Here is a 230686-nt window from a genome sequence, read left to right as displayed (position 1 = left end):
CATGGTGCCGAGCGTTGCTGCCACGGCCGCGATCGGCGTCGCCCTGTCCCAGGGTGCGCTCGCGGCCTCGTTCAACGTGTCCGGTCAGCAGTTCAAGGTCTCGGTCGACCGGCTCGACGGCACCGGGTTCGCGCAGTACGGCGCGCTGGACACCCAGCACGGGGGCAAGAAGATCCCCGTCGCGGTGTCGGCGTTCAAGAGCGCGAAGCTCAAGGGCCTGTGCCAGTCCGTCGTGATCCCGGTTCCGGTCTTCGGCGATGTGTCGCTGAAGCTGACGGCCGGCAACGGCAGCAAGCGGGTTGAGGCCAAGAACCTCTTCATCGATCTCGATCAGCTCAACGCGGACGCCACGTTCCGTGGCATCGACATCGGTGTCGCGGCGGGTGACGCCCACAAGGGTCCCGGCATCAACAAGGGCGACGTGGCCGACCCCGGTTCGTTCGGCCAGCAGTCCGATTCCGCCACGCTGACCGGTGTGAAGCAGACCGCCTGGGCGACCAGCGCGGGCACGTTCAAGCTCTCCGGCCTTTCGATGAAGGTCAGCAAGGGCAAGAACGAGTGCTTCTGATCAGCTGAGCCAAGGGTGGGGGGCCGCGGTGCTGCCCCTCACCCGGGCATCGACCCGCAGCGTGTATGCGCCACGCTAGTACCGCTGTAGAACAACCGCGATCACACCGATCGCCGGCCCCAGGGAGCTGTTTTCAATGAGTGCCGAGTCGCCGGGGGCGAGTGACCGTATCAGCCGCTGGCGGGGGTCCTTCAGGGCATGGCGCTGGCAGCGCCCGTTCTGGGCGGGGCTGTTGAGCCTGCTGGCGGGCGTACCGATCATGTACTTCCCGTACAACGACCTCAACGCGGGTGGATTCACCATCAACATGTCCACCACCGCCGGATCGGCCTCGCTGATCATCGGGGTGCTGTTGGTGGTCCTGGGCCTGACCATGTGGTTCCAGCCCATGGTGCGGGTGTTCGCCGGAGTCGCCACGATCCTGCTCGGTCTGGTGTCGATCCCCGTCTCGAACTTCGGCGGCTTCCTGATGGGATTCCTGCTCGCGCTGTTCGGCGGCGGCATGAGCATCGCCTGGGCACCCGGGGAGACTCCCTCCGCGCAGCCGGCCGAGGGGCCGGGAAACGCGACAGAGGACGACGGGAACGGTGGAGACGTGCCGGAGCCGGCCGGGGCCGGGTCCGCGCCGGACCAGGAAGCCAGGAATGGGAGGCACCGTGCGGGGTGAAGACCGACCCGAGCAGCCGGAGGGAGTGAGCCCACGCCGGGTCAGAACCGGCCCGCGGCACGCGGCACCGAAGAAGTCGGTCCTCACCCGTCTTCAGGTGCCCGCCGGCAAGGCCATAGCGCTGGCCGCCATGCCGACGGCGGTGCTGATGGGCATGGGGCTCACTCCGCAGCTCGCCTCGGCCAACCCCCGGCCCGAGGACCGCTACAAGCCCGGACCGTGTGTGTCCCAGCCGGACGAGGCGGACAAGGACGCCAAGGGCGGCAAGGACGCCTCGGACTCCCAGAGCCAGGACAAGGACTCCAAGGGCAAGGACGCCGAGGACCCCAAGGGTTCGTCCGACAAGGGCTCTAGGGACGGCTCCAAGGGCTCCGAGGAGTCCTCGGGCGGCCGGACCGGGTCCGGGGACGACAAGGCCGCTCCCACGCCGTCTCCGTCCCCCTCCTCCTCCACTCCGTCGTCCGGCTCCGCGGACGAGCGGGAGTCGAAGGAGCCCTCGGCCTCGCCGAGCCCCTCCAAGTCCAAGAACCCCCTGGACCCGCTGGGACTGGGGGACGCGCTCCACGACATCTTCACGCCCGACGACAAGGGCGGGGAGGAGTCGGCCGGGCCGAGCGCCTCGCCGAGCCCGTCCTCCAGCGCCGAGCCCAGCTCGTCGCCGTCCCCGTCGAAGTCCTCCGACAAGCCCACCGATCCGGTCAAGGACACGGTGGACAAGGTGGACAAGGGCGTCAAGGACACCGTGGACGAGGTGGGCAAGACCGTCGACGACGCCAAGGACAAGGCGGACAAGGCGCTTCCCAAGCCCTCCGCGTCCGCCTCGAAGGGCGCGGACGGCAAGGAGCCGTTCCCCTGCCCGAAGTTCGACGCCGACGCCTATGAGAACGCCGAGACCGACCCGACCTCGAGCCTGCTGCCCGAGGACCCCTGGACCCTCAAGAGCACGCTGCTGAGCCTGCACGGCCTGGACTACAAGGGCATCGTGGAGGTCAAGACGCAGGGGGGCCAGATCAAGAAGGTCCTGAAGTTCACCGCCTCGGGCGTGGACATCAAGGATCTCCACCAGCTCGTGGTGGGCCCGGCCGGGACCACCACGCATGTGCAGGCGCGCGAGGGGTCCACCTCGACCATTCGCAACGGCACGGTGACCATGTACACCGAGGAGCTGAAGGGGAACCTCCTGGGGCTCATCCCGATCACCTTCAGCCCCAAGAGCCCGCCGCCGGTGAACATCCCCGAGGTGTTCTTCACCGATGTCACGGTCACGCAGGCCGGTCAGTTCGGTGGCGATCTGACCGTTCCGGGTATGCATCTGTTCAAGACCGGGGAGTGATCCCCGCGACACCACCGACCCGTTCGGGAGCCGCACACCCCTCCGTGAGGAGGGAAACGCCCGTGGGCACCGCCTCCACTCGGAAGGCGGTGCCCACGGTCGCGTTACGGGGCGTTCGGCGACTACTCGCCCGCGCCGCCCAGGTGGTGCACCCGGACCATGTTGGTGGTGCCGGGGACGCCGGGGGGCGAACCGGCGGTCATGATCATGGTGTCACCCTCGGAGTAGCGGCCCAGCTTCAGCAGCTCGGCGTCCACCAGGTCGACCATCGCGTCGGTGTGCTCGACGTACGGCACCACGAAGGACTCCACGCCCCAGCTCAGCGTGAGCTGGTTGCGGGTGGACGCGTCGGTGGTGAAGGCCACGATCGGCTGCTGGGCCCGGTAGCGGGACAGCCGACGGGCGGTGTCGCCGGACTGGGTGAACGCCACCAGCGACTTGGCACCCAGGAAGTCGGCGATCTCGCACGCCGCGCGGGCCACCGAACCGCCCTGGGTGCGCGGCTTCTTGCCCGGCACCAGCGGCTGGAGACCGCGCGAGAGCAGCTCCTGCTCGGCGGCCTGGACGATCCGGGACATCACCTTGACCGTCTCGATCGGGTACGAGCCGACCGAGGACTCGGCGGAGAGCATCACCGCGTCGGCGCCGTCCAGGATCGCGTTGGCGACGTCGGACGCCTCGGCGCGGGTCGGCCGGGAGTTGGTGATCATCGACTCCATCATCTGGGTCGCGACGATCACCGGCTTGGCGTTGCGGCGGCAGAGCTCGATCAGCCGCTTCTGCACCATCGGGACCTTCTCCAGCGGATACTCCACGGCGAGGTCACCACGGGCCACCATCACCCCGTCGAAGGCCGCGACGACCTCGGTCATGTTGGCGACCGCCTGCGGCTTCTCCACCTTGGCGATCACCGGCACCCGGCGGCCCACCTCGTCCATGACCCGGTGGACGTCCCGGACGTCGGCCGCGTCCCGGACGAAGGACAGGGCGACCATGTCGCAGCCCATCCGCAGGGCGAACTTCAGGTCCTCGATGTCCTTCTCGGACAGCGCGGGCACATTGACCGCCGCACCCGGCAGGTTGATCCCCTTGTGGTCGGAGATCACCCCGCCCTCGATGACGATGGTCCGCACCCGCTGGCCCTCGACGGCGGTGACCCGCAGCTCGACATTGCCGTCGTTGATCAGGACCTGGTCGCCCTTGGAGACATCGCCCGGCAGACCCTTGTAGGTGGTGCCGCAGATGGTCCGGTCACCGTCCACGTCCTCGGTGGTGATGATGAACTCATCCCCGCGGACCAGCTCCACCGGTCCGTCCTTGAAGGTCTCCAGACGGATCTTGGGGCCCTGGAGGTCGGCGAGGACGCCGACCGCGTGCCCGGTCTCCTCGGATGCCTTGCGGACGCGGTGGTACCGCTCCTCGTGCTCCGGGTGGCTTCCGTGGCTCATGTTGAACCGGGCCACGTTCATCCCGGCCTCGATCAGGGACTTCAGCTGGTCGTAGGAGTCGACGGCGGGGCCCAGAGTGCAGACGATTTTGGAACGGCGCATGAGGCAGATCCTATCGGGTTTGTTTCGGAGCGGAATATTTCAGTCAAGGGCACAGCGGAGTGGAACCGGAACTAGGCGCTGACCAGGTCAAACGTCTGGCTGGCGATCTCCAGCTCCTCATCGGTGGGCACCACGGCCACCGCGACCCGGCTGGCCTCCGTGGAGATCAGCCGCGCCGTGGCGGAGCGCAGCGCGTTGCGGACGCCGTCCACCTCGATGCCGAACGCGGTGAGGCCGCGCATCGCGGCCTCCCGTACCGCCGCGGAGTTCTCCCCCACACCGGCGGTGAACGCGATGGCGTCCACCCGCCCGAGCACCGCGGTGTACGCGCCCACATACTTCCGCAGTCGGTGGATGTAGATGTCGAAGGCCAGCTGGGCGGCCTGGTCGCCCTCGCCCATCCGGTGGCCGATCTCGCGCATGTCGTTGTCCCCGCACAGCCCGGCCAGCCCGCTGCGCTTGTTGAGCAGCGTGTCGATCTCATCGGTCGACATACCGCCCACCCGGGACAGATGGAAGATCGCCGCCGGGTCGATGTCCCCGGAACGGGTACCCATCACCAGGCCCTCCAACGGGGTCAGCCCCATCGAGGTCTCCACGCACACACCGCCGCGCACCGCCGAGGCGCTGGCCCCGTTGCCCAGGTGCAGCACGATCGTGTTGACCTCCGCGGGCTCCTTGCCCAGCAGCTTCGCGGTGGCCCGGGAGACATACGCGTGCGAGGTGCCGTGGAAGCCGTAGCGCCGCACCCCCCAGCGGTCGGCGGTCTCCACGTCGATCGCGTAGCGCGCCGCCGCCTCCGGGATGGTCGAGTGGAACGCCGTGTCGAAGACCGCGACCTGCGGCAGGTCCGGGCGCAGCGAGCGGGCCACCTTGATCCCGGTGACATTGGCCGGGTTGTGCAGCGGGGCCAGCGGGATCAGCTTCTCGATCTCCTCGACCACCTCGTCGGTGATCAGGACCGGCTCGGTGAACCGGGTGCCGCCGTGCACCACCCGGTGGCCGACCGCCGCCAGCTCGGGCGAGTCGAGGCCCAGCCCCTTGGCGGCCAGCTCGTCGGCCACCTGCTTGAGGGCCGCCGCGTGGTCGGTGACGGGGCCCTCACCGATGCGCTCCACGATGCCGGAGGCCGGACGGGAGCCGTCGGCCATGTCCAGCAGCTGGTACTTCACGGACGAGGAGCCGGAGTTGAGGACGAGGACTCGGGAGCCGTTCACGCGGACTGCGCCTTCTGTGTCGGGGACGTCGTGGATGCCGGAGACGTGGGGGACTGGGCCTGGATGGCGGTGATCGAGACGGTGTTGACGATGTCCTGCACGAGTGCCCCTCGGGACAGGTCGTTCACCGGCTTGCGCAGGCCCTGGAGCACCGGGCCGACCGCGACGGCGCCCGCCGAGCGCTGCACGGCCTTGTAGGTGTTGTTGCCGGTGTTCAGGTCCGGGAAGATCAGCACGGTGGCCTTGCCCGCCACCTCGGAGTCCGGCAGCTTGGTCGCCGCCACCGCGGCGTCCACCGCCGCGTCGTACTGGATCGGGCCCTCGACCAGCAGATCGGGGCGGCGCTCGCGGACCAGCTCGGTCGCCTTGCGGACCTTGTCCACGTCCGCGCCGGAGCCCGAGGTGCCGGTGGAGTACGACAGCATCGCGATCCTCGGCTCCACCCCGAACTGGGCGGCCGTCGTCGCCGACTGGATGGCGATGTCCGCGAGCTGCTCGGCGTCCGGGTCGGGGTTGACCGCGCAGTCGCCGTACACCAGCACCCGGTCGGCCAGGCACATGAAGAACACCGAGGAGACGATCTGGGCGCCCGGCGCGGTCTTGATGATCTCGAAGGCGGGCCGGATGGTGGCGGCGGTGGAGTGCGCCGCGCCCGAGACCATGCCGTCGGCCAGCCCCTCCTGGACCATCAGGGTGCCGAAGTACGAGACGTCGGCCACCACGTCGTACGCCAGCTCGTAGGAGACGCCCTTGTGGGCGCGCAGCTTCGCGTAGCCCTCCGCGAAGCGCTCCCGCAGCGGGGAGGTCTGCGGATCGATGATCTGCGCCTCGGCGAGCTGGATGCCGAGTTCGGCGGCGCGCTTGCGGATCGGATCCTCCTCACCCAGCAGTGTGAGATCGCACACATCGCGGCGGAGCAGTACGTCGGCGGCGCGCAGCACCCGCTCCTCCGCGCCCTCGGGCAGCACCACCCGGCGGCGGTGGGACCGGGACCGCTCGATCAGCTCGCGCTCGAACATCATCGGGGTGACCCGGCCGGAGCGGCCCACCGAGATGCGCTCGGTCAGCGCCGCGGTGTCCACATGCCGCTCGAAGAGGCCCAGCGCGGTCTCCGCCTTGCGCGGCGCGCCCGCGGTGAGCTTGCCCTCGATGGCGAACAGCTCGGCCGCCGTCGGGAAGGACCCGCCCGCCACCGACACCACCGGGGTCCCCGGGGCCAGCCGCGAGGCCAGCGCCAGGATGTCGGGACCCGGTCGCTCGTCCAGGGTGAGCAGCACCCCGGCGATCGGCGGGGCGCCCGCGCTGTGCGCGGCGAGCGCGCCGACGATCAGGTCGGCGCGGTCCCCGGGCGTCACCACCAGGCAGCCCTCGGTCAGCGCGGGCAGGAAGGTCGGCAGCATCGCGCCGCCGAAGACGAAGTCCCGCACGTCCCGGGAGAGCCCGGTGTGATCGCCGAGCAGCACCTCGGCGCCCAGGGTGCGGACGATGTGGGAGACGGTGGGCGCCGACAGCGACCCGTCCTCGGGCAGCACATAGCTGGGGACCGGCAGCTTGGCGGCCAGCCGCTCGGCGATGGCCGCCCGGTCCGCGGGCGCCACCCGGTTGACGACCACCGCGACCACGTCGCAGCCCCGCCCCTCATAGGCGCGGTAGGCGTTGTGGGCCTCGGCGCCGGCCGACTCGGCGGTCTGCTGCTGCCCGCCGACCACCGTGATCACCGAGGCGCCGAACTCATTGGCCAGCCGTGCGTTCAGCCCCAGCTCGTCGGGGAGGCTGGTGGCCGCGTAGTCGCTGCCCAGCACCAGGACGTAGTCATACGCGTCGGCCACCTCGTGGAAGCGGCCGATCAGCTGCGAGACCAGCTCGTCGGTGCCCCGCTCGGCCTGGAGCGTGGCCGCGTCCTCGTAACGCATGCCGAAGACGGACTCCGGAGACTGGCTGAGCCGGTAGCGCGCCTTCAGCAGGTCGAAGAGGCGGTCGGGGTCGTCGTGCACCAGAGGGCGGAAGACGCCGACCCGGTCGACATGGCGGGTCAGGAGCTCCATGACTCCCAGCTCCACCACCTGGCGTCCGTCGCCACGCTCGACTCCGGTCACGTACACGCTGCGTGTCACGCGTGCTCTCCGTTCCTCTGGCGTTCGTCGGTGTTTTCCTTATGTGCGCCCATCGGACACAGATTGGCCACATTGACCGGCCCAGTCCTCTTGACAATACCTGCGACCGTGATTAAGGCGCTTGTCGCTCGGGGGATACAGCACCACCCCGCCCATGAAACAATCGGACTGGCTCACATCTACCCGTAGGGAGCAGGAGACACAGCACGATGCGCATCGGAGTTCTCACCGCAGGCGGCGACTGCCCCGGCCTCAACGCTGTGATCCGGTCGGTGGTGCACCGCGCGGTCGCCGGCCACGGAGACGAGGTGATCGGGTTCGAGGACGGCTTCAAGGGGCTCCTCGACGGCCGTCACCGCAAGCTGGACCTCGACGCCGTCAGCGGCATTCTCGCCCGCGGTGGCACCATCCTGGGCTCCTCCCGGCTGGAGCGGGCCCGGCTGCGCGAGGCGTGCGAGACCTCGAAGGACCACGCCCGCGACTACGGGATAGACGTGCTGATCCCGATCGGCGGCGAGGGCACCCTCACCGCGGCGCGGATGCTCTCCGACGCCGGGCTGCCCATCGTCGGCGTCCCCAAGACGATCGACAACGACATCTCCTCCACCGACCGCACCTTCGGCTTCGACACCGCCGTCGGCGTGGCCACCGAGGCCATGGACCGGCTGAAGACCACCGCCGAATCCCATCAGCGGGTGATGGTCGTCGAGGTCATGGGGCGCCACGCGGGCTGGATCGCGCTGGAGTCCGGGATGGCCGGCGGGGCCCACGGGATCTGCCTGCCGGAGCGGCCCTTCGAGGTCGACGGGCTGGTGAAGATGGTCGAGGAGCGGTTCGCCCGCGGCAAGAAGTTCGCCGTCATCTGCGTCGCCGAGGGCGCGCACCCGGCCGAGGGCTCCATGGAGTACCAGAAGGGCGAGATCGACCAGTACGGCCATGAGCGGTTCACCGGGATCGGCAACCGCCTCGCGGCCGAGCTGGAGCGGCGCCTGGGCAAGGAGGCCCGCCCGGTCATCCTGGGGCATGTGCAGCGCGGCGGCACGCCCACCGCGTACGACCGCGTGCTGGCCACCCGCTTCGGCTGGCACGCCGTCGAGGCGGCACACCGGGGCGACTTCGGCATGATGACCGCGCTGCGCGGCACGGACATCACGATGGTGCCGATCGCCAACGCGGTCACCGAGCTCAAGACCGTGCCGGTGGACCGGATGGACGAGGCCGAGTCGGTCTTCTGATCCGGTACGCCCCCGCTCTCCCCGCCGCCCAGGTCCCGGCCCTCTGATACTGTCCCCGCCTGATCAAGGGGGAACTGGTCAGGGGATGTAAGGAGTTACGGGCGGGATGCGTGGTTTATGGGGCCGTGTGTGGCAGCGCCGCACGCCCCTTGTCGTACTGATGGCGGTCGTGGGGATCGCGGGGGCCGTCCTCGTGACCCGGGACAGCGGCGGCGGCCATCTCGCCGCCAACCGGGCCCAGTTGAGGAAGGCGTGCGACGGCACCCTGCCGTACGGGGACCTCGAACGGCTGGTGCGCGACGAGCGGCCGGGCGAGCTCAGACAGCACGGCACGATGCTCGCCCCCGGCCAGGAGAGCCGCTCGTTGCTGGACTGCTCCCTGTCGTGGGGCGACGGATACGGGGTCACGGTCCACGCCGAGGCGCTGGTCTCCGATGTGCCCGAGGCCGTCGAGACCCGGGACCTCCTGGAACCGGCCGGTGGCCGTGGCACCTTCGTGGCGCCGGGCACCACCGGCCAGTACGGGAAGCGGGGCGCCTGGCTGGTGGCCGACTGCCTGGGCGGGCTCGGCGGCCGGGTCCGGCCCACGACCGATCTCTATGTGGCGGCCCGGGTGACGGACGGGACCGACGGGACTGACGGGACGGACGGGACCGACTCGGCGGACGAGCCCGACAAGGCCGACGAGGCGACGGCGGCGAACGGCAAGCCGGACCGCGCCACCGCGCTCCTCGGCTTCCGTACCGCCGTGCACGTGGCCAACGCCCTCACCAAGGCCCAGCACTGCGGCTCCGGCCCGCTCACGACGCCCACCGCCGTGGTGGACACGGACGAGACCCATGGCGCGCCCGGCCAGGGCCTGCGTAAATGCGAGTGGATCGACGGCTCCTCGCTCCCCGGTGTCGCCCCCGGGTCCTGGACCACCCTCGGCGATCTCCAGGACTCCACCGGCCTGAGCGCCTGCGCCGGGGAGTGGGACGCGGAGAAGAACGCCGGTGAGCGCCCGCGCCCGAAGCAGTGGCAGGTCACCGAGGTCGAGGCGGCCAGTTGGTCGGGGATCCTCGGCCGCTCGGCGTACGACTCCTACGAACGCGAGGGCCATGTGCCCGGGTGGGGAGCGGAGGACGACAAGCGCCCCTCCGAGGCCGGTTCCGAGACGGACTCCGAGGCGGACCCGGGCGCTGACACCCGGCAGGAGGACCGTGTCTCCTCCTACGCCGGACGGCCCCAACTCGCCCTGTGGGCACGGTCGGTGTGCGGCGGCCGCACCACCTACCACCGGGTGTCCGTCCTCCCCGAGATCCGGCTCGAGGACGGCGAGACGGCCGTCATCGGCGGCAAGGACCGCGCCAGGCTGTCCACCGCCGCGCGTACGGTCCTGGACCGCTATCTCGACGCCGACGACGGCTGGCCCGCGTCCGCGAAGTGCCGCGACACCAAGGTGCTCGGGGAGGTGGAGCAGTGGCACTGACCCGACCCACACTCACCCCGCTCACCCGGCTCACCCGGCGTCAGGTCCGTGCCCTGGTGGCCGTCGCGGTGGCGCTGGCCGCCCTCACCGGAGCGTTCGTCTGGTTCGTGGGCAGCGCGGACCGGGCGCTGGCGGGGGCCTGCGACGGGGTGCTCCCGGTGGGCGAGGTCCGCTCGGTGCTCGGCGACGACACCGAACTGGACGTGACCAACCGCACCGAGGGCTCCTTCGGAGAGAAGGCCGCCAAGAAGGAGAAGAACGGCGCCGGGCGGGCCAACTCCCTCTCCGTCCGCTGCCGGATCACCGCCGAGGACACCGGCCATATCGCCGTCTCCATCGCGGGCTCGCCCCGCCCCCGCGCCGAGTACGGATACGACGACCTCTACACCGCGGTACCCGCCCGCCGCACGCTCCCCGTTCCCCTCGGCCACGGCTGGTCCGGCCTGTTCGCCACCGACACCGCACGGCTGGACGATTCCGAGGACGGCACGGCCACCACCGCCATAACTCTCGACTGCGCCCGGCGCGGCGACAGTCTGCTGATCACCGTCGAGACCGCGCTGCGCGGGGCCGCCACCCTCGACGACCCCGCCGTGCGCCCCGACTTCGTCCGCACCGCCACCGCCACCGCCGAGGCGGCCAACGACCACTGGGGCTGCGGCGCGCGCCTGGGCAAGCCGGTCCGCACCGTCGGCCTGCCGGTGAACGAGGACGAGTACGAACCGCTGCTCGGCGCCAAGGGCACCTGCGCGGCCGTCCCCACCGCCTCGCGCTCCGCCGTCTCCACCGCCCGCGAGACCGCCCGCGACCGCGCACCGCGCGAAGCTTGCGTCCTCGGCACCCGGGACGGCTCACCGCTCTACCGGCTGGAGGCGTACTACGGCCCCTACGCGGAGGACGCCCGCTCCCAGTACACCCGGGACTACGACTACGAGAACGTGACCCCCGCCGAGAAGCCCGCCGGGCGGCTCGGCCGGAGCGCCTACTGGGCCGGTGCCGCCTGCCCGCGCGGCGCCGAGTCCGCCCTCTACCTCATCCGCGCCGACGCCGCCGACGGCGAGACCCGCCGACGGCCCGACCTCGCCTACGAACGCGCCGCCCTGGCGGCTTTCGCCGCCGCCTCGGCCAGACACCACGGCTGCGCCGCGCCGAGCCTGCCCGGCGGCTGAGGCCGGTCAGGCAGGCGGGAGGGGCGGCGGGACGTCGTGGAGGTTCTGCAGCTCCTCCTGGGCTTTCTGCCGTTGCCTCGTGTCGCAGAGCTCATCGGCGGCTATGGCTTCCAGGAGCGTCCGGGCCCGCTCGTGATGGGCCCGGCCGATTCCACCGATCCGGGCGGACGCGCGGACGCGGTACTGCGCGGGACACGATTCATCGCAGGCGATGGTCAGTAGCCCGTCCAGCACCGATTCCAGTGCCTTGGGGTCGATCCTGGCGAGGTGGTCCGCCACCTCCAGCCGTGCCTCCGCGTCGTTGGCCTCGGTGAAACGGACCTCCAAGTGGCGAATGACCTCCGCGCGCGCCGACGAACCGCCCACCTCGGCCAGCGCTTGCGCGAACCATGGGTAGTCCGACCCCACACCGGTGGCGGCGGCCAGCCGTGAGCGCAGCAGCCGGTCCGCTGCCTCGCGTTGTCCCGGGTCGATTTCGATCGCGGTGGTCAGTGTCCACTGCACATAGATCGGTTCTGTCTCCTGGGCAGCGTGTCGCAGCAGGTTCTCGACGACACGGGACTGCGCGTGCGGCGCCAGCCGGACGAGGGATTTGGCGGCATCGCAGCGCTCGAGAGGACGAAGGAACGGGGAGTCGAACAGCCGGGTGAAAGCAGCCTCCGCCTCCTGGGCGCGGTCCGGGGCGAGCAGCGCCAACGTCTCAGACAGTTCCCACGCTTCCCGGAGGGTAGTGTCCGGGGACGTGACCCGGCGGGACAGCATCTCCACGGCCTGCATGCGGTGGCCGTCGCTGAGCTTCCCGAGGTGGCCCGCGGCCGCCGCCCGGTCGCGAGAGCTCACGCCCGGAGCATTCAGGGCGTTTTCCAGGAGAGGAATGAGTAGTTCGGTGTTCTGTGGGTCCATGTCGCTCAGGCTCGAGGCCGCGTTGAGCCGGTCGTCCCAGTCGTGGGCGGGATCCGTCGCGATGGCGGTCAGCAGGGCCAGACAGCGATCCCTGGTCCGGGGCGCGAGCTCGGCGGACTTCACGACCGCGAGGATCTTGTACCCCACACCGCAGTGCGGGGACTCGGCCAGCCGGTACAGCTCGTCGGCCACCTCGGTCCGGTGGGCGGCGTCGAGGTCGGCGAGCCGCTCCGCCGCGTCCATACGGTCGCCCACGTCGAGACGGGAATTGCGCACCAGGTCCCAGAGCGCGGCCACGGCCGGTTCGACCCGGTCCAGCGCGATCTCCGCCAGCGTCTGGGCCGCCTTGGCCCGGTAGCGGGCGTCGGTCCGGCGCGACGTCACCAGGTCCTCGAGATGCTCGATGGACCGGGGCCTGCGGTCGGGGTCCAGCATGGCGATGATGCGCAGCAGATTAATCCGTTCGGAGACGCCGGTGGCCGAGTCCTCGGCCGACGTTTCGAGGGCGGCGAGCGCCGCGGGGCACGACGCGGGCGAGAGCTTGGCCAGGGATTCCCCCAGAGACACACGCTCATATGCCGTGACACCGGGGGCCCACATGAGCTCGTTCAGGCATTCCTGCGCCTGCGCCGGACGGTCCCCTCCCAAACTTCCCAGGGCTTCCGCCGCCGCACGGCGTTCGGAGAGGGCGATCCGGTCGTCACGGATCGTCGTCAGCAACGCCTCGGCGGCCCGGTCGCGCGAGGGGTGCCGGGTCCTGGCGACCGCGGTGGCCGCGCGCACCCGGTCCATGTCCGGGAGGTGCGGGTCGTCGATGACCGTCCACAGGTACTCCACCGCCGTCTCCGCCATGGGCCCGCTCCGCTCGGTGAGCAGTTGGGCGGCGATGACGCGTCCGGTGATGGCGGCCGTGTCGTCCCCCATGACCTGGGCGAGCGTCGCGGAGACCTCGGGGTCGCCCAGGAGCGCGGTCGTGGTGAGCAGGTCGTCCTGTTCGTCCGCCGGCCGGACCAGCATCCGCCGGAGCATCGCGCAGAACGTCGTGAGCACCGGCCCGCCGGCCCGCGCCCCGCGCAGCAGCAACTCACCGACCAGCGCCTGATGGTGGTCGGTCCGCTGCTGGAGCCACGGGAGGAGGGCGCTGTCCGGGTGGTTGTGGGTGTGCCGGACCAGGACGAGCCGGGCGACCTCCTCCTGGCCCGTTCCGTTGAAGACATGGCGGAGCCAGGTCCGCCAGACCTCCGCCTCCGGGTCGAACGTGCCCGGCAGCTCCGCCTCGTGGACCTCCGCCGCCAGGTGCTCGGCGAACGACAGGTGCCAGAAGCGGATGTTGTCCCCGTCCCGGGTGACCAGACCTGTGTACTCCGCGAGCGCGAACAGGGTCTTGTGCCATCGGGGAGTGAGCGGAATGGCCACGTCCAGCTCCTCGGCGAGCTGTCGTATCCAGGTCTCGGCGTGACTCAGCAGGTCCGTCTCGCCCTGGGAGGCCGCCACGGCGAGCCGCTTGCCCAGCTCGGATCGGTGCTGCCGGATCCCGTCCACCAGCCGTTCGCTGTTCCGCAGCTCCTCCAGCCGGGTCAGCAGGTCTTCCTTCACCCGCTTGCCGCGCCCCTCCGCCAGATGCGTCAGGAACTCCTCGTACAGGTCGAAGCGCTGCTTGGGCAGCGGCTTGTCCGGGGACTTCTCGAAGACGATCGCGGCGATGGTGGCGAGCAGCGGCACCTTGGCCACGTCCAGCAGGTGCCCCTCGCGCAGCTGGGCCAGGAACCGCTTCGCCTGCCCGGGGACCGGGGCGTCGTGGAACCACCCCGCCGCGAAGCGCTCCAGGCCGTCCGCGGTGAACGGCTCCAGCGTGTAGTGCGCCATGCCCGCGCGGATCAGCTTGTGGCGGTCGGCCGGGGTCGGCGGGCGACTGGTCAGGATCAGCCGGAACGGCAGATCGCGCGGCGGGCCCAGGATGCCGTCCACCCAGTCCACCAGCCGGTCCCGGGCCCCGATGTCGGAGACCTCGTCGAGCGCGTCGATGAGGATCACCCACCGCCCGTCCGGGGCGGGCCGGTCCGGGAGCCGGTCGAGACCGGCGGGGAGCATGCCCTTCTCGACCGAGGCGGCGATCGCCTCCTGCCAGGGCCGGTGGCTGAGCGCGTGCGGGGCGAGGCGCTTGGCCGTGACGCGGATCGGCACCGCGTCCTTGGGCAGCTCCCCGGGCAGCTGGCTGATGAGCGACGACTTGCCCATGCCGGGGCCGCCGGTGATCAGCAGATGCTCCGGCGACTCCAGGACGGACTTCAGGGACTGGGACACCCGGCGGTCCTGCTTGCCCTCCAGGGCCGGGGCACCGGCCTCGGCCCGCCGCTCCTCGCGCTCCCGCGACCGGGACCATTCACCGGGCCGGGACGGCTCCGCCATGCCGTCGCCGTGGTGCTCGGCGTCCAGGCCCTGGGCGGTCATCTGCTGGCGTACGTAGACCTCGGTGAAGCGGGGGCGGCGGAACCCCTCCAGGAGGTCCTCGTACGGGAAGCTGGCCGCCTCGTTCTTCTGGGCCTCGATCAGCCGGTCCAGGTCGTACCGGCTCAGCCGCCCGGCGGGCGCGGCGCCCTCGACGGCGGCGGGGGAGGCCGGGGGCAGCTCGGGGACGTAAGCGCGGTTGCGCACCAGGGCCACCCGGTCGCCCTGGTCGGTGGCCAGCTTGTGCGGCTTGGCCAGGCCCTTGTGGGCGGCGGCCCGCCGGACCCCCTGGTAGAGGTCGTCGACGGTGAGCAGCTCCGGCCCGCCCGCCACGCCCCCTTCGATCAGTGCCAGCAGCTCACCGGTGAAGTCGGTCAGCTCCGCGCCCGGCCGGGCGTACGACCGGGAGCCGGCCCCGGAGGAGGTGAGGACGTACGCGCCCTCGATCTCGGCCTCGTCGTGGAGGTCCGACGGGCCCATGGCGACGGCGGCCTGACCGCTGTAGCAACAGTCGAGGACGACCACCTTGCGCCGGGCCAGCCGCGGCCGCTGGACCTTCCTCCGTACCTCCTTGTAGCGCAGGGCCCAGTGCAGCCGGGCATCGCCGTCGGCGGCCGGGAGTGCCAGACAGAGCCGGTCCGAGGCGTCCGTGGCCTGTGTGTCGAGCAGTCCATGACCGGCGTAGTAGACGAAGAGGGTGTCCTTCGCCTCGTCGGCCGCCTGCCCGATTTCTTCGATCACCTGTTGCGCCAGGTGCGGTTGGAGGATCTTCCGGCAGTGCTCCTTGGGGAGCCCCCACAGCTCGGGGTCGGTCAGCGCGTCGTACAGCCGGTTGATGTTGTTCTCGATGGTGGGCAGGTCGTCGAGGTGCTCGAAGGCGTGGACGCCGATCAGCACCGCCCGTGAGGTGGCCGGGTCCGGCAGCCGCACGGCCTCAGCCCTCCGCACCGGAGTCGCCCTCCGCACCGGGGTCGGGGGTGTGCAGGGCCTCCAGCAGCCGGCGCACCGCCTCCGGGTCGTCCGTCCGCACGGTGACCGTCACCCCGTTCGCCTGGGCGTTCAGCGGGGGCGCGGACGGGTGGTTCTGCCGCCATGCGGCCAGGGCCAGCGCGAGGTTGGCCAGCGCGGTGGCGTGGGTGAGCACGACGTTCACCACGTCCCAGGCGCCGCCCATGGCGCCTTCCTCCGGTGCCGCCTCCCGCAGCTCGACCTCGGTCGTCCGCTCCAGCGCGTCGTCCCCGTAGAGCCACCGGTACAGCGACAGCAGCGCCTCGCCGTCGTCGCCCTGGTCCTCGGTCCGGTCCTCTGTGTCGATGCGGAACTCCACCTGCGCCCCCTCGCCCGTCCAACTCCCCTGCCACCACAGGTCGTAGCAGCGGATTTTCTCACGGATCCGTCATCCCTTGACGGCGCCGCCCAGGGCGAAGCCGCCGCCCAGGCGGCGGGAGATCAGCACGTAGAGCAGGAGCACGGGCGTGGAGTAGAGGATCGAGAACGCGGCGAGCTGGCCGTAGACGACCTGGCCGTAGTTGCCGAAGAAGGTGAAGATCGAGACGGACGCGGGGAGTTGTTCGGGGGAGAGCAGGAGCATGAAGGGGACGAAGAAGTTGCCCCACATCATGATGAAGCTGTAGATCATCACGACCGTGATGCCCGGGCCCATCAGCGGCAGGATCACCCGGGTCAGGCTCTGCAGCCAGGACGCACCGTCGGTCCATGCCGCCTCCTCCAGGATCACCGGCACGCCGTCCATGAAGTTCTTCATCAGCCAGATGGCGAACGGGAGTTGGGAGGCGGCGAGGAAGAGGGCCGTGCCGGACATGGTGTCGATGAGGTCCACCTGGACGAAGAGTCCGTAGACCGGAACCATGATCGCGGTGATCGGCAGACAGGTGGTGAAGAGCACCGTCAGCAGGTACGGGCGCACGACGCGGGAGCGGAAGCGGGAGAGGGGGTAGGCGGCGAGGGCCGCGCAGGCGACGGTCAGGATGGTGGCGCCGCCGCACAGGAGCAGGCTGTTGAGCATCGGCGTGAAGGTGATCTCGTCCGTCCACACCGCGGAGAAGTTGTCCAGCGTGGGCGAGCCGGGCGCCGAGACCCGCAGGGTGGCATCGTTGTCGACGGAGGCCAGGACCAGCCAGGCGAGCGGCAGCAGGAACGCGGCGGCGATGAGCAGCAGCGCGGCGTCGGCGGCCAGCCGGCGGCGCAGCCGAGGGGACCAGCGGGGGCGGTTACGGCTCTTGGCGGAGCGGGGCCAGGGGCGGGCGGGGCGGGCGGAGAGCGCGGACAACCTCGGACCTCCTCGCGCGCTTGCGAGCGCAGTCGATCAGCGTCCGTCCATGTAACCGGTTGCCACGCGCGTTGGGGAAGACGCGTGCGCGGGTCGCTCCTTGCGCCGTTCCCCTACGGCGTCTGCGGGGCGATCGTCACCGGCTGGTCGTTCCGCAACTGGTCGAAGAGGCGCCGCGCCTGTGTCACGTTCCACTGCACGGCGCTGCCCTTGGAGGTGCGGAGGTTGGTGTTGGACACCGGGACGTTGAGCTGCTTGCCGTTGCCCGAGGTGACGCCCTTCATCGCCTCGAAGAGGGACATCAGGGTGGGCAGGCCCATGTCCTTGTCCACGATGAGGGTGTCGAGCCCCGCGCGCACGGTCGGGAAGGCGGCGAACGGGTTGGCCAGGACGCCGGGCGTGGCGGCCTTGTCGGCGAGCGCGGCCAGGAACTTCTGCTGGTTCTGGGTGCGGCCCAGATCCCCCTTGGCCTCCTGCTTGCGCTGGCGGACGAAGGCGAGCGCCTTCGCGCCGTCGAGGGTGTGGCAGCCCTTCGTCAGGTCCAGCCCGGACTTGGGGTCCTTGATGTCCCGGTCCACACACATCCGTACCCCGCCGACCGCGTCCACGACGTCCACGAACCCGGAGAAGCCGATCTCCGCGTAGTGGTCGATGCGCAGCCCCGTGTTGCGCTCGATGGTCGAGACGAGCAGATCGGGGCCGCCCATCGAATAGGCCGCGTTCAGCTTGTTCTGGGACGGGTTGTAGCGCCTGCCGGTCTCGGGGCGGACGAAACCGGGGATGTTCACCCAGGAGTCGCGCGGAAGGCTCATCATCGTGGTGCCGTTGGCGCCGGTGTGCAGCACCATCATCGAGTCGGTGCGGCGGCCCTCGGCCGAGCCGGTGCGCAGGTTCTTCCTGGCCTCCTCCGAGAGGCCCTCCCGGCTGTCGGAGCCCACGATGAGGTAGTTGGTGCCCTTGCCGGGCGGCGGGCGGTCCGGTGCCCTGCCGAGGTCGACCTCGCGGTTGAGCTGGGTGTCGGCCCAGACGTAGGCGCTGCCGGAGGCGAGAAGCAGTGCGGAGACCGCCACGATGGCCAGCCGGACGATCCGGCGGCGCCGGCTGAGCGGCTCCTTGGGGGCGCGGCGCCGGACGGTGGGGGTGGGCACGGGTGGGGGTACGGGCTCGGGGGCGCGGCTCTCGTCGCCCGTCCGGTAGGGGGCCGGTTTGGTGGGCACGCCGTGGGGCGCGTGGACGCCATGGGGCGCGGGGACACCCGGTGGCGCGGACGGCCCCTGCGCGAAGAGGCCCTGCGGCCCCTGCGCGGGCACGCCCTGGGGCCCCTGCGCGGGGATCCCCTGGCCCTCCTGCACGGGGATGCTCTGCGTGTCCGCCGTGGAGATCTCCCAGGCCCGCGCCGACGGCCGGTCCCCGGCGGCCCACCCGTCCAACCGATCGCTCATGGGCGGCAGTCTGCCGAGCGGCCGGAGGCGCCCGCCGTCCATTCATAGAGGTATGACAACTTCGGCGCCGCGTTGAACGCGGACCCGGTCGCCGTACGTCACCTCGCCGTACGTCACCTCGATGTCAGGCTCCGGTGCGCGGGTGCCCCGCCGAGCGCCTGGGCGGCCGTCCCGGAGCGCTGGATGCGGTGCCACCGCAGCCGCGTCCCGAGCAGGAGGGCGACCACGGACTGGATGACCACCAGATACATCAACTGCCGGTAGACGAAGAGCTGGAAGGGCAGGGACCACAGCGCCCGCATCCGCTCACCGTCCAGCCGCAGCGCGTATCCGGCGCAGACCATCTGGATGCCGAGATAGCCGAACCACACCCCGGCCGCCTGCGCCGGGTCGAGGAAGAGCGCGCCGTACAGGGCGAAGAGGTCGATCACCGGCGCCAGCAGCGGCAGCAGCACCTGGAAGAGCGTGAGATAGCTGAGCCCCCGGCGGCCGAACCGCCCCACCGAGCCCAGCGAGACCACCGCGCGGCGGTGCTTCCACATGGCCTGGAGCGTGCCGTACCCCCAGCGGTACCGCTGCCGCCACAGCTGGCGCAGCGAGGTGGGCACCTCGGTCCAGGCGACGGCGGTCTCCTCGTACACCACGCGCCAGCCCGCCCGCCACAGCGCCATGGTGAGGTCGGTGTCCTCGGCGAGGGTGTCCTCGCTGACCCCGCCGACGCCCATCACCGCGTCGCGCCGGAAGGCCCCGATGGCGCCGGGCACGGTCGGCATGCACTCCAGCACCTCGAACATCCGGCGGTCGAGGTTGAATCCGAAGACGTACTCCAGGTGCTGCCACCTGCCCAGCAGGCTGCGCCGGTTGCCCACCTTGGTGTTGCCGCTGACCGCGCCGATGGCCGGGTGGGCGAGCGGCTGGATGAGCTGGTGGATGGCGTCCGGTTCGAAGACGGTGTCGGCGTCGACCATCACCACGATGTCGTGCTTGGTGTGCGCCAGCCCGGTGTTGAGGGCGGCTGCCTTGCCCGCGTTGGGCTGGCGGACCACCAGCACCCGGCGGTCGTTGACGCTCGCGGCGATATCGGCCGTACGGTCCGTCGAGCCGTCGTCGATCACGATCACTTGCAGCCGCTGATGGGTGGAGGCGAGCAGCGAGCGGATGGTGGCCTCGATGCCCGCCTCTTCGTTGTACGCGGGGATCAGCACCGTCACCGGCTCGTTGACCTGCTTCCCGGGCCGGAAGCGGGTGAGCCGCCGGACATGGGTGCGGGCGAACACCACCAGCATCAGCAGCCGCAGCACCCCCAGCGCCCCCGCGATCCCCAGCACCCACGTCATGGTGGACACGAAGCCCCGGCCGATGGCCGCGACCCAGATCAGCGCCTTGCCCTCCCAGCGCTCCAGGCCGGAGACCGGGACGTCGACCGGGGGCACGCCGAGCCCGCCGGTCACGGTGGTGAACTTCTTGGCGCGCGGGTCCTTGAGCAGCTTCTCCGTCTCCTGGTACGCGGTGTCCGTCTGGCTGAACTGCCGGACCAGCCCCTGCGAGGGCTTCTTGCCCGACCGGTCGGCGGCCACCAGCGCATAGCCCTCGGCGGCCACGCGCCGCGCCGCCTGCCACTCGTCGCCGCACAGCGTGTCCACATCGGTGGTCAGCGGCAGCCGCAGCAGCCTCGGCTGGACTCCCACGGACCCCGCCAGCGCCGACTCGGTGAGGGACAGCTCCATCCGGGAGCGGCTGGAGGAGGCCGTGCCCATGTCGGCGCCGGTGTAGGTGTTCGACCCGATCTCGTGGCCCTCGGCGCGGATCCGGCGTACGAGGTCGGGGTACTGGGCCGCCTTGGCGCCGGAGACGAAGAACGTGGCCCGCGCGTCGTACCGGCGCAACAGGTCCAGCAGGCGCGGGGTCTGGACGGGGTCGGGCCCGCCGTCGTAGGTCAGCGCCACCGTCCCGGCGGGCATGCCCACGGTCCGCACCTGGCCCCCGTTGATCTGCACCACCGGCCCGCCGTCGGCCAGCGCCCGGGGCACCGGGCTGGTGCACGGCCGCCGCGCCTTCGCCGCGTCGACCTCGTGGTTGGTCCAGCCCTGGAACATCAGCAGGCCGAACATGACCGGAAGGACGAGCAGAAGGAGCAGCCAGTGCGCGCGCGGATCACGGGCCGCCTTGTGCCGACCTCCCCGGGACGGGTGGTGTGGTTCCTGGCGTTTTTTCGACCGGTTGCCCTCAAACATGGTTGGTCGCACCGTAGTTGTCGGGTGCGGAAGGGGTCCGGTGAAGCAGCGTGAATGGATAAGAATTCCCGGGACGCTCCCCGCCGGGTGGCCGGATCGCGTAGTGGGCACGCGGAAGGCCCGCCTCCGCGGGGCGGCTCTGCTTGACTGACGCGATGACCTCTTCCGATGCGTCGGTCTTCGAGACCACCAGGCCCGCGTCCGCCGACTACCTCACCCGGTTCGCCGCGAGCGACGCCGGACGCGACTACAAGGCGCGGATGCTGGACGCCCTCGACCTCCGGGCCGGGCTGGCCGTCCTCGACGCGGGCTGCGGACCCGGCGCCGATCTCCCGGCCCTCGCGGCGGCGGTGGCCCCCGGCGGTACGGTCATCGGGATCGACCGCGACCAGGAGATGCTGGACGGGGCGGCGGCGCGCGGCGCCGCGCATCCGTGCGTCGAGCTGCGGCGGGCCGATGTCCACGCCCTGCCGCTGGACGATGCCGCGGTGGACCGCGCGCGCACCGACCGGGTGCTGCAGCATGTGGACGACCCGGCGCGGGCCCTCACCGAGTTCCACCGGGTCCTGCGTCCTGGCGGACGGCTGGTGATGGCCGAGCCCGACTGGGACACCCTCGCCGTCGACCACCCCGACCCGGCGCTCTCCCGCGCCTACACCCGCCACATCACCGAGCGGGTGATCCGCAACGCCACCATCGGCCGCGAGCTCGCCCGGCTCGCCACCGGTGCCGGGTTCCGGGTGCCGGAGGTCATCCCGGCCACTCAGGTATTCCGCGATGTCCGCGCGGCGGACCGGACCTTCGGATTCGAGCGCACCACCCGCCGTGCCGTCGAGGCGGGCTACCTCACCGAGGACCAGGCCGCCGAGTGGCTGCACCACCTCGCCCACGGCCCGTTCTTCGCCTCGGCGACGCTGTACGTGGTGGTGGCGGAGGCGTAGCCGGGCGGCCTCAGACGGGCCGGAACCAGGTGCCCAGGGCCTCGTGCAGACCGTCGTTCGTGGTGCCCTGCCAGGCGATGTAGCAGTCGGGGCGGAGCAGCAGGGCGGTGTCGAGGCCGGGGACGGTCGCGGTGTCGACGTGGGGTGACCAGGGGCCCGGGTCGAGGGTGCCGGTGGGGTCCAGGAGCAGGGGGCGGGCGGTGCGGGTCAGGTCGCGGAGGCCCGGGAGGTCCGGCGCCCAGTGGCCGACGAGGGGGCCGGTGGCCGGTCCCATGGCGTAGGTGATGTCCGCGCCGGAGAGCAGCCCCGCGAGGTGCCGCCGGGTCGTGGGCTGGTCCAGCAGTTCGCCGAACAGTTCGCGCAGCGCCGTCACATCGCCGCCCGGCCGGGTCAGCAGCGACTGCGCCTGGGTATGCATGGCGACCCGCCGCGCCGCCGGGTGCCGCTCCGACTCGTACGTGTCGAGCAGCCCCTCCGCCGCGTGGCCGCGCACCTCAGCGGCCAGCTTCCAGCCGAGGTTCACCGCGTCCTGCAGTCCCAGGTTGAGCCCCGGGCCGCCGATCGCCGAGTGCACGTGTGCGGCGTCGCCGAGCAGCAGGACGCGGTCCGCGCGGTACCGCTCGGCGATCCGGGTGTTGCCGCCGAACAGCCGCCGCATCAGATGCGGCCCCGGACCGGTCGGCGGGGCGACGGTGATGTCCGCGCCGAGCACCCGGCGGGCGCTGGCCCGCAGCTCGTCCAGCGATGCCTCGCCCTCGGCCGGCTGCCCCCATTCCACGGTGCTCAACGCCGGGTCGCGGCCCGGGAACGGCGCCCAGGTGATCAGCCCGTGCTCGGTCCGCAGATGCTGGAACGGTGGTATGACGCCGAAACCGGGCACGGTCAGGCCGCCGTCGGCACCGATGGCGTCCGGGTCCACGCTCACCTGCGCGGTGCGCGACACCGAGTCGTCCGTCGTCACACCGGGGAACGCGATCCCGGCGAGCTTGCGGACCGCGCTGCGCCCGCCGTCGGCGCCGACCACGAACTCCGCCTCGATCGGCTCCCGTTCGCGCAGCTCGACCGTCACCGACTTCTCGCCCTGCGTCAGGCCGATGACCTCATGCCCGCGCCGGATGTCGACGCCCAGCTCCGCCGCGCGCTCGGCGAGCATGGACTCGATCCGGCGCTGCGGCACCGGAAGGGTGTACAGCGGGTTGTCCGGCAGATCGCTCAGGTCGAGCGGGAATGCACCGAACGTGAAGCGGGGCGCCGGCTCAGGCGTGGTGTGCGGCGCGGCCAGCCGCTCGTACAGCCCGCGCCGGTCGAGCAGGCGCACGACCTGGCCCACCAGGCCGTTCGCGCGCTGGTTGTCGTCCGGTTCCGTCAGACGTTCCAGGACGACCGGGCGCACACCGGCCAGGGCGAGTTCGCAGGCGAGCATCAGGCCGTTGGGCCCCGCGCCTGCGATGACGACCTCGATCATGGATTCCCTTTCGGGTCAGGGGATAGGGGGCCTTACGGGGTGGACAGCCCCGCCGCGATCCGGGCGAGGGCGTCCGTGAGCAGGTCGCGCACCGGCACGGCCGGGTCGGTGCGGAGACTGTGCGCGATGGCGGTGTTGACCGCGCCCATGACCGCCGAAGCGACGAGGTGCGGGTACAGGTCCCGCTGCAGGTCGCTGCCGGTGCGTTCGGCGACGGCCGCCGCGATCTCGGCCTCGGCGACGGCCCCGGCCCGCGACATCTCACCCTGAAGAGCCGGTTCCGCGACCATCACCCGCACGCCCGCCGTCCACTGCGCCGCGTCGGCGACGGGCGGATGGGCGACCGCCTCCGCGTCCGGCGCGAACTGCCGCAGCACGGAGTCGGTGATCGCGTCCCACAGCGGCTCGCCCGGCCGTTCGCGCAACGCCTCCGCGACGCGCAGACAGCGGTCGAGGTGGCGGAAGACGATCGCCTCCGCCTTGCTCGAGAAGTAGTTGTTGAACGTACGCGGCGAGACCCCGGCGGCCTCGGCGATGTCCTCCACCTTGACCTTGTCGAACCCACGCTCCACGGTCAGCCGCACCGCGGCCCAGCTGAGCGCGGCGTGCGTCTGGGCCTTCTTCCGCTCTCGCAGTCCCATGCGGCGAGCGTAGCAAAACTTGCGCGACCCGCAAATATGCGGGGCGCGCAAATTTCAGGGTGACGTGGTCAGGTCCAGCTCGGCCCAGGTCCCCTTGCCGACGGTGCGTTCGCGGACGCCCCAACGGTCCGCGAGGGCGCGGACGATGAGCAGGCCGCGACCGTGCTTGTCGCGGGGCGACGGGCGGCGGGGCCGGGGGAGCCGTTCGCCCCGGGGGTCGGATACGGCGATCCGCAGGCGGGTTTTGATGAGCGTGACCTGTACGCGGAAGAGCCGCCCGGGTACGTGCCCGTGCCGAACGGCGTTGGTGGCCAGCTCGGACACGATGAGCGCCGTGTCGTCGGCGAGTGCGGGGTATCCCCAGTCGGCGATGAGTCGTGCGGCATGCTGGCGGGCCCTGGTCACGCTTATCGGTGTCGGGACGTAGTCGACGCGGCCCTCGTGGACGACGGGGTCGCTGGGGTCCGGGTTCCGGGGGTCTTGGGGCGCGAATGCCATCGCGTACCTCCAGTGGGCAGGGCAGGGCGGAGTGCGTCCGCCAACTGACGTCCCTGTGCGAGCGGTTCATTACGGACCGTAGCGCCGTGATGGTGATCGGTTCAACTCCACTGAGGAAAATTCAACCGATCTCGCTTGCGAGGCGCCTCGCTACGCTCCAGACTGGCGTCACATCACGGAGGTGAGGTGCACGGTGACAGAGGGTCAGTCCACCCAAGGGAACAGCACATCAAGCGTCTTGGGGAGGAGACTGGGCGCCGAGCTGATGAGCCTCCGGGCCAGGGCGGGCCTGACGCAGACGCACGCGGCGAAGGCGCTCAGCGCTTCGACGGGCAAGGTCGCGAAGATGGAGGGCGGGTGGGTCCCCATCCGGGACCCGGACATCCGCGCCCTGTGCGCGCTGTACGGGGCCAACGACCCCGCGACCGTCGGCGGGCTGCTGGAGCTGGCGCGCATCGACCGCGAACGCCGCAAGGCGAAGGGCTGGTGGAACGAGGCCGCGTTCACCGGCACCATGAAGGAGTACGTGCCGCTGGAGAATGCCGCCACCGCGATCAAGGCGTGGCAGGTTTCCTTCATTCCGGGCCTGCTCCAGACCGTTGGCTACGCTCGATCGGTGCGTCGAGCGACCGTGCCGGACGAGCTTCCGGACCGCGTGGAGGAGTTCGCCGCCTCCAGGGCCGCGCGGCAACGCAGGCTTTCAGGCGAGTCGCCACTCTCCCTCTGGGCCGTCATTCCGGAGGCGGCGCTGCGTATTCCCGGGGCCGAGCCCGCAATGGCGCGTGAGCAGTTGTCGAGTCTCCTCGACTGGGGAGAGCGGCCGAATGTCACCATCCAGGTACTCCCGTTCAGCGCCGGACTTGTCGCGAGTCTCACAGGCTCTTTCAACATCCTCTCGTTCGCGGAGCCCGGGGCCATGGACGTGGTCTACATGGAGCTACCGCTCTCCGAAACGTGGGTGGAGGGTGGCGATGGAGTCGCGCGGCACGCAAAACTGTTCGAGGAGACCGCGAGGATGGCTCTCCCCGAAGCCGAGTCCCGTACCTTCATCGGGACGCTGATCAAGAAACTGTGAGCTCATGACGACCTTCGACTTCCGCAAGTCGACCTACAGCAACGGAACGCAGGAGTGCGTCGAGGTGGCCATGAACGTGCCCGACGTCGTGGCCATACGTGACTCCAAGGACCCGGAGGGTCGAATACTCCGGTTCACCCCCGCCGCGTGGGCGGCCTTCCAGGCCGCCCACGTCGGCGGGCCTCAAGCGTGAGCGAGCCCGTGGTGTCTGCTTCCGTAGACACCACGGGCCATGGAGATATGTTCAGGTCACCACCAGATGGTGCAGGCGACATCCGGATAGTTGCTGGCCTTGCCGCAGGCCCGCATGAGGTTGCCCTTGTTGTTGAACGCGTCGGTGTGGTTGCTGCCGCCGGTGTTGATCTTGGTAACGCTGAGCTGGTTCCAGGTTCGGCCGCCGTCGTAGCTGCGGTCCACCCACACCAGGTCACCCGGGGAGCCGAAGATCCTGCCCCATGCGCATGTCCCGTTGTACCGCAGCTCGATGCCGCGGGAGTGGGTCGAGGCGGACGCGACCGTCCTGGCGTTGTTGGTGTTGCAGCCTTCGGCGGCCTGAGCCGGAGTCGCCGTCACCGCGGTGAGCATGGCTCCGGTGAGCCCCGCTGCGGCGATGGTCCCGAGGAGGGCGTTGCGCGTACCCATGACTGGTGTCCTTCCGGTTGTGTGAGTCGCTCATTCAGCGACATACCGGGTGTACCGCAAGCCCGCCGGGACCGGTCCCGCCCGATGTGGGTGGGTATGGCCTGAAGTCGCCGCTGTGACGTACCTCATGTGAACGCGACCGCCCCCGCGGACAGTTGAGGGTGTGAGCACTGACAGGGACATGAGCCGGGCGTCGGGCACCGGACCGTCGACGATCGCCACGGCGGCGGTGTGCGCCCTGCTGATCGCGGCCGTGCTGACGGGGGCCGCACTCACGGCACCCGGGTCCGGCCTCGGCGTACGGACGGAGGGCCCCGCCACCGCCGGGGGCGCCGCCGCCGGGGGCCCGGCCGGGTTCAGACCGTCACCGCCCCGTCTTGCCGAAGCGGGCGATCGCTTCCAGGGCCGCGACCCGCATCGTGGGACTGCCCGTGTGCCCCGAGTCGTCGATCACCTTCAGTTCCGCGTCCGGCCAGGCTTTGGACAGCTCCCACGCGCTCTGCAACGGACTGCCCAGGTCGAGTCGCCCGTGGATCAGCACCGCGGGGATGCCGGACAGCCGGTGTGCGTCGCGGAGGAGTTGTCCGTCCTCGAGCCACGCGTCATGGGAGAAGTAGTGGGCGCAGATCCGGACGAAGGCCATCAGCGCGTCGTCCGGCTTGTCGCTGTAGTAGCCCGGATGACCCAGTGCCTCGTGGGCGATGACGGCGTCCTCCCAGGCGCACCAGGCCCGCGCCGCCTCGACCCTGACCGACTCGTCCGGACTGTTCACCAGCCGGTCGTAGGCCGCGACGAGATCGCCGCCCCGTTCCGCCTCCGGCACCCCGTCGCGGAACGTCTCCCAGGCGCCGGGCAGCAGGCGTCCGACACCGTGGTAGAGCCAGTGGGTCTCCTCCGGCCGGGTCATGGTGACGCCCGCGATGACGATCTCGGAGACGCGCTCGGGGTAGCGCTCGGCATAGGCCAGGATCAGCGTTGAGCCCCAGGAGCCGCCGTAGAGGAGCCAGCGGTCGATGCCCAGGTGCTCGCGCAGTCGCTCCATATCGGCGATGAGGTGGTCGGTGGTGTTGTGATCGAGGCTGACGGACGGGTCGGAGGCGTGCGGCAGGCTTTCACCGCAGCCACGCTGGTCGAACAGGACGATCCGGAAGACCTCGGGATCGAACATCGCGCGCACGCCGCGGTGCCCACCGCTGCCGGGGCCGCCGTGCACGCACAAGGCCGCCTTCCCCTGGGGATTCCCGCTGGTCTCCCAGTAGATCCGGTTTCCGTCGCCGACCTCGAGGAGGCCGTGCGCGTACGGTTCGACGGGCGGGAACGGCTCGGCCACGGCGGTCTCCTCCTGAAGGCGCGAAAGGGCAACCTCGCGAGGCTAGGCGATGGCTGACGTGGCGTCACCTGATTTGTCCCCGGCTCGTGCGGCGGTCGCATGGGGCGCGACTCCGCCGCGTCAGACCTCCTCGCGCATCAGCCGCAGGTACACCACCGAGAACAGCGCCCCCACCACCAGCAACAGCAGCGCCACCGCCGTGCCGTAGCCGATCAGGGACTTGTTGAACGCCTGGTCGTACATGAAGACGGGGAGCGTCTGGCTGCGGTTTCCCGGGCCGCCTCGGGTCATCGCCCAGATGAGGCCGAACACCGAGAGCGTCTGCAACGTGTTCAGCATCAGATTGGTGCCGATGGAGCGGCGGATCATCGGCAGGGTGATGTGCCAGAAGCGGCCGAGGCCGCCGGCGCCGTCGACCTCCGCCGCCTCGGTGATCTCCTTGGGGATCTCCGACAGCGCGGCGGAGTAGACGAGCATCGAGAAGGCCGTGCCGCGCCACACGTTGGCGAAGGAGACGGCGAGGATGGGCAGGGTGTAGAGCCAGTTCTGGGACGGCAGGCCCAGCCAGTCCAGCAGGGCGTTGAGCGTGCCCTCGCGGCGGAAGAACGCGTACAGCAGGAAGCCCGCCACGATCTCGGGGACGACCCAGGCCGCGATGACGATCGAGCCCGTCAGCGTGCGCACCGGCCGGGAGGCGCGCTGCATCAGGGCGGCCAGGGCCAGGCCGAGGGTGTTCTGGCCGACGAAGGAGGAGAGGAGGGTGAAGACGAGGGTGAGGACGACGGCGTTGCGGAAGTCGTCGTCCCCGAAGGCGCGCTGGAAGTTGTCCAGGCCCACGAAGTCCGTGGAGGACGCGCCCGTGAGCTGCATATTGGTGAAGGCGATATAGACGCAGTAGGCGATCGGGCCACCGAGGAAGAGCAGCAGCATGACGGTGGCGGGGGCGAGCGGAAGCCAGCGCAGGGGGCGGCCGCGACGGGGACCCGGCCGGGCCGGGGTCTCCGCCGGGGCCGCCGCCACCTTGGTCGCGGTTGCCATCGGGGGGCGGCCCTCAGCCCTGGCCGCCCGCCGCCACCGTGGCGCCGTCGGCGATGGACTTGAGCTGGTCGTCGTACGATTTCGCGGCCTTCTCCGGTGAGGCGTCGCCCGTGGTCGCCGCCTCCATCGCCTCGCCGATCGCCGTGGACACCTGCGGATAGACGGGGGTGGTGGGGCGGTAGTGGGTGTACTTCACCAGGCCCGTGAAGAAGGTGATCCCGGGCATGGAGGAGGTGTACTTCGGGTCCTGCGCGACGTCCTTACGGACCGCGATCTGCGCGTCGACGATGTCCCAGGTGACCGCGTTGTCCTTGGTCTGGAGCTGCTCGATGAACTTCCAGGCCAGATCGGGGTTCTTGGACTTCGCGGTGATCGCCCACGTCCAGCCGCCGGACATGCTGACCTTGCCGGGCGCCTGGCCGTTCTGCGTGGGCATCGGGGCCTGGCCGAGGGTCTTGGACCACTCGGGCCAGGGCTTGCCGCCGGTCTTCAGCCAGTTCTGGCCGAGCCAGGAGCCGTCGAGGGCGATGGCCAGCTTGCCCTGGGGCAGCCATTCGCTGTAGACGGTGGTGCCGACGTTGGGGTCGAGGGCGTCGGAGATGTCCGGGCCCAGCTTCTCGGAGTAGACGGTCTTGAGGAAGCCGAGGGCGTCGCTGAACCCCTTGCCGCCGGTGACCCACTTCTTGGCGCCGGGGTCGTACAGCGGGTTCCCGCCCGCCTCGCCCGTGCCGTACAGCAGCATCTCGAAGCCCTGCATCACGGAGGTCTCGCCCGGGGCCTTGCCGGTGTAGACGTTGAGCGGGGTGACGCCGGGGACCTTCTTCTTGATCGTGCGCGCCGCCTCGAGGATCTCGTTCCAGTTCTTGGGGGACCAGTCGGCGGGCAGCCCGGCCTTGGCGAAGATCTCCTTGTTGAACCACAGGCCCCGGGTGTCGGTGCCGTCCGGGACGCCGTACGTCTTGCCGTCCTCGGCCTTGGCCGCGGCCTTCGCGGTGTCGACGAACTGGTCCCAGGTCTTCCACTTGGCCAGATAGTCGTCGAGGGGGCGCAGATAGCCGGCCTTGATGTCGGAGTTGATCCGGAAGGTGTCCTCGTAGACCAGGTCCGGGGCGGTCTTCGGGGACCGCATCATCTGCTGGACCTTGGTGGCGTAGTCGTTGTCCTGCGCCTGGATCGGGATCAGCTTGACCTTCTTGCCGGGGTTGGCCTTCTCGAACTGCTTCTTGACCTCGGCGAGATGGTTGTCCTTGAAGCGGATCTTGTTGTCGGTGGAGCGGTTGTAGGCGACCTTGACGGTGTCCGGGTCGCTGCCCGAACCGCCACCGCAGGCTGTGAGTCCTGCGGTGGCGGCGAGGGTGGCGGCGAGGATCAGTGGGGCGGTGGGGCGCACGGGCACGACCTCCTTGCTGGCCTCTGTGGGCTGCGGGCCGACCGTAAGGTCGGCTTCAACGGAAGGTCAATCCCCGTGACCTGGATGGTCACTTGATCGAACGCCGCCAGGTACGCGGACGAGTCCGGCCCGGGGTCAGCCGTTGTAGCCCGCGAGCGCCTTGGTGAAGTCGTACGTCCCCTGGTCGATCCCGCTGCACGCGTCCCCGTCCGTGCCGGAGCCGCACTTGCGGTCGCGGTTGAGCGACCAGAAGCTGACGCGCGCCAGGTGGTGGCTCTTGGCGTAGGAGACCATGTCCTTGAAGTTGTTCAGGGATATGGTCTCGCCCGCGACGTCGGTCTTGCCGTTCATCGAGGAGAAGCCGACCTTGCGGTAGGCGGCGTCGGAGGAGAGGCCGTACGCGCTCGCCACGGTGTTCTTCAGGCCGTCCACCGCGGACTTGGTGGCCGCCGCCATGTCGATCGATCCCTGGCCGAAGTCGAACGGCATGACCGCCCAGCCGTCCACGTCGAGCCCGGCGGTGGCACCGCGCTTGACCAGGTCTTTTCCGTTGGAGTCGGGGCCGGTCGTGGTGGTGCCGAAGGTGACGTACACCTTGATGCCGCTGTTCTTCTGCTTGACCGTCTTGAGCGCGTCGATCACGCGCTGGCGGACCGTCGCGTTCTCGAACTCGGTCGACTCGATGTCGATGTCGATCGACTTGAGCTTGTACGCGTCGATGACCTTCTGGTACGCCCCGGCGAGCGCGGAGGCGGAGGAGCACTTCTCGCCCAGCTTGTTACCGCTCCAGCCGCCGAAGGAGACGGTGACATCGCCGCCCGCCGAGCGGATGGAGTTGATCGTCGACTGGTCGTTGCCGCCGGTGAGCGCGCGGGAGCCGTCCCACTTGGGGGTGCAGCCGCCGTCGGACAGCATGAAGGCCATCGTGAACTGCTTGGTGCCGGTGGCCGACATGACGTCCGTGGCCTTGGGCGGCGAGCCCCAACCCAGGTAGAGGTAGGGGCCGTTGAGCCCGCTGGGGGCGGCGGCGGTGTGCGCCGCCCGGGGCGCCGCCTGGGCGGTGGCCGCCGTGGTGGCGCCCGCGGCGAGCAGGCCGATGGCGGCGGCGAGGGCGAGTCTGCGGTGCGTCGGCTTGGAAAGAGGCATGGCTGATGGAGCCTCCTGGTGGGGGGTGGGAGGAAGTCGAGCGAGGCTGAACCTAGCGAGGCGGCATGGCCGCGACAAGATGTCGGATAGGAAACTTTCCTATTGGGCGCGTGGGCGACTGGGAGGATGCGCCTCCCAGCAGGGAGCGAGTCGGTCGTAGTCCCGGTTCTGGCCGAAGGCGGACAATGGTCGCGGGGAAGACGCGGGGAATCGGCCGGCGCTCGACGGACCGCCCGTGTCCGCACCCCGCGCACGGCCCGGAGGCATCCGATGAACCACAAGCGCCCTGGAACGGGCCCGCTCACCGTGACGGTGTTCGTCTTCCCGGGGGTGCGGCTGCTCGATGTGACCGGTCCCATCGAGGTCTTCGCTTCGGCGAACGAGTTCGGCGGGCACTATCGGGTGCGGATCGCGTCCGAGGACGGGGCGGAGGTGATCACCTCCGCCGGGACCCGCCTCAGCGCCGACCTGCGGGTCGATGATCTACGTGAGCCGTCCGACGTTCTGGTGATCCCGGGCGGTCCGGAATGGGAAGCGCTGATCAAGGACGACGCGCTCTTGGACGTCGTCCGGCGACTGCATGAGAAGGCCCGCTGCACGGCATCGGTGTGCACCGGAGCGTTTCTGCTGGCAGCGGCCGGACTGCTGGACGGGCGTCGCGCCGCGACGCACTGGCGGCAGTCACAGCAGCTCGCCCTGCGTTTTCCCGCCGTGCGGGTCAAACCGGACGCCATCTTCGTGCGGGACGGGCGCATGATGACCTCGGCAGGGGTCAGCGCCGGTATCGACCTCTCCCTGGCGCTCGTCGAAGACCACTACGGTGCGGAGGTCGCTCGAGCGGTGGCCAAGGACATGGTCGTCTTCATGCAGCGACCGGGGAGCCAGTCCCAGTTCAGCGTCCGCTCCCAGGTCCCGCACTCCCGTCGGGACACCCTCCGCCGGGTGCTGGACGAGGTCGCCGAGAACCCCGGGGCCAACCACACACTGTCGGCCATGGCACGCAAGGCAGGCGTCAGCGTCCGTCATGTGACCCGGCTCTTCGACGAAGAGGTGGGAACCACCCCGGCCCGGTATGTGGAGCAGGTCCGGTTGGAGGCCGCCCAGGTGCTGCTGGAGACCGGCGACGACGCCATGGCGGTGGTGGCGCGGCGTACCGGGTTCGGCTCGCCGGAGTCGATGCGCAGAGCGTTCGTGCGGCACCTGGGTGTGACGCCGGGTGCCTACCGGACCAGCTTCCGCACGACCGGCGTGGGCACCAAGGATGCGGCGTCCGAAGCCGTCACGCCGTAGCCGAGGTGCGACGGGCCCCTTCTGCGGCGTGGCGGACTGCCCGGTCAGCGGAAGGCGGATGCCACGAGATCCCGCTGCTCACCGGCGTGCCGCCGGGCGGAGCCCACGGCCGGGGCCGGTGCCGGCGGTCGGCTGACGCATCCGACGGGACGTTTCGCCGACCGCCGCACCTGCGGCCCCACGAAGGTCCAGGCGCCTTGGTTCTCCGGCTCCTCCTGCACCCACCGCACCTCGGCGTCGGCGGGGAAACGGGCGAGTTCCGCGCCGAGCTCCCGCTCCGGGAACGGGTAGAGACGCTCCACGCGGACGATCGCGGTGTCCGACGGATTCGCGCTTCGCCGGTAGGCGTCCAGGTCGTAGAAGACCTTGCCCGAGCACACCAGCACCCGCCCGGTCCGGGTGGCATCGGCCGTCTCGTCCGGCAGGACCGCACGGAACGCGCCCGTGGTGAGCTCGGCCGGCGTGGAGGTGGCCGCCTTCGACCGCAGCATCGACTTCGGAGTGAACACGACCAGTGGCCTTCGGTGCCCGCGCTCGCCGAGCGCTTGCTGCCGGAGCAGATGGAAGTAGTTGCCGGGCAGGGAGGGCATGGCGACGCTCATGTTCCCCCGCGCACACAACTGGAGGAATCGCTCGACCCTGGCGGAGGAGTGGTCCGGTCCCTGCCCCTCCAAGCCGTGCGGCAGCAGCAGCGTCACCCCGGAGCGCTGCCCCCATTTCTGCTCGGATGACGCGATGTACTCGTCGACGACGGTCTGGGCACCGTTGGCGAAGTCGCCGAACTGCGCCTCCCACAGCACCAGGGCGGCGGGCCGTGCCAGGGAGTAGCCGTATTCGAAGGCCAGTGCCGCCAGTTCGGACAGCATCGAGTCGTAGGGTGCGAAATCCGCGGCCCGCCCGCCGAGGGAGCTCAGCGGTGTGTACTCCAGGCCGGTGCGCCGGTCGGTGAGCACGGCGTGCCGTTGCCCGAACGTGCCGCGGCGGGAATCCTGCCCGGCCAGCCGTACCGGAACCCCGTCCAGCAACAGGGAGCCGAGGGCGAGGGTTTCCGCGGTGGCCCAGTCGATCGTTCCCGCGTCCAGCATCGTGGCACGTCGGCGTAGCTGCGGCAGAACGCGGGGGTGCACGACGAAGTCTCGCGGCGGACTGGTCTGGGACGCGATGACGCGCCGGGCGGTCGCCTCAGTGATCGCGGTGGGTACGTGAGGGGCGGGCGCGTCCTCGGCGGCCCCGGCGATCTCGGCGTCCCCGGCGTCCTCGGCGTCCCCGGGAGTGATGCGTTCCGGGGAGCGGCCGGGCACCGACAGCGCCTGGGTCTCGACGAAGGCACGCTCAAGGCGTTCCCGGTAGTCCCGCAGGGCGCCCTCCACCTGCCGTTCGCTGATGTCCCCCCGGCGGACCAGCGCCTCGGCGTACAGCGTGCGCACCGAAGGTCTGGCGACGATGCGGTCGTACATCGCCGGCTGCGTGATGGAGGGATCGTCGACCTCGCTGTGGCCGTGGCGCCGGTAGCAGATCAGATCGATGACGACGTCCTTGTGGAACGCCTGCCGGTAGTCGAAGGCCAACCGTGCGATGCGGACGACGGCCTCGGGGTCGTCTCCGTTGACGTGGAAGATCGGGGCTTCGATGGTCCGTGCCACATCGGTGGCGTAGCCGCTCGTACGGCCGTGGGCGGGTGAGGTCGTGAAGCCGAGCTGGTTGTTGATGACGATGTGGACCGTCCCCCCGGTGCGGTAGCCGGGAAGCTGGGACATGTTCAGAGTCTCGCCGACCACGCCCTGACCGGCGAACGCGGCATCCCCGTGGACGACGACGGGCAGGACGGCGAAGGGGCCGCCACCGCCCGCGGCCACCTCCTGCTTGGCGCGGACCACCCCCTGGGCCACCGGCCCCACGATCTCCAGGTGCGAGGGGTTCGCCACCACGGAGACGGCGATGGTGCCGCCGTTCAGGGCGCGATAGGTACCCTCCGCACCGAGGTGGTACTTCACATCCCCGGATCCCTGGGCCGACCGGATGTCCACCGCGTCCTCGAACTCATGGAAGATCTCCGCGTAGGACTTGCCGACGATGTTGGCCAGAACATTGAGCCGGCCGCGGTGTGCCATACCGATGACGGCTTCCCTCACCCCGTCCTTGATGGAGCGGTGCAGCAAGGCGTCCAGCAGCACGATCGCGGACTCGCCGCCTTCGAGCGAATACCGTTTCTGGCCCACGTATTTGGTGTGCAGGAATGTCTCGAGGGCCTCCGCCGCGCCCAGCCGGTAGAGGATCTGCAATTGTTCGGCGCGGTCCGCCCCGGGGTGCGGCGATTCGATCCGCTGCTGGACCCAGCGACGTTCTTCGGAGCTTTGGATGTGCATGTACTGGGTGCCGACGGTCCGGCAGTAGGACTCCCGCAGGACCCGCAGAACATCGTGAAGGGACATGGTGACCCGCCCGGTGAAGCCGTCGACGGCGAACGTCCGCTCCAGGTCCTCCTCGCCGAGCCCGAATGCCGTGATGTCGAGCTCCGGGTGCGAGCCCCTCCGCTCCGCCGCGAGCGGGTCGGTATCGGCCATCAGATGTCCGCGCACCCGATACGCGTGGATGAGCGCCGCGACGCGGACCGCCTTGACCGCCGACTCGTCCGCGTCGTCACTCACCGCGCTCGTGTCGTCGCGCCCGGGCCGGTCCGTCGCGGTGGCGGGAGCGGCGAAGAAGTCCCTCCACGCCTGGTCGACCGAGCCCGGGTCGTGCAAATACCGGTCGTACTGCTCGTCCACAAGCCATTCGTTGAGGCCGAATTCCAGCCCATACGACTGCGTCATGCTGTCCACGCTAAAACAGTGGGAAAGGCGGCAAGGCATGTGAAGATGCCATAACAGCGGCATATGAGGACATGCCGGGGGCGGGTCCGTCCGGGACAGAGGGTCGTTCACTTGAGCACGGACGGACCGTCGAGGCGCCCCTCCGGCTCATGGGTCCGCCGGTGCGCGTGCCCGCCGACGGGCCGGCGCCCTATGCGCCGGGCGGCGTGGCGCAGGGAGTGGCCGGTCACCACCACCCACGCGATGACGAGCAGCCCATAGAACACCACGGCGATCCAGACGAACATCTTCGAACCGGTCCGCGCCGCGAGGGCGCTGGTGGCGGTCACACAGGCGCCGACCGGGAAGATGAAGGACCACCAGGTGGGCGCGAACGGCAGCCCGGCCCGGATCGTCCGTACCGTGAGTCCCGTGGCCAGCACCGCCCACAGCATGGCGAAGCCCCACACCAGGATCCCGCCCAGCAGCGCGAACACCTCGGTGCCCCGCGCGTAGGGCGCGGGGAGCGCGCTCGGCGCCACCGCGGCCAGCGCGCCGAGCGCCGTCACCGCCTGGCCCAACGCCCCGACTCCGATCCACACCGTGGGCACCACCGTTCCGGTGGGGGCCTCATGGTGCACCAGACGGCCGTAGATCATGGCCAGCACCAGCAGCGCCGCGACCAGGCCGAGCCCGAGCATGGCGTAGCAGCCCAGCAGCAGGGCGAGCCGCGGCTGCCCCGCCGGTGCGTGAGGGACGAGCAGCGCGCCCGTCGCGGCCGAGACCATCGGCGGCACCACCGGCATCAGCCAGCCCCCGAACGCCGCGTCCGGCGTGAAGCGGTGCCGGGTGACCATCAGATAGGGCACCGCGCAGGCCGTGGCGAGACCGAGCGCGGTACCGAGCGACCACAGCGCCCAGTCCACGTCCAGCGCCGCCTCGGGCCCGATCAGCGGGCGGCCGAGCAGCAGCGCCCCGGAGCCCACCGTGAGCAGCGCCATCGGGGGCGCGCCGAAGAACTGGGCTGTCACCGGATCACCGGCGTGCGACCGCAGCGCCCGCTGCCGGAGGTACCCGACGGCCAGCAGGACCAGCAGGAGCGCGGCGCCCAGCCAGACCACCGTGGCGGCGGTCCGCAGCATGGGAAGGCTCCGCGGCAGGGTGGCCGCCGCATTGGCGACGATGCCGGTGCCCATCACGGCCGCGAACCAACTGGGGCTGAGGAGCACACGCTTCGTGCTGTCTGCCGTTGGCGCCAAAGGGACGACGCACGGGGAACAATTCATTCCGCAAACGTATGGGCGGATCGGGGCGGCGCTGTCGAGCATGTCCTGATGTCAGCGCGGCATGGCAGACATCGAGCGACCGCCGCAGCGGGTGCCTGCGGCTCGGCCGCGTGGCAGGGGCTTCGCCCCCAGGCCCCTGGGGTCTGGGGGCGAAGCCCCAGTTGTGGGAAGGGGTGGGGAGGGGAGCGGCCCGCCGCAGGCGTCACTCTCCGCCGGACACCCGTCGCGGCGCCGCGGAGATCCGTCAGAAGGGCCCTAGTGCTCGCTGAGCCAGCGGTACAGCAGCTCGGGCCGGCCGATCTGCCCGTAGTGCGGGGCGCGGGCGGCCCGCCCGGCCTCCACCAGGTGCTCCAGATAGCGGCGGGCGGTGATCCGGGAGATCCCCACGGTCTCGGCGGTGGCCGCGGCCGAGATGCCCTCCTCCTCCGCGCCGCGCAGCGCCTCCGTGACCGCGTGCAGGGTGGCCTGGGTCAGCCCCTTCGGCATCGCGGCGGGCTGCGGCGCCCGCAGCGCGGCCAGCGCCCGGTCCACCTCGTCCTGCCCGCTGGCCTCGCCCGCGGTCGCCCGGAACTCGGCGTACCGGAGGAGGCGGTCCCGGAGGGTGGAGAAGGTGAACGGTTTCAGCACGTACTGCACGACCCCGAGCGAGACCCCGTCGCGGACCACCGCGAGGTCCCGGGCCGAGGTGACCGCGATCACATCCGCAGCGTTCCCGGCGGCGCGCAGCGCGCGTACGAGCTGGAGGCCGTGCCCGTCGGGGAGGTAGAGGTCCAGCAGCAGGAGGTCGGCGGGCGTCCGCTCCAGCAACCGCTGGGCGTCCCCGCCACTCCGCGCGGCCCCGACGACGGCGAAGCCGGGGACGCGCTCGACGTACATCCGGTGCGCGTCCGCCGCGACGGGGTCGTCTTCGACGACGAGAACCCGGATCGGCGCCGGATCCCCCGGTCTCGCCTGCGGCGGGCTCATGAACGGATTCCTCTCGAAACGCGGTGCACGCGGAAGCTCAGGGCTCCAATTTACGGAGGGTAACCGCAAGTGGCCAGATCCCTACGGTGACGATTCCCCTACGCCCCGTCTCCCGGGGCCTCCGCCCCCGGACCCCCGCTCCAGAACGGCCGGATATGACCGCTGGCGGCCGGGCGGGACGGGGGCCTGCCCGGCACCGCCCCGGCTGGTCGCTGGGCGGTCGGTGGGCGGCCGGTGGGCGCGGCCCCAGCCGATGCGGGGCTCACGGCGTGATGGCCGGGGTCGTCAGGGGGAGGCGGGCGGTGAATTCGGCGCCGCCGTCCGGGGAGGTCGTGACCTCGACCGTGCCCGCGTTGCGGCGGGCGGCCTGCTGGACCAGGGCCAGACCGAGGCCGCGGCCGGAGGACTTCGTGCTCCAGCCGCGGCGGAAGACCTCCTCGGCCGCCGCCGGGTCGAGCCCGGCGCCGGTGTCCGACACGCGCAGGGTCAGCTCGCCGGCGTCCGCGCGGGCGGTGACCGTGACGCGGGCGCTGCGCGGGGCCGACTCGTTACCGACGCCCTCGGCGGCCGCGTCCGTGGCGTTGTCGATGAGGTTGCCGAGGATGGTCACCAGGTCGCGGGCGGGCAGGCCGGGCGGGAGGACGCCGTCGTCGATGCGGCTGTCGGGGGCCAGGACGAGCTCGACGCCCCGCTCACTGGCCTGGGCCGCCTTGCCCAGCAGCAGCGCGGCCAGCACCGGCTCGGCGACCGCCGCCACCACCTGGTCGGTCAGCGCCTGGGCCAGCTCCAGCTCGGCGGTGGCGAAGTCGACCGCCTCGTCCTCCCGGCCCAGTTCGATCAGCGAGACGACGGCATGCAGCCGATTCGCGGCCTCATGGGCCTGGGAGCGCAGCGCCTCCGCGAAGCCGCGCAGCGAGTCCAGCTCGCCCGAGAGTGCCTGGAGCTCGGTGTGGTCACGCAGGGTGACGACCGTGCCGCGCTGCTCACCGCTGCTCACCGGTGAGGTGTTGACGACCACGACCCGCTCCGCGGTCAGGTGCAGCTCGTCCACGCGCGGCTCGGCGGCCAGCAGGGCGCCGGTCAGCGCCGGCGGCAGGCCCAGGTCGGAGACGTAGCGGCCGACGGAGTCCTCGGGCAGGCCGAGCAGCTCCCGCCCGCCGTCGTTGATCAGCGCGATCCGCCGCTGGCCGTCGAGCATCAGCAGCCCCTCGCGCACGGCGTGCAGCGCGGCCTGGTGGTAGTCGTGCATCCGGCTCAGCTCGGCCGCGTTCATCCCGTGCGTATGGCGGCGCAGCCGGGCGTTGATGACATACGCGCACAGGCCGCCGAGTGCGAGCGCCGCGGCCGCCACACCCAGCAGCGCGAGCAACTGGCGGCGCACCTGGGCGCTGATGGTGTCCACCGTGATGCCCGCGCTGACCAGCGCGGTGATCCGGCCGCCGGCGCGGGCGTCGCGCACGGGGGCCACGACCCGCACGGAGGAGCCGAGCGTGCCGGTGTAGGTCTCGGCGAAGATCCGCCCGCGCAGCGCGGGCTTGATGTGGCCGAGATAGGTGGCGCCGATCTGGCGCGGATCGGGGTGCGCCCAGCGCACACCGTGGGTATCCATGATCGTGACGAAGGTGACGCCGGTGTCCCGGCGCACCTTCTCCGCGTACGGCTGGAGCCGGGCGGTGGGGTCCTTCGACCGCGCGGCCTCGGCGACCGACGGCGAATCGGCGACGGCCACCGCGGCGGCGGTCGCCCGCTGCCGCGCGGCCACCACCGCCTGGTCGCGGTCGGTGACGTAGGCGAAGAAGGCGCATCCGGCCACCAGGGCGGCGACCAGCACGACCTGCATCGCGAACAGCTGGCCCGCCAGGCTCCGGGGGTGGGGGATGCGCATGGCCATCAGTCTGCACACGCATCTTTGTATGAACGAAATGAACGGAAGGGTGACCCCCGTCACAGGCTGGGGCATAGTCGCCGGGACCGTTCAAGGCGGTGTGCGAGCCGCACACAGTACAGCGCCGGGACAGTTGGACGGCAGAACAGAAGGAGGCAGCACCGTGGCTGCGGACACCACGCCGCCCGCATCCGGGCGTACGGGACCGGACGGGACGAAGCCGAAGAAAGAAAGGATTCACTACCTCTACCTCGCCGTCATCGGCGCGGTGGCGCTCGGCATCCTCGTGGGCTTCGTGGCCCCCGATACGGCGGTGGAGCTCAAGCCCATCGGCGAAGGCTTCGTCAACCTCATCAAGATGCTGATCTCGCCGATCATCTTCTGCACGATCGTGCTCGGGGTCGGCTCGGTGCGCAAGGCGGCGAAGGTCGGCGCGGTCGGCGGTCTGGCGCTCGGCTACTTCATGGTGATGTCGACCGTGGCCCTCGCCATCGGCCTGGTCGTCGGCAACTTCCTCGAGCCCGGCAGCGGCCTGCACATGAGCCATGAGGCGGCCCAGGCCGGGCAGAGCCAGGCCGAGGGCGCCTCCGAGTCGACGGCGGACTTCCTGCTCGGGATCATCCCGAAGACGCTGGTCTCCGCCTTCACCGAGGGCGAGGTGCTGCAGACCCTGTTCGTGGCCCTCCTCGCGGGCTTCGCCCTGCAGGCGATGGGCAAGGCGGGCGAGCCGGTGCTGCGCGGCATAGGCCACATACAGCAGCTCGTCTTCAAGCTGCTGTCGATGGTCATGTGGGCCGCCCCGATCGGCGCCTTCGGCGCGATCGCCGCCGTCGTCGGCGAGACCGGTCTGGACGCGCTCAAGGCGCTCGCGGTCATCATGGTCGGCTTCTACGTGACCTGTGCGCTGTTCGTGTTCCTCGTCCTCGGGACGATCCTGCGGCTGGTCGCCGGCATCAACATCTTCCTGCTGCTGAAGTACCTGGCGCGGGAGTTCCTGCTGATCCTGTCGACGTCCTCCTCCGAGTCGGCGCTGCCGCTGCTGATCGCGAAGATGGAGCACGCCGGCGTCAGCAAGCCGGTCGCCGGTATCACCGTCCCCACGGGCTACTCCTTCAACCTGGACGGCACCGCCATCTACCTGACGATGGCCTCGCTGTTCATCGCGCAGGCCATGGGCGACCCGCTCTCCATAGGCCAGCAGATATCCCTCCTCGTCTTCATGATCGTCGCGTCGAAGGGCGCCGCCGGTGTGACCGGCGCGGGCATGGCGACGCTGGCGGGCGGTCTCCAGTCGCACCGGCCCGAACTGGTCGACGGCGTCGGCCTCATCGTCGGCATCGACCGCTTCATGAGCGAGGCCCGCGCCCTCACCAACTTCGCGGGCAACGCGGTCGCGACCGTCCTGGTCGGCACCTGGACCAAGGAGATCGACAAGGAGCGGATGAACGAAGTCCTCGCCGGACGGCTGCCGTTCGACGCGGAGGGCTTCGCCCGCAGCGGTGGCGGCCACGGCCCGGCCGCGGACGACTCCGAGGCGGCCGAGGGCACGTCCCTCCCCGAGCGGCGTGACGGTGACACGGCGAAGGAGCACGTGCCCGCCTGACACCCCGCGCACAACACGGCCCTGCCCTCCTGAATCGGGGCAGGGCCGTGGGTGTTTCAGGGACCCGGGGCGCATGGCGTGGCGGACACGGCGAAAGGCGCCCCGCGTCTTCCCCCCGTTGGAAGACGCGAGACGCCGGCATCGGCCCGGCCGCCCATGGGCTTCTGGCGGTCCCGGCTGGTCCTTTTCCCGCTACCAGGGGGCTTCGCCCCTGGACCCCGGGGTTAAGGGGCGGAGCCCCAGTTGAGGGAAGGGGCGGGGAGGGGGCAGCATCGATATGCGGCTCCGCCGCGTGGCCCGCCGCAGGCGTACGCGTACCGCCGGACACCTCCTACCGCTCGCCGTCCGGCGCGCGGCGCAGTTGTTCCGGGAGGGCCGTCCACTCGGGGCCCTCGCGCAGGGGTTTGACCCAGGCGATGTTCCCGCCGGTGTCCACGTAGGCGACCCGGCCCATGGCCTCGCGTTCGAGGTCGTAGACGAGCTCGCCGATCCGTGGTGTGCTCCGTGTTCCTCCTGCGGTGGTCATGAGCCGCCTCCCCGGCACCTCACTGCCATACCGTCCCCCGTTCATCGTCGGAAGAGGGCCCGGGGACCGGAGAGTTCCGGTCCGGCCGCCGCCAGCGGTGACCGGGGTGAGCTTCTGGTGCCCGTGGGACCCTCGAACACTCGTAGGGTGCTACGAGCCGCTGATATCCCGCTGATGCCTCGCTGACCCGAACCCGTGGGTAGGCTTCCAAGTGGTCACAGTGAAATCTCTGGTACCAACGGGGGCAGTGTGTGGACGGGACCGAGTTTCGCCTGTTGGGACCGGTCGGGATATGGCAGGGCGAGCGTCTGCTGGGGCCGACCGCCGCGCAACAGCGGTCCGTTCTGGCGATGCTGCTGATGGCCTCCGGCCGCGTGGTGTCCGTCGACAGGCTGGTGTTGGCAGTATGGGGCGAGGACCCGCCGGGGTCCGCGCGAAACGCCGTACAGGTGCAGATTTCCAAGCTGCGGCGGATCCTGTCCGCCCTGCCCGGGGCCGAGTTGACGACATCGGCCAAGGGCTATTCCCTGACCGCCGCGCGTGAGCAGGTCGATCTCCACCGGTTCCGCGATCTGGTGCGGGCCGCGCGGGAGGCTTCCAAGGACGCCGGGGCCACCGGGGAGCCCGAGGCCGCCGTGGCCGCCGAGGCCCGGGCCGGGGAGCTGCTGCGCGCCGCGCTCCTGCTGTGGCGCGGGCCCGCGCTGGCGGATGTCGCGGGCGGCTGGCTGCCCGAGACCCTGGGCGCCGGTCTGGAGGAGGAGCGGCGTGCGGCGGTCGAGGAGTGCGCCGCGATCGATCTGCGCTCCGGACGCCACCACGAGGCCGCCGCGGAGCTGTCCGCCCTGGTGGCCGAACACCCTTTGCGGGAACGCTCGGTGGCGCTGCTGATGGAGGCGCTGCGGTGCTGTGGCAGGCGGGCCGACGCCCTCGCGCTGTTCCGCTCCACCCGCCGGAGGTACGTGGAGGAGCTGGGCATCGAGCCCGGCGACGAGCTGCAACGGCTCCACCGGCAGGCGCTCGAGGACAGCCGGGACGGTCGGGACGGTCAAGACGGCAGGGACGGCAGGGACGGCCGGTCCGGGGATCCCTCCGGGCCGTCAGGCGCGTACGGGAGCGCTCCCGCGGCGCCGCCACCACCCGACGCGGCACCCGCGCCCGCGCCCGCCCTCGCCCTCGCCCCGGAGGGCATCCCGCCCGCCGACGAGGCCCCCGGGCCCGCCACCGAACCCGCCGCCGAGCCCTCGGGCATGCCCGCCACCGCCCCCGAGCCGATCACCGTCGTCACCGCCGTGCCGCAGCAACTCCCCTCCGACGTGGCCCACTTCACCGGCCGCGAGCGCGAACTGGCCGGGCTGGACGCCCTGCTGCCCGCGGGCCCGGGCGAGGGCGGGGGCGGGGGCGGGGGACGGGCGCCCACGGCCGCGAGGATCACCGTGATCGCGGGCAGCGGCGGCCTCGGCAAGACGACCCTCGCGGTGCACTGGGCCCACCGCGTCCGCGACCGGTTCCCCGACGGCCAGCTCTATGTGAATCTGCGCGGCTTCGGCCCCACCGACTCGGCCATGACCGTCGCCGAGGCCGTACGGGGCTTCCTGGACGCCTTCCAGGTGCCCGCCCACCGGATCCCCGCGACCCTCGAGGCGCAGACCGCGCTGTACCGGAGCCTGCTGGCCGACCGCCGGATGCTGATCCTGCTCGACAACGCCCGGGACGCCGAGCAGGTGCGGCCCCTGCTGCCCGGTTCCCCCGGCTGCCTGGTGGTGCTGACCAGCCGTAACGAGCTCACCAGCCTGGTCGTCGCCGAGCAGGCCCAGCCGCTGCCGCTGGATCTGCTCGACCGCGACGAGGCGCGCGACCTGCTGATCAGCCGGGTGGGCGCCGAGCGGGTGGCGGCCGAACCCGAGGCCGTGGAGGAGGTCATCACGGTGTGCGCCGGGCTGCCGCTCGCGCTCGCCATCGTGGCCGCCCGCGCCGCCACCCACCCCCGCTTCGGCCTGGAGGCGCTCGCCGGGGAACTGCGCGACGCCCGCGGCAGCCTCGACGCGTTCGAGGGCGGGGACGCCACCACCGACGTCCGGGCCGTCTTCTCCTGGTCGTACCACACCCTGGGCGCCGACGCCGCCCGGCTGTTCCGGCTGCTGGGCGTCCACCCGGGCCCCGACATCGCGGCCCCCGCGGCCGCCAGCCTGGTGGGGATCCCGGTGCCGCAGGCCCGCCGGCTGCTGATCCAGCTCACCCGGGCGCATCTGATCACCGAGCGCGCCCCCGGTCAGTACGGCTTCCACGATCTGCTGCGCGCCTACGCCATGGAGCTCACCCAGGCGTACGACGCGCGGGAGGAGCGCCGCACCGCGCTGCACCGGATGCTCGACCACTATCTGCACACCGCCGTGGCCGCCGGGGCGGCCTTCACCCCGCACCGGGAGCCGATCACGGTCGAGCCGGTCCGGCCCGGCGTCAGCGTCGGCGAGTTCGCGGGGCACGCCCAGGCGCTGCTCTGGTTCATCGTCACCTACCCGGCGCTGATGGCGGCCCTGCAGGAGGCCGCGGAGGCCGGATTCGAGACCCACGCCTGGCAACTGGCCTGGTCGCTGACGGAGTTCCTGGACCAGCGCGGCCACTGGCACGACCAGCGCACCGTGCACCGGATCGCCCTGGGCTCGGCCCACCGCATCCGCGACCTCACCGGTCAGGCCCACTCCTGCTATGCCCTGGGCCTCGCCGATCTGCGGATGGGGCGCTACGACCGGGCCCGCGGCCATCTGGTGCGCGCCCTGAACCTGCACCGCGAGACCGGCAACGCCGTCGGCCAGGCCCTGGCCCATGGCGCGCTCAACCTCGCCAGCGAGCGGGAGGGGCGCCATGACGAGGGGCTGCACCACGCGCTGCGCGCCCTGAAGCTGTACCGGGCGGCGGGCCACCGCAGCGGCGAGGCGTACGCCCTGAACAACGTCGGCTGGGCGTACGCCATGCTGGGCGACTTCCAGCAGACCCTCGTCCACTGTGAGAAGGCGCTGACCATGCTGCGGCAGGCGGGCGACAGGCGCGGGGAGTCCGCGGCCTGGGACAGCCTCGGCTACGCCCACAGCCACGTCGGCGACCACGAGCAGGCCATCAGCTGCTACCGGCACGCGGTGGACCTGCGGCGCGGCCGGGGCGAGCGGGTCCGGGAGGCCGAGTCCCTGCACCGGCTCGGCAGCGCCCAGCTCGCCGCGGGGGACCGGGCCGGGGCCCGCCGCAGTTGGCAGCGGGCCCTGACCCGGTTCGACTCCCTCGGCCACCCCGACGCCCACCGGGTCCGGGACGGCCTCACCGGTCTTGGCGGGCCCGCCGATGACCGCTGATCGCGCCGTGGGCCGGTTGGCGCCACACTGAACGGACATCAGGGGGAGGGGCGGGATGGGACGCAAGGAGAAACCTCTGGATCCGAGCGCGGGGCCGGTCCAGGGCTTCGCGTACGAACTGCGCAAACTGCGTCAGGAAGCCGGTGGGCCGGCCTATCGGGCGATGGCACAGCGCGTGCGCTACTCCGCCGTGACGCTGTCGCAGGCCGCGGCGGGCGACCAGTTGCCGTCGCTGCCGGTGGTCCTCGCGTACGTGGAAGCCTGCGGCGCGGACGCGGCGGAGTGGGAGGAGCGCTGGCGCGCGGTGCGGCGGGAGGTCTCGGGGCTGCCGCGGGAGGACGACGACGCGAAACCGCCCTACCAGGGGCTCGCCCGCTTCGACGTCGGCGATCACGAGCGTTTCTTCGGACGGGAGCGGCTTGTCTCAGAGGTGCTGGCGTTGGTACGGGGCCATGGCTTCGCCGCCGTCTTCGGTCCGTCCGGCAGCGGTAAGTCCTCACTGCTGCGCGCGGGGCTGATCCCGGCACTCCGGGCGCGGGAAGACCCCGGTGTGGGACAGGAGCTCCGCCCGGCGGTGATCCGCGTGCTGACTCCGGGCGACCGGCCGCTCCGTACCCATGCGGAGGCGCTCGTCCCGAAGGCGGGCGACGGGGAGACCTGGCTCGTGGTCGACCAGTTCGAGGAGCTGTTCACGCTCTGTCACGACCCCGCCGAGCGCGCGGGCTTCGTGGCCCGCTTACTCGCCGCGCGCGACCCCGGCAGCCGGCTGCGGGTGGTGATCGGCGTACGAGCGGACTTCTTCGACCGCTGTGCCGAGCACCGTGAGCTGACGTACGCCCTGCGCGACGCCACACTAATCGTCGGCCCCATGAGCCGGGCGGAGCTGCGCGCGGCCATCGTCAAACCGGCGGCGGCGGACGGTTTGATCGTCGAGCGGGCGCTTACCGCGCGGATCGTCGAAGAGGTCGTCGACGAACCGGGCGGCCTGCCGCTCATGTCCCATGCCCTGCTCGAAACCTGGCACAGACGCCGCCGACGGGCCCTCACGCTGGAGATGTACGAGGCGGTGGGCGGACTTCACGGCGCCATCGCGAAGACCGCCGAGCGGGTGTACGAGGAGTTGAGCGCGTCGCAGGCGGAGACGGCCCGGCGTATCCTGCTGCGCCTGATCACCCCCGGCGAGGGCGCGCAGGACACTCGGCGCCCCGTTGACCGGGAGGAATGGGAACCGGAGTCGGCCGATACGACGATCGTGCTGGACCGCCTGGCGCGCGCCCGGCTCATCACCCTCGACCGGAACACGGTCGATCTGGCCCACGAGGCCCTGATCACCGCCTGGCCGCGGCTGCGCGGCTGGATCGAGGAGGACCGGGAGCGGCTGCGGATCCACCGGAAGCTGACCGAGGCGGCACGGGCGTGGGAGGAGATGGGGCGGGATCCGGGAGCGCTGTACCGGGGGGTGCGGTTGACCGCGGCGGCGGAGGCATTCGGCGATCCGGAGCGCTCCGCCGAACTCGCCCGTGTGGAACGGGAGTTCCTGGCGGCCAGCCGTACCTTCGGCGCGCGTGAGCGGCGGCGCCTGCGGACCTTCGTGGGCGCGCTCTCCCTGCTGGTGGTGCTGACACTGGTGGCCGGTGTGGTCGCGTGGCAGCAGAACCGGGCGAATGAGCGGCGCGGCGCCGAGGCCGCCGCCCGGCGGATCGCCGCGGTCGCGGAGAACATGCGGTCCTCCGATCCGGTCAGGGCGATGCGGCTCAGCGTCGCCGCGTGGCGGCTCAGCCATACGGCCGAGACGCGGTCATCGCTGCTCGGGGCCATGGTCCAGAAGGAGGAGCGGTCCTTCCGGATTCCTGTTCCGGGTGCCACCCCGGGGGGCGTGTCGCTCAGCGCCGACGGACGTTTCCTGGTCGTGGTGGGGAGTGACCGGGTACGACGGTGGGACGTCCGCACCCAGAAGCTGGCCGGGGTCCCCTTCACGGTGGGAGAGGACGAGATGGTCCTGAACACCAGCCCCGACGGGAAACGGCTGCTGGCGACGCGGGGACAGAGGCTCCAGTTGTGGAACCTGGCGTCGGGGAAGAGGGACGGTGGACCGTTCGGCTCCGCGGACGACTACCCCGACTTCGGCCCCAGCGGGCGGACCTTGCTGACGGTACGGGGCTCGTCGGCCATCCTGCGCGATCTGCGGTACCGGCACGTGATGGCGCGGAGCGACGGCGGGACGTCGGGCGGGGCGGCGGTGGTCAGTGGGGACGACCGGTACCTCGCGCTGTGCCCGAAGAAGGGGCCGGTCACGTTATGGGACGTCGCCGAGGGGCGTACGAGGAAAGGCGACTGGGAGCACGGCACGACGGAAAGCTCCTGCGACGACTACGCCTCCCGCATCAGCCTGGACCGCGACCGGCTCGTGGTCCGCGACAGCCACGGGATCCGGATCTGGGACGTGACCACGGGAAAGGAGATTCACCGCATCCGCGTCGCCAAGGCCGAGAACGTCACCTTGAGCGCCGACGGGCGGTTCCTCGCGGCGGCGACCCCCGGCGAGATCCTGCTGTGGCGCCTCGCGAGCGCGGGCGCTCCGGTGTTCCGCTACTCGCTGGTGAACGAGCCCGCCGACGCGCTGCGAATCGATACGGCACGCGGGGAGATCCGCTACCTCGGAGGGGAGGACAGCTCCAATCCCGTGGTGCGGACCATCTCCATACAGGACGCCGTCCAGCCGGGATGGCGGCACGAGCCGGTGGCCGACGCGGCGTTCAGCCCGGACGGCCGGGTGCTCGGGACGGCGACCAGAACCGGGGAGAAGGTGCGCTTCCGCCTGGTCCGGGGCACCGACGGCGGCCGCGTCGCCGGTTTGCCGTCCGTGCCCTGCGGCCGGGGCGGCGGCGCGGACGGGTGCGCCGTCCTCACCCGTTTCAGCCCCGACGGGAGGGCCTTCGCCTTCGGTGCCGTCCCACGGAACTCCTCGGACGACTCCTCCGTGGGCACCGAGCGTGTGACGCTCTGGGGCCTCCGCGGTCCGCACCGGAAGCGGTCCGTCGCGCTGACCGGTAAGGCGGACGACTCCGGTCTCCCGCCTCTCCTCAGCGACACCGGGGCAAGCGATTCCGGCACCGACACGGTGGTGCCGGGGCCGGGGGGTGCGTACCTGCTGGCCTATCGGCGGAACGAGGGCCGGCTGGAGCGGTGGGAAGCGCGCGGGCCGGGTGGCCGGGGCAGGGTGATCAGCGAAGGTGGCCAGGGCACGGCGATCGCCCGAGAGGGAGACGTGTCCTCCTCCCGCATCGACCGTTGGGAGGCGGGCATGGCGCTCCGCCCCGACGGCCGGATGCTCGCCACGGCCGACGGGCAGGTCTTCACCTTGCCGTCCGGGCGCGCGACCAGCCTTTCGCTCGGCCAGGATTTCGTCAGCACGCTCGAGTTCAGCGGGGACGGACGTTTCCTCGCCGCGGGGGGAATGAGCGGGCGGGTGAGCCTGTGGGACGGGGACGTCGAACACCGCCTCGGAGACCTCGCCGGTACGTATACCGGCGCCTCCCGGGAGGCGCCCGAAGCCGTGACGGCGCTGGCGTTCTCCCCCGACGGTGGCACGCTCGCGGTCGCGGGCGACGGCGGGACCGTCCAACTGTGGGACGTGGCCTCACAGCAGCCACTGGGGGCGGCCTTTCCGACCCCCGGTGACGGAGTGCTCGCCCTCGCCTTCGGCGACGACGGCAAGACCCTGCTCGTGGCGGGCCGGCACGTCCCCCTTCAGCGGTACGCCGTCGACCCCGCCCGGATCGTGACCGCCGTCTGCCGACGGGCCGGGGGCGGCCTCTCCCGGGCCGACTGGAAGACGTACCTCCCGGAGATCTCCTACCGCGACATCTGCTGAGCGCACCGTGCCGTTCGCTCGTCCATACCGCCTCCGCGCGCCCGGTGATCCGGAGCGCGCGTCCGCGAACCCCTCAGCGACGGCTCAGACCGGGCGCAGCCAGATCGTGGCCAGCGGCGGAAGCACCGGCAACAGGCTCGCCGGGCGGCCATGGGCGGCCGTGGGCTCGGCCTTCAGCGGCTCGGCGTTGACCACACCGCTGCCGCCGTAAGCCCGGTCATCGGTGTTCAGCACCTCGCGCCACACCGGCACCGCCTCCGGCGCCCCGACGCGGTACTCATGGCGGACCACCGGGGAGAAGTTGCTGATGGCCAGCAGCGGGGAGCCCTCGGCGTCGTAGCGGAGGAAGGCGAAGACGTTGTCCTCGCGGGCATCGCCCTCGATCCAGGAGAAGCCCTCGGGATCGGTGTCCCGCTGCCACAGCGCGGGGGTGGCCGCGTACACCTGGTTGAGGTCGCGGACCAGATCGCGGACGCCGCGGTGGTCGGGCTCGGCGGAGTACGACGGGTCCAGCAGCCACCAGTCGGGACCGTGCGCCTCCGACCACTCGGCGCCCTGCGCGAACTCCTGGCCCATGAACAACAGTTGCTTGCCCGGGTGGGCCCACATGAAGCCCAGGTACGCGCGGTGGGTGGCGCGCTGCTGCCACCAGTCGCCGGGCATCTTCGACACCAGGGCCCGCTTGCCGTGCACCACCTCGTCGTGCGAGATCGGCAGCACGTAGTTCTCGCTGTACGCGTACACCATCGAGAACGTCATCTCGTGGTGGTGGTAGGCGCGGTGCACCGGCTCGTGCGCGAGATAGGCCAGCGAGTCGTGCATCCACCCCATGTTCCACTTCAGCCCGAAGCCGAGGCCGCCGAAGCCGCTGGGGCCCACATGGTGGGTGGCCCGGGTGACCCCGTCCCACGCGGTCGACTCCTCGGCGATCGTGACCACGCCCGGGCAGCGGCGGTAGACGGTCGCGTTCATCTCCTGGAGGAAGGCGACCGCGTCCAGGTTCTCCCGGCCGCCGTGCGCGTTGGGCGTCCACTGGCCGGGCTCGCGGGAGTAGTCGAGGTAGAGCATCGAGGCGACGGCGTCCACGCGCAGACCGTCGATGTGGAACTCCTCGCACCAGTACACCGCGTTCGCCACCAGGAAGTTGCGCACCTCCGCGCGCCCGTAGTCGAACTCCAGCGTGCCCCAGTCGGGGTGCGCGGCCCGCAGCGGATCGGCGGGCTCGTACAGCGGACGGCCGTCGAACTCCGCCAGCGCCCAGGCGTCCTTGGGGAAGTGCGCGGGCACCCAGTCCACGATGACCCCGATGCCCGCCCGGTGCAGCGCGTCCACCAGGTACTTGAAGTCGTCGGGGGTGCCGAGGCGGGCCGTGGGCGCGTAGAAGCCGGTCACCTGGTAGCCCCAGGAGCCGCCGAAGGGGTGCTCGGCCACCGGCATCAGCTCGACGTGGGTGAAGCCCAGGTCCTTGACGTACGCCGGGAGCTGCTCGGCGAGCTGCCGGTAGGTCAGCCCCGGCCGCCAGGACGGCAGATGCACCTCGTAGACGGAGAACGGCAGCTCGTGGACGCGCCCGCCCTTCCGCCGCGCCATCCACGCGTCATCGCCCCAGTCGTGGTGCGAGGCGTGGACGACGGAGGCGGTGGCGGGCGGGCACTCGGTGCGCCGCGCCATCGGGTCGGCGCGCAGGGAGTGGCCGCCGTCGGGCCGGGTGATCTCGAACTTGTAGAGCGCGCCCTCGCCGACGCCCGGCAGGAACAGCTCCCACACGCCGCTGCCGCCGAGTGAGCGCATCGGCAGCGCGGTGCCGTCCCAGTAGGTGAAGTCGCCGGTCAGCCGCACCCCGAGGGCATGGGGCGCCCATACGGTGAAGCGGGTGCCGGCCACGCCCTGGTGGGTCATCGGCCGCGCGCCGAGCGCCCGCCACAGCTCCTCGTGGCGGCCCTCGCCGATGAGGTGCAGATCGAGTTCGCCGAGGGCGGGTAGGAAGCGGTACGGGTCGTGCAGCTCGAGCTCGGCGTCCTCGTACGCCACCAGCAGCCGGTAGTCCGGGATCTCCCGCAGCGGCAGCACCCCGGAGAACAGCCCGTCGCCCTCGGCCCGCAGCCGCGCGCGCAGCCCGGCGGCGGCGACGGTCACCGACCGTGCGTACGGGCGCAGGGCCCGGAACAGCACCCCACCGCGCACCGGGTGGGCCCCGAGCAGCGCGTGCGGATCGTGATGCGCCCCGGCCAGCAGCCGCCGCCGGTCCTCGTCCCCCAGCGCGGGCGCGGCCCGCACCCCCCGCTCGTCCTCCACCACGTCGTCGGGGCCGGCGCCACCCCCGGCCACGGGCCGCCCGCTGTCTCCGGCCACGGGCCGCCCGGCGACCCGCGACGGCCCGGCCGCGCCGCCGTCTTCCTCGTGCCGCTCCTGGCCCGCGCGGGGCGCCCGGGGCACGGGTGGTGAGCCGTAGGACACCCGGGTCTCGCGGCCGGGGCGGGGGCTGTCGGCAGGAGCCTCCTGCCCCGGGCTGTCGCCATGGGTGGGCGCCTCCACCCCCGGGCCGCCACCGCCAACGGCCGCCTCGGGCCGCTCGGCCGGGTCCGCCGCCGTCGCGGCCGCGTCGGGGACGGATTCCCGGTCGGGTGCGGGCTTGATGCCCGCCGACTCGGCGGAGGCGGGGTCCTGGCGGGAGACCGGGGCCCGCTCCGGGGCGCCCTGGGGGGCTGGCCCCTGGTCCGGGCGCGGACGCTCGGCCGTTGGGGCCGCTTCCCCGGGCCCGGGGGACGTGGTCGGCGCCGGGCCGTCCGCGCCTCCGCCCGGCCCGGCGGCCTCGGCCGACTCCCGCTGGTGGCGTGCCGGGGGCTCGGAGCCCGGGCGGGCGGCGGTGGGCTCGGGCCGCCGAGGGGTGCGGCCGGAGAGGAACGTTGCCGGGACCGCCGGGCCGGTTGGGGCGCCGGTGGCGGCGGGCACGTGGCCCGGTCCCTCGTCGGACGGGTACTGGCCGGACGGCGGTCGTGCGGTCACGGGGTGGTCCTCCCGGGAGTGTCGGGGGTCGGACGGGACGGTCGGAAGCGGGAGTCGGGGAAGCGGGGAACGGGCGGGGCGGTGGGGCCGCGGTCCGGGGGAGCCGGGTCGCCGCGCTCCGGGGCCCGGTCCGGGCCGGACCGGCGCCGGGTCCCGGGCCCCGGCCCGGGATCAGGCGCGGGTGGCGGCCAGGCGGTGGATCGCGGTCATCGGGACGGACAGCCAGTCGGGGCGGTGCCGCGCCTCGTAGAGCACCTCGTAGACGGCCTTGTCGGTCTCGTGGGCGCGCAGCAGCTCCGGTTCGTCGCGCGGGTCGGTGCCGGACGCCGCCGCGTAGCCCGCGCAGTACGCGGCGCGGGTGCGGCCCGCCCACTCCTGCGGACGCTCATGGCGTCCCACGGCCGCCGCGTAGTCGAAGGACCGCAGCATGCCCGCGATGTCGCGCACCGGTGGCTGCGGGCGGCGCCGCTCGGCCAGCGGACGGGACGGCTCGCCCTCGAAGTCGATGAGCGACCACCGCCCGCCTCCACCGCCGTCCCCGCCGTCTCCCGTGAGCAGCGCCTGCCCCAGGTGCAGATCGCCGTGGATGCGCTGGGCCGCCCAGGTGCGGCCCGCGCGCCCCAGCGTGGCCAGGTCCTCGTACGCGCCGTGCAGCGCGGTGCGGTACGGCTGGAGGGCGGGCACCGCGGCGGCGGCCGAGTCGAGCCGTTCGCTCATGGCGGCCGCGAGGTGCTCGATCTGCGGGCGCCGCAGCACGGAGGTGGGCAGCGCGCGGGCCATCGCCAGATGGACCTCGGCGGTCGCGTGCCCCAGGGCCCGGGCGGCGTCGGTGAAGTCGCCATCGGCGGCCAGGGCGTCCAGCGCGAGCTGCCAGCCGTCCCGGGAACCGGCCAGGTAGGGCTGGAGCACCCCCAGGGTGAACGGCTCCGGCCGTGGCCCGGCGCCCTCTGCCGGGGGCTCGGCCTCGAACCAGGCGGCGGGCGCGGGCACCCGGGCGCAGCCGGTGCGGGCGAGCGCGAGGGGGAGTTCCAGGTCGGGGTTGGTGCCGGGGCTGACCCTCCGGAAGAGCTTGAGAATAAACGTATCGCCGTACACCACCGAGGAGTTGGACTGCTCGGCGGTCATCACCCGGGGCGCGAGCGCGGAGGGGATCGCGCTGGACGGCTCCCGTACGAAGCGCAGCGGGCCGAGCCGTCCGGGCGTCCGCAGCCGCTCCAGCAGCAGGGTGGTGAGCCGGGGGTCGGCCAGCGCCTCGTACACCGTCTGCCCGTCCAGCGGCCCGCCGCTGGGCCGGCCGATGAGCGCCGGGGCGAGCGGCGGCGGCAGGGCGGGGCGTGCCCCGAGCAGGAGCTGGTAGCAGTCGCTGGCCGCCGCCCCGCGCCGGTGGCCGCAGCCGAAGCCGTGCCGGTGGCCGGGCGGCTCGGGCTGCTGGGCGCGGATCAGCAGATGGAGCAGCCCGGGCGTGCCGCCGCTCGCCCGCCACGGCAGCAGCTCGGTCGCGGAGACCAGCGCGAAGCCGGTGACGGGACGGCCCTTGCCCGCGAACCAGCGCTGCCGGGGCAGCCACTCGGCGAGCAGCGGCGCGAGCGAGGTGAGCAGCCCGGGCGGGCCCGCGGCCGCGGCGGTGCGGGCGGCGGACGGCGGGGGCTGGTCCCGCGGTACGGCGGTCGGCGGGTGGTGTGCCCCCCGGGAGAGCGGAGCTTCCGGCATGGCGTCGCGTCCTTTCCCCGGGCACACGACAGATCAGGGCAAAGTGTCCCGGATTGCGGCATTGACTGTGCGACGGTGCGGGACGTGTCGGGCGAGGATCGTCCGTACGGCGAGCCCGGTGAACGCGATCGGGCCCGCCGGTGACGATGTGAGTACAGAGTGCCCATGACGGGGGGTCGAAAACGCCCGTACGCGCCCGAGATGGACGCGTGGCGCCTGCGGCGGGCTTAGTCCCCTCCCCGCCCCTTCCCGAAACTGGGGCTCCGCCCCAGGCCCCGGGGGACCGGGGTTGCGCCCGGGCCCCGGGGGGACCGGGGCTGTGCCCGACCACGTGACGGACACCCCGTAGCCGACTTCAGTCGGCCCAGCGCCCCGTTTCGCCGCGCCGCAGCCGGAACCAGTAGAAGCCGTGCCCGGCCAGCGTGAGCAGATACGGCAGTTCGCCGATGGCCGGGAAGCGGACCCCGCCGATCAGCTCGACCGGATGGCGGCCGGCGAAGGACTGCAGGTCCAGCTCGGTGGGCTGGGCGAAGCGCGAGAAGTTGTTCACGCACAGCACCAGGTCGTCCTCGCCGTCCCGGGTCGTCGGGGCCTCGCGCAGGAAGGCGAGGACGGCCGGGTTGGAGGACGGCAGCTCGGTGAAGGAGCCGAGCCCGAAGGCGGGGTTCTGCTTACGGATCTCGATCATCCGGCGGGTCCAGTGCAGCAGCGAGGACGGGCTGCTCATGGCCGCCTCGACATTGGTGACCTGATAGCCGTAGACCGGGTCCATGATGGTCGGCAGGAACAGCCGCCCCGGATCGCAGGAGGAGAAGCCCGCGTTCCGGTCGGGGGTCCACTGCATGGGGGTGCGCACGGCGTCGCGGTCGCCGAGCCAGATGTTGTCGCCCATGCCGATCTCGTCGCCGTAGTAGAGGATCGGCGAGCCGGGCAGGGACAGCAGCAGCGCGGTGAACAGCTCGATCTGGTTGCGGTCGTTGTCCAGCAGGGGCGCCAGTCGTCTGCGGATGCCGATGTTGGCCCGCATTCTCGGATCCTTGGCGTACTCCGCGTACATGTAGTCGCGCTCTTCGTCGGTGACCATCTCCAGCGTCAGCTCGTCGTGGTTGCGCAGGAAAATGCCCCACTGACAGCCGGAGGGGATGGCGGGGGTCTTGGCGAGGATCTCCGAGACCGGGTAGCGGGACTCGCGCCGCACCGCCATGAAGATGCGCGGCATCACCGGGAAGTGGAAGGCCATATGGCATTCGTCGCCGCCCGCCGAGAAGTCGCCGAAGTAGTCGACGACGTCCTCCGGCCACTGATTGGCCTCGGCCAGCAGCACGGTGTCCGGATAGTGGGCGTCGATCTCGGCCCGGACGCGCTTGAGCATCTCATGCGTCCGGGGCAGGTTCTCGCAGTCGGTGCCCTCCTCGGCATACAGATAGGGGACGGCGTCGAGCCGGAATCCGTCGATGCCCAGGTCCAGCCAGAAGCGCAGGGCGGCCAGTACCTCCTCCTGGACGGCGGGGTTCTCGAAGTTGAGGTCCGGCTGGTGCGAGAAGAAGCGGTGCCAGTAGTACTGCTTGCGTACCGGATCAAAGGTCCAGTTGGAGGTCTCGGTGTCGACGAAGATGATCCGCGCGTCCTGGTACTGCTTGTCGTCGTCGGCCCAGACGTAGTAGTCGCCGTACGGTCCGTCCGGGTCGCTGCGGGACTCCTGGAACCACGGATGCTGATCACTCGTGTGGTTCATGACAAAGTCAATGATCACGCGCATCCCGCGCTGATGAGCGGCGTCGACGAACTCCACGAAGTCCGCGAGGTCCCCGAACTCCGGCAGCACGGCGGTGTAGTCCGAGACGTCATAGCCGCCGTCGCGCAGCGGTGAGGCGAAGAACGGCGGCAGCCACAGGCAGTCCACGCCCAGCCACTGCAGATAGTCCAGCTTGGCCGTCAGGCCCTTGAGGTCGCCGACGCCGTCGCCGTTGCTGTCCTGGAAGGAGCGGACCAGGACCTCGTAGAAGACCGCGCGCTTGAACCAGTCGGGATCGCGGTCGCCCGCGGGCGTGTCCTCGAAGGTGTCCGGTACGGGCTCGTTGACGATCATGTTGTGGGTGACCCTCCGATCGGTGAGGACGGTCGCAGGGAGAGCACATGCGCCGGAGCCATATCCCGCCCCGGATCCAGGCGCACATAGTTGTCCCTGCCCCAGTGATAGGTCTCGCCGGTGAGCTCGTCGCGCACCGGGACGGACTCATGCCACTCGAGGCCGAGTTCCGGCATGTTCAACGAGACCGTCGCCTCCTGGGTGTGGTGAGGGTCGAGGTTGACGACCGTGACCACACACGAGTCGCCCGCGCGCTTGGAGTAGACGATGACGGAATCGTTGTCGGCGTGGTGGAATCTGAGGTTGCGCAGCCGCCGCAGGGCGGGATGGTGGCGGCGCACCCGGTTCAGCCGGGCGAGCAGCGGGGTGATCGTTCTTCCCTCGCGCTCGGCCGCCGCCCAGTCGCGCGGCCGCAGCTGGTACTTCTCCGAGTCCAGGTACTCCTCGCTGCCCTGCCGCACCGGGGTGTTCTCGCACAGTTCGTAGCCCGCGTAGACGCCCCAGGCGGGGGAGAGGGTGGCGGCGAGCACGGCCCGCACCGCGAAGGCGGGGCGGCCGCCCTCCTGGAGATAGGCGTGCAGGATGTCGGGGGTGTTGACGAAGAAGTTGGGCCGCATCCAGGCGGCCGCGTCCCCGGACAGCTCGGTGAGGTAGTCGGTGAGCTCCTGCTTGGTGTTCCGCCAGGTGAAGTAGGTGTACGACTGGTGGAAGCCGACCGCGCCGAGGGCGTTCAGCATCGCCGGGCGGGTGAACGCCTCGGCGAGGAAGAGGACATCGGGGTCGCTGCGGTGGATGTCACCGAGCACCTTCTCCCAGAAGACCACCGGCTTGGTGTGCGGATTGTCCACCCGGAAGATCCGCACTCCGTGTGCCATCCAGAGGCGCAGCACCCGCTCGGTCTCCCGGACCAGGCCGCGGAAGTCCCGGTCGAAGGCTACGGGAAAGATGTCCTGGTACTTCTTGGGCGGGTTCTCGGCGTACGCGATGGTGCCGTCGGCGCGCTGGTGGAACCACTCGGGGTGCTGGGAGACCCAGGGGTGGTCCGGGGAGCACTGGAGCGCGAAGTCCAGCGCCACCTCCATGCGCAGCTCCCGGGCGCGCGCCACGAAGTGGTCGAAGTCCTCGAAGGTGCCGAGGTCGGGGTGGATCGCGTCGTGGCCGCCGTCGGCCGAGCCGATGGCCCAGGGCGAGCCCACGTCGAAGGGGCCTGCGGAGAGCGTGTTGTTGGGGCCCTTGCGGAAGGCGGTGCCGATGGGGTGGATCGGCGGCAGATAGACCACGTCGAAGCCCGCGGCGGCGATCGCGGGCAGCCGCTCGGCGGCGGTGCGCAGGGTGCCGCTGACCGGCCGTCGGCCCTCGGTCACCTTGGCGCCCTCCGAGCGCGGGAAGAACTCGTACCAGGAGCCGAACAGCGCACGCTCCCGGTCCACCTGGAGCGGCATGGGGCGCGAGGAGGTGACCAACTCCCGCAGCGGATGGCGGTCGAGGGCCGCGGTCACATCGGGCGCGAGGGCGGCGGCGAGCCGGTCGGCCACCGGGCGGCGCTCGTCGCGCAGCCCGTCGACGGCCGCCAGGACCGCCTCCCGGCCGTCGTTCTTGGGCACTCCGGCCGCGGCGCGCTCATGCAGCAGGGCCCCCTCCTCCAGGACCAGATCGGTGTCGATCCCGGCCGGGATCTTGATGCGGGCGTGGTGGCGCCAGGTGGCGATCGGATCGCTCCACGCCTCGACCGTGTACGTCCAGCGGCCGGGCGCGCCGGGGGTGACCTCGGCGCCCCAGCGGTCGGTTCCGGGGGCGAGTTCACGCATCGGGGTCCAGGGGCCGGAGCGGCCGGACGGATCCCGGAGGACCACATTGGCGTTGACCGCGTCATGGCCCTCCCGGAACACGGTGGCACTGACCTCGAAGGTCTCGTCCACCACCGCCTTGGCGGGGCGGCGGCCGCAGTCGATCAGCGGGCGGATATCCAGAATGGGAATGCGACCGATCATAGGATCACCTGACGGCAGTGCGGATGGAGACGCGGGGGCGGCTTTTGTCCTTTGTATCGGTTTTGCCGCCGGGCGTTGGGTTGCGGGCATGACAGCTCCTGTCCGCGTTCACTCTGGTGGGCGGATGGGGTCGGCCATGGGGGGCGCGCGTGGAAAGCCTTCCCCCGCGGAACGGGGAGACAATCCGGGTTCCCGTTAACTACCGGTTCGTAACGCGGGGTACATGAATCGACCCCGCCCGTAGGCGGGGCCGTCCACTCGATGCGTTCTGCGGTTACGTCAGTTGGCCACTCGCAGCAGACGGTTCGGCGAACCCGGGCCCGCGCCGCGCACCCGGCCCTTGCTCGCCCCGGCCGTCAGAGCCGCCCCGGCCTGGGCCGGAGTCGCGAAGCGGTGACCGGCGAGGTACAGCGCGGCGGCGCCCGCGACATGCGGTGCCGCCATCGAAGTGCCCGACATCGTCCTGGCCGCCGTGTCGCTCACGTTGGACGCCGAGACGATGCGATCCCCGGGCGCGAACAGGTCAACTCCCGGGCCCCAGTTGGAGAATCCCGAGCGCCGGTCGGCGCGGTCGGTCGCGGCCACCGTGAGCGCCCCCGCCACCCGGCCCGGTGAGAACGAGGCGGCGGGCCCGTCCTGGTTGCCCGCCGCCACCGTGAAGACCAGACCGGCGGCGATCCCGGCCCGCACCGCCGCGTCCCATTCGGGCAGCGGGGTGGCGGCCGCCGAGCCCAGGCTCAGATTGACCACCGCGGGCCGCCTGGCGTGTCGCAGCACCCAGTCCATTCCGGCCAGCACCTGCGCGATGGTGCCCTCGCCCCGGTCGTCCAGCACCCGGACGGCCACGATCGCGGCCTCCTTCGCCACGCCGTAGCGGGTGCCCGCCGCCGTGGCGGCCACATGGGTGCCATGGCCGTTGCCGTCCTCGGCCACCGGATCGTCGTCCACGAAGTCCCAGCCGGAGCGGGCCCGGCCGCCGAAGTCCTCATGGGAGGCGCGCACCCCGGAGTCGATCACATAGATCGTGGTGCCGCGCCCGCCGCCGCGGGGCGCGGTGTACACCCCGTCCAGCCGCCGGTCCGGCCGGTCGATCCGGTCCAGACCCCACGGCGGCCGCTCCGGGCCGCGGGGCGGGGCCGGTAACCGCGCCCGGGACCAGCGCAGGGACACCCGCTCGTCCCGGGTCACCGAGGCGATGCGCGGATCGGCCGCCAGCCGCCCGGCCTGTGCCGCGTTCGCCCGTACCGCATAGCCGTTGAGCGCGGTGCGGTAGACCCGGCGCACCCGCGCCCCGTACCGCTCGATCAGCGCCCGGCCCGCTCCGGACGCCGCCGCGGGCGCTCCCGGGCCGCGCTTCAGGGCGACGATATAGCCTTGGGTCCCCGCCCCGCCCGTGGCCTGGACCCCCTGCGCGGGAACGGTCTGAGCGGGCGACAAGACCACCAGGACCACCGCGACGACGGCGGCCGGCGCCGCCACCCTCCGCCGGGGGCCCGCAGACGCACAAGCCATGGAACGATCCCCTCCCCAACTCGACGGCGCAAGCGTTGCCTGGGACGAAAGATCCCGACAAGGGCGCATCAGGGGGCGTAAAACGCGACGGACTCCCGCGCCAGCAGCCGCAGCGCCGCCTCCGAGGGCGACCCCGGCTCGGCCCCGTACATCAGCAGGGCCTGGCCCCCCGAGTCCGGCAGCCGGGTCATCTCGAAGTCCAGCTCCAGCGGCCCCACCAGCGGGTGGTGGAAGGACTTGGTGCCGAAGGCGCACCGGCGCACCGGGTGGCGCGACCACAGGGCCGCGAACTCCTCGCTCTTCATGGTCAGTTCGCCGATCAGCTCCGCGAGCCGCCGGTCGTCGGGGTGCGCCCCGGCCACCACCCGCAGCGAGGAGACCGCGCGCCGCGCCTCGCCCTTCCAGTCCGGATACAGCTCACGGGTGTGCGGATCGAGGAACAGCATCCGCTGGGTGTTGGGCCGGTCGTCGGGGCGCTCGGGCGCGTCGGCGGACAGATGCCCGGCGATCAGGGCGTGCCCCAGCGGATTCCACGCCAGGACGTCGAAGCGCGGACCGAGGACCAGGGCCGGTACGCCGTCCATCGCGGCGAGCAGCCGCCGGGTCGCCGGGCGCGCGGACTCGGCGCGTTGCGCGGGGCGGCGCCCGGCGCGCGGCGGACGGGCCAGGTTGCCCAGGTGCGCCCGCTCGTCCGGGCTCAGCCGCAGCGCGCGGGCGAGCGCGTCCAGCACCCCGTCCGAGGCGCCGGTGGACTGGCCCTGCTCCAGCCGGGTGTAGTACGCCACGCTCACCCCGGCCAACTGCGCCAGCTCCTCGCGGCGCAGCCCCGGGACCCGGCGCCGGGTCCCGTACGCGACCAGGCCGACGTCCTCGGGGCGCAGCCCGGCGCGGCGGGTGCGCAGAAAACTCCCCAGCTCGGCAGGTGTGTCCATACCCACCAGTGTCCGGCACGGGCACGCGCCGTGCCTGTCCCTGTGAGGGTCAGGCACGGCGCGGCCATGGGGGGGGGATCACTTGTGGGCGATCACCGGTAGGTGATGTCGGAGCTGCTGTACTTGCAGTAGGTGCCGTCGGGGCCGCTGCCGTTCTCGGTGGGCTCCTTGCCCGTGTTGTTCCCGATGTACTTCTGGCACGGGACGATCTTCTTGCTGCTGTCCCCGATGATCGTGATACCGCGCAGGGTCAGCGAGTCGCCGTAGTTGGTGTTGATCCCGCCAATGGCCTTGCCCGGCGCGGTGACCTCGGTGTTGCTCACGTTGATGGTGCGCTTGTACTGCGACGAGCAGTTGCCGCAGGAGCGGACCAGCTTGCCGAAGTCCTGGACGGCGAAGCCCGAGATATTGAGCGTGCCGCCGCCGTTGAACTGGAACACCTTGTCGGACGCCTTACGGGCGCCGCCACCGATCACGTTGTACGTCTTGCCGGTGCCCCGGAAGGTGGCGGCGTCCTCGCCGACGTCCTCCCACCAGACGTTCTGCAGGGTGCAGCTGCCGGCACAGTGCACGCCGTCGGCCGCCGGGGCGCCGAGGATGACGTTCTTCAGGGTGGCCCCGTCCTTCAGGTCGAACAGCGGGTCCTGGCCCTCGTTCTGGCCACCGGAGCCCAGGTCGCCCGAGCCGTAGTAGCGCTTCATCCCGCCGTCCATGGTGCCGCTGACCGGGATGCTCTTGGTGACCGCCTGCGGGCTGCCGCTGGGGGTGGGCCAGGTGGCGGCTGAGGCCGCGGGCAGGGTCAGCCCGGTGGTGATCGCGCCCGCGGTGAGGGCGACGGCGCCGAGGGCCCCGGCTATCGCCCGGTACCTGGTGCGTTGTTCAGCCATGTCGGATCTCCTTTGGTGGGGGGTTTCACGGGGTGGTGATGGCCGGCCGCGGCGGGGTCGCCATCTTGTCGCCGATGAAGAAGCTGGGGTGCGGGGGCTGGTTGTAGGCGGTGTTCTGCCAGGCCAGCGCCTCGCGGTACTGCCGGTCGTGGAGCAGCGTGGTGATCTTCCGGTCGGTCTCGTACGGCGTGGAGTAGATCCGCAGCGCCTTGTTGTCGCTGGTCGGCCAGACCACCTCCTCGCGCCAGTCGCCGAGGATGTCGCCGGACAGCGACGGGGTGGCCTTGGTGCCGTTGTTGGAGTGCACCCCGGAGCCGGTGAGCAGCCGGGTGTCGCCGGAGGTGCCGTACTTGTCGATGTGGGTGCCGTCCAGCAGCTCGCGCACCGGATCGCCGTCCCACCAGGCCAGGAAGTTGATCGAGGAGGGCTTGCGGCCCTTGGCGCCGCCGCCCTCGTCGCGGATCTGGTCGTCCCGCGCGGACCACATCTCGGCGCCGTCGTTGCCCGCCCAGATGTCACCGGCCACGCCGCGCCCGTTGTCGCCGCCGGACGCGGTGGACCACAGCACCTGGCCGGTGCGGGCGTCGGCGAAGTACGAGCCGGGTTTCGAGGAGTCCTCGTCCACCTTGAAGTACTCCAGACCCGCCCGGGAGGGGTCGAGGTCGCCGAGGTGGGCGGCGTCGCCGTGGCCGTTCTTCGTGGTCCACAGCCCGGAGCCGTTGTCGTCCACGGCCATCGAGCCGTAGACGATCTCGTCCCTGCCGTCGCCGTCCACGTCCCCGGTGGCCAGCGCGTGGTTGCCCTGGCCGTCGTAGCCCTTGCCGGTGTTGGTGGAGCTGTTGGTGTCGAACGTCCACTGGCGGGTGAGCTGGCCGCCGCTGAACCTCCAGGCGGAGATCACGGTGCGGGTGTAGTAGCCGCGCGCCTCGATCAGCGAGGGGGTGGAGCCGTTGAGGTACGCCGTCCCGGCCAGGAAGCGGTCCACGCGGTTGCCGTAGGAGTCGCCCCAGGAGGAGACGGTGCCGCGCGGCGGGACGTAGTCCACCGTGCTCATCGCGGCGCCCGTACGGCCGTTGAACATCGTCAGATATTCGGGTCCGCTGAGCACATAGCCGCTGGAGTTGCGGTAGTCGGCGGAGGCGCTGCCGATCGTCTTACCGGTGCCGTCCACCGTGCCGTCCGCGGTCTTCATCGCGATCTCGGCCTGGCCGTCGCCGTCGTAGTCGTACACCTGGAACTGGGTGTAGTGCGCGCCGGAGCGGATGTTGCGGCCCAGGTCGATCCGCCACAGCCGCTGCCCCTGGAGGGTGTAGCCGTCGACGATGGTGTTGCCGGTGACGCCCGACTGGGAGTTGTCCTTGGCGTCGGTCGGCTGCCACTTCAGGACGAAGTCCAGGTCGCCGTCGCCGTCGAGGTCGCCCACGGAGGCGTCATTGGCCTCGTAGGTGTAGCCCGAGCCGCCCGCCGGGGGTGAGATCGGCACATCGTAGTACCCCGGGCGGAACTGGATCGCGCTCGGCGAGGCGGGCTGCTCCGCCCCGTCCCGAATAGCCCGTACGGTGTAGTCCGCGCTGTTCGGGGCGTCCTTGTGGAGGTAGTTGGTGGTGGTGATGGGGGAGGAGTTGACCTTGACGCCGCCCCGGTAGAGGTTGAACGTCACACCGTCCGGGTCGGTGGCCAGCCAGCGCCAGCTGACCAGGTTGTCATTGCCGGTGTGCACGCTCACCAGCCCCCGGTCCAGCTTCTCGAGCTGGGCCGCGGCGGCCGCCTTCGGCGCGGGCCCATGGTCCTCGGCGGCCTCCGAGACGCTCACCAGCGAGGTGACGGTCAGCGCGCCCGCCGCGCAGGCGGCGGCCAGCATCCGGCCGCGGGGCAGCGTCCTCCGCACCGGGGATCTGGGCGGATGAGCGGGGGGCGGAGTGTGCGAACTGTCCCGAGAGCGCACGTGGTCCTCCAAGGCATGGGGGGAAGATGTGACCCCTAGTCGTCCCCTTGGCCGGAAAGGTTGCCGCCTTCGGGCCGACTTCTCGGGAGCGGGGCGAAACAGCCGAAACGGGGACTCGTCGGCCGCTACCGTCGAAGAGTGAAGGCCATTCGTCGATTCAGCGTGCGCCCCGTCCTTCCGGAGCCCCTGCGACCGCTCAACCGGCTGGCGCGCAATCTGCGCTGGTCCTGGCACCCCGAGACCCGCGAGCTCTTCGAGTCCGTGGACCCCGAGGGATGGCGGGAGTCGGGCGGCGACCCGGTGCGGCTGCTGGGCGCCGTGCCCCTCTCCCGGCTCGCGGACCTCGCCGAGGACCGCTCCTTCCTGCGCCGTCTCACGGCGGCCGCGGATGATCTGCACGACTATCTGACCGGGCCCCGGTGGTATCAGGGGCGGGCCGCCGCCGAGGACAGAGCCGGGCCGATCCCCGTCGAGTCCGTACCTCCTGCGTCCGTAGCCACATCCGCCCCCTCCGGACCACCGGCTCCCTCCGGGCCATCCGCCCCCTCCGGACTGCCCACCGCCATCGCCTATTTCTCGCCGGAGTTCGGGATCACCGCCGCCCTGCCCCAGTACTCAGGCGGCCTTGGCATCCTCGCCGGTGACCACCTCAAGGCCGCCAGCGACCTCGGCGTCCCCCTGATGGGCGTCGGCCTGCTCTACCGCCACGGCTACTTCCGGCAGTCGCTCTCCCGCGACGGCTGGCAGCAGGAGCACTATCCGGTCCTGGACCCCGACGAGCTCCCGCTCACCCAGTTGTGCGAGGCGGACGGCCGGCCCGTCCGGATCCCGCTCACCCTGCCCGGCGGCCGTCCGCTCCACGCCCGCGTCTGGCAGGCCCAGGTGGGCAGGGTGCCGCTGCTGCTGCTCGACTCCGACGTGGAGGAGAACGGCCACGGTGAGCGCGAGGTCACCGACCGGCTCTACGGCGGCGGCAGCGAGCACCGGCTGCTCCAGGAGATGCTGCTGGGCATCGGCGGCGTCCGCGCCCTGCGCGCGTACTGCCGGCTCACCGGCCACCCCGAACCCGAGGTGTTCCACACCAACGAGGGCCACGCCGGATTCCAGGGCCTGGAGCGCATCCGCGAACTGATCGCGGGCGGCGCCGACTTCGACGCCGCCCATGAGGCGGTGCGGGCCGGGACCGTCTTCACCACCCACACCCCCGTCCCCGCCGGGATCGACCGCTTCGACCGCGAGCTGGTGGCCCGCCACTTCGGCGACGACGCCGAACTGCCCGGGATCGAGGTCGAGCGGATCCTCGCGCTCGGCATGGAGACGTACCCCGGCGGGGAGCCCAACCTCTTCAACATGGCCGTCATGGGCCTGCGGCTGGCCCAGCGCGCCAATGGGGTGTCCACCCTGCACGGCCGCGTCAGCCGGGAGATGTTCGCCGGGCTCTGGCCCGGCTTCGACCCCGAGGAGGTGCCCATCACCTCCGTCACCAACGGGGTGCACGCACCCACCTGGACGGCCCCCGAGGTCACCCGGCTCGGCGCCCGCCAGTTCGGCCACCTCGGCGACTCCGAGCTGTGGGAGCTGCGCCGCACCCTGCGCAAGCGGCTGGTCGCCGAGGTCCGGCAGCGGCTGTACGCCTCCTGGCGGCAGCGCGGCGCGGGCACCGCCGAGCTCGGCTGGATCGACGGAGTGCTCGACCCCGACGTCCTCACCATCGGCTTCGCCCGTCGCGTCCCCTCCTACAAGCGGCTCACCCTGATGCTGCGCGACCAGGACCGGCTGATGGAACTGCTGCTCCACCCCGAGCGGCCGATCCAGATCGTCGTCGCGGGCAAGGCCCACCCGGCCGACGACGGCGGCAAGCGCCTCGTCCAGGAACTCGTCCGCTTCGCCGACGACCCCCGGGTGCGCCACCGCCTGGTCTTCCTGCCCGACTACGGCATGGGCATGGCCCAGAAGCTCTACCCCGGCTGCGACGTCTGGCTCAACAACCCGCTGCGCCCCCTGGAGGCATGCGGCACCAGCGGCATGAAGGCGGCCCTGAACGGCTGTCTCAACCTCTCCGTCCTCGACGGCTGGTGGGACGAGTGGTACGAGCCGGACTTCGGCTGGGCCATCCCCACCGCCGACGGCGACGCCATCGACGAGACCCGCCGCGACGACCTGGAGGCCGCCGCTCTCTACGACCTGCTGGAGCAGCGGGTCGCCCCGCGCTTCTACGACCGCGGGCTGGACGGCCTCCCCGGCCGCTGGATCGCCATGGTCCGCCGCACCCTCACCACCCTCGGCCCCAAGGTGCTCGCGGACCGCATGGTCCGCGAATACGTCGAGCGCCTCTACGCCCCCGCCGCCCGCTCCCACCGAGCCCTGAACCTCGAGGCGGCCGCCGAACTGGCCGCCTGGAAGACCCGAATCCGCGCCGCCTGGCCGGACGTCGCCGTCGACCACGTCGAGGCCCACCTCACCCCACCCGCCCCGGGCGGCGCCGCCGAACTCGGCTCGACGCTCTCCCTCCGTGCCCGGGTGCGCCTGGGCGCCCTGGACCCGGCGGACGTCGAAGTCCAGGCCGTGGCGGGCCGGGTGGACGACACCGACCGCATCACCGACGCCACCCACGTCCCCCTCAAACCCACCGCGGGCCCCGACCTCGAAGGCAGCCGCCGCTACGAAGCCCCCCTGGCCCTCAACCGCACCGGCCCCTTCGGCTACACCATCCGCGTCCTCCCCACCCACCCCCTCCTGACCCACCCCGCCGAACCGGGCCTCATCGCCATCCCCTCGGAGACCACATCGGAGGCGGCGGGAGTCCTGATGCGGTGAGCCTCCGGCTGCTGGAGGGGTGACGGACCGTCCGGCACGGGGGAATTGGATGAGCGACCCGGGGCCGCGATCACCCTCCTTACGGCCGCGCCTGCTTCGGCAAGGTGAGGATTTCGGCTCCGTCGTCGGTGATGGCGATCGTGTGCTCGCTGTGTGCCGTCCGGCAGCCTGTCGCACTGCGGAGGGTCCACCCGTCGGCGTCGGTGACGAGTTCAGCGGTGTCCGCCATGACCCACGGCTCCAGTGCCAGCAGCAGCCCAGGGCGCAACTTGTAGCCACGGCCGGGCCGTCCGGTGTTCGCGACGTGCGGGTCCTGGTGCATCGTTGATCCGATGCCATGGCCTCCGAACTCGGTGTTGATCGGGTACCCCGCCTCGCTGAGGACCGTGCCGATGGCATGGGAGAGGTCGCCGATGCGAACCCCGGGCCCGGCGGCGGCGATCCCCGCGGCCAGCGCGCGTTCGGTCGCGCTGATCAACGCGACGCTCTCCGGCGGCTTCGCGTCGCCCACGATGAAGCTGATGGCGGCGTCCGCGGCGACTCCGCCCTGGGAGACGGCGAGGTCGAGTGTCAGCAGATCGCCGTCGGCGAGCGTGTAGTCGTATGGCCGTCCGTGGAGCACGGCGTCATTGACGGCCGTGCAGATGTAGTGACCGAAGGGGCCGCGTCCGAAGGACGGTTCGTAGTCGACGTAGCAGGACAGCGCTCCCGCCTCGACGATCATGGTCTGGGCCCACCGGTCGATGTCCAGAAGGTTCGTGCCGATCGTGCTGCGGCTCTTCAGCGTCTGCAGGATGTCGGCGACCAGGGCGCCGGTGTCCTTTGCTCGGGCCAGCCTGGTGCGGTTCAGGATCTCGATCACGCGGCGCCTTCCTCATGTAACCAATAACTATACCGGCCATACTATACCGGTACTAGAATCGGGCCATGGTCAGGTTGCCGCTCACTCCCGCCGAGGTCGAACGCGGACAGCGCCTCGGCGCCCTCCTGCGTCGGGCCAGGGGAAAACGTTCGATGCTCGATATCGCGCTCGACGCGGGTGTCTCACCGGAGACCCTCCGGAAGATCGAGTCGGGCCGCGTAGCCACCCCCGCCTTTCCGACTATCGCGGCGATCGCCGATGTCCTCGGCCTCTCCCTCGACGCGGTGTGGACCGAGATCAACCAACCCGAAGGTGGTGTCGGACCCACCTCCGGTCACACCGCGCGTGAGCCGTTGGCCTCGTAAGGAACTGAGCGCGGTACGCCCGTAGCCGGTGACGCGGACCTGCGGGAAGGAACCCGGCCTCCGGGAACCCATGCGCCCGGCGCGACGTCTTGGCTGCCGTCACCACAGAGTCGCACGGAGGTCGGATCAGGTCATGGCGCACGAGGGAACCCAGTCGACCGACCGGGTGGCCGATGGCATCGACGACAACCCCACCGAGCAGCGGGGCGGCGGCATCGGCGGGGTGCTCCGGTCGTCGCTGGGCGTCGTCAGACGCTACCGCGGCGCGCTGTACGGCTTCACCCTCCGCGTGTCCGCCCTGACAGCCGTGCTCGGCTGCGCGATCGTGGCCGGCGGGTTCGCGGCGGCGTGGGACACCTTCGAGGGCGTCCGGGACTACGCGGACCGCAACATCGCCAACGAGGACTCCTATGTGGCCTACGCCGACGGTGGCCTGCTCCCGTTGGTGCGGGTCGGCGTCGTGGTGTCGCTGCTGTTGCTCGTGCTGGGACTCCTCGTCGTCTCCGTCCTGCACACCGCGTACGCCATCGGCGACTCTCACGCCACCCGCGACGGCGGACCGCTGACCACCCGCGAACTGTGGCGGCGCACCCGCCGGCGCTTCCCCGCCGCCCTCGTGGTCAACGCGCTGACCGGACTGGCCGTGGGCGCCGTGGAGCTGGCGGGCCTGGTGCTGTTCAGCCTCGTCGACGGCGGCGAGGTGCCCGGTGTCGAGCCCACGCCGCTGGGCGAAACCGCGTCCTGGCAGTACACGCTGGTGGGGTGGGTGATGCCGATCGCCATCTGGTGTCTCGGCCCGCTGCTGTACTTCCGCCTGTCGGCGGCCACCGCCGAGGCGGTGCTGGAGCGCCGTTCCCCCTTCGTGGCGCTGTACCGATCCTGGGTGCTGACCCGCCGCGCACGACGGCGCACCCTCGGCCTGGGCACGCTGGTCACCGCGGCCGCCGTGCTCGTCTTCTGGCCGGCCCGGTACGCGGCCGCTCCCCTCGCCCACTTCGCCGGACTCGGCATGCTGTGGCTCAGCGACGACAATGTGTGGATCACCGGCGTGCTGGTGATGATCTTCCCCACAGCCGTGGCCCTTCTCCTGCTGCCCCCGGTGGTCATGCCGCTGGTGTGCGCGGTGGTCGCCCGTCTCCACGGAGACCTGCGCGCCCGTGAGGAGGCGGGGAGGGGCGCCGGGGCGGTGGGTCCTTCGGCGACCAGCCGCCCAACCGGCGGGGTCGGTTGACCACAGGGCGCGTTTCCTGGTGGGAGAACCGGCGTGGGCCCGGTCCGGCGCAGCACCAAAGGGTGCTGGCCTGACGTCCTGGCCGCCCAACGACACGAACACGCCCGCATCCGCAGCGAGAAGCGCGTCCTCCGGCGACGCCCGCCCCAGCGCACGGGCGGCCTGGACGACGACCGGAACGGAGCCGTCATGGCGGTCGAGATCGTCTACGAAACTCATGCGATCACGGAGGGCAACGAGAACGGCATCGCCACCGGTTGGCTGCCGGGCAAGCTATCCACTGCTGGGCGGCACGTCGCCGCGCAGCTCGGCGACCGCCGCCGCCACGACGACCTCGATGCCGTCTTCGTATCCGACCTCCATCGGGCGATGGAGACCGCCCAGATCGCGTTCGCTGGGACCACCATCCCCATCCACCAGGACCCTCGGCTGCGGGAATGCAATTATGGCGAGCTCAACGGCTGCCCCGTGACCGACCTTGTCCCCGAACGCTCCCGGCACATCGACGTCCCGTTCCCGGGTGGCCAGAGCTATCGCCAGGTCATCGCGGCCACCCGGGACTTCCTCCATGACCTCGCCGGCGACTGGAGCGGACACCGCATCCTGATCACCGCCCACTCCGCCAACAGATGGGCCCTCGACTGCCTACTGACCGGCGCCTCGATCGAAGACCTGGTGGACGCGCCGTTCAGATGGCAGGACGGCCGGCACTACACCCTTCCCACAGACGGGTTGGCCCTCAGAGGCAATGAACCCGACGAACGCTAGGCGGCCAGGTCGGGGCCGAGCGTGGCGGCGGTGGCCGGGGCGAGCCACACGAGCTGGGCGGTGACTCCGTCCCGGGAGAACCACGCCTCCACCCGCTCGGGCGAGGTCAGGATCAACCGCTGCCCCGGGCCGACCACTTCGGTACGCCCCTCCTCGTAGGCCATGCCCCACGCCGCGATCTCCACATCGGCCTCTCCGGTGTCTTCGTACGGGTGGATCCGGGCCACGGCGAAGAGGCGGGGCGCGGTGGCGAGGACGAGCGCGCGGAGTTCTTTGCCGAGGTCGAACGGCTGGGGGGCAGGTTGCTCGGGGGATACGGTGGCCATGCGTGTCTCCTTGTTGGAAGGCGGAGTTGGGAGGGATGGGGGCCAGGCGTGCGGCAGCTGTGGAACTGCCGTCAGAAGGTGGCCCGGATCACAGCGTAGAGCGAAAGGTTGAATTACTTCTACGGTGCATCTAGAAGTCTCTAACCTTGACTTCGTTCCAGTGACCCTTGCACCACCTGTGCGATCGTGGAGGACCGCATGCCGCCAAGGACAACTCCGACCGCACGTCAGCTACGCCTCGGAGTTGAGCTGCGCAAGCTCCGCGAGCGCGCGGGGCTCAACACCCGGGAGGCCGCTGAGCTGATCGGGGCCAACCAGGCCCGCATCAGCAACATCGAGACTGGACGCTTCGGCCTCAGCGAGCGCAGCATCCGCACCTTGGCCGGGAACTACGCATGCGGTGACGAGGCTCTGATCGCCGCGCTCATCGCCATGACCGGCAAACGGAAGCGCGGCTGGTGGGAGGAGTACCGGGAGCTGCTGTCTCCCGGACAGCTCGACCTGGCCGAGTTGGAACACCACGCGGCGGCACTGTTGCTGGCCACTGTGCTCCACATCCCCGGCTTGCTCCAGACCGTCGATCACGCCCGTGCGGTCTTCGCCGAAGGGGTGCCCGCGCTCCCACCGCCCGATGTGGAAGACCGCGTCTCGTACCGCATCAAGCGACAACGCATCCTCTATGGCGAAAGTCCCACCCCTTGCAAGGCGGTGATCCACGAGGCCGCCCTCCGTATGCCCTTCGGCGGGCCACAAACGTCCCGAGCGCAGCTCAAGCACTTGATTGACATGAGCGAACGGGATCACATCACTATCCGGGTGGTTCCGTTCCGTAACGGCACGTTTGCCGGGTCCGGGCAGTCGATCAACTACTTCTCCGGCCCCGTACCCCAACTCGACACGATCCTGTTGGAACAGGCGCACGGCTCCCTCCTGCTCGACGCGGAAGCCCAGTTGCAGAAGTATCGGTTGGTGATCGGCAAGATGGAGGCCATCGCTCTGGAGCCGGACGAGTCCCGCGACTTCATCCATGGCCTCATCCAGGAACTGTGACAAGGAGCAGCAATGGACCCGGTGTCATGGCGGCAGTCCTCCTACTGCCAGGAATCAGCCTCGTGCGTCAACGTCGCCGCAGGTGAGCGCGACTCGATAATGCTCCGCGAGAGCGAGCACCCCGAGGTCGTACTTTCGACCACTCGGGCGCGTCTGAGAATCTTCATACGCGCCGCCAAGTCCGGTCATTTCGACCACGTCGCCGGGCACTGACGACGCTGTGCGGCGGGCGCGCCGCGATGCGTCATCGGATGGCGTACCCCTTAGCGACGACTCGGAGAGGTTCACGATCGATGGCTACAGCGGTACGTCAGGCATTGATCAACGCACGGCGTTCAGCGGTTCACCTGGAAATGCGTGACATCTACACGCCCAGCGACCCTGACTTCGCCGACTGGCGCGCCGGGGTGCGCTTCGACCCCGCAGAGCGGTGGCGGAGCTGGTTCGATCTCGTGGTGTCGACCATCTCGCGGGGTGTTCGGATGCGGCGTGCCCGGATCATTTCCGAGCCCGTCAGCGAATACATCAGATTCGAGTACGACGTGACCGGGCGCCACAATGTCGCCGCAGGGGAGGAGGTGCGGTGGCTGCCCAGAAGGCGGGCGGCTGACTTGGCCCTTCCGGGAGCGAACTTCTGGCTGATCGACGAACAGGTTGTGATCTTCAACCACTTCGATGGCGATGGGAATTGGAACCCGACCACGGACATGGAGGTTCGGTACGAGCCCGACACGGCTAGGCTGGCCGCTTCCGCGTTCGAATCCGTTTGGGAGCGTGCCTTGCCCCACTCGCAGTACTGGCCACTGTGAACCGTCTTGTGGTGGCAGCGCGGTACCGATTTCCCGTTCCGGAAACGTGGAACTCTTGCGCAATGGCTTCGATGCCCGCGAGTATCAACGCGGAAGTTCAGGACAGGGAGGGGACTGATGAAGGTATCGATGCTCGTCAGCACGTGCGACATCAAGGATTGCCCGACCATCTACGCCACAGACCGGGATACCCTGCTGGTGCAGGGTGAGGTGCCCACTGACCATGGGCTGGAGATTCCTGCGAACGAAGGCATCGTGGAGATTCCGATGCAACTCCTCTTCGATCTCATCAGGAAGGCGCTTCGTGACAAGCTCGTCTAAGAACCTCGGCGAGCTGTTCGCCAGCTTCGAACGGGAGGCGTTCCGACTCGAGACGCTGGACGACTACAGTGGTTCGGGTAACACGGAAGCGTACCGCAGGTTCCTCGCAGGAGAGCCGCGTCCGGAGAGCTACAACGACGAATGGGTGGCCGAACTCCGATCCCATACGAGCAAAGGTAAGCGCATCTACCGGGTGCACATCCTTTCGCGTCCCCTCACGCCGTACCTGCGGTTTGAACTCGGCTGGGGGTATCGAACGAATCAGGTCGGCGGTGAAGAGTTTTTCATTCTCGACACCACGGACAAAGCCAACCGCCTCGATGGTGTAGGGGACTTCTGGCTGTTCGACAGTAGAACGCCCGTCGCCATGTATTACGACGACGCAGGAGCGGTCACCGGGCGGGAAACCTTGCCCGAGGCCCGTTCCTCTGAATTCGTCGCGTACCGCGACGCGGCACTGGCCCAGGCGGAGCCCTTCTCTGAATGGTGGGCGAAACACGGGGAGTGAACAGAGGGGAGCTCGGAGCAGCGCTGCGGGCGCTTCGGTTGGCATCCGGAAAGGAAGCCAAGACCGTCGCCCGCAGTGCTGTCATGTCTACCAGCAAGCTGAGTAAGATTGAGACGGGGAAAGTCGCACCGTCTGTTGTGGATGTAGAGGGGATTTTGGTAGCTCTTGGCATCTCTGACGAGGTCAAGAGTGAATATCTTGACGCCGTGCGAGCGGCGGCCACCGAAACCACGGCGTGGCGACTGGTGCGTCGGCTGGGAGTACACAAGGCGCAGCAGCAGACGAGAGCGCTCGAATCCCGAATGAAACTGTTACAGCTCTTCCAGCCTGCCCTGGTTCCCGGTCTGTTGCAAACGCCCGAGTATATCCGCGCTGTCCTTTCTCGCCATGATCTCAGTGAAGACACCCTGACACGCACCATAACCGCTCGCCTTGAGCGTCAGCAAGTTCTGTACGACGACACGAAGAGCCTGAATTTTGTCATCACGGAGAACGTGCTTCGCTGGCGCATCGTGTCGTCCTCCAGGATGGCAGAGCAGATGGACAGGCTTATCTCGCTTTCGCGACTGCCTCATATAAATCTCCGCGTGGTCCCCTTCTCGGTCGAGCAGTGTGACATAGCAAACCATGCATTCGTCATCCGAGACGCGAGAGTCGTGACCGTCGAAACGGTCCATGCTGAACTCGTGGTCACGGATCCGAGAGATGTTGCCCAGTACGTCAATAAGTTCGACGGCTTTTCCTCGGTCGCCCTTCTTGGTGACGGCATGAGAGGAATGATCGAGGGCGTAAGAGACGACTTCTTGCGCGAACAGGAAACTGGCTAGAGGTATTTCCGAGGTGCCTCATAGGTTGAACTGAGCCCACGGCCAGGAGTGCGACGACCTATGAAGATCACTGAAGACCACATCGACGCCATGCGTTCCGAGCGTCACCGCTCGGCCGGAGAAGACGCGAGAGCGGTCGCTGAACTGCTCCGACAGGCACTGGGTCGTCTCGGCTTCACGCCGGACGTAGCCATGCCCCACGGCGAAAAGGGCGACGCCCTGTTTTGGCCGGTCCTGCGGGGTGAGGTGACGGTCTCGGGTCATCCCATGGTCGCCCTCGGCCGTATTCCGCTCGACAGTGCGAACCGGCTCGCGGAAATCCTCATGCGCGCCGCGCTGGAGGAGCGCACCAAGAAGGCCACCACTCAGTGAGCCGTTGATAAGACCCCCGTCCCGGCTGGACCGGAGCCCTGGCAGGTCGAGCCCAGCGCGGAACGGGTGCATGTGCACGACGGCGCGAGGAGAGTCCCCGCGTCGACAGCACTGAAGGGAATCATCTCGATGCGCTTACGCGGATTCAAGGCCGCCGTCCGACAGGACCCGGAGGACGACGGGCCGACCGAGGGCGGTCAGCAGGGTGGATGTGGTGACGGTGACGGCTGCGGCCGGCAGTAAGTACGTGATCTAGATGGGCGGCTCCCACCGCGCGTGGGGGCCGCCCTCACCGAGAGAGCGAGCGCATGCACTATCACGGCTACACCTGGCTCGGGTCCGCACACGAGTTACTCAAGGACGGACCCCGGCGCCCCCTGCACCCGGAGTTCAGATCCAGCAAGGTCGTTCCCCTGGAATGTGCCCACTGGCTGCTTAAACCGGCCTCCTTCGTCCAGGGGACCTGGAGCGATGCGGATCAGGCGGCCGAATGGTTCGGTCGGGAAACGCGGTCCCACGCCGCATCGTTCGCGTCCGAGCACGACCGTGACAGTGTCCGGCTCGTCGTCGCGGTCGGCCGCGCGGCCGAAAGGGTGGCGTGTGGTGAGGATGTGGTCGGCGGCTGGTATCTCACGGGACAGAGATTCCTGTCCGTGTGCCTGATCGCGTGCAGTCCGCACCGCATGCGGCCGGAGATCCCTTGCCCCGTAACTGCCGACGAGATCAGCCAGGTGCCAGATACTCCCACCGCTTGACGTCCGCGCGGTTGTGGAAACCGAACGCCTTGGCGGCGCCAGCCTCTTTCGCCCTGTCTTTGACCACGGCGGAGGTCATGACGAGCAGCAGGTCCAAGCCGGGCTGGCGTTGGCGCTCTCGACCAACCCCGGAGGCGAGGACGAGCAACCGTCCAGCGTGACAGCGGCGACCGGCACGGCCGCACCGACAGCGCTCGTTTGCCAGGAGGCGCGGCTCCACCGTGGCTGATGGCGATACGTGATCTCCTCGCACATGTCATCCCGTTCCCGCTGTGGGCCAGGTGGGACCGGGAGGTCCCGGCCATCAGCCGGGATGGTCGCGCAGGTGACTCGGGACCCCTCCCGAGAGCCGTGCGGTGGTCGCCGCTCACATAGTGGAACGCATCCGTTGTTGAAACTCCGCCGTTGGCGTCGCGTAGTGCCACGCCGCGTCACGCACTTGGCAAGCCCGAACAACCGTCTCGGCGTCCTCGGCCACGTGCACGCCCAGGGTGGCACCGTCCTCGCCGAAGACGAACTTCACGACGATCCGTGAGTCGAAGAGCCAGAAATCGTAGTCCGGCAGACCGATGCGCTGAGCGTCATGCCTGTACACGTTCCGGATGTCCTCCCCTGCCTCGACGTTCCCGAGACCGGAGGCGAGCAGGAAGCGCTGTCCCTCGGTGGGTGGGTCATCGACGAGTCGCACCCGTTCGAAGCGCTTTCCGGCCTCCGTCTGCACCCGGATTCCGGCATGCCAGGGTTGTTCGGGTTCATAGCGCCCGATGTTTTCGCCTGCCTTCCAGCGCTGCCATTTGGCCCCACTGCGATCGGACGCGTAACCGCTCTGTGTCTCCAGTCGCCAAGCAGTGTGTTCGAAATGCTCGAATAGGTGTGCAATGTTGTCAAACGGCACCAGATCCGTCATCCCGCTCCTTTGCTGCGAAGGGGGTCAATAGCTCTCGGGGCAAGTATGTGTCGACGCGCTCGGCGTATGGGTGGCATTCGATACAAAGACCTTGAGTCGGAGGTGACGGTCTCCGTCCCGGCGTCCTCGGTGCGTCGAGCAAGGAGGTGCCGGGCGGGGGTCCGAGTTGTCCGGTTCGGTGCTGTCCGTTGCCCAACGTGGCTTATAGGCTCGCGGGTTGGCTGTCCGCCCGTTTCAGGAGGTGCCGTGCGCGACCAGAAGATGTACTGCTACACCTGCGGAACTGATGAGCTGCACCGTCGGCTCACTGCCAACGAGAAGACCTGGCTCAAGAACCGCACGGGGCGGAAGACGGTCGAGGAGTTCTTCATGTGCAAGGCGCCCGGCTGCCGCAATCTGCGGACGGGTTTCCAGAAGCGTCCCTTCGATCCGGTCATCCGCCTGCCGGACGACCTCTGACACGTGTGAGGCGGCGGCGCCGTGCGGCAGACGCTTGCCGCACGGCGCCGTCGTGGTGGCCGCGCCCCGCGTCCGTGGTGGTTGAACGCGGGACGAACATTGGATGAGAGGTGGGCCACATCGGCCAGTTGTGCGTTCTCGGAGCGTACATTCGCCCCCCTGAAGCCATTGCATGCACGGGGGGCAATCATGAAGTGGCTGGAGCAGTTGACGGCGCCCGAGAATCTGCTGGCGTTGCTCGGCGTCGTGGTGACGGTCGGGGGGCTGTCGTATGAGCGGCTGATTCCCGGGCGGAAGCGTATCGGCTATCGCGTGCAGATGGATACGTTGATAGACGACAGCACCCAGGACGGACCGATTCATCAGCGATTGCGGATGCTGGAGAACACTCCGGATCTGGCCGGGGCCTCCTTGGTGTTGTTGCGGATCGAGAATGACGGGTTTCGGAGCATCGATGCCGACGACTACATCACGGCGCCGGCGACGAATCACCGTGGGCTCACCGCGACCTTTCCCAATCGCACCGTGCGGGATGTGGCGGTCACCGAGCCCAGCCATCCGGATCTGTTGCGGCATCTGCCGCAGCGCGGGACTCCGGAGAATCCCGGGCTGGTCTGTGCGGGCAATGAGATCTCGCTGCCCCGGGTGCCGCTGAACAAGGGGGATCACTTCAAGCTGCTGGTGCTGCTGACGGGTGCCGGGACCGACAAGCCGCCGCATGTGGGCGGGCGGATCAAAGAGGGCCGGATCCGGAACAATGAGAAGTTCCGGCGGCCCAGCAACCGGATGCTCGGGCTCATCGGCAGTCTGCTGGCCATGCTGATGTTCCAGTCGTTCGGTATGCGGCTGTGGCAGGACGATCCGCTGCCGCGCGGCTGTGCCGGGGGGAATCTGACGATCGTCGGCTCGACCGCCTTCAAGCCGGTGGCGCAGGACGCGGGCGAGGCGTATCAAAGCGACTGCCGTGATGCTCATGTCACCGTAGAAGCGCAGGGCAGCGGGCGGGGGACGAGTGCGCTGATCGATGCCGGGGAGGCGGCGAAGGGCGGATTCCCAGCGTATCTCGCCTTTTCCGACGGCCCGGACGGAGATGGGAACCCCAAGCTCAAACAGCATCTGGTGGCGCTGTCCGTCTTCAGCGTGGTGGTGAACAAGGACGTCCGGATATCCGACCTCTCGCTCGACGATCTCCGCAGGCTCTACTCGGGCCGGATCACCAACTGGAACCAGCTGCCCGGCGGAGCCGATCTGCCGGTGCGGCTGGTGAGCCGGGACGCGAAGTCAGGGACCCGCGGGGTGTTCGAGAACCGGGTGCTGGGCGGTAATGAGATCTCGCGGACATCCGACAACTGCCGGGCCCCGAAATTCGCCAAGGACCGCGTCATCCGCTGTGAACTCGACAGCACCGGCGAGGTGTTGAAGACAGTGGCGAACACCCCCGGCGCGATCGGCTACGCCGAATTGCATTCCGCCGAGGAGAGCGCCCAGAAGGGGGATCTCCATCTGGTGGCCCTCGATCACCGCAAGCCTTCCATCGGCGCGGTGCGGGAGCGGACCTACCCCTTCTGGGAGCCGGAGTACGCGTACACCTACACCGCGCCGCCCGCGAACTCCCTGACCTCGAAGTTCCTCGACTATCTGGCCGGGGACACCGGGCGGAACCTCATCGAGACCCACGGCCATCTGCCCTGCGCCGCCGCGGAGAACCAGCGGGCCTGTCAGTTGGCGGCCGGCGGACGGTAGGGGAAGCGGTAGGGAAGGGCGACCGGTCGGCCGGGTGGGTACCTGAGCCCGGCCGACCGGCGAGGCTCACTTGACGTTGACGCCGCCCCAGGCGTTGTCGACCGCCTTGTACTCGGCGCTGCTCGCGCCGTACAGCGCCTTCGCGGCCTTGAGGGTCGCGGTGCGGGCCTTGGCGTAGTTGGTGGTCGAGGTCATGTACGTGGTCAGGGCCTTGTACCAGATCTTCTCGGCCTTGGCGCGGCCGATGCCCTTGACCGTGCGGCCGTCCTTGGTCGGGCTGTTGTAGGTCACCCCGCCGATGACCTTACGGCCGCTGCCCTCGGCCAGCAGGTAGAAGAAGTGGTTGGCGATACCGGAGGTGAAGTGCGGGTCGTCGTCGCCCACACCGCTCTTCCAGTAGTCGTAGGACAGGCCGTCCTTGCTGGGCTTGTCCATGTAGCGCAGCGGAGTGCCGTCGCCGTTGATGTCGATCTTCTCGCCGATGAGGTAGTCACCGGGGTCCTTGGCGTTCTTGGCGTACCACTCCACGGCCGTGCCGAAGATGTCGGAGGTGGCCTCGTTGAGCCCGCCGGACTCGCCGCTGTACTCGAGGTTGGCGGTGGCCGAGGTGAGCCCGTGGCTCATCTCGTGGCCCGCGACGTCGAGCGAGGTGAGGGGCTTCTTGTTGCCCGCGCCGTCGCCGTAGGTCATGCAGAAGCAGGCGTCGTCCCAGAAGGCGTTCTCGTACGCGTCGCCGAAGTGGACGCGGGAGTACGCGGCCTTGCCGTTGCCCTTGATGCCGTTCCGGCCGAGGACCTTCTTGTAGTAGTCCCAGGTCATCGCGGCGCCGTAGTGGGCGTCCACGGCGGCGGTCTGCGCGATGGTGGGCTTGCCGTTGCCCCAGACGTTGTTGGCGTCGTAGAAGGCCGACCCCTTCTTGGTGTCGTCCCACGAGTGCTTGAGGTTGTACGTCTTGTGGCCGCCGCGCGCGGTGTCCTTGAGCAGCCACTGGCTGCCGCTCTTGACCGAGCCGACGGTGACCTTGCCGTTGTGCTGGCCGGTGCCGGTGCCGTTCTCGACGGCCTGGAACTCGTAGAGCTTCCTGCCGGAGTCGGCGTCGGTGATGACGTGCAGCTTGCTGGGCGTACCGTCCTTCTGCACCCCGTTGACGACCGTCTCGTACGCGAGCACGGGCTTGCCGCCGGCGGCCCAGATCACCTTGCGCGCGTCCTCGGCGCCCGCCTGCTTGTCGCCCGCGGCCCGCGCGGCGCTCAGCGCGGACCGCTCGGCGCCGGAGGGGGCGATGGCGGCGCTGGTGTCGGCGACCTTGATGTCGGCGTCGGTCGCCTTGTCGACACCCTGGGAGGCGCCGCCGGCGGACTCATGGACGATCAGATCGCCGCCGAGGACGGGCAGTCCGGCGTAGATGCGCTCGTAGCGGGTGTGGGTGGTGCCGTCGGCGTCCTTGACGACGTCCCTGACGACCAGCTTCTCCTTGGCCCCGAGCCCCAGCGACTTCGCGGTGGAGACAGCGGTGGAGCCCGCCTCCCGCAGCAGCTCGGCGCGGACCGAGGGGGAGAGCGAGACGGCGGAGGCACCCGAGGGGGTGGCCGAGGAGGTGGCCGCGTTCGCGGATCCGGCGGTGGCGCCGGCGGCGAGCAGGGAGGCGGCCAGGGTCGCCGCTCCGGCGGCGAGGGCGGTACGCGAGCGTCTGAGACGGGATATGCCGGATATGCCTGACGTCGAACGTGAATCCACGCGTATCTCCAGTTGTGATGGTGAGTTGGGCGAAGCTTCCGCCCAACGCGACAAAGATGTCGCTTTGCCGTGGATAAAACATACCGGTGCCCGGGGCCTAAGGCCCCGGGCACCGGCAGTGTGTCGTGCGGTAACCGCGCTGGTTTTACTTGACGTTGACCCCGGCCCAGGCGGCGTCCACGCCCTTGGACTCGGCGCTGTCGGCGCCGTAGAGGTCCGTGGCGGCCTTCAGCGTGGCCTCACGGGCGGCGTGGTAGTCGGTGTTGGAGGTCATGTACGTGGTCAGGGCCTTGTACCAGATCTTCTCGGCCTTGTCCCGCCCGATGCCCTCGACCTTGGAGCCGTCGGAGGTGGGGCTGTCGTACTTCACACCGTTGATCTCCTTCGCGCCGCTGCCCTCGGACAGCAGGTAGAAGAAGTGGTTGGCGACACCGGAGGAGTAGTGCACATCCAGGTCGCCGACGCCGTCGGACCAGGCGTCCGCGGACTGGCCGTCCTTGCTCGGCTTGTCCATGTAGCGCAGCGGGGTCCCGTCGCCGTTGATGTCGATCGCCTCGCCGATGAGGTAGTCACCGACGTCGGTGGTGTTCTTGACGTTGAACTCCACCGAGGTGCCGAAGATGTCGGAGGTGGCCTCGTTGAGGCCGCCCGACTCGCCGCTGTACTCCAGGCCCGCGGTCTTGGAGGTGACGCCGTGGCTCATCTCGTGGCCCGCCACGTCGAGCGCGGTCAGCGGGGCCTTGTTGCCCTGGCCGTCGCCGTAGGTCATGCAGAAGCAGCTGTCGTCCCAGAAGGCGTTGACGTAGGAGTCGCCGTAGTGCACGCGGGAGTAGGCGCCCTTGCCGTCGCCCGCGATGCCGTCGCGGCCGTGCACGTTCTTGTAGTAGTCCCAGGTGGCGGCGGCGCCGTAGTGGGCGTCGACGGCGGCGGTCTGGGGGTCGTCCGGCTTTCCGGTGCCCCAGTTGTCGTCGTCGTCGGTGAACGCCTTGCCCTCGCCGTCCTCCTTGTTCTCCAGGTTGGTGGTCTTGTGGCCGCCGCGGTCGGCGTCGGTCAGGGTGTAACCGCTGCCTTCCTTGCTGGTGCCGAGCTCGACCGAGCCGCTGTACTGGCTCTCGCCCTTGCCGGTCTCGATGCCCTGGTACTCGTAGAGCTTCTTGCCGGTGGCGGCGTCGGTGATGACGTGGAGCTGGTTCGGGGTGCCGTCCTTCTGCACCCCGCCGACGACGGTCTCGTAGGCGAGCACGGGCTTGCCGGTGGCGGCCCAGATCACCTTGCGCGGGGCCTGGTCGGCCGCCGCCTGCTTGGTGTCGTCGGCCTTGGCCAGCGTGACGGCCGACTTCGCCGCGGCGCTCGGGGCGATCCCGGCCGTGGTGGAGGCGACCTTGACGGTGGCCTTGGTGGCCTTGGTGACGCTTCGGACGTCACCGCCCTTGGCGCGGTGGACGATCAGGTCGCCACCGAGGACGGGCAGTCCGTCGTAGGTGCGGTCGTAGCGGGTGTGGGTGGTGCCGTCGGCGTCCTTGATGACGTCCTTGACGACCAGCTTCTCCTTGGCGCCGAGGCCGAGCGACGAGGCGGTGTCCGCCTTGGTCGCGTTGGCCTCGCGGAGCAGCTCGGCACGGGCCGAGGCGGTGAGCGCCGCGGGCTGGGCGCCGGACGCGGTGTCGGCCGGGGCGGCACCCGCGGTGCCGGCGGTCAGTCCGGAGGCGAGCAGGGCCGCCGCGGCGACGGCGGTACCGGCCGCGATGGCCGAACGCCGCTTGCTGGCAGGGGATATGGGCATGCTGAAGGTCTTGCGCACGCGATCTCCTCGTTGCTGTGGGGGGTCAGCGCCGGGCTGCGGGGAAGTGCGGCCCGGTGCTGAACAAGAGGTACTGATGCGTAATGCGTTGGGCAGACTGTCACACAAGTCCGGTACATGTCACGGGTTTCACGACAGGTCGAAGGGAAAATGTTCGTTGAATGCTGATCAACCTTCGGATTCCGGACAGGCGGGCGTAAGAGTCCTGAAGGAAAAGAGGCGCCGCCAGGGGGAGTCGGGTCGACCCCTGGCGGCGCCTGTCCGGCGGGAGCGTCAACGCTCCGTCAGAAGGTCAGCTTCCAGCTGTTGATGTAGCCGGTGTCCTGGGCGTACATGTCCTGGACCCGCAGCTTCCAGGTGCCGACCGCGGTCTCGGAGGAGGCGTCCACGGTGTACGTGGTCCGCACGTCGTCCGCCGAGTCGAAGAGGCTGCTGTCCTTGAGCCGGTAGGCCGTACCGTCCGGGGCGATCAGGTCGATCACCAGGTCGCCGCGGTAGGTGTGCACGATGTCCACCCCCACCTGGAGGTTGCTGGGGGCGTTGCCGGCCCGGCTCACCGAGATCGGCGAGGTGATCGGCTCGCCCGCGTCCGGGATGGCGATGTCCGCGGTGTTCTCGAAGACATTGCCGCCGCTGGTGTTCACCGTCCAGGTGAAGGACGCCGTACCGGTCTTGCCTGCCGAGTCGGTCACCGTGACGGTCACCGCGCTCGACCCGACCGTGGTCGGGGTGCCGGAGACCAGACCGGTGGAGGAGTCGATGGCCAGGCCCGCGGGGAGCCCGGTGGCCGCGTAGCTTAGCGCGCCCGGGTTGGAGCTGGTCGCGGTGATCTGGAGGCTGGTGGCCTGGTCGACGATGCTGGTCTGGTCGCCGGGCGGGGTGACGGTGACGCCGTCGGCGATCCGGGTGCCGACGTTGACCCCGGCCCAGGCGTTCGCCACCGCGTTGTACTGCGCGCTGGCCTGGCCGAACAGCTCGGCCGCCGCCCACAGCGTGGCGTCGCGGGCGCCCGCGTAGTTGGTGTTGGAGGTCATCCGCTGGCTCAGCGCCTTGAACCAGATCTTCTCCGCGTTGTCCCGCCCGATGCCGGTGACCGGGAGGTTGTCGTACGTCGGGCTGTTGTAGCTCACGCCGTTGATGACCTTGGCGCCGCTGCCCTCGGAGAGCAGGTAGAAGAAGTGGTTGGCGATGCCGGACGAGTAGTGGACGTCCACATTGCCGACACCGGAGTACCAGCTGTCCTTGGAGGCCCCGTCCTTGCTGGGCTTGTCCATGTAGCGCAGCGGGGTGCCGTTGCCGTTGATGTCGATCTTCTCGCCGACCAGGTAGTCGCCGGGGTCGCTCGCGTTGTTCGCGTAGAACTCGACGGCGGCGGCGAAGATGTCGGAGGTGCCCTCGTTGAGCCCGCCGGACTCACCGCTGTAGGTGAGGTTGGCGGTGGCCGCGGTGACGCCGTGGCTCATCTCGTGCGCGGCGACGTCGATGGAGGTCAGCGGCTTGGCGTTGCCCGAGCCGTCGCCGTAGGTCATGCAGAAGCAGGCGTCCTGCCAGAAGGCGTTGACGTAACCGCTGCTGTAGTGGACCCGGGAGTACGCGCCGACGCCGTCGCCCCGGATGCCGGTGCGGCCGTGCACGTTCTTGTAGTAGTCCCAGGTCTCGGCGGCGCCGTAGTGCGCGTCCACCCCGGCGGTCGCGGCGTCGGAGGTGGTGCCGTTGCCCCAGACGTCGTCGGCGTCGGTGAAGAGCGTGCCGGTGCCCGAGGTGGAGCGGTTGAGGTTGTACGTCTTGTGGTTGCCGCGCCCTGAGTCGGTGAGGTTGTACGAGCCCGCGCTGCCCGAGGTGCCGAGGGCCACCTGGCCGCTGTACTGGCTGTTCCCGGTGCCCTTCTTGACGCCCTGGAACTCGAACAGCTTCTTGCCGGTGGCCGCGTCGGTGATGACGTGCAGCTCGTTCGGGGTGCCGTCCTCCTGGAGGCCGCCGACGACCGTCTCGTAGGCGAGGGTCGGGGTGCCCTTCGCGGCCCAGATCACCTTGCGGGGCGCCCGGTCGGCCGCGGTCTTCCGCGAGCCCTGCGCGTTCGCCGCCTTCACGGCGGCCTTCTCGGCGGTGGCGGGTGCGACGGCGGCGCTGGTGGTCGGGACGGTCAGCCGGGCCTTGGTGGCCTTGGCGACGGTCAGCGGCGCGCCGCTCTTCGCCCGGTCGACGACCAAGTCGCCGCCGAGGACGGGGAGTCCGGCGTAGGTGCGCTCGTAGCGGGTGTGCGTCGTGCCGTCGGCGTCCTTGATGACGTCCTTGACGACCAGCTTCTCCTTGGCCCCGAGCCCCAGGTCCTCGGCGGCCTCGCCCTTGGCGGCATCCGCCTCGCGGATCAGCTCGGCGCGCTGGGCGGGGGACAGCTTGACGGGGAGGGCGCCGCGGTCGGGGGCGCCGGAGATCGTGCGGGCGGCGGGGCGGTTGGCGGCGTTCGCGGCGGAGTCGTCCGGGCGGGCGGCGGCGGTGCCGCTCTGGAAGCCGACGCCGATCATCGCCGCCGCGACGACCAGCGCACCGGTCGCGATGGCCCGGTTGCCCGGGGTGCGACCGGATCTGCGGCTACTGGGTCTGAGGTGCCGTTGGGGGAGGGATCTCACGCTGACTCCTTCTGCGCTGGCCGCGCGGTGGCACGGCCGGGACGACCGGGCGGCTGGGTCGCCGTCCGGGCAGGGCAGGGCAGAGCGGGGTGCTACCCCGGCGTTACCGAGTGCGCCCGGCCGCGGACGAACGACTGGGCGCGGCCGCGGTGCGACCGGGGGTGTGAGGGGCTTTGGCGTCAGGCGCGGCTACGGGGTGGGGGAAGCGCTGCGCCTCGGCCGAGGGAAGAGTGCCATCAATGGACTCGACCTGTCAGGATCGCGACAAAAACTTGTCCGGAAAGCGTCCGTTGACAGGTGTGCCGTGTTCATATGGCGGTGATTTACGGTCAATTTCGGTAAGGGGCGCTGTCGGTGGCGTTTCCCGGCATCGCCCGCCATGTCCCGCCCACCCCGGCCATGTCCCGCCCCCCGGCCATGTCCCACCCCCCGAACCCGGTGGACCCGATCCCCGCCGTCAGCGCGCGGCGGAGTCGAAGCGCGGCTCCTCGCGCAGCAGGGCGCTCAGATCGGCGCCGGGGCGCAGCTCCGCCGGGCCCTCACCCCGGCGGAAGAGGATCGCTCCGGCGTCGATGCCGCCCAGGGTCAGCCGGTCCGCGTCCCGGCGCAGCCAGGTGCCCTCGCGCAGGCCCAGCACGGGGACGTCGTTCTCCTCGAGGAACTGCTCGAGCCGCTGGGCCCGGGTCTCGCCCATGTGGGCGGTGTCCGGTTTGGCGTCGAGGTAGTGCGGGTTGATCTGGAACGGCAGCAGGCCCAGCGCCTCGAAGGTGGGCGGCTGGACGATGGGCATGTCGTTGGTGGTGCGCAGGGTCGGGCAGGCCATGTTGGTGCCCGCGCTGGAGCCCATGTAGAGCGCGCCCGCCGCCACCCGCTCCCGGATCGCCCGGACCAGATCGCGCTCGTGCAACGCCTTGAGCAGCCGGAAGCTGTTGCCGCCGCCGACGAACACGGCCTGCGCCCCGCGCACAAGACCGGCCGGGTCGTCCGCGGTGTGCGCACCGGTGACCTCCACGCCCAGCGGCTCCAGGGCCGAGGCCACCTGGGCGGTGTAGCCGTCGTGGTCGGCCAGCGCGTACGGCACGAAGACGAGCCGGCGCGCGCCGTCCAGCGCCGAGGCGATCTCCTCCCGCGCGTGTTCCAGATAGCCACGGCCGGGCGCGGCGGAGTTCGACAGCAGCAGCAACTGCATGAGGGGGCCTTTCCGAGAGGGGGTCACAAGGGGAGGCGCGGAACGCCGGGCGGCTCAGTGCCGACGCGGCGCCGTTCAGCGCCGCTCGCGCTGCGGCGCGCGCCGCGGCCGGGCGGGCGTCAGCGCCCTGCCCAGATCGGCGGCGCCCTGCAGCAGCGGCGCCACCAGGTGCTCCCGGCGCGGGCGCAGCACGTCGGGGGTGGCGGCCAGGGTCAGGGTGCCCACCGGACGTCTGCCCACCAGAACCGGCGCCGCGAGCGCCGCGGTGTCCGGATCGTACTCGCCCTCGGAGTAGGCGTAGCCCTCGCGCCGCACCTCGGAGAAGCGCTCCTCGAGCCGCACCGGATCGGTCAGGGTGTGCTCGCTGAAGCGCGCCATCGGGCGGCCGTACAGCAGCACGGCCCGGTCACCGGCCGGGAGCATACCGAAGTAGGCGCGGGAGGTGGCCCCGGCGTGCGCCGGGTACAGCTCGCCCGCCAGCACGTAGTAGCGCAGCGGGCCGGTGGCCCCGTCCACCGCCGCGACGCAGCGCATGTGCACCCCGTCCGGCACCGCGAACAGCGCGTTCACCCCGACCGCCCCGGCCAGCGCCTCCAGGGTGGGCCGGGCCAGGCTGGCCATGCCGCCGCCCCGCTCCCACACCCAGGACAGATGCCACACCGCCGGGCCCAGCCGGTAGCGGCGTGAGCGCTTGTCGGAGACCAGGAAGCCCCGGTAGGCGAGCGCGGCCAGCAGCCGCTGGGCCACCGACTTGTCCAGCCCGAACTCCTCGGCGATCTCGGTGACGCCCCACTCCGGGCGGTCCCGGTCGAAGGACAGCAGCACATTCAGCACGCGGTCCGCGGTCTGGAGTGGTGGGGTGCCGGTTACGGGTGTCTGTTCGGCCATGACGAAAGAGTAAACGTTCTCGGATATAGAGAAAACATTGCGCACTGCGCGACACCGGGCGGACCCTGGCCAGGCCGGTGCCCGGTGGCAGTGCCCGCCCCGCGCACCGCTTCCCCGCTCGTGTCCGGTCGGGCCATCGGCGTCACCGACCGCATCACCCCGCCGTGAGAGGCCAGCCGTGCTCAAACACGTCCTTGACATCATCGAACTCCTCGACCGTCCGCAGACCAGCGGCGCCCTTCTCGCCGACCATCTGCGCGCGGTCCAGGCCGCGGCCGGAGCCGACCCCCAGACGGCGCCCGCGATCGAGGTACGCACCGTCGAGGGCGACAAGGGCAGCACGGATTTCGTCTCCGTCACCGTCCCCGGCCGTCGCGGCAAGCTGGCCGGCGGCGCCGCCCCGACCCTGGGCATCCTCGGCCGGCTCGGCGGAGTCGGCGCCCGCCCGGAGCGGATCGGGCTGGTCTCGGACGCCGACGGGGCGGTCGCCGCGCTGTCCGCCGCGGCCAAGCTGCTGGACATGCACGCCCGCGGCGACGTCCTGGACGGCGACGTCACGCTCTCCACCCACGTCTCCGGCTGGGCCCCCACCCAGCCGCACGACCCGGTGCCCTTCATGGACTCCCCGGTGGACACCCTGGTGTGCAACCGCGAGGAGATCTCGCCCGCGATGGACGCGGTCGTCTCCATCGACACCACCAAGGGCAACCGGCTGCTCAACCACCGCGGCGTCGCCCTGTCGCCCACGGTCTGCCAGGGCTGGATCCTGCGGGTCAGCGAGGATCTGGTGTCCGTCCTGGAGAGCGTGACCGGCGAGTCGGCGCACATCCTGCCGATCACCACCCAGGACATCACCCCGTACGGCAACGGGGTGCACCACCTGAACTCCATCCTCCAGCCCGCCGTGGCCACCACCGCCCCCGTCGTCGGCCTCGCGATCACGGCGGGCACGGCGGTGGCCGGATGCGCCACCGGCGCCAGCCACGAGACCGACATCGCCGTCGCGGCCCGGTTCGCCGTCGAGACCGCCAAGGAGTTCGGACGCGGTGTCGCCCGCTTCCTGGACGCCGAGGAGTTCGCGCGCCTGGTCGAGCTGTACGGACCCATGACCCACCTCCAGGCCCTCACCCCGGCGGGGTGACCGACCCGTCCCCACCCGGACCCCGCAGGAGTCCCCATGAACCCGAACCCCCAGGCCACCGCCGCGGCCGCGGACGCCCCACCGCGGTCGCACCCCAGAGCCTTCGAACCGATCACCCTCGTCCTGACCATCGTGCTGTCGGTCCTCGGCGCCCTGATCGGCATCGTGCTGATCACCACGCTCGGGGTGTCGCCCAACACGGCGGTGATCGGCGCCCTGGTGGCGATGCTCATCGGCCGCATCCCGGTGGGCGTGCTGACCCGGATGCGCTCCCAGCACCGGCAGAACCTGGTGCAGTCGGCGATCTCCGGCTCCACCTTCGCCGCGGCCAACTCCCTGCTCACCCCGATCGCGGTGCCGTTCGCCCTCGGGCGTAACGACCTGGTGTGGCCCATGCTCGGCGGGGCCGTCATCGGCCTGGCGGTCGACAGCTGGGTGCTGTACCGGGTGTTCGACTCCAAGCTGCTGCCCGCCACCGGCTCCTGGCCGGCCGGTATCGCGGCGGCCGAGACCATCAAGGCCGGGGACACCGGCGGGCGCAAGGCCGCGATCCTGGGCGTGGGCGCCCTGGTCGGCTTCGTCGGCGCGCTGTTCAAGCTGCCGACCAGCGCCGCGGGTGTGGGCTTCCTGGGCAACATCTGGGCGCTCGCCATGTTCGGCATCGGGCTGACCGTGGGGCAGTACGCCCCCGACTTCGGCTTCGACCTGGGCGCACACCATGTGCCGCACGGGCTGATGATCGGCGCCGGGCTGGTCGCCCTGACCCAGGCGCTGCTGCTGATGCGGACGCGGAAGGGCGGGCCGGACCGGGCCGAGGGGACCGGCCCGGCCCAGGACGCCGACGGTGGTCGTACGGTCCAGGCCCCCCAGCTGCGGCGGGGACTGCTGGAGGGCATGGGCCTCTTCCTCTGCGGCGCGGTCGTGGTCGCGACCGCGGGCGGCGTGGTCGGTGGGCTCTCCCTGCCCGCCCTGGTGGGCTGGGTGCTGCTGGCCGGTGTCGCCGCCATCGTCCACCAGCTCATCGTGGGGCTGGCGGCGATGCACTCCGGCTGGTTCCCGGCCTTCGCCGTCACCCTGATCTTCCTGATCATCGGCCTGGTGCTGCACATCCCGACCGTGCCGCTCGCCCTGCTGGTCGGCTACACGGCCTCCACCGGCCCCGCCTTCGCCGACCTCGGCTACGACTTCAAGGCGGGCTGGCTGCTGCGGCGGGACGCCGCACCCTGGCGGCCCTTCGAGATCGAGGGGCGGCGCCAGCAGTACCTCGCCCAGCTCGTCGGCTTCGGGGTCGCGCTGGTGGTCGTCGCCGTCGCCTGGAAGACCTTCTTCTCCGACGGCAAGGTGCCGCCGGTCGCCGAGGTCTACGTCACCACCATCAAGACCGGCCTCGAGCCCGGCACCATGACCACCATGCTGCTGTGGGCGATCCCCGGCGCGCTGGTCCAGCTCATCGGCGGGCCCTCCCGGCAGATGGGCGTCCTGCTGGCCACCGGCCTTCTGGTGGCCACGCCCCAAGCCGGATGGATGGTCCTCGGCGCCCTGGTGATCCGCCAGCTCTACACCGTGTGGCGGCGGCGCGGGATCGCCGATCCGCGGGCGCGCAAGGAGTCCGACGAGCAGGCCGAGAACGACCTGTCGCTGGTCGGCGCGGGGCTCGTGGCCGGAAGCTCCCTCAATGACGTCGGCCAGCTCACCAAGGCGCTGTGACGAAGGCCCGGTGAACGGTCCTTTGAACAGTTCTGTGAGGTAAGGACATGCACGCTGTGGACACCACGGACACCGTGGACCGCGACCACCCCGCGGGCGGCCCGGCCCTGGGCCTCGTCACCATCGGCCAGGCCCCGCGCGCCGACCTCCGCCCGGACGCCGAACCGCTGCTGCCCGGGGTGCGCCTGGTCGAGCACGGCGCGCTCGACGCCGACCGGTTCGACGGTGACGCCGAGGCCGCGACCCGCCAACTGCTGGCCCCCGAGCACGGCGAGGCACCGCTGGTCTCCCGGCTGCGCGACGGCCGTTCGGTGCTGCTCGGGCACGGGGCGATCGTCCCGCGCATCGCGGACGCGGTCGCCCGCGCGGAGCGGGACGGCGCCGCCGCGACGCTGCTGCTGTGCACCGGCCGCTTCCCGGCGGTACGGGCCCGACGGCCCCTGCTGTTCGCCGAACCGCTGGTGCAGCAGGCCGTCGCCGCGGCCGTGGGCACCGACCCCGTGGGCATCGTCTGCCCGCATCCGGACCAGGCGGAGGACGTCTCCCGGCGCTGGGCGGAGCTGCTGCCCGGCCGGGTCGAGGCCGCGGCCGCCGATCCGTACGGCCCCGCCGAGCGCGTCCTGGACGACGTGGCCGCCGCCGCGCGCGGCCTCGCCGAGCGCGGCAGCTCCTGGCTCGTCCTGGACTGCATCGGCTACACCGAGCGGATGCGCACCGCCGCCCTGCGGGCCGCGGGCCGCCCCGTCCTGCTGGCGCGCGCCATCGCCGTCCGGATGGCGGCGGAGGTGGTGGCGGCCTCGGCGTGAGGGATGCGCGGCGCCTGCCGCGTTCCCCCAATCGCACCCTCGGCGTCAGGGATGCGCGGCGCCTGCCGCGTACTCCTCTCGCGCCCTCGGCGTGACCGGTGCGCGGCGCCTCCGCGCACCCTCCGCCCGGCCCCTTCGTTCGACCCGATGTGCCTCGCCCACCGGAGGTCCACCATGTCCGTGCCCCCGTCCGAAGCCCCGGTCCGGCCCATCGGGGTGATCCGCGTCCTCACCGGCGAGGACCCCGCCGCCGTCGCTACCCACGGCACGGCCATCGAGGAGCGCTACGGTCTGCCGACCGTCTCGCGGTGCATCCCCGAGCAGCCTTACGGCATCCATGACGACGACTCCGAGACCCGCGCCGAACCCAAGATCGTGGCGCTCGCCCAGGAGTTGGCCGATGCGGGGGCGCAGGCGCTGATCATCAGCTGCGCCGCCGATCCGGCGCTCCAGGAGACGCGTCGGGCCGTCCGCGTCCCCGTCATCGGCGCGGGGTCGGCGGCCGCCGCCGTGGCCCTGGGCCTCGGCCGCCGGGTCGGGGTGCTGGGCATCCGGGACGAGGCACCGCCCGCCGTACGCGCCCTGCTCGGCGACCGCTTCACCGCTTCCGCCCGCCCCCACGGCGTCCACCGCACCACCGACCTGCTCGCCCCGGAGGGGCCCGCGGCGGTGCTGGAGGCCGCGGCCGGGCTCGTCGCGTCGGGCGCGGACACGCTGCTCCTCGCCTGTACGGGCCTGAACACCATCGGCATCCGGCCCTTGCTGGAGCGGCGGCTGGGCGTCCCGGTCGTGGACCCGGTGCTCGCCGCCGGGCTGCTGGCCTCGTACGCGTACGGGGCCTGAGCAGCCGTCCACGGATTGCCGGGAGCCGTCAACGGATTGCCGGTCCGCACCCGGCCCCGCCTCACACCAAGCTGTCCCGCCACGCCTGGTGCAGCGCCGCGAACCGGCCCTCGCCCGCGATCAGCCGGTCCGGCGGGCCGTCCTCGACGATCCGGCCGTCGGCCATGACCAGCACCCGGTCGGCCGTCTCGACGGTCGACAGCCGGTGGGCGATGACGACCGCCGTACGGCCGCGCAGCACCGTGTCCATGGCGCGCTGCACCGCCCGCTCGCCCGGGATGTCGAGGGAGGAGGTGGCCTCGTCGAGGATGAGGACGGACGGATCGGCGAGCAGCGCGCGGGCGAACGCCACCAGTTGGCGCTGACCGGCGGAGATCCGGCCGCCGCGCTTGCGCACATCCGTGTCGTAGCCGTCGGGCAGGGCGGCGATGAAGTCGTGTGCGCCGATCGCCTTGGCCGCCTGCTCGATCTCGGCGCGGGTGGCGTCGGGGCGGCCGATGGTGATGTTGTCGGCGATCGTGCCGGAGAACAGGAACGCCTCCTGCGTCACCATGACCACTCCGCGCCGCAGTTCGGGCATGGCCAGATCGCGCAGATCCACCCCGTCGAGCAGCACCCGGCCGTCGCTGGGGTCGTAGAAGCGGGCCAGCAGCTTGGCCAGGGTGGACTTGCCCGCGCCGGTGGCCCCCACCACCGCGACCGTCTGCCCGGCGGGCAGCGTGAGGTCGAAGCGGGGCAGCACCTCGCCGCCGGTGCGATAGGCGAAGCGCACCCCGTCGAAGACCACCTCCCGGCCGGGGGCCTTCGTCGGGCGCGGCGGCAGCGGCTTGGGGTCGGCGGGCTCGGGGACGGAGGGGCGCTGGGCCAGCAGGCCCGCGATCTTCTCCAGCGAGGCGGCCGCCGACTGGTAGGAGTTGAGGAACATCCCCAGCCGGTCGATCGGGTCGTACAGCCTGCGCAGATACAGCGCGGCCGCGGCGAGCACCCCGAGCGCGAGCGAACCGGAGGCCACCCGGTAGGCGCCCCAGAGCACGATGGCGGCCACCGCCGCGTTGGCCACCAGCCGGGAGCTCACCACATAGCGGGCCATCTCCAGGATCGCGTCCCCGTTGGCGCGCTCATGGCGGTGGTTCTGCTCGCCGAAGCGCGCGTCATTGGCGCGCTCGCGGCGGAACGCCTGCACGGGACGGATGCCGTTCATGGTCTCGGTGAACGTCACGATCACCGCCGCGATGGCCGTCGACCGCTTGCGGTACACCCGCATGGAGCGGCGCCGGAAGGAGCGGATCAGCAGATACAGCGGCCAGAACGAGAGCACGGCCGCCCCGCCGAGCCCCCAGTCGAGATACAGCAGCGTGAGGGAGATGTAGACCACCGACAGCGCGACTCCGAGCAGCTCCTCCAGGCCCTCGATGAGCAGCTCGCGCAGCGATTCGACGTCCGTCGTGGCGCGGGAGATCAGCCGGCCGGAGGTGTAGCGCTCGTGGAAGTCCACGCTCAGCGCCTGGGCATGACGGAAGATCCGGCCGCGCAGATCCAGCAGCACGTCCTGGCTGATCCGGGCGGAGGCGCGGATGAACGCGTACTGCAGTGCCCCGGAGGCGAGCGCACAGCCCAGATAGCCCGCGCCGACGGCGATCAGCGGGCCGTGGCCGCCGTCGCGGAGGGCGGGCACGGCGCGGTCGATGGCGTACGCCACGAGCAGCGGACCCGCCTGGACGGCGGCCTGCTGGAGCAGCAGCAGGACGGTCGCCAGCCACACCCGCCGCCGGCGCGGGGAGAGCAGCGAACGCAGCAGGGCCAGCGACGCGCCCTTGGGCACGGGCAGGACATCGCGGTCGAACGGGTCGTCGGACGACGCCGCCCGGCCCCCGTCCCCGTCCTTGTCGTCCCAGCCGTCCGTGCTCTCCCGCTCCTCCTCGACCGTGGTCATGGGCTTCTCTCCCCCTCCTCGGCTTCCTGCCCGGACATCAGCGAGCGGTACTCCGCGCTCTCCCGCAGCAGCCGCTGATGGGTGCCGACGGCGGTGATCCGGCCCCCCGACAGCAGCGCGACCCGGTCGGCGAGCAGCACGGTGGACGGCCGGTGGGCGACGACCAGCGCGGTCGTGGCCGCCAGCACCTGCCGCAGCGCCGCCTCCACCAGCGCCTCGGTGTGCACGTCGAGGGCGGACAGCGGATCGTCGAGCACCAGGAACCGTGGGCTGCCCACGACGGCCCGCGCCAGCGCGAGCCGCTGCCGCTGACCGCCGGACAGGCTGAGCCCCTGCTCGCCGACCTCGGTGTCGGTGCCCTCCGGCAGGGCGTGCACGAAGTCGGCCTGCGCCACCTTCAGGGCCCGCAGCAGCTCCTCCCGGCCCGCGTCGGCGGCGCCCATGAGGACGTTCTCCCCGACGGTGGCGGAGAACAGCGTGGGCTCCTCGAACGCGACGGCCACCAGGGAGCGCAGCTCCTCCCGGGTCAGAGCGGTGATGTCCCGGCCGTCGAGGGTGATCCGCCCGCGCGTGATCTCCTGCAGCCGGGGGACGAGAGCGGTAAGGGTGGTCTTCCCGGAGCCGGTCGCCCCGACCAGCGCCATGGTCTCGCCGGGCCGGATGTGGAGATCGACCCCGCGCAGCACGGGCGGCTCTTCCGGTGGCGCGTCCGCGTAGGCGAATTCCACCCCCTCGAACCGGAGCCCGCCCTCGCCCTCTTGCTCCTGGCCGCCCTCGCCGCGCTCCCGCGCGGGCGCGGCCCGAAGCCGGTCGGCGGCCGTGGCCGGTTCCGCGTCCATGACGTCGAAATAGCGGTCGGTGGCCGTGGCCGCGTCCTGGCTCATCGCGAGGAGGAAGCCCAGGGACTCCACCGGCCAGCGCAGCGTCAGGGCGGTGGAGAGGAAGGCGACCAGCGTGCCCGCCGACAGGTCCCCGTCGGCCACCCGCACCGTGCCGAGCACCAGCGCCGCGCCGATCGCCAGCTCCGGCAGGGTCATGATCAGCGCCCAGAGCGTGGCCAGCAGCCGCGCCTTGTGCAGCTCGGTGGAGCGGACCTGCTCGGACAGGGCGCGGAAGGCGCGGGCCTGGCTGCGGTGGCGGCCGAAGCCCTTGACGATCCGGACGCCCAGCACGCCCTCCTCCACGACCGTCGTCAGGTCGCCGGTCTGGTCCTGCACGGTGCGGGCCACCGTCGAGTACCGCGTCTCGAACAGCGAGCACAGGATCACCAGCGGCACCGCCGGGATCACCAGGACCAGGCCCAGCGTCCACTCCTGGGACAGCAGAATGGCGAACCCGGCCAGGATGGTGACCCCGTTGACCACCAGGAAGGTGAGCGGGAAGGCCAGGAACATCCGCAGCAGCATCAGATCGGTCGTGGCCCGCGACAGGAGCTGGCCCGAGGCCCAGCGGTCGTGGAAGGAGACCGGCAGCCGCTGCAGATGGCGGTAGAGATCGGCGCGCATCGCGGCCTCGACGGACGCCAGCGGCCGCCCCACCAGCCAGCGCCGCAGCCCGAACAGCCCCGCCTCGGCCGTACCGAGGGCGAGCAGCAGCGCACCGCCCAGCCAGACCCCGCCCGGGTCCCGGTGGGCCACCGGCCCGTCCACCATCCACTTGAGCACCAGCGGGATGACCAGCCCCAGACAGGAGGCGACGACCGCCACCCCGGCCGCGCCGAACAGCCGCACCCGCACCGGGCGCACATATGGCCACAGCCGCAGCAGCGAACGCGTGGCGGAGCGGTGCCGCGGGGCGGCACCGCCTTCCTGGGCGCGGGGTTCACTCGTCACAGCCATCAGTGGGGAGACTACGGTCCGCCACTGACAGTGCTCACTCGGTTTTTTGGCGTAGGTCCACGGAGGTGAGGGCGCGCAGCAGCAGGACCGAGCGTTCCGGAAGCTCGATGGGCGCGCCCGCCGCGAGGAGTGTGCCCGGGGGCGCGTCCTGCTCCTCGCGGGCGGTGTCCAGCAGGAGCTCGTACCCCCGGGCCCAGGGCCGCCCGGGCAGGGTGAAGGTGACCGGCCGCGGGCCCGCGTGCAGCAGCGCCAGGAAGCTGTCGTCGGTGACCGGGGCGCCGCGCGGATCGCGCTGGGGCAGCTCGCGGCCCGACAGATAGGCCCCGAGGGCGGTCGTGGGCGCGTACCAGTCGGATTCGGTCATCTCGGTGCCGTGCGGGGTGAACCACGCCAGGTCGCGCAGCCCCTCCGGGGGCCGGGCCAGACCGGAGAAGAAGGCCGGGCGGCGCAGCACCGGATGGGCCCGGCGCAGCCGTATCAGCCGGGCGGTGAGCTCGGTGAGGGCGCGCCAGCCGGGGTCCTCCAGCAGCGACCAGTCCAGCCAGCCGGTCTCGTTGTCCTGGCAGTACGCGTTGTTGTTGCCGCCCTGGGTGCGGCCCAGCTCATCGCCCGCTACCAGCATCGGCACCCCGGTGGACAGCAGCAGGGTGGCCAGCAGATTGCGCAACTGGCGGCGGCGCAGCGCGCGGATGCCGGGATCGCCGGTCTCGCCCTCGGCGCCGCAGTTCCAGGCGCGGTTGTCGGGGGAGCCGTCGCGATTGCCCTCCCCGTTGGCCTCGTTGTGCTTGCGCTCGTACGAGACGAGATCGCGCAGGGTGAAGCCGTCGTGCGCGGTGATGAAGTTGACCGAGGCGTACGGGCGGCGGCCGCCGCGTTCGTACAGATCGCTGGAGCCGGAGAGCCGGTAGCCCAGATCGCGGGCGTCGGGCAGCGCCCCGCGCCAGAAGTCCCTTACCGCGTCGCGGTAGCGGTCGTTCCACTCCGCCCACAGCGGAGGGAAGGCGCCCACCTGATAGCCGCCGGAGCCCACGTCCCACGGCTCCGCGATCAGCTTGACCCGGCGCAGCACCGGATCCTGCGCGACCACGGCCAGGAAGGGGGAGAGCATGTCCACGCCGTGCGCGGCGCGGGCGAGCGCGCTGGCCAGGTCGAAGCGGAAGCCGTCCACGCCCATCTCGGTGACCCAGTAGCGCAGCGAGTCGGTGACCAGCCGCAGCACCTGGGGCTGGAGGACGTTCAGGGTGTTGCCGCAGCCGGTGAAGTCGGCGTAGCGGCGCGGGTCCTGCTGCAGCCGGTAGTAGCCGCGGTTGTCCACACCGCGCAGTGAGAGGGTGGGGCCCAGCTCATTGGCCTCGGCTGTGTGGTTGTAGACGACGTCGAGGATCACCTCGATCCCGGCGGCGTGCAGGGCCCGGACCATCCGCCGGAACTCCCCGACCTGCTGGCCCCGGGTGCCGCCGGCCGCGTATCCGGCGTGCGGCGCGAAGTAGCCGATGGAGTTGTAGCCCCAGTAGTCGCGCAATCCCCGGCGCAGCAGATGGTCCTCATGGGCGAACTGATGCACCGGCAGCAGCTCCACCGCCGTCACCCCGAGCCGGGTCAGATGCTCGATCGCCGCCGGATGCGCCAGTCCCGCGTAGGTGCCGCGCAGCTCGGGAGGCACCCCGGGGTGGCGCATGGTGAAGCCCCGCACATGGAGCTCGTAGATCACCGACTCGGCCCAGGGCGTCTTGGGCCGCCGGTCCTCGGTCCACTCGTCGGGCGCGCCGTCCGCCGTGTGGTCGCCGACGACCACGCCCTTGGGGACGTACGGGGCGGAGTCGCGGTCGTCCCGTACGGTGTCCGCCACATGCTGCTGCGGCCAGTCCCGCACATGCCCGTAGACCTCCGCGGGCAGCGCGAAGTCCCCGTCCACGGCGCGGGCGTAGGGATCCAGCAGCAGCTTCGCCGGATTCCAGCGGGCGCCGGTCCAGGGGTCCCAGCGGCCGTGCACGCGGTAGCCGTAGCGGCGGCCGGGCAGCACTCCGGGGACGAAGCCGTGCCAGACCTCATGGGTGAGCTCGGTGAGCGGACAGCGGAGCTCATGGCCGTCGTCGTCGAACAGACACAGTTCGACGGCCTCGGCACCGCCCGCCCACAGCGCGAAGTTGGTCCCCCACGCCCCGTCCGGCCCCCGGCAGGGGCGGGCGCCGAGCGGCTCCGGGCTGCCCGGCAGGACGGCGGGGCCCGTCGCGGGGGCGGTGGACCGGTCGCGGCGCGACGCGACGGCCGGGGGACGGTGGCCGACGGGGTGCCCCACCGCCGTCGCCGAGGGGTGCGCGGGGGTGCCGTCCCGCGTCTCCCGCTGGGCTGCACGCGTCTCCTGCTCGGCTGCGCTGGACACATCGGCCTCCGCGGCTCGCGGCCAACCGCCTCCGCCCCGTGGGAGGGAGGCGGGCAGCACCTCATGGCGGGCGGCGGGCCCGCGGTGTCCCGTACCGCACGGCCCGGCCCGCGCCCTCCCACCTGTTCTGCCCGCAATCCCGCCGACTCGCACGTTTTCCGGTACGGCCACCGGCCGATCACCTCAGGACCCCTCCGGCCCGGGACTGAAACGTGACCCTCGTGGGGAGTCCACTGTCGGCGGCGTGTGATTACCTATCGCCAGGCGCGCCTGCGCGTGATCAGGGGTTGCCGCGGGGCGCGGCCCTGGGGAGGGGAGAGCTGTTGTGACGGTGCGGCGGATACCGGGGGCGGTGCGGGGCGGCCGTAAGGGGCTTCTCGCGCTGCTGCTCGGGGTGTTGCTGATGGCGGTGGCCGCGTGCGGCGGCGGCTCCGACGGCGGTGAGAAGGGCAAGGACGGCAAGGGCGACCGGCCCAGGACCTCCCGGGCCGTGGTGACCATCGCGCCGAAGGACGGCGCCAAGGGTGTGGACACCAGCGGCGCGCTGAAGGTCACCTCGGCGAAGGGCACCCTGTCCTCGGTCAAGGTCAAGGACGCGAAGGGCACCGCGGTCGAGGGGAAGATCGCCGAGAACGGGACGAGCTGGCGGCCCGACGCCCATCTCCGCTCGGACACCACCTACACCGTGGACGCGGTCGCCAAGGACGCGCACGGCCTGACCACGACCAAGCACGCCACGTTCACCACCCTCCGGCCCAAGAACACCTTCCTGGGTATCTACACCCCGGAGGACGGCTCCACGGTCGGCGTCGGCATGCCGGTCTCGCTCCACTTCACCCGCGGCATCACCCACCCGGCGGACGTGGAGAAGGGGATAAAGGTCAGCGCCTCGCCGTCGGTGCCGATCGAGGGCCACTGGTTCGGCAACGACCGGCTGGACTTCCGGCCCGAGGAGTACTGGAAGCCCGGCACCAAGGTGACGCTCCGCATGGACCTCGACGGGATCGAGGGCAGGCCGGGGGTGTACGGCGAGCAGCGGAAGTCCGTGACGTTCACCATCGGCCGCAGCCAGATCTCCGTCGTCGACGCCAAGTCCAAGAAGATGACGGTCAAGCGGGACGGCAAGACCATCAAGACCATCCCCATCACCTCCGGCGCGCCCGGCCACGAGACCTACAACGGCAAGATGGTGATCAGCGAGAAGCATCCGGTGACCCGGATGGACGGCGCCACGGTCGGCTTCGACGGGGAGTACGACATCAAGGACGTGCCGCATGCGATGCGCCTGTCGACCTCCGGCACCTTCATCCACGGCAACTACTGGGCGGGGCGGGCCACGTTCGGTTCGTCCAATGTCAGCCACGGCTGTGTGGGCCTGTTCGACCAGCGCGGGGGAGGGGACTCTTCCACCCCGGCGTCCTGGTTCTTCCGGAAGTCGATCATCGGCGATGTGGTCATCGTGAAGAACTCCGACGACGCGACCATCCAGCCGGACAACGGGCTCAACGGCTGGAACATGTCCTGGGAGAAGTGGAAGGCATGACCTCGGCCGGTGTCCGGGCGCCCCGTCGGGGGCGTCCCGGCGCCGTCCCGGCATCCGCCGGCGTCCCTCCCCGGCACCCGCCCCCGGCCCTCCGCTCCCGTGTTAGCGGGCGCTAACCTGCGCTCATGACTGTGAACCTCGAGGTTGCCGACGGCGTTGCCACCTTCCGCCTTGACCGCCCCCCGATGAACGCGCTCGACATCGCCACCCAGGACCGGCTGCGGGAGCTCGCGGCCGAGGTGACCCGCCGCGACGACGTGCGCGCCGTGGTCATCTGGGGCGGTGAGAAGGTGTTCGCGGCCGGCGCGGACATCAAGGAGATGCGGGAGATGGACCACGCCGCGATGGTGACCCGCTCCGGTGACCTGCAGGAGTCCTTCACCGCCGTGGCCCGGATCCCCAAGCCCGTGGTCGCCGCCGTCACCGGCTACGCCCTCGGCGGCGGCTGCGAGCTGGCGCTGTGCGCCGACTTCCGGATCGCCGCGGAGAACGCCAAGCTCGGCCAGCCCGAGATCCTGCTCGGCCTGATCCCGGGCGCGGGCGGCACCCAGCGGCTGGCCCGGCTGGTCGGCCCGGCCAAGGCCAAGGACCTCATCTTCACGGGCCGTCAGGTCAAGGCCGACGAGGCGCTCGCCATCGGCCTGGTGGACCGGGTCGTACCGGCCGAGGAGGTCTATGAGCAGGCCCACGCCTGGGCGGCGAAGCTGGCCAAGGGTCCGGCGATCGCGCTGCGCGCGGCCAAGGAGTCCGTGGACCGGGGGCTGGAGACGGACCTCGACAGCGGTCTCGCCATCGAACGGAACTGGTTCGCCGGGCTGTTCGCCACGGAGGACCGGGAGATCGGGATGCGCAGCTTTGTCGAGGACGGGCCGGGCAAGGCCACGTTCCGCTGACACCCGACCGGTTCCGATCGCCTCGGCCGCGGCTTGTGAGGCCACTCCGGCCGAGGTGGCGGAGCCGCGTATGCCCCGTGCGAGCGAATTTTCTTCGCCAACGGTCGGCCCTCGCCCGACCCGGTCCGGTACGCTGGGTGATCACGCGTACGCGCGGTGACATCGCTGGTCAGATGGGGTGGCGCGGTTTCCCCAACTGCCCTTGGCATATGTCGGATCGGATTTATGGAGCCTGGGGCTCCGGCGTTCGGAATCCCATGGTTCCGCCCCGGATGGCCTTTTGGGCGGCCATGATGGGGGGCATGGCGGGCTTGGAGGGAATGGAGCAGCCGCAGCAGCGCACTGGTACGGCTGCGGTGCGGGGGGTGCCGTCCGTCGAGGACGACCTGGCCCTCAGAGCGCTTGACCTCTTCGGGAACCCCGCGGCCGAGGAGGTGCGGCTGCCCTCCCGCCCCGAGTCCGCGGGGACCGCCCGCCGGATGGCCGAATTCGTGGTGGCGCGGGACTGGGGGCTGGGCCTTCAGCTCGCCGAGCACACGGTGCTGCTGGTCTCCGAGCTCGTCGGCAACGCCGTACGGCACACCGGCGCCCGCACCTTCGGGCTGCGGATGCTGCGGCGGCGCGGCTGGATCCGGGTCGAGGTCCGCGACCCCTCCCGGGGGCTGCCGTGTCTGATGCCGGTGGGGGAACTCGACACCAGCGGACGCGGGCTGATGCTGGTCGACCAGCTCTCCCAGCGGTGGGGGGTCGATCTGCTGCCGTGCGGCAAGACGACCTGGTTCGAAATGCGCGTGGCCGAAAACTGACCGGACGTACGCCGGTACGGGCCTCGTGCGGAGCGTGAAAGAGCATGAAAGAGCGTGAAAGGGGCCTCCGTGTCGTCGCGCGCCGACGGCACGGAGGCCCCTTCCGTCCCCGGCCATGGCGCGAAAGGGGTGTTCGCCATGGCATTCGGGGGAAGCGACCTCGCTCGGGTCAATGGGGGTCGCGGCCCCGACTATCGCAGAGACGGTGGATCGGTTCCAAGCCAATCCACGGTGAGGTGTAACACTTGCCTTGTTAATGGCGGGTAGAGCGGCAAATTTCCTTCGTTGTCGACCTGCTTCTTTCGAAACTCCAGTGGTCCAGACCGTGACACGAAATCTTTCTTTGCCCGGCGGTTCTTGGCATGGCCCTGCCGAGGACTCACCATGGAACCGCGCTACGCGCGTCACACCCCACGCCTCACACCCCCACGCGTCACCCCCTTTGTCCCCGCTACGACATTCGGGAGACCCCCCATGGAAGCGCACGGCCGCACCCCCACCCGGCGCACCCTGCTCCGCTCGGGCGCCTATCTCGCCACCGCCACCACCGGACTCGCCGCCACCGCCGCGACGGCCACCACCGCCCACGCCGACGGCAGACGCCGCCGCGCGGCCGCCTATCCCCCCACCCACTGGATCCCCGCCTCCACCTCCAACTACCGCGTCTCCAGCCGCCCGACCTCGTATCCGATCGACTTCGTCGTCATCCATGTGACGCAGGAGACCTTCCCGGACGCGATGAAGATCTTCCAGGACCCGGCCAAGCAGGTGTCCACGCACTACATGGTCGCCTCGGCCGACGGTTACATCGGGCAGTTCGTCCGGGAGAAGGACGTCGCCTGGCACGCGGGCAACAAGGACTACAACAACCGCAGCATCGGCATCGAGCACGAGGGCTGGGTGGACGACCCCAAGTGGTTCACGGACGAGATGTACGCCTCGTCCGCCGCCCTGACCGCGGCCGTCTGCGACCGCTACGGCATCCCCAAGAACCGCGACCACATCATCGGCCATGTGGAGGTCCCCGGTACCGACCACACCGACCCCGGCCCGCTGTGGGACTGGGACCGCTATATGAGGCTGGTCAACGGAGGGAGCCGGGTACACCGCGGAGTCTGAGGCCGCGCACCGCGGCGTGCGCGGCGTACGCCACGTACGCGACGTACGCCGCGAACCGAATGCCGAGCGCGCCGTGACACGGCCGGGGCGAACCGGCCACCCCCGACCGCTAATCTGTGCGGGTCAGGAAACGCACGGAAGGGGCGGAACAGGTGGCGGACATCGAGGCGGCGCGCAAGGCGTTCGAGCGGTATGACCTCAACGGTGACGGCCAGATCACCGCGGCCGAGTACAAGAGCGTGATGGCGCAGCTGGGGGACCCGTATGTCACGGAGCCCGTCGCCCAGGCCGTCATCAACGCCCACGACTCCAACGGTGACGGGCTGCTCACCTTCGACGAGTTCTGGGCGGCCCAGAACAAGAGCGGCGAGAAGACCGCCTGAGACGGGCCGGAAGCGGACCCGCTGAGCAGGCCGAAGACCGGCTGAGCAGGCCGAAGACCGGCGACACGGGCCGTACGGACGGCGGTGCGGCCGGCGCGTCAGCGCCAGCCGCGCCGCTGTGCGCCGGCCCGCCGTCTGCGGTCGTTGCACAGCAGACACCGGCCGTAGCCGGGCGGCAGCGGGTCGTCCGGATCCCCGTACAGCGGATCGACGGCCCCGCGCGGATGCTCCGGGCAGCCCGTGGAACCGTGCTCGGCGGTCAGCGATCCCGCCGCGGCGAGCGCCCGGCGCAGGGCATCGGTGAGCAGCTCGGTCTCCGGCCCGGAGGGTGCGGCGTCCAGCGAGAAGGCGATGTCCGACGCGGTGGTGAGCGCGCTGCGGAGTTCGCGCAGGTCTGCGTAACTCATACCGGGCAGCGTAGGCGCCCCCACCGACAACGCCCCGAGGGGCCCGGGGCCGGGGCCCGGTCAGGCCCCGTTCTCCACGTCCTCCACGTTCTCCGCCGTGTGGACGTCCGCCACGTCCTCCGTCTCCTCATCCGCGGTGAGCGCCGCCCGGCTGGGGTCGGCCCATGCCTGGAGCGCGGACTTGCTGGAGAAGTTCGCCACGTCCTTGTCCAGCGGGCGATCGGTGTACTGGTGGATCCGCCACTTCGCCTTGATGCGCGGCTTGCCCGCCGTCACGTAGTCCGCTATCCACAGGCCGTCCCCGGCGTACGACGTGGTGTCGTGGTTGAGCCAGAAGTTCCGGTTGCAGTAGAGCATCACCCGGTGCGTGGGCCGGAGCTTCTTGACCTCGCGGATGAACCGGTCCTTCTCGGCGTTGCTGGCGCGGGTGCCGGAACCGGTGGTCTCCCAGTCCACGGCGAGCAGATCGTGCTTCTGGGACGCGCACTTCTCGACGAAGTAGCGCGCCTGTGCCGCGATGTTGCCCGGCCACAGGAAGTGGTAGAAACCGACGACGCATCCCGCCTTGCGCGCCCGGGACGCCTGTGCGGCCTGTTTCGGGTTGATGTACGACCGGCCTTCGGTGGCCTTGATGAAGACGAAGGCCAGTCCGTCCGCGTCGAACGTGGACTGGTGCGAACTCACGTCGATGCCGTGCAGCATGGCGCCTACCTCGGGTCAAGAACGGGTGAATACACGGGTGTTATTCCCCCTCTCGTAGGCAGGACCCTACTGGGACGGGATCTCGATCCGCAGCCGTTCGGTGCCACACAAGGAGAGACGGGCAGGAGGAGAAGCGGACCCGAGGGTTTGGCCATCCCCCGGGCCCTGTGATGCCGCCCAACTGCGCACGCCCGCCCGGATGGGTACGGGTCAGTCTGATGTCGTCGTGTTCTTCCGTTGAACTACCGCTCCACGAAGCGGGGCGGGCCGGATTCGAACCGGCATCCGACGACCAAGCCCGTGCCCGGTCGGTGAGGCGATCGGCGGCGAATGCTGAGGCTGGAGCGAGAATCTGAGATTGAACGCGTGCCACGGGCGCACGGTCCGCTCGAAGACCGGGGGCTGAACCCGGCTACCTCCTGGGACGGACCGTCCCCTCTCGTGACCAAGTGCTCGAAGGAGGTGGTCAAAACCTCCCAACGCAACCGCGTGCATCACGACGAGCTTCAGTATCAGCTTGCGCTCCTCGCGCACCCCGCACCGCCGCTTGACCCGGCGGCCGGGGAGTCCATGACGCTACCCGAACAGGTAGCCGAAGACCACCTCACCCACGCGCTGATCGGTGACGTCGACGCCGTTGGCCTCCTCGCGGGCGTACTTGACCGCCTGCTGGAGCTTCTCCACCCGGTCGAGCACCTCATTGACGCGCCGCGCCGGGAGGGCGCCGGAGAACTTCACGGTCGTCCAGTAGCCGACCGGGATGTCCTCGTAGTACACCTCGACCTGCGCCGGGTGCTTCTCCGTGGCCTCCGCCTTCACGTGGTTCCTGGGCACCTTCTTGGTGCGGACGGTCCGCACGGCCTCGGTCTTCCAGCAGTCCGTCGACGGGTCGAGCGACCACGACTCGGCGGCGTCCAGGGTCGGCAGCCTGCGGATGAAGGTGGCGAGATCCGTCAGCTGCTTCTCCAGGAACAGCAGATACGAGACCGGCACATCACGCAGCAGCGTGCGCCCGTCGACCTCGATGTCCGCGCGGGCCTCGCAGTTGGTCCAGTCCTTCGTGGCGGTCACATCGAACAGCCGGGTCAGCGTCGTCGCGGTCTCCCGGAGGACGTCCTCCGCCTTCACCTGCACCCGCGTCGACTCGGGCGGCAACTGCTCGCCCTCCTCGTCCTTCGGCTGGTACGTCCGGGAAATCCCCGCCAGCAGCACCGGCTTGTCCAGCCGGCGCTGGGACGCCGTCAGGTCCGCTTGCGTCTTGGACTTGACGCCCTTCTCCACTGCGATGATCTGATTGAGTTTCGCCACGTGAGGGACGCTAGCAGGGCGGAACGCCCGCCCTCGAACGATATTCGAGGCGGCCTTAAGGGGCGCTGAGGCGGCCTTAAAGGGCGCCTCCGTCCTCGCGGCGGGCGGATGGTCCGTGCGTACCAGGCCGACGAGGCCACCGCAGGCCCGGCCGCGAGACCGGTCACGGCGATGAGGAAGACGACGATCAGCCAGGTCAGAAGGGTGAAGACGGGGCCGAGCGGGCCGAAGTCGGCGAGGCTGCGGGCCATGGCCACGGGCATGAGCAGCCGGGAGAGGTAACCCAGCAGGACGGTTCCCACGCCGGCGAGCACGGCGCCCGGCAGCAGGTGCGTCCAGGTGACGCGGCCGCTCAGCAGGAGGTGCTGGGTCCACCACCACAGCAGAACGGCCGACAGCAGGGACAGCGCGAGTCCGGAGACGACGCCCGTGCCGAACCCCTTGCGCACCGGCGCCTGGATGAGGAGCACCGCGAGCCAGACGAGCAGCCACAGCAGCCAGCGCCACGCCGTGACGCGCACGGCCGCCCTGGGCAGCCCCCAGCACCGTTCGCAGATCGCCTGGAGCGCCCTGCTGAACGCCGTCGCGGACACCAGGGCGACCAGCAGTCCGACCGCCCCCGAGGTGTTCTTGGCCGTTCCCCGGGTGGTGAACGTACGGCGTACCTCGTCGAGGACGTCACCGCGCACGCCCACCACCGAGCGCAGGGAGTCGGCCAGGAGGTTCTGCAGCGTGTCGGGGACGAAGGCCGCCACCGCCATCAGCAGGGGGAGGGCGGTGAGGAACGCCTGGGCCGCCAGCCGGGTGGCGGCTTCCAGCACGTTCACCGCCACCAGCCGCTCCAGGGACCGGGCGGCCGGGCCACCGCCGATCGCGGTCGTGATGGCCTCCCACAGCGTCCGCAGCGCCCTCATGGCCTGCCGCCCGGCCGTCAGGGACCGCCGGGACGGCCGTCGGCCGGGGGGCCGGGGGCGGCGGGGCCGCCCGCAGCGGGGCTGCCCGTCGCGGGACCGTTCGCCGCTGGGCCGGACGCCGCTGGGCCGGACGCCCCGGCGAGGACGCCGAGCAGCGCCAGGGCCCCCACGATGATGCCGAGGACGAGCCCGACGGACGCCGGGGTGGGGTGGTTCCACAGCAACAGGGCCAGTGCGCCGCCCGTGATCACCACGCCGGTGGTCCAGGCCCGATGGGTGTCCAGCCAGCGGCCGAAGCCCCCGGTGCGGGCCCCGACGCGGGCCAGGCCCCGGCCGATGGCGCCGGTGCCGCGCGCCGCGGCCGAGCGGACGACGCGGGCCCCGCGCCCGGGGCCGTACAGATACGCGGCGAGTGCGGTGACGATCGCGACGACGAGGAGGGTGCGGGTGCTTTCGCGCAGGAAGCGTACGAGCGTGTCGAAGATGAAGGCCGCCGGGCCCCGGGGCAGGGTCGTGGGCGGGACGGAGTCCAGGTAGCCGCCGCGCACCACGGCCAGACCGACCAGCAACGCGGCCATCATCACCGCCGTGCCGACCCCGGAGGCCAGCAGCGTGATCCGATGCGCGGGGGAGACCCACACGGCGAGTGCGGCGAGCACGATCGTCACGGCGGGCAGCCAGGTGCCGAGGATGTCGAGGAGACGCATCGCGCCTTGTGCCTCGTCCAGCTTGTCCGTCCGCACCAGCGTGAACTGCCGGTCGATGTGGGGAAACTTGGCGGCCTTCTCGTAGCCCGCCCGGACCAGGCGCTGTTTGACGTTGTCGACGAGGGTGCCGATGTCCAGGACGATCGCGTTCCCGCGGGCCTGGACCGCGCTGGTGCCCTCACCGGTGAGGACCTTGACGACGGCGGCGTGGGCGCTGCGGTTGGCCGCGTCCCACACCAACGGGAACTGTTCGCTGGTGATCGCCTTGTGGACCACGTGGTGCACGGCGTTGGTGAGGGCGCTCTCCAGCGGCCCGCCGAGCATCCGGGTGCCGTTCACGACGACGGTCGGGGCTCCGGTCTTGTCCAGGTTCCTGGCCAGGTGGGCGGTGATGGCGGGCACGTCGACCCGGTCGACCACGCGTCTGGTGAGCCGGTTGGTGACGGCGGACTGGACACCGGGGTTCCTGGCGATCGGGGCGACGGTCTGGACGTACCGGTGAGGGTCGGTGATCTCTTCGTGCAGCCAGGTGGCGACGACGGCGAGCGGGGAGAGCAGCACCGCCAGGACGAGCAGCACACACGCGCCCGCGTGGCGAAGCCGCCGGTGGTGTACGGCCGCCGCCCCGCGCAGCCGCTCGTACTCCCGTCGTTCGCTCCCGCTCAGCGGATGGGGCTCGGCGGGGCCGGAGGCGTCGGCGGACGGATCCATGGGTCCTCCCTCGCGCGGGACGGAGGGAAGCGCGCGCCGTCGGGGAGCGGCGGGCGGCGCATCTCCTCGATCCGCGGTCCGAGGTTCTGGAAACGCGGCGACGGGCCGTTTCGATTCACGGTCGGGAGCCGGGAGCCGACGTGGTGGCGAGCCCGGCGCGGGGTGCGGCGACCAGGGCTGACCACCGTCAGGACGGCGGCGGGGCGCGCACCGCACCGAGCATGGTTACGGCGCGTGCGGGTGTTGCGCGCCGCCCTCCCCGTCCGCCGGGAAACGGAGGGCCCCGGCGTCGGCCGTCCACTCGACGCCGCCTCGCTCCGGCCGGAGGAACGCGACGCGATCGCTGCTCATCCGGTGGTCGAAGCACAATTCGGCGACGCTGTGCACCGCCTGCAGCACGCCGGTACGGCCACTGGCCGGGTCGTACGCCACCTGGCCGGGGGCGGGCACTGGACGGGTGCCGGGCTGTGGCTGACCGAGCTGGTGGTTCATACGGCTCGTCCTTCGGGCTGGCGGGGGATGCGGACGGTGTGGGCGGGGTGGCGTCGGCGCAGTACCTCGTAGTCGGTGGCCTTGCTGTGGTCACCGGCTTGTTTGGCCTGTTCGCGCAGTGCCGCGTAGTGGCGGCAGGTGGGGCAGGTGTCGTTCAACGGTCACTCTCTGTGGGTGTGGATGCGGGTGTGGGTGTGGGTGTGGGCGGCTGTTGGCGCCGTGCGAGGTCTTCGGGGAGCGCCCCGCAGAAGAGGACGTACGGGGTCCCTCCCGCCGGTGGCTCGGCCGGGCACGCCGAACTCCAGCCACGTCGCCGCGCCACTTCCCGCATCTCGCGGGTGACCCGGTCCGCGACGCGATGTCGGGTGGATTCGGTGATGTGTTCGGAGGGAAACACCATGGGGGGTTCTTCCTGACCTGGATGTGTCTTGCGAGCTTTAATCACTCTGTGTACTCCCAGCGTTGCCCTGCGGGGCCGCGCGCAACAGGGACCGGGGCACACCAAGAGGCTTGGGGTGAGGGGAGAACCACAGGTGAGCGAGGTCAAGGAAGGCCAGGAACCATCCAGCGGGGCGGCGTTCCTCGGAGCCGAGGTACGGACCTGGCGGTTACGGGCGGAGCTGAGCCAGCGGGACTTGGGCTTGAAGGCCAACTACGGACAGCAATATGTGGCCAAGGTGGAGGCGGGCGAGCGCTTGGCCAGCCCCGAGTTCGCCGACGCGTGCGACCGGGTCTTCGGCACGCCGGGCACGTTCGCGCGCCTGCGGAGGCGGGCCAGCCAGCACGGCTATCCGGACTGGTTCGTGCCGTACGTGCAGCTGGAGCGGCAGGCGACGGGCATCTCGAACTATTCGGCGGCGCTGGTCATGGGCATGCTCCAGACGCCCGAGTACGCGCGGGAGGTCTTCCGGGCCGCGCATCCCCGGGCGAGCGTCAACGAAATCGACGCGAAGATCGAGCGACGGCTGCGGAGGCGTGAGGTGATGGGGAAGGACGCGCCTCCGCTGCTCTGGTGTGTCTTGAACGAGGCTTGCCTACGCACTGCGGTGGGCGGCCCAGAGGTCATGGCCGCACAGCTCGCTTACCTCCTGAAGGAGGCGGAGTCTCCGCACCTCACCCTTCAGGTACTACCGTTCGCGGTGGGGGCATCCCCAGCGGCAGAGAGTTTCACGGTCCTGACCTTCAACGAAGGGCCCAATGTCGCCTACGCGGACACGGCGATTGCAGGCCAGCTCATCGATTCACCGGAAGCGGTGGCAAACGCGACAGCTACCTACGACCGACTGCGGGCTGCGGCTCTGCATCCCGAACAGTCACTGTCCATGATCCGTAGCGCGATGGAGGAATACACCTGATGAGGATTGCCCTCGACCTGTCCCGTGCTGAGTGGGTCAAGTCCAGCTATAGCAACGGCAATGAAGGTGAGTGCGTGGAGTTCGCACCCGACATAGCCGCCACTGCCGGTGTCGTCCCCGTCCGCGACAGCAAGCACCCGGCAGGCCCCGCCCTCGTCTTCCCCGTGGAGGCGTGGACTTCGTTCACGAGCGCCGTGCGCAACGGAGAGTTCCCGACGCCCTGAGGCGCCGCACCGAGCGGCCTCGTCGTCCTCGCACCTACACGAGAGCAACGGGGCCGCGCCCCATGCCACCTTCCATGCGTTAAGGGCGGTCGTGTTGTCGGCGTGGGGCATGTCGAAGATCCAGCCTCTTAGGTCTACCCCACGAAGCCGTAAGGAAGTAGATCCACCACACCGGGTTGATGAAATTGAACCAGTTCTTTCTGCTCTTCAGGTGCTTTTCCCAGTAGGCATCCTGTTCTTCTACTGAGCCAGTGAGTTCGGCCGGGCAGTAGCCAAAAGTCGGAACAAGGTCCCGTACGGTGGGTGGCCGCCACAGGTGGAGAACGTAGACCATCCAAGCGCCATGCGATGCCGAAAGCCCGGAAGGTCTCACATCGACTCGTGCGCCGTGGCAGCAGACTTCTACCCCTCTTGACGCAAGGCCGTTTCGCATGGAGCGCAGTGCTTCGAACACGTTGTCGCCTGTGGCTGTGGCTTCAACGCCATGAGGTGATTCCAGGCGCAAGTGCCATGGACCGTCTCCCTCGACCGCCATCTTCCACCGCAGCTCCTGCCCTTCGCGCCGCGCATAGAGTGGAATTTCTTCGCTCATGCCGCGAGGCATCCGCGGTTCGAACGCCTTGGTTGCGCTCATTCAATGCCGCGCAGAGGGCCAAACTTGGATGGTGTGCGGGGCCCTCCTAGGTCTTCGTGCCATTCGCAGTGGGTGCCCTGGACGTAAAATTCTCCACCGTTTAGCAAGAAGATGTTCCCCTTATCCTGGAGGGCGGTACCCAGTTGTAGGAAGTCGCGAGCCTCCGGGATTTCCATTCTGTCGATGGACAGACTTTCGAAGCTGTTGCTGACATGCATCAAGTTGACATTGGAGAAGAGGATGTCGATGCGGGACTCCGTGCCTTCGACGTTGACGCTGCGCAGTAGGAGTTGAGAGTAACTGACCGTGTAATGCCAGAGCCGAAAATTGCGGTTCCACTCTGCTAGTCTCTCCATTTTAATTCCTTCCTCCGAGGAATGGTGGATGCTTGACGTCGGCAATCGTGCCTTTATGGTAAAACGTTATGGAATCCCATGGTCGATTCCCTCTTTTTACCGAGTCTCCAAGTATTGCCATCTCGCGTTCGGTCGTGTACCAGTTATCGCCCTTCCCTCGCATGTATGCGGCTTCGTAGAGTTCATTTACGTCGTCCGTTAGCTGTTCCTTCTTTCCGCGAAACCCGTCCATGACTACGTGTATGCGAACGTGTGGTTTTTCGTGTGCGACATCGCGAACAGATGCTAGGGCCCCGTCTCGGGTTTGGTCCAGGAAGTGTGTGTAATTTCTCGAATTGGCCCAATTCTCTAGATCTCCCTCCGTTCGAGTGCCGAGAGCAACGTTATTCGGGCATGGGGACAAGCCAAGGAGGTCGGTCCAGGTGTGGGGGTTGTGTACATAGGTCGCCGGGTTGGGGGCCGGGGATAGGCCCAGGGGGTCCGGGGTGAGATAGCGGGCGGTGTGGGGGTCGTAGTAGCGGTGATGGTTGTAGTGGAGGCCGGTTTCCGGGTCGAAGTACTGGCCGGGGAAGCGGAGCGGGGTGTACGCCGTGCTGTCGGCGGCCCAGGTCGTGGTGCCCCAGAGGGTGGAGCGGGTGTGCCAGGCGATGGTGCCTGATTCGTCGACGAGTTCGGTGGGGGTGCCGACCAGGTCGGTGACGATCGCGAAGAAGCGGGCGTCGATCTCGCGTTGGGTGGTGGCTTCGGTGACGCGTTCGGTCTGGGTTATGGGGCGGAGGCCGTCATGGTCCCAGGTGAGGGTGACCGGGTGGGGGAGGTCTGCGGCGGTGGTGGTCTGTTCTATGAGAAGGGGGCCGTCCCAGGTGAAATCCGTTTGCTCCAGGACGGTTTCGCCGTCGGCCGCGAGGCGTTGTTTGGCGGTGCGGCGGCCGAAGGGGTCGTACAGGTAGCGCCAGACCGTGCCGTCGGGGGTGGTGACCGACACCAGGCGGTCTTCGGTGTCCCAGGTGTAGCGCCAGGTGTCGGGCTTCCTCGACAGGCGGGTCTTCTGGCGGAGGGTGAGGCGGCCCGCCGCGTCGTGTTCGTAGCGGACCGAGCCCGCGCCGGTGATGCGCGTGCCGGTGTAGCTGCGAGGGCCTGTCGCCTCCTGGGCGGGTTGTGTGCTCGGCCAGGTCGCGTGGGTTTGGTTGCCCGCCTCGTCGTAGGCGTAGGTCTCGGCCCAGCTGTCGGCGTGGACGGCCGTCACCCGGCCTGTCGCGTCCAGATCGAAGGCGCGTCGGCCCGTTAAGCGGTCGTCCACCGCGATCAGGTGGCCGTCGGCTCGATAGTTGTACGTCCGGTGGTGGATGCCGCCGGATGTGCCGGTCAGCGATTGCGTGGTCAGGCGGCCGAGCGGGTCCCACGTATGGGTGAGGGTGAGGGCGTCGCCGATGCGGCGCGTGGTCTCGCGGCCCGCCGCGTCGTGTGCCGAGGCGAGGATGTGGTTCCCGGCGGTCAGGGCGGTGCGGTTGCCCGCCGTGTCATAGGCGTACGTCGTGACGGCACCGGTGGGCGTGGTGCGGCGGATGCGGCGGCCCAGGGGGTCGTAGGCGTGCGCCAGGACACGGCCGTTCACCGTTTCTGACGTCACCCGGCCCAGGCGGTCACGTTGGTAGACAACCTCCGCGTCCGGGCCGGCGGCCGAGGTCAGGAGCCCGACGGGGTCGTAGGTGAAGGTTGTGGTGCGGTCGTCGGACGTCTTGCGCATCAGGCGGCCGAGTACGTCGTGCTCATAGGTGACGGTCCGGCCCAGGGGGTCGGTCCGGGCGGTGAGATGGCCCGCCGCGTCGTATGCGTACCGAACGCGACGGCCGTCGAAGTCCGTCTCCGCTGTCAGGCGGCCCGCCGGGTCGTACTCGTAACTCCACGTCAGGCCCTGCGGGTTGGTGACCTTCGTCAGTCGGAGCGCCGCGTCGTGCTCGAACTCGTAGCGGACCCCGTCCGGGCCCGTGCGGGCGGACAGCAGGTCGAAGTGCGTGTACTCGTACACCGTCGTGCCGCCGACGGGGTCGGTATGAGAGAGGCAGTTGCCCTCGCCGTCGTACGTCCAGGACTCCGCCGAACCGTCCGGCCCGGTGCGGCGCAGGAGTTTGCCCTCCGGGCTCCAGTCGTAGCGGGTCACCGCGCCCAGCGGGTCCGTCTCGGCCACGACGCGGCCGAACGCGTCCCGCTGGTAGGAGGTCGTGGCTCCCAGCGGGTCGGTGATCTCGACCGGGAGCCCGGCCCCGTCGCAGCGCACCCGGGTCGTCGCGCCCAGCGGATCGGTGACGGCCAGCAGACCTCCGCGTGGGTCGTAGAGGTAGTGGGTGGTGGCGGCGAGTGGGTCGGTGAGGGTGGTGCGGTTGCCCGCCGCGTCGAAGGTCTGCCGCCACACCGCGCCGCCCGGATCGGTGATCCGCACAGGGTTGCCCTGTGCGTCGAGCACCGCGCTGATCTCGCTGCCGTCCGGCCGGATGACGGACGTCAGATGCCCGTGTTCGTCGTAGCGGAAGCCGGTCGTGCGGCCCAGCGGGTCGGTCTCGGCGACCGTACGGCCGGCCTGGTCGTACACCGTGCGGCTGACCGCGCCCGCCGCGTCGATCTCCCCGACGACCTGGTGCGCCTCGTCGACCAGATAGCGGGTGACCGCACCGTCCGGTGAGGTCAGGGTCGTGACCTTCCATCCCGGGAAGTCCGGGTCTACCCCCTCGTAGCCGATGCGGAAGGTGGAGTGGCCGCCCTCCCCGCCCTCGGCGACGACCCGGTCCCGCTCGTCGTAGGCGTAGGAGTACCAGCGGTTGTTGGTGTCGGTCCAGGACGTGACCCGCCCGGCCCGGTCGTAGGCGAAACGCAGCGGCAGGCCCGAGGAGCCCGTGACCTCGGTGAGATGGCCGTCGGTGTAGCCGTAGCCCATCACCCGTACGTCCCCCACCCACAGGCCGGTGATCCGCTCGTTCTCCGACGTCAACCGCAGCCGGTAGCCACCGCTGTGCAGGATCTCGAGGGGTGTGCCGGAGGGGTCGTAGGCGAAGGTGACGCGGTTGCCGTTGCGATCGGCGATCTCCCGCAGAAGCGCAAGCGCCTCGTCGCGGTGCGGGGTGAAGGTGCGTATGAGCCCGGCATCCGGGTCGGTGAGGGTGTACGTACCGCCGTCCGCCGTCCGTGCCAGCGGCCACCGCGGACCCTCCGCGGGCATGACCGCGGCGCCGCCCGGCACCGGATGCGGATAGGCCAGCAGCAGACCGTCCTCGGTGAAGAGGACCACGCCCTGCTCGTCGAACTCCAGTCGCTGGTCGGCCGTTGAGGCCCAGGTCGGGCCGAACCACCGCCCGGCGCGGTATCCGGAGTCCACCCGGCGGGAGAACACCAGCGGCAGCACACCCGGCAGCGCCACATCCGTCTGCGGCAGGAACATCCGCCCGGTCGCCAGGTCCACCGGATCGGTGCGCCCGTGCCGCACCCGGTCCCAGGTACGGGAGAACGCCCCCCGGCCACGGCTCCGGAGCGCGCCGCGCGCCCATTGCGTCGCCTCACGCGCCGCCAGTCTGGCTCCCAGGCGTGAGGCGATCGGGGCCAGGGCGCGCGGGGCGAGGCCCATCAGCAGGGTCTCCGCCAGTCCTCCGCCCATGGCGAGCTCCAGCGGCAGCGCGTAGGGCATGGCGAACATGGCGAGGGTGAGGAGGAGGGGAAGGCCGGTCTCGAGGAGCTTTTCCAGGAGGAAGCGGTCGGTGCCCAGGATGTCGTAACCGGCGAGCGGCGCCTCGCCGTCCGCGATGGCCGACCAGCGGGACAGCAGCAGGACGCCGACGATGAGCGAGCCCGCGCAGACGGCGACGCGGAACTGGACCAGGGCGACGGTCTCGCCCAGGGGAGACGCGCTCGCGGCCCGGTAGCCGCGTACGGCGGAGATCAGGCGCCACAGGGTCAGGGCCAGCCCGGCCAGGCCGACGCCGACCAGAATGCGCAGCCCGGTGCCCCCGGTGAAGTACTCCTGCGGATCCTTCGTGGACGGGAAGGAGCCCACCGCCAGATACAGCAGGGAGGGGACGGCCAGCAGCAGGCTGAGCACCAGAAGGACTTTCTCGTGCCGTGGCCAGCGGGGGCGCTGCTCACGGGCCCGGCGCCACAGCCGCGTCAAGGTCACGCCACGCCATGCCTCCTGGCTGTGGGTGGCGTCCATGCGGTGGGTCTGCTCGACGACCGACGCGCGCAGCGGCTCCAGCTTCTCCGCGCGGGTACGGGGGTGCGCCGTGGCGTACAGCAGCGCTCGGCGCTGCCGGGCGTAGCCCAGGGCGATGATCCAAGTGGCCGGAAGGCGCAGCAGGGCATACCCGGAGAGGGCTTCGAGGGCGGCCTGGCCCTGGCGTTCGGCCGCCAGCGCGACGTCAGGCGCGCGGCGCCGGCCCAGGCGGGACCGGCGCAGATCCCAGATCCACGCGGCGGCGAGGCACCCCAGGATGATCCACAGCCCCCACTCCCCGGCCAGCCGCTCCCGCCACTCCATCGCCGTGTCGTCGCCCTGGAAGACCGCGGCGTAATTGGTCACCCAGTGGATCGCCACCGCCCCGGCCAGCGGCACCAGCGCCGCGACCCGGGTCAGCACGCGGGCACCACACCACAGCAAGCCCACCGCCAGCCCGGCCAGCGCGCTGGTGAAGATGTGCGCCTCGTAGGGGAGTACCGGCCCTCCGGCCCCGACGGTGCCGGTCGGTGCGGGAAACCAACTGCCGAGGATCTGCCCGAGGCCGGGAACGTACGGGTGGTCGACCAGCCCCTTCGCGATCACCCAGCCTCCCTCGTCCGAGGGAGTGGCCTTGCCCGCGGACTCGGCGTACATCAGAAGGTTTTCCAGCAGACCGAATCCGGCCCCGGCCGCCCCGCCCAGCACCACGAAGTCCGCCAGACCCCACTGCATCCGCCCGCGCAGCGCCCACCCCGCGACCAGGAGCGGCGCGATCTTGATCAGCTCCTCCACCACCGGAGCCGTCGTCCACGACACCACGTCCATGACGGCCGACAGCGAGGTCTCCCGCGCGGTGGCCAACTGCCGTGCCACCACGAGCTCCAGCACCATCGAGAGCACACCGCAGCCGTACGCGCCCACCCCGAAGGCGAGCAGCACCGTCGGCCACCGCACCGTCCGCACCGGCCAGGACAGCAACAACAGCTGCAGCACAGCCCATATCGATGTCGCAGCCATCCAGAACGCCACGCCCCGTGCCCCCTCAACGTTGCCGGTGATCCGTCACGCTAAGTCGAACAGCGGTCACCTACAAGGGAGTTCATGGGCATGTCGCCCATGGATCCGCGCTCTGTGCGGGCCCTCGGCGTGTCCGCGCGTCCGACGCTCACTGGTGCCGGGACGGGCGGGTGCTTCCGCTTCTGGACCGCGCTTCGGGATGACCAGTCCCTCGCGGGCGCTGCCACCGACGCACGTCGAAGACGTGGAGATCTTCACGCGTGAACCGTGACGGGACGGGGGATGCGGGCCGGCGGGTCCCTGCGCCGGGGGCCGTGAGTCCCGAGCAGGGGGCGCCTGCTCCGGTACGCTGAGCGCGGCAGTGCTATGCCCGTCGCGCGGGTTCAGGGAGGTGAGTCATGGCCGCCGAGATGGTCGCTCCGGCGTGGATGCACGAGCAGATCACGGCTGAGCAGTACGACTCCTGGTCCGAGGAGCAGTGCGCGGGCATTGAGATCGTGGACGGGATGGTCGTGGTGAGCCCCAGCGCGTCGAAGCGGCACAACCGTCTGGCTCGGATCCTCGCCAACGCACTGGAAGACGCCGCAGGCCCTGACTGGAACGCCGATACGGACTTCGATGTCCGGCTTCAGGATGTGCCGCTCACCAATCGTCGTCCGGACGTGGTCGTGTATCGCGCGGAAACGATCGACGTCACGCCCACCCGTCCCGAGCATGTGCTGCTGGTCGCCGAGGTCGTGTCGCCCGGTTCGGAGACCACCGACCGCATTGTGAAGGTGGACCAGTACGCCAAGGCGGGCATCGCCTTCTACTGGCGGATCGAGCAGGCGGCCACCGGTGTCCCGCTCGTCTACACCTACGTCCTCGACCCCGCGACCAAGACCTACCGGGAGGCAGACGTGTTCACCGGTGTGGTGAAGGTCGCGGCTCCGTTTCCGGTGCGGGTCGATCTCGGTCAGCTCTGACGGCTCAGCGCACCGCGTAGTCGCCCAAGGCTCAGCGCACCGCGTAGTCGCCCAGGGACGGCTCCAGCAGGTCGAAGACCTTCTCGGCTGAGCGGGTCGCCGCCGTGGCGATTTCCTCGTCGGGGCGGCCTGCGCGGGTGAGGGCCTGGACGTGGTGGAACAGGGTGCGGTGGGCGGCGGTGAGGAGGGAGGCGGCGGCTCGGGGGGTGGGGTCCTCGGGGGTGGCCGCTGTATCGGTGGTGAGTACGTCCACCAGGGCTTCCTCGCGTTGGTCGTGCAGTTCGCGGAGGCGCGCGGTCAGGGTCGGGCTGTCGGCGAGCATGCGGGCGAACTCCGGGCTGGAGAAGCCCACGACGGGGTCGTGACGTTCGACCGCGGCCAGATATGCGCGGCGCAGCGCGGTCAGGGCCGATTCGCCGGTCAGGCGGCCCGCGACCGTCCGGGCCAGGGCGGTGGTGATGGTCTCGTGGTAGTCGAGGGCCAGGTCTTCCTTGCGTGGGAAGTAGTTCGTGACCGTCATCTTGGCCACCTGGGCGGCCGTCGCGATCTCGGCGATGGTCACCGCCTCGAAGCCGCGCTCCATGAAGAGCCGGGTCGCGGTGTCGGAGATCATCTGGCGCGTCTGCCGCTTCTTCAGCTCACGCAGTCCTGCTGTCATGGCCCCATCCTCGCATGGGCGATGCTAAGTTTGTAGTTGACCTAAATTTGGGTCCAGTCTATATTTCTAGGTGTCAGTCACCACGACGCCATCCCGAGGAGTGCGCTTGAACCCGCGTCTGATGAGCGTTCACGCCCACCCCGACGACGAGTCCAGCAAGGGCGCGGCCACGCTGGCCAAGTACGCCGCCGAGGGGGTGGAGGTACTCGTGGTCACCTGCACCGGAGGGGAGCGTGGCGAGGTGCTCAACCCCGCCATGGACCGGCCCGGTGTGCGGGAGAACCTCGCCGCGATCCGGCGGGACGAGATGGCCGAGGCCCGCCGGATCCTGGGGGTGCGGCAGCGCTTCCTGGGGTTCGTCGACTCGGGGCTCCCGGGGCCGGGCGAGCCGCTGCCCGAGGGCTGCTTCGCGCTCGCGCCGCTGGAGGAGGCGGCCGGGCGCCTGGTGGGGCTGATGCGGAGCTTCCGCCCGCATGTGGTCGTCACGTACGACGAGACCGGCGGCTATCCGCACCCGGACCACATCAGGACCCATCAGGTGACGGCCGCCGCCTTCGACGCGGCGGGGGAGGCCGGCCGCCATCCCGAGGCGGGCGCGCCCTGGCGGCCGCTGAAGCTCTACTACCAGGGCGGCTTGTCGCGGCCGTGGTTCCAGGCCATCCATGACGCCATGACCGCGCGGGGCATGGACTCGGGCATGCGGGACGTACTGGCCGAACTGCCCGAGGCCGGGCTGGAGATCACCACGCGGGTGCCGTGCGCGGAGTACTTCGCGACCCGGGACCGGGCGCTGCTCGCCCATGCCACGCAGATCGACCCGAACGCCGGGTTCATGCTTCATGATCGTGACATTGAGCGCGAGGTCTGGCCCACTGAGGACTACCACCTGGCCCGGTCCCACGTCGATGTCGCGACTCCCGAGGACGATCTCTTCGCCGGTGTGCGGTGCCCTCAGCGGCCTACGGCGGCGGCAGGTGCCGCAGCTTCTCCGGGTTGCGGATGATGCGGATCTCCGTGATGCGCCCGTCCTCGACCTCCGCACAGGCGACCGTGTCCGGGCGGCCCGCGACCGTGAGCAGCAATCCCGGCCGGCCGTTGACGTCCACCGCGTGCACCCGGGGGTCGTCCATCGGCTGGGTGAGGACGGCGGCGAGGAAACGGGCGACCTTCTCCGCGCCCCGCTGCGCGCGGAGGGCGGCCTTCACCTTGCCGCCGCCGTCGCTCCACGCCGTCACATCGGGGGCCAGCAGCTCCATCATCCGGTTCAGGTCGCCGCCGAGACAGGCGGCCAGGAACTCCTCGGTGACCTGCCGCCGCACCTCCGCCGGGGCGTCGTAACGCGGCCGGCGGGCCTGGACGTGGGCCCTGGCCCGGCTGCCCACCTGCCGTACGGCCGCCTCGCCGCGGTCCAGCATTCCGGCGATCTCCCTGAAGGAGAAGCCGAAGACCTCCTTGAGCACGAAGACCGCCCGCTCCAGCGGCGAGAGACTCTCCAGGACGACGAGCATCGCGAGCGAGACCGACTCGGCCAGCTCCACCTCCTCCCCGACGTCCGGCCGGGTGACCAGCGGCTCGGGCAGCCAGGGTCCGACGTAACTCTCGCGGGTGGCGGCGGCCGAGGTGAGCCGGTTGAGCGCGAGGTTGGTGACCGTACGGGTCAGATAGCCCGCCGGGTTGTCCACCGGCGTGGACACCTGACTGCAGCGCAGCCAGGCGTCCTGCACCACGTCCTCGGCATCGGCGACGGAGCCGAGCATGCGGTAGGCGATGCCGAACAGCATCCGCCGGTGCTCTTCGAAGGTGGTCGTGTCGATCACGCCCGCGACGCTACCTTGCAGGCGTCCGAGAAGCCCTGGCTGGTCAGACCGAAGGCGCTGTTGACGCGCGAGCGGTAGTTCTCCAGGCCGACCATGGCGGTGAGTTCGACGAACGCCGCCTCACCGAGCCGCTCGATCAGGGCGGCCGCGAGGTCGTCGGTCACCCGGGGTTCGGTCTCGGTCATCGCCTCGGCGTAGTCAAGGACGAGCAGCTCCAGCTCGGTGAAGGCGTCCCGGTGGTCGCGCCACCGCGGCACCTTGGAGATCTTGTCCATCGGGAGTCCGAGGGCGTCGGCCTCCCAGTGGCCGAAGTCCATGCACCACGAGCAGTTGATCCTCGCCGTCGCGGCCATGACCGCGAGGTGCTTGAGAGTCGGATCGAGGCGGTTCCACTTGGCGGCACCGCGCTCGGCCCGGACGTAGGTGAGCAGCACCCGCGCGTTGTGGCCGGCGGCCAGACCGGGGTCGAGCACCTTGCCGTAGGTGCGCCGGGAGTACCGGGCGCCCAGGCGGTTGAGCAGGGTACGGGGCGGGGTGAGCGAGATACGGGCCATGGCGGGCTCTCCATCGTGTCGTACCTGGACTCGAGCTGCTGCCGAGCGCAGGCTTGCCGAAGCCTTCCGCGGGTGTGACAGGACAGCCCGCCGGAGTGTGACATCCAGCCACCACCTCGGATGAGCTGCCGGGCTCCGCGCCGGCCTTTCAACGGGCCCACTCCGCGACCGCGGCCTCGGTGGCACCGTGCCCGCGCGAGGCCGAATGGTTTTCCCGGGCAGGTAGTGCGGGGATACAGTCCGGCCAGGGACCGGACCGGGACCAGGGGAGGGGCCGGTGTGATCGAGATCGTCACGGTGAGCGCGCTCACCGCATTCCTCACGGCGGTGGGGAACGGCGCGGCCGGAGAAGTCGGCAAGCAGGTGCTTCTGTCGACGGGTGCGCTGGTGAGACGGACCCTGGGCCGGGAGACGCCGCTGCCCGCCACCCCGGAGGGGTGGGAGGCGCTGGCGCGCCAGATGCATCCGCGCCTGAGTGAGGATGGCCCACGGTCCGGTGAGTGGGCCATGCTGCTGCGGAGCCTGCCGGACGCGGCAGTGGCGCTGCGCCCCGCGGCGGGGCTGCCGCCCGCCACGCGGGACTTCACCGACCGCGAGTCCGTCCTCAAGCGGCTGAAGCGGGAGGCGACCCGCGCCGCCGACGGGCGGCCACGGGTCGCGCTGCTGCACGGTCCGCCCGGCATCGGCACCAGCGCGGTGGCCCTGCACTGGGGTGCCGCCCAGATCGCGCGGTATCCCGACGGGCAGTTCTACGTCGACCTCTCCGATGCCGCCGGAGACCACGGACCGGAACCGGCCGCCGTCCTGCTGCGCCTGCTGCGGCAGATGGGCGTCGAGCCCGAGCGGATTCCACCGACCGAGACGGGACGTGAACAGCTCTACCGGCGGCTGACGGCAGGCCGCAGGATGCTGGTGGTGATCGACCACGCGTCCTCGGTCGCCCAGGTCCGCGACCTCATTCCGGCCACGCCGGAGGTGTTCTTACTGGTGGTGGCGTCGGGCCCGCCGTTCGCGCTGGAGGCGGAGCGCATCGCCGTCCCCCCGCTGAGCGAGCGGGACGGCTTGAGGATGCTGAGGAAGGTGGCCGGGCCCGAGAGGGTCGCGCGAGCCAAGCCGCGGATGCCCGTCCTGCTGGATACCTGCGCCGGCAACGCCTTCGCCCTGAAGGCGGCGGCGATGCGCCTGCTGAGCGAGGAACCGCCCTACCCGGATCCGCCCGACGAGCCCGGGAGGCACCATCCGGTGCACGCCATGACGCAGGACGCGTGTCGCCGTCTCGGGCCCGAGACGGCGCGGCTGTGCCGGCTGACAGCGCTGGGCGGCTGGCCCGCGATCGACGCCCGGCTGGCCTCGGACGCCGCCGCCGTCGCCGAGGAGGAAGCCGCCCGGATGCTCGCCGAAGCGGCGGACGCGCAGTTGGTGGAGCCGGCGGGGGACGGACGTTACCGCTTCCGGCCCGAGGTGCGCCGCCATCTGGCGGACGCCGCCGGGCCGGAGCACGGGATCCCGGAGTGCTTCGCGGCGGTGTCACGGGTGCTCGACGGGCTGCTGAACCGGGCGCTGCACGCCGCCCACGCCGCCCTGCCCCAGAGCTGGCGGACCGAGCCCGCACCTGCGCAGGGCACTCCGTACGGTGACGAGGCCGAGGGCATGGCGGCCCTGCTGGCCGAGGCCGGGAACCTGGTGCGGGCGGTCTCCGTGGCGGATGAGTACCAGCACATCGACACGGCGCTGCGCGTGGCCCGCGCGCTGTGGCCGCTTCAGCTGAAGGCCGGACACTGGGACGAGGTGCTGCCCGCCCTGCGGATCGCGGCCCGGTGCGCCGACGAGCATCGGCCGCGTTCCCGCATGGCGGGCGCGCTGCACTTCCAACTGGGCCACTGTCTGGGCGAGACGGGACGGTCGGAAGAGGCCGAGCACGCGGTGCGCGCCGCCGTCGCCTGCGAGCGCGCCGCGGGTCACTTACGGGGCGAGGCGTCGTCCGTGGAGTTCCTGGGCCTGCTGTGCTTGAACCGATGGCGGTACGAAGCGGCGTACGAGCGGTTCGTCGAGGCGGAGGGCGTCTACCGGCGGATCACCCCCGGCCAGGAGGGCGCGCGGGACCTACCGCGTGCCCTCGCCTTGATCGGGCGTCACCAGGGACGTGCCCTGCGCGGTCTGGGGCAACTGGCGGAGTCCCGCCTCCGCCTTGAGGCCGCGCGGGACTTCTTCGCGGAGCGGGGAGAGGCGTACAACCAGGCCCGTACCCTCACGGACCTCGCCGAGACGCTGCACGACGCCGGTGAGAACTCCGAAGCCCTGACGAAGATCGGGGAGGCTGAGCGCCTGCTCAGGCCGGAAAGGGCGACTCCGCACCTGGGCTACCTCTCCCGTCTTCGGCTGCGCTGCGAGGCGGCCGAGCGGGAGGAGTAGCGGGGGTCACCGTCACCGGGTGCACGCGGCCGGCCGCGTGCACCCGGAGCGTCGTCCCGTCCGGCGCCACCGCACCGCCGCCCGCCAGCCACGCGTACAGCGCGGAGGCGTAGGCCGCCGGATCGGCATCCGCTCCCGGGCCTGCCGACAGCCGCAGCACACCGTGCTCCCGGGCGCGCACGGTGCAGCGGTGCGGACCGGTCACGTACCCGGCGAGCGAGCAGTGCGGATACCGGCGCAGCACCTCGGCGGCCCACTCCTCCGGGCCGCCCAGGCGGGGGTCGTCCGGCAGCCCGTCGCGGAAGATCACATCAGCCAGCGCCAGGCTGCCGGGGTCCCGGGTGTCCTCATGTACGGCGAGGTGCCTCTCGCCGACCGCGTTGTACGGGTGCCCCGTGGAGCGCTCGATCGTGACATCCGCTCCGCGGACGTGCGCACGGACATCCAGGGGAGCCGTACGCGGTGGGGGGTCGTACGGCGGCAGCGGCAGCGGCTCCAGCAGGGCGGGAGCCGCGGGCTCGGGCAGAGCCATCAGCGTGTAGAAGAGCCTCCGCAGCCGTGCCGCCGACGCGCCAGGGGCCGAGCTGACGAACTCCGCCGCACCGGCCACCGGGTGATGCCGCGCCAGCACCTCCTCGAGTTGACCCCGCAGCGGGCCGTACGGGTCGAGCCGAGGGGCTTCCCGGACGAACGTCGCGAGCGGCGCTTCCGGGTCCAGCCGGTCCTGAGTGGCGGCCGCGAGCAGCACGGGGGTGCCCAACGCCGCGGCGTAGTAGGACACCGCTCCGAAATCCCCCAGCACGACATCCGCCGCCAGCAGGGCCTGTCGCCACGCGTGCACGGGATCGATCAGGGTCAGTCCGCCGCGCCGGGCCCGGTCCAGCCAGACGCGTATCTGCCCTGGTCCGTGCCCGTACCAGATGTTCGGATGCAGTACGGCCGCCAGCCGGTAGTCGTCAGCCGGCAGCTCGGAGGCGAGCCGAGGGAGCAGGCTCGGCAGGAGGTCCTGGTCGCCGCCGTTTCCGAAGAAACCCTCGGGGTTCCAGGTGGAGTTCAGTACGACGAGCCGCTGACCTCGGCGTACGCCCAGGGCGCGGCGGAACCGCTCCCGGTGGTGACGCCCGGCCAGCATGCGGTCGAAGCAGGGGTCGCCGGCGAGTACGGAGTCCTTCTCGGCTTCCGGGCACACCCGCCGCAGCCGCTCCAACTGCTCCGGGTGGGAGAGGACGAGGCCGTCCACGAACGGCTCCCCGTCTGCCAGCAGCCACTCCGGCGACAGGCCGAATGTCGGCTCGTGTCTCGTGTCTCGTGTCTCGTGACTCGTGACTCGTGACTCGTGACTCGCCCAGTTTTTTAGTGTATCCGACGCCATGTGACAAGACGGCCAATTTGCCTTGTATCTTGTGGAGTTGCCCGCCGAAGCTCGCGGAGATCGCCAGCGCCACCGGTGTCGCCAATGCCTGCTCCCAGGGCAGCACGGGCAGACCCAACTCCGCGAACAACTCGCCGATTCCTGCCTGAAACGCGGATGACTCGGTCGAGGTGACCAGGAGTTGTATCCGGAAGTCGTCGTGGAACAGCGGCAGCACATCCAGCAGGCGGCCCGCGGAGGTGACATTGTGTGCCACGAGCAGTACGCGTCGGCTCGTCGCCCGGCTGACCCAGCGTTCCGAGTCGTCCCCGACCGGCACCCGTATCGCCGGGGCATCAGCCGATCCCACTCGCCGTTCCCTTCGTCAGCACTCGATGACGTTCACCGCGAGCCCGCCCCGCGCCGTCTCCTTGTACTTGACCTTCATATCGGCGCCCGTCTGCTTCATCGTCTTGATGACCTTGTCGAGCGAGACATGGTGGCGGCCGTCGCCGCGCAGGGCCATCCTCGCGGCGGTGACCGCCTTGACCGAGGCCATGCCGTTGCGCTCGATGCAGGGGATCTGGACCAGGCCGCCGACGGGGTCGCAGGTGAGGCCGAGGTTGTGTTCCATGCCGATCTCGGCGGCGTTCTCCACCTGTTCCGGGGAGCCGCCGAGGACCTCGGCGAGGCCGCCGGCGGCCATCGAGCAGGCGGAGCCGACCTCGCCCTGGCAACCGACCTCGGCGCCGGAGATCGACGCGTTCTCCTTGAAGAGCATGCCGATGGCGCCCGCGGCGAGGAGGAAGCGGATGACGCCCTCCTCGTCGGCGCCCGGGACGAACCGGGTGTAGTAGTGCAGGACGGCGGGGATGATGCCCGCCGCGCCGTTGGTGGGGGCGGTGACCACGCGGCCGCCCGCCGCGTTCTCCTCGTTGACCGCCATGGCGTAGAGGGTGATCCACTCCATCGCGCGGGCGCCCGGGTCGCCCTCGGAGCGCAGGGCGCGGGCGGCGGTCGCGGCGCGGCGGCGGACCTTGAGGCCGCCGGGCAGGATGCCCTCCTGGGACATGCCGCGGGCCACGCACGCCTCCATGACCTGCCAGATCTCCAGCAGCCCGGCCCGGATCTCCTGCTCCGTGCGCCACGCCTTCTCGTTCTCCAGCATCAGGGCCGAGATGGACAGGCCCGTCTCCTGGGAGAGCCGCAGCAGTTCGTCGCCGGTGCGGAAGGGGTGGGTGAGGACGGTGTCGTCGAGCTTGATGCGGTCCTCGCCGACCGCGTCCTCGTCCACCACGAAGCCGCCGCCGACCGAGTAGTACGTCTTCTCCAGCAGCGGATGGCCCTCGGCGTCGTACGCGAGCAGCGTCATGCCGTTGGCGTGGTACGGCAGGGAGCGGCGGCGGTGCAGGATCAGCTCGGCCGAGTCGTCGAAGTCGATCTCGTGGCCGGGGCCGATCTCGGCGCCGAGCAGCCGCAGCCGCTTGGTGGTGCGGATGCGCTCCACCTCGCCGTCGGCCGCCTCGACGTCCACGGTGCGCGGCGAGTGGCCCTCAAGACCCAGCAGTACGGCCTTCGGAGTGCCATGGCCATGACCGGTGGCGCCCAGGGAGCCGAAGAGCTCGGCGCGGACGGACGCGGTGTGGGCCAGCAGACCCTCGTTCTTCAGCCGGCGGACGAACATCCGCGCGGCTCGCATCGGGCCGACGGTGTGCGAACTGGACGGGCCGATGCCGATCGAGAAGAGGTCGAATACGGAAATGGCCACCGGGGGACTCCTTCGTCTGCACGCCGGGGGGAGCGTGTGCCCGCCGGGGAAGCGTGCGGGCCGTGCATGGGGTGGTGCGTGGGTGGTGCGGGGTGCGGGGTGGTGCGGCGGGGGCGCGCCAGGGCGGGCGCGCCCCCGGGTCCGGCTACTTGGACAGGTGCGCGTACAGCGGGTGCTTGTCGGCCAGGGCGGTGACCCGGGCCTTCAGCGCCTCCGCGTCGTACGACGGCTTCAGCGTCTCCGCGATCACGTCGGCGACCTCGCGGAAGTCCTCCGCGGTGAAGCCGCGCGTGGCCAGCGCCGGGGTGCCGATCCGCAGGCCCGAGGTGACCATCGGGGGCCGCGGGTCGTTCGGGATCGCGTTGCGGTTGACCGTGATGCCGACCTCGTGGAGCCGGTCCTCGGCCTGCCGCCCGTCCAGCTCGGAGTCGCGCAGATCGACCAGGACCAGATGGACGTCGGTGCCGCCGGAGAGGACGGCGACGCCCACCTCCCGCACATCGTCCTGGGTCAGGCGCTCGGCGAGGATCCTGGCGCCCTCCAGCGTGCGCTCCTGGCGCTCCTTGAACGCCGAGCTCGCCGCCACCTTGAAGGACACCGCCTTCGCCGCGACCACATGCTCCAGCGGACCGCCCTGCTGGCCCGGGAAGACCGCCGAGTTGATCTTCTTGGCCAGGTCGGCGGTGGAGAGGATCACGCCACCGCGCGGACCGCCCAGGGTCTTGTGGGTGGTGGTGGTCACCACATGGGCGTGCGGTACGGGCGAGGGGTGCAGCCCGGCCGCCACCAGACCCGCGAAGTGGGCCATGTCGACCATCAGGTACGCGCCGACCTCGTCCGCGATCCGGCGGAAGGCGGCGAAGTCGAGCTGGCGCGGGTACGCCGACCAGCCCGCGATCACCAGCTTGGGGCGGTGCTCCTTGGCCAGCCGCTCGACCTCGTCCATGTCGACCAGACCGGTCTCGGCGTCCACGTGGTAGGGCACCACGTTGTAGAGCTTGCCGGAGAAGTTGATCTTCATGCCGTGGGTCAGATGGCCGCCGTGCGCCAGGTTCAGCCCCAGGATGGTGTCGCCGGGGGAGAGCAGGGCGAACATCGCGGCCGCGTTGGCCTGGGCGCCGGAGTGCGGCTGGACGTTCGCCGCCTCGGCGCCGAAGAGCTCCTTCACCCGGTCGATGGCGATCTGCTCGACCACGTCGACGTGCTCACAGCCGCCGTAGTAACGGCGGCCGGGGTAGCCCTCGGCGTACTTGTTGGTCAGGACCGAGCCCTGGGCCTCCATGACCGCCGACGGAGCGAAGTTCTCCGAGGCGATCATCTCCAGGGTGGACTGCTGGCGGTGGAGTTCGGCGTCGACAGCAGCGGCGACGTCCGGGTCGAGCTCGTGCAGGGAGCTGTTGAGAAGCGACATCGAGGGTCCCGATCGAATAAGGAGGGTCAGTTTTCGGCGAAGGCGGTGTACTCGTCGGCGGAGAGCAGGTCCTCCGGCTCGCTCGTCACCCTCACCTTGAACAGCCAGCCGCCCTCGAAGGGGGCGGAATTCACCAGCGCCGGATCGTTCACCACGTCCTCGTTGATCTCGGTGACCTCGCCGGAGACCGGCGCGTACAGGTCGCTGACCGACTTGGTGGACTCCAGCTCACCGCAGGTGTCACCGGCGGAGACCGTGGAACCGACGTCCGGGAGCTGGACATAGACGACATCGCCGAGCGCGTTGGCCGCGAATTCGGTGATGCCGATCGTCGACACGCCGTCCTCGCCGGCGGCCGACAGCCACTCGTGCTCCTTGCTGTACCGCAGCTGCTGGGGGTTGCTCATGGTCCGATTCTCCTGGATACGGGGGAGTGCTTGGGAAACGGGTCTTAGCTGGTGGGACGCGGCGCCGAGGGAAGACGACGCCGAGGGGACGCGCTGGGCCGGGACGGGACGCGAACCACCGGGCCCGCCGCGGCCGCCGCTCAGCGAGGGGCCGGGGGCCCGCTCGCGCTCGGAGGAGCTCAGCGCTCGCGCTTGTAGAAGGGGAGCGCCACGACCTCGTACGGCTCCCGGGTACCGCGGATGTCCACGAAGACCCCCTCGGTGCCGGGCCCCGCGTACTCCGGGTCCACGTACGCCATCGCGATCGGCTTGCCCAGCGTCGGCGAGGGCGCGCCCGAGGTGACCCGGCCGATCGGTGAGCCGTCGGCGGCCACCACGGCGTATCCGGCGCGCGGCACCCGGCGGCCTGAAGCGATCAGGCCGACGAGGGTGCGCGGGGTGACGGTGTCCGCCTGGCGGGACGCGGCCTCCAGGGCCTCGCGGCCGACGAAGTCGCCCGGCTTGTCGAACTTCACCACCCGGCCGAGGCCCGCGTCGAAGGGGGTGGTGTCGGTGGTCAGCTCATGCCCGTACAGCGGCATGCCCGCCTCGAGACGCAGGGTGTCCCGGCAGGAGAGACCGCAGGGCACCAGGCCCATCGGGGCCCCGGCCTCGGTCAGCGCCTCCCACACCCGCTCGGCGTCGTCCGGGGCCAGGAACAGCTCGAAGCCGTCCTCGCCCGTGTAGCCGGTGCGGGCGATCATGGCGGGGGCGCCCGCGACGGTGCCCGGCAGCCCGGCGTAGTACTTCAGCCCGTCCAGGTCGGCGTCGGTCAGGCGCTTCAGGATCCCCGGGGACTCGGGCCCCTGGACGGCGAGCAGCGCGTAGGCGTCGCGGTCGTCCCTTACGGTCGCCTCGAAACCGCCGGCCCGCTCGGTCAGCGCGTCCAGCACCACCTGGGCGTTGGCGGCGTTGGCCACGACCAGGAACTCCTCGTCCCCGAGGCGGTAGACGATCAGGTCGTCCAGGATGCCGCCCTCGTGGTCGCAGATCATCGTGTAGCGGGCGCGGCCCACGGCGAGCGCGGACAGCCGGCCGACCAGGGCGTGGTCCAGGGCGTCCCCGGCCTGCGGACCGATGAGAGAGATCTCACCCATGTGGGAGAGGTCGAAGAGCCCGGCGCGGGTGCGCACCGCGGTGTGCTCGTCGCGCTCGCTCCCGTAGCGCAGCGGCATGTCCCAGCCGGCGAAGTCGGTCATGGTGGCGCCGAGCGCGCGGTGCCGCGCGTCCAGCGCGGTACGGCGTGGGGTGGGCGGGGCGTCGGTCACGATTCAGGCTCCAGGGGTCAGGGTCGCGCGACGGCGAGGACGGACGACAAGGACGCGTGCGTCCTCCCCATCTGTCATCGGAACCTGAGAGGTTCGCCGTGACGCCCGTAAGGGGCCCGACTTGCACCTTGGGTGGAGCCGCGCCCGCGCGGCCCGCTTTTCAGATCTGCCTCGTCCGCGCGGTATCGGGGCCTGAGAGATTCAAGGGAGGACTTGCTCCTTCGGCGCCCTGGACACCCGGCACGGATGCCGAGACCCAAGGACTCTCCCGCGCGGATTCAAGCGGCCGGTATGGAGTTGCGCGGACATCATCGCATGTATGGCCGAGAAGGGAAGCCCCGATCCGACCGGGCTCCGGCCGCCCGGTCAGGGGCAGCCTTGCCCGACATTACCTTTTCTTGACACTCTGCGGGTACGAGCAGCGTTGACCGACCTGGGAGGACGATCACGGTGCATGGGCAGGGAACGTACGCGACGACACAGAGGCTCCTGCCGGCGCGGCGTGGCCGCACCCCCACCGGGTCGACGGCTCGCCCCGGCCGGAGAAGCGCGGTGCGCGATCTGCGCGCCGGGGCGGAGGGCGGCGGCGCGGACCCGCGTGAGCTGCGCTTTCCGGCAGGGGATGTGCTGGTCGCCTCCGGGTTGCCGGGCAGTGGCAAGAGCACGCTGATCAACCGGACGGTGCCGCTCCTGGACGAGACGGGCGCGGTCGTCATCAGGGTGGACTCGCAGAACACCCGGGACGCGTGGGAGCGCAGGCTGCCCGGCTGGCTGCCGTACGCGCTCTACCGCCCGCTGGTCCGGTACGCCCACTACGCCGGGCTGCGCCGGGCGCTGCGCTCGGGCGTGAGCGTCGTGGTGCACGACTGCGGCGCGCTGCCGTGGGTCCGCCGCTGGCTGGCCCGGGACGTGCGGCGCCGGGGCCGCGGCCTCCACATGGTGCTGCTGGACGTGGGCGCCACGGAGGCGCTGGAGGGCCAGGCCGCCCGCGGCCGCGGGGTCTCCGCCTACGCCTTCGGCCGCCACCTGCGCGCGATGCGGCGGCTGATCGCCGGGATGGAGGAGGGGCGGCCGCCGCGGGGGTGCGCGTCGGCGGTGCTGCTGGACCGGCCGACCGCGAGCGCGCTGCGCTGCATCTCCTTCGAGTGATCACGCCTCTCCCTCGAGTGGCCGGAAATCGGCCATCGGCATCACACAGCGTGACGAGGGTGGGCCCGGGCGAGGTGGGGAAGTGCTGTGGAGATCGCCGCCGCCCCCTCCGGCCCCGGGCCGCCCAGCGGTTAGGGTGCTTCGGGCAGGTCGGACGAGATGGCGGTTGGACGAGGATGAGCTTCCCGGAGCAGTACGGAGTGGCCCCGGCGCACGGAGGATTCCCGGACGGCGGGTATGCCGCGCATCCGGCGTTTCCCGGCAATGAGCTCGAAGAGGTGATGGCCGCCTCGGTCGACGTCCCCGGGGCCGGAGCGCGCATCGTCGAGACGCTCTCGCGCAGCCACCTCTGGATTCCCCTGCCCAACGGCGGGGGTCCGGGCAGCCCGAGCCTCGATCTGCCCACGATGGAGATCGACGGCGGCGCGTATGTCCCGGTGTTCAGCTCCGAGCAGCAGTTCCTCCAGCTCGTCGGCTCCCATATGTCCTTCACCGTCGCCCCGGCCGTGGAGTTCGCCCGCGGGCTGCCGCCCCAGCTCGGCATCGCGGTGAACCCCGGTGGCGCGGTGGTCGTACCGCTGCCTCCGCCCGCCGTCCGGGAGTTGTGCCGCGCCGGGCGTACCGAGCTCGACGGCCCGGCCACCGGTGGCCGGGTGCGGCTCTTCGAACCGGACTGGCAGGACGAGCCGGTGGACTTCCTGGCCGCCGCCGGGATCGAGTTCGCCAAGGGCACCGGGGTGCGGACCGCCCGGCGCGCCCTGGCCAGCGTCGAGGGCGACGAGCCGGCGCTCTTCGTCGGGGTGCAGCTCGACGAGCCCGGCCCCGAGGGGCAGGCGCGCGCGGTGGAGGCGCTGGGCCGCGCCCTCGGCTCGGTGCCGGTGCGGTGGAAGGTCCAGTTGGTGCTGCTGGACGTGGCGCAGGGCGATCCGGTGGCCGACTGGATGCTGGGCCGGGTGCGGCCGTTCTACGACCGTGACCTCTGACTCACCCCTGGGTCCGCTACCGGGGCCCGTAAGCTGGTTTGATGACCAAGAGGGGTGCGAGCACGCTCCCCGGTGAGGCGCGGGCAAGGCGATGAGAAGGGGCGGACCCAGGTGAGCGCGGGCGCGGATTGGGGGGCGGCGGCCGGCCAGGTTGAGCGAGCGTTGCAGCAGGTCGCTCCCGGCCGGTACGACGCCTACGAGGCGCTGCTGCACGCCATCGGCGAGGGCCAGGTCTGGATGCTGCTGTGGCACGGGGCCCCCGGCTCACCCGACGCCCAGTACGGGAACATGGACGTGGACGGCCTCGGTTACGCCCCGTGTGTGACCTCCGCGCAGGAACTGGCCGCCAGTGGCTGGAACCGCGCGCATGAGGTGGTCGACGGACGCCTCATCGCCGACTCCCTCTACCGCGACCGCTACGGCCTCTGGCTCAACCCTCACGCCCACGGCGGCGGAGTGGGCATCCCCTGGCCGGATCTGCGCCGGATCGCGGGCGGCCTGGACCGGCTGCCCGCCGGGCCGCTGCGGCTGAGCGATCCCGCCATCGACATCCCCCAGTTCTACGCCCTGTTGGGACAGAACGCGCATCGCACCGCCGCGGTGCGCTCGCTGCGGCGCGCCTGGGTGCAGCCCGCGCTGGGCGCCCCGTACCTGGCGATCGGTCTGGATCTGTACGACACCGGCGCGGCGGCGGTGCAGTCGGTGCGGGTGATGATGGAGCAGTCGATCACCGCCGTGCCGGACGGGCTGCCGGTCTCCACGGTCGCGCTCTCGGACGAGTACGACCCCGTCGCCATGTGGATGCGGGCCAACGCCCGCCCCTTCTTCGACCGTGACGCCTTCGGCGCCGCGCCCGCCGCGCCGCCGTCGTACGGCTACGGCTACCCGCCGCCGCGTCCCGCGTACTGAGCCACCGCGTCCCACCGCGTCCCACCGCGTACTGATTCCGCGGGTCCGGGTGATTCCGCGGGTCCGGGTGATTCCGCGCGCCCGGTGATTCCGCGCGCCCGGTGAACTCCACACGCCCGGTGATTCCGCGCGCTCGGCACCCCGCGCACCGATTGACGGGATTGCCCGACCGGCCTTACGCCCCTATCGGGCCGAACACCCCATTACGGGCACGAGGTTACTGCTGCGTTCTCGTGTCGCGACCGTCCGTATAGCGGAGCGGTACTCCTCACATCACGGTTAGGCATCCATTGCCCGGGAGTACTGGCGGGTGATCACAAACGCGTTGAAGACTCCCGCTCCAAGGGGTGCGGTTCCTGCGTACGACCCCTTCCAGAAAGGTTCCGTACCAGAACGCGACTTTCACCCAGGTTGTGAACGAAGCCGCTACAGCGGCGAGTCGTGGGCCGGTCACCACCGGTCGAGAGGGGTCTCCACCACGATGACGGCACCATTGCACGGCACGAGCACGGACAGCGATCCGGTGGCGACTGCCGATGTAGCGGCGGATGTGGTCAAAACGTCCGTCGAAGGCAGATCGCTGCGGCAGATCGCCTGGTCACGCCTGAAGCGGGACAAGCTCGCACTGACGGGTGGCATCGTTGTCGTCTTCCTCGTGCTGGTGGCGATCTTCGCTCCGCTCATCGTGAGTCTGCTCGGGCATCCACCCAATGAGTTCCACCAGGAGGAGATCGACCCGCTGTTCGGCACCCCGAAGGGGTCCATGGGCGGCATCAGCTCGGACTTCCTGTTCGGCGTGGAGCCGTCCAACGGCCGCGACGTCTTCAGCCGGGTCATCTACGGCGCCCGGATCTCGCTGCTGGTGGCCTTCCTCGCGGCGGTGGTCGCGGTGGTCCTCGGCACCATCTTCGGCATCATCGCCGGGTACTTCGGCGGCTGGGTGGACTCGCTGATCAGCCGGGTGATGGACATGCTGCTGGCCTTCCCGCAGCTGCTCTTCATCATCTCCCTGGTCTCGGTGCTCCCCAACGACCTGCTGGGACTGACCGGCAGCGGGGTGCGGATCGCGATCCTGGTCTCGGTCATCGGCTTCTTCGGCTGGCCGTACGTCGGCCGCATCGTGCGCGGCCAGACGCTGTCGCTGCGCGAGAAGGAGTACATCGAGGCCGCGCGGAGCCTGGGCGCCGGCCGGCGCTACATCCTCTTCCGCGAGCTGCTGCCCAACCTGGTGGCGCCGATCACCGTCTACACGACGCTGATGATCCCCACCAACATCCTCACCGAGGCCGCGCTCAGCTTCCTCGGCGCGGGCGTGAAGCCGCCCACCGCCTCTTGGGGGCAGATGCTCTCCAAGGCGGTCGGCACCTATGAGGACGACCCGATGTTCATGATCATCCCGGGTGTGGCGATCTTCGTCACGGTGCTGGCCTTCAACCTCTTCGGTGACGGCGTCCGCGACGCACTGGATCCGAAGGGCACCCGATGACGGTGCGGCACACGGCCGCCCGGTCGTACTCGAACGCAATCAGCAGCCCCTGCCACATCCGGCAGACGGCTCCCCAAGGTATTCCGCGGCGCCATGCTCAGGACCGCTCTAACCCGGAGGTTGCAGCAACTATGAAACGTTCGTCGAGAAGCAGGCGGATCGCCGGAGCGGCGGCTGTCGTCGGCGCTCTCCTGGCCACCGCCGCTTGCGGTGGGGGCGGTTCCGACGACGAGGGCTCGGGTGCCGGGTTCAACGCCGCGGTGAAGGGTGTCGCAGCCAAGTCCGCCAAGAAGGGCGGCACCCTCAAGTTCATCAACAAGCAGGAGTTCGACTCCCTCGACCCGCAGCGTCAGTACTACGGGTTCGCCTGGGACTTCTCCCGCTTCTACGCGCGCCAACTGATCTCCTACACGCCGAAGCCGGGCAACGCCGCGAACGAGCTGACCCCGGACCTCGCCACCTCCACCGGCAAGATCACTAACGGCGGCAAGACCTACACCTACACCCTGCGCGACGGGATCACCTGGGAGGACGGCTCCCCGATCACGTCCAAGGACGTCAAGTACGGCATCGAGCGCATCTGGGCCAAGGACGTCGTCTCCGGCGGCCCCGGCTATCTGCGCCAGGTCCTGGACCCCAAGGGCGAGTACAAGGGCCCGTACAAGGACAAGTCCAAGGACAAGCTGGGCCTGAAGGCGATCCAGACGCCGGACGACAAGACCATCGTCTTCAACCTCGCCAAGCCCAACGGTGACTTCGAGCAGATGCTCGCGATGCCGACCGGCTCCCCGGTGAAGGCGGACAAGGACACCGGCGCCAAGTACACCAACCGGCCGTTCTCCTCCGGTCCGTACAAGGTCCAGTCGTACACCCCGGGCAAGAGCCTGTCGCTGGTCCGCAACACCAACTGGAAGAAGGCGTCCGACCCGATCCGCCCGGCCCTGCCGGACAAGGTCACGGTCACCTTCAACTCCAACCTCGAGGCGATCGACCGGCTGCTGATCAAGGGCGACTACGACGTCTTCCTCAGCGCCACCGGTATGACCCCCTCGGGCCGTAACGACGCCCTCAAGCACAACAAGGGCAACGTCGACAACATCACCACCAGCTTCGTCCGGTACGTCGACTTCACCACCAAGGTCAAGCCGTTCGACAACATCCACTGCCGCAAGGCGGTCATCTACGGCACCGACTACAAGTCGCTCCAGACCACCCGCGGTGGCCCGCAGGCCGGTGGTGACATCGCCACCAACATGCTCCCCAAGAGCGTGAAGGGCTCGGACGACTACGACCCGTACGGCATCCTGAAGCGCGGTGGCAAGGCGGACGTGGCCAAGGCCAAGGACGAGCTGAAGCAGTGCGGCAAGCCGGGCGGCTTCTCCACCAGCATCGTGGCCCGCAACGACCAGCCCGCCGAGGTCGACGCCGCCGAGGCGCTCCAGGCGTCGCTGAAGAAGGTCGGCATCAGCCTCAACGTGGAGCCGATCCAGGGCAGCACCTCCGCCAGCATCACCGGTTCGCCGGCGGTGATGAAGAAGCGCGGCTACGGCCTGTCCATGACCGGCTGGGGCCCGGACTTCCCCACCGGCCAGGGTTTCTCCCAGCCGCTGATCGACGGCCGCTTCATCGAGCAGACCGGTAACTACAACGTCTCCGAGACCAACAACGCGGAGATCAACAAGTACTTCGACGACGCGCTCAAGGAGACCGACCCCAACAAGGCCGGGGCGATCTACCAGAAGATGAACCACAAGGTCAGCGACCTGGCCGTGCAGATGCCGTTCATCTACGAGAAGAACATCACCTGGCGCAGCTCGCGGCTGACGAACGCCTTCTCGTCGGCGGCCTACAACGGCCGCTACGACTACTCCCAGCTGGGCGTCGTCAAGTGACGGCCGGTCACCCGATCCGCCGCACACGTTAACCATCGCCGCACCCGATAGGCCCGAAGGGCAGGTGATGGCCGCGGGCGGTGGCCCGTGATCCCCCTCGACCGGGGTATCACGGGCCACCCCCGGGCCGCGCACAGTGCTTGCTTATCTCATCCGGCGCTTGTTCGCCGTCGTCGTGATGCTGTTGGTCGTCACCCTTACGACCTTCGCCATCTTCTTCGTGATCCCGAAGTGGGCCGGTTCCGACCCCGCGCTGCTGTTCGTCGGCAAGCAGGCCGACCCCGCGGCCATCGAGGGCATCCGGCAGAAGCTCAGCCTCGGTGATCCGGTCCTGGTGCAGTTCTGGCACTTCGTCCAGGGCCTCTTCGTCGGCCGGGACTACGCCAACGGCACGGACGTCACCCACTGCCCGGCGCCCTGCTTCGGCTACTCCTTCCGCACCGAGCAGGCGGTGTGGCCGCAGCTCACCGACGCCATGCCGGTCACCCTCTCGCTCGCCGCGGGCGCCTGTCTGCTGTGGCTGGTCGGCGGTATCACCACCGGTGTCGTCTCCGCGCTGCGCCGGGGCACCCTGTGGGACCGCTCGGCGATGACGGTCGCGCTCGCCGGTGTCTCGCTGCCGATCTACTTCACCGGTCTGCTCTCGCTGGCGATCTTCAGCTACTCGCTGAAGTGGGTCAACGTGGACTACAAGGGGCTCGGTGACGATCCGGCGATGTGGTTCGAGAGCCTGATCCTCCCGTGGATCACGCTCGCCTTCCTCTACGCGGCGATGTACGCCCGGCTCACCCGGGCCACCATGCTGGAGATCATGGGCGAGGACTACATCCGCACCGCCCGCGCCAAGGGGCTGCGGGAGCGGGTGGTCATCGGCCGGCACGCGATGCGCTCGACCTGGACCCCGGTCCTCACCCTGCTCGGCCTCGACCTGGGCGCGCTGCTGGGCGGCGCGGTCCTCACCGAGACCACCTACAACCTGCCCGGCCTCGGGCGGCTCGCGGTGAACGCGATCACCGAGAAGGACCTGCCGGTCATCCTCGGCGTCACCCTGATCGCGGCGGTCTTCATCGTGGTCGCCAACCTCGTCGTGGACCTCCTGTACGCCGTCATCGACCCGCGAGTGAGGCTCGGATGACCGACCTGACCAAGCCCTCAGGACAGCCCGGGAACGGCGATCTGCCGGCCACCGGCACCGCCGCCGTGGGCGAGGTGGCCGCGGCGGGCTCGCCCGCCCCCACCGCCTTCCTCGAGGTGCGCGATCTGCGCGTCCACTTCCCGACCGACGACGGTCTGGTGAAGTCGGTGGACGGGCTCAGCTTCCGGCTGGAGAAGGGCAAGACGCTCGGCATCGTCGGCGAGTCCGGCTCCGGCAAGTCCGTCACCTCGCTCGGCATCATGGGGCTGCACACCGCGGGCCAGTACGGCCGCCGCAAGGCGCGGATCTCGGGTGAGATCTGGCTCAACGGCCAGGAGCTGCTGGGCGCCGACCCCGACGAGGTGCGCAAGCTGCGCGGGCGCGAGATGTCGATGATCTTCCAGGATCCGCTCTCCGCGCTGCACCCGTACTACACCATCGGCCGCCAGATCATCGAGGCGTACCGGGTGCACCACGAGGTCACCAAGGAGGTGGCCCGCAAGCGCGCGATCGAGCTGCTGGACCGCGTCGGCATCCCGCAGCCCGACAAGCGGGTGGACAGCTATCCGCACGAGTTCTCCGGCGGGATGCGCCAGCGCGCCATGATCGCGATGGCGCTGGTCAACAACCCCGAACTGCTGATCGCCGACGAGCCGACCACCGCCCTGGACGTCACCGTCCAGGCGCAGATCCTCGACCTCATCCGGGACCTGCAGAAGGAGTTCGGCTCCGCGGTCATCATCATCACCCATGACCTGGGCGTGGTCGCCGAGCTCGCCGACGATCTGCTGGTGATGTACGGCGGCCGCTGTGTCGAGCGCGGCCCGGCCGAGAAGGTCTTCTACGAGCCCCAGCACCCGTACACCTGGGGACTGCTGGGCTCGATGCCCCGTATCGACCGCGACCAGACCGAGCGGCTCATCCCGGTCAAGGGCTCTCCGCCCAGCCTCATCAACATCCCGTCCGGCTGCGCCTTCCACCCCCGCTGCCCGTACGCCGATGTGCCGAAGGACAACATCACCCGCACCGAGCGGCCGGAGCTCACCGAGGCCGGGGGCGGCGGGCACTTCTCCGCGTGCCATATGACGCAGGAGGAGCGCACCCGGATCTGGACCGAAGAGATTGCGCCGAAGCTGTGACCGACACGAAGGATCCGAAGATGACGGTCCCGGAGAAGGCGACGACGTCGCCCGAGCCCCTGCTCAAGGTGTCGGGTCTGGTCAAACACTTCCCCATCAAGAAGGGGCTGCTCCAGCGGCAGTCCGGTGCGGTCCAGGCGGTCGACGGGCTCGACTTCGACGTCCGGCCGGGGGAGACCCTGGGCGTGGTGGGCGAGTCGGGCTGCGGCAAGTCCACCATGGGGCGGCTGATCACCCGGCTGCTCGAACCCACCTCGGGCACGATCGAGTTCGAGGGCAAGGACATCACGCATCTCAACACGGCCCAGATGCGGCCGATGCGGCGTGACGTCCAGATGATCTTCCAGGACCCGTACTCCTCGCTGAACCCCCGGCACACCGTCGGCGCGATCGTCAGCGCGCCCTTCCGGCTCCAGGGCGTCACCCCCGAGGGCGGGGTCAAGGCGGAGGTCCAGCGGCTGCTGGCGCTGGTCGGGCTCAACCCCGAGCACTACAACCGCTATCCGCACGAGTTCTCCGGCGGCCAGCGGCAGCGCATCGGCATCGCCCGGGCGCTGGCCCTCAAGCCCAAGCTGGTCGTGGCCGACGAGCCGGTCTCGGCGCTGGACGTGTCGATCCAGGCACAGGTGGTCAACCTGCTGGACGACCTCCAGGACGAGCTGGGCCTGACGTATGTGATCATCGCGCACGACCTGTCGGTCATCCGCCATGTCTCGGACCGGATCGCGGTGATGTACCTGGGGAAGATCGTCGAGCTGGCGGACCGCAAGGACCTCTACGAGCGCCCCATGCACCCGTACACCAAGGCGCTGCTGTCCGCGGTGCCGGTGCCGGACCCCAGGCGGCGCGCCAAGCGCGAGCGGATCCTGCTCAAGGGCGATGTGCCCTCGCCGATCGCCCCGCCGTCCGGCTGCCGCTTCCACACCCGGTGCTGGAAGGCGACCGAGGTGTGCAAGAGCCAAGAGCCGCCGCTGGTGTCGCTGGCCACCGGCCACCAGGTGGCCTGCCACCACCCGGAGAACGCATCTGACCAGGCGCCGGAGGAGAAGCCCGGTGCCGAGTCGGCACAGAAGGTGACGAAGAAGACCGAGAGCTGAGACGGAACGGGGGTCCGGACGGGGCCGTGGGCATGCGCGGATAACAATGGCGGGTGCCCACCGAACTGTTCACCCCGTCCGTTCAGCACGCCCTGGAAGTCGCCGGGATCTTCGTCTTCGCGATATCCGGCGCGCTGCTCGCCGTGCGGAAGAACTTCGATGTCTTCGGCATGGCGGTGCTCGCCGAGGTCACCGCGCTGGGTGGCGGTGTCTTCCGCGATCTGGTGATCGGCGCGGTGCCGCCCATCGCCTTCACCGACCTCGGCTACTTCTTCACCCCGCTCGTCGCCACCGCCCTCGTCTTCTTCCTCCACCCCGAGGTCGAGCGGATCACGGCGGCGGTGGGGGTCTTCGACGCGGCCGGGCTGGGGCTGTTCTGCGTCGAGGGCACGATGAAGGCGCACGACTTCGGGCTCGGCCTCACCTCGTCCGTCACCCTCGGCATGGCCACGGCGGTCGGCGGTGGTGTGCTCCGCGACCTCCTCGCCCATGAGGTGCCCTCGCTGCTGCGCTGGGACCGGGACCTGTACGCCGTCCCGGCCATCGTCGGCTCCTCGATAGCGGCGCTGCTGCTCCATTTCGACGCCCTTACGGCGGCCACGAGTGCGCTCGCGGCCGCCGTGGCGTTTGTGGTGCGGCTGCTGGCGATGCGGTTCGGCTGGCGGGCGCCGAGGGCGTGGAACCGGCGGAGTACGGCGACGGAGGAGCCCTGAGGCGGACGGGGGCGGAGCCCCGGTGGCGGGCGAGCACCGGGCTACATTCCCTTGCGGTTATATAGCCGAGGCGTTATGTTGACGTCATGGCCATACCGTTCGATGTGCTCGCGGAGCCGAGTCGACGGCAGATCCTGGACCTCCTGCTGGAGCGGCCCCGCCTGGTCGGTGAGCTGACCGAGCACCTGGGGCTCACCCAGCCGGGCACCTCCAAGCACCTGCGGGTGCTGCGCGAGGCCGGTCTGGTGCGGGTCCGCCGGGACGCCCAGCGCCGCTGGTACGAGCTCTGCCCGGAGCCGCTCGCCGAGGTGGACGCCTGGCTGGCGCCGTACCGTCGGCTGTGGACCGACCGTCTCGACGCGCTCGAACGACACCTGGACACGATGCCGGAGCTCCCCGACGAGACCGGCGGACCCGAGGCACCCGACGTACCCCCCGACGCACCCGACGGAGAAGCGCCATGAAAGACACCCTCGCCCAGTCCGGCGGCGGCCGCTCGGCCCTGCGCCTCGAGCGCCGGCTCGCCCATCCCCCGGAGAAGGTCTGGCGGGCGCTGACCGAGCCCGCCCAGCTCGCCCACTGGTTCCCCTCCGAGGTCCAGGTCGAGCTGAAGGCCGGGGGCAGGATGGGCTTCGTCTTCCCCGGGCGCGAGGGCCCGGACATGGACGGCGTCGTCACCGAGCTCGACCCGCCCCGTGTCTTCGCCTTCACCTGGGGTGAGGACGAGCTCCGCTGGGAGCTGCGCCCGGAGGGCGAGGGCTGTGTGCTGACCCTCACCCACACCTTCGGCGACCGCTTCGGCGCGGCCAGCTTCGCCTCCGGTTGGCACGCCTGCATCACGGGCCTCGCGGCCCTGCTCGGCGGCGAGGAGATCGCCCACGGCGACATGGCCGAGCTGCACGAGCAGTACGTCGAGGCGTTCGGGCTCGCCGAGGGCACGGTGGAGACCACCGAGGACGGCGGCTGGCGGCTGCGCTTCGAGCGCCAGCTGGTCCGCCCCGCCGAGACGGCATGGCGGGCGCTGACCGGCCCGGCCACCGACATCACCGCCGAGCCGGCGGCGGGGGCGCCGGTCCCCTCGGGCTTCCGTACGGACGCGGTCCCGGCGGGTCCGATCACCGAGGCCCGGCCGCCCCGGGTGCTCACCTACGACTGGGAGCGCGGCGGCCGCCCCGCCGGAACGGTCCGCTGGGAACTCACCGAAGGCACCGGCCACGGCGCCCGCCTCGTGCTCACCCAAACGGGCCCGTCAGGGGCCGATACGGAACGCTCCGAGGCCCAAAAAGCCTGGCGTCACCACATCGCCCTCTTCGCGGCCGAACTTCTCCGGATGAGCGCCTGAACCACCAGCCCGTCCGGCGCTAACGCCCAGCCCGTCCAGGGGCACCTCCCAGCGGTAGCTGGGGGAGCTTGAGGACCGGGGTCCGGGGCGGAGCCCCGGCGGGGGCGGAGCCCCGGTGGGGTCTGGGGCGGAGCCCCCCCCACGCGGCGCAGCCGCATATCGTCAGATGTCGGGAAGGGGCGGGGTGGGGAACAGCAACCGCCCACCGCCCCGCACCCGCCAACGACACCTCAGCCGAGGAACCCACTGAGCGCAGCCGTGAGCTCCGCAGGCGCGTCCTCCTGCACCAAATGCCCCGCCCCCTCGATCAGCCGAAGCCGCGCCCCCGGAATCCGAGCGGCCAGCTCATCCGCGTGCGCCACCGGAATCCACGCATCCTCCGTGCCCCAGCACACCAGCACCGGAGGCTCAACCTCCCCGTACCGCCCCTCGATCTCATCGATGAACCGCTGATCGTTCTGCGCGATCTGCCGGTAGAACGCGGGCTGCCCCGACTCACCACACCACGGCTCGACGAGCCGCTCCCACACCGCCGGGTGCAGCCCCGGCCCGCCAGTCGACCCGATGTACTCCCGCACCAGCGCCCGGTGCAGCGCCGGTGGAAGCTGCTCGAAGACCTCGGCGTGACCGCCGAACAGCTGATAGGCGGCGGAGCCGAAGGGCGGAAGGGCCACCGGGTCGACCAGCGCCAGCCGGCGAAACCTCGCACCGTGCAGCAGGTGTGCGCGCAAGGCGACGCAACCGCCGAAGTCATGGGCGACGACGGCCGGTTCCGCGCCCTCCCCGGTCAGTCCCCACTCCTCGAGCAGCTCACCGAAGACCCGGCCCTGGGCGGCCAGCGAGACGTCCTGGTCCGCCCGCTTCTCGGAGGCGCCGTAGCCGGGCATGTCCCAGACGAACACCCGGTACCGGTCGGCCAGCGCACGGGCGACGCCCCGCCACACGTACGACGAGAACGGCGTGCCGTGCAGCAGCACGACCGGCGGCGCGTCCGGCGCGCCGAGCGCGGTCCAGCGGACCTCGCCGGAGGAGCTGGGGTAGGTGCGGTCCAGGTTCCACTCGGTCTTCCACTCAGTGCCTGTCATGAGTAAAACCGTAGACACTCCTTACCGCACCTGTCGAGGGGGCACCGCAGGACGATCCGAAGGGGCGGCGCGAGAAGCCACTGAGCACACCACGCCCCCGCGCGCCCGGTACGCACCCCCACAACGCCTCGTAGAATCGAGGCCACCATGGTTTACCTCGACCACGCCGCCACCACTCCGATGCTCCCGGAGGCGGTGCAGGCGATGACCGCCCAGCTCGCCGTCACGGGCAACGCCTCCTCGCTGCACGCCGCCGGCCGGCGTGCCCGCCGTACCGTCGAGGAGTCGCGCGAATCCCTGGCCGCCTCGCTGGGCGCCCGCCCGAGCGAGGTCGTCTTCACCGCAGGAGGTACCGAGGCCGACAATCTCGCGGTCAAGGGGCTCTACTGGTCCCGCAGGGGCGCCGACCCGGCCCGCGTCCGGGTGCTCGCCAGCCCCGTGGAGCACCACGCCGTGCTCGACGCGGTCGACTGGCTCGCCGAGCACGAGGGCGCCCGGGTCGAATGGCTGCCGGTCGACTCCCTCGGCCGGGTACACCCCGAGGCGCTGCGCGAGGCGATCGCCCGCGATCCCTCGGACGTCGCCCTCGCCACCGTCATGTGGGCCAACAACGAGATCGGCACCATCCAGCCGGTCCGCGAACTCGCCGCCACCGCCGCCGAATTCGACGTTCCGCTGCATGCCGACGCGGTCCAGGCGTTCGGCCAGACCGAGGTCGACTTCGCCGCCTCGGGACTGGCCGCGATGACCGTCAGCGGCCACAAGATAGGCGGTCCCTACGGCATCGGCGCGCTGCTGCTCGGCCGTGAGCACACGCCCGTGCCCGTGCTGCACGGCGGCGGCCAGGAGCGTCAGGTGCGCTCCGGGACGCTCGACACCCCGGCCATCGCCGCCTTCGCCGTGGCCGGTGCGCATGCCGCCGAGCACCGGGAGGAGTTCGCCCGTGAGATCGGCGCCCTGCGCGACGCGCTGATCACCGCCGTCCGTACCGCCGTGCCCGACGCGGTCCTCGGCGGCGACCCCGACCCGGCGGGCCGGCTCCCCGCCAATGCCCACTTCTCCTTCCCCGGCTGCGAGGGCGATTCGCTGCTTCTGCTGCTGGACGCACAGGGCATCGAATGCTCGACGGGCTCGGCCTGCACGGCCGGTGTCGCCCAGCCCAGCCATGTGGTCCTGGCCACCGGCAGCGACCCCGACCTGGCCCGGGGCACCCTGCGCTTCTCGTTCGGCCACACCTCGACCAAGGCCGATGTGGAGGCCGTCGCGGAAGCGATCGGCCCGGCGGTGGAACGGGCGCGCGGGGCGGGGCTGAGCTGACGGCCTCGCCGACGGCCCCCCCGGAGCGCCTCATCATAACCACGGAATTCGAATTGTTCCGGCGGCCATTTCACATAACCTACGGAACACCAATCTCCGCTTGAAATGGCGGAGAGCCGTGGGAAAGGATTTCCCCGTCAACGGACCTGTCATGCGGGATACGCGCACAGGTTTTCTTCACGGGGAAATCCAGGAGCTCATCGATGTCGCAGCCTTCGCTGCCGCCGCACCACCAGCCGTCGCACCAGCCCCCGCAGCCGCGGGGGGTGCGGCGGGCGCCGTCGCGGGGGTGGCGCTCCCAGCCCGCCCTGAAGCTGATCGCCGGCGGGGTCCTCGCGGCCGCCCTGGTGACCGGCTGCGGGTCCGGAGGCGATGACGACGGTGAGAGCGGGGGCTCGTCGTCCAAGGGCGCCCAGGCGAAGACGCTGGGCAAGGTCGCCATGCCGAAGGTCGGCAAGGAGACCAACACCATGGGCACCTGGGTGACGGACTCGACCTTTGTGAAGGGCGACGTCAACAAGATCGTCGGCTACTCGCTCGACGGTGCCAAGCCCACGTGGCGGATTCCGCTCGGCGGGCAGCTCTGCTGGGCCTCACCGCATATGACCAAGGACGGGCTGACCGCGATCCTGTTCCGGGACGGCGCGGGCGAGGACGCGCTGTGCACCAAGGTCGGTCTTGTCGACCTGAAGAAGGGCGAGCTGGTCTGGCAGAAGGAGGGGTCGGACAGCGAGGGCAACGCCGGGGTGCAGTTCGACGAGGTCACCATCGGCGGGGGCACCGTGGCCGCGGGCGGCACCGGCGGCGGGGGAGCCTGGTCGCTCGACGGCAAGCCGCTGTGGAAGCCCGCGTACCTCGCGGACTGCGACGACAACGGCTACGCGGGCGGCGATGACAAGATCGTCGCGATTCGCGGCTGCGACAGCGAGGACTCCAGCACCGAGCGGCTGGAGGTCCAGACGGTCGACCCCAAGACCCGCGACGTGATGTCGTCCTACAAGCTGGACGAGAAGGTCGAGTACGCGCATGTGATCTCCACCGCGCCGCTCGTCGTGGCCGTCGACACCGGAGACTCGGACGCCGGGACGGGCACCACGGACATCCTGACCATCGACGACAGCGGCAAGCAGGGCAAGCTGCTCAGCACCATCGACGTGCTGGCCAAGGGGTACCAGCCCAACTGCCCGGCCACGAGCGTGGAGGGCTGCACCGAACTCGCACTCGACAAGGCGAGCAGCACCCTCTACCTCTCCTCGGAGGTGGACGTGGACCACGGCGGCCCGGGGGACCGGATCACCGGTCTGAACCTGAAGACCGGCAAGGAGACCGGGAAGACGAAGATGGCGGAGAACCGGTCGCTGATGCCCATCCGGACCGATGACGACGGCTCGCTCCTGGCCTACCTGGGCTCCACGTACAGCGAGGGGGGCGGGGTCGTGCGCGTCGATGCCAAGGACTTCGCGATGGACACGCTCCAGACCCACCCGGACGACATGAGGGACGCGGAGTCCGGCATGGACATCTACGGGGACTGCACCATGATCTACACCGGCAAGAAGCTCTACATCGGCGACAACAAGGCGACCAGGCCCACCAGCGGCGACGGCGCGGGCCGTCCGCTCGCCATCGTCTACGGCGCCTGAGCCGCCGCTCGCTCGGGCCCGCTATTTCGCCGTCCGTGTCACGCGCACCGCTCGCACCAGCCGTATGTAGCGGTCCCAGTCCCAGTGGCGGCCGGGGTCGGTGTGATCGGTGCCCGGCACCTCCACATGGCCGACGATGTGCTCGCGGTCCCGCGGGATGTCGTACCGCTCGCAGATCGACGCGGTGAGCCGTGCCGAGGCCCGGTACATCGCGTCCGTGAACGAGCTCGGCTCGCTCACGAACCCCTCGTGCTCGATGCCGATACTGCGCTCGTTGTACGAGCGGTTGCCCGCGTGGAACGCCACGTCCAGCTCCCGGACCATTTGCGCGATATGCCCGTCGCGGCGCACCACGTAGTGCGCCGCGGCGCGGTGTCCGGGGTCCCGGAAGACCCGCACCGCGTCGTCGAAGCTGCCCTGGACCACATGGATCACCACCCGGTCGATGGCGTAGTCGTCCGGGCGGTCCGCCCACCGCCAGTTCGCCCCCGAGGCCGCGATCCACTCCGCGCCCGGCTGATCGACCGCGCCCGCCTTACGGGGCTTGTCGATCCCGGGCAGCCGCCACCACATCCGGGCCAGCTCGTCCCGCGCGGCATAGGCCGCGACACCCGCGCCCAGACCGGCCGCCGAGCCGCCGATCAGGAGGGTGCGCCTGCTGACGCGGCGTCCACCGCCGGTCGTGGTCTCGCTCACGGAACACTCAACGCGTGGGAGAGGGCGTCGGGTTCCGGCCGCCGGGATCATGGCGGGAACCCTTCGCTCCGGACGGTGGCCCTCTGGCCCCCCGAGTAGATGAACGTTGAACTGTCTCTGGGGCCCCGCGCCTCCCGTACTTCTCGGTATCTCTCCGTACCGTGGAGTGTGCCCGCTGGAATGTGTCCATCCGCTCGACGAGGAGCTGACGGTATGCGCATCGGATTCGCCCTTCCCCAGTTCGGTCCCCTCGCCCACCACCCCGAGGACATCGCGCGGTTCGCGCGCCAGGCCGAGGAACTCGGCGCGGACAGCCTGTGGGTCGGGGACCGCCTGCTCGCCCCGGTCGACCCGATCGTCGGCTATGCGGGCACCGATGTGATCCCGCCCGAATTCCGCGCCGCGCTGGACCCCTTCGCCGTGCTGGCCACCGCCGCCGCGGCCACCGAGCGGGTCAAGCTCGGCACCGATGTCATCAACGCCCCCTGGTACCCGCCCGCGCTGCTCGCCCGCTCCCTCACCACCGTCGATCTGCTGAGCGCGGGCCGGCTGCTGGTCGGGCTCGGCACCGGCTGGTCCCCCGAGGAGTACGAGGCGGTGGACGTCCCCATGGCCGAGCGCGGCCGGCGCCTCGACGAATGCCTCGACGCCCTGGACGCCTGGTGGACCCGGAACCCGGTCGAGTACCGCGGGGACCACTGGACCGTGCCCGCCTCCCACGTGGACCTCAAACCGGCCTCGCGCCCCCGCCCGCCCGTCTACCTCGCCGCCTTCGCGCCCGCGGCCATGCGCCGGGTGGCCCGGCGCGCCGACGGCTGGCTGCCCATCGCGGTCGTCCCCGCCGCGTCCGGAGCGCCCGACCCCGTCGCCGACCTCGCCGAGCGGCTGCCCGGGGTGCGGGAAGCGGTCGAGCGGGAGGGCCGGGACCCGGCGGCATTCGACGCGATCCTGCGGGTCAACCCGAGCGCCGACGCCTCCGTGGACGACATCGCGACGATCCTGGTCCGGGCCGAGCGGGAGGCGGGCATCCAGCACGCCTTCGTCGATCTGATCTACCTCGGCAAGGACGCCGACCAGGCCCTGGACCTGGTCCAGCGGGTGCTGGAGCGGGCGCGGGCGAGCTGAGCGGGGCGGGTCCGTAATACCGCTTTCGTCGTTGCGTACGTACCGACTTATGCTGGCGGGGTTATGACTGACTTCCCCGGTGTGCCCACAGGTCCCCGCGACGGCCGTCGGCTGCGCGTCCTCGCCGCCATGTCCGGCGGTGTGGACTCCGCGGTCGCCGCCGCGCGGGCGGCCGAGGCGGGCCACGATGTGACCGGCGTCCACCTCGCGCTCTCCGCCAACCCGCAGTCCTTCCGCACCGGCGCCCGTGGCTGTTGCACCATCGAGGACTCGCGGGACGCCCGGCGGGCCGCCGATGTGATCGGGATCCCCTTCTATGTGTGGGACCTCGCCGAGCGCTTCCGTGAGGACGTGGTCGAGGACTTCATCGCCGAGTACGAGGCGGGCCGCACCCCCAATCCGTGTCTGCGCTGCAACGAGAAGATCAAGTTCGCCGCGCTGCTGGACAAGGCCCTCGCCCTCGGCTTCGACGCCGTCTGCACCGGGCACTACGCCACGATCGTGGAGCGCGAGGACGGCTCGCGGGAGCTGCACCGCGCCAGTGATATGGCCAAGGACCAGTCCTACGTCCTCGGCGTGCTCGACGAGCGCCAGCTCGCCCACGCGATGTTCCCCCTCGGCGACACCCTGACCACCAAGGACGAGATCCGCGCGGAGGCGGAGCGGCGGGGCCTGGCCGTGGCCAAGAAGCCCGACAGCCATGACATCTGCTTCATCGCCGACGGCGACACCCAGGGCTTCCTGGCCCAGCACCTGGGGGCGGCCGAGGGCGACATCGTCGACGAGGACGGGCACAAGCTGGGCACCCACGAGGGCGCGTACGGCTTCACCATCGGCCAGCGCAAGGGGCTGCGCATCGGCCATCCGGCGCCCGACGGCAAGCCGCGCTATGTCCTGGACATCTCCCCGGTGAACAACACGGTCACGGTCGGCCCCGTCGAGGCCCTGGACGTCGCCGCTCTCACCGCCGTCAAGCCGCGCTGGTGCGGGGCCCCTCCGGTGGGCCCGGGCACCTACACCGCCCAGCTTCGCGCACATGGCGGCGAAACCGAGGTGATGGCCGAGCCGATCGGGGAAACCGGGCTACGGGTGACCTTCACCGAGCCGGTGCGGGGTGTGGCCCCGGGGCAGGCGATCGTGCTCTACGACGACACCCGGGTGGTCGGTTCCGCGACCATCGCCGCGACCGAGCGCGCCCAGGCGGTCGCCTCGTAGCGGCGGTGCCGTCGGTCCTGGAAGACCCCGGAAGACCCCGGAAAACTCTGGAAGGTCGCGGAGAATTCCAGGTCGATATCCGCTTTTGGTGAGAAAGAAGCCGAAAGTCAGGATTGGGTGGTTGATCTCCGTTTGGCGCGATCAGTTTCTCTGAAATTAACGTGCGTCCGGCCATTCCGGTGGCATGCGTCACGGGAATCCGGGAATGCGCCCGGCGGACACGGGTGCCGTGGTCCGCTGTCTCAGCACCGGAGGTTCCGTTATTTCTGCGCAACCTGTACAGAAATTTGGCGACAATCCAGTTGATGTCAGGGACACTGATCACTACACAGAGGAGTACGTACCCAGCTTCGTCGAAAAGTGGGACTCGCTGATCGACTGGGATCGGAGGTCGGAGAGCGAGGGTACGTTCTTCATCGACCTGCTGCGCGAGCGCGGCGTCAAGAAGGTCCTGGACGTGGCCACCGGGACCGGCTTCCACTCGGTCCGGCTGCTCGAGGCCGGATTCGAGACCGTGAGCGCCGACGGCAGTGCCGAGATGCTCGCCCAGGCATTCTCCAACGGGCTCAAGCACGGTGACCACATCCTCCGCGTCGTCCAGGCCGACTGGCGCTGGCTCAACCGCGACGCCCACGGCGAGTACGACGCCATCGTCTGCCTCGGGAACTCCTTCACGCATCTGTTCTCCGAGCGTGACCGGCGCAAGGCGCTCGCGGAGTTCTACGCCATGCTCAAGCACGACGGAATCCTGGTCCTGGACCAGCGCAACTACGACGCGATCCTCGATCGCGGCTACAGCAGCAAGCATGTGTACTACTACTGCGGAGAAGACGTCGCCGTCGAACCGGAGTACGTGGACGAGGGGCTGGTGCGCATGCGCTACAGCTTCCCCGACGAATCCGTCTACCACCTCAACATGTTTCCGCTGCGCAAGGACTACACGCGCAGGCTGCTGGAGGAGGTCGGCTTCCAGCGGATCGAGACCTACGGCGACTTCCAGCACACCTACCGGGAGGAGCGGCCCGACTTCTTCATCCACGTCGCGGAGAAGGAATACCGCACGACGGAGGAACCGGTCGGCCCGATCGGTTCGGTCACGGCGAACGAGGAGTATTCGGGAGCCGTGGGCACCGCCCGCGACTACTACAACTCCGCGGACGCCGACGCCTTCTACTGGAGTGTCTGGGGCGGCGAGGACATCCACATCGGCATCTACGACCGGCCCGACGAGCCGATCGCCGAGGCCAGCAGGCGCACCGTGGCCCGTATGGCCGGGCAGCTGGACCTGACCGAGTCCTCCGTCGTCCTCGACCTCGGAGCGGGCTTCGGCGGCTCGGCGCGCTACCTGGCCGAGACGTACGGCTGCCGCGTCATGGCGCTCAACCTCAGCGAGGTGGAGAACGAGCGCCATCGCGCGCTGAACGCCGAGCGCGGGCTGACCGAGGCCATCGAGGTGATGGACGGCTCCTTCGAGTCCATCCCGCTGCCGGACGACAGCGTCGACGTCGTCTGGTCCCAGGACGCGTTCCTGCACAGCGGCAACCGCGCCCGCCCCCTGGAGGAGGCCGCCCGCGTGCTGCGCCCCGGCGGTCACCTCATCTTCACCGACCCCATGGCGGCCGACGGCTGCCCCGCCGAAACCCTCCGCCCCATCCTGGACCGCATCCATCTGGAGACCATGGGGTCGCCCGAGTTCTACCGCCATGAACTGGCGCGGCTCGGCTTCATCGAGGTCGGCGGCGGCTTCCAGGAGCACCGCGAGCATCTGATCACCCACTACGCCCGGGTCCTGGAGGAAACCCGGCGCCAGGAGGCGGACGGCCTGACGGAGCAGGTCAGCGCCGACTACCTCACCCATATGAAGAAGGGGCTGAGCAACTGGGTCGAGGGCGGCAGGAACCGCCATGTGACCTGGGGCATCTTCCACTTCACCCGCTGACCCTCCCGGGTGTGACCCCGCCGGGTGGCCGGTGGCGGGCCCGTCCCGCCACCGGCCACCCCGGGGCTCACCGGGCGTTCGCGGTCAGAGGGGGAGGCCCGCGACCTGATGGTGCAGGGCGGCGAGCGGTGCCGCGAGGTGTCCCTGGCCGGAGGCCGCGGAGGGTGGCGGGGTCTCGCCGGTGACGGCGAGGGCCTGTCGCCAGTAGCGCAGCGAGAACGAACCGGCGCGCGTCCCACGGCGGAACCGGGTGCGCAGATGCGCGCGGAACGCCGGTGTGTCGTCGTGGCCGTCGACGCGGGCGTAGGTGCGCACGAAGTGGCCGAGCGCTTCGGCGCGCCGCTCCGGGCAGCCGGAGACCAGGGCCTCGCCGGCCAGCGCGCAGGCGTCCAGGAGACCGGCGTAGAACGACGCGACGTCGCCCACCTGGTGGGGCTGCGGTTGGCGGCGCCGGTCGTCCGCGGTGGCCAGGGCGTGCAACTCGGCGTAGGCCAGGACGGTCGCGGTGGCCGGGGCGGCCGGCGGCGCGGGCACCGCGCCCTCGATGACCCTCTGGGCCAGGCGGCGCGGCAGACCGGCCGGGAGCGCCCAGTGCCAGTACCGCACCAGCCGGTCGTGGGCGTCGTCCGGACTGCCCACCCCGGCGAGCAGGGCGAGGCGGCGCAGCCGCTCCGGGCCGGGGCAGTCGTCCAGGGCCCGCAGCAGCCCCCGGCGCCACGTCGCCTCGCGCAACCGCGCCTGAACGGCGTCCAGTTCACGGGTGACCAGTTCGGCCAGCGGGCGTTCCCCCGTCATCACCGCGGCGATCGCGGCGATGGGGGTGCCGAGCGCGCGGAGGCGCTGGATCAGCCGGAGCCGGGGCAACGCGTCCGCGGCGTATCTGCGGTGGCCGCCCGGACTGCGTCCGCTCTCGGGCAGCAGCCCGATATCCGAGTAGTAGCGGATCGTCTTGACCGGCAGTCCGGTGCGCGCGGCCAGCTCGCCGATGCCCACCGTGTGACCTATGCCCACCGTGCCACCGTCCTGGGTGCTGTCCTGGGAGCCGTCCGTCACCGTTGCTTGAACCTCCACCGTGCGGGAGCCCTTAGCGTCCGTGGCGAACGCCGTCGTCCGGGTGCGCGCCGGGCGGCGCTCGCCGAGGAGGATCATCACATGCGGATTCTGATCGTGACTGCCGGTTCGCGCGGGGACGTCGCTCCGTACACGGGCCTGGGGCGGCGTCTGGTGGAGGCCGGTCATGAGGTGGCCGTGGCCGCGCACCCGCCCTTCGCCGGGCTCATCGACGGATGCGGTCTGGACCACCGGCCGCTGCCGGGCGATCCCCGGGAGTTGATCCGCGCCAGGGCGCGGGCGGCCTCGTGGGACGAGGCGCGGGCGGCGATGGCGGCGTTCCTGGACCGGCTCGCCGACGGGGTGGCGGCGGCGGTGGCGGACGGGGCCGACCTGGTGCTCACCGCGTTCGGCCCGGCGGCGCTCAGCCGGGTGGCCGGTGAGGCGTCCGGCGTCCCCGTCATCGGCGCCTTCCTCGCACCGGCCTGCGCCACACGGGAGTTTCCCCTGGCCGGTGCCACGGACGCCGAGGACCTCGGGCCGGACGGCAACCTGGCGGCGGGGCGGCGGCTGCTGGCGGACGCCGGAGCGCTCCAGGCGGGCGCCGTGGCGGGGCTGCGCACCCGGCTCGGGCTGCCGACCACCACCTCGCGGACGACGGGAGCGGACATCCGGCCGGTCTTCCACGGCTTCAGTCCGCTGGTCGTACCGCGTCCGGCGGACTGGCCGACCGGGGTGGACGTCGCGGGCTACTGGTGGCCCGCCCGGCCCCGGGACTGGCGGCCCCCGGCCGAGCTGGTCGACTTCCTCCAGGCCGGTCCGCCGCCGGTGTTCATCGGGTTCGGCAGCATGGCGCCGGGCGAGGGGGAGCGGCTGGGCGAGCTGGTGACGGCGGCGGTGGCCCGGGCGGGGGTGCGCGCGGTGGTGCAGGCGGGATGGGCCGGGCTGACCGCGGCCGGGGACGACGTCCTGGCGGTCGGCGACCTCCCGCACGACTGGCTGTTCCCCCGTACGGCCGCCGTCGTCCACCACGCCGGAGCGGGCACCACCGCGGCCGGACTGCGCGCCGGGGTCCCCGCGGTGCCGGTGCCCGCCATGGCCGACCAGCCGTTCTGGGCGGCACGACTCCACCGGCTCGGAGTCGCCCCGCGCCCGCTGCCGCTCGACGCTCTCACCGCCGAATCCCTCGCCACGGCGATCACCACCTGCCTGACCGACCCCGCCCTCCGCCGCCGGGCGGCGGAGCTCGCCGACGCCATCGCGGCGGAGGACGGCGCCGCGGCGGTACTCGCCCACGTCGGCGCGGTGGGCAGGGGGTAAGTCCGGGCGCGGAGACAGGACGTCCAGGGGCCGGGCGGGTCTTGACGCCTGCGGCGGACTGCTCCCCTCCCCGCCCCTCCCCGACACCTGACGATATGCGGCTCCGCCGCGTGGGGGGCTCTGCCCCAGACCCCGGAACCGGGGCTCCGCCCCTTCCCGCAGCATCGGTATGCGGCTGCGCCGCGTGGCAGGGGCTCCCCGGGCTTCGGGGTCCAGGGGCGGGGAGGGGAACAGCCCGCCGCACGGCGTGACCCGTGGCGCGGGGCGGCGAAGGTGTCCGACCCGGCTCGTAGAGTGGCGCGCATGAACATCTGCGTCTTCTGCTCCGCCGCCGACCTCGACGACCGTTACACCGCCCCCGCCCGCGAGTTCGCCGAGCTGATCGGCAAGGGCGGGCACACGCTGGTCTGGGGCGGGTCCGATGTCGGACTGATGAAGGTGATGGCGGACGGGGTGCAGGAGCACGGGGGACGGCTGGTCGGGATCTCGGTGGAGTTCCTCGCCGCCAAGGCCCGGGAGAACGCCGACGAGATGGTGATCGCCAAGGACCTCGCCGAGCGCAAGGCGCAGCTGCTCGCCCGCGCCGACGCCGTCGTGATCATGGTCGGCGGCACCGGGACGCTGGACGAGGCCACCGAGATCCTGGAGCTCAAGAAGCACGGGCTGCACATCAAGCCGGTGGTGCTGCTCAACGCGGCGGGGTTCTACGACGGCCTGAAGCAGCAGTTCCAGCGGATGGAGGAGGAGGGGTTCCTGCCCCGGCCGCTGAGCGAGCTGGTCTTCTTCGCGGAGAGCGGGACGGAGGCCATGACGTATCTGGAGTCCGTCTGAGCCCCCGGCCCCGTAACAGCCGGCGCTGGGCCCGTTACAGGATGGGAGCGCCTGGCGGGAAGGCCGCGCGGGTTTCGGGCATGGGATCGCGCCAAGCCGGGACCGTCGTCGGGGCGCGTCCCTGGGTGAGGCAAGCTGGGGAGCATGGGAACGCATCTGATCACTGGGGCAGGCTCGGGCATCGGCGCGGCGGTCACCGAGCGGCTGACCGAGCGCGGTGAGGAGCTGTGGCTGCTCGCGCGGGACGCCGGGCGGGCGAAGGAGCTGGCGGGCCGGTTCCCGGGGGTGCGGACGGTCGTCGGCGACCTGGCCGACCCGGACCGGCTGTCCTGGGCACTGGGCCACCAGACGCTGCCCGACCGGCTGGACTCGCTGCTGCACATCGCCGGAGTGGTCGACCTGGGCGAGGTCGGCGAGCTGACCCCGAAGGCGTGGCACCGCCAGCTCGCCGCCAACCTCGTGGCGCCCGCCGAGCTGACCCGGCTGCTGCTGCCGCAGCTCCGGCTCGCCCAGGGACATGTCGTCTTCGTCAATTCCGGCGCCGGGCTGCGCGCCAACGCCCAGTGGGCCGCGTACGCCGCCAGCAAGCACGGGCTCAAGGCGCTGGCCGACGCGCTGCGCTGGGAGGAGAGCGGCAACGGCGTCCGGGTGACCACGGTCTACCCGGGGCGCACGGCCACCCCGATGCAGGTGAAGGTGCACCAGCAGGAGGGCAAGGAGTACGAGGCGGAGCGCTGGATCGCGCCCGAGACCGTGGCGAGCACCATCCTGACCGCGCTCGACCTGCCGCGTGACGCCGAGATCACCGACCTCCAGGTGCGTCCGCGCGGCTGAGCCGTCTCGGCGGCGGAGGTCGGCTGCGGTCGGGAGGCGCCCCGTAGGGGCGCGGGGCTGTGTCGATGTGCGGCTCCGCCGCGTGCGCGCGCTCAGCCACAACGATGCCGCAGATGACCGACTGCATCTCGGGGCACCCCAGCGGACCGCTTACCCTTTCGCTGGTGAGCGAGAAGACCACAACCCACCACCCATGGCCCCGCGGAGCGGCAAGCGGCGTCGGATCGATGCCGGGCGGCGACGCGCGGGAGGCCGCGAAGACCGTCACCGGCTCGCTGGAGGCCCTGCCGTACCTCCCGGAGCTGCCCGCGCGCGGGCCCGGCGCGGACATGATCGGGCGCACCGCCGGGATGCTGGTCGAGCTGTACGCGCATGTCGAGCCCAGCGGCTGGCGGATCAGCGACCGGCCGGGCCGGGACACCCGGCGGGCCCGCTCCTGGCTGGGCGAGGACCTGGACGCGCTGGAGGAGTTCACCCAGGGGCACCAGGGCGCGCTCAAGGTGTCGGCCGTGGGGCCCTGGACCCTGGCCGCCTCCCTCGAACTGCGCGGCGGCGAGGCCGCGCTGGGCGACCCGGGCGCCTGCCGGGACCTCACGGCCTCGCTCGCCGAGGGCGTGCGCGCCCATCTGGCGGAGGTGCGCCGCCGGGTGCCGGGCGCCGAGGTGGTGCTCCAGCTCGACGAGCCGTCGCTGACGTCGGTGCTGCGCGGGAGCGTCCGTACGGCCAGCGGCTACCGCACCCACGCGGCCGTGGACCGGGGCGTGGCCGAGGGCGCGCTGCGGACCCTGGTCGAGGCGGCCGACGGGCCGGTCGTGGTGCACTCGTGCGCGCCGGCCGTGCCGTTCGGGCTGCTGCGGCGCGCGGGCGTCGCGGGGATCTCCTTCGATCTGTCGCTGCTCACGGAGGGTGAGGAAGAGGCGATCGGGGAAGCCGTGGAAGGCGGTACGGCACTCCTCATCGGCGCGGTACCCGGCACCGACGCCCCATTGTCGGACCCTGCCGGTAGCGTCGGGGGTGTCAGGACGCTGTGGCGCAGGCTGGGGCTGGCACCGGCGGCTCTCGCGGAGTCGGTGGTGGTCACCCCGTCGTGCGGGCTCGCGGGCGCCTCGCCCGGGTACGCCCGCGCCGCGCTGGCCCACTGCGTCCGGGCGGCGAGATCGCTCGCGGACAACCCTGAGTAACGGGAGGACGACACGGTGGCCGGCGAACAGCAGTCAAAGGTCCCCGCCGAGGTGCGGGAGAGGCATGCCAGGCTCGCTGAGCAGATCGAGGAGCACCGCTTCCGGTACTACGTGAAGGACGCGCCGGTCGTCAGTGACGCCGAGTTCGACAAGCTCATGCGCGAGCTGGAGGCGCTGGAGGAGGAGCACCCCACGCTCCGTACGCCCGATTCGCCGACCCAGAAGGTCGCGGGGGCGTACGAGACGGAGTTCACCGAGGTCGCGCACCGGGAGCGGATGCTCAGCCTGGACAACGCCTTCGACGACGAGGAGCTGGCCGGCTGGGCGGACCGCATCGCCAAGGAGCTGGGCAGCGGCTCGTACCACTTCCTGTGCGAGCTGAAGGTGGACGGCCTCGCGGTCAACCTCACCTATGAGCACGGGCGGCTGACCCGCGCCGCGACCCGTGGCGACGGCCGCACCGGCGAGGACATCACCCCCAATGTGCGGACGATCGCCAAGATCCCCAACCGGCTGACGGGCGACCGCGTCCCGGCGCTGGTGGAGGTGCGCGGTGAAGTCTTCCTGCCCCGCGAGCGGTTCGAGGAGCTGAACCGGCGGCTGGTGGAGGCGGGCAAGCCGCCCTTCGCCAACCCCCGGAACGCGGCGGCGGGTTCGCTGCGCCAGAAGGACCCGAAGATCACCGCGTCCCGGCCGCTGGACATGGTGGTGCACGGCATCGGGGCGCGCGAGGGCTTCGACATCGACCGGCTGTCGCAGGCGTACGAGCTGCTGCACGAGTGGGGGCTGCCCACCGCCGCCCACTTCTCGGTGGTGGACTCGATCGAGGGCGTGCGCGAGTACATCGCGTACTACGGCGAGAGCGAGCACCGGCACTCGGTGGAGCACGAGATCGACGGCGCGGTCGTGAAGCTGGACGAGATCCCGCTGCAAGGGCGGCTCGGCTCCACCTCGCGGGCGCCGCGCTGGGCGATCGCCTGGAAGTTCCCGCCCGAGGAGGTCAACACCAAGCTGGTGGACATCCGGGTGGGCGTGGGGCGCACGGGGCGGGTGACGCCTTATGCGGTGGTCGAGCCGATCACGGTCGCGGGTTCGGAGGTCGAATTCGCGACGCTGCACAACCAGGATGTGGTCAAGGCCAAAGGCGTGCTGATCGGTGACACCGTGGTGCTGCGCAAAGCGGGCGATGTCATTCCGGAAATCCTGGGCCCGGTCGTCGATCTGCGGGACGGCAGCGAGCGGGAATTCGTGATGCCGGCCACCTGCCCCGAGTGCGATACACCGCTCCAGCCCGCCAAGGAGGGCGATGTCGATCTGCGGTGTCCCAACGGCCGGTCCTGCCCGGCGCAGCTTCGCGAGCGGATTTTCTATCTCGCCGGGCGCAAATCCCTGGACATCGAGAACCTCGGCTATGTCGCGGCGGCCGCCCTCACCCAGCCGCTGGAACCCGCCGAACCCCCGGTGAAGGACGAGGGCGATCTGTTCGACCTGAAGATCGAACAACTGCTGCCCATTCGGTCGTATGTACTGGACCCGGACAGCGGACTGCCCAAGCGCGATCCGGAGACCGGTGAGGAGAAGGTCGTCACCTTCTTCGCCACCCAGAAGGGCGAGGCGAAGAAGAACGCCCTGGCGATGCTGGCCAATATCGAGGCGGCCAAGGAGCGCCCGCTGGCCCGGATCATCACCGGCCTTTCGATCCGTCATGTCGGCCCCGTGGCCGCCACCGCGCTGGCCCGGGAATTCCGTTCGCTGGACCGGATCGCCGAGGCGGACGAGGAGGAGCTGGCGGCCGTGGAGGGGGTCGGACCCACCATCGCCGCCTCGCTCAAGGAGTGGTTCGCGGTCGACTGGCACCGCGAGATCGTCGAGAAATGGCGGCGCGCCGGGGTCCGGCTGGAGGAGGAGGGTGGCGAGGACGAGGGCCCCCGTCCGCTGGAGGGCCTCACCGTCGTCGTCACCGGAACGCTGCAGTCGTACACCCGGGATGGGGCCAAGGAGGCGCTGCAGAGCCGTGGTGCCAAAGTCACCGGATCGGTTTCGAAAAAGACCGATTTCGTGGTAGTCGGCGACAATCCGGGCTCGAAGTATGACAAGGCCATGCAGGTGAAGGTTCCCGTGCTTGATGAGGACGGATTTGGCGTCCTGCTCGAACAGGGTCCCGAGGCGGCGAGAGAGGTCGCGTTGACGCCCGCGGAAGAGTCCGCGGAGTAGCGCGGATGGCCGGTGGAGCGGCGGTTGGAGTAGCCGCTCCACCCATCCGGCGCAGTGCTCCGGCCATCTTGTCCGCTCAATGGGTCCAAACCTGGCCGGATTACGACTGGGAGCACTTCCCGGGTACAGCCGGAGGGCATCACCCTTACAGCGCATAGCAGAAGGTCATGGATCGTCGGGCGGCATTCGGGGAACCGTCGCCGATCGCCGCCCGTCTTCCCCTTCTGCCGCCTACTGTTGAGGTGTGCGCCCGCCGTGGCGCTGGCACCGCCGGCTGTGAGAGGGACGGGTATGAAACCGACCGAAAGCGCCGCCCCGGCGTCGCGGCTGCGCCGGGCCGTGCTGCCCGCGCTGCCGGCCGCCGCGGTCGCCATGGCGGCTTTCGCACTCGGTATCGGAGTGTTCCGAGTGCTCGACGCGGGCAATGCGCTCTTTCCCGACGGAACCGTGGGCTGGTCGCTCGCCGTGCTCACCGGAATCATCGTCGGCCATCTGGTCGCCCTCGGCCGTGACCGCTGGTGGGGCGGCACCGGCTCCGGGGCCGCGTTAACCCTGGCGGCGCTGCTGCTCTACGGCTGGATTCCGGCCGTGCTGGTCAGCCTCGCCGTGGTCGTCCTCGTCGGCGCCGCCCGCCGGCACCGATGGCGGCAGGCCGCCCTGCACGGCGCGGTCGACATCCTCGGGGTCGGTGCCGCCGCCCTCACCCTCGCCGCCTTCGGCACCACCCCCTCCGTCGAACACCCCTGGCGCACCGACACCTGGCATGTGTCCGCCATCCCCCAGACGGCCCTGGCCGCCTTCGTCTATCTCGCGGTGACCCGCGCCCTGTTGTGGTGCTCCCTCGCCCCGCCCGGCGCCGGACTGCCCACCGTCGCCCGCACCGCCCTCTTCCGGCAGGCCCTCGTCGGCATCGCGCTCCTCGGCATCGCCCCCCTCATCGTGGTCGTCGCCGGGGACACCCCGCTGCTGCTCCCGCTGTTCGCGGTGCCGCTGGTCGCCCTGGACTCCACGCTGTGGATCGCCCGGGTCCGCGCCGAGGAGCAGCTCCGCGACCCGCTCACCGGGCTGCCCAACCGCCAGTGGCTGCTGGAGCGCACCTGGACCGCGCTGGACGAGGCCGAGCGGGCCGGCACCCGCACCGCGCTGGTGCTGCTGGACCTCGACCGCTTCCGTTCGGTCAACGACACCCTGGGCCATCTGGCCGGTGACCGGCTGCTGCTCCAGATCGCCGAGCGGCTGCGGCTCGCCCTGCCGCGCGGCGCGGAGGTGGCCCGGCTCGGCGGCGACGAGTTCGCGGTGCTGCTGCCCACCACCGACTCGCTCACCAGCGCCCAGCGCAGCGCCCGCGTCCTCGTCGGCGACCTCGGCTCCCCGCTCGACCTGGACGGGCTGACCCTGGTGCTGGAGGCCAGCGCGGGCGTCGCGGTCTACCCCGACCACGCCCTGGACGCCGAGGGGCTGCTGCGCCGCGCCGACGTCGCGATGTACCAGGCCAAGCGGGACCGCAGCGGAGTCGAGCTGTACGAGGCGCGGCGGGACGGCAACACCCCCGACCGGCTCGGTCTGCTCGGCGATCTGCGGCGCGCCCTGGACGCGGGCGACGTCGAACTGCACTACCAGCCCAAGGTCGGCTTCGACGGGCATGTGGCGGGTCTGGAGGCCCTGGTGCGCTGGGTGCACCCGGACCGGGGGAAGGTGCCGCCGGACGAGTTCATCTCCATGGCCGAGAGCTCGGGGCTGATGCCCCGGCTGACCGAGTACGTCCTGGAGACGGCCCTGGGCCAGGTCGCGCGGTGGCGCGCCGACGGCCTCGAGGTGCCCGTCGCCGTCAACGTCTCGCCGCGCGATGTCCACACCCCCGGCTTCGCGGGCGCGGTCGCCGGGCGGCTGGCCCGGCACGGGGTCCCGGCGGGCGCCCTGCAACTGGAGATAACCGAGCACGTCCTGCTGGAGGACCCGCAGCGGGCCGCCGACACCCTGGCCGGGCTCACCGGGCACGGAGTGAAGATGTCGCTCGACGATTTCGGCACCGGGTACTCCTCGCTGGTCCACCTGCGGCGGCTGCCGGTGAGCGAGCTCAAGATCGACCGTTCCTTCGTGGCCCGGCTGGCCGTGGACAACGAGGACGCGGAGATCGTCCGCTGTACGGTCGACCTCGCCCACTCGCTGGGCCTGCTCGTGGTCGCGGAGGGCGTCGAGGACGACGAGACCTGGGAGCGGCTGCGGGATCTGGGCTGCGACGCGGTCCAGGGCTGGCTGGTGGCCGCGGCGATGCCGCCGGAGGAGACGACGGCGTGGCTGCGGGCGCGGGGCGAGGGTGGCTGGCACCGCGAGACGGCGGAGCCGTCGAGCGAAGCCGCTACCGCGGAGGCGGACGAGGACGCGGATCAGCCGGTGACGTGAGGGCGCTGCCCCTCGGTGTTTCGTTGCCGGGTGCGGGCCGGTGGGTGGGTCGTGCCCACCCGTTCCGCCCCGCTGAACGATTGCCCACGACCAGGCGCACCCAAAGCCTTTCGCGCCGGGTGCGCGGGGAGCCATAGGATTGGGGCCGAAACACTCCACACTCACCCAGAGGATCGCTGCATGCCTGGCATCACGCGCGAGGAGGTCGCCCACCTCGCCCGGCTGGCGCGTCTGGAGCTGAAGGACGAAGAGCTCGACCACTTCGCCGGACAGCTCGACGACATCATCGGCGCGGTCGCCCGCGTCTCCGAGGTCGCCGACCAAGACGTTCCGCCGACCTCTCACCCGCTGCCGCTGACCAACGTCATGCGCCCGGACGAGGTCCGTCCGTCCCTGACCCCGCAGCAGGCGCTGGCCTGCGCCCCGGCCCAGGAGCAGCAGCGTTTCAAGGTGCCGCAGATCCTGGGGGAGGAGTGACCACCGTGACCGACCTGACCAGGCTCACCGCGGCCGAGATCGCCGCCAGGATCGCCTCCGGCGAGGTCACCGCCGTCGAGGTGACCGAGGCGCACCTGGCCCGTATCGAGGCCGTCGACGAGAAGGTGCACGCCTTCCTCCACGTGGACCGCGAGGGGGCGCTCGCCCAGGCGCGCGCCGTCGACGCGAAGCGGGAGCGCGGCGAGGAGCTGGGCCCGCTGGCCGGTGTTCCGCTCGCGCTCAAGGACATCTTCACCACCAAGGGGATCCCGACCACGGTCGGTTCCAAGATCCTCGACGGGTGGATCCCGCCGTACGACGCGACGGTCACCCAGCGGCTGCGGGACGCGGACGTGATCGTCCTCGGCAAGACCAACATGGACGAGTTCGCCATGGGGTCCTCGACCGAGAACAGCGCCTTCGGCCCCACCGGCAACCCCTGGGACCTCACCCGGGTCCCCGGCGGCTCCGGCGGCGGCTCGTCCGCCTCGCTGGCCTCCTTCCAGGCCCCGCTCGCCATCGGCACCGACACCGGCGGCTCGATCCGCCAGCCCGCCGCCGTCACCGGCACGGTCGGGGTCAAGCCGACGTACGGCGGGGTCTCCCGCTACGGCATGGTGGCGTTCTCGTCCTCGCTCGACCAGGGCGGCCCCTGCGCCCGCACCGTGCTGGACGCGGCGCTGCTGCACGAGGTCATCGCCGGACACGACCCGATGGACTCGACCTCCATCGACGAGCCGGTCCCGGCCGTCGTCGAGGCCGCCCGCAACGGAAGTGTGCGGGGCATGCGGATCGGCGTCGTCAAGGAGTTCGCGGGCGAGGGCTACCAGGCCGGCGTCATGCAGCGCTTCAACGAGTCGGTGGAGCTGCTGCGGGAGCTGGGCGCCGAGATCGAGGAGATCTCCTGCCCGTCCTTCGACAAGGCGCTGGCCGCGTACTACCTGATCGCGCCGTCCGAGTGCTCGTCCAACCTGGCCCGTTTCGACGCCATGCGCTACGGCCTGCGGGTGGGCGACGACGGCACCAAGTCCGCCGAGGACGTCACCGCGCTCACCCGCGCGGAGGGCTTCGGCGCCGAGGTCAAGCGCCGGATCATGCTCGGCACCTACGCGCTCAGCTCCGGCTACTACGACGCGTACTACGGCTCCGCGCAGAAGGTCCGCACGCTGATCAAGCGCGACTTCGGACGCGCGTTCGAGCGGGTCGACGTGCTGATCTCGCCGACCACGCCGACCACCGCGTTCCCGATCGGCGAGCGCGCCGACGACCCGATGGCGATGTATCTGGCCGACCTCTGCACGATTCCCACGAACCTCGCGGGGAACGCGGCCATGTCACTGCCCTGCGGTCTGGCGCCGGAGGACGGTCTGCCGGTCGGACTGCAGATCATCGCCCCCGCCATGGCCGACGACCGGCTCTACAAGGTCGGTGCCGCGGTCGAGGCCGCGCTCATCGACAAGTGGGGCCACCCGCTGATCGAGGAGGCACCGTCACTATGAGTGCGATCAAGAAGGCGAAGGGCTTCAAGAAGTCCAGGCCCGGCACCTACCTGTCCATCGCGACCTCGCTGTTCGGCGCGGTCAGTGTGGCGAAGCAGGCCAAGAAGGCCCGATTCGAGAACGACAAGCTGCAGCTGGCCGACGCGGTGGTCTCGGCCGCCGCCATCGTCACCGGCGTCGCCCTGCTCATCCGCGAGCTCAAGCGCATGGGCGACGACGACGTCCTCGCGGACTGAGAGGTTAGTTTTTCCGTGACCGTCACTGAACTGGTGTCGTACGAGGACGCCCTCGCCACCTACGACCCCGTGATGGGGCTCGAGGTGCACGTCGAGCTCGGCACCAAGACCAAGATGTTCTGCGGGTGCTCCACGGCGCTGGGCGCCGAGCCCAACACGCAGACCTGCCCCACCTGCCTCGGCCTGCCCGGCTCGCTCCCGGTGGTCAACGCGACCGGCGTCGAGTCCGCCATCAAGATCGGGCTCGCGCTCAACTGCGAGATCGCCGAATGGTGCCGCTTCGCCCGGAAGAACTACTTCTATCCGGACATGCCGAAGAACTTCCAGACGTCGCAGTACGACGAGCCGATCGCCTACAACGGCTATCTGGACGTCGACGTCGACGGTGAGGTCTTCCGCGTCGAGATCGAGCGCGCCCATATGGAGGAGGACACCGGCAAGTCCACCCATGTGGGTGGCGCGACCGGCCGCATCCACGGCGCCCAGCACTCCCTCCTGGACTACAACCGGGCCGGGATCCCGCTGATCGAGATCGTCACCAAGCCGATCGTCGGCGCCGGGGAGAAGGCCCCGGAGGTCGCCAAGGCGTATGTGACCGAGCTGCGCGAGCTCATCAAGTCGCTCGGGGTCTCCGAGGCGCGCATGGAGATGGGCCAGATGCGCTGCGATGTGAACCTGTCGCTGCGCCCGCACGGCGCCGAGAAGTTCGGCACCCGCTCCGAGACCAAGAACGTCAACTCGCTGCGGTCGGTCGAGCGCGCGGTCCGCTTCGAGATCCAGCGCCATGCCGCGGTGCTGGGCGACGGCGGCACGATCATCCAGGAGACCCGCCACTTCCACGAGGAGGACGGCTCCACGACCTCCGGCCGGGTCAAGGAGGAGGCGGAGGACTACCGCTACTTCCCCGAGCCCGACCTGGTGCCGGTCGCCCCCGCCCGGGCGTGGGTGGAGGAGCTGCGCGGCGGGCTTCCGGAGCTGCCGCGGGTGCGCCGCAACCGGCTGCGCGAGGAGTGGGGCCTGTCCCGGCACGAGATGCAGTCGGTGCTCAACGCCGGTGCGATCGACCTGATCACGGCCACGATGGACGAGGGTGCCCCGGCCGACCAGGCCCGTAAGTGGTGGATGGGCGAGCTGGCCCGCCGTGCCAACGAGGACGGGGTGGAGCTCGCGGCGCTGCCGATCACCCCGGCACAGGTGGCCCGGGTGTGCGCGCTGGTCAAGGAGGGTTCGCTCAACGACAAGCTGGCCCGCCAGACCATCGAGGGCGTCCTCGCGGGCGAGGGCGACCCGGACCAGGTGGTGGCCGAGCGCGGGCTGAAGGTCGTCTCGGACGAGGGTGCGCTGGGCATCGCCGTGGACGAGGCGATCGCGGCCAACGCGGCCATCGCCGACAAGATCCGCGGCGGCAAGGTCGCGGCGGCGGGTGCGCTGGTCGGCGCGGTCATGAAGGCCACGCGCGGCCAGGCGGACGCGGCGCGGGTGCGCGAGCTGATCCTGGAGAAGCTGGGCGTCGAGGGCTGACCGGCCGGACGTTCGCCTGTTTCGTTTCCTGACGGCGGCGGGGTGCGCGAGAGCGCGCCCCGCCGCCGTCGTACGCGCCCTTCCGCACTGTCCGGTGGGTCTCTCCCCTCCCCGCTACCAGAAGCTCCGCCCCTGGACCCCAAGGGGTCGACGAGCCGACCGGCGCCGCGACCAGCTCACTGGCCGGGGAGGCCGACCGCGCCACCTGTGACGCGGCCGGGGTCTGGGGCGGTGCCCCAGTTGTGGGAAGGGGAGGGGGGAGCGGCCCGCCGCAGGCGCCAAGACCCGCCGGACACCCCCAGAGCAGCCGGACACCCCAGAGCGGCCCGGACACCCCAGAGCGGCCCGGACACCCCTAGAGCAGCAGCGGCTCCAAGTGCGGCACCTCGAACCCCTCGTCGTCGAAGGGGTACAGCGGCCGCACGAGGCGCCGATGGCCCAGGCGCGGCAGATCCTGGTCGACCCCGCCGGGGGTGAGCGCGAGCCGCCAGTCCGCCGCCAGGGCGTACAGCTCGGGCTCCAGATAGCCGATCTTGACGACGACGAGGTCATAGCCGCGCGGGTCCAGCTCGCCGAAGTCGGCCAGGGTGTGGAAGGGCTTGCGGCGGCTGACCAGGATCGCCGTGACGCCCCCCTGTCGCACCGCCGCGAGATCCCCGCCGACCGGGTCGTCGCGGCGCAGGGCGACCACCTCGCCGGTCAGCTCGCAGGGCGCGGCGTGGTCCGCCGTCCCCCGGCTGATCCCGCCGCCCACGGACAGCCGGACCGTCGCGCCCGGCCCGGCGGCGAAGCACTCCGCGACCGCCGCCGGATCGGTGATCCCGGGGTGCAGGGCGGTGGCGCGGCCGGCGGCCAGGTCCTCGTTGGCCAGCAGCCGCCCGAGCATATAGGCCAGGTCCCCGGCGCCCCCGGCCGTGGGATTGTCGCCGGAGTCGCTGATCAGGAAGGGGCGGGCGGAGGAGGCGACGGCCTCGGCGATGCACTCGTCGGCGCCGCCGGTGGGGCCGACGAAGGCGAAGTCGCGGCGCATCTCCCAGTACTCGCGGGCCAGGGAACGGGTCTGCTCGACGGCGAGCACGGGGTCGTCGCCGGTCACCACCACGGCCGCCCGGCAGCGCGGCTCGTCGGCCCAGGCGTAGCCCACCCAGATCGCCGCGTCCACGACACCGTCCATCGCCTCCACGGCGGCCAGCCGCCCGTACAGCGACTTGGCGGGCTCCAGACGGGTGCTGGTGCGCTCACCGGGCAGCAGCACCGGGATCTGCACCCAGGCCAGATGCGGGCGGCCCCTGCCGGAGGCCAGGCGCTCCACCAGCTTGCGGGCGGCGCGCTCGCGGGTCTCCCAGGCGTCCTCGTGCGGGGCGAGCCGGTGGGCGGTGATCAGATCGAGCCGGCCGGCGAAGCGGCGGGAGACATTGCCGTGCAGGTCCATGGCGGCGGAGATCAGCGCGTCGGGCCCGATCGCCTCCCGTACGGCCTCGGTCAGGTCGCCCTCGGCGTCCTCGAGGCCCACGACGCTCATCGCGCCGTGGATGTCGTACACCAGCCCGTCGAGCGGACCGGCCCGCCGCAGTCGCTCGATCAGCTCACCCTTGATCCGGTCGTAGGTCCCGCGCTCGACCGGGCCGCCGGGGAGCGAGACGGCGTGGAGCAGGGGCACCCACTCGGCGCGCCCGGCCAGATCGCCGTCCGGCCGGGTCCAGGCGTAGCGGCCCAGCAGCTCGGCGCCGCGGGTGACGCGGAAGTCGTCGTAGGAGGCGCGGTGCGGGCTGAAGGTGCTGGACTCGATGTGCATACCGCCGATGCCGATACGCGGGCGGCGGCCTCCGGACGCGGCAGGATTCATGCTCTCCGACTTCCCCCTCCCTTATGTGGCGAAGCCCACAAAGGGGACAAAGGATCTCTTCCGCCTGGCAGAGTGCCAGGTCACAAGCACATCACGTCGCCCCCCGGCGCACGACCCGGAAAGCAGCCATGGCCGCACTCGCCCGCTGGTGTCTCAGGCGCCGCGCCATCGTCATCGTGCTGTGGCTGGCCGCCTTCGCCGGGGTCGCCGCGGCGGCGGCCGTGACGGGCTCGGCGTACTCCAACGACTACGACATCCCGGGCACCGACTCCTCCAAGGTCTCCGCCCTGATGGAGCGGCGGCTGCCGGACCGGGCGGGGGACAGCGACACCATCGTCTGGCACACCGCGGACGGCGCGGGCACCGTACGCGCCCCAGGGGTCGAGCGGCGGATGACGGCGGCGCTGCGGCAGGTCGCTGACCTGCCCGGCGTCGCCTCCGTGACCGGCCCGTACGGCGCCGTCTCAGCGACCGGTCCGTACGGCGCCGCTGACACCGGCCGGTTGGGCGGATCCGGCGGGCTCGGCGAAGCCGGTGACAACGGCCGGATCAGCGCCGACGGGCACACCGCCTACGCCACCGTCGTCTTCCGGGAACCCGCCGCCGACCTGGGCGAGGCGGAGGTGCGCCGGGTGCTCGACACGGTGCGCTCCGCCGCCTCCGGGGCCAAGGGCCTTCAGGTCGAGATGGGCGGTGCGGGCGCCGGGCTCACCGAGCGGACCGGGCCCGCCCATCTGAGCGAGGCCATCGGGGTCGGCGTGGCCGCCGTGGTGCTCTTCCTCGCCTTCGGCTCGCTCGCGGCGACACTGCTGCCGATCGCCACCGCGCTCATCGGCGTCGGCACCGGGTACGCGGCCATCGGGCTGCTCGGCCACGCCATGACGATCGCCGACTTCGCGCCCATGCTCGGCATGCTGATCGGCCTCGGCGTGGGGATCGACTACGCGCTGTTCATCGTCACCCGGCACCGCAAGGGGCTGCGGCGGGGGCTGTCGGTCGAACAGGCCGCCCAGCGCGCGGTGGCCACCTCGGGGCGCGCGGTGGTCTTCGCGGGCGCGACCGTCTGTCTCGCGCTCCTCGGCATGCTCGTCCTGCGGCTGTCCTTCCTCAACGGGGTGGCGGTCGCGGCGGCGCTCACCGTCGCCCTTACCGTCGCCACCTCGCTCACCCTGCTGCCCGCGCTGCTCGGCCTGATCGGCATGCGGGCCCTGAGCCGGAGGGAGCGCGGACGGCTGGCCGAGCGGGGGCCGGAGGCCGCGGCGTCCCAGGGCCTGGGCGCCCGCTGGGCGCTCTGCGTCGAGCGCCGCCCCAAGCTGCTGGGCGCGGTCGCGGCCGCCCTCATCGCGGTGCTCGCCCTCCCCACCTTCTCGCTCCACCTGGGCACCTCGGATCAGGGCAACGGCTCCTCGGCCTCGACCACGCGACGGGCCTACGACCTGCTGGCCGAGGGGTTCGGACCAGGTTTCAACGGTCCGTTGACGCTGATAGGCAGCATGGACGGGGCCGACGACCGTATGGCCTTCACGCAGCTGCCCGAGACCCTGCGGACCATCCACGGGGTGGCCTCGGTGAGCGCGGCGGACCTGGGCGGAGGCGGCGACACCGGCGTCATCACGGTCGTCCCCACGACGGCACCGCAGTCACGGGACACCTCCGACCTCGTCGGACGGCTGCGCGCCGAGGTGCTGCCCCGGGCCGAGGAGGGCAGCTCGCTGCGGGTCTACGTGGGCGGGCTGACCGCGGGCTACGACGACTTCGCCGCGGTGATCGTGAGCAAGCTGCCGCTGTTCGTGGGGGTGGTGGTGGCGCTGGGATGTGCGCTGTTGCTGCTCGCGTTCCGCAGCATCGGCATCCCGATCAAGGCGGCGGTCATGAATGTGGCCGCCGTCGCGTCGTCCTTCGGCGTGGTGGTCGCGATCTTCCAATGGGGCTGGGGGAGCGAACTGCTGGGGCTGGGCAGGGCGGGCCCGATCGAGCCCTTCCTGCCGGTGATCATGGTGTCGGTGCTCTTCGGGCTGTCCATGGACTACCAGGTCTTCCTGGTCAGCCGGATGTACGAGGAGTGGCGGCGCACCCGCGACAACCGCACCGCGGTCCGGGTGGGGCTCGCCGAGACCAGCCGGGTCATCAACTCCGCGGCCGTCATCATGATCGCGGTCTTCTCGGCATTCGTGCTCAGCGGCGACCGGATCATCGCGATGTTCGGCATCGGGCTGGCGGCCGCGGTCGCCCTGGACGCCTTCGTCCTCCGTACGCTCCTGGTGCCCGCGCTGATGCATCTGCTCGGGGGCGCCAACTGGTGGCTGCCGGGCTGGCTGGAGCGGCTGCTGCCGAGGATCAGCATCGAGGCGGAGGGCGACGGCGCGGACGACGCCGAGGGCGGCAGCGCGGACGACGCCGAGGGCGGCGCGGAGGGCGATGGCGCGGGCCCGCCGTCCGGGCCGGTGCCGGTGCCCGTGCCGCTGCCGGGGCAGCCCGCGAACGGCGCGGCGCGGGCCGGTGCGGCACGGTCGCCGGTGCCCTAAGGACCCTCCTCAGGCTTTCTCAGCCGTTCGGGCGGGGCGCCTAAGGCCCTGGCCCGAGCGAAGATCGGGCAGCCTCCCGATGTGCCGGACCCTCCTGGGCGACGAGAGTGGACGCGTTCCACGAAACCACTCGTCACCAGGGAGAACGCCATGCTGCACCATGAGTTGCACCGTATCCGCGAGGCCGAGCTGCGGCGGGAGGCCGCCGCCCACCGGCTGGTGCGGGAGGCGGTGGAGGGGGCCGACGGCCGGTCGGCCGGGCGGGGGAGCGGAGGGCGGGTGAGGCCGGTCCGGCGCTGGCGCGGCCACCGCTCACCACGGTCGTACCGCACGGCGGCCTGACGGCGGCCGGGCGGTGCCGCTCGTCATGGGGGCCGGGGCGGGGGCCGGAGCGGTGGGCGCCAAAGTGGTAGGCGCCAAAGCGGTGGAATCCGGAGCGGTGGGTGCCGGAAAAGCCGGTGCCGCGGTGTCGGGGCCCTGTGCGATGCTCGACGACGTGCACACCACGTCTGTCAGCCCTGTGTTCATCGGCCGCGCCCAGGAGTTGGCCACCCTCGAGGACGCGCTCGCCCGCGCCACCGCGGGCGAGCCGCAGGTGCTGCTGGTGGGGGGAGAGGCGGGGGTCGGCAAGACCCGGCTCATCGACGAGTTCCTGGCCTCGGCCGTGACCGCGGGGGCGGTCACGGCGGTCGGCGGCTGTGTGGAAATCGGCGCCGACGGACTGCCGTTCGCGCCCGTGTCCACCGTGCTGCGCTCACTGCGCCGCAAGCTGGGCACCGAGCTGGACGGGGCCGCCGCAGGGCAGGAGGGCGAACTGGCCCGGCTGCTGCCCGAACTGGGCGAGACCTCCCGCGCGTCCCACGACGGGGACGGCCGGGCCCGGCTGTTCGAGCTCACCGTCCGGCTGCTGGAGCGGCTGGCCGCGGAGCGCACCCTCGTCGTCGCCATCGAGGATCTGCACTGGGCCGACCGCTCCACCCGCGAGCTGCTCGGCTATCTCTTCCGGTCGCTGCTCAGCGCCCGGCTGCTGGTCGTGGCCACCTACCGCTCCGACGACATCCACCGCCGCCATCCGCTGCGCCCGTTCCTCGCCGAGGTGGACCGGACGCGCGAGGTGCGGCGCATCGAGCTGTCCCGCTTCACCCGGGGCGAGGTGCACGCCCAGCTCACCGGGATCAACGGGGCCGAGCCGGAGCGCGAGCTGGTCGACCGGATCTTCGAGCGCAGCGACGGCAACGCCTTCTTCGTGGAGGAGATCGCCCGCTCCCTCAACGAGGGCTGCGCCACCGGCCTCAGCGAATCCCTGCGCGATCTGCTGCTGGTGCGGGTCGAGGCGCTGCCCGAGGAGGCCCAGGGGGTGGTGCGGATCCTCGCCGAGGGCGGCTCCTCGGTGGAGTACGAACTGCTGCGCGCGGTCGCCCGGCTGGACGAGGACGAGCTGATCGACGCACTGCGGGCCGCGGTCGGGGCGAACATCCTGCGCCCCACGGCCGACGACAGCGGCTACCGCTTCCGGCATTCGCTGGTGCGCGAGGCCGTGCGCGACGATCTGCTGCCCGGGGAGCGCTCCCGGCTCAACCGGCGCTTCGCGGAGGTGCTGGAGGCCGAGCCCGCGCTGGTGCGGGCCGATGAGCGGGCCGCCCGGCTGGCCAGCTACTGGTACCACGCGCACGACCCCGCCAAGGCCCTGCCCGCCGTGCTCCAGGCGTCCGTCGAGGCGCGGCGGCGGTACGCCCACGCGGAGCAGCTGCGGCTGCTGGAGCGGGCCATGGAGCTGTGGGAGGACGTCCCCAAGGAGATACGGCGGGCGCAGCGGCCCATGGACTACGCGGAGGTGTACCCCGCCTGCGGCTGTGAGGACCAGGCGCTGCGCCATCTCGATCTGCTCGCCGAGGTGGTGGTGGCCGCGCATATGTCCGGGCAGCGGGAGCGCGCGCTGGCCGTCAGCAAGCGGGCGCTGCGGACGCTGGAGCGCGGCGGTGACGACCCGCTGCGGGCCGCCTGGTTCTGGACCCAGCAGGGCAAGCTGATGGAGGGCCTGGCCCGCGGTGACGGCTGGGAGGAGCTGAGCCGGGCCCAGGAGCTGGTGCGCGGGCTGCCGCCGTCCCCCGTGCACGCCGAGGTCATGGCGCAGGTGGCGGGCTGGACGATGACCCACCGGCCAGGTGCCGAGGGCCTGGCCGCCGCCGAACGGGCGGTGGAGCTGGCCCGGCTGGTCGGCGCCGAGGGCACGGAGCTGAACGCCCGCCTGACGCTTGGCTACTTCACCGGTGACTCCGGCGACATCGAGCGCGGGCTGGCCGAGATGCGCGAGGTCTGCGAGCGGGCCCTGGCCCTCGGCGACATCAGCGTCCTGGGGCGCTGCTATGTCAATCTAGCCTCGGCGCTGGAGGGGGTCGGCCGGTCGGCCGAGGCGGTGGAGACCGCCGAGGAGGGCGCCCGGATCCTGGACCGCGTCGGCCTGGTGGACTCCCGGGCCTGGGTCTACGGGAATCTGGCCGAGTCGCTGTTCTCCCTGGGCCGCTGGGACGAGGCGGAGGCGGCGGCCCTGAAGACCCGGCGGCTCGCCCTCGGCACCAAGCCGCGCGGCACCGCCTCCAACCGGCTCGCCCAACTGGCGCTGGCGCGCGGGGAATGGGACACGGCGGAGCGCGAGCTGGCCGCCGCCCGGGAGCACTACGGCGCCCGCAACACCGAACCGCAGTACACCCTCCAGGTCGCGGGGCATGCCATCGAACTCGCGGCGGCGCGCGGCCGGATCCTGGAGGTCCGGGCCCTGCTGCAGCAGGTCGTGGAGGCCGGTTTCCCGCCCGGGATGCAGCGCTATGCCTGGCGGTTGCTGTACACGGCCGCCGCGGCCGAGTCGGCCTCCCGCGGACTGCCCACGGCCGAGCCGGGCCGGGGCGAGGCGCTGGCCCGCCTCCGGGCGGCGGCGAAGCGGGTGCCGCAGCCCGTGCCGGTATGGCGGGCCCACGCGGCGATGGTGCAGGCCGAACTGGCGCGTGCCGAGGGCCGGGACCGGCCCGACCTCTGGGCCGAGGCCACGGCCGCCTTCGCCGCGCTGGACCGCCCGTACCCGCTGGCCCGCGCCCGCCACCGCTGGGCGGAGGCGCTGCTCACCGCGGGCAACGGCGCCTCCGGCCAGGGCGCCCACGGTCAAGGCGCCCCCAGGCAGGGCGCCCCCAGGCAGGGCGCCAACGGTCACGGTGCCCACGGCCAGAGCGCCCACGGCCAGAGCGCCCACGGCCAGGGCGCCCAGGGCCAGGGCGCCCAGGGCCAGAGCGCCCAGGGCCAGGGCGCCCCCAGGCAGGGCGCCCACGGTCAGGGTGCTTCCGGTCAGGGCATCCCCGGGCACCCTGCCCCCGGTCAGAACGTCCCCGGGCAGGGCCTCCCCGGCCAGGGCCTCCCCGGCCAGGGTGCCTCCGGCCAAGGCGCCCCGGCCCAGGCCGATCGCGAGCACGCCGCCGAACTGCTCGCCCAGGCGCATGCCGTGGCCGACCGGCTGGGCGCCCGTCCGCTGCGCGAGGAGATCGAGCTACTGGCCCGGCGCGCCCGGCTGCCCCTGGCGTCCGCCGCGACCCGCGCCGCACTGGACGCGTCCCGGCCCCGCACCCCCGCGCTGCCCCCGGCCCCGGGCTCCCCCGCCCCGGCCGCCGAACCCGCCGATCCGGCCGAGGAGCTGGGGCTGACGCCCCGGGAGCGGGATGTGCTGCGGCTGGTCGCCGACGGGCGCAGCAATCGCCAGATCGCCGAGGAGCTCTTCATCTCGCCCAAGACGGCCAGCGTCCATGTCTCCAACATCCTGGCCAAGCTGGGCGTCTCGGGCCGGGCCGAGGCAGCCGCCGTGGCTCATCGCCTGCGCCTGGTGGACGGCCTGGCCGACGGCGTGGCGGCACGCTGACGGGATGCGCGGTGCGCACCGGCAGGACGCCGGGGCGCTGGACGCCGGGGCGCTGACAGGACGCGCGGTACGCCGGCCGCCCGCCGGGTCAGTCCCCTTCGCGGGGACGGATCACCACTCGCCCGGAGTCGAGGTCTATAGGGCCCTTCCACGGCGGGTCGCTGTTGCCCGTCTCGTCGAGCGTGAACTCCAGCCGGTTGCGCTCTTCCTCGGTGTGCTTGCGCCCGGGCGCGAACAGTTCCTCGATGAGGTTGAACATGACGACCCCCGTAGGCGTGCGACTGCTGCCAGTGTAGGCGGACCCGTCACAGAACGGGCACCCCGCGACATGTCCACCGAACTGGGCGACGCCATTGGCCGGTTCGCTCCCTCAGCAGCTCTCAGCGGACCTCCAGCCGCAGGATCCGGTCGTCCTCCCGACCCGGCTTACCACGGCCATCCGTATTGCTCGTGGTCAGCCACAGCCCCCCGTCGTCCGCCGCCACCACGCTGCGCAGCCGTCCGTACTTCCCGTCCAGGAACGACTGCGGCTTCGCCACCGCCTTGTCGCCCTTCAGCGGAATGCGCCACAGCCGCTCACCGCGCAGCCCCGCCATCCAGATCGAGCCCTTGGCGAAGGCGATTCCGCTCGGCGAGGCGTCCTTGGGCTTCCACTGCTCGAGCGGATCGGCAAAGCCCTTCTTCCCGGCCTGGCCCTCGACCTCCGGCCAGCCGTAGTTCTTGCCCGGCTCGATCAGATTGAGCTCGTCCCAGGTGTCCTGGCCGAACTCGGAGGCCCACAGCCGCTTGTCCGCATCCCAGGCCAGGCCCTGCACATTGCGGTGACCCGGGGAGTAGACGACCGACTGGGCGTCCGGATTGCGGGGCGCGGGCTCGCCGTCCGGGGTCATCCGCAGGATCTTGCCGCCGAAGGAGTCCATGTCCTGGGCGAGCCCGCGGTCACCGCTCTCTCCCGTGCCCGCGTAGAGCATCTTGTCCGGGCCGAAGGCGATGCGGCCCCCGTTGTGGATCTGGCCCTTGGGGATGCCCTTGAAGATCGTGTCCGGGGCGCCGAGCTGATTGCCGGCGGGGCGCTTGTCGTCGTACACCATCCGGACGATGCGGTTGTCCGAATCGGTGGTGAAGTACGCGTAGACCATATGGTCCGTGCCGAAGTCGGAGGAGACCGCCAGCCCCAGCAGCCCGCCCTCACCGGCGGCCGAGACGCCCGGGACGGACCCCAGCTCGGTCTTCTTCCCCGAGTCCGCCGAGACCTTGAAGATCTTCCCGGTGTCCCGCGAGGAGACCAGCAGATCCCCACCGGGCAGCGGCGCGAGCCCCCAGGGGGAGTTCAGCTTCGTGGTGAGCGTGCGCTCCACCTTCACCGAGCCCTTCGCGGGCGCCGCGGACTCCGTCGGCGAGGGCGCGCCCGAGGAGGAGCCTCCGCCGCCCGGCTTCGTGGGCGCGGACGACCGGCCGCCCGGTCTGGTGATGCTGTCGCCGTCGGACGAGCAGCCCGCCACGAGCGAAACGGCGGCAGCGGCGGCGAGAACAGAGGTGACGCGAGGACGTCGCACGGTCGGGTTCCTCTCCATGGGCACGTGTGCCGCGGCACGGCACTGATTCTTATACACCGCGGACCCGCGCCGGGTTCCCATCCCCGAACCGGGCCCCGACCAGGGCCGAACGCACACCGGCGGCCCGCGCCGGGCGGCCGGTGTGCGACGCGTTCAGTCCCACGATCCCCGCGCCGGCGGCAGCTCCGCGATCTCCGCGAGGTCCGCGGGCGAGAGCGGCAGACCGGCCGCCGCGCAGTTCTCCGCCGCCCACCGCTCCCGCTTCGTCCCCGGCACCGGCACCACATGCGGCCCCTGCGCCAGCAGCCAGGCCAGGGCCACCTGTGCCGGGGTCACCCCGTCCCCGTGCCGCTGGGCGACCCGTCGCAGACCGGCCACGATCGGCTGGTTCGCGGCCATCATCTCCGCCGTGAACCGCGGGTGCCGGGCCCGCATGTCGTCCGGTTCGAAGCCCTGCCCCGGGGTGAGCGTCCCGCTGAGGAAGCCGTTGCCCAGCGGCATCGCCGCCAGGAAGCCCACCCCGCGCGAGGCGCACCACGGCACCAGCGCCTCCAGCGCGTCGGGCGACCACACCGACAGCTCCGCCTGCACACAGCTGACCGGAAAGACCTGCTGGACCCGCTCCAGCTGGCGCACCGTGGCGTCGTGCATCCCGGCGCCCGCCCTCCGCTGCGCCCGCGCGCCCACGGCGCACAGCCCGAGCGCCCGCACCTTCCCGGCCGCGACCAGCTCCGCCATCGCACCCCAGGTCTCCTCTATGGGGACCTCCGGGTCGGCCCGGTGCAGCTGGTAGAGGTCGATCACATCGGTCTGGAGCCGGCGCAGCGAGGCGTCGCAGGCCCGCTTCACATAGCCGGGCCGCCCGTTGGCCACGATGTGCTGGTCGCCCACCAGCAGTCCGCATTTGGTGGACACGAAGGCGTCCGCCCGCCGCTCCTTGAGCACCCGCCCCACCAGCAGCTCATTGGTGAAGGGGCCGTACATGTCGGCGGTGTCCAGCAGGCTCGCCCCCGAGTCGAGCGCGGTGTGCACGGTGCGCACCGAGTGCTCGCCACTGCGCTGCGAAGCGGTGTACGCCCAGCTCATCGGCATGCATCCAAGGCCGATGGCCCCCACTTCGAGCGCCGCCGCTCCGATCCTCCTGCGCTCCACCTGGCCTGACCCCTCCCGTTCCTCGGACCCCAAACTAACCTCTGCCAACGGCCGGTGATCGCATAGCCTCCTGGCATGAGTGCAGATGACAGCGATACGTTCCGCCACCGCGATTCGACTCACGGTTCATCCGAAGCGCGCGACCTGGTGTGGCTGCCCATCCCGCCCGAGGAGATCGACGGCCTTCCCGACACCCTCGAATACGCCCACTGGGACGGCGGCGAGGACTTCCCCACCGACCCGGCGCGCTGCGCGTTCTACTGCGTCCCCTACATGAAGCCGCCGCAGGTGTGCACCCGCCCGCTGCCCGCCATGGCCAACCTGCGGGTGGTGCAGACCCTGACCGCCGGAATAGACCACATCAAGCCCGCGCTGGCCGATCTCGCGCCCGGGGTGCGGCTGTGCAACGCGCGCGGGGTGCACGACGCGAGCACCGCCGAGCTCGCCCTCACCCTCATCCTGGCCTCGCTGCGCGGTATCCCCGACTTCGTCCGGGGCCAGGACGCCGAGGAGTGGCGCTCCGGCTTCCGTCCCGCGCTCGCCGACAAGTCCGTACTGATCGTCGGCTACGGGGCCATCGGCAGCGCGATCGAGGATCGGCTCGTGCCGTTCGAGTGCGAGCGGGTGGCGCGCGTCGCGCGCTCCCCGCGCACGACCGAGCGCGGCCCGGTGCATCCGATCGACGCATTGCCCCGACTGCTTCCGGAAGCCGATGTGGTGGTGCTGGTGACCCCGCTCACCGAGGCCACCCGTGGTCTGGCCGGGGCGGAATTCCTGTCGCGGATGAAGGACGGGGCGCTGCTGGTGAACGTGGCCCGTGGTGGGGTCGTGGACACCAAGGCCCTGCTCACGGAGTTGGAGTCGGGCCGGCTGCGGGCCGCGCTCGATGTGACCGACCCCGAACCACTGCCCGCCGGGCATCCGCTGTGGCACGCTCCAGGGGTACTCATCTCCCCGCATGTGGGCGGCCCCACGTCGGCCTTCCTCCCGCGCGCCAAGCGGCTGTTGAGGGATCAGCTGCACCGTTACGCGCGCGGCGAGTCGCTGGCACATCTCGTCGCCACGACGGGGTAGACATGCCTCTGGCACCACATACAGGCACCGATTGACTCCCCTCCGTATATACAACGCCGTAGTCGGTTACGGTCCGTAGGTGGCCTATGTCCCTGAGTGACCAGTCTGGTGTATCGTCCCGAGCGGGGGCTGCGCCACTGACCTGACGGCGTCAGCGATGGACCGGAACTCGAGGGGGGCGACGGGCGATGTATGGCCGATGGACCGACAACCCGACGCAGCTCAGGCGTCGACCGCGACACTTCCGCGCAGCCGCGCGGTTCTCCAGCTCGACGAGGCCCGCGGGGATACCGCTTCCGGGAGCCCCGAGGCGCCAGTGGTCCGCCACGCAGTGGATGGCAGTCCAGTGAGCGCCACGGGAGCGGTGCTCGCCCGGCCGTCGGTCTCCGGCGGCGGGGCCGGGCTGTTGCCGCAAGTGGTCCTCGCCCTGGTCTGCGGCGGTTACGCGGCGGGGGCGATCGTCGGCTGGGGATCCTCCCGACTGGCCCTCGTCATGGGTGACTTCGGGCTGAGCGCCGCCGCCTTCGCCGCCGCGGCCTCCTGTCTGTGGCACGGCCGCCGGCACGCCGGGCGGCTGCGCCCGGCCTGGCTGCTGTTCGCCGCCTCCTCGGCCATGGCCGGGCTCGGGAACGCCGTCTGGGGCTGGTACGAGGTGGTGCTCGGCCGCCCCGTGCCGACCCCCTCGGTCGCCGACTTCTGCTTCCTGCTCTTCGCCCCGCCCGCCATCGTCGGGATGCTGGTGCTCGCCAAGCGCCCCACGAGCCGCGCCCGGTGGATCTGTCTGGGGCTGGACGCCTGGCTGATCGCCGGATCGCTGGTCACGCTCTCCTGGAGCCTCGCGCTCGCCCACACCGGGGAGTTCGGCGCGGACGGCGCCTCCGTGGCCCGCGGCGCTCTGTCGCTCGCCTATCCGCTGCTGGACATCGTGCTGGTCAGCATGGTGATCGTGCTCCACTTCCGGCGTTCCTCGGGCAACCGCTCCGCGATCAACACCGCGATCGCCGCCTTCGCGCTCACCGTGCTGTGCGACGCGCTGTTCACCTCGCCGCTGCTGCGGGAGCACTACCGCTCCGGGCAGATACTCGACGCCGGGTGGTTCGCCGGTTCCGCGCTGCTGGCGTACGCACCCTGGGTGGCCCGCCGCGAGGCCGCCCAGAACCCGCCGCCGGCGCGTCGCTCCCCGCAGCAGAGCGTCCCCATCGCGGGCTCGCTCGCCGCACTCGCGCCCTATCTCGCCGCCGCCGTCTGCACCCTGGGGGTCCTGTTCAACGTGATGGACGGCCGGCCGATCGACGGGGTGGTGCTCTTCACCGCCTGCGCGGTCGTGCTCGCGCTCGTCGTCCGACAGGCGATCATGCTGATGGACAACATCAGGCTCACCCAGGAACTCGCGCAGAAGGAGAGCCACTTCCGCTCCCTGGTGCAGAGCTCCAGCGATGTGATCATGATCGCCGCGCCCACCGGAATCCTGCGCTACGTCAGCCCGGCCGCCTCCGGGGTCTACGGCCGCGACGCGGAGGAGCTGGAGGGCTCCGAGCTGGCCTCCCTCATCCACCCCGAGGACCTCGGATCGGTGGTCCACGAGGTCCGCCGGTTCCTGGCCGCCTCACCGGGCGAGGAGCCCACCACGCGCATCGAATGCCGCTTCCGCTCCGGCTCCGGGGACTGGCTCAACGTGGAGTCCACGATCAACCGCCACCACGGCGGGCTGATCTTCAACAGCCGCGATGTCACCGAGCGGGTCCGGCTCCAGGCCCAGCTCCAGCACAACGCCGAGCACGACCCGCTCACCGATCTGCCCAACCGCGCCCTGTTCACCCGGCGGGTCGCGCACGCCGTCGCCGGCCGCCGCCGTACGGACGCCGGCACCGCCGTGCTCTTCATCGACCTCGACGGCTTCAAGGCGGTCAACGACACCGTCGGCCACCACGCCGGGGACGAACTGCTGGTCCAGGCCGCCCGCCGGCTCCAGGAGTCCGTGCGGTCCGGGTCCGGCGACTGCGCGGCCCGGCTCGGGGGCGACGAGTTCGCCGCCCTCATCCTCGGCGACGGCGAGGGGGACACGGGCACCCGCGAGCAGCGCATCATGGAGATCGCCGACCGGCTGCGGCTCCGGCTCTCCCAGCCCTACCGGGTCGAGGGCGGCACCGAGGTCCGCGTGGCCGCCAGCATCGGCGTCGCCTTCGCCGAGCCCGGCACCAGCCCCGGCGCCCTGATGCGCAACGCCGACCTGGCGATGTACCGCGCCAAGGCCGCGGGCAAGAACCGCGTCGAGCTGTACGCACCACAGATGCAGGCCGAGGTGGCGCGGCGCGCCGAGGTCGCCACCAGACTGCGAGCCGCCCTGCACGACGGGGAGTTCGTGCTGCTGCACCAGCCCGTCGTCGAGCTGACCAGCGGCCGGATCACCGCGGTCGCGGCCCAGGCCCGCTGGCGCTCGGCCCAGGGCATCCTGTTCACCCCCGCCGAGTTCCTCCGGGTCGCCGACAACGGCCGGGGGAGCGGCGAGGACACCGCCCGCACCGCCGAGCTGTCCCGCTGGATGCTCGAGGCGGCCGTCGAGCAGGCCGCCCAGCGGCGCCGCGACGGCCATCCGGTGCCGGTCTGCGTACGGCTCCCCGCGAGCCGGCTGGTGGACAAGTCGATGCCGCCCAAGGCCGTGGAGACCCTGCTGGCCCGCCACGGGCTGCCGTCCGGCGCGCTGATCCTGGAGCTGACCGACAGCGATCCACGGGTGCCGCTGGACGAGCTCGAGCACCGTCTCGGCGCGCTGCGCCGCCTGGGGGTGCGGATCGCCCTCGACGGCTTCGGCAGCGGCTATGCCGCGATCAGGGCACTGCGCAGGCTCCCCATCGATGTGCTGAAACTGGACCCCGGACTGGTCGAGGGAGTGGTCGAGTCCTCACGGCTGCACAAGATCACCGCGGGCCTGCTGAGGATCGCAGGCGACCTCGGAATGCAGTCCATCGCAGAGGGGGTGGAGTTGCCCGAGCAGATTGTCACCCTGCGCGGTATGGGATGCACCCACGCCCAAGGGGCGGCCTTCAGCGGGCCGCTGGACGAGCACCGGCTGCGCCGGGCGCTGCTGCGCGGCGGCTACCCGGTGCCGCGCCCGGAGCCCCCGCTGCTGGTCGGCGGCACCCTGCCGATCCGGCACGGCGCTCACGGCGGGCACGGCGGCTCCCACGGCCCGCGCCGTACGGAGCCGCACACCCACCCGCCGACCCGCTCAAATACTGAGACGCCCGTCCCACCCACTTGACACCCGATATGCGCCGGGGGGAGGGTCGGAGCCATGCGCACCCGAATTCTCGTACTTGGACAGCGCGTCGGCTGAGCAGGGCTCATCGAAGCCCTGCGGACCCTCACCGGCGCGCTCCCCTCGCTTGCCTTACGGCACGAGGGGTTTTTTGTTGCACCGGCAGGGCCGGTGCACCGCCCCGCCCCCTCCCTCCCGCACCGAACCTCACCTTCGAGAAGAGAATGCCGATGACCGAGCAGGCCCCCGGGTCCCATCACCCCCAGCCTCGGCCCCGTAGCGGCGGACCGCAGTCCGCCCCCGTCGAGCACGTCACGGGCGCGCAGTCCCTCATCCGTTCCCTCGAGGAAGTGGGTGCCGACACCGTCTTCGGCATCCCCGGTGGCACGATCCTCCCCGCGTATGACCCGATGATGGACTCCTCGAAGGTCCGGCACGTGCTGGTCCGCCATGAGCAGGGCGCGGGCCACGCGGCCACCGGCTACGCCCAGGCCACCGGCAAGGTCGGCGTCTGCATGGCGACCTCGGGCCCCGGAGCGACCAACCTGGTCACCCCCATCGGCGACGCCCATATGGACTCGGTCCCGATCGTCGCGATCACCGGCCAGGTGGCGTCCAAGGCCATCGGTACGGACGCCTTCCAGGAGGCGGACATCTGCGGCATCACCATGCCGATCACCAAGCACAACTTCCTGGTCACCAAGGCCGAGGACATCCCGCGCACGATCGCCGAGGCGTTCCACATCGCCTCCACCGGCCGCCCCGGCCCGGTCCTGGTCGACATCCCCAAGGACGTGCTCCAGGCGCAGACCACCTTCTCCTGGCCGCCGCAGATCGATCTGCCCGGCTACCGCCCGGTCACCAAGCCGCACGCCAAGCAGATCCGCGAGGCCGCCCGCCTGATCACCCAGGCCGAGCGCCCGGTGCTGTACGTCGGCGGCGGCGTGATCAAGGCGCAGGCCACCGCCGAGCTGAAGGTGCTGGCCGAGCTGACCGGCGCGCCGGTCACCACCACCCTGATGGCGCTGGGCGCCTTCCCCGACAGCCACCACCTCCACCTCGGCATGCCGGGCATGCACGGCACCGTCGCCGCCGTGACCGCGCTGCAGAAGGCCGATCTGATCGTGGCGCTCGGCGCCCGCTTCGACGACCGCGTCACCGGCAAGCTGGACTCCTTCGCCCCGTACGCCAAGATCGTCCACGCGGACATCGACCCGGCCGAGATCGGCAAGAACCGCGCCGCCGACGTGCCGATCGTCGGGGACGCCCGCGAGGTCATCGCGGACCTGGTCGTCGCCGTCCAGGCCGAGCACGACGCGGGCCACACCGGCGACTACAGCGGCTGGTGGGAGGACCTGAACCGGTGGCGGGAGACCTACCCGCTCGGCTACGGCCAGCCGGCCGACGGCAGCCTCGCCCCGCAGCAGGTCATCCAGCGGATCGGCCAGCTGGCCCCGGAGGGCACGATCTTCGCCGCGGGCGTCGGCCAGCACCAGATGTGGGCCGCCCACTTCATCGACTACGACACCCCCGCCACCTGGCTGAACTCGGGCGGCGCCGGGACGATGGGCTACGCCGTCCCGGCCGCCATGGGCGCCAAGGCCGGTGCCGACGAGGGCCGTACGGTCTGGGCGATCGACGGTGACGGCTGCTTCCAGATGACCAACCAGGAACTGGTCACCTGCGCGCTGAACAACATCCCGATCAAGGTCGCGATCATCAACAACGGCGCGCTGGGCATGGTTCGCCAGTGGCAGACCCTCTTCTACAACCAGCGCTACTCCAACACGGTCCTGCACTCCGGCCCCGACGCCCCCGCGCAGGCGAACCTGGGCACCCGCGTCCCCGACTTCGTGAAGCTCGCCGAGGCCATGGGCTGCGTCGGGCTGCGCTGCGAGGACCCGGCCGACCTCGACGCCGTGATCGAGAAGGCCAACGCGATCAACGACCGCCCGGTGGTCGTGGACTTCATCGTCCATGAGGACGCCATGGTCTGGCCGATGGTCGCGGCCGGCACCTCCAACGACGAGATCCTGGCGGCGCGCGACACCCGCCCGGACTTCGGCGACGGCGAAGACGACTGAGGCCAGGACCGAGAGAGAGAAGAGACCGAGCCCATGTCCAAGCACACCCTCTCCGTCCTGGTGGAGAACACCCCCGGCATCCTGGCCCGGATCGCCGCCCTGTTCTCCCGCCGCGGGTTCAACATCGACTCGCTGGCCGTCGGCGTCACCGAGCACCCCGACATCTCCCGGATCACCATCGTGGTCAATGTCGAGGAGCTGCCGCTGGAGCAGGTCACCAAGCAGCTCAACAAGCTGGTCAACGTGCTGAAGATCGTCGAGCTGGAGGACGGCCAGGCGATCCAGCGGGAGCTCGTCCTGGTCAAGGTCCGCGCCGACAACGAGACCCGCTCCCAGATCGTCGAGATCGTCCAGCTGTTCCGCGCCAAGACCGTGGACGTCTCCCCGGAGGCCGTGACCATCGAGGCCACCGGCAGCAGCGACAAGCTCGAGGCCATGCTCAGGATGCTGGAACCGTACGGCATCAAGGAGCTGGTCCAGTCCGGCACCATCGCCATAGGGCGCGGCGCCCGCTCCATCACCGACCGGAGCCTGCGCGCGCTCGACCGGTCCGCCTGACCCCGGCCCCGCCCGACCAGCGGGGCCACGGTCCGGCGCCACCCGCGCGCCGGACCGTATGGCGAGACCCCGAAACCTTCACCCGCCCGCCCGTCATACGGTGGGAAGCACAACCCACACGCTAGGAGATTCCCGAAGTGGCCGAGCTGTTCTACGACGACGACGCCGACCTGTCCATCATCCAGGGCCGCAAGGTCGCAATCCTCGGCTACGGCAGCCAGGGCCACGCCCACGCGCTGTCGCTGCGCGACTCGGGCGTCGACGTCCGGGTCGGCCTGCACGAGGGCTCCAAGTCCAAGGCCAAGGCCGAGGAGCAGGGCCTGCGCGTGGTCACCCCGGCCGAGGCGTCCGCCGAGGCCGACGTGATCATGATCCTGGTCCCGGACCCGATCCAGGCCAAGGTCTACGAGGAGTCCGTGAAGGCCAACCTGAAGGACGGCGACGCGCTGTTCTTCGGGCACGGTCTCAACATCCGGTTCGACTTCATCAAGCCCCCGGCCAACGTGGACGTCTGCATGGTCGCCCCCAAGGGCCCGGGCCACCTGGTCCGCCGCCAGTACGAGGAGGGGCGCGGCGTGCCGTGCATCGCGGCCGTCGAGCAGGACGCCACCGGGAGCGCCTTCGAGCTGGCCCTGTCCTACGCCAAGGGCATCGGCGGCACCCGCGCCGGCGTCATCAAGACCACCTTCACCGAGGAGACCGAGACCGACCTCTTCGGTGAGCAGGCGGTGCTGTGCGGCGGCACCTCGGCGCTGGTCAAGGCCGGGTTCGAGACCCTGGTCGAGGCCGGTTACCAGCCGGAGATCGCGTACTTCGAGTGCCTCCACGAGCTCAAGCTGATCGTGGACCTGATGTACGAGGGCGGCCTGGAGAAGATGCGCTGGTCGATCTCCGAGACCGCCGAGTGGGGCGACTACGTCTCCGGTCCGCGGATCATCAACGAGTCCACCAAGGCCGAGATGAAGAAGATCCTCGGCGAGATCCAGGACGGCACCTTCGCCAAGAACTGGATGGCGGAGTACAACGCCGGCCTGCCGAAGTACAACGAGCTGAAGAAGGCCGACGAGAACCACCTGCTGGAGACCACCGGCAAGGAGCTGCGCAAGCTCATGAGCTGGGTCGACGAGGAGGCGTAACCGCGCCTGGTGGCGCGGAGGCCGTGCCCCGGGTGCGGCGGGGGTCCACCGGACCCCCGCCGCACCCGGTTCGCGCTTTGTCCATCGCGCACCACCACGTGCGGGTGATCCTGCCGCAACGGCACATGACGAAGGCCCGACCGCCACTACACTCATCAGCAGCAAGCGCGTCAGGCTCACAGCGTCGTGCGTCTCCCACGCGGCTGACCCCTTCACCGCCAGCGGCCGTCGGGACGGCCGTCCGCTGAGGACTAGTGAGGACTGAAGACCACGTGAGCACTGCTTCCACTGGTAAACCCGTCGTACTCATCGCCGAAGAGCTCTCTCCGGCGACGGTCGATGCCCTGGGCCCGGACTTCGAGATCCGGAACTGCAACGGGGCGGACCGGGCCGAGCTCCTTCCCGCCATCGCCGATGTGGACGCGATCCTCGTCCGCAGCGCGACCAAGGTCGACGCCGAGGCCATCGCCGCCGCGAAGAAGCTGAAGGTGGTCGCCCGCGCGGGCGTCGGCCTGGACAATGTGGACGTCTCGGCCGCCACCAAGGCGGGCGTCATGGTCGTCAACGCGCCGACGTCCAACATCGTCACCGCCGCCGAGCTCGCCTGCGGTCTGCTGGTGGCCACGGCCCGGAACATTCCGCAGGCCAATGCCGCGCTGAAGAACGGCGAGTGGAAGCGCAGCAAGTACACCGGTGTGGAGCTGAGCGAGAAGATCCTCGGCGTGGTCGGCCTCGGCCGCATCGGCGTCCTGGTGGCCCAGCGGATGTCCGCCTTCGGCATGAAGGTCGTCGCGTACGACCCGTATGTGCAGCCCGCGCGGGCCGCGCAGATGGGTGTGAAGCTGCTCTCGCTGGACGACCTGCTCGAGGTCTCCGACTTCATCACGGTCCACCTCCCCAGGACTCCCGAGACGGTCGGCCTGATCGGCGACGAGGCGCTGCACAAGGTCAAGCCGGAGGTCCGGATCGTGAACGCCGCGCGCGGCGGGATCGTGGACGAGGTGGCGCTGGCCGCCGCCCTCAAGGAGGGCCGGGTGGCCGGGGCCGGGCTGGACGTCTTCTCCCAGGAGCCGTGCACCGAGTCCCCGCTGTTCGAGTTCGACAATGTGGTGGTCACCCCGCATCTGGGCGCCTCCACCGGTGAGGCCCAGGAGAAGGCGGGCATCGCGGTCGCCCGCTCGGTGCGGCTGGCGCTGGCCGGCGAGCTGGTCCCGGACGCGGTGAACGTCCAGGGCGGCGTCATCGCCGAGGACGTACGCCCCGGGCTGCCGCTGGCCGAGAAGCTGGGGCGGATCTTCACCGCGCTGGCGGGCGAGGTCGCGGTCCGCCTCGATGTCGAGGTGTACGGCGAGATCACCCAGCACGACGTCAAGGTGCTGGAGCTGTCGGCGCTCAAGGGCGTCTTCGAGGACATCGTCGACGAGACCGTCTCGTATGTGAACGCGCCGCTGTTCGCGCAGGAGCGCGGGGTCGAGGTGCGGCTGACCACCAGCTCGGAGTCGAGCGAGCACCGCAATGTGGTGATCGTGCGCGGCACCCTCTCGGACGGCGAGGAGGTCTCGATCTCCGGCACGCTGGCCGGCCCCAAGCACCAGCAGAAGATCGTCGCGGTGGGGGAGTACGACGTGGACCTGGCACTCGCCGACCACATGGCCTTCCTCCGCTACACCGACCGTCCGGGCGTGGTCGGCACGCTCGGACGCATCCTGGGCGAGGCGGGGATCAACATCGCGGGGATGCAGGTCTCCCGGGCCACGGCGGGCGGTGCCGCGCTGGTGGCGCTCACGGTGGACGACACCATTCCGCAGCCCGTGCTCACCGAGATCGCCGAGGAGATCGGCGCCACCTCGGCCCGCTCGGTCAATCTGGTCTGAGCCGCTCAAGGCATCACCCACCTGGGCCCGGCCCCCGCTTCGGCGGGGGCCGGGCCCAGGTCTTTGTGCCTCCACGGCAGCGGGACATGCCGGAGGGGTTCGGATCTTTTTCATCGCGTGTTGAATAATGGCGGTGGGCTCGCTACGCTCGCAGCTATGTGGAGAAAATTTCTCCACATAGCTGTAGGTATGTGCTGTGCTGTCAGGAGAGTCCCGTGTCCGCAGACGCTGAGACCGACGCCGACGCCCTTGCCGACGTCCCGTCGCCCCCCATGCGCGCCGACGCGCGGCGCAACCGGGAGCAGATCCTGCGCGCCGCCCGCGAGGTCTTCGCCGATCAGGGGCCGGATGCTCCGCTGGATGAGATAGCCCGGCGCGCCGGGGTCGGCATCGCGACCCTCTACCGGCGGTTTCCGCACCGTGCCGATCTGCACCGAGGGGTCGCCATCGAGGTGCTGACCGCGCTGGTCGAGGCCGCGAGCCGGGCCGCCGCCGAGGAGGGCGATCCCTGTCTCGCACTGCGCCGCTTCATGCACGCCGCGCTCGATCTCAAGATCGGCTCGGTGATGCCCGCGCTGCTGGGCCGGTTCACCGTCGACGAGATCCTCGGCCGTGTCCCCGGCGACGCCGTCGACCCGATCGACGCGATGCTCCTGCGCGCCCAGGCCCAGGGGCTGGTCCGGAGTGATGTCGTCTTCGGCGACATCACGCTGATGATCATCCGGCTGACCCGGCCGCTGCCCGGCGGCGGCCGGTTCGCCCCCGATGACGCCCTCGCCCATCGCCAACTGGATGTCTACATCGACGGGTTGCGCCCCACCGGCTCCCCGCGCCCCACCACCCCGCTCGGCGGCCCGGCCGTCGACGCCGAGGCGTTCAAGCGCATCCGGGGGCGGGTGATCGACGACGCCCACGAGGCCCACGACGCCCGGGAAGCCGACGCCGACGCCCACTCCGACCCCGACCCCGCCTGACCTACCCCTCCGCTCGCCTTCCGCGAGACCAGAAAGGCATCGTCATGTCCCAGCCCTCAGCCGCACCGCCGCGAGCCAACCCCCGGCGCTGGTTCGCCCTTGTCTTCATCGGCCTGGCCCAGCTGATGATCGTCCTCGACATCACCATCGTGAACATCGCCCTGCCGTCGGCCCAGAAGGACCTCGGCATCTCCGACGGCGACCGGCAGTGGGTCATCACCGCCTACACCCTGGCGTTCGGCAGTCTGCTGCTGCTCGGTGGCCGGATCGCGGACTACACCGGCCGTAAGCGGACCTTCCTCATCGGCCTGCTGGGGTTCGCCGGGGCCTCCGCGCTCGGCGGCGCCGCCTCCGGTTTCGAGATGCTGCTCGCGGCCCGCGCCCTGCAGGGCGCCTTCGCCGCGCTGCTCGCCCCCTCGGCGCTTTCGCTGCTCGCGGTGAACTTCACCGAGCCCCGTGAGCGCGCCAAGGCGTTCGGCATCTTCGGCGCGATCGCGGCGGGCGGCGGTGCGATCGGGCTGGTCGTCGGCGGGCTGCTGACCGAGTACCTCGACTGGCGCTGGTGCCTGTACGTCAATGTGCCGATCGCCGTCGTCGCCGCCATCGGCTGGTCCGTGCTGCCCACCGACACCCGCGCCGAGGGCCGCGCCCGCTTCGACATCCCCGGGGTGCTGCTGGCGGTGTGCGGGCTGGTGGCCGTGGTCTACGGATGCAGCGAGGCCGAGTCCGAGGGCTGGGACTCCCGGCTGGTGACCGGGCTGCTCATCCTGGGCGCGGTGCTGCTCTTCGCCTTCGTCATGGTGGAGCGGAGCGTGGCACGGCCGCTGCTGCCGCCGCGCGTGGTGGCGGACCGCACCCGTGGCAGCGCCTATCTGGCGGTCGGCCTCTCGGTGGTCGGCATGTTCGCGATGTTCCTCTTCCTCACGTACTACATGCAGCTCGTCAAGGGCTACTCGGCGCTGCTCACCGGTGTGGCGTTCCTGCCGATGACCGGTGCGGTGCTGGTCGGCGCGGGCGGTGTCGCCTCCCGCCTCATCCCCAAGGTGCCGCCGCGGCTGCTGGTGGCGCCCGGCCTGCTGATCGCGGCCACCGGTGTCGTCCTGCTGGTGCCCCTGGACGTCGACAGCTCGTACGCGGCGGGGGTGCTGCCCGCCGAGCTCCTGGTCGGCTTCGGCATGGGCCTGGTGATGGCGCCCTCGATGAACTACGCGACTCATGGGGTGGGGGCGGGGGACGCGGGCGTCGCCTCCGCCACCGTCAACACCGCCCAGCAGATCGGCGGTTCGATCGGCACGGCGCTGCTCAACACCATCGCCACCAGCGCGACCTCCGACTACATGGCCTCGCACGCCCGGCAGATGACGCCGCGGACCGCCAAGGCAACCGCCAAGGCCGGTCTGGTCGAGGGCTTCTCGCACGCCTTCGTCGTCTCGTCCTCGATCCTCGTGGGCGCCGCGGTGGTCGTGGCCCTGCTGATGAACGCCCCGCGCCCGGTACGCGAGCCCGGCACCGAAGGCGCCACTCCGCTCCCCGCTCACATGGGCTGACAGCGCCCCGCGCCCCGGAGGTCCTCCGCTCCACGGCCGGAGCGGAGGACCTCCGGCGATGGGTGGGTCAGGGCGCGGGATCCGGGCACGGAGACGGCCCGGTCATGGCCGCGGGCTCTCAGCCCGCCAGCTCGTAGGCGTAGTCCGGTGCGAAGGTGCCCGCCGGGCCCGCGCAGCCGTCCACTTCGCCCGGGGGCTTGACCCAGAGGTAGGCGTCGATGGCCGGGTCGCCGGTGTTCGCCGTGGGGTTTTCGCCGACCTTGCGGCCGTGGGGGTCGCACCAGGCGTTGTCGGGGGCGGGGCCGTTGCCGTTGCGGCTGGTGTCGATGACGGCGGTGAGCCCGGAGGAGGTGCCGAACTGGGCGAGCACGCTCTTGGTGAAGGCCACCTCGTCGGCGGTGCGGCGGAAGTTGGAGACATTGCTGTAGATGCCGTCGCCGCTGGTCAGCACCCCGGCCGAGCGGAGCCGCGACGCCTGGACGGCGGCGCTGTTCCACGCCGAGTGCCCGGCGTCGAAGTACACCCGGGCCTTGGGGTTGGCGCTGTGGATGGCGGTGGCGGCGCGGGCCAGTGAGGCGTAGCGGCCGCTCAGCTCGGTGGGGGAGAGGCAGCTGATGAGTGCGATCGAGTCGGGTTCGAGGATGACGACGGCGGGCCCGCTGCCCAGCCCGGCGGCGAAGCCGCGCACCCATGCGTCATAGCTCGCGAGGTCGGGCGCGCCGCCCGCGGAGGCCCCGCCGCAGTCGCGGTTGGGGATCTGATACGTCACCAGGACGGGGGTCTGGCCCTTGGCGGAGGCGGCGGAGGTGACCTTGCGGACGTCCTCGGTGACGGTCGCGGGGGCGTACCGGGAGAACCACACGGCCTGGGGCTGACTGGCGATCCGCGAGGCGATGCGCGGCTGCCGGGAGTCGCCCGGATTGGCGGCGACCCACTTGTTCACGAGCGAGTCGGGGTTGTTGAAGAACCGTGTGTCGTCCGGCAGTTCGCCCGCGACGGCCTGCGGTGTGTAGGCCGCGCCGATGAGGAAGGCGGCGGCGAGCCCGGCTGCCGCTAACGCTCTGGTGATGCGCACGGTGCGTCACTCCTCTCGCGTGGGGTGGCTGCTCAAGCCCTCTGGCCGCCGTGTCCGGCCGCCGTCCTCTGGTTGCCGCCGGGCGGGGAATGGTTGCCGTCGTCGTACGGGTCGGTGCGGCCAACACGCTCCGCGCGCGTAAGCCCGTAGGGGACCCCACCGCGATGGGGTCCCCTAGGGGCGTCACGCGCGCGGCTCAGCGACTCGGCACCGCCTCGCCGCCGTCCGCCGCCTCGGCCGCGCCGGCCGAGGGCGCGTCCTCGGCCGCCGGCCCGGCGTCCTCCGCGCCGACCCGGCGCAGCGTCACCAGGGCCAGGATCGCGCCCGCCACCAGGACCACCGCCCCCGCCCCGGACGCGATCCGCATCCCGTGGGTGAACGCCTCGCGCGCCGTGTCCAGCAGGTGCTCCCCGGCCCGCCCCTTCAGCGAACCCGCCACCGCGGCGGCCGCGCCCAGCGTCTCGCGCACCTGGTCGAGCGCGTCGGCGGGCAGCCCGGCGCCCAGCGAGTCCTTGACGTCGCTCCGGTAGACGGCGGTGCCGACGCTGCCGAGCACCGCCATGCCCATCGCTCCGCCGAACTCCTGGCCCGTCTCCAGCAGCGCGGCCGCCGAACCCGCCCGCTTCGGCGGGACGGTGCCGATCGCCATGTCGGTGACCAGCGACATCACCGCCACGATCCCGCTGGCCAGGACGGCGGCGCCGATCAGCACGGTCCACAGCGCGTCCGTACCGGCCAGGGCCAGAATCCCGTAGCCGATGGCCGCGGTGACGAACCCGGCGCCGATCACGTACGCCCGGTTCGCACCGCGCTGGACCGCCGCGGCCGCCACCGGCCCGGCGATGCCGACGCAGACGGACGGGGCCAGGCTCCACAGCGCCGCCTCCAACGGGCCCTTGCCGAGCACCGACTGCAGATACTGGGTGGTGAAGTAGGCCGAGCCCATCATCGCGAAGGTGGCCAGCGCGTTGAGCGCGATCGACGGGCCGAAGCCGCGGTGGTGGAACAGCTCCGGGCTGATCATCGCGTCGCGCCGGGTGCGTTGGCGCCGTACGAAGACGGCGCCGACGGCGAGACCGGCCACGATGGACAGCAGCGGGATCGGCCCGACGCCGTTGTCCGCGGCGATCTTCTTCAGTCCGTAGATCACCGGGAGTACCGCGGCCATCGACAGCGGCACGCTCGGCAGATCGAACGCCCCGGGCGCGGGGTCCTTGAACTCCGGCACCAGGAGCGGCACCAGCACCAGCAGCAGCACCATCGCCGGGACGTTGATCAGGAAGACCGAGCCCCACCAGAAGTGCTCGATCATCACCCCGCTCAGCACCGAGCCCAGCGCGATACCGCCCGCCATGGCCGACGACCAGATCGCGATCGCCTTGGCCCGCTGCTTCCCGTCCAGGAAGAGGTTGCGGACCAGCGCCATCGTCGAGGGCATCAGCGTGGCGCCGCCGATCCCGAGCACCGCACGTGCGGCGATGAGCATCTCGGCGCTCTGCGCGTACGCCGCCGCGACGGACGCGGCGCCGAAGGCCGCGGCCCCGAACAGCAGCAGCTTCCGCCGCCCGAAGCGGTCGCCCAGCGCCCCCATGGTGATGAGCAGCCCGGCGAGGGCGAAGGCGTAGATGTCGAAGATCCACAGCTGCTGGGTGGCACTGGGGTGCAGCTCCCGGCTGATGGCCGGCACCGCGAAGTACAGCACCGACACATCCATGGAGACCAGGAGGAGCGGAAGCATCAGGACCACGAAGGCGGTCCATTCCCTGCGTCCGGCGCGCGGGCCGGTGGAAGTCGAGGTCATGGCGAGGACTATACGAGCGTCTTAAACAAGCGTCTAGTACGATTGTGTAAGACGGATGTGTAAGACGAATGTGTGAAACGATCGTCTAGGACGCCCGTATGGGACCGGGATACCCTGGCGCCATGGGACATCGAGAGGATCTGCTGGCCGGGGCCAAGCGCTGCCTTGAGGAGAAGGGCTGGTCCCGTACGACGGCGCGGGACATCGTGGCCGCTTCGGGCGCCAATCTGGCCTCCATCGGCTACCACTACGGCTCCAAGGACGCCCTGATGCGGGAGGCGCTCTTCGCCTCCATGAGTGACTGGGCCGATGACGTCGAGCGGTCCTTCGAGGCGGACGCCCCGGCGGGCGAGGGCCCGGACACCGGGCTGCGGGAGCGGTTCGAGACCCGGTGGACCCGGGTGCTGGAGCTGTTCGACAAGCACCAGGCGGTGTGGCGCTCCCAGTTGGAGGCCATCCTCCAGGTCCGGCACGATCCCGAGCTGCGCGCGGCCTTCGGCCGGGCCCAACCGGAGGGGCGCCAGGGGCTGGTGGGGCTGATCCACGGCATCGACGAGCGCGATGTGGATGAGGAGACGTCCCGGGTCATGGGCTCCTTCTATATGACGCTGGTGAGCGGGATGGTCGTCCAGATGGCCATCGACCCCGACCTCATGCCCAGCGCCCATGACCTCGTCGAGGCGATGCGCCGCATCGTCGGCGACGCCCCCGTGGCGCCCAACGCCCCCGCGGCCCCCGCCGACTGACCTCGGGGCTCAGGCTTCAGGTTCAGCGCCCGGGCGGCCCGAGACGTGCGGCCTTCAGCGTCATATGGAGCAGCAGCCGGTCCTCGCCCGCGTCCAGGTCGAGACCGGTGAGCTGCCGCACCCGCGAGAGGCGGTAGTACAGCGTCTGCCGGTGGATGCCCAGCCGCTGGGCGGTGCGCCCGGCCTGGCCCGCGCAGTCGAGGAAGGTCTCGGCGGTGCGGGCGAGCTCGGCGTGCGCGGGCTCCAGGAGGGGCCGTACGGCGGCGTCGGGCGGCAGTGCGGGCAGTGCGGCCAGCAGTCGGTACGGGCCGATGGCGGACCACTCCGCGACCGGGCCCAGGTGGCTGTCGGCGTGGGCCGCCCGCGCGGCGGCCAGCGCCTCCTGCCAGGCGGCGGGCAGATCCTCCAGTCCGCGCCGGGGAGCGCTGACCCCGGCGGCGGCCCTGGGCGCCAGTCTCCCCGGCCCCCTGCCGCCCGCCGTGGCCCGGGGCGAGCGCAGCAGCTGCTCGGCCGTCGCGCGGGCCGGGTCCAGGGCGGAGGCCGCGCGCAGCCGGACCAGCGCCGCCAGCCCCGCCCCGGGCGCCCCGGCCGCCGCGTCCCCCGGCAGTGCGCACGCGGCCACGATGCCCGGCAGATGGGGGAGGCCCGGGTGGTCCGCGTCCTCGCCGGTCCCCGGCGTCCACGGCACCACCGCCACCAGCGCCAGCGGCCCGTCGGCCGCTCCGCGCAGCGCGGCCCGCAGCCCGGAGCGGGCGGCGTCCCGCCCGGCCGGTGGTCCGGTCAGCACATCGCGCAGCAGCTCACCGAGCTCCTCACCGGCCCGCGCCTCGGCCGCCAGCAGCGCCCCGATGCGGTCCGCGGTCTCCATCGCGCGGGCCAGCCGGGGATCCCGCGCGCCCGCCGGGCCGCCCAGCTCCAGATCGGCGAGATGGCCGTCGTCCAGCAGCCAGACATAGCCGTGCACCACCCCGCGGTGCCGGACGGGCAGGCAGATGCGGCCCATGAACACCCCGGCCGCCGGGTCGGGCGGGATCCGCAGCGGCGCCTGCGCCCGGGCGATCCCGAACGCCTCGAACCAGGCCCGCACCGCCGCCGTCGAGCGGCGCTGGAGGATCGAGCGGGTGCGCACCGGGTCCAGCGCGGGCTCCGCTGTGCCATCGCTGTCTTCGCTGTCCTGGGCGCCGAAGGCGATCAGCGCGAAGTCGCGGTTCTCCAGGGTCGCGGGTGCCCGGAGCACCGCCGTGATCTCGTCCACCAGCTGCTGGTAGTCGTCGCGCATGGGTCCCGCCTCTTCCCGCTTTCACCCCTCACATTCTCATACAGATGTCTGAGATCCCGGCCACGGATGCGTGACAGCTGTCGATGGTCCGCAATCCGCGCCATCCTTAAGTTTCACGGTGAGTTGTCGATGCCGTTCATCGGCCGTCATCGTGGAGGTGCCCCGTGCTGGGACCCGTGCTGCTCGCCGCTTCGCGCAGTGCCGCCATCCGCCGTATCGTCTCGGCCGCGCCGGTCACCCGCCCCATGGTGGACCGCTTCGTCGCCGGGGAACGGCTGGCCGAGTCCCTGGGGGCGGTGCGGTCGCTGACCGCCCGCGGCCTGGACGTCACCCTGGACCATCTGGGCGAGGACGTGACCGACCGGTCCGAGGCGCTGCGCAGCCGTGACGCCTATCTGGCGCTGACCGAGGCGCTGGCCGCCGAGGGGCTCGCCGGGCGCGCGGAGATGTCCGTGAAGCTCTCCGCGTTCGGCCAGGCGCTGCCCGGGGGCCACGATCTGGCGCTGGCCAATGTGACCCCGGTCGTGGAGGCCGCCGCCGCGGCGGGCACGACGGTCACCCTCGACATGGAGGACCACACCACGGTGGACTCCACCCTCGCCATCCTCGGCGAGCTGCGCACCCGATTCCCGCAGACCGGCGCGGTCCTCCAGTCCTATCTGTTCCGGACCGAGGACGACTGCCGGGCGCTGGCCGGGGAAGGCTCCCGGGTGCGGCTGGTGAAGGGCGCGTACAACGAGCCGGCGAGCGTAGCCCACCAGGACAAGCGCGAGGTGGACCGCGGTTACGTGCGCTGCCTGAAGATCCTCATGGCCGGTGAGGGCTATCCCATGATCGGCTCGCACGATCCGCGCATGGTCGCCATCGCCCAGGACCTGGCACACCGCCTCGGGCGCAAGCTGGACGAGTACGAGTTCCAGATGCTGTACGGGATCCGCGTGGCCGAGCAGGAGCGGCTGGTGGCGGAAGGTCACCGTATGCGGGTTTACGTCCCGTATGGCACAGACTGGTATGGGTACTTCATGCGCCGCCTCGCGGAGCGCCCCGCCAACCTCACATTCTTCCTGCGCTCGCTGGTCGGCCGCCGCTGACCGCTCTCGGGATCGCAGACCTCGTAAATCCCCGACGCCCCCGACGATCGAAGGAGACAACGGCCATCATGGACGCCGTCACCCAGGTCCCCGTGCCGGTGAACGAGCCGGTGCACACCTACGCCCCCGGCACCCCGGAGCGCGCCCGCCTCGAGACCAAGCTCAAGGAGCTCGGCGAGAACCCCATCGACCTGCCGATGACCATCGGCGGCCAGAAGCGGATGGGAGCGGGGGAGCGCTTCGACGTCGTCCAGCCGCACAAGCACTCCGCCCGCCTGGGCACCTACGCCAACGCCACTCAAGCGGACGCGCGGGACGCGATCGACGCCGCCCTGGCGGCGGCCCCGGCGTGGCGCGCGCTCAGCTTCGACGACCGTGCCGCGGTCATCCTCAAGGCCGCCGATCTGCTCTCCGGCCCCTGGCGGGAGACGCTCGCCGCGTCCACCATGCTGGGCCAGTCGAAGACCGCGCAGCAGGCGGAGATCGACACTCCCTGTGAGCTGATCGACTTCTGGCGCTTCAACGTCCACTTCGCTCGCCAGATCCTGGCCGAGCAGCCGGTGACCAACTCGCCCGGGGTCTGGAACCGCACCGACCACCGGCCGCTGGAGGGGTTCGTCTACGCGATCACCCCCTTCAACTTCTCCGCCATCGCGGGCAACCTCCCGACCGCCCCCGCCCTGATGGGCAATGTGGTGGTCTGGAAGCCGTCCCCGACCCAGACGCACGCCGCCGTGCTGCTGATGGAGCTGCTGGAGGAGGCCGGGCTGCCCAAGGGCGTGATCAACCTGGTCACGGGCGACGGCAAGGAGGTCTCCGAGGTGGCCCTGGCCCACCCGGACCTCGCGGGCATCCACTTCACCGGTTCGACCCGGACCTTCCAGTACCTGTGGAAGACGGTCGGCAACAACATCGAGAACTACAAGACCTATCCGCGACTGGTCGGTGAGACCGGTGGCAAGGACTTCATCGTCGCCCACCCCTCCGCCGACCCGGCGGTGCTGAAGACGGCGATGACCCGCGGCGCCTTCGAGTTCCAGGGCCAGAAGTGCTCCGCGGCCTCCCGCGCCTATGTGCCGCGCTCCCTGTGGGAGAACGGCCTCAAGGAGGAGTTCGCCGCCGAGGTCAACGGGCTGACCATGGGCGATGTGGCCAACCTCGACAACTTCATGGGCGCGGTCATCGACGAGCGCGCCTTCGCCAAGAACAAGGCGGCGATCGACCGGGCGAAGTCCGACCCCACGATCGAGGTCGTCGCCGGCGGCTCCTACGACGACAGCGAGGGCTGGTTCGTCCGCCCGACCGTGCTGGTCTCCACCGACCCGGAGAACGAGATCTTCAAGGACGAGTACTTCGGCCCGATCCTCGGGGTGCACGTCTACGAGGACGAGGAGTACGAGGCGATGCTGAAGCAGATGGAGTCGGCCGCCCCGTACGGGCTGACCGGCGCCGTCATCGCCCAGGACCGCGCGGCGGCGGCCGCCGCCTGTGAGGCGCTGCGCTTCGCGGCCGGCAACTTCTACATCAACGACAAGCCGACCGGCGCCGTCGTCGGCCAGCAGCCTTTCGGCGGCGGCCGTGCCTCCGGCACCAACGACAAGGCCGGCGCCAAGCAGAACCTGATGCGCTGGACCTCCACCCGCTCCATCAAGGAGACCCTGGTCCCGCCGACCGACTACCGCTACCCGCACATGGGCTGACCCTCGAGCCCGGCGACCCGCGCCCCCGGACCGCTCTGGAGTGGTCCGGGGGCGCGGTGGTGTCCGGGGGCGCGTAGGGGGAAATCTGTGGACGCCCGATACGCGGCGGTGCTAGCGTCAAGCAGTCAAGTAGGCACTATTTACCGCAGTTTACGTGGGTAACCAGGCGCGGGAACGCCCACGGACTTGCGATCGGCCGCCGTTGGTCGAGGTCGGACGGGGGTCGGCCTCGATCATCGGCGGGACACCGATAGGTGATCACCCTGGGTCAGTGGCTGATATCACGCTGTTCGCGTCTCAGATAGTAGGACGTCCGACTAATTGTGCAGACACTGACGCTCCGCTGCCTTACTTTTGTGGAAGCCGAACGTCTCGCTGCATCCAGCGATGGCGGCCGCGGCCGGTGCACATCGCGCAGGTGATCCCTGCCGCACCCAGGCCCCCGCCCCTTCCGGCAGCCACCTTCTCGGGGAGCTTTCCTTCCTCCCGGGCGTTCACCGGGTTCAGCAGAGGAGATGTGATCATGGCCGAGACGACTGTCCGCAGGATCCGCCGCAAGACCGACGACACCGACCGCAAGAAGGCGGCCGCCGCGCTCCAGCGCGCCCTCGACCGCCGGGACAACGGCGGCGCGACCGGTCACTGACGCCGGGGCCGGGTGACCTCGAAGCGGTCCACCCGCTCGCCCGACTCCGCCAGGGCCGTGACCGTGAGCCTGGGGCGGGGGCCCGGCTCGACCTCCACCGCGAGGAACGAGAAGCCGGTGTAGCGGACCCGGGACCAGTCCGCGCTGTCCCGGTTCTTCTCGCCGTTCGCGCTCCAGTGGTAGGTCTTCACCTCGTCGAGGTCCTTGACGTGCCCCGCGTAGCTGTCGGGCACCGGGAACTCGTAGAGCTTCGCGCCCGCCCCGCCCGCCGTCACATAGACGATCCCGTCGCGCACCGCGTCGGCACTCCCCTCCACCGGGACCCGGCGGGCGACCTTGCCGCCCCGGAGGGCGTCGGTCCGCTCGTAGACGTGGTTGTGGCCGTTGATGACCAGGTCCACCTGGTGCTTGTCGAACAGCGGCACCCACGCGTCCCGCACCCCGCCGTCCGAGGCGTGGGCGCTGGTGGTGGAGTAGGCGCAGTGGTGGAAGAAGACCACCAGGAAGTCGATGCCGGGGCGCTCGCGCAGCGCCCCCAGCCGCTCGTCCAGCCAGCGGGTCTGCGCCCCGTCCGTGTACCCCTTGTTGACCGGGATCTCGTACGACACGTCATTGGCGTCCAGGGCGACCACGCCGACGTTCCCGTAAGAGAACGAATAGACGCCGGGCGCCTTGCGCGGATCCGGGCCGTTCTCGGGCAGCGACCAGCGGGCCAGTTGGCCGCCGTAGCCGTCGGGGGAGTACCACGCCTCCATGTCGTGGTTTCCGGTCGTCACCATCCACGGCACGCTCGCCGCGACCGAGTCGGTCTGGGCGAGGAAGGAGTCCCAGACCCGGGCGTCGTAGAGGTCGGACTTCTTGCCGTGGCCGGTGGTGTCCGCGTAGCACAGATCCCCGGCGTGCAGATGGAACGACGGGTTCTGGCCGAGGATCAGCTGGTCGTTGGCGAGCGCGTCATAGCTCACCCCCTGGTCGCCGAAGGCGGTGAAGACGAACGTCCCGGGCCGGTCCGGCGCGGTGCGGAAGGTGCCCACGGACGCGAAGTGACGCGGCTCGGCCGGATCGCGGTCGGCGTGCCCGACGCCGTAGTAGTAGGTGACCCCGGGGCGCAGGTCGTCCACCGCGGCGTGCAGATAGAACTGGTCGACCGCGGGCAGCTTGTCGCTCAGCGACGGGGTGTGCAGATGGCGGACCTCGGCCTCGACCGTGCGGGTGAGCTCCAGCGGGCTGGTGCCGATCCGCACATACGGCTTGCGCACCGCGAACGGCACCTGCCAGGAGATCCGCATCTGCGTCCGCGGATCGGCGCCGAAGGCCAGGTGGCGGCCGAACGGGGCGACCAGCGCGCCGTCCACCGTGGCGGCTCCCGGCTTCGGGTTCGCGGTCGGCGCCGGCTTGGCACCGGCGGTGCACGCGGCCCCGCCCAGCAGCCCCGCGCCCGCGACCGTGCCCGCCGTGGCGGCGCCCCCGCGCAGCACCCGGCGGCGGGAGAGCCGGGCCCGCAGGTACTCGTGCTGCTCCGCCATGGTCATCCGCTGGGCGAGCCGCTCCGGTACGCCGAACCGTGGTGTGTCCATGAACCGGAATGTCCCCCGAGCGGTCAACGGTGCGCCGTACAGGGGGTGAACGGGCGATTGCCGCTGGGCGGCCGTCCGAATGGTGGAACGTCTATGTCAATCAATGGGACGAGCGGTAGGGTCCAGGCATGTCTCGCAGCATTCGCCTCGCAGTGATCCCCGGTGACGGTATCGGCCAGGAGGTCGTGGCCCAGGGCCTGAAGGTCCTCTCCGCCGCCCTTCCGCAGGACGTGAAGCTGGAGACCCGGAGTTACGACCTCGGCGCCCAGCGCTGGCACGCCACCGGCGACACCCTGCCGGACGCGGACCTGGAGTCGCTGAAGGACCACGACGCGATCCTGCTCGGCGCCATCGGTGACCCGTCGGTGCCCTCGGGCGTGCTCGAGCGCGGGCTGCTGCTCAAGCTGCGCTTCGCCTTCGACCACTACGTCAACCTGCGTCCGTCGAAGCTCTTCCCGAACACCCCGAGCCCGCTGGCCGGCCGCCCCGACATCGACTTCGTGGTCGTCCGCGAGGGCACCGAGGGCCCGTACGTGGGCAACGGCGGCTCGATGCGCACCGGCACCCCGGACGAGGTCGCCACCGAGGTCAGCCTCAACACCGCCCACGGGGTCGAGCGCGTGGTCCGGGACGCCTACGAGCGCGCCAATGCCCGGCCGCGCAAGAAGCTGACCCTCGTGCACAAGAACAACGTCCTGGTGCACGCCGGCCACCTGTGGAAGAACATCTTCGACCGGGTGGGCCAGGAGTACCCCGAGGTCACCACCGACTATCTGCACGTCGACGCCGCGACGATCTTCTTCGTCACCCAGCCGGAGCGGTTCGACGTGATCGTCACCGACAACCTCTTCGGTGACATCCTCACCGACCTCGCCGCCGCCGTCACCGGCGGCATCGGACTCGCCGCGAGCGGAAACATCAACCCCTCCGGCGCCTTCCCGTCGATGTTCGAGCCGGTCCACGGCTCCGCGCCGGACATCGCGGGCACCGGCAAGGCCGACCCGACGGCGACCGTCCTGTCGGTGGCCCTGCTGCTGTCGCACCTCGGCTACGGGGACGAGGCGGCCCGTATCGAGGCCGCCGTCGCCGCGGACCTCGCCGAGCGGGACGCGGCCGCGCCGCGCACCACCGACGAGATCGGCGACGCGCTCGCCGCCCGAGTATCCGGCTGACCCCAGCCTGTGCCAGCGCGCGGCTGGGTGCGACCATCGACCTTGGGCCGCGCGTTGCACAACGCTCCTTCCCCGGCCTCACCTAGGAGATAATCCCCGGTGGGGCCGCTGTGTGAAGAAGAGCTTGGACGTCCTAGTACCGCTTGCGGGCAGGATGGTGTGAGCGCGGTCCGCCACAACCAAAGGTGAAGGACTACCTGCCATGACGACGCCCACGATCGAGCTCAAGCCCTCCTCCCACCCCCTTCCCGCCGCCGAGCGGGAGAAGATTCTGGCCAACCCCGGATTCGGCCGCCACTTCACCGATCACATGGTGACGGTCAAGTGGACGGAGGGCCGTGGCTGGCACGAGGCCCAGCTCGTGCCGTACGCCCCGCTCTCGCTCGACCCGGCGAACATGACGCTGCACTACGCCCAGACGATCTTCGAGGGGCTCAAGGCGTACCGTCGGCCCGACGGCACCGTGGCCACGTTCCGCCCCGACCAGAACGCCGAGCGGTTCCAGGCGTCCGCGCGCCGCATGGGCATGCCGGAGCTCCCCGTCGAGACCTTCATCGCGGCGTGTGACGCGCTGGTCACCCAGGACAAGGCATGGGTGCCGGGCCACGGGGAGGAGTCCCTGTACCTGCGACCCTTCATGTTCGCCACCGAGGTCGGGCTCGGTGTCCGGCCCTCGAACGAGTTCCTCTTCGTGGTGATCGCCTCCCCGTCCGGGGCCTACTTCCCCGGCGGTGTGCGGCCGGTCTCGGTCTGGCTCTCGGAGGAGTACGTCCGCGCCGTGCCCGGCGGCACCGGCGCGGCCAAGACGGGCGGCAACTACGCGGCCTCCCTCGTCGCCCAGGCGCAGGCCGCCGAGCAGGGCTGTGACCAGGTGGTCTGGCTGGACGCGATCGAGCGCCGCTGGATCGAGGAGATGGGCGGGATGAACCTGTACTTCGTGTACGGGAACCGCGTCGTGACCCCCGAGCTGTCCGGTTCGCTGCTGCCGGGGATCACCCGGGCCTCGCTGCTGGAGATCGCCGCCGACCTCGGCTACGAGGTCACCGAGGGCCGGATCTCCGTCGACGACTGGCGCGAGGGCAACGCCGACGGGACCCTCACCGAGGTCTTCGCCTGCGGTACGGCGGCCGTGATCACCCCGGTCGGCTCGGTCAAGTCCGCCCGGGCGAGCTGGACGGTGGCCGACGGGGAGCCGGGTGAGGTGACCATGCGGCTGCGCAAGGCGCTGCTGGACATCCAGACCGGCGCCGCCCCGGACCCGCACGGCTGGATGCACCCCCTGGGCTGACCTTCGGGCGTCACCTCGTTGACACCGGGGGTTCGCATCCTGAGACGGATGAGAGCGCGGGGGCGGAATGTGCCAGACTGCCTCCGTGCTCTCGTTCGCCATGATTATTGGCAGCAGGCGCGCCGGTCCGCAGTGACCGCCCGTACGACCCGGTACAGGCGGCCACCGTGCCCCAGACCCGCGCGCAGACCTCTCGCACCCGCGAGGGGTCTTTTCGTTTTCCGGACCATCCCACCGGACGCGAAGCGTGAGGGATCATAGGAGGGCGCGGAACCGGATATTCCGGTAGACCGAGATCCATCCGACAGGAGCCAGACCAACCATGAAGGATCTGCCCGACGACGGCTTCCACGTCTTCGACACCACCCTGCGCGACGGAGCGCAGCGCGAGGGCATCAACCTCACGGTCGCGGACAAGCTGACCATCGCCCGTCACCTGGACGACTTCGGCGTGGGCTTCATCGAGGGCGGCTGGCCCGGCGCCAACCCGCGCGACACGGAGTTCTTCGCCCGGGCGCGCGCCGAGATCGACTTCAAACACGCCAAGCTGGTGGCGTTCGGCGCCACCCGCAAGGCGGGGGTGCGCGCCGAGGAGGACGCCCAGGTCAAGGCGCTGCTGGACTCCGGGGCGCCGGTGATCACCCTGGTGGCGAAGTCCCACGACCGCCATGTGGAGCTGGCCCTGCGCACCACGCTCGAGGAGAACCTCGCGATGGTCCGCGAGACCGTCGCCTACCTGCGGTCCCAGGGCCGCCGGGTCTTCCTCGACTGCGAGCACTTCTTCGACGGCTACCGCGCCAACGCCGCCTATGCCAAGCAGGTCGTCTCCGCCGCCCACGAGGCGGGCGCCGAGGTGGTGATCCTCTGCGACACCAACGGCGGCATGCTCCCCGGCCAGATCGACGCGGTGGTCCGCACCGTGCTGGCCGACACCGGGGCACGGCTGGGCATCCACGCCCAGGACGACACCGGCTGCGCGGTCGCCAACACCCTCGCCGCGGTGGACGCGGGCGCCACCCACGTCCAGTGCACGGCCAACGGCTACGGCGAGCGGGTGGGCAACGCCAACCTCTTCCCGGTCGTCGCGGCCCTGGAGCTCAAGTACGGCCGCCGGGTGCTGCCGGAGGGCTCCCTGGAGGAGATGACCCGGATCTCGCACGCGATCGCCGAGGTCGTCAATCTGACGCCGTCCACTCACCAGCCCTATGTGGGTGTTTCCGCCTTCGCCCACAAGGCCGGGCTGCACGCCTCCGCGATCAAGGTCGACCCGGATCTGTACCAGCACATCGACCCCGAGCGGGTCGGCAACACCATGCGGATGCTCGTCTCCGACATGGCCGGCCGGGCGTCGATCGAGCTCAAGGGCAAGGAGCTGGGCATCGACCTCGGCGGCGACCGGGCGCTGGTGGGCCGGATCGTGGAGCGGGTCAAGGAGCGGGAGCTCGCGGGCTACACCTACGAGGCCGCCGACGCCTCCTTCGAGCTGCTGCTGCGCCAGGAGGTCGAGGGCCGTCCCCGCCGCTTCTTCCGCGTCGAGTCCTGGCGGGCGATCGTCGAGGACCGCCCGGACGGCACCCACGCCAACGAGGCCACCGTGAAGCTGTGGGCCAAGGGCGAGCGGATCGTCGCCACGGCGGAGGGCAACGGCCCGGTCAACGCCCTGGACCGGGCGCTGCGGGTGGGGCTGGAGCGGATCTACCCGCAGCTGGCGACGATGGAGCTGGTGGACTACAAGGTCCGCATCCTGGAAGGCAAGCACGGCACCGAGTCCACGACCCGGGTGCTGGTCTCCACCGCGGACGGCCAGGGGGAGTGGTCGACCGTGGGCGTCGGGGAGAACGTGATCGCCGCGTCCTGGCAGGCCCTGGACGACGCCTACGCCTACGGACTGCTGCGGGCCGGGGTGGACCCGCAGGAGTGACGCCGGCCGGGCGGCGGGACATGCGGATGGTGCGGCTCCGGCGGCCGCCGGAGTAGGGTGCGGGGAGCGGAGCGCGGCCGACGTGCTCCGTTGCCCGATCCGGCCGTACGGCCGCTCCGGCGGACGCCGCCCATCCGGGTGGTCGAGCCCGCCCCTCGCACGGTCACGGCCTGGAGGTTTGTGGGGTGCCGACAGGGCCGATAGTCCTTTAGGACACCAGGTAGTGGGAAAGCCGCTGTCCAGTTCTGTTCCGCCTGCCCACCAAAACGCCCTTGACGTTGTAGGGAATTGACATGCGTTTCCGGGGGTCCGGGAACGTACCGTCATTGCATGACCAATCTCGAAGGTGCGCCTGCTGAGGCGAGTGACGTTCGCGGGCGCGTCGCCGAGCTGCACGCGATTCGCGAGCAGGCTCGGCGCGGCCCGAGCGAGCGGGCGACCGAGGCTCAGAAGGCCAAGGGGAAGCTGACGGCTCGCGAGCGGATCGATCTGCTGCTTGACGAGGGGTCCTTCAACGAAGTGGAGCCGCTGCGGCGGCATCGCGCGACCGGGTTCGGTCTTGAGGCCAAGAAGCCTTACACCGACGGTGTCGTCACCGGCTGGGGGACCGTCCACGGACGGACGGTGTTCGTCTACGCACACGACTTCAGGATCTTCGGCGGGGCGCTGGGGGAGGCCCACGCCACCAAGATCCACAAGATCATGGACATGGCCATCTCGGCCGGGGCGCCGCTGGTGTCCCTCAACGACGGCGCCGGTGCCCGTATCCAGGAGGGCGTCTCGGCGCTCGCCGGTTACGGCGGCATCTTCCAGCGGAACACCAAGGCGTCCGGTGTCATCCCCCAGATCAGCGTGATGCTCGGCCCGTGCGCGGGCGGCGCGGCGTACTCCCCGGCGCTGACGGACTTCGTCTTCATGGTCCGGGAGACCTCGCAGATGTTCATCACCGGGCCCGACGTGGTCCAGGCGGTGACGGGCGAGAAGGTCAGCCAGAACGGACTGGGCGGCGCGGATGTGCACGCCGAGACCTCGGGTGTGTGCCACTTCGCCTACGACGACGAGGAGACCTGCCTGGAGGAGGTCCGCTACCTCCTGTCGCTGCTGCCGCAGAACAACCGCGAGAACCCGCCGACCGTCGAGTCCGACGACCCGGCCTCCCGGCGCGGCGACGCGCTGCTGGACCTCGTCCCGGCCGACGGCAACCGGCCGTACGACATGCGCAAGGTCATCGAGGAGATCGTCGACGACGGCGAGTACCTCGAGGTCCACGAGCGCTGGGCGACCAACATCATCTGCGCGCTGACCCGGCTCGACGGCCAGGTGGTCGGCATCATCGCCAACCAGCCGCAGTCGCTGGCCGGCGTGCTGGACATCGAGGCGTCGGAGAAGTCCGCGCGCTTCATCCAGATGTGCGACGCCTTCAACATCCCGCTGGTCACCTTCCTCGACGTGCCCGGCTTCCTGCCCGGTGTGGACCAGGAGCACGGCGGGATCATCCGGCACGGCGCCAAGATGCTGTACGCGTACTGCAACGCCACCGTGCCGCGGATCTCCGTCATCCTGCGCAAGGCGTACGGCGGTGCCTACATCGTGATGGACTCCCAGTCCATCGGGGCCGACCTGACCTACGCCTGGCCGACCAACGAGATCGCGGTGATGGGCGCCGAGGGCGCCGCCAACGTGATCTTCCGCCGTCAGATCGCCGACGCGGACGACCCCGAGGCCATGCGCGCCCGCATGGTCAAGGAGTACAAGTCCGAGCTGATGCACCCGTACTACGCGGCCGAGCGGGGGCTGGTCGACGATGTGATCGACCCGGTCGAAACCCGTGAGGTCCTGATCCGGTCCCTGGCGATGCTGCGCGACAAGCACGCCGACCTGCCGTCCCGCAAGCACGGCAACCCGCCGCAGTAACCCCTCACGTTCATGACCTCGCGCGGGACCCGCGCGACAAGGGAGAAGAGAAAACCGTGAGCACATCCAGCGATATCGCCGATCCCGCCGCCGCGGCGGCGGCCACCCTGGTCCGGGTCGAGAAGGGCCACGCCGACGCCGAGGAACTCGCCGCGGTCACCGCGGTGCTGCTCGCCCGCGCGGCCGCCGGCACCCACCGGACCGCCGGGTCCACCCGCCCGAGCCGCAGCGCCGCCCGCTGGCGCCGTCTGGAGCGCCGCCCGGCGTTCAGCGCGCCGCACAGCTGGCAGGGCTGAGCGCCACCGGGCGCCGCCGCGTCCGGACGGCCGCACACCGCCCGGACGGCTGAGAAGGCCCGCTTGAGACGCACAAATCCCCTGTTCTCCTTCGGAGAGCAGGGGATTTTGGCTTCCGCCGTCGGCCTCGGCTAGCGCAGCCGGGCCATCAGCGCGTGCTCGACCAGGGTGATCAGCGCGCTCTTGGCCTCGCTGCGGTGGCGGGCGTCGGTGGTGATGATCGGCGCGTCGGGGCCGATCTGGAGGGCCTCGCGGACCTCTTCGGGGTTGTAGGGCTGGTGCCCGTCGAAGCCGTTGAGGGCGATGACGAAGGGCAGCCCGGAGTTCTCGAAGTAGTCGACGGCCGGGAAGCAGTCGGCGAGGCGGCGGGTGTCCACCAGGACGACCGCGCCGATGGCACCGCGGACCAGGTCGTCCCACATGAACCAGAAGCGGTCCTGGCCGGGCGTGCCGAACAGATACAGGATCAGGTCCTGGTCCAGCGTGATGCGGCCGAAGTCCATGGCCACCGTGGTGGTGGTCTTGTCCGGCGCGTGGGTGAGATCGTCGATCCCCGCCGAGGCGGAGGTCATCACGGCTTCGGTGCGCAGCGGGTTGATCTCCGAGACCGCGCCGACGAACGTGGTCTTGCCCACGCCGAAGCCGCCCGCCACCACGATCTTCGCGGAGGTGGTGGAGCGGGCTGCACCGCTAGAGCTTGCGAAGTCCACTGAGCACCCTTTCGAGCAGTGTCACGTCAGGCTGACCGCCGGCGGACTCGTCGCCGCCGGGCTGATGGATCGCGACGAGCCCCGCCTCGGCCAGGTCGGCTACGAGGATGCGGGCTACGCCGAGAGGAATGGTGAGCAGTGCGGAGATCTCGGCGACCGACTTGATCTCGCGGCACAGTTGGCAGATCCGCTGGTGCTCGGGCAGCTGGCCCTGGAGCTGAGCGGGGTCGGCCGTGGTGTGCACCAGCGCCTCGATGGCGAGCTGGTACCGGGGCCGGGTCCGGCCCCCTGTCATGGCGTACGGGCGCACCAGAGGGTTATGCGTGCCGCCCGCGGGGGAGGTAGGTTCCGGGGCAGGGCGCTCAGGCGGCTGTACGGGCTCGATACGGGGCGCGGGCGGCGCGTCGTACCAGGACCCCTCCGACGGCCCGGGAGGCGCGTAGGAGGGCGTGTACGGCTGTTGCTGGGGCCGCTGCGGCTGCCGCCGCGGGGGCTGCTGCTCCCGCTGGGGCTCCGGCTGCTGTGGGGAGCGGGCCTGGCGGCTGGGTGCGGAGGGGAAGTTGTAGCGCTTCACTGGGCCCTCTCCGCGCGGCTCGGACGGCTGCCCGTGGGCGTACGGATATCCGCTAGGGGGCGTTGCCACGTGTCCTCCTCCAACTCGCCTGTCTTGCCGGTCGCGCCACCGCACCCTATGGCGCGGTGGCGCGAAACGCACTCCATGTTTGCTAGTTGAGAAGACTGCCCTGCAATTCCGCGCGCAGATCCGGGGTGAGGACGTTGCCCGCGCGATCGACCAGCAGGGCCATCTCGTAGCCGACGAGGCCGATGTCGCACTCGGGGTGGGCGAGCACGGCGAGGGAGGATCCGTCGGAGATCGACATGATGAAGAGGAAGCCTCGTTCCATTTCGACGACGGTCTGGTTGACCACGCCGCCTTCGAAGATGCGGGAGGCTCCGGAGGTGAGCGAGGTCAGGCCGGAGGCCACCGCCGCCAGTTGATCGGCTCGGTCACGGGGGAAGCCTTCGGACATCGCCAGAAGGAGTCCGTCGGCGGAGACCACCACCGTGTGGGACACCCCGGGGGTGTTGTCCACGAAGTTCGTGATCAACCAGTTCAGGTTCTGCGCCGCCTGGCTCATCGGGCTCACACTAACGCTCCTGATCGTAGGTGCTGCCGGGGCCGAAGCCCTGTTGGTCATGCTGGTCACGCCCGGGGGTCCCGGATCCCGCGCTGCGTCCCCGCTGGACGCCGCGGCGCAGGTTGCTCAGCCTGCCGCGGACGTCCTCCGGGGCGCGGGAGACCTGGGGGCCACCCTGTCCGGTCGGCTCCGCGGCGCCCTCGACCAGATTGGCCTTGGGCACCCGGCGGGGCAGGCCGGACGATGTGACCCCGCCGGCCTTCGGCTCGCGCAGCCGCTCGGCACGGTGCCAGCGGTGGTCGTTCTCCGACTGCCACGGGGCACCGTCCTCCTGCTGCTGGGGAGCCTGATAGGGCCGCTCCGGCGCCGCGGGCGCCGCCGGGTCCCCGACCATCCCCTGTGCCCCTGTTTCCTCGGACGGCTGCCACTGCTTGTCACGACGCGGAAGCCCGGCGTCGGTCATCGAGTGGATTCCGCTCGGGGAAGGGCCCGGACGGTGGAACTCTACGCGGTCCCGAGAAACTTCGGGAGCGCTGGGTCCTGATTCCGCTTCGGTCCCGAACTGCGGCGCGAAGGGCATCTCGAAAGATCCGGAATCGCCCCACTCTCCCTGCTGAGAGGGTGAGTTGTAGCCGATGTACGGCTGCTGTTCGGATTCCGTTTGAGTTGTGTAATCCGCTTCCGGTTGCGTAAAGGCGGAATTCTGGTACGCGGACTGCGCGGGCGGGTCGGAAGCCGCCTGGTCATGCCGCGGATCCTGCTCGGGCGGGGTGGCCCCCATTCCGCTGTACTGGCCCAGGAACTGGTTCTGTCCGTGGTCCCGGTCGTAGGCGGAGTCGTCGAAGCCCAGCTCGGCGGCGGTGCGCGAGGACAGCTCGCTCACGTCCTCGTAGGCGGGCCCGGGCCGCGGCTCGGGGACGATCCGGGAGACCGTGAAGTCGTCCTGGGGCAGTTCCTCGCCGCCACCGCCGTGGGTGATCGCCTCGGGCAGCATCACCAGCGAGGTGGTGCCCGCCTGCTCCCCGGAGGGGCGCAGCTGGACCCGGATGCCGTGCCGGTCGGCGAGGCGGCCGACCACGAACAGGCCCATGCGCTGGGACACCGAGGCGTCCACCGTCGGCGGATTGGCCAGCTTGTGGTTGATGTCGGCGAAGTCCTCGGCGGTCAGGCCGATGCCCTTGTCGTGGATCTCCACCACCACCCGGCCGTCGGGCAGCCGGGTCGAGGTGACCCGCACCTTGGTGTGCGGGGAGGAGAAGGTGGTGGCGTTCTCCAGCAGCTCGGCCAGGAGGTGCACCAGGTCGGTCACCGCGGTGCCGTGGATCTCGCTCTCGGAGATCCCGGCCAGCTCGATGCGCTCGTAGGACTCCACCTCCGAGGAGGCGGCCCGCAGCACGTCGATCAGCGGCACCGGCTGGTTCCAGCGCCGGCCGGGCTCCTCGCCCGCGAGGATCAGGAGGTTCTCGCCGTTGCGCCGCATACGGGTGGCCAGGTGGTCCAGCCGGAAGAGGTGCTCCAGCTGGTCCGGATCGGCCTCCCGGTTCTCCAGCTCGGAGATCAGGGTGAGCTGCCGCTCGATCAGCCCCTGGTTGCGACTGGAAAGGTTGGTGAAGATCGCGTTGACGCCGCCGCGCAGCATCGCCTGCTCGGCCGCGAGCCGGATCGCCTCGCGGTGCACCTGGTCGAAGGCGCGGGCCACCTCGCCGATCTCGTCCCGGGTGTTGATCGGTATCGAGCTGACCCGGGTGTCCACCCGTCCGGGGTCGGTGCGGGAGAGCTGGTCGACCACCGCCGGCAGCCGCTTCTCGGCGACGTCGAAGGCGGCGTTGCGCAGTTGCCGCATCGAGTGGCTCATCGAGCGGGCCATCCGGCCGGCCACGAAGAAGGCGGCGAGGAGCGCCAGCACCACGATCGCACCGTTCACGATCGCGTCGCGCCGGGCGTCCGAGGAGATCTGCGCCGCCTCGTCCACGGCCTTGTTCACCAGGGTCTGCTCGACGTCCCGGTAGGCGTTGAACTTGATCGTGGAGGCGTTGAACCAGGAGTCCGGGGTGATCCCCTGGGCGGCCAGCGCCGAGGGGCTCGCACCGCTGCCCATGGCCTTGATCATCTTGTCCATGCCGGGCGGCGCCGCGAACTTCTTCCCGTCCGCCTCGGCCTTCCGTTTCGCCTCGGCGATTTGCGTCTGCGCACGCTTCTCGGCCGCCGTGAGGGTGTCCTCGAGCCGGGTCACGTCCTGCGGGGTGCCGGCGGCCTCGAACTCCCCGAGCGCGATGCCCTCGAGGTAGACGTACGAGGTGAAGGCGGTGAGCTGGGTCTTGCGGTCGGTCGCGGACGGGCCGGGCCTCACCAGCAGATGGGTGCCGATGGAGCGCTGCAGCGACTCCGCGCCCTTGGCCAGGGATACCGCGTAGACGGTACGGCCGTATGACGTGATATTGCCGGTGCCCAGGCCCAGTTCATTGGCGAACTCGGTCAGCCCGTGCTCGACGGCGACATAGCCCTCTTCGGTCTTCACCCCGTCGAGGCGGTCGGTGTAGGCGTTCCGGCGCAGGGCGGCGAGCTGCGGTTCGCCGGCTCTGAACGCTTTGAGGCGGCGTTTCAAGGCCGGCGTCTGCGGCATGTCGGCGACGGCCTTGTCGAAGTCCTTCTTCGCCGCGTCGCTGGCGGCCCGGGCCCTGGCCACCGTGGCCTCGTTGGTGCCGCTGAGCAGCGGGCCCGCGGTCAAGTCGCGCTCGTTGACCAGGGCGTGGGCGTAGGTGGTGGCGGCCCGGACGACCTGGGCGGTGCGCTCGGCGTCCCGCGCCTCGTTCCAGGTGGAGACCGATGAGGCGACCTGGAAGCCACCGAAGACCAGGGCGACGAGCACGGGGATGAGCAGGATCGCGTACAGCCGGCCGCGTACCCGCCAGTTCCGAGGGGAGATCCGGCCACCACTGGGTGCGGACGGCTCCGCTGCCTCGGCGGGCGACGCCGCTGTGCCTGTACGCGGCGGCGGGGTGAAGTTCCCTCGCGCCTCTTGCGCGGGGTCCGGCTTGCTTCGCCTCACTCGACCAACAACCTCTCGGCATCGGCACCTGATTCGTGCCGTTCCCAGCTGAGCCCTGACTGCCCAGTTCAGCGAATTCCAGCACGCCGCGCGGGTGCTTTCCAAACAGTGCGCAAAGCGCTCAGTGCGTTGTCTGGACCAGAGAAAAAAGGGGCGTTACGGCTGAGACATGTCGAATACCGAACTATTTTGAGTGCGTACCGGAGCCGCGTGATCGCACTCTGTGTCGACGGCCGGTGCATATCTCTGTCGAAACGTTATGAATGACGGGCGGGCCGTGTCGTTCGACACAGCCCGCCCTACGTCGGTTTTCCGACAACTTCCGGACCGCGGTACTTACTTGAGTCGGGCCATCAGCGCATGCTCGACCAGCGTGATGAGCGCGCTCTTCGCCTCGCTGCGGTGGCGGGCGTCGGTGGTGATGATGGGAGTGTCCGGGCCGATCTGCAGGGCCTCGCGGACCTCTTCGGGGTTGTAGGGCTGCTGGCCGTCGAAGCCGTTGAGGGCGATGACGAAGGGCAGCCCGGAGTTCTCGAAGTAGTCGACGGCCGGGAAGCAGTCGGCCAGCCGGCGGGTGTCCACCAGGACCACGGCGCCGATGGCACCGCGGACCAGGTCGTCCCACATGAACCAGAAGCGGTCCTGGCCGGGCGTGCCGAAGAGATACAGGATCAGGTCGTCGTCGAGCGTGATGCGGCCGAAGTCCATCGCCACGGTCGTCGTGGTCTTGTCCTGGACGTGGCTCAGATCGTCGATCCCCGCCGAGGCCGATGTCATCACGGCTTCGGTGCGCAGCGGATTGATCTCCGAGACCGCGCCGACGAACGTGGTCTTGCCCACGCCGAAGCCGCCCGCCACCACGATCTTCGCCGAGGTGGTCGCGCGGGCCGGGGGAGCACCGCTAGAGCTTGCGAAGTCCACTGAGCACCCTTTCGAGCAGTGTCACATCCGGAGTACCGCCCGCTTCCGAACCGCCCCCGGGCTGGTGGATCGCCACCATGCCGGCCTCCGCCAGGTCCGCCACCAGGATGCGTGCCACACCCAGGGGGATGTTCAGCAGCGCCGAGACCTCGGCGACCGACTTGACCTCCTGGCACAGGTGGCAGATCCGCTGGTGCTCGGGAAGGAGCCCCTGCAGATGCACGGGGTCGGCCGTCGTGCTGACCAGTGCCTCGATGGCGAGCTGGTAGCGGGGCCGGGTCCGGCCACCGGTCATGGCATAGGGGCGCACCAATGGCTGGTCGCCTTCACCCCCGTACGGCGATTGGTGATGGCCGCCGTACGGGCCGGGCGAGGCGGGGGGCGGGGTCATGGATCCTCCGGTCGGACAACAAGGTGACGGTGGTGCCGTCGGTCGGTGCCGGTGGGGGGCCGCCCGGCCGTGGGGCCGGGCGGGCGGGCGTCGGATGGTCGTGTCGTTGGATCAGTTCAACAGGCTGCCCTGCAGTTCGGCACGCAGGTCCGGGGTGAGGACGTTGCCCGCGCGATCGACCAGCAGGGCCATCTCGTAGCCGACGAGGCCGATGTCGCACTCGGGGTGGGCGAGCACGGCGAGGGAGGATCCGTCGGAGATCGACATGATGAAGAGGAAGCCTCGTTCCATTTCGACGACGGTCTGGTTGACCATGCCGCCTTCGAAGATGCGGGAGGCTCCGGAGGTGAGCGAGGTCAGGCCGGAGGCCACCGCCGCCAGTTGATCGGCTCGGTCACGGGGGAAGCCTTCGGACATCGCCAGAAGGAGTCCGTCGGCGGAGACCACCACCGTGTGGGACACCCCGGGGGTGTTGTCCACGAAGTTCGTGATCAACCAGTTCAGATTCTGCGCCGCCTGGCTCATCGGGCTCAACTAACGCTCCTGCTGGTAAGTCGGGCCAATGCCGCGATCATGGTTGTCGCCGAGTCCGGTGCCGGCCCGGCGACCCTGCTGGATCCCACGGCGGAGGTTGGTCAGCCTTCCGCGTACATCATCGGGCGCACGAGACACCTGCGGCCCAGTCCGTTCGGGCTGTTGCGGCTGCTGGTGTGCGGCGCCCTCCACGAGGTTTGCGCGCGGCACCCGCCGTGGCAACCCGGACGACGTGATACCGCCGGCCGCGGGCTCGCGGATCTGCTCGGCGCGGCGCCAGCGCTCGTCGTTGTGGGGCGACGTACGCCAGTGGGAACCCGTGCTCCGGCCGTTGATGCCGGCTCCGCCCGGGCCCGCCGCGGCGCCCGATCCGGCGAAGTCCCCCATGCCCTGGGACGCCGGCTGCGGCTCGCGGGGCGAGGGGGGCGGTACGGCCGAGGCGGGCCGGCCGGGGGTGGGCTCGGGCGCGGAGGGCGCGGACGGGTACGACCGGCCCCCGTCCTGCGGGCCCGAGGTGCCCGGGTCCACGACCTGGTTGTGGTGCCAGGTCGACTCGATGGTGTCGAAGATCGGAGTACGGCCGTCGCCGGGACCGGCGGCGGGCGGCAGCGGGTCGTTCGTGCGCCGGTCGGACTCGCCCTGGGAGTCCTGGGGCAGCGTGTACTCACCGGTGCCGCTCATGTCCGGACGCGGGAATTCGCCGGTGTCGCCGGGGCCGCCCATGTTCGGGCGGGGGAATTCGCCGGTGTCGCCCGGACCGCCCATGTTCGGGCGCGGGAACTCGCCCGTGTCGCCCGGGCCGCGGCCGCCGCGCGGGGCGGCGTCCTCGAACCGGGGCTGGGCGTACTCACCGGTGTCGCCCGGACCCTGGCCGAGCTCCGGGCGGGCGAACTCGCCGGTGTCGCCCGGGCCGCGGCCGTAGTCGGGGCGGCTGAACTGGCCGGTGTCGGACAGCCCCTGCCCGGCCTGCGGCCCGCTGGGCGCGCGGCGCGGCTCGAACATGCTGGGGCCGTCGGTCAGCTGCGGCAGCTCGCCGGTGTCGCCGGGGCCGCGGTTGCCGAACGGATCGCGCCGCTCCGCCGGGCCGCCGAGCTCCGGACGGGCGAACTGGCCGGTGGACTCGTACTCCTCGTGCCCGCGCGGGGTGTCCCCGGCGTCGCGCGGAGTGTCCGGCCAGTCGTCCTCGCCGGACGCGCGGCGCGCGCCCCAGCTGGTGCCGGGCTGCGCGGGGGCCGGAAGCTCGGGCGCGGGGTCGCGGGTGGGCAACTGCGGGCGGCCGCCCTGGTCGCCCCCGTCGGCGCGGGCCGGGGCGCCGGTCGGCGGGGCGACGGTCGGGTTCTCGCCGCGCGTCGGCAGCGGGGGACGGCCGGAGGGGGCGCCGGGGCCGCCCTGCTGACCGCCGGGACCGGAGGGGGCGTTGGTCCGGGGGCCGGGAGGCCGTCCGCCCTCGAAGAAGTTGGTGCCGCCGGCCGGGGCGCCGCCCGTGGGGCCCGCACCCGCGCCGACCGGCCGGGTCGGCAGTCCGCTGCCGCCGCCGTTGCCCGGCAGCGCGGCGCGCGAACCGGAGCCCGGGACCTGGCGCCGCGAGGGTGCCGAGCCGAGCAGTCCCGCGCCGCCGCCCTGGGCGCCGCCGTTGCCGGTGCCCGGTCCGCCCTGGGCCGCCTTGCCGCCGGCGGCCTGCGGCGCCGGCTTCCGGCCGCCCTGGGCGACATCGACCGGCAGCATGACCAGCGCCGTCGTACCGCCCGAGTCGGACGGCCGGAGCTGGATGCGGATGCCGTGGCGCAGCGAGAGGCGGCCGACCACGAACAGACCCATGCGCCGGGAGACCGACACATCGACCGTGGGCGGGGAGGCCAGCCGCTCGTTGATCGCCGCCAGGTCCTCGGGCGAGAGCCCGATACCGGTGTCGTGGATCTCGACCAGCACCCGCCCGTCGGGCAGCGCGTGACCGGTGACCTTGACCTTGGTCTGCGGCGAGGAGAAGGAGGTGGCGTTCTCCAGCAGCTCGGCGAGCAGGTGGACGAGGTCGTTGACGACCCGGCCGGCGACCTCGGTCGCCGGGACCGAGCTGAGCTCGATGCGCTCGTACTGCTCCACCTCGGAGGCGGCCGCGCGGAGCACGTCCACCAGCGGCACCGGACGGGTCCACCGGCGGCCGGGCTCCTCGCCCGCGAGGACCAGGAGGTTCTCGCCGTTACGGCGCATACGGGTGGCGAGGTGGTCCAGCTTGAACAGCGAGGAGAGCTGGTCCGGGTCGGCCTCGCGGCTCTCCAGCTCGGAGATGAGCGAGAGCTGGCGCTGGATGAGGCCCTGGCTGCGGCGCGAGAGGTTGGTGAACATCGCGTTGACGTTGCCCCGCAGCAGCGCCTGCTCGGCGGCGAGCCGGACCGCCTCGCGGTGCACGTCGTCGAAGGCCGCGGCCACCTTTCCGATCTCGTCCCGGCTGTGCACACCGACGGACTCGACGGAGGTGTCCACATCCTGCGGATCGGATTCCGAGAGCTGCTTGACCAGTTCGGGCAGCCGCTTCTGGGAGACCTCCTGCGCGGTGTCCTGGAGACGGCGCAGCGAGCGGACCATGGAGCGGGCGACGACGAAGGCGCCGACCAGGGAGACGCCGAGGACCAGCAGGATCAGCGCACCGTTGAGGATCGCGTCCTGCTGGGCGGAGTCGCGGAGCTCACGAGCCTTCTGCTGCATCTCGCTGAGCAGCGTTTGCTCGATCTTGCCCATCTCTTCGATCTTGATACTGTCCTGGTCGTACCAGTCAAGATCGGTCCGCTTCTCCGCCTTGAGCCCCTCGGGGTCGCGCACCGCGCGGTCGGCGTACATGGTCGCCGCCTTGATGTCGGGGCGGCTGTCCAGCGGTTCGAGCAAGTCCTCGGAGTTGCCCTGGCGGATCTGCTTGAAGCGGCCGAGCGCCTCGTTCTCCTTGTCCACCGCGGTCCTGGCGAAGCGGCGGTCGTTGGCGGAGAAGTCCGCGCCCTTGGGGTCGGCGAGGGCGGCGCTGATGAGCGCGCGCTGGATGGAGGCGTACTCCTTCGCGGAGGAGAAGGTGGCGAGCGCGCGGGTGTTGTTGATCATCGCGCGGTTGCTGGTCGCCTGCGCCATGTCCTGGGAGAGCAGCAGCAACGAGTTGATCAGCTCGTTGTAGTTCTGGACCGTCAGCGAGTAGTACTGGCTGTTGTCGTAGGCCGTGTCCCGGACCTCGTTGATCTTGCCGAGCTGACGGTCGATGTTGACGAGCGTGGACTGCACACCGGCCAGCGACTGGTCACCGGGGTCGATCTGGTGGGTGGCATCGCGGAAGGCCGCGATCGCGCGGTTGGTGTCCTCGCGGGTGGAGACGACCCGGTCGTCCTTGTCGTTGCCCTTGCCCGCCAGCGGACCGGCCGACTTGTCGCGCTCCTCCTGGAGCGCGCTGGCCAGCTGGGTGGCCTGCTGCGTCATCTCGGTGAGCAGCTTCATCTGGTCCAGCTGCTGGATGTTGTCCAGCGAGCCCTCGATGCGCAGCGCCCCCAGCGTGGTCGCGGCGACCACCGGGAGCGCGAGCAGGGAGACCAGTCGGGTACTGATGCGCCAGTTGCGCAGGGCCATGCGATTGCCGGGCCCGGTCGGACCGGAGGACTTCGCCTTGGCCGACGGCTCCGTGGCATCTCCGCCGCCACCACCACCGCTGGGCGCACTGATCCGGGTGGCGCTCTGCGCACCGGCCTCGGGGCTCTGGTCGCCCGGCGTCCTGCCGTTGCTTCCCTGGGCGCGCTGGGGCGAGGAGCCACGGTCGGTCCCGCCACGCGGCTCCGGGTCCGCCGAAGCTTCCCCTCGGCCCTGGCGGGCCTGGGGAGCCCCCATACCATCCCTCTTGAAACGTCCCTGCACTAGCGTCGCAACCTCTGGACCAGGCGCCCCACCGGCTTGAGCGGCGGAGCGGTGTCGAGTCGTGGGGGACCGCGATCCCCCCTGTCGGTCGTGAGTGACCGGCGCGCATCCTTTCGTGTCGACAAGAGGAGCCCCCCGCCGCTCGGCGCCTCTGACGTTGCGCCCCCGTGCGCGCCGGCTGATTCCCGCGGCGGTCCCGGGAATTCCAGCACAGTGCCGGATGCTGCAACAAGGGCAATGGGTAAGGCTGTGATGCGCGTGACGCTCAGTACGGACTTTATTACGGGACGTAGAAAGCCATGTCGGCGATAACGGACGTTCGTGTACGAATCGAGGGCCGTAATCCAGTGTCCGGCTAGCGATGATCAAGAGCGGAACGTCAGGTTCGGGTATGCGATGTCCGTTTAGCGTGATTGGGCAACTGTCTTCTATGTCGCATTTGCCTGATCGTTCGTGAGCAATATCACATGCTGGCGGCGACTTTTCCTGCGAATCGATGGGCAAGGCCGCCTCTAGCCTGACGCTTTACACAGCCGGAACGAACGACAAGAGCGAGGCGTAAACCCCAGTGAAGACGACGATGATGTTCCGCTCCATAGCCAACCCGCGGCGCACCACCCTGGCCCATGTCAAGGACGTCCAAGAGCTCAAGGACGCCAAGGACATCGCCACGGACCTCGAGGACACCGGCGCGCCCGAGGAGCAGCCGGAGCACCGCGTCGATCTGCCCAGCCGGACCGCGAACCCCAAGCGCACGGTGCTGACCGAGACCCCGGGCCACTGACCCCCGGGGCCGTGGTGGGCGCCACCACCCCGGCAGGCGGGACGGCGGCGCGCGGGACGCGGAGCGATAGCCTGGAGCGTCAGTCTCCAGCGAGTTCAGTCAGGAGCCAAGGCTTCCCGTGCGCATCGCCAGATTCTCCATCGACGGCAACGTCGCCTTCGGCGTGGTGGAGGGCGAACCGTCCGATCCGGACGGCCCCGTCATCGACATCATCAAGGGCCACCCCTTCGCCGAATTCGAGCGCTCGGGCCAGAAGGTCCCCCTGAGCAAGGTCCGGCTGCTGCCGCCCGTCCTGCCGAACAAGGTCGTCGGAATCGGGCGCAACTACGCCGAGCACGCGGCGGAGCTGGGCAACGAGGTCCCCGACGTCCCGGTCGTCTTCTTCAAGCCGTCCACCTCCGTGGTCGGCCCCGGCGACCCCGTCGCGTACCCCTCCTTCTCCTCCGAGGTGCACTACGAGGCCGAGCTGGCCGTGGTCATCGGGCGGATGTGCCGTGAGGTTCCGCGCGAGCGCGTCCAGGACGTCATCCTCGGCTACACCTGCGGCAACGACATCACGGCCCGCGACGCCCAGCGGCGCGAGAAGCAGTGGGCGCGGGCCAAGGGCTTCGACACCTCCTGCCCGCTGGGCCCCTGGGTGGAGACCGATATCGACCTGGCGCGCGCCGGTGACCTCGGCATCATGTGCACCGTCAACGGTGAGCAGCGTCAGCTCGGCCGTACGAGCGAGATGGTGCGCTCGATCGAGGACCTGATCGTGCACATCACCGAGGCGATGACGCTGCTCCCCGGCGACGTCGTGCTCACCGGCACTCCGGCGGGCGTCGGCCCGCTCTCCGTCGGCGACGAGGTCGCCGTCACCATCGAAGGCATCGGCACTCTCACCAACAAGGTGATCAAGCGTGGCTAGCGCACCCTCCTCCGCCCCCGTGCGGGTTCGTTTCTGTCCCTCGCCGACCGGCAACCCCCATGTCGGACTGGTCCGCACGGCCCTGTTCAACTGGGCCTTCGCCCGTCACCACGGCGGCACCCTGGTGTTCCGCATCGAGGACACCGACGCCGCGCGCGACTCCGAGGAGTCCTACACCCAGCTGCTGGACGCCATGCGCTGGCTGGGCTTCGACTGGGACGAGGGCCCCGAGGTCGGCGGTCCGCACGCGCCCTACCGCCAGTCGCAGCGGATGGACCTCTACCGCGAGGTCGCGGAGAAGCTGCTGGAGGCGGGCCACGCCTACCGCTGCTACTGCACCGCCGAGGAGCTGGAGGAGCGCCGCGAGGCGGCCCGCAAGGCCGGCCGGCCCTCCGGCTACGACGGCACCTGCCGCACCCTGACCGCCGAGCGGATCGCCGCGTACGAGGCCGAGGGACGTGCCTCGATCGTGCGCTTCCGGATGCCGGACGAGCCGATCGCCTTCACCGACCTGGTGCGCGGTGAGCTGGCCTTCGCCCCCGAGAACGTCACGGACTACGGGATCGTGCGGGCCAACGGCGCGCCCCTCTACACGCTCGTCAACCCCGTCGACGACGCGCTGATGGAGATCACGCACGTACTGCGCGGCGAGGACCTGCTCTCCTCCACCCCGCGGCAGATCGCGCTCTACCGGGCGCTCGCCGAGATCGGTGTGGGCTCGGGCACGGTGCCCGCCTTCGGCCACCTCCCGTATGTCATGGGCGAGGGCAACAAGAAGCTCTCCAAGCGCGATCCGCAGTCCTCGCTGAACCTCTACCGGGAGCGCGGCTTCCTCCCCGAGGGGCTGCTCAACTACCTGTCCCTGCTGGGCTGGTCGCTCTCCTCCGACCGGGACGTCTTCTCGCTGGAGGAGATGGTCGAGGCGTTCGACATCTCGGCGGTGAACGCCAACCCGGCGCGCTTCGACCTCAAGAAGGCCGAGGCGATCAACGCGGACCACATCCGGCTGCTGGACGTGAAGGCGTTCATCGGTGCCTGCGAGCCCTGGCTGAAGGCCCCGCACGCGCCGTGGGACCCGGACGCCTTCGACGCGGCCGCCTTCGAGGCGCTGGCCCCGCTGGCCCAGACCCGGCTGACGGTCCTGTCCGACATCACCGCGAACGTGGACTTCCTCTTCCTCGACACGCCGGTGGCGGACGAGGCGTCCTGGACCAAGGCGATGAAGCCGGGCGCGGACGCGCTCCTGGCCTCGGTCCGCACCCGGCTCGCCGAGGCGGACTGGGACGCCGAAACCCTGAAGGCCGCGGTCCTCGCGGCCGGTGAGGAGCACGGCCTGAAGCTGGGCAAGGCCCAGGCGCCGCTGCGCGTCGCGGTCACCGGGCGCACGGTCGGGCTGCCGCTGTTCGAGTCCCTGGAGGTCCTGGGCCGCGAGCGCACGCTGGCCCGGGTCGACGCGGCGCTGGCCAAGCTGGCCGGATAGGCGTGTGAGGCGCCGCCCGCGCCCGTGAGGCGGCGCCACTCGCGGTGATACTCGTTTTGGTGGCCCGTCCACCATCGGGTAATGTTCTTCCTGCGCCGGACGGGCGGCCGAGAGGCTGGACCGGAAGCGCAAGCCAAACAAAACCCCTTACGGGGGTGGCGTTTTGGTGGGGTATGGTGTAATTGGCAGCACGAGTGATTCTGGTTCACTTAGTCTAGGTTCGAGTCCTGGTACCCCAGCAAGAGATCTCCCGGATGTTCGGTGGATCTCTTGATCAAAGCAGGACCAAGCCCCCGTTGTGTAGCGGCCTAGCACGCTGCCCTCTCAAGGCAGTAGCGCCGGTTCGAATCCGGTCGGGGGTACGGATCTCTTCGCAAGTCGGAGATCGCTAGAGCCCCCGTTGTGTAGCGGCCTAGCACGCCGCCCTCTCAAGGCGGTAGCGCCGGTTCGAATCCGGTCGGGGGTACTGGTCTATACCATGGGCTATGGTGTAATTGGCAGCACGAGTGATTCTGGTTCATTTAGTCTAGGTTCGAGTCCTGGTAGCCCAGCGCAGCACCTGTGCTGATTCAGGCCCCCGTTGTGTAGCGGCCTAGCACGCCGCCCTCTCAAGGCGGTAGCGCCGGTTCGAATCCGGTCGGGGGTACCAGCGAAAAGCCCTCCGCGACAGCGCGGGGGGCTTTTTCGTGTCTTTTCGTGCCCTGGCCCTCCATCACTCCTTGAAGCGACGGCCGGATTCCTCGGTTTGTGCGAGCCGCCGCAGGCTGAGCAGCACCGGTTCGTAGAGCACCGTCAGTGCCACCACCGCCTCGACCTGCTCGGGCGGGGTGTCGTAGGTCTCCACCAGGTCCAGGTCGGCGACGGCCAGTTCGCCCGCCAGCCGGGCGTGCACCAGCAGATGCTCGGTGTCATGGGGGTATCCCAGGCGGTCCAGGGAGGCGATGGCGGCCACCAGCATCCGGTAGGCGGGGGAGGTGTCGCCCAGCTCCTGGCCGTAGGACCAGCCCATCCGCCGCAGTACGGTGTCCACCTGCTCACGGGCGCGCGCCGCGTGCGGATCGTCCTCGTCGGGCTCGGGGCCGTGCGGCAGTGCCCAGACCGCGGCTCCCATCCGGGTGTTCTGGCTGAGCGACTCGTCCTCGGCGGCCGCCAGCACCTCGCGCGCCGTCGCCACCGGCATCCGGCCGACCTGGATCAGCGAGCGCACCAGCCGCAGTCTGCGCAGATGCTCCTCGCCGTACTCGGCCTGGGTGGCGGTGATCCGTTCTCCCGGCGGCAGCAGCCGTTCGCGCAGGTAGTACTTGATCGTCGCGGTGGGCACTCCGCTGCGCTCGCTGAGCTCCGCCAGTCGCATCCCTGTTGCACCTTCCATTGGAGAGTGGCACTATCTAAGAACTGGATAGCGCCGCTATCCAAGTCTATCCCGGACGTGGGGAACGAGGGGATCACCATGGGTGCCGAACTGCTCGCCGGCCGTATGACCGCCGAGGCCGAGGGAGGGGTCACCGTCTTCCTGATCGGCATGCGCATCAACCGCTTCCGCGCGCTGCGGAGCTGGCTGCCGGTCTTCCGGGCGATGCCGCGGATGCTCCGCGAGCTGTCGCGGGACGAGGGGAGCGGGATGCTGGGCCATCAGGTGCTGTTCGGCCCGGCGCGGGTGCTCTACGTGGTCCAGTACTGGGACTCGCACGAGCGGCTGCTGGAGTACTCGGTGGCCCAGGACAAGGAGCACCGCCCCGCCTGGGCGGCGTTCAACCGCCGGCTGCGGGAGGGCCGGGGCAAGGTCGGCTTCTGGCACGAGACCTATGTCGTACCGGCCGGGGCGCACGAGGCGGTCTACATCAACATGCCGGCGTTCGGCCTGGGCAAGGCCGCCGGAGTCGTCCCGGTCGGCCGCCGCGGTGACCGCGCGGCCGACCGGCTGAGCCTGAGCAAGGCGTAAAAGGACGCCATGGGCGCCGTAAGGCGCTCATCAGTTGCCCCGGCGAAGGGCGTCCGTCAGGCGGGCCGCCGCGTCGATGACCGCCTGGGCGTGCATGCGGCCCGGGTGGCGGGTCAGCCGCTCGATCGGTCCGGAGACCGAGACGGCGGCCACCACGCGGTTGGAGGGGCCGCGCACGGGCGCGGAGACGGACGCCACGCCGGGCTCCCGCTCGCCGATCGACTGGGCCCAGCCCCGCCGCCGTACGCCCGACAGGGCCGTGGCGGTGAAGCGGGCCCCCTGGAGTCCGCGGTGCAGCCGCTCGGGCTCCTCCCAGGCCATCAGCACCTGGGCGGCCGAGCCGGCCTTCATGGGGAGCGTGGAGCCGACCGGCACGGTGTCCCGCAGTCCGGACAGCCGCTCGGCCGCGGCGACACAGATGCGCATGTCTCCCTGGCGCCGGTAGAGCTGCGCGCTCTCACCGGTCACGTCCCGGAGATGGGTGAGCACGGGCCCGGCCGTGGCGAGCAGCCGGTCCTCGCCCGCGGCCGCCGCCAGCTCGGCCAGGCGGGGACCCAGAATGAAGCGCCCCTGCATGTCACGTGCCACCATCCGGTGGTGCTCGAGTGCCACCGCGAGCCGGTGTGCCGTGGGGCGGGCGAGACCGGTCGCCCCGACCAGCCCGGCGAGGGTGGCCGGACCGGACTCCAGGGCGCTCAGAACAAGAGCCGCCTTGTCGAGAACGCCGACGCCGCTAGTGTTGTCCATGGGACGATACTCGCGTCTCACAGTGTGAAACGCAAGTTCAATTTCCGGGGATACCCGCCACCCTGTAAATGGCGGACCCGCGGACCAGGGACGCACTCGACTCGAGTTTGGGCCGGCACTGGCGCCGGCCGGAGGGAAAACGATGGGACGGACACTCGCGGAGAAGGTCTGGGACGACCATGTCGTCCGGCGCGCCGAAGGCGAGCCTGACCTGCTCTTCATCGATCTGCATCTGCTGCACGAGGTGACCAGCCCGCAGGCGTTCGACGGCCTGCGCAAGGCCGGCCGCACGGTCCGTCGTACCGATCTCACCCTCGCGACCGAGGACCACAACACCCCCACCCTCGACATCGACAAGCCGATCGCGGACCCCGTCTCCCGCGCCCAGTTGGAGACGCTGCGCAAGAACTGCGCGGAGTTCGGTGTCCGGCTGCACCCGCTCGGCGATGTCGAGCAGGGCGTCGTCCACGTGGTGGGACCGCAGCTCGGACTGACCCAGCCGGGGACGACCGTGGTCTGCGGTGACAGCCACACCTCGACCCACGGCGCCTTCGGCGCGCTCGCGTTCGGCATCGGCACCAGCCAGGTCGAGCACGTGCTGGCGACCCAGACGCTGCCGCTCGCGCCGTTCAAGACCATGGCGATCACCGTCGAGGGCGAGCTGCCCGAGAGCGTCACCGCCAAGGACCTGATCCTGGCGATCATCGCGAAGATCGGCACCGGCGGCGGCCAGGGCTATGTGATCGAGTACCGCGGCCCCGCCATCGAGAAGCTCTCGATGGAGGCCCGGATGACCGTGTGCAACATGTCCATCGAGGCGGGCGCCCGCGCGGGCATGATCGCCCCGGACGAGACCACCTTCGCCTATCTGGAGGGCCGCCCGCACGCCCCCCAGGGCGCCGACTGGGACGCCGCCGTCGCGTACTGGCGCACCCTGCGCAGTGACGACGACGCGGTCTTCGATCGTGAGGTCGTCATCGACGCCTCCGAACTCGCCCCGTTCGTCACCTGGGGCACCAACCCCGGCCAGGGCGCCCCGCTGTCGGAGTCGGTCCCGGACCCGGCCTCCTTCGAGGACGCCAGCGAGAGCTACGCCGCCGAGAAGGCCCTGGAGTACATGGGTCTGACGGCGGGTCAGCCGCTGCGCGACATCAAGGTGGACACGGTCTTCGTCGGCTCCTGCACCAACGGGCGCATCGAGGACCTGCGCTCCGCCGCCTCGGTGCTGTCCGGCCGTGCGGTGGCCGACGGCGTACGGATGTTGGTGGTCCCCGGCTCGGTGCGGGTCGCCCTCCAGGCCGTCGAGGAGGGGCTGGACAAGGTGTTCACCGCCGCGGGGGCCGAATGGCGGCACGCGGGCTGCTCGATGTGCCTGGGCATGAACCCCGACCAGCTCGCGCCCGGTGAGCGGTCGGCGTCCACGTCCAACCGCAACTTCGAGGGCCGGCAGGGCAAGGGCGGCCGGACCCACCTGGTCTCGCCGCAGGTCGCCGCCGCCACCGCGGTGCTGGGCCACCTGGCCTCGCCCGCGGACCTGTCCGACGCCGCCGTATCGACTCCCGTGGGGGCCTGAGCAGTCATGGAAGCATTCACCACGCACACCGGCCGGGCCGTCCCGCTGCGTCGCAGCAATGTGGACACGGACCAGATCATCCCGGCGCACTGGCTCAAGAAGGTCACCCGCGACGGCTTCGAGGACGGACTCTTCGAGGCGTGGCGCAAGGACCCGGAGTTCGTGCTCAACAAGGCCGAGTACAAGGGCGGAACGGTCCTGGTGGCCGGTCCCGACTTCGGCACCGGCTCCTCGCGCGAGCACGCGGTGTGGGCGCTGCAGAACTACGGCTTCAAGGCCGTCGTCTCCTCCCGCTTCGCCGACATCTTCCGCGGCAACTCCCTCAAGAACGGACTGCTGACCGTCGTCCTGCCGCAGGAGACCGTGGACCGGCTGTGGAAGCTGGTCGAGGCGGACCCCGCCGCGGAGGTCACCGTGGACCTCGTCGAGCGCCAGGTGCGAGCCGAAGGCATCACGGCTGATTTTGAGCTTGACGAGAACGCCCGGTGGCGACTCCTGGAGGGGCTGGACGACATCAGCCTCACCCTCAGGGAGGAGGACGCGATCGCCTCGTACGAGGCGCGTCGCCCTTCCTTCAAGCCCAGCACCGTGGAGGTCTGACCCCCCGGTTCTCCCTGTACAGAGCGGGTTTGGCAAGATGCGCCGCCGGTCCTCGGACCGGCGGCGCATCGGCATGTTGAGGCCCCGTGAAGCGACAACTCGCCTCAGATGGCACAATCAGTGCATGGAACGCGACGGCCAACTCGAGCTCTACGGCATCGTCGCCGACCGGCTCAAGGAAGCGCACGCAAAGGTGCGCGCACTGCAAGTCCCGGAGGGCGTACGGATGGCGCTGTCCCGGAAGCTGCTGGTCATCACCTCAGCGGCGAAACACGATCTCGCAGATGCGGCAAAGCGTCTGGAGCGGTTGATGAACGACCTCGACGAGGGGCGTTTCCCCGAAGATCCCGACACCGACGGAAGTCCGTGACGATCGAGTGTGTTGCGGCACAAGGGTGATTAGCCCGTTTCGTGTTTGATTTGCGGTATATATCTGCCTAACGTGCGAAAAGGCTTGAACACATTGATTCCGGCAATGTCTCCGAAGGGGAAGACGTGAACAAGGCGCAGCTCGTAGAAGCGATTGCCGACAAGCTCGGCGGCCGTCAGCAGGCCGCCGATGCCGTAGACGCCGTCCTGGACGCCATCGTCCGGGCGACCGTCGCCGGGGAGCGAGTTTCGGTCACTGGATTCGGTTCGTTCGAGAAGGTGGAACGGCCCGCCCGGTACGCCCGTAACCCGCAGACCGGGGAGCGCGTGCGGGTCAAGAAGACCTCGGTGCCCCGGTTCCGTCCCGGTCAGGGCTTCAAGGATCTGGTGAGCGGCTCCAAGAAGCTCCCGCGCGGCGGCGAGGTCGCCGTGAAGAAGGCTCCCAAGGGCAGCCTCCAGGTGGCGGCGAAGAAGGCTGCGGCCAAGAAGGCGACCGCCAAGAAGGCACCCGCGAAGAAGGCGCCCGCCAAGAAGGCCCCCGCCGCGAAGAAGGCGCCGGCCAAGACCACGGCGAAGAAGGCGCCCGCCAAGAAGACCACGGCCAAGAAGGCACCCGCCAAGGCCACGGCGAAGAAGGCCCCGGCACGCAAGACGAGTGCCCGCAAGACCACCGCGAAGAAGACCACCGCCAGGAAGCGCTAGCCGGTGGCGCTCAGGCGCCCCACCGCATCCGCGCCGGGCCGGGCTCCCCGAGGGAGCCCGGCCCGCGGTGCTGTCGGCGCCTGGTCTCCCAGGGATTCGCGCGCAGAACCTCCGCGGGGCTCGGGTTCGTCCGCGGGGCTCAGAGCCTCACGGTGTTCAGAACGTCTGCAGCGTGACGAAGACGACCCGGCGCTGCTCGCCCTCGCCCTCCACCTCGATCCGCACCCGCTGCCCCGGGCGCAGCATCCGCAGCCCCCCGGCGTCGAAGGCCGCGGTGTCGAACGGCAGCGGAGTGCCGTCGTCCAGCAGCACGCTGCCGGCGCGGGTCTCGGGGTCGTACGTATAGGCGGTTCCCTGCATGTCCGCCAGCCTAGCCCTGGTGTGGGCGCCCACCCCCAGGGCCACCGCCGCGCGCAGATCCCCGGCCGTGTCCACGTCGCGCCGCACCGAGTCCACCCCCGCCAGCTCGATCTCCCGCGCCCCCGACGCCCGGTGCCGGTCCCGCGACGGGCCCCCGAAGGCGGGCGCCAGCTCGGCGCCGGGCGCCGCCGAGAGCAGCGTCGTGCCCACCCCCGCGGCATCCGCCAGGAAGGCGCGTGAGAAGCCGGAGGCGGCCTCGAGCACCAGGTCGAGCTCCACCGTCCGCAGCGCCGGGAGATCGGCGTTCAGCGCCGCCACGGCGGCCTCCGGGCGCTCCCCGCGGACCGCGCGGGCGCCGTGCGCCAGCGCCGCGTTCAGTCCGCGCCCCGGGGAGTCGGGCAGGATCCGGGCGCCGAGGGCCGACAGCTCACGTCCGGCAAGCGGGTCGTCGGTGACGACGGTCACCCCCCGCACCCACCGGCTCGCCAGCGCCGCGCCCACCGTGTCCTGGGCGAACGCGAGGGCGAGCGAGGCCCGGGGGCCGTCCCCCGCGGCGTCGGAGAGCCTGGTCTTGGCCCGTGCCAAGGGCTTCAGCGGCACCACGAGGGTCCAGGTCACAGGGGCTCCGTTTCTTCCCACGGACCTCATTCTGACCTGCTGCCCGGCTCGCCGAAGACGTGCGGGGTTACGGTGTCCTCGACAGACGGGGTGCCTGGAGCGACACTTGTGCGGCTGCTGGGGACGACAGCAAGCCAGCAGGTCAGCAGGGTCCAAGAGAGGATGTTCCGAGTGTCCGGCCGCAGAATCGGCTTCTGGTACCGCGTGGCAGCGGTCTTGTGCAAACCGCCGCTGGTGGTTCTGTTCAAGCGGGACTGGCACGGAATGGAGCACATTCCCGCCGACGGTGGATTTATCACCGCGATCAATCACAACTCGTATCTCGACCCGCTCTCCTACGCGCACTTCCAGTACAACACCGGAAGGGTGCCGCGCTTCCTCGCCAAGGCAGCCCTCTTCAGAGGCGGCTTCGTGGGCACCATGCTCCGCGGCACCGGCCAGATCCCCGTCTACCGCGAGTCCACCGACGCCGCCAACGCGTTCCGGTCCGCCGTGGACGCCATCAACAAGGGCGAGTGCGTGGCCTTCTACCCCGAGGGCACCCTCACCCGCGACCCGGACATGTGGCCCATGCGCGGGAAGACCGGTGCGGCGCGGGTCGCCCTGCTCACCAAGGCCCCGGTCATCCCCGTCGCCCAGTGGGGCGCCAACGAGGCCGTGCCGCCGTACGCCAAGGAGAAGCGGGTCCGCCTCTTCCCCCGTAAGACGCTCAAGGTGCACGCCGGCCCGCCGGTGGACCTGTCCGAGTTCTACGGCCAGGAGCCCACCGCGGAGGTCCTCAGGGCGGCCACCGACACCATCATGGACGCCATCACCGAGCTCCTCTCCGAGGTGCGCGGCGAGCCGGCGCCCGCCCAGAGGTACGACCGGCCCACCCGGTCCAGCATCGACGGCCCGCCGCTCCCGCTGGCCGATGAGGAGAGCAAGTGACGCGCTGCGCCGTCTTCGGCACCGGCTCCTGGGGCACCGCCTTCGCGATGGTGCTCGCCGACGCGGGGTGCGAGGTGACGCTGTGGGGGCGCCGGCCCGGTGTCGTCGAGGCCATCAACACCGGCCGCACCAATCCCGACTACTTCCCCGGGGTGCGGCTCCCCGACGGTGTGCGGGCCACCACCGACCCTGCCGAGGCAGCGGACGGCGCGGAGTTCACCGTCTTCTCCGTGCCCTCCCAGACGCTGCGCGGGAACCTCTCCGACTGGGCCCCGCTGCTGGCCGCCGACACCGTGCTGGTCTCCCTGATGAAGGGCGTCGAACTCGGCACGGCCAAGCGGATGAGCGAGGTCGTCCAGGAGGTCGCCAAGGCGCCCGCGGAGCGCGTCGCGGTGCTCACCGGGCCCAACCTCGCCAAGGAGATCGCCGCCCGGCAGCCCGCCGCCTCCGTGGTGGCCTGCCCCGACGAGAGCGTGGCCCGCCGCCTTCAGACCGCCTGCCACACCGCGTACTTCCGCCCGTACACCAACACCGACGTGGTCGGCTGCGAGCTGGGCGGCGCGGTGAAGAACGTCATCGCGCTGGCCGTGGGCATCGCCGACGGCATGGGCCTCGGCGACAACACCAAGGCGTCGCTCATCACCCGCGGCCTCGCCGAAACGACCCGGCTCGGCCTGGCGATGGGCGCCGACGCGCACACCTTCGCGGGCCTTGCGGGCATGGGCGACCTCGTCGCCACCTGCTCCTCCCCGCTCTCCCGCAACCACACTTTCGGCACCAACCTGGGCCGCGGGATGACACTGGAGGAGACCATCGCGGTCACCAAGCAGACCGCGGAGGGCGTCAAGTCGTGCGAGTCGGTGCTGGACCTCGCCCGCCGCCACGACGTCGACATGCCCATCACCGAGACCGTCGTCGAGATCGTGCACGACGGCAAACAGCCCCTCGTCGCACTCAAAGAGCTGATGTCCCGCAGCGCCAAGGCCGAGCGGCACTGACGCCGCGCGGACCGCAAGGTAACCTCAACGCGATATGAGCAGCCAGACCCCTTCCCCAGGCCCTGTCCCGGCTTCCTCCGGAGGCGAGCGGCGGAAGCCGCGCGTCGCCGTCGTCTTCGGCGGCCGCAGCTCCGAGCACGCCATCTCGGTGGTCACCGCGGGCGCCGTGCTGCGCGCCATCGACCGCGAGAAGTACGACGTGCTGCCGATCGGCATCACCACGGACGGCCGTTGGGCGCTGACCGCCGACGAGCCCGAGCGGATGGCCATCGCGGGCCGCGAGCTGCCCAGCGTCGAACGGCTCGCCGAGTCCAGCGAGGGCTCGGTCGTCCTCCCGGTCGACCCGGGGAGCCGCGAGGTCGTCTACAGCGAGCCGGGGGCGGTGCCCAAGGCGCTGGGCGACGTCGACGTCGTCTTCCCCATGCTGCACGGCCCGTACGGCGAGGACGGCACCCTCCAGGGGCTGCTGGAGCTCTCCGGGGTGCCGTACGTGGGCGCCGGGGTGCTCGCCTCCGCCGTGGGCATGGACAAGGAGTACATGAAGCGGGTGTTCGTCTCCTTCGGGCTGCCCGTCGGGCCGTATGAGGTGATCCGCCCCCGGGCCTGGGAGCAGGAACCTTCCGCCGCCCGCCGGAGGATCGTGGAGTTCGCCGAGGAGCACGGCTGGCCGCTCTTCGTGAAGCCCGCGCGCGCCGGCTCGTCCTTCGGCATCAGCAAGGTCGAGGGCCCGGCGGACCTGGACGCGGCCATCGAGGAGGCCCGGCGCCACGACCCGAAGGTCATCGTGGAGGCGCTGCTGCGCGGCCGCGAGATCGAGTGCGGGGTGCTGGAGTACGAGGACGGGCCGCGCGCCAGCGTGCCCGCCGAGATCCCGCCGGTCTCCTCCCACGCCTTCTACGACTTCGAGGCGAAGTACATCGACGCGGCGGACGGCATCGTGCCCGCGCCGCTGAGCGAGGAGCAGACCCGTCGGGTCCAGGAGCTCGCGGTGGCCGCCTTCGAGGCGGCGTCCTGCGAGGGGCTGGTGCGGGCCGACTTCTTCCTGCTGGACAGCGGTGAGTTCGTGATCAACGAGATCAACACCATGCCCGGCTTCACCCCGATCTCGATGTACCCGCGCATGTGGCAGGAGAGCGGCGTGAGCTACCCCGAGCTGGTGGACCGGCTGCTGGAGGCCGCGCTGCGCCGCTCGACGGGGCTGCGCTAGCCGGACGGCCGCGCCAGTCGCACGGGGCCGCGCTAGGCCACGCCCTTCGGGACCGTCTTCTTGACGGCGCGGGCGAGATCGAGCAGGGGGTTGATCTCGGGGGAGTACTTCCCGGGCACGGTCACCTCGACATAGGCCCGGCGCAGTACGGTGGTGAAGCGGTAGCCGTCGTCTCGCTTCTCCGGGAGCCACTCGACGCCGTTCACCTCGGCCGAATCGGTCTTGGAGCCCATCGCCTCCGGTCGGGGGACCCCGCAGCGGAGCTGCACGGCGGGGTCCCCCCACACGGCTGTGTAGTCCGAGGCGGGCTCGGCGGTGCCCCGCTTCAGCCCGTTCACGGTGTCGGGCAGTTCCTTGTGCAGCGCCCGGCATATCGCGGCCGCCTGTGGGGCCGGCGTGGGAACCGCGGGCGCTTCGGTGTCGTCGGAATCCCCGGTGAAGGAGCAACCCGCTACCGGCACCAGGGCCAGAGCCACCGTGGCGGACAACGGAACCAACCGTCGGGTGAGACTACGGTGTGCGGAATTCACCGGCCGATCATACGGGGGAGCTAGAGATGGACGACCGGGCAGGTCAGGGTACGGGTGATCCCTTCCACTTGCTGGACTTTCGCGACCACCATGCGGCCGAGTTCATCGACCGTGTCGGCCTGGGCCCGCACGATCACGTCATAGGGGCCCGTCACGTCCTCCGCCTGTATCACCCCGGGGAGCTTGGCGATGACGTCGGCCACGGTCGAGGCCCTGCCGACCTCGGTCTGGATCAGGATGTACGCCTGTACCACGGAACCTCCAGGGCGGCTACGAGGATCATGTGGAAAGAAGGGACGCCACGGTACCGCGTCGCCATGCGGCGCGGGGAGACCCGCGCGGGGAGCGCGGCGCGGCGGAAAGCGGTCACGAGCACGAAGGGGCGATGGGATGAAGGGCACCGTGGGCGAGTTGGGGGAGTTCGGGCTCATCAGAGAGCTCACCTCCCGGCTCACCACCACCCCGGCGGTGAGGTTGGGGCCCGGTGACGATGCCGCGGTCGTGGCCGCGCCCGACCGGAGGGTCGTGGCCAGTACGGACATCCTGCTGGAGGGCAGGCACTTCCGCCGGGACTGGTCCACCGCCTATGACGTCGGCCGTAAGGCCGCGGCCCAGAACCTGGCCGACATCGCGGCCATGGGCGCCGTGCCGACCGCCCTGCTGCTCGGCCTGGTGGTACCCGCCGATCTGCCGGTGACCTGGCCGGCCGAGCTGATGGACGGCATCCGCGACGAATGCCAGGTCGCGGGCGCGGCCGTGGTGGGCGGTGACGTCGTGCGCGGGGACACCATCACCGTCGCCATCACCGCACTGGGCGATCTGCGCAACCACGAGCCGGTCACCCGATCCGGTGCCCAGCCCGGCGACGTGGTCGCCGTCACCGGGTGGCTGGGCTGGTCGGCGGCCGGACACGCGGTGCTCTCGCGCGGCTTCCGCTCGCCGCGGGCCTTCGTCGAGGCGCACCGGCGGCCGGAGCCGCCGTACCACGCGGGTCCCGCCGCCGCGGGGCTGGGCGCGACCGCGATGACGGATGTGAGCGACGGGCTGGTGGCCGACCTCGGGCATATCGCGGAGGCCAGCAAGGTCCGTATCGATCTGCGCTCGGCGGACATCGACATCCCCTCGCAGATGTCGGACATCGGCCAGGCCGTGGGCGTCGATCCGCTCCAGTGGGTGCTCAGCGGGGGAGAGGACCACGCGATCGTGGCCACCTTCCCGCCCGACGCCAAGCTGCCGGCCCGCTGGAAGGTGATCGGCGAGGTGCTCAACCCCTCGGCGCTGCCCCAGGTGACGGTGGACGGAGCTCCCTGGGCGCACGGGGGCTGGGACCACTTCGGCGACGGTAAGGGCGCCGAGTGACGGTGCCGGGTGGCGGTGCTGGGTGGCGGTGCTGGGTGACGGTAAGGGCGCCGCGACGGTAAGGGCGCCCTGGGGGACGTTCGGGGGTGCCGGGAGCGCCGAGTAGATTCGGTGCCATGGCGCTACCTCCCCGTGTCCCCCGTCCCGCCCATGACGGCTCGGCGCCCGTGCGCGTCCTCACCGTCGCCGGATCGGACTCCGGAGGCGGTGCGGGGATCCAGGCCGACCTGAAGACCATGCTGTCCCTGGGTGCCCACGGCATGAGCGTGATCACCGCGGTGACGGCGCAGAACTCCCTGGGCGTCCAGGGCGCCTGGGAACTGCCCGCGGCGGCCGTGCGGGCCCAGTTCCGCAGCGTGGCCGACGACATCGGCGTCCAGGCGGTCAAGACCGGCATGCTGGCGACCGCCGAACTGGTCGAGACCGTCGCCGCGCTGCTCGCGGACCTCACCGCGCCGGTGGTCGTCGATCCGGTCGGCGTCTCCAAGCACGGTGACCCGCTGCTGGCCGCCGAGGCGCTGGACGCCGTCCGTACGAAGCTGCTGCCGACCGCGACCGTCGCCACGCCCAACCTGGACGAGGTGGCCCAGCTCACCGGCGTCCGGGTGGAGTCGGAGGACGACCAGCGGCGGGCGGCCGGGGCGGTGCTGGGGCACGGCCCGCGGTGGGCGCTGATCAAGGGCGGCCATCTGCCCGGCGGCGACGCGGTGGATCTGCTCACCGACGGCACCGAGGAGCACTGGCTCCGGGCGCCCCGCCAGGACAACCGCCATACGCACGGCACGGGGTGCACCCTCGCCGCGGCCATCGCCACGTATCTGGCGGGCGGATACGAGGTCCCCGAGGCCGTCACGGCGGCCAAGGACTACGTCACGGGCGCCATCGCGGCGGGCTTCCCCCTGGGCACGGGCATCGGCCCGGTCGACCACGGGTGGTTGTCGGAGCGGGCCGGCTGAGAAGCACGCGAAAGGCCGGTCCACGCCATAGGTGGACCGGCCTGGGCGTACCGGTTCCCGCTTGCGCGGGGAGGCCGTGCGACTAGAGGACTAGCGCGAAACCTTGCCGGCCTTGATGCACGAGGTGCAGACGTTGAGCCGCTTCGGGGTACGACCGACCACAGCGCGCACCGTCTGGATGTTGGGGTTCCAACGACGGCGGGTGCGGCGGTGCGAGTGCGAGATGTTGTTGCCGAAGCCCGGCCCCTTGCCGCAGACGTCGCAGTTGGCAGCCACGGGTTACTCCAAAGACGGGTCACCCTCGCTTCCCGCGAGGAGACAGGACACTGAACGGATGCCCCGGGCGTTGCCTGGATCGTGGAGGATCGGCGGCGCCTGGGGGGAATGGCCCGATTCGCATCGGGCAACCGGAGCAGCATACAACGGCCACTCCCGTACAACGAAACTATCATGGCTGCCCCGGCACCCGCCGAGGGCGGCGGCTACCCTGCGATGACGCGATGCCCACCCCGCCCCAGCAGCCTCCGAGGAGGACCTTTCGTGCCGCACACGCTCGATGCCGATGCGGTACGGATCTGGTGCGGGCTCGCCCTCGACGCGCTGGGCCGGGCCCGTGCGGACATCGACGCGATCAACGTCTATCCGGTCGCGGACGGGGACACCGGCACCAATCTGTATCTGACCGTCGAGTCCGCCGCCCGGGCCGTCGACGCCGCCTTCGACGGCCACGCGACCTCGGCCGCCGCGTCCCGCCCCACCCTCGCCGATGTGGTGCGCGCCATGGCCCATGGCGCGCTGATCGGCGCGCGGGGCAACTCCGGCACGATCCTGGCGCAGCTGCTGCGCGGCATGGCGGACGTCCTGGCCGACGGCACGCCGGACGGGGGCCGGGGCGCGGGCGAGGCGGACGGGAACCCGGGCGCGGGAGAGGCGGACGGGCTGCGGCGGGCGCTGCGGCGCGCGGCCGACCTCGCCTACCTGGCCGTCGCGCACCCCGTCGAAGGCACCGTCCTTACGGTCGCCGTGGCCGCCGCGGAGAGCGCGGAACGGGCCACGGGCGACGTCGCCACGGTGGCCCGCGCCGCGTACGAGGGCGCCCGTACGGCGCTCCAGGCCACCCCGGGCCAGCTCGACGTCCTCGCCCGCGCGGGGGTGGTCGACGCGGGCGGCTACGGCCTGGTGACGGTCCTGGGCGGGCTCGCCCAGGCCCTGTCGGGCGAGGCCCCCGCGGCGCTCGCGCCGGCCCGCCCCGGCCGTGATGCCTTGGCGTCCCCCGGGACGGGCGGGCAGGACCTGGCGGGCTGCTCCGCCGACGGCGCCCCGGACGGCGGGCCCGCCTTCGAGGTGATCTACCTCCTGGAGGCCGACGACACGGCCGTGACCGCCCTGAGGGAGCGGCTGGACGCCCTCGGCGACTCCCTGGTGGTCGTCGGCGGCGAGGGCCTGTGGAACGTCCACGTCCATGTGGACGACGCGGGGGCGGCCGTGGAGGCGGGCATCCAGGCCGGGCGCCCGTACCGCATCCGGATCACCCACTTCGCCGGCGCCGCCGTCCGTAAGGCGGGCTCGGGCGGTCCGGACCGGCCGGGCCCGGCCATCGTCCTGCCGGATCAGTCCGGCGCCCAGGGCCCCACGGGCGGCCCGCGCGCCGAGCGCGCGCCCCGTGCCTTGGTCGCCGTCGTCCCCGGCGACGGGCTCGCCGCGCTGTGCGCCGAGGCGGGAGCGACCGCGGTCGCCACCCGCCCCGGGGAGCCGCCCGCCAGCGGTGAGCTGGTGGACGCGGTCCGCCGGGCCCAGGCCCGGGAGGTCGTGCTGCTGCCGAACGACACCGAGCTGCACCACACGGCGGCCGCGGCCGCGGCCGCGGCCCGCGCCGAGGGCGTACGGGTCGCGGTGATCCCCACCCGGTCCGCCGTCCAGGGCCTCGCCGCGCTCGCCGTCCACGAGCCCGGCCGCAGCTTCGACGAGGACGTCGTCGCCATGACCTCGGCCGCGGGTGCCACCCGCTACGCGGAACTGGCCGTCGCCGAGCGCCAGTCCTGGACCATGGCCGGGGTGTGCCAGGCCGGGGACGTCCTGGGCATGATCGACGGCGATGTGGCGGTGATCGGCTCGGAGCTGGCCGCGACCGCCGAGACGGTGCTGGACCGGATGCTGGCATCGGGCGGCGAGATGGTCACGCTGGTGCTCGGCGCGGGCCTTCCGGACGAGGTCGCCGAACGGCTGGAGCGGCATGTGCGGGAGGGGCACTTCGCCGTCGACACGGTCGTCTACCGCGGCGGTCAGCCCACCGCGCCGCTGATCATAGGCATCGAATGAGCCCGGCCGCTCGGAGCGGCCCCCCGATGAACCACCCGCTGGAATCACCCCGCTGGAATCACCCCGCTCGTCATCCCCGATTGTCACCCCCGTGGTGTGCAATGGACGGGTGCCCGTGCTGGATGAACCCCTGAAGAAGGTCCTGGGCGGCAACACCGCGAAGGTGATGGCCGACCATCTCGACCTGCACACCGTCGGCGACCTGCTGCACCACTACCCGCGGCGGTACGCGGAGCGCGGTGAGCTGACCCGGCTGTCCGACCTGCCCCTGGACGAGCATGTGACCGTGGTGGCGCAGGTCGCCGACGCCCGGGTGCACACGTTCAACGGCGGCCGGGGCCGGCGGCTGGAGGTCACCATCACCGACGGCAGCGGCCGTCTCCAGCTGGTCTTCTTCGGCAAGGGCGTCCACAAGCCGCGTACGGAGCTCCAGCCCGGCACCCGCGCGATGTTCGCCGGGAAGGTCTCGGTCTTCAACCGCAAGCGGCAGCTGGCCCACCCGGAGTTCAAGACGCTGGGCGCGGGGAGCGGCGCGGATGCCGTGGAGGCGTTCGCCAATCAGCTGCTGCCGCTGTACCCGGCGTGCAAGCAGATGGAGTCCTGGCAGATCCAGCAGGCCATCGACACCGTGCTCGGCCCGGCCGGCCATGAGGAGGCCGCGCTGGCCGGGCTGATCGACCCGCTGCCCGAGAGCCTGCGCGAGGGCCGGGGGCTGGCCACGCTCCCCGAGGCGCTGCGGAAGATCCACCGGCCGGGCACCAAGGCCGATATCGCGACGGCCCGGGACCGGCTGAAGTGGGACGAGGCGTTCGTCCTGCAGGTGGCGCTCGCCCGGCGGCGGCAGGCGGACGCCCAGCTGCCCGCGGCGCCCCGCAAGCCCGCCCCGGACGGGCTGCTGACCGCCTTCGACGCCCGGCTGCCGTTCACCCTCACCGAGGGCCAGCGCCGGGTCAGCGAGGAGATCTTCGCCGACCTCGCCACCGACCACCCCATGCACCGGTTGCTCCAGGGCGAGGTCGGCTCGGGTAAGACCATGGTCGCGCTGCGCGCGATGCTCGGTGTCGTGGACGCCGGGGGACAGGCGGCGATGCTCGCGCCCACCGAGGTGCTCGCCCAGCAGCACCACCGCTCGATCACCGAGATGATGGGCGAGCTGGCCGAGGGAGGGATGCTGGGCGGCGCCGAGCAGGGCACCAAGGTGGTGCTGCTCACCGGCTCCATGGGCGCCGCGGCCCGCCGTCAGGCGCTGCTGGACCTGGTCACCGGCGAGGCCGGGATCGTGATCGGCACCCATGCCCTGATCGAGGACAAGGTCCAGTTCCACGACCTGGGGCTGGTGGTCGTGGACGAGCAGCACCGCTTCGGGGTCG

At 71.1% G+C, this 230686-nt stretch carries 182 protein-coding genes, 5 tRNA genes, 3 pseudogenes and 1 riboswitch (2 of these 191 running past the window's edge); of the genes and pseudogenes, 107 read left to right on the top strand and 83 right to left on the bottom strand.

The window, feature by feature from the left end; genetic code table 11:
- The 3 genes from ACZ6TD_RS16770 to ACZ6TD_RS16760 form a co-directional block, all read left to right on the top strand.
- A protein-coding gene (locus tag ACZ6TD_RS16770; protein ID WP_471354801.1) for a DUF6230 family protein crosses the window boundary here: on the top strand, positions 1-568 show its 3' portion. Its footprint begins 50 nt before the window's first position; the window shows 568 of its 618 coding nt (coding positions 51-618); its start codon lies beyond the left edge, outside the window; it ends in the stop codon at positions 566-568.
- Positions 569-704: 136 nt separating this feature from the next.
- Positions 705-1235, top strand: a complete 531-nt coding sequence (locus ACZ6TD_RS16765; RefSeq protein ID WP_471354799.1) for a DUF6114 domain-containing protein — start codon at positions 705-707, stop codon at positions 1233-1235.
- The gene (locus tag ACZ6TD_RS16760) at positions 1213-2568 is read left to right on the top strand and encodes a hydrogenase expression protein HypF (RefSeq protein ID WP_471354797.1); all 1356 of its coding nucleotides are present in this window, start codon (positions 1213-1215) and stop codon (positions 2566-2568) included. The genes ACZ6TD_RS16765 and ACZ6TD_RS16760 overlap by 23 nt, the downstream gene beginning before the upstream one ends.
- A gap of 122 nt (positions 2569-2690) precedes the next feature.
- Here ACZ6TD_RS16760 and pyk read toward each other — a convergent pair whose 3' ends face one another.
- From pyk to pta, 3 genes are all read right to left on the bottom strand, one after another.
- Positions 2691-4118 (bottom strand): pyruvate kinase, encoded by a 1428-nt coding sequence (gene pyk, locus ACZ6TD_RS16755; RefSeq protein WP_471354795.1) that lies wholly within the window; start codon positions 4116-4118, stop codon positions 2691-2693.
- 71 nt (positions 4119-4189) lie between these two features.
- Positions 4190-5335, bottom strand: coding sequence for an acetate kinase (locus tag ACZ6TD_RS16750; RefSeq protein ID WP_471354793.1), 1146 nt, complete (start codon positions 5333-5335; stop codon positions 4190-4192).
- Complete coding sequence (gene pta, locus ACZ6TD_RS16745) at positions 5332-7449, bottom strand: phosphate acetyltransferase (protein ID WP_471354791.1); 2118 nt, start codon at positions 7447-7449, stop codon at positions 5332-5334. Before pta ends, ACZ6TD_RS16750 begins: the two co-directional genes overlap by 4 nt.
- Positions 7450-7658: 209 nt before the next feature.
- On the opposite strand from pta, the gene ACZ6TD_RS16740 reads away from it, so the two are divergent.
- The 3 genes from ACZ6TD_RS16740 to ACZ6TD_RS16730 all read left to right on the top strand — a co-directional run bounded on the left by ACZ6TD_RS16740 (position 7659) and on the right by ACZ6TD_RS16730 (position 11324).
- A complete protein-coding gene (locus tag ACZ6TD_RS16740; RefSeq protein ID WP_020868358.1) occupies positions 7659-8684 on the top strand; it encodes a 6-phosphofructokinase in 1026 nt (341 codons plus the stop codon).
- Positions 8685-8790: 106 nt separating this feature from the next.
- The gene (locus ACZ6TD_RS16735; protein ID WP_471354789.1) at positions 8791-10155 is read left to right on the top strand and encodes a hypothetical protein; all 1365 of its coding nucleotides are present in this window, start codon (positions 8791-8793) and stop codon (positions 10153-10155) included.
- On the top strand, positions 10146-11324 hold the full coding sequence (locus ACZ6TD_RS16730; RefSeq protein ID WP_471354787.1) for a hypothetical protein: 1179 nt from the start codon (positions 10146-10148) through the stop codon (positions 11322-11324). The genes ACZ6TD_RS16735 and ACZ6TD_RS16730 overlap by 10 nt, the downstream gene beginning before the upstream one ends.
- Before the next feature lie 6 nt (positions 11325-11330).
- Here the strand turns inward: ACZ6TD_RS16730 and ACZ6TD_RS16725 are convergent, their stop codons facing one another.
- From ACZ6TD_RS16725 to ACZ6TD_RS16705, 5 genes are all read right to left on the bottom strand, one after another.
- The gene (locus ACZ6TD_RS16725; RefSeq protein WP_471354785.1) at positions 11331-15623 is read right to left on the bottom strand and encodes a caspase, EACC1-associated type; all 4293 of its coding nucleotides are present in this window, start codon (positions 15621-15623) and stop codon (positions 11331-11333) included.
- Positions 15610-16002, bottom strand: coding sequence for an effector-associated constant component EACC1 (locus ACZ6TD_RS16720; RefSeq protein ID WP_471354783.1), 393 nt, complete (start codon positions 16000-16002; stop codon positions 15610-15612). The genes ACZ6TD_RS16725 and ACZ6TD_RS16720 overlap by 14 nt, the downstream gene beginning before the upstream one ends.
- Before the next feature lie 69 nt (positions 16003-16071).
- Positions 16072-16884: a carbohydrate ABC transporter permease gene (locus ACZ6TD_RS16715; RefSeq protein ID WP_471357802.1), complete on the bottom strand. Its 813-nt coding sequence runs from the start codon at positions 16882-16884 to the stop codon at positions 16072-16074.
- A gap of 194 nt (positions 16885-17078) precedes the next feature.
- Entirely contained in the window at positions 17079-18407 is a 1329-nt protein-coding gene (locus tag ACZ6TD_RS16710) for an LCP family protein (protein WP_471354782.1), read from the bottom strand.
- Between the two features lie 113 nt (positions 18408-18520).
- Positions 18521-20641: a bifunctional polysaccharide deacetylase/glycosyltransferase family 2 protein gene (locus ACZ6TD_RS16705; RefSeq protein ID WP_471354780.1), complete on the bottom strand. Its 2121-nt coding sequence runs from the start codon at positions 20639-20641 to the stop codon at positions 18521-18523.
- Positions 20642-20796: 155 nt separating this feature from the next.
- Here ACZ6TD_RS16705 and ACZ6TD_RS16700 point away from each other — a divergent pair, with 155 nt between their 5' ends.
- Complete coding sequence (locus ACZ6TD_RS16700; RefSeq protein ID WP_471354778.1) at positions 20797-21582, top strand: methyltransferase domain-containing protein; 786 nt, start codon at positions 20797-20799, stop codon at positions 21580-21582.
- Between the two features lie 10 nt (positions 21583-21592).
- Here ACZ6TD_RS16700 and ACZ6TD_RS16695 read toward each other — a convergent pair whose 3' ends face one another.
- The 3 genes from ACZ6TD_RS16695 to ACZ6TD_RS16685 are packed head-to-tail and all read right to left on the bottom strand — an operon-like array spanning position 21593 to position 24186.
- A complete protein-coding gene (locus ACZ6TD_RS16695) occupies positions 21593-23047 on the bottom strand; it encodes an FAD-dependent monooxygenase (protein ID WP_471354776.1) in 1455 nt (484 codons plus the stop codon).
- 32 nt (positions 23048-23079) lie between these two features.
- On the bottom strand, positions 23080-23688 hold the full coding sequence (locus tag ACZ6TD_RS16690) for an acyl-CoA-like ligand-binding transcription factor (RefSeq protein ID WP_471354775.1): 609 nt from the start codon (positions 23686-23688) through the stop codon (positions 23080-23082).
- Positions 23689-23742: 54 nt separating this feature from the next.
- Entirely contained in the window at positions 23743-24186 is a 444-nt protein-coding gene (locus ACZ6TD_RS16685) for an ATP-binding protein (protein ID WP_471354773.1), read from the bottom strand.
- Positions 24187-24451: 265 nt separating this feature from the next.
- Between ACZ6TD_RS16685 and ACZ6TD_RS16680 the strand changes: the two genes are divergently transcribed.
- Complete coding sequence (locus ACZ6TD_RS16680; protein ID WP_471354771.1) at positions 24452-25261, top strand: helix-turn-helix domain-containing protein; 810 nt, start codon at positions 24452-24454, stop codon at positions 25259-25261.
- 4 nt (positions 25262-25265) lie between these two features.
- Positions 25266-25454 (top strand): DUF397 domain-containing protein, encoded by a 189-nt coding sequence (locus ACZ6TD_RS16675; protein WP_471354769.1) that lies wholly within the window; start codon positions 25266-25268, stop codon positions 25452-25454.
- A gap of 56 nt (positions 25455-25510) precedes the next feature.
- On the opposite strand, the gene ACZ6TD_RS16670 is transcribed toward ACZ6TD_RS16675, so the two are convergent.
- From ACZ6TD_RS16670 to ACZ6TD_RS16650, 5 genes are all read right to left on the bottom strand, one after another.
- A complete protein-coding gene (locus ACZ6TD_RS16670; RefSeq protein ID WP_471354767.1) occupies positions 25511-25903 on the bottom strand; it encodes a glycosyl hydrolase in 393 nt (130 codons plus the stop codon).
- 364 nt (positions 25904-26267) lie between these two features.
- Positions 26268-27233, bottom strand: a complete 966-nt coding sequence (gene pip / locus ACZ6TD_RS16665) for a prolyl aminopeptidase (protein ID WP_471354765.1) — start codon at positions 27231-27233, stop codon at positions 26268-26270.
- A 120-nt stretch (positions 27234-27353) separates the two neighbouring features.
- Positions 27354-28271 carry a carbohydrate ABC transporter permease gene (locus ACZ6TD_RS16660; RefSeq protein WP_471354763.1) on the bottom strand — a complete coding sequence of 306 codons (918 nt, stop codon included), beginning with the start codon at positions 28269-28271 and terminating at the stop codon, positions 27354-27356.
- 13 nt (positions 28272-28284) lie between these two features.
- Positions 28285-29661 (bottom strand): ABC transporter substrate-binding protein, encoded by a 1377-nt coding sequence (locus ACZ6TD_RS16655; RefSeq protein WP_471354761.1) that lies wholly within the window; start codon positions 29659-29661, stop codon positions 28285-28287.
- A 135-nt stretch (positions 29662-29796) separates the two neighbouring features.
- Positions 29797-30807, bottom strand: a complete 1011-nt coding sequence (locus ACZ6TD_RS16650; RefSeq protein ID WP_471354759.1) for a chitinase — start codon at positions 30805-30807, stop codon at positions 29797-29799.
- A gap of 270 nt (positions 30808-31077) precedes the next feature.
- Here ACZ6TD_RS16650 and ACZ6TD_RS16645 point away from each other — a divergent pair, with 270 nt between their 5' ends.
- Positions 31078-32097: a GlxA family transcriptional regulator gene (locus ACZ6TD_RS16645; RefSeq protein WP_471354757.1), complete on the top strand. Its 1020-nt coding sequence runs from the start codon at positions 31078-31080 to the stop codon at positions 32095-32097.
- Between the two features lie 44 nt (positions 32098-32141).
- Here ACZ6TD_RS16645 and ACZ6TD_RS16640 read toward each other — a convergent pair whose 3' ends face one another.
- The 5 genes and pseudogenes from ACZ6TD_RS16640 to ACZ6TD_RS16620 all read right to left on the bottom strand — a co-directional run bounded on the left by ACZ6TD_RS16640 (position 32142) and on the right by ACZ6TD_RS16620 (position 39026).
- Positions 32142-34841: a multifunctional oxoglutarate decarboxylase/oxoglutarate dehydrogenase thiamine pyrophosphate-binding subunit/dihydrolipoyllysine-residue succinyltransferase subunit gene (locus tag ACZ6TD_RS16640; RefSeq protein ID WP_471357798.1), complete on the bottom strand. Its 2700-nt coding sequence runs from the start codon at positions 34839-34841 to the stop codon at positions 32142-32144.
- Positions 34836-34910, bottom strand: a pseudogene (locus ACZ6TD_RS16635) (hypothetical protein); the annotation flags it as partial. The gene ACZ6TD_RS16640 and the pseudogene ACZ6TD_RS16635, both read right to left, overlap by 6 nt.
- Positions 34911-35017: 107 nt before the next feature.
- Positions 35018-36118 carry a TDT family transporter gene (locus ACZ6TD_RS16630; protein ID WP_471354756.1) on the bottom strand — a complete coding sequence of 367 codons (1101 nt, stop codon included), beginning with the start codon at positions 36116-36118 and terminating at the stop codon, positions 35018-35020.
- Between the two features lie 312 nt (positions 36119-36430).
- Positions 36431-37141, bottom strand: a complete 711-nt coding sequence (locus ACZ6TD_RS16625) for a response regulator (protein WP_471354754.1) — start codon at positions 37139-37141, stop codon at positions 36431-36433.
- Positions 37142-37403: 262 nt separating this feature from the next.
- Entirely contained in the window at positions 37404-39026 is a 1623-nt protein-coding gene (locus ACZ6TD_RS16620) for a sensor histidine kinase (protein WP_471354752.1), read from the bottom strand.
- Positions 39027-39189: 163 nt separating this feature from the next.
- Between ACZ6TD_RS16620 and ACZ6TD_RS16615 the strand changes: the two genes are divergently transcribed.
- Positions 39190-40629, top strand: coding sequence for a cation:dicarboxylate symporter family transporter (locus tag ACZ6TD_RS16615; RefSeq protein WP_471354750.1), 1440 nt, complete (start codon positions 39190-39192; stop codon positions 40627-40629).
- Between the two features lie 331 nt (positions 40630-40960).
- On the opposite strand, the gene ACZ6TD_RS16610 is transcribed toward ACZ6TD_RS16615, so the two are convergent.
- Positions 40961-41155: a hypothetical protein gene (locus tag ACZ6TD_RS16610; protein WP_020868332.1), complete on the bottom strand. Its 195-nt coding sequence runs from the start codon at positions 41153-41155 to the stop codon at positions 40961-40963.
- A 275-nt stretch (positions 41156-41430) separates the two neighbouring features.
- Between ACZ6TD_RS16610 and ACZ6TD_RS16605 the strand changes: the two genes are divergently transcribed.
- On the top strand, positions 41431-44499 hold the full coding sequence (locus tag ACZ6TD_RS16605) for an AfsR/SARP family transcriptional regulator (protein ID WP_471354748.1): 3069 nt from the start codon (positions 41431-41433) through the stop codon (positions 44497-44499).
- Between the two features lie 55 nt (positions 44500-44554).
- Positions 44555-48373 (top strand): WD40 repeat domain-containing protein, encoded by a 3819-nt coding sequence (locus ACZ6TD_RS16600; RefSeq protein ID WP_471354747.1) that lies wholly within the window; start codon positions 44555-44557, stop codon positions 48371-48373.
- 84 nt (positions 48374-48457) lie between these two features.
- Here the strand turns inward: ACZ6TD_RS16600 and glgB are convergent, their stop codons facing one another.
- From glgB to ACZ6TD_RS16560, 8 genes are all read right to left on the bottom strand, one after another.
- On the bottom strand, positions 48458-50701 hold the full coding sequence (gene glgB, locus ACZ6TD_RS16595) for a 1,4-alpha-glucan branching enzyme (protein WP_471357796.1): 2244 nt from the start codon (positions 50699-50701) through the stop codon (positions 48458-48460).
- An 849-nt stretch (positions 50702-51550) separates the two neighbouring features.
- Positions 51551-53089, bottom strand: a complete 1539-nt coding sequence (locus tag ACZ6TD_RS16590) for a maltokinase N-terminal cap-like domain-containing protein (protein WP_471354745.1) — start codon at positions 53087-53089, stop codon at positions 51551-51553.
- A gap of 355 nt (positions 53090-53444) precedes the next feature.
- Positions 53445-55178, bottom strand: coding sequence for a maltose alpha-D-glucosyltransferase (gene treS, locus ACZ6TD_RS16585; protein ID WP_471354743.1), 1734 nt, complete (start codon positions 55176-55178; stop codon positions 53445-53447).
- Positions 55175-57169, bottom strand: coding sequence for an alpha-1,4-glucan--maltose-1-phosphate maltosyltransferase (locus ACZ6TD_RS16580; protein ID WP_471354742.1), 1995 nt, complete (start codon positions 57167-57169; stop codon positions 55175-55177). Before ACZ6TD_RS16580 ends, treS begins: the two co-directional genes overlap by 4 nt.
- 279 nt (positions 57170-57448) lie before the next feature.
- On the bottom strand, positions 57449-58681 hold the full coding sequence (locus tag ACZ6TD_RS16575) for a S8 family peptidase (protein WP_471354740.1): 1233 nt from the start codon (positions 58679-58681) through the stop codon (positions 57449-57451).
- A gap of 68 nt (positions 58682-58749) precedes the next feature.
- Positions 58750-59613 carry a helix-turn-helix domain-containing protein gene (locus tag ACZ6TD_RS16570; protein WP_471354738.1) on the bottom strand — a complete coding sequence of 288 codons (864 nt, stop codon included), beginning with the start codon at positions 59611-59613 and terminating at the stop codon, positions 58750-58752.
- 92 nt (positions 59614-59705) lie between these two features.
- Positions 59706-60500 (bottom strand): pectate lyase, encoded by a 795-nt coding sequence (locus ACZ6TD_RS16565; RefSeq protein ID WP_471354736.1) that lies wholly within the window; start codon positions 60498-60500, stop codon positions 59706-59708.
- A gap of 25 nt (positions 60501-60525) precedes the next feature.
- Positions 60526-62361: a rhamnogalacturonan lyase gene (locus tag ACZ6TD_RS16560; protein WP_471357793.1), complete on the bottom strand. Its 1836-nt coding sequence runs from the start codon at positions 62359-62361 to the stop codon at positions 60526-60528.
- A gap of 222 nt (positions 62362-62583) precedes the next feature.
- On the opposite strand from ACZ6TD_RS16560, the gene glgP reads away from it, so the two are divergent.
- Positions 62584-65262, top strand: coding sequence for an alpha-glucan family phosphorylase (glgP, locus tag ACZ6TD_RS16555; RefSeq protein WP_471354735.1), 2679 nt, complete (start codon positions 62584-62586; stop codon positions 65260-65262).
- A gap of 79 nt (positions 65263-65341) precedes the next feature.
- Here the strand turns inward: glgP and map are convergent, their stop codons facing one another.
- Positions 65342-66124, bottom strand: a complete 783-nt coding sequence (map, locus tag ACZ6TD_RS16550) for a type I methionyl aminopeptidase (protein ID WP_471354733.1) — start codon at positions 66122-66124, stop codon at positions 65342-65344.
- Positions 66125-66189: 65 nt separating this feature from the next.
- On the opposite strand from map, the gene ACZ6TD_RS16545 reads away from it, so the two are divergent.
- The 3 genes from ACZ6TD_RS16545 to ACZ6TD_RS16535 all read left to right on the top strand — a co-directional run bounded on the left by ACZ6TD_RS16545 (position 66190) and on the right by ACZ6TD_RS16535 (position 68488).
- A complete protein-coding gene (locus tag ACZ6TD_RS16545; protein ID WP_471354732.1) occupies positions 66190-66489 on the top strand; it encodes a helix-turn-helix domain-containing protein in 300 nt (99 codons plus the stop codon).
- A 133-nt stretch (positions 66490-66622) separates the two neighbouring features.
- Positions 66623-67720, top strand: coding sequence for a hypothetical protein (locus ACZ6TD_RS16540; RefSeq protein WP_471354730.1), 1098 nt, complete (start codon positions 66623-66625; stop codon positions 67718-67720).
- Positions 67721-67909: 189 nt separating this feature from the next.
- Positions 67910-68488 carry a histidine phosphatase family protein gene (locus ACZ6TD_RS16535; RefSeq protein WP_471354728.1) on the top strand — a complete coding sequence of 193 codons (579 nt, stop codon included), beginning with the start codon at positions 67910-67912 and terminating at the stop codon, positions 68486-68488.
- Here the strand turns inward: ACZ6TD_RS16535 and ACZ6TD_RS16530 are convergent.
- A complete protein-coding gene (locus ACZ6TD_RS16530) occupies positions 68485-68814 on the bottom strand; it encodes a hypothetical protein (protein ID WP_471354726.1) in 330 nt (109 codons plus the stop codon). The two genes, ACZ6TD_RS16535 and ACZ6TD_RS16530, sit on opposite strands and share 4 nt — an antisense overlap.
- Before the next feature lie 198 nt (positions 68815-69012).
- On the opposite strand from ACZ6TD_RS16530, the gene ACZ6TD_RS16525 reads away from it, so the two are divergent.
- The 8 genes from ACZ6TD_RS16525 to ACZ6TD_RS16490 all read left to right on the top strand — a co-directional run bounded on the left by ACZ6TD_RS16525 (position 69013) and on the right by ACZ6TD_RS16490 (position 73456).
- Positions 69013-69864 (top strand): helix-turn-helix domain-containing protein, encoded by an 852-nt coding sequence (locus tag ACZ6TD_RS16525; RefSeq protein ID WP_471357791.1) that lies wholly within the window; start codon positions 69013-69015, stop codon positions 69862-69864.
- A 12-nt stretch (positions 69865-69876) separates the two neighbouring features.
- The gene (locus tag ACZ6TD_RS16520) at positions 69877-70077 is read left to right on the top strand and encodes a DUF397 domain-containing protein (RefSeq protein WP_471354724.1); all 201 of its coding nucleotides are present in this window, start codon (positions 69877-69879) and stop codon (positions 70075-70077) included.
- A gap of 80 nt (positions 70078-70157) precedes the next feature.
- Positions 70158-70673, top strand: a complete 516-nt coding sequence (locus ACZ6TD_RS16515; RefSeq protein WP_471354722.1) for a DUF6879 family protein — start codon at positions 70158-70160, stop codon at positions 70671-70673.
- Between the two features lie 117 nt (positions 70674-70790).
- Positions 70791-70994, top strand: coding sequence for a hypothetical protein (locus ACZ6TD_RS16510; RefSeq protein ID WP_037964362.1), 204 nt, complete (start codon positions 70791-70793; stop codon positions 70992-70994).
- A complete protein-coding gene (locus tag ACZ6TD_RS16505; RefSeq protein WP_471354720.1) occupies positions 70978-71502 on the top strand; it encodes a DUF6879 family protein in 525 nt (174 codons plus the stop codon). The genes ACZ6TD_RS16510 and ACZ6TD_RS16505 overlap by 17 nt, the downstream gene beginning before the upstream one ends.
- Complete coding sequence (locus tag ACZ6TD_RS16500; RefSeq protein ID WP_471354718.1) at positions 71478-72329, top strand: helix-turn-helix domain-containing protein; 852 nt, start codon at positions 71478-71480, stop codon at positions 72327-72329. The genes ACZ6TD_RS16505 and ACZ6TD_RS16500 overlap by 25 nt, the downstream gene beginning before the upstream one ends.
- A 60-nt stretch (positions 72330-72389) precedes the next feature.
- Positions 72390-72701: a hypothetical protein gene (locus ACZ6TD_RS16495; RefSeq protein WP_471354716.1), complete on the top strand. Its 312-nt coding sequence runs from the start codon at positions 72390-72392 to the stop codon at positions 72699-72701.
- 308 nt (positions 72702-73009) lie between these two features.
- Complete coding sequence (locus ACZ6TD_RS16490) at positions 73010-73456, top strand: hypothetical protein (protein WP_471354714.1); 447 nt, start codon at positions 73010-73012, stop codon at positions 73454-73456.
- 367 nt (positions 73457-73823) lie between these two features.
- Here the strand turns inward: ACZ6TD_RS16490 and ACZ6TD_RS16485 are convergent, their stop codons facing one another.
- Positions 73824-74363, bottom strand: a complete 540-nt coding sequence (locus ACZ6TD_RS16485) for a DUF6879 family protein (protein WP_471354713.1) — start codon at positions 74361-74363, stop codon at positions 73824-73826.
- A 261-nt stretch (positions 74364-74624) separates the two neighbouring features.
- On the opposite strand from ACZ6TD_RS16485, the gene ACZ6TD_RS16480 reads away from it, so the two are divergent.
- On the top strand, positions 74625-74822 hold the full coding sequence (locus tag ACZ6TD_RS16480; RefSeq protein ID WP_471357788.1) for a hypothetical protein: 198 nt from the start codon (positions 74625-74627) through the stop codon (positions 74820-74822).
- Positions 74823-74843: 21 nt separating this feature from the next.
- Positions 74844-76565, top strand: a complete 1722-nt coding sequence (locus ACZ6TD_RS16475) for a phosphate ABC transporter substrate-binding protein (protein ID WP_471354711.1) — start codon at positions 74844-74846, stop codon at positions 76563-76565.
- Between the two features lie 66 nt (positions 76566-76631).
- Here the strand turns inward: ACZ6TD_RS16475 and ACZ6TD_RS16470 are convergent, their stop codons facing one another.
- From ACZ6TD_RS16470 to ACZ6TD_RS16450, 5 genes are all read right to left on the bottom strand, one after another.
- Positions 76632-78302 carry a M4 family metallopeptidase gene (locus ACZ6TD_RS16470; protein WP_471354709.1) on the bottom strand — a complete coding sequence of 557 codons (1671 nt, stop codon included), beginning with the start codon at positions 78300-78302 and terminating at the stop codon, positions 76632-76634.
- Positions 78303-78447: 145 nt separating this feature from the next.
- Positions 78448-80085 (bottom strand): M4 family metallopeptidase, encoded by a 1638-nt coding sequence (locus tag ACZ6TD_RS16465; protein WP_471357785.1) that lies wholly within the window; start codon positions 80083-80085, stop codon positions 78448-78450.
- A gap of 302 nt (positions 80086-80387) precedes the next feature.
- The gene (locus ACZ6TD_RS16460; protein WP_471357782.1) at positions 80388-82628 is read right to left on the bottom strand and encodes a M4 family metallopeptidase; all 2241 of its coding nucleotides are present in this window, start codon (positions 82626-82628) and stop codon (positions 80388-80390) included.
- A 562-nt stretch (positions 82629-83190) separates the two neighbouring features.
- Entirely contained in the window at positions 83191-83922 is a 732-nt protein-coding gene (gene pepE / locus ACZ6TD_RS16455) for a dipeptidase PepE (protein ID WP_471354708.1), read from the bottom strand.
- Positions 83923-83997: 75 nt separating this feature from the next.
- A complete protein-coding gene (locus tag ACZ6TD_RS16450) occupies positions 83998-84810 on the bottom strand; it encodes an IclR family transcriptional regulator (RefSeq protein ID WP_471354706.1) in 813 nt (270 codons plus the stop codon).
- Between the two features lie 178 nt (positions 84811-84988).
- Here ACZ6TD_RS16450 and ACZ6TD_RS16445 point away from each other — a divergent pair, with 178 nt between their 5' ends.
- From ACZ6TD_RS16445 to ACZ6TD_RS16430, 4 genes are all read left to right on the top strand, one after another.
- A complete protein-coding gene (locus ACZ6TD_RS16445) occupies positions 84989-85951 on the top strand; it encodes a DUF1177 domain-containing protein (RefSeq protein ID WP_470004866.1) in 963 nt (320 codons plus the stop codon).
- A 36-nt stretch (positions 85952-85987) separates the two neighbouring features.
- Complete coding sequence (locus ACZ6TD_RS16440; protein ID WP_471354704.1) at positions 85988-87658, top strand: OPT/YSL family transporter; 1671 nt, start codon at positions 85988-85990, stop codon at positions 87656-87658.
- 47 nt (positions 87659-87705) lie between these two features.
- The gene (locus ACZ6TD_RS16435) at positions 87706-88464 is read left to right on the top strand and encodes an AroM family protein (RefSeq protein WP_471354702.1); all 759 of its coding nucleotides are present in this window, start codon (positions 87706-87708) and stop codon (positions 88462-88464) included.
- Positions 88465-88638: 174 nt separating this feature from the next.
- Entirely contained in the window at positions 88639-89307 is a 669-nt protein-coding gene (locus ACZ6TD_RS16430; protein ID WP_471354700.1) for an aspartate/glutamate racemase family protein, read from the top strand.
- A gap of 61 nt (positions 89308-89368) precedes the next feature.
- Here the strand turns inward: ACZ6TD_RS16430 and ACZ6TD_RS16425 are convergent, their stop codons facing one another.
- From ACZ6TD_RS16425 to glgX, 3 genes are read right to left on the bottom strand one after another with little or no spacing between them, the layout of a single operon-like run.
- Positions 89369-91240 carry an ABC transporter ATP-binding protein gene (locus tag ACZ6TD_RS16425; RefSeq protein ID WP_471354698.1) on the bottom strand — a complete coding sequence of 624 codons (1872 nt, stop codon included), beginning with the start codon at positions 91238-91240 and terminating at the stop codon, positions 89369-89371.
- Entirely contained in the window at positions 91237-93078 is a 1842-nt protein-coding gene (locus ACZ6TD_RS16420; protein ID WP_471354696.1) for an ABC transporter ATP-binding protein, read from the bottom strand. Before ACZ6TD_RS16420 ends, ACZ6TD_RS16425 begins: the two co-directional genes overlap by 4 nt.
- 34 nt (positions 93079-93112) lie before the next feature.
- On the bottom strand, positions 93113-95461 hold the full coding sequence (gene glgX / locus ACZ6TD_RS16415; RefSeq protein ID WP_471354694.1) for a glycogen debranching protein GlgX: 2349 nt from the start codon (positions 95459-95461) through the stop codon (positions 93113-93115).
- Positions 95462-95786: 325 nt separating this feature from the next.
- Here glgX and ACZ6TD_RS16410 point away from each other — a divergent pair, with 325 nt between their 5' ends.
- The 5 genes from ACZ6TD_RS16410 (at position 95787) to ACZ6TD_RS16390 (ending at position 100205) form a co-directional block, all read left to right on the top strand.
- A complete protein-coding gene (locus ACZ6TD_RS16410) occupies positions 95787-97004 on the top strand; it encodes a L,D-transpeptidase (RefSeq protein ID WP_471354693.1) in 1218 nt (405 codons plus the stop codon).
- 125 nt (positions 97005-97129) lie between these two features.
- On the top strand, positions 97130-97897 hold the full coding sequence (locus tag ACZ6TD_RS16405) for an enoyl-CoA hydratase/isomerase family protein (RefSeq protein WP_470004874.1): 768 nt from the start codon (positions 97130-97132) through the stop codon (positions 97895-97897).
- A 302-nt stretch (positions 97898-98199) separates the two neighbouring features.
- On the top strand, positions 98200-98703 hold the full coding sequence (locus ACZ6TD_RS16400) for an ATP-binding protein (RefSeq protein ID WP_471354690.1): 504 nt from the start codon (positions 98200-98202) through the stop codon (positions 98701-98703).
- A 474-nt stretch (positions 98704-99177) separates the two neighbouring features.
- Complete coding sequence (locus ACZ6TD_RS16395; protein ID WP_471354688.1) at positions 99178-99822, top strand: N-acetylmuramoyl-L-alanine amidase; 645 nt, start codon at positions 99178-99180, stop codon at positions 99820-99822.
- Positions 99823-99974: 152 nt separating this feature from the next.
- Positions 99975-100205: an EF-hand domain-containing protein gene (locus tag ACZ6TD_RS16390; protein WP_037960901.1), complete on the top strand. Its 231-nt coding sequence runs from the start codon at positions 99975-99977 to the stop codon at positions 100203-100205.
- Between the two features lie 98 nt (positions 100206-100303).
- On the opposite strand, the gene ACZ6TD_RS16385 is transcribed toward ACZ6TD_RS16390, so the two are convergent.
- The 7 genes from ACZ6TD_RS16385 to ACZ6TD_RS16355 all read right to left on the bottom strand — a co-directional run bounded on the left by ACZ6TD_RS16385 (position 100304) and on the right by ACZ6TD_RS16355 (position 105604).
- Positions 100304-100612, bottom strand: coding sequence for a hypothetical protein (locus ACZ6TD_RS16385; RefSeq protein ID WP_020868286.1), 309 nt, complete (start codon positions 100610-100612; stop codon positions 100304-100306).
- Between the two features lie 60 nt (positions 100613-100672).
- A complete protein-coding gene (locus tag ACZ6TD_RS16380) occupies positions 100673-101314 on the bottom strand; it encodes a glycoside hydrolase family 25 protein (RefSeq protein ID WP_471354686.1) in 642 nt (213 codons plus the stop codon).
- A 576-nt stretch (positions 101315-101890) separates the two neighbouring features.
- The gene (locus tag ACZ6TD_RS16375) at positions 101891-102622 is read right to left on the bottom strand and encodes a DUF7873 family protein (RefSeq protein WP_471354684.1); all 732 of its coding nucleotides are present in this window, start codon (positions 102620-102622) and stop codon (positions 101891-101893) included.
- Positions 102556-103536 (bottom strand): YhjD/YihY/BrkB family envelope integrity protein, encoded by a 981-nt coding sequence (locus tag ACZ6TD_RS16370; protein WP_471354682.1) that lies wholly within the window; start codon positions 103534-103536, stop codon positions 102556-102558. Before ACZ6TD_RS16370 ends, ACZ6TD_RS16375 begins: the two co-directional genes overlap by 67 nt.
- Before the next feature lie 17 nt (positions 103537-103553).
- Entirely contained in the window at positions 103554-104954 is a 1401-nt protein-coding gene (locus ACZ6TD_RS16365) for a hypothetical protein (RefSeq protein ID WP_471354680.1), read from the bottom strand.
- Positions 104955-105179: 225 nt separating this feature from the next.
- On the bottom strand, positions 105180-105446 hold the full coding sequence (locus tag ACZ6TD_RS16360) for a hypothetical protein (RefSeq protein ID WP_471354679.1): 267 nt from the start codon (positions 105444-105446) through the stop codon (positions 105180-105182).
- Complete coding sequence (locus tag ACZ6TD_RS16355; RefSeq protein ID WP_471354677.1) at positions 105443-105604, bottom strand: hypothetical protein; 162 nt, start codon at positions 105602-105604, stop codon at positions 105443-105445. The genes ACZ6TD_RS16360 and ACZ6TD_RS16355 overlap by 4 nt, the downstream gene beginning before the upstream one ends.
- A 375-nt stretch (positions 105605-105979) precedes the next feature.
- Between ACZ6TD_RS16355 and ACZ6TD_RS16350 the strand changes: the two genes are divergently transcribed.
- Together ACZ6TD_RS16350 and ACZ6TD_RS16345 are read left to right on the top strand one after the other, a co-directional pair.
- On the top strand, positions 105980-106801 hold the full coding sequence (locus ACZ6TD_RS16350; protein ID WP_471354675.1) for a helix-turn-helix domain-containing protein: 822 nt from the start codon (positions 105980-105982) through the stop codon (positions 106799-106801).
- Positions 106801-107025, top strand: coding sequence for a DUF397 domain-containing protein (locus ACZ6TD_RS16345; RefSeq protein ID WP_471354673.1), 225 nt, complete (start codon positions 106801-106803; stop codon positions 107023-107025). The genes ACZ6TD_RS16350 and ACZ6TD_RS16345 overlap by 1 nt, the downstream gene beginning before the upstream one ends.
- 630 nt (positions 107026-107655) lie before the next feature.
- Here the strand turns inward: ACZ6TD_RS16345 and ACZ6TD_RS16340 are convergent.
- Positions 107656-108015, bottom strand: coding sequence for a hypothetical protein (locus ACZ6TD_RS16340; protein ID WP_471354671.1), 360 nt, complete (start codon positions 108013-108015; stop codon positions 107656-107658).
- Position 108016: 1 nt separating this feature from the next.
- A complete protein-coding gene (locus ACZ6TD_RS16335; RefSeq protein WP_471354669.1) occupies positions 108017-113209 on the bottom strand; it encodes a DUF6531 domain-containing protein in 5193 nt (1730 codons plus the stop codon).
- Positions 113210-113631: 422 nt separating this feature from the next.
- Between ACZ6TD_RS16335 and ACZ6TD_RS16330 the strand changes: the two genes are divergently transcribed.
- Entirely contained in the window at positions 113632-114198 is a 567-nt protein-coding gene (locus ACZ6TD_RS16330) for a Uma2 family endonuclease (RefSeq protein ID WP_471354667.1), read from the top strand.
- Between the two features lie 31 nt (positions 114199-114229).
- Here ACZ6TD_RS16330 and ACZ6TD_RS16325 read toward each other — a convergent pair whose 3' ends face one another.
- Complete coding sequence (locus tag ACZ6TD_RS16325; RefSeq protein WP_471354664.1) at positions 114230-114856, bottom strand: TetR/AcrR family transcriptional regulator; 627 nt, start codon at positions 114854-114856, stop codon at positions 114230-114232.
- A gap of 121 nt (positions 114857-114977) precedes the next feature.
- Between ACZ6TD_RS16325 and mca the strand changes: the two genes are divergently transcribed.
- A complete protein-coding gene (mca, locus tag ACZ6TD_RS16320; protein ID WP_471357779.1) occupies positions 114978-115859 on the top strand; it encodes a mycothiol conjugate amidase Mca in 882 nt (293 codons plus the stop codon).
- On the opposite strand, the gene ACZ6TD_RS16315 is transcribed toward mca, so the two are convergent.
- Together ACZ6TD_RS16315 and ACZ6TD_RS16310 are read right to left on the bottom strand one after the other, a co-directional pair.
- Positions 115816-116673 (bottom strand): RNA polymerase sigma-70 factor, encoded by an 858-nt coding sequence (locus ACZ6TD_RS16315; protein WP_471354660.1) that lies wholly within the window; start codon positions 116671-116673, stop codon positions 115816-115818. The genes mca and ACZ6TD_RS16315 overlap by 44 nt on opposite strands.
- On the bottom strand, positions 116670-117227 hold the full coding sequence (locus tag ACZ6TD_RS16310; RefSeq protein WP_471354658.1) for a carboxymuconolactone decarboxylase family protein: 558 nt from the start codon (positions 117225-117227) through the stop codon (positions 116670-116672). Before ACZ6TD_RS16310 ends, ACZ6TD_RS16315 begins: the two co-directional genes overlap by 4 nt.
- A 279-nt stretch (positions 117228-117506) precedes the next feature.
- Between ACZ6TD_RS16310 and ACZ6TD_RS16305 the strand changes: the two genes are divergently transcribed.
- Entirely contained in the window at positions 117507-119639 is a 2133-nt protein-coding gene (locus ACZ6TD_RS16305; protein ID WP_471354657.1) for an ATP-binding protein, read from the top strand.
- Here the strand turns inward: ACZ6TD_RS16305 and ACZ6TD_RS16300 are convergent.
- The 5 genes from ACZ6TD_RS16300 to gcvT all read right to left on the bottom strand — a co-directional run bounded on the left by ACZ6TD_RS16300 (position 119557) and on the right by gcvT (position 125883).
- On the bottom strand, positions 119557-120879 hold the full coding sequence (locus ACZ6TD_RS16300; protein ID WP_471354655.1) for a hypothetical protein: 1323 nt from the start codon (positions 120877-120879) through the stop codon (positions 119557-119559). The two genes, ACZ6TD_RS16305 and ACZ6TD_RS16300, sit on opposite strands and share 83 nt — an antisense overlap.
- Positions 120880-121375: 496 nt before the next feature.
- A complete protein-coding gene (locus tag ACZ6TD_RS16295) occupies positions 121376-122758 on the bottom strand; it encodes an L-serine ammonia-lyase (RefSeq protein ID WP_471354653.1) in 1383 nt (460 codons plus the stop codon).
- Positions 122759-122903: 145 nt separating this feature from the next.
- Positions 122904-124169, bottom strand: coding sequence for a serine hydroxymethyltransferase (gene glyA, locus ACZ6TD_RS16290; protein ID WP_471354650.1), 1266 nt, complete (start codon positions 124167-124169; stop codon positions 122904-122906).
- Positions 124170-124195: 26 nt separating this feature from the next.
- Positions 124196-124576: a glycine cleavage system protein GcvH gene (gene gcvH, locus ACZ6TD_RS16285; RefSeq protein ID WP_046090265.1), complete on the bottom strand. Its 381-nt coding sequence runs from the start codon at positions 124574-124576 to the stop codon at positions 124196-124198.
- A gap of 179 nt (positions 124577-124755) precedes the next feature.
- The gene (gene gcvT, locus ACZ6TD_RS16280; RefSeq protein ID WP_471354648.1) at positions 124756-125883 is read right to left on the bottom strand and encodes a glycine cleavage system aminomethyltransferase GcvT; all 1128 of its coding nucleotides are present in this window, start codon (positions 125881-125883) and stop codon (positions 124756-124758) included.
- Positions 125884-126053: 170 nt separating this feature from the next.
- Positions 126054-126164, bottom strand: a riboswitch (glycine riboswitch).
- A 169-nt stretch (positions 126165-126333) separates the two neighbouring features.
- Here gcvT and ACZ6TD_RS16275 point away from each other — a divergent pair.
- The 11 genes from ACZ6TD_RS16275 (at position 126334) to ACZ6TD_RS16225 (ending at position 137728) form a co-directional block, all read left to right on the top strand.
- Positions 126334-127032: an AAA family ATPase gene (locus ACZ6TD_RS16275; protein WP_471354646.1), complete on the top strand. Its 699-nt coding sequence runs from the start codon at positions 126334-126336 to the stop codon at positions 127030-127032.
- A 176-nt stretch (positions 127033-127208) separates the two neighbouring features.
- Positions 127209-128015 carry an enhanced serine sensitivity protein SseB gene (locus ACZ6TD_RS16270; protein ID WP_471354644.1) on the top strand — a complete coding sequence of 269 codons (807 nt, stop codon included), beginning with the start codon at positions 127209-127211 and terminating at the stop codon, positions 128013-128015.
- 111 nt (positions 128016-128126) lie between these two features.
- Positions 128127-128924 (top strand): enhanced serine sensitivity protein SseB C-terminal domain-containing protein, encoded by a 798-nt coding sequence (locus ACZ6TD_RS16265; RefSeq protein WP_471354643.1) that lies wholly within the window; start codon positions 128127-128129, stop codon positions 128922-128924.
- Positions 128925-129405: 481 nt separating this feature from the next.
- Positions 129406-130410, top strand: coding sequence for an ABC transporter permease (locus ACZ6TD_RS16260; RefSeq protein WP_471354641.1), 1005 nt, complete (start codon positions 129406-129408; stop codon positions 130408-130410).
- Between the two features lie 131 nt (positions 130411-130541).
- Complete coding sequence (locus ACZ6TD_RS16255; protein WP_471354639.1) at positions 130542-132302, top strand: ABC transporter substrate-binding protein; 1761 nt, start codon at positions 130542-130544, stop codon at positions 132300-132302.
- Between the two features lie 160 nt (positions 132303-132462).
- Positions 132463-133437 (top strand): ABC transporter permease, encoded by a 975-nt coding sequence (locus tag ACZ6TD_RS16250; RefSeq protein WP_471354637.1) that lies wholly within the window; start codon positions 132463-132465, stop codon positions 133435-133437.
- A complete protein-coding gene (locus ACZ6TD_RS16245) occupies positions 133434-134576 on the top strand; it encodes an ABC transporter ATP-binding protein (RefSeq protein WP_471354636.1) in 1143 nt (380 codons plus the stop codon). The genes ACZ6TD_RS16250 and ACZ6TD_RS16245 overlap by 4 nt, the downstream gene beginning before the upstream one ends.
- 20 nt (positions 134577-134596) lie before the next feature.
- Positions 134597-135673: an ABC transporter ATP-binding protein gene (locus ACZ6TD_RS16240; protein ID WP_471354633.1), complete on the top strand. Its 1077-nt coding sequence runs from the start codon at positions 134597-134599 to the stop codon at positions 135671-135673.
- Positions 135674-135726: 53 nt separating this feature from the next.
- On the top strand, positions 135727-136386 hold the full coding sequence (locus ACZ6TD_RS16235) for a trimeric intracellular cation channel family protein (protein WP_471354631.1): 660 nt from the start codon (positions 135727-135729) through the stop codon (positions 136384-136386).
- An 86-nt stretch (positions 136387-136472) separates the two neighbouring features.
- On the top strand, positions 136473-136850 hold the full coding sequence (locus tag ACZ6TD_RS16230) for an ArsR/SmtB family transcription factor (protein ID WP_471354629.1): 378 nt from the start codon (positions 136473-136475) through the stop codon (positions 136848-136850).
- Positions 136847-137728 (top strand): SRPBCC family protein, encoded by an 882-nt coding sequence (locus ACZ6TD_RS16225; protein WP_471354627.1) that lies wholly within the window; start codon positions 136847-136849, stop codon positions 137726-137728. The genes ACZ6TD_RS16230 and ACZ6TD_RS16225 overlap by 4 nt, the downstream gene beginning before the upstream one ends.
- A 230-nt stretch (positions 137729-137958) precedes the next feature.
- On the opposite strand, the gene ACZ6TD_RS16220 is transcribed toward ACZ6TD_RS16225, so the two are convergent.
- Complete coding sequence (locus tag ACZ6TD_RS16220; protein WP_471354625.1) at positions 137959-138813, bottom strand: alpha/beta fold hydrolase; 855 nt, start codon at positions 138811-138813, stop codon at positions 137959-137961.
- Positions 138814-138960: 147 nt separating this feature from the next.
- Here ACZ6TD_RS16220 and ACZ6TD_RS16215 point away from each other — a divergent pair, with 147 nt between their 5' ends.
- Positions 138961-140130 carry a cysteine desulfurase family protein gene (locus ACZ6TD_RS16215; RefSeq protein WP_471354623.1) on the top strand — a complete coding sequence of 390 codons (1170 nt, stop codon included), beginning with the start codon at positions 138961-138963 and terminating at the stop codon, positions 140128-140130.
- A 203-nt stretch (positions 140131-140333) separates the two neighbouring features.
- The gene (locus ACZ6TD_RS16210; protein ID WP_471354621.1) at positions 140334-141773 is read left to right on the top strand and encodes a hypothetical protein; all 1440 of its coding nucleotides are present in this window, start codon (positions 140334-140336) and stop codon (positions 141771-141773) included.
- A gap of 21 nt (positions 141774-141794) precedes the next feature.
- Here the strand turns inward: ACZ6TD_RS16210 and ACZ6TD_RS16205 are convergent, their stop codons facing one another.
- Complete coding sequence (locus tag ACZ6TD_RS16205) at positions 141795-142469, bottom strand: N-acetylmuramoyl-L-alanine amidase (RefSeq protein ID WP_471354619.1); 675 nt, start codon at positions 142467-142469, stop codon at positions 141795-141797.
- Positions 142470-142682: 213 nt separating this feature from the next.
- Here ACZ6TD_RS16205 and ACZ6TD_RS16200 point away from each other — a divergent pair, with 213 nt between their 5' ends.
- The 3 genes from ACZ6TD_RS16200 (at position 142683) to ACZ6TD_RS16190 (ending at position 146748) form a co-directional block, all read left to right on the top strand.
- Positions 142683-143594 (top strand): TIGR03619 family F420-dependent LLM class oxidoreductase, encoded by a 912-nt coding sequence (locus ACZ6TD_RS16200; protein WP_471354617.1) that lies wholly within the window; start codon positions 142683-142685, stop codon positions 143592-143594.
- Positions 143595-143657: 63 nt separating this feature from the next.
- Positions 143658-144809, top strand: coding sequence for a tRNA 2-thiouridine(34) synthase MnmA (mnmA, locus tag ACZ6TD_RS16195; RefSeq protein ID WP_471354615.1), 1152 nt, complete (start codon positions 143658-143660; stop codon positions 144807-144809).
- A 184-nt stretch (positions 144810-144993) separates the two neighbouring features.
- Positions 144994-146748, top strand: a complete 1755-nt coding sequence (locus ACZ6TD_RS16190; protein ID WP_471354613.1) for a glycine/sarcosine N-methyltransferase — start codon at positions 144994-144996, stop codon at positions 146746-146748.
- Positions 146749-146832: 84 nt separating this feature from the next.
- Here the strand turns inward: ACZ6TD_RS16190 and ACZ6TD_RS16185 are convergent, their stop codons facing one another.
- On the bottom strand, positions 146833-147897 hold the full coding sequence (locus ACZ6TD_RS16185; RefSeq protein ID WP_471357776.1) for a MerR family transcriptional regulator: 1065 nt from the start codon (positions 147895-147897) through the stop codon (positions 146833-146835).
- A 3-nt stretch (positions 147898-147900) separates the two neighbouring features.
- Here ACZ6TD_RS16185 and ACZ6TD_RS16180 point away from each other — a divergent pair, with 3 nt between their 5' ends.
- The 10 genes from ACZ6TD_RS16180 (at position 147901) to gatB (ending at position 160314) form a co-directional block, all read left to right on the top strand.
- Positions 147901-149118, top strand: a complete 1218-nt coding sequence (locus tag ACZ6TD_RS16180) for a glycosyltransferase (RefSeq protein ID WP_471354611.1) — start codon at positions 147901-147903, stop codon at positions 149116-149118.
- 303 nt (positions 149119-149421) lie between these two features.
- Entirely contained in the window at positions 149422-149949 is a 528-nt protein-coding gene (locus ACZ6TD_RS16175; RefSeq protein WP_471354609.1) for an LOG family protein, read from the top strand.
- Between the two features lie 144 nt (positions 149950-150093).
- The gene (locus tag ACZ6TD_RS16170) at positions 150094-150783 is read left to right on the top strand and encodes an SDR family oxidoreductase (protein ID WP_471354607.1); all 690 of its coding nucleotides are present in this window, start codon (positions 150094-150096) and stop codon (positions 150781-150783) included.
- A 227-nt stretch (positions 150784-151010) separates the two neighbouring features.
- Positions 151011-151964 (top strand): methionine synthase, encoded by a 954-nt coding sequence (locus tag ACZ6TD_RS16165; protein ID WP_471357774.1) that lies wholly within the window; start codon positions 151011-151013, stop codon positions 151962-151964.
- 15 nt (positions 151965-151979) lie between these two features.
- Positions 151980-154178, top strand: a complete 2199-nt coding sequence (gene ligA, locus ACZ6TD_RS16160; protein ID WP_471354605.1) for an NAD-dependent DNA ligase LigA — start codon at positions 151980-151982, stop codon at positions 154176-154178.
- 291 nt (positions 154179-154469) lie between these two features.
- Positions 154470-156581 (top strand): putative bifunctional diguanylate cyclase/phosphodiesterase, encoded by a 2112-nt coding sequence (locus tag ACZ6TD_RS16155; protein WP_471354602.1) that lies wholly within the window; start codon positions 154470-154472, stop codon positions 156579-156581.
- A 180-nt stretch (positions 156582-156761) separates the two neighbouring features.
- Positions 156762-157058, top strand: a complete 297-nt coding sequence (gene gatC, locus ACZ6TD_RS16150; protein WP_471354601.1) for an Asp-tRNA(Asn)/Glu-tRNA(Gln) amidotransferase subunit GatC — start codon at positions 156762-156764, stop codon at positions 157056-157058.
- 5 nt (positions 157059-157063) lie between these two features.
- Positions 157064-158557: an Asp-tRNA(Asn)/Glu-tRNA(Gln) amidotransferase subunit GatA gene (gene gatA, locus ACZ6TD_RS16145; protein WP_471354599.1), complete on the top strand. Its 1494-nt coding sequence runs from the start codon at positions 157064-157066 to the stop codon at positions 158555-158557.
- Complete coding sequence (locus ACZ6TD_RS16140) at positions 158554-158793, top strand: hypothetical protein (RefSeq protein WP_020868240.1); 240 nt, start codon at positions 158554-158556, stop codon at positions 158791-158793. Before gatA ends, ACZ6TD_RS16140 begins: the two co-directional genes overlap by 4 nt.
- Positions 158794-158808: 15 nt before the next feature.
- Positions 158809-160314: an Asp-tRNA(Asn)/Glu-tRNA(Gln) amidotransferase subunit GatB gene (gene gatB / locus ACZ6TD_RS16135; RefSeq protein ID WP_471354596.1), complete on the top strand. Its 1506-nt coding sequence runs from the start codon at positions 158809-158811 to the stop codon at positions 160312-160314.
- 355 nt (positions 160315-160669) lie between these two features.
- Here the strand turns inward: gatB and ACZ6TD_RS16130 are convergent, their stop codons facing one another.
- Positions 160670-162160, bottom strand: coding sequence for a M81 family metallopeptidase (locus ACZ6TD_RS16130; protein WP_471354595.1), 1491 nt, complete (start codon positions 162158-162160; stop codon positions 160670-160672).
- A gap of 128 nt (positions 162161-162288) precedes the next feature.
- Between ACZ6TD_RS16130 and ACZ6TD_RS16125 the strand changes: the two genes are divergently transcribed.
- The 3 genes from ACZ6TD_RS16125 to ACZ6TD_RS16115 all read left to right on the top strand — a co-directional run bounded on the left by ACZ6TD_RS16125 (position 162289) and on the right by ACZ6TD_RS16115 (position 168586).
- Positions 162289-164685, top strand: coding sequence for an MMPL family transporter (locus ACZ6TD_RS16125; RefSeq protein WP_471354593.1), 2397 nt, complete (start codon positions 162289-162291; stop codon positions 164683-164685).
- Between the two features lie 150 nt (positions 164686-164835).
- Positions 164836-165027, top strand: coding sequence for a hypothetical protein (locus ACZ6TD_RS16120; protein WP_471354591.1), 192 nt, complete (start codon positions 164836-164838; stop codon positions 165025-165027).
- 142 nt (positions 165028-165169) lie between these two features.
- A complete protein-coding gene (locus tag ACZ6TD_RS16115; RefSeq protein WP_471357771.1) occupies positions 165170-168586 on the top strand; it encodes a helix-turn-helix transcriptional regulator in 3417 nt (1138 codons plus the stop codon).
- An 88-nt stretch (positions 168587-168674) separates the two neighbouring features.
- Here the strand turns inward: ACZ6TD_RS16115 and ACZ6TD_RS16110 are convergent, their stop codons facing one another.
- From ACZ6TD_RS16110 to ACZ6TD_RS16100, 3 genes are all read right to left on the bottom strand, one after another.
- A complete protein-coding gene (locus tag ACZ6TD_RS16110; protein WP_471354590.1) occupies positions 168675-168845 on the bottom strand; it encodes a DUF6191 domain-containing protein in 171 nt (56 codons plus the stop codon).
- 121 nt (positions 168846-168966) lie between these two features.
- Complete coding sequence (locus tag ACZ6TD_RS16105; RefSeq protein WP_471354588.1) at positions 168967-170160, bottom strand: PQQ-dependent sugar dehydrogenase; 1194 nt, start codon at positions 170158-170160, stop codon at positions 168967-168969.
- Positions 170161-170295: 135 nt separating this feature from the next.
- Positions 170296-171294 (bottom strand): aldo/keto reductase, encoded by a 999-nt coding sequence (locus tag ACZ6TD_RS16100; RefSeq protein WP_470004926.1) that lies wholly within the window; start codon positions 171292-171294, stop codon positions 170296-170298.
- A 75-nt stretch (positions 171295-171369) separates the two neighbouring features.
- Here ACZ6TD_RS16100 and ACZ6TD_RS16095 point away from each other — a divergent pair, with 75 nt between their 5' ends.
- The 8 genes from ACZ6TD_RS16095 (at position 171370) to ACZ6TD_RS16060 (ending at position 183800) form a co-directional block, all read left to right on the top strand.
- Positions 171370-172368, top strand: a complete 999-nt coding sequence (locus tag ACZ6TD_RS16095; protein ID WP_471354586.1) for a 2-hydroxyacid dehydrogenase — start codon at positions 171370-171372, stop codon at positions 172366-172368.
- A 346-nt stretch (positions 172369-172714) separates the two neighbouring features.
- Positions 172715-175630: a putative bifunctional diguanylate cyclase/phosphodiesterase gene (locus ACZ6TD_RS16090; RefSeq protein WP_471354584.1), complete on the top strand. Its 2916-nt coding sequence runs from the start codon at positions 172715-172717 to the stop codon at positions 175628-175630.
- A gap of 227 nt (positions 175631-175857) precedes the next feature.
- The gene (locus ACZ6TD_RS16085; protein WP_471354582.1) at positions 175858-177711 is read left to right on the top strand and encodes an acetolactate synthase large subunit; all 1854 of its coding nucleotides are present in this window, start codon (positions 175858-175860) and stop codon (positions 177709-177711) included.
- A 33-nt stretch (positions 177712-177744) separates the two neighbouring features.
- Positions 177745-178269 (top strand): acetolactate synthase small subunit, encoded by a 525-nt coding sequence (gene ilvN, locus ACZ6TD_RS16080; RefSeq protein ID WP_037948468.1) that lies wholly within the window; start codon positions 177745-177747, stop codon positions 178267-178269.
- A gap of 137 nt (positions 178270-178406) precedes the next feature.
- Positions 178407-179405 (top strand): ketol-acid reductoisomerase, encoded by a 999-nt coding sequence (gene ilvC / locus ACZ6TD_RS16075; RefSeq protein ID WP_470004930.1) that lies wholly within the window; start codon positions 178407-178409, stop codon positions 179403-179405.
- A 272-nt stretch (positions 179406-179677) separates the two neighbouring features.
- Positions 179678-181279 (top strand): phosphoglycerate dehydrogenase, encoded by a 1602-nt coding sequence (gene serA / locus ACZ6TD_RS16070; RefSeq protein ID WP_471354580.1) that lies wholly within the window; start codon positions 179678-179680, stop codon positions 181277-181279.
- A 215-nt stretch (positions 181280-181494) separates the two neighbouring features.
- Positions 181495-182253, top strand: coding sequence for a TetR/AcrR family transcriptional regulator (locus ACZ6TD_RS16065; protein ID WP_471354578.1), 759 nt, complete (start codon positions 181495-181497; stop codon positions 182251-182253).
- A gap of 44 nt (positions 182254-182297) precedes the next feature.
- On the top strand, positions 182298-183800 hold the full coding sequence (locus tag ACZ6TD_RS16060) for an MFS transporter (protein WP_471354576.1): 1503 nt from the start codon (positions 182298-182300) through the stop codon (positions 183798-183800).
- Between the two features lie 118 nt (positions 183801-183918).
- Here the strand turns inward: ACZ6TD_RS16060 and ACZ6TD_RS16055 are convergent, their stop codons facing one another.
- Both ACZ6TD_RS16055 and ACZ6TD_RS16050 read right to left on the bottom strand, forming a co-directional pair.
- A complete protein-coding gene (locus ACZ6TD_RS16055; protein WP_471354574.1) occupies positions 183919-184875 on the bottom strand; it encodes a glycoside hydrolase family 6 protein in 957 nt (318 codons plus the stop codon).
- A gap of 196 nt (positions 184876-185071) precedes the next feature.
- On the bottom strand, positions 185072-186676 hold the full coding sequence (locus tag ACZ6TD_RS16050; RefSeq protein ID WP_471354572.1) for an MFS transporter: 1605 nt from the start codon (positions 186674-186676) through the stop codon (positions 185072-185074).
- Between the two features lie 122 nt (positions 186677-186798).
- Between ACZ6TD_RS16050 and ACZ6TD_RS16045 the strand changes: the two genes are divergently transcribed.
- On the top strand, positions 186799-187422 hold the full coding sequence (locus tag ACZ6TD_RS16045; RefSeq protein ID WP_471354570.1) for a TetR/AcrR family transcriptional regulator: 624 nt from the start codon (positions 186799-186801) through the stop codon (positions 187420-187422).
- Between the two features lie 22 nt (positions 187423-187444).
- Here ACZ6TD_RS16045 and ACZ6TD_RS16040 read toward each other — a convergent pair whose 3' ends face one another.
- A complete protein-coding gene (locus ACZ6TD_RS16040) occupies positions 187445-188701 on the bottom strand; it encodes a PucR family transcriptional regulator (RefSeq protein ID WP_471354568.1) in 1257 nt (418 codons plus the stop codon).
- A 164-nt stretch (positions 188702-188865) separates the two neighbouring features.
- On the opposite strand from ACZ6TD_RS16040, the gene ACZ6TD_RS16035 reads away from it, so the two are divergent.
- The 3 genes from ACZ6TD_RS16035 to ACZ6TD_RS16025 all read left to right on the top strand — a co-directional run bounded on the left by ACZ6TD_RS16035 (position 188866) and on the right by ACZ6TD_RS16025 (position 192138).
- Positions 188866-189792 carry a proline dehydrogenase family protein gene (locus tag ACZ6TD_RS16035; protein WP_471354566.1) on the top strand — a complete coding sequence of 309 codons (927 nt, stop codon included), beginning with the start codon at positions 188866-188868 and terminating at the stop codon, positions 189790-189792.
- A gap of 68 nt (positions 189793-189860) precedes the next feature.
- Entirely contained in the window at positions 189861-191492 is a 1632-nt protein-coding gene (gene pruA / locus ACZ6TD_RS16030; RefSeq protein WP_471354564.1) for an L-glutamate gamma-semialdehyde dehydrogenase, read from the top strand.
- Positions 191493-192015: 523 nt separating this feature from the next.
- Positions 192016-192138 (top strand): hypothetical protein, encoded by a 123-nt coding sequence (locus tag ACZ6TD_RS16025; RefSeq protein WP_087684456.1) that lies wholly within the window; start codon positions 192016-192018, stop codon positions 192136-192138.
- On the opposite strand, the gene ACZ6TD_RS16020 is transcribed toward ACZ6TD_RS16025, so the two are convergent.
- The gene (locus ACZ6TD_RS16020; protein WP_471354562.1) at positions 192132-193715 is read right to left on the bottom strand and encodes a purple acid phosphatase family protein; all 1584 of its coding nucleotides are present in this window, start codon (positions 193713-193715) and stop codon (positions 192132-192134) included. The genes ACZ6TD_RS16025 and ACZ6TD_RS16020 overlap by 7 nt on opposite strands.
- Before the next feature lie 128 nt (positions 193716-193843).
- Here ACZ6TD_RS16020 and ACZ6TD_RS16015 point away from each other — a divergent pair, with 128 nt between their 5' ends.
- From ACZ6TD_RS16015 to ACZ6TD_RS15995, 5 genes are all read left to right on the top strand, one after another.
- Entirely contained in the window at positions 193844-194887 is a 1044-nt protein-coding gene (locus ACZ6TD_RS16015; protein ID WP_471354560.1) for a 3-isopropylmalate dehydrogenase, read from the top strand.
- 202 nt (positions 194888-195089) lie between these two features.
- Positions 195090-196175 (top strand): branched-chain amino acid aminotransferase, encoded by a 1086-nt coding sequence (locus ACZ6TD_RS16010; RefSeq protein WP_471354558.1) that lies wholly within the window; start codon positions 195090-195092, stop codon positions 196173-196175.
- A 322-nt stretch (positions 196176-196497) separates the two neighbouring features.
- Positions 196498-198096: a citramalate synthase gene (gene cimA, locus ACZ6TD_RS16005; protein WP_471354557.1), complete on the top strand. Its 1599-nt coding sequence runs from the start codon at positions 196498-196500 to the stop codon at positions 198094-198096.
- Positions 198097-198426: 330 nt separating this feature from the next.
- Positions 198427-200010 (top strand): acyl-CoA carboxylase subunit beta, encoded by a 1584-nt coding sequence (locus ACZ6TD_RS16000; RefSeq protein ID WP_471354555.1) that lies wholly within the window; start codon positions 198427-198429, stop codon positions 200008-200010.
- Between the two features lie 56 nt (positions 200011-200066).
- Positions 200067-200306, top strand: coding sequence for an acyl-CoA carboxylase subunit epsilon (locus ACZ6TD_RS15995; RefSeq protein WP_262706295.1), 240 nt, complete (start codon positions 200067-200069; stop codon positions 200304-200306).
- A 131-nt stretch (positions 200307-200437) separates the two neighbouring features.
- On the opposite strand, the gene ACZ6TD_RS15990 is transcribed toward ACZ6TD_RS15995, so the two are convergent.
- From ACZ6TD_RS15990 to ACZ6TD_RS15955, 8 genes are all read right to left on the bottom strand, one after another.
- Positions 200438-201016: a GTP-binding protein gene (locus ACZ6TD_RS15990; RefSeq protein ID WP_075200410.1), complete on the bottom strand. Its 579-nt coding sequence runs from the start codon at positions 201014-201016 to the stop codon at positions 200438-200440.
- A complete protein-coding gene (locus ACZ6TD_RS15985; RefSeq protein ID WP_471354552.1) occupies positions 200997-201659 on the bottom strand; it encodes a DUF742 domain-containing protein in 663 nt (220 codons plus the stop codon). The genes ACZ6TD_RS15990 and ACZ6TD_RS15985 overlap by 20 nt, the downstream gene beginning before the upstream one ends.
- 82 nt (positions 201660-201741) lie before the next feature.
- Positions 201742-202155: a roadblock/LC7 domain-containing protein gene (locus ACZ6TD_RS15980; protein ID WP_020868201.1), complete on the bottom strand. Its 414-nt coding sequence runs from the start codon at positions 202153-202155 to the stop codon at positions 201742-201744.
- 10 nt (positions 202156-202165) lie between these two features.
- Positions 202166-205204 carry a nitrate- and nitrite sensing domain-containing protein gene (locus tag ACZ6TD_RS15975; protein WP_471354551.1) on the bottom strand — a complete coding sequence of 1013 codons (3039 nt, stop codon included), beginning with the start codon at positions 205202-205204 and terminating at the stop codon, positions 202166-202168.
- 336 nt (positions 205205-205540) lie between these two features.
- Entirely contained in the window at positions 205541-206125 is a 585-nt protein-coding gene (locus ACZ6TD_RS15970) for a GTP-binding protein (RefSeq protein ID WP_078559056.1), read from the bottom strand.
- Positions 206106-206516 (bottom strand): DUF742 domain-containing protein, encoded by a 411-nt coding sequence (locus tag ACZ6TD_RS15965; RefSeq protein WP_014055140.1) that lies wholly within the window; start codon positions 206514-206516, stop codon positions 206106-206108. Before ACZ6TD_RS15965 ends, ACZ6TD_RS15970 begins: the two co-directional genes overlap by 20 nt.
- A gap of 111 nt (positions 206517-206627) precedes the next feature.
- Positions 206628-207041 (bottom strand): roadblock/LC7 domain-containing protein, encoded by a 414-nt coding sequence (locus ACZ6TD_RS15960; RefSeq protein WP_275560970.1) that lies wholly within the window; start codon positions 207039-207041, stop codon positions 206628-206630.
- Between the two features lie 9 nt (positions 207042-207050).
- Positions 207051-210905, bottom strand: coding sequence for a sensor histidine kinase (locus ACZ6TD_RS15955; protein ID WP_471354549.1), 3855 nt, complete (start codon positions 210903-210905; stop codon positions 207051-207053).
- Positions 210906-211500: 595 nt separating this feature from the next.
- Here ACZ6TD_RS15955 and ACZ6TD_RS15950 point away from each other — a divergent pair.
- The 8 genes from ACZ6TD_RS15950 (at position 211501) to ACZ6TD_RS15915 (ending at position 214755) form a co-directional block, all read left to right on the top strand.
- Positions 211501-211716, top strand: a complete 216-nt coding sequence (locus ACZ6TD_RS15950; RefSeq protein ID WP_471354547.1) for a hypothetical protein — start codon at positions 211501-211503, stop codon at positions 211714-211716.
- A 118-nt stretch (positions 211717-211834) separates the two neighbouring features.
- On the top strand, positions 211835-212626 hold the full coding sequence (locus ACZ6TD_RS15945; RefSeq protein WP_471354545.1) for a fumarylacetoacetate hydrolase family protein: 792 nt from the start codon (positions 211835-211837) through the stop codon (positions 212624-212626).
- Positions 212619-214106, top strand: a complete 1488-nt coding sequence (gene gltX, locus ACZ6TD_RS15940; protein ID WP_471354543.1) for a glutamate--tRNA ligase — start codon at positions 212619-212621, stop codon at positions 214104-214106. Before ACZ6TD_RS15945 ends, gltX begins: the two co-directional genes overlap by 8 nt.
- A 167-nt stretch (positions 214107-214273) precedes the next feature.
- A tRNA-Gln gene (locus ACZ6TD_RS15935) sits at positions 214274-214345 on the top strand.
- Positions 214346-214395: 50 nt separating this feature from the next.
- Positions 214396-214468 (top strand) — tRNA-Glu (locus tag ACZ6TD_RS15930).
- Between the two features lie 31 nt (positions 214469-214499).
- Positions 214500-214572 (top strand) — tRNA-Glu (locus ACZ6TD_RS15925).
- Between the two features lie 13 nt (positions 214573-214585).
- Positions 214586-214657 (top strand) — tRNA-Gln (locus ACZ6TD_RS15920).
- A 22-nt stretch (positions 214658-214679) separates the two neighbouring features.
- A tRNA-Glu gene (locus tag ACZ6TD_RS15915) sits at positions 214680-214755 on the top strand.
- A gap of 63 nt (positions 214756-214818) precedes the next feature.
- Here ACZ6TD_RS15915 and ACZ6TD_RS15910 read toward each other — a convergent pair.
- Positions 214819-215460 (bottom strand): MerR family transcriptional regulator, encoded by a 642-nt coding sequence (locus tag ACZ6TD_RS15910; protein WP_191070204.1) that lies wholly within the window; start codon positions 215458-215460, stop codon positions 214819-214821.
- A gap of 96 nt (positions 215461-215556) precedes the next feature.
- Between ACZ6TD_RS15910 and ACZ6TD_RS15905 the strand changes: the two genes are divergently transcribed.
- Positions 215557-216048 carry a DUF4188 domain-containing protein gene (locus ACZ6TD_RS15905; RefSeq protein WP_471354541.1) on the top strand — a complete coding sequence of 164 codons (492 nt, stop codon included), beginning with the start codon at positions 215557-215559 and terminating at the stop codon, positions 216046-216048.
- Positions 216049-216078: 30 nt separating this feature from the next.
- On the opposite strand, the gene ndgR is transcribed toward ACZ6TD_RS15905, so the two are convergent.
- Positions 216079-216795 carry an IclR family transcriptional regulator NdgR gene (gene ndgR / locus ACZ6TD_RS15900; protein WP_030834082.1) on the bottom strand — a complete coding sequence of 239 codons (717 nt, stop codon included), beginning with the start codon at positions 216793-216795 and terminating at the stop codon, positions 216079-216081.
- 142 nt (positions 216796-216937) lie between these two features.
- Here ndgR and leuC point away from each other — a divergent pair, with 142 nt between their 5' ends.
- From leuC to ACZ6TD_RS15880, 4 genes are all read left to right on the top strand, one after another.
- A complete protein-coding gene (gene leuC, locus ACZ6TD_RS15895) occupies positions 216938-218368 on the top strand; it encodes a 3-isopropylmalate dehydratase large subunit (RefSeq protein WP_413103445.1) in 1431 nt (476 codons plus the stop codon).
- Between the two features lie 6 nt (positions 218369-218374).
- A complete protein-coding gene (leuD, locus tag ACZ6TD_RS15890; RefSeq protein ID WP_471354539.1) occupies positions 218375-218968 on the top strand; it encodes a 3-isopropylmalate dehydratase small subunit in 594 nt (197 codons plus the stop codon).
- 124 nt (positions 218969-219092) lie between these two features.
- On the top strand, positions 219093-219338 hold the full coding sequence (locus tag ACZ6TD_RS15885; protein WP_191070200.1) for an SCO5555 family protein: 246 nt from the start codon (positions 219093-219095) through the stop codon (positions 219336-219338).
- A 125-nt stretch (positions 219339-219463) separates the two neighbouring features.
- The gene (locus ACZ6TD_RS15880; protein WP_471354536.1) at positions 219464-220039 is read left to right on the top strand and encodes an HU family DNA-binding protein; all 576 of its coding nucleotides are present in this window, start codon (positions 219464-219466) and stop codon (positions 220037-220039) included.
- A 363-nt stretch (positions 220040-220402) separates the two neighbouring features.
- Here ACZ6TD_RS15880 and cofC read toward each other — a convergent pair.
- Positions 220403-221017, bottom strand: a pseudogene (cofC, locus tag ACZ6TD_RS15875) (2-phospho-L-lactate guanylyltransferase); the annotation flags it as partial.
- Between the two features lie 171 nt (positions 221018-221188).
- On the opposite strand from cofC, the gene ACZ6TD_RS15870 reads away from it, so the two are divergent.
- From ACZ6TD_RS15870 to ACZ6TD_RS15860, 3 genes are read left to right on the top strand one after another with little or no spacing between them, the layout of a single operon-like run.
- Positions 221189-221947 (top strand): lysophospholipid acyltransferase family protein, encoded by a 759-nt coding sequence (locus ACZ6TD_RS15870; RefSeq protein WP_471354535.1) that lies wholly within the window; start codon positions 221189-221191, stop codon positions 221945-221947.
- Positions 221948-221994: 47 nt separating this feature from the next.
- Positions 221995-222945: an NAD(P)H-dependent glycerol-3-phosphate dehydrogenase gene (locus tag ACZ6TD_RS15865; RefSeq protein WP_471357767.1), complete on the top strand. Its 951-nt coding sequence runs from the start codon at positions 221995-221997 to the stop codon at positions 222943-222945.
- 34 nt (positions 222946-222979) lie between these two features.
- A complete protein-coding gene (locus tag ACZ6TD_RS15860) occupies positions 222980-224152 on the top strand; it encodes a D-alanine--D-alanine ligase family protein (RefSeq protein WP_471354533.1) in 1173 nt (390 codons plus the stop codon).
- Positions 224153-224184: 32 nt separating this feature from the next.
- On the opposite strand, the gene ACZ6TD_RS15855 is transcribed toward ACZ6TD_RS15860, so the two are convergent.
- Together ACZ6TD_RS15855 and ACZ6TD_RS15850 are read right to left on the bottom strand one after the other, a co-directional pair.
- Positions 224185-224640: a DUF3515 domain-containing protein gene (locus ACZ6TD_RS15855; RefSeq protein ID WP_471354531.1), complete on the bottom strand. Its 456-nt coding sequence runs from the start codon at positions 224638-224640 to the stop codon at positions 224185-224187.
- A 62-nt stretch (positions 224641-224702) separates the two neighbouring features.
- On the bottom strand, positions 224703-224936 hold the full coding sequence (locus ACZ6TD_RS15850) for an Lrp/AsnC family transcriptional regulator (protein WP_037948554.1): 234 nt from the start codon (positions 224934-224936) through the stop codon (positions 224703-224705).
- Positions 224937-225072: 136 nt separating this feature from the next.
- Here ACZ6TD_RS15850 and ACZ6TD_RS15845 point away from each other — a divergent pair, with 136 nt between their 5' ends.
- Together ACZ6TD_RS15845 and thiD are read left to right on the top strand one after the other, a co-directional pair.
- Positions 225073-226041: a thiamine-phosphate kinase gene (locus ACZ6TD_RS15845; protein ID WP_471354530.1), complete on the top strand. Its 969-nt coding sequence runs from the start codon at positions 225073-225075 to the stop codon at positions 226039-226041.
- A 116-nt stretch (positions 226042-226157) separates the two neighbouring features.
- Positions 226158-226997 carry a bifunctional hydroxymethylpyrimidine kinase/phosphomethylpyrimidine kinase gene (thiD, locus tag ACZ6TD_RS15840; RefSeq protein WP_471354528.1) on the top strand — a complete coding sequence of 280 codons (840 nt, stop codon included), beginning with the start codon at positions 226158-226160 and terminating at the stop codon, positions 226995-226997.
- 165 nt (positions 226998-227162) lie between these two features.
- Here the strand turns inward: thiD and rpmB are convergent.
- Positions 227163-227273, bottom strand: a pseudogene (gene rpmB, locus ACZ6TD_RS15835) (50S ribosomal protein L28); the annotation flags it as partial.
- Between the two features lie 216 nt (positions 227274-227489).
- Between rpmB and ACZ6TD_RS15830 the strand changes: the two are divergent.
- Together ACZ6TD_RS15830 and recG are read left to right on the top strand one after the other, a co-directional pair.
- Positions 227490-229316: a DAK2 domain-containing protein gene (locus ACZ6TD_RS15830; protein ID WP_471357764.1), complete on the top strand. Its 1827-nt coding sequence runs from the start codon at positions 227490-227492 to the stop codon at positions 229314-229316.
- 166 nt (positions 229317-229482) lie between these two features.
- On the top strand, positions 229483-230686 hold the 5' portion of the coding sequence (gene recG / locus ACZ6TD_RS15825) for an ATP-dependent DNA helicase RecG (protein ID WP_471357761.1). Its footprint extends 944 nt past the window's final position; 1204 of the gene's 2148 nt are visible here — the first part of the coding sequence; its start codon is at positions 229483-229485; its stop codon lies off the right edge, out of view.

Source organism: Streptomyces yongxingensis (genome assembly GCF_055597465.1).
This window is presented reverse-complemented; position numbering and strand designations above follow the sequence as displayed.

Coding starts and splice junctions, on each gene's coding strand:
- ACZ6TD_RS16405 (WP_470004874.1), top strand. CDS start 97,130: ATGACTGTGAACCTCGAGGTTGCCGACGGCGTTGCCACCTTCCGCCTT.
- gatC (WP_471354601.1), top strand. CDS start 156,762: ATGCCTGGCATCACGCGCGAGGAGGTCGCCCACCTCGCCCGGCTGGCG.
- ACZ6TD_RS16590 (WP_471354745.1), bottom strand. CDS start 53,089: ATGCCGGAAGCTCCGCTCTCCCGGGGGGCACACCACCCGCCGACCGCC.
- ACZ6TD_RS16310 (WP_471354658.1), bottom strand. CDS start 117,227: ATGGCCCGTATCTCGCTCACCCCGCCCCGTACCCTGCTCAACCGCCTG.
- ACZ6TD_RS16125 (WP_471354593.1), top strand. CDS start 162,289: ATGGCCGCACTCGCCCGCTGGTGTCTCAGGCGCCGCGCCATCGTCATC.
- ACZ6TD_RS16735 (WP_471354789.1), top strand. CDS start 8,791: ATGCGTGGTTTATGGGGCCGTGTGTGGCAGCGCCGCACGCCCCTTGTC.
- ACZ6TD_RS16095 (WP_471354586.1), top strand. CDS start 171,370: ATGAGTGCAGATGACAGCGATACGTTCCGCCACCGCGATTCGACTCAC.
- ACZ6TD_RS16480 (WP_471357788.1), top strand. CDS start 74,625: ATGTACTGCTACACCTGCGGAACTGATGAGCTGCACCGTCGGCTCACT.
- ACZ6TD_RS16760 (WP_471354797.1), top strand. CDS start 1,213: ATGGGAGGCACCGTGCGGGGTGAAGACCGACCCGAGCAGCCGGAGGGA.
- ACZ6TD_RS16190 (WP_471354613.1), top strand. CDS start 144,994: ATGCGTCACGGGAATCCGGGAATGCGCCCGGCGGACACGGGTGCCGTG.
- leuD (WP_471354539.1), top strand. CDS start 218,375: ATGGAAGCATTCACCACGCACACCGGCCGGGCCGTCCCGCTGCGTCGC.
- ACZ6TD_RS16700 (WP_471354778.1), top strand. CDS start 20,797: ATGACCTCTTCCGATGCGTCGGTCTTCGAGACCACCAGGCCCGCGTCC.
- mnmA (WP_471354615.1), top strand. CDS start 143,658: ATGACTGACTTCCCCGGTGTGCCCACAGGTCCCCGCGACGGCCGTCGG.
- ACZ6TD_RS16140 (WP_020868240.1), top strand. CDS start 158,554: ATGAGTGCGATCAAGAAGGCGAAGGGCTTCAAGAAGTCCAGGCCCGGC.
- ACZ6TD_RS16400 (WP_471354690.1), top strand. CDS start 98,200: ATGGCGGGCTTGGAGGGAATGGAGCAGCCGCAGCAGCGCACTGGTACG.
- ACZ6TD_RS15965 (WP_014055140.1), bottom strand. CDS start 206,516: ATGACCCCGCCCCCCGCCTCGCCCGGCCCGTACGGCGGCCATCACCAA.
- ACZ6TD_RS16565 (WP_471354736.1), bottom strand. CDS start 60,500: ATGGCTGAACAACGCACCAGGTACCGGGCGATAGCCGGGGCCCTCGGC.
- ACZ6TD_RS16330 (WP_471354667.1), top strand. CDS start 113,632: ATGGCCGCCGAGATGGTCGCTCCGGCGTGGATGCACGAGCAGATCACG.
- ACZ6TD_RS15845 (WP_471354530.1), top strand. CDS start 225,073: ATGAAGGGCACCGTGGGCGAGTTGGGGGAGTTCGGGCTCATCAGAGAG.
- ACZ6TD_RS16105 (WP_471354588.1), bottom strand. CDS start 170,160: ATGGAGAGGAACCCGACCGTGCGACGTCCTCGCGTCACCTCTGTTCTC.
- ACZ6TD_RS16270 (WP_471354644.1), top strand. CDS start 127,209: ATGAGCTTCCCGGAGCAGTACGGAGTGGCCCCGGCGCACGGAGGATTC.
- ACZ6TD_RS16015 (WP_471354560.1), top strand. CDS start 193,844: ATGTCTCGCAGCATTCGCCTCGCAGTGATCCCCGGTGACGGTATCGGC.
- thiD (WP_471354528.1), top strand. CDS start 226,158: ATGGCGCTACCTCCCCGTGTCCCCCGTCCCGCCCATGACGGCTCGGCG.
- ACZ6TD_RS16540 (WP_471354730.1), top strand. CDS start 66,623: ATGGCGCACGAGGGAACCCAGTCGACCGACCGGGTGGCCGATGGCATC.
- ACZ6TD_RS16025 (WP_087684456.1), top strand. CDS start 192,016: ATGGCCGAGACGACTGTCCGCAGGATCCGCCGCAAGACCGACGACACC.
- glyA (WP_471354650.1), bottom strand. CDS start 124,169: ATGTCGCTTCTCAACAGCTCCCTGCACGAGCTCGACCCGGACGTCGCC.
- ACZ6TD_RS16220 (WP_471354625.1), bottom strand. CDS start 138,813: ATGACAGGCACTGAGTGGAAGACCGAGTGGAACCTGGACCGCACCTAC.
- ACZ6TD_RS15860 (WP_471354533.1), top strand. CDS start 222,980: ATGAGCAGCCAGACCCCTTCCCCAGGCCCTGTCCCGGCTTCCTCCGGA.
- ACZ6TD_RS16490 (WP_471354714.1), top strand. CDS start 73,010: ATGCACTATCACGGCTACACCTGGCTCGGGTCCGCACACGAGTTACTC.
- ACZ6TD_RS16060 (WP_471354576.1), top strand. CDS start 182,298: ATGTCCCAGCCCTCAGCCGCACCGCCGCGAGCCAACCCCCGGCGCTGG.
- pruA (WP_471354564.1), top strand. CDS start 189,861: ATGGACGCCGTCACCCAGGTCCCCGTGCCGGTGAACGAGCCGGTGCAC.
- ACZ6TD_RS16245 (WP_471354636.1), top strand. CDS start 133,434: ATGACCGACCTGACCAAGCCCTCAGGACAGCCCGGGAACGGCGATCTG.
- treS (WP_471354743.1), bottom strand. CDS start 55,178: ATGATCGTCAACGAGCCCGTACCGGACACCTTCGAGGACACGCCCGCG.
- ACZ6TD_RS16345 (WP_471354673.1), top strand. CDS start 106,801: ATGAGGATTGCCCTCGACCTGTCCCGTGCTGAGTGGGTCAAGTCCAGC.
- ACZ6TD_RS16645 (WP_471354757.1), top strand. CDS start 31,078: ATGAACCACAAGCGCCCTGGAACGGGCCCGCTCACCGTGACGGTGTTC.
- ACZ6TD_RS16765 (WP_471354799.1), top strand. CDS start 705: ATGAGTGCCGAGTCGCCGGGGGCGAGTGACCGTATCAGCCGCTGGCGG.
- ilvN (WP_037948468.1), top strand. CDS start 177,745: ATGTCCAAGCACACCCTCTCCGTCCTGGTGGAGAACACCCCCGGCATC.
- ACZ6TD_RS16240 (WP_471354633.1), top strand. CDS start 134,597: ATGACGGTCCCGGAGAAGGCGACGACGTCGCCCGAGCCCCTGCTCAAG.
- cimA (WP_471354557.1), top strand. CDS start 196,498: ATGAAGGATCTGCCCGACGACGGCTTCCACGTCTTCGACACCACCCTG.
- ACZ6TD_RS15960 (WP_275560970.1), bottom strand. CDS start 207,041: ATGAGCCAGGCGGCGCAGAATCTGAACTGGTTGATCACGAACTTCGTG.
- ACZ6TD_RS16420 (WP_471354696.1), bottom strand. CDS start 93,078: ATGGCTGTGACGAGTGAACCCCGCGCCCAGGAAGGCGGTGCCGCCCCG.
- ACZ6TD_RS16515 (WP_471354722.1), top strand. CDS start 70,158: ATGGCTACAGCGGTACGTCAGGCATTGATCAACGCACGGCGTTCAGCG.
- ACZ6TD_RS16450 (WP_471354706.1), bottom strand. CDS start 84,810: ATGGCCGAACAGACACCCGTAACCGGCACCCCACCACTCCAGACCGCG.
- ACZ6TD_RS16225 (WP_471354627.1), top strand. CDS start 136,847: ATGAAAGACACCCTCGCCCAGTCCGGCGGCGGCCGCTCGGCCCTGCGC.
- ACZ6TD_RS16360 (WP_471354679.1), bottom strand. CDS start 105,446: ATGAACCACCAGCTCGGTCAGCCACAGCCCGGCACCCGTCCAGTGCCC.
- ACZ6TD_RS16525 (WP_471357791.1), top strand. CDS start 69,013: ATGCCGCCAAGGACAACTCCGACCGCACGTCAGCTACGCCTCGGAGTT.
- ACZ6TD_RS16050 (WP_471354572.1), bottom strand. CDS start 186,676: ATGACCTCGACTTCCACCGGCCCGCGCGCCGGACGCAGGGAATGGACC.
- ACZ6TD_RS16560 (WP_471357793.1), bottom strand. CDS start 62,361: ATGCTGGCCGCCGCCTGCGCGGCGGGCGCGCTGACCGTCACCTCGCTG.
- ACZ6TD_RS16370 (WP_471354682.1), bottom strand. CDS start 103,536: ATGAGGGCGCTGCGGACGCTGTGGGAGGCCATCACGACCGCGATCGGC.
- ACZ6TD_RS16395 (WP_471354688.1), top strand. CDS start 99,178: ATGGAAGCGCACGGCCGCACCCCCACCCGGCGCACCCTGCTCCGCTCG.
- ACZ6TD_RS16510 (WP_037964362.1), top strand. CDS start 70,791: ATGAAGGTATCGATGCTCGTCAGCACGTGCGACATCAAGGATTGCCCG.
- ACZ6TD_RS16200 (WP_471354617.1), top strand. CDS start 142,683: ATGCGCATCGGATTCGCCCTTCCCCAGTTCGGTCCCCTCGCCCACCAC.
- ACZ6TD_RS15885 (WP_191070200.1), top strand. CDS start 219,093: ATGGAACGCGACGGCCAACTCGAGCTCTACGGCATCGTCGCCGACCGG.
- ACZ6TD_RS16230 (WP_471354629.1), top strand. CDS start 136,473: ATGGCCATACCGTTCGATGTGCTCGCGGAGCCGAGTCGACGGCAGATC.
- ACZ6TD_RS16130 (WP_471354595.1), bottom strand. CDS start 162,160: ATGAATCCTGCCGCGTCCGGAGGCCGCCGCCCGCGTATCGGCATCGGC.
- ACZ6TD_RS15955 (WP_471354549.1), bottom strand. CDS start 210,905: ATGGGGGCTCCCCAGGCCCGCCAGGGCCGAGGGGAAGCTTCGGCGGAC.
- ACZ6TD_RS15905 (WP_471354541.1), top strand. CDS start 215,557: ATGGGTGCCGAACTGCTCGCCGGCCGTATGACCGCCGAGGCCGAGGGA.
- pyk (WP_471354795.1), bottom strand. CDS start 4,118: ATGCGCCGTTCCAAAATCGTCTGCACTCTGGGCCCCGCCGTCGACTCC.
- ACZ6TD_RS16680 (WP_471354771.1), top strand. CDS start 24,452: ATGAGCCTCCGGGCCAGGGCGGGCCTGACGCAGACGCACGCGGCGAAG.
- ACZ6TD_RS16535 (WP_471354728.1), top strand. CDS start 67,910: ATGGCGGTCGAGATCGTCTACGAAACTCATGCGATCACGGAGGGCAAC.
- ACZ6TD_RS16115 (WP_471357771.1), top strand. CDS start 165,170: ATGCTCGACGACGTGCACACCACGTCTGTCAGCCCTGTGTTCATCGGC.
- ACZ6TD_RS16085 (WP_471354582.1), top strand. CDS start 175,858: ATGACCGAGCAGGCCCCCGGGTCCCATCACCCCCAGCCTCGGCCCCGT.
- ACZ6TD_RS16685 (WP_471354773.1), bottom strand. CDS start 24,186: ATGGCATTCGCGCCCCAAGACCCCCGGAACCCGGACCCCAGCGACCCC.
- ACZ6TD_RS16175 (WP_471354609.1), top strand. CDS start 149,422: ATGAACATCTGCGTCTTCTGCTCCGCCGCCGACCTCGACGACCGTTAC.
- ACZ6TD_RS16365 (WP_471354680.1), bottom strand. CDS start 104,954: ATGGATCCGTCCGCCGACGCCTCCGGCCCCGCCGAGCCCCATCCGCTG.
- ACZ6TD_RS16340 (WP_471354671.1), bottom strand. CDS start 108,015: ATGGAGAGACTAGCAGAGTGGAACCGCAATTTTCGGCTCTGGCATTAC.
- ACZ6TD_RS16440 (WP_471354704.1), top strand. CDS start 85,988: ATGAACCCGAACCCCCAGGCCACCGCCGCGGCCGCGGACGCCCCACCG.
- pepE (WP_471354708.1), bottom strand. CDS start 83,922: ATGCAGTTGCTGCTGCTGTCGAACTCCGCCGCGCCCGGCCGTGGCTAT.
- ACZ6TD_RS16040 (WP_471354568.1), bottom strand. CDS start 188,701: ATGCGCGACGACTACCAGCAGCTGGTGGACGAGATCACGGCGGTGCTC.
- ACZ6TD_RS15830 (WP_471357764.1), top strand. CDS start 227,490: ATGACGCGATGCCCACCCCGCCCCAGCAGCCTCCGAGGAGGACCTTTC.
- ACZ6TD_RS16260 (WP_471354641.1), top strand. CDS start 129,406: ATGACGGCACCATTGCACGGCACGAGCACGGACAGCGATCCGGTGGCG.
- ACZ6TD_RS16435 (WP_471354702.1), top strand. CDS start 87,706: ATGCACGCTGTGGACACCACGGACACCGTGGACCGCGACCACCCCGCG.
- ACZ6TD_RS16610 (WP_020868332.1), bottom strand. CDS start 41,155: ATGACCACCGCAGGAGGAACACGGAGCACACCACGGATCGGCGAGCTC.
- ACZ6TD_RS16740 (WP_020868358.1), top strand. CDS start 7,659: ATGCGCATCGGAGTTCTCACCGCAGGCGGCGACTGCCCCGGCCTCAAC.
- ACZ6TD_RS16670 (WP_471354767.1), bottom strand. CDS start 25,903: ATGGGTACGCGCAACGCCCTCCTCGGGACCATCGCCGCAGCGGGGCTC.
- ACZ6TD_RS15910 (WP_191070204.1), bottom strand. CDS start 215,460: ATGCGACTGGCGGAGCTCAGCGAGCGCAGCGGAGTGCCCACCGCGACG.
- ACZ6TD_RS16210 (WP_471354621.1), top strand. CDS start 140,334: ATGTCGCAGCCTTCGCTGCCGCCGCACCACCAGCCGTCGCACCAGCCC.
- ACZ6TD_RS16690 (WP_471354775.1), bottom strand. CDS start 23,688: ATGGGACTGCGAGAGCGGAAGAAGGCCCAGACGCACGCCGCGCTCAGC.
- ACZ6TD_RS16660 (WP_471354763.1), bottom strand. CDS start 28,271: ATGGCAACCGCGACCAAGGTGGCGGCGGCCCCGGCGGAGACCCCGGCC.
- ACZ6TD_RS15980 (WP_020868201.1), bottom strand. CDS start 202,155: ATGAGCCAGGCGGCGCAGAACCTGAACTGGTTGATCACGAACTTCGTG.
- ACZ6TD_RS16650 (WP_471354759.1), bottom strand. CDS start 30,807: ATGCCTCTTTCCAAGCCGACGCACCGCAGACTCGCCCTCGCCGCCGCC.
- ACZ6TD_RS16520 (WP_471354724.1), top strand. CDS start 69,877: ATGGACCCGGTGTCATGGCGGCAGTCCTCCTACTGCCAGGAATCAGCC.
- ACZ6TD_RS16575 (WP_471354740.1), bottom strand. CDS start 58,681: ATGGCTTGTGCGTCTGCGGGCCCCCGGCGGAGGGTGGCGGCGCCGGCC.
- ACZ6TD_RS16010 (WP_471354558.1), top strand. CDS start 195,090: ATGACGACGCCCACGATCGAGCTCAAGCCCTCCTCCCACCCCCTTCCC.
- ACZ6TD_RS16465 (WP_471357785.1), bottom strand. CDS start 80,085: ATGCCCATATCCCCTGCCAGCAAGCGGCGTTCGGCCATCGCGGCCGGT.
- ACZ6TD_RS16385 (WP_020868286.1), bottom strand. CDS start 100,612: ATGAGTTACGCAGACCTGCGCGAACTCCGCAGCGCGCTCACCACCGCG.
- ACZ6TD_RS16570 (WP_471354738.1), bottom strand. CDS start 59,613: ATGGACACACCTGCCGAGCTGGGGAGTTTTCTGCGCACCCGCCGCGCC.
- ACZ6TD_RS16180 (WP_471354611.1), top strand. CDS start 147,901: ATGCGGATTCTGATCGTGACTGCCGGTTCGCGCGGGGACGTCGCTCCG.
- ACZ6TD_RS16165 (WP_471357774.1), top strand. CDS start 151,011: ATGCCGGGCGGCGACGCGCGGGAGGCCGCGAAGACCGTCACCGGCTCG.
- ACZ6TD_RS16255 (WP_471354639.1), top strand. CDS start 130,542: ATGAAACGTTCGTCGAGAAGCAGGCGGATCGCCGGAGCGGCGGCTGTC.
- ndgR (WP_030834082.1), bottom strand. CDS start 216,795: ATGGACAACACTAGCGGCGTCGGCGTTCTCGACAAGGCGGCTCTTGTT.
- ACZ6TD_RS16045 (WP_471354570.1), top strand. CDS start 186,799: ATGGGACATCGAGAGGATCTGCTGGCCGGGGCCAAGCGCTGCCTTGAG.
- ACZ6TD_RS15865 (WP_471357767.1), top strand. CDS start 221,995: ATGGTGCTCGCCGACGCGGGGTGCGAGGTGACGCTGTGGGGGCGCCGG.
- ACZ6TD_RS16000 (WP_471354555.1), top strand. CDS start 198,427: ATGACCAATCTCGAAGGTGCGCCTGCTGAGGCGAGTGACGTTCGCGGG.
- leuC (WP_413103445.1), top strand. CDS start 216,938: ATGGGACGGACACTCGCGGAGAAGGTCTGGGACGACCATGTCGTCCGG.
- ACZ6TD_RS16500 (WP_471354718.1), top strand. CDS start 71,478: ATGGTGGGCGAAACACGGGGAGTGAACAGAGGGGAGCTCGGAGCAGCG.
- ACZ6TD_RS16425 (WP_471354698.1), bottom strand. CDS start 91,240: ATGACCACGGTCGAGGAGGAGCGGGAGAGCACGGACGGCTGGGACGAC.
- ACZ6TD_RS16120 (WP_471354591.1), top strand. CDS start 164,836: ATGCTGCACCATGAGTTGCACCGTATCCGCGAGGCCGAGCTGCGGCGG.
- ACZ6TD_RS16675 (WP_471354769.1), top strand. CDS start 25,266: ATGACGACCTTCGACTTCCGCAAGTCGACCTACAGCAACGGAACGCAG.
- ACZ6TD_RS16545 (WP_471354732.1), top strand. CDS start 66,190: ATGGTCAGGTTGCCGCTCACTCCCGCCGAGGTCGAACGCGGACAGCGC.
- ACZ6TD_RS16215 (WP_471354623.1), top strand. CDS start 138,961: ATGGTTTACCTCGACCACGCCGCCACCACTCCGATGCTCCCGGAGGCG.
- ACZ6TD_RS16495 (WP_471354716.1), top strand. CDS start 72,390: ATGAAGATCACTGAAGACCACATCGACGCCATGCGTTCCGAGCGTCAC.
- ACZ6TD_RS16530 (WP_471354726.1), bottom strand. CDS start 68,814: ATGGCCACCGTATCCCCCGAGCAACCTGCCCCCCAGCCGTTCGACCTC.
- ACZ6TD_RS16325 (WP_471354664.1), bottom strand. CDS start 114,856: ATGACAGCAGGACTGCGTGAGCTGAAGAAGCGGCAGACGCGCCAGATG.
- mca (WP_471357779.1), top strand. CDS start 114,978: ATGAGCGTTCACGCCCACCCCGACGACGAGTCCAGCAAGGGCGCGGCC.
- ACZ6TD_RS16620 (WP_471354752.1), bottom strand. CDS start 39,026: ATGCGCATCCCCCACCCCCGGAGCCTGGCGGGCCAGCTGTTCGCGATG.
- ACZ6TD_RS16710 (WP_471354782.1), bottom strand. CDS start 18,407: ATGAGCGATCGGTTGGACGGGTGGGCCGCCGGGGACCGGCCGTCGGCG.
- ACZ6TD_RS16485 (WP_471354713.1), bottom strand. CDS start 74,363: ATGACGGATCTGGTGCCGTTTGACAACATTGCACACCTATTCGAGCAT.
- ACZ6TD_RS16380 (WP_471354686.1), bottom strand. CDS start 101,314: ATGCTGCACGGCATCGACGTGAGTTCGCACCAGTCCACGTTCGACGCG.
- ACZ6TD_RS16020 (WP_471354562.1), bottom strand. CDS start 193,715: ATGGACACACCACGGTTCGGCGTACCGGAGCGGCTCGCCCAGCGGATG.
- ACZ6TD_RS16155 (WP_471354602.1), top strand. CDS start 154,470: ATGAAACCGACCGAAAGCGCCGCCCCGGCGTCGCGGCTGCGCCGGGCC.
- gcvH (WP_046090265.1), bottom strand. CDS start 124,576: ATGAGCAACCCCCAGCAGCTGCGGTACAGCAAGGAGCACGAGTGGCTG.
- ACZ6TD_RS16695 (WP_471354776.1), bottom strand. CDS start 23,047: ATGATCGAGGTCGTCATCGCAGGCGCGGGGCCCAACGGCCTGATGCTC.
- ACZ6TD_RS16460 (WP_471357782.1), bottom strand. CDS start 82,628: ATGATCGGCGTCGGCTTCCAGAGCGGCACCGCCGCCGCCCGCCCGGAC.
- ACZ6TD_RS16110 (WP_471354590.1), bottom strand. CDS start 168,845: ATGTTCAACCTCATCGAGGAACTGTTCGCGCCCGGGCGCAAGCACACC.
- ACZ6TD_RS16580 (WP_471354742.1), bottom strand. CDS start 57,169: ATGATCGGTCGCATTCCCATTCTGGATATCCGCCCGCTGATCGACTGC.
- ACZ6TD_RS16170 (WP_471354607.1), top strand. CDS start 150,094: ATGGGAACGCATCTGATCACTGGGGCAGGCTCGGGCATCGGCGCGGCG.
- ACZ6TD_RS16625 (WP_471354754.1), bottom strand. CDS start 37,141: ATGAGCCCGCCGCAGGCGAGACCGGGGGATCCGGCGCCGATCCGGGTT.
- ACZ6TD_RS16185 (WP_471357776.1), bottom strand. CDS start 147,897: ATGATCCTCCTCGGCGAGCGCCGCCCGGCGCGCACCCGGACGACGGCG.
- ACZ6TD_RS16705 (WP_471354780.1), bottom strand. CDS start 20,641: ATGTTTGAGGGCAACCGGTCGAAAAAACGCCAGGAACCACACCACCCG.
- ACZ6TD_RS16430 (WP_471354700.1), top strand. CDS start 88,639: ATGTCCGTGCCCCCGTCCGAAGCCCCGGTCCGGCCCATCGGGGTGATC.
- ACZ6TD_RS16600 (WP_471354747.1), top strand. CDS start 44,555: ATGGGACGCAAGGAGAAACCTCTGGATCCGAGCGCGGGGCCGGTCCAG.